Consider the following 226,940-nt stretch of genomic DNA (forward strand, 5'->3'; position numbering starts at 1 on the left):
GTCAGCCGGCTTCTCGCGGACGATCGAGTCCTGCGAGACGCTCAGCACCTTGCCGTGGACGAGGCCGTAGCGGGTGAAGTTGAAGGTGTCGATCTTGATCTCGGCGGACTGGCCGACATTGACGAAGCCGATGTCGCGGTTGGAGATCATGACCTCAGTCTCGAGCTGGCTGTCGGCGGGCACGATGAGCATCAGTTGTTGCGCCGGTGTGACGGCGCCGCCGACGGTGTGCAGCGCGAGCTGCTGCACCGTGCCGTCGATCGGGGCGCGCAGCACCTGCTCGGCGATCTTGCGCTCGGCCTTGACGAGGTCCTGGGTCAGTTCGTCGGCCTTTTTCTCGGCGTCGGTGAGATCCGACAGCACCTGGCGCTCGAAGCCGGAGCGCGTCTGCGCGAGCTGCTGCTCCAGCGCCAGCCGCGCGGCCTCGATCTCGACCAGGCGCCGTGTCTGCACGATGCGCTCGCTCTGCTGGTCGATCAGCCGCGGCTGCGCATCGATGAAGGCGATCTGGTTGCCGTACTGGATCTCCTTGGCGTTGCGACGGATGTCGGCGGTCTCCTGCAGGAACGGCAAAGTAGCATCGATCTTGGCGATCGCGGCCTCGACCGACTGCGCCTCGGCGCGCTTCTGCGCGATCTGCTGCAGGTTGGAGGCGAGCTTCGACAGCTGCTCGGCAGCCTGGGCCTGCAAGGCGGCGCGGGTGCGCGCGATATCCGTGGGCGCTGCGCCCTCAGGCACGTTGAACGGCCGCAGCTCGGCGAGGTCAGCAAAGCTGTCGCGGAGCACGCCGAGCCGCGCTGCATCGAGCCTCGCCTGCATCAGACCTTGCGCCACGCGACGGCGCTCGGCGGCTGTCACGGTGCGGTCGAGTTCAACCAGCAGATCGCCGGCATGAACCTTGTCGCCATCCTGGACATGGATCGCGGCGACGACGCCCGCCTCCAGCGGCTGGATCGTCTTGGTGCGTCCGGTCGGCACGATCTTGCCCTGCGCCGAAGCAATGATGTCGACATGGCCCACGATCGACCAGCCGATTGCGATAATGAAGAACAGCATGATGGTGGCGGCGACAGCCCGGCCCCCGGGCGAGGCCGGCGTCTCCACGATCTCCAGTGCCGCGGGCAGAAACTCGCGCGCATCGTTGCGGCGACCCCGTCGCGCGTCGAGCGAGATCAGCGCGTTGTCCTGGCGCTTCGCCTCAGCCGACGACATGGAGCCCCGCCTGAATCTGGTGCAAGCTGGCATAGCGCCCGGCACGCTTGATCAGTTCTTCATGGGTGCCGTCCTCGACCAGGCGCCCATTCTCGATGGTGAGGATGCGGTCGGCATTGCGCACCGCCGACAGCCGGTGCGCAATGATGAACACGGTGCGCCCGGCGCAGATCTTGCGCATGTTGCGCTGGACGATGTTCTCGCTCTCATAGTCGAGCGCCGAGGTGGCCTCGTCGAAGATGAGGATGCGCGGATTGGTGACCAGCGCACGCGCAATCGCGATGCGCTGGCGCTGTCCGCCGGAGAGGCTCGCGCCGCGCTCGCCGACCATGGTGTCGTAGCCGTCTGGCAGGCCGAGAATGAACTCATGGGCGCCGGCGAGCTCGGCAGCCTGGATCACCCGCTCCATCGCCATGCCGGGATCGGCGAGCGCGATGTTGTCGCGGATCGAGCGGTTGAACAGCACGTTCTCCTGCAGCACCGCGCCGATCTGCCGCCGCAGCCAGGTGACGTCGGCCACCGTGAGATCGACGCCGTCGATCAGGATGCGCCCGCCCTCAGGGACATAGAGCCGCTGGATCAGCTTGGTCAGCGTCGACTTGCCGGAGCCGGAGGGGCCGACGATGCCGACCACTTGGCCGACCGGCACCTTCAGGCTGACATCGTGCAGTGCCAGCGGACCATCGACGCGGTAGCGGAAATCGACGTGATCGAACACGACCTCGCCGCGTACCGGCGGCAGCGCCGCACGACCAGGATTGAGGGCGGGCTCCGGCGTCGTGTTGAGAATGTCGCCGAGCCGGGCCACCGACAGCCGCGCCTGATGAAAATCCTGCCACAGCTGCGCCAGCCGCAGCACCGGCTGCGCCACGCGCCCGGCCAGCATGTTGAAGGCGATCAGTTCGCCGACGCTCAAGTCTCCCGCGATCACCAGATGCGCGCCGAAATACAAGGTCAGCGCGGTGACGATCTTGCTGATGAACTGCACCGACTGGCTGGCCCAATTGCCGAGCGACAGCACATCGAAGCTGGCGCCGACATAGCCGGCGAGCTGCTCCTCCCAGCGCCGCTGCATCTGCGGCTCGATCGCCATCGCCTTCAAGGTCTGGATCGCGGTCACGGTCTCGACCAGGAACGCCTGGTTCTCGGCGCCGCGATCGAACTTGACATCGAGCCGCTTCTTGAAGATCGGCGTCACACCGGCCGACAGCGCGATATAGAACGGGAACGAGCCGACCACGATCCAGGAGAGGAACGGCGAGTAGTAGAACATCACGCCCAGAAACACGAAGGTGAAGGCGAGGTCGATGACCAGGGTCAGCGCCGAGCTGGTGATGAAGTTCCTGATGTTCTCCAGCTCGCGCACCCGCGCCACCGAATCACCGGCCCGCCGCGCCTCGAAATAGGCGATCGGCAGCGCCACCAGATGGCGGAACAGCCGCGCGCCGAGCTCAACATCGATACGGTTGGTGGTGTGCGAGAAGACGTAGGTTCGAAGCCCGCCCAGCACCGTCTCGAAGATGGTCACGGTGACGAGTCCGAACACCAGTACGTCGAGCGTGGTGTAGCCGCGATGGGTCAGCACCTTGTCGGTGACGACCTGGAAGAACAGCGGCGTCACCAGGCCGAACAGCTGCAGGAAGAACGAGGCTAGCAGCACCTCGCCGAGCAGCCGGCGATATTTGTGCATCGCCTGCAGGAACCAGGTGATGTCGAAGCGCCGCGCGAGATCGGTGAGCGAGGCGCGGCGCGCCATCAGCACCACCATGCCGGTCCAATTGGATTCGAACTCGGCGCGCTTGAGGCTTTGCGGCCGGTGGACGAGCGGATCCTGGATCAGCGCAGCTTCGAACGTGACCTGTCCTAATATGACGAATGAGCCATCCAACCGCGCCACGATCGCCGGCAGCGGTAGCTTGGCGAGCCCATCCCACGTCTGCTGGACCGCCCGCGCTTTCAGCTTCAGCTGCTTGGCGCAGCGAAGCATCTCGGTCACGCCGACCGGCTCTCCCGCCAGCTGATGTGCAATCTGCGCCGGATCGATAGCGACCTGATGAAACCGCAGCAGCAATGTCAGGCAGTCGAGCCCCGTATCCCTCTGCCCCGCGTCCATTGCCCCAAACTACCGATAGTTGTGCGAGGATATGGTGCACAGGAGGCTATTGGCTGGCAAGATCGAGCTGGGTTGTGCGTCCGTAATTTTACCGATGTTTCAAATCAGCAACAAACCAACTGCCTACTGATTGCAAAGATCACTCAAAGTGACCCATGGCTAGCACCCACTCTCCCGACTGTGATGCAGACTAATTCTCGCAGTTTCCGTCGGTTGTCTGCTCTCGTCGTCAAAATTCAGATGACAGTTGTGAATGTGCCGCTCGGCTTGGAATTCGATCAGGGCCATCGTGCGGTGCCGGCCGCACAGATGTAGGAAACGAGCGTGCTAGCCCGTCCGCACTAGCACAGATCTAACATTGACCGTGCATCCATTGACGAGCCCGCGCCGATCCCGCCCCTATCGGCTATAGATCGGTGAGCAATGCGGCCTAACAGTGCAACACTTGAGACGATCGATAGACAGCTGCGATGCGGCCGGATCTCGCACCCGTAAGTGGTCGAGAGAGAGTTGTCATCCGTCCTTCTCGTGGCGAAAAATGACCCACGGGCCGCGCCATTTCATCGCTCGGGATCATCGGAGGATAACGTCCTCCGGGCGATCACCTCGTGAAGAGCCGCTCTGACCTGCTCGACCACTTCGGCCCAGTCGCGTCTCTCGCGCTGCCGGAAAAGTCGCATCGTCGGGTACCAAACGCTGTCGTCACGGTCGAGCAACCAGCGATAATCCGGCGTGTACGACAGAAGCGTCCAGGTAGGACGACCAAGCGCGCCGGCGAGATGGGCGACACTGGTATCGACCGTGACGACGAGATCCAGGCATGAGATCAGCGCGGCCGTGTCCGCGAAATCGGTGAGTTGTCTCGTCAGGTCCAAGATCTGGCTCGCCTCCTGCAGCGCAGCCTTGTCTTCGGCCTTGGGCTCCTTCTGCAGACTGACGAACGCCGCTTCTTCGCCGAGCAGCTGGGAGAACGTGCGCAACGGAATGGAGCGATTGTGGTCGTCCAGATGATTTGGGTTGCCTGACCAGACCAAGCCGACACGCAGTTTTTCATGCGCACCGAGACGCTCCTCCCAGAATTGGATCCGTTCCGGATTAGGCGCCGGCAAATAAGAGACGGGTGCAGGAATCGTCCCCAACACCGTTCGAAACGCGAACGGAAGGCTCATGATCGGGCAATGGAAATCAACAGCGGCTAGGTCGGTGGCCTCCGAAATCCGAATACACTGCGAAATTCCGGGCGTATTTGATAATAGGGAAAGCAACGACTTTTGGACGGCAAGAATGACGCGGGCGCCCAGCGCTGCGACCATCGGCACGTAGCGGGCAAACTGGATCGTATCGCCCAGCCCTTCGTCGGCTGCGATGATAATGGTCTTTCCCGCGATGTCGTCCTCGCCCTGCCACATCGGTTGCTGAAACCGGGGATAGGAACTCGGTAAATTCCAACGAGCCTCTCGCCCCGACCAGCCCGCGTCGAAATTCCCCAACAGGAGATTCAAATGAGCTGCTCCCAGATCAGCCAAAGCGTCGCTCGGATGGACGTCCTTCAACCGCCTGTAGATCTCGAACGCTTCGTCGAATCGACGAAGCTTCGTCAGGACAGCCGCCTTGTCGTGCAGCGCATCTCTGGAGCCAGGTTGCAGAGCCAAAGCTAGCTCGAACCATTCCAACGCCTCTTCGTCTCTGCGCATCGTGCGCAAGACAATGCCTGTCTTGACGCAAATATCGGAATTGCCCGGCTCTATGTCGTGGGCTCGCCGGCAGATCGAAAGAGCCTCGTCGAAGCGCTTCAGGGCATTCAGAAGCGCACCACGCATCATGAGAGTCGGCACATGGTTGGGCCGTAAAGCGTCGCTCAGGTCGAGATATGCGAGCGCTTCCTCGATCCGTCCCAACCGTTGAAGCGTAATGCCGCACTGGTTTGCGGCATCCCAATTCTGGGGGTTCAGTTCCAGCACGCGTTGGAAGCTCGATACAGCGTCGGCGAGCTGCTGCAGTTGAACAAGAGCGTTCCCCCTCAGCATCCACAAATCCGCGCTTTCGAGACCGAGCGCTCTCGCCTTATCGAATACCTTGATCACCTCATCTGAGCGTCCCTGAACCTGCAGCACGGTGCCAAGACTCAAGAAGTATTGCGGCTGACCATCCTGCTGGATCGCGCGGGACACCCATTGTAGAGCAGCATCGTATTGCCGTGCCTCCAGCGCGAGAATGCCCAGCAAGTTGAGTGTCGGCGCGTGCCCTCCATCGATCGCGAGCGCCAGGTGGCAACACCCCTCGGCATCTGCGTGGCGGCCACTCGCGATCTCACGCAAAGCTGATTCATACAAAATCGCAGCACCATCGGGCTGAATAGGTTTGGGCTGCGCCTTCGTATGCGAAGCCCGACGCTCTCGACGGTTCATTGTTGCAAGTTGCTCCAGCTGCAATTTCAGAATAGGTGATTCTCACTCTGGTTGAAAAGTCAAAATTCTATCTCGGAGTGCGCGCCAACACGCAATGGTTGTAATTCTAACGTCGAATGTCGTGATAAGCTAGACCATTAATTGAAATGAGTAACGGAGGAGATATCCCGTCAGCGGTGCGACGTATCCGATGCTCTGTATTCAAGCCGATCCTTCGGCCAGGATGGCATGTAGACGCCGAGCGGGTTCCTGCGCAGCCGTCCGCATTGTCGGGCATCGTGAACAAAATGCTGAGGATCGCAGTCCAGCGTTCAGTCACACTCAGCGAGCCCTTCTCTTAGCGCCGCTCGATCCGAGACCTGAGTCCTGCCGAGCCGCGTGAAGAGATCGTTCCACCGGGCGGAATCATTGAGCGCGGCAGCCCCAAGTTCAGTCGTGAAGTCACACGCGCGCAGCCAGTTCTGACGAAGCACGATGCCGTCGGCCGGCAGGCCTCTTAGGTCTTCGATGAAGCGTGCAAGATGGAAGGCAATTTGCGGGTCCGTCGGCGTGTGATCGGCAATGGCCGGTGCCACGCGCAGGACCTCGCCGAGCTTGCGACCCGCACCTCGACCACCCAAGGGTACCGCGCATCGATTGCCAGATCAGCGCAGGAACAAAGATGGCAGCGAGCCCGAGAGGCCCGTGACTGACTTGCCGAGGCGGTGCGATCTCGCGCGACCACGTCACGAGAAGAAGGAAGCCGAGGCCGCTATCCATCAGGCAAGCCGACCTGAGGCAAGCATGAGCCGCTGGCAGTAGGTCCCCTGCGACCGGCGCACCCGCCGCAAAGGGTAGATGTGGGAGATTGAGCTCGGCCGACAACCTTGGCGTCGACGGCCCGGAGCTCCCGCCGTCGCAGCGTCTTCAGGAGATCCCGCTGAACGACGATCCGCTGAACGTGCCGTCTCGGCTCCGAAGCCGCCGTGGGCGAGCGGCATGGGCTCCTCTCGACTAGCCGATGATCGAGCCAGGTCGCGCCCTCCCCCTTCGCTTGTCTGCAAGGCTGAGGTCGGAGCCGTTGCCAGCACCAAGGTGGGCCACGCCTCGTCCACCCGCCGAAGCGGCGGACGTCGACGATGCCACCGGCCGGCGACGCCTGCGCGAAGGCTTCGACCCCGCGAAAGGGGACATGGTGCGCCCGGCCATCGACGCCGTCGATTACTGCGTCGGCCTCGTCCGTCAGTTCGTCATGCAGCCCACGGTCGACGAACCGGCCGAGGATCGGCGAGGTAGCCTCAAAACCCTCAATGGAGTAATCCGAGACGGCCCACTCCTCCCTTCGGACGGTGAACGCCCAATAATGTTGGCGCGTGCGCCGGGCTCCCGCATCTTCCGCTCGGCCACGAGCTCGACCATCCATTCGTTCGGGCCGGCTGCGGTCGCGAGCCCAGGCGCTCCAAATACTGCAGACGCCCGCGCATCAGGCCAACGACTTCGGTATCCGCCGCCGCGCCACGTCTCGATAGAGATCGATGGCACCGATCTCGTTAGCGGCCATCCGGATCTCGCGGTCGAGCCGCGTCCAGCGATCGGCCGTGATCTCCTTCTCGAGCGAGCTGCGGATCTCGTGCTCAGACTTCGGACCGAGCTTGAGCGCAACCAGCTCCTCGGCGCGAGAACGCAGGCCGCGGCTGATGGAGTTCCGGGAGATGACGAGACTCGCGCCCGTCTCGTCGACGCCGCGGACCAGCACATGCACGTGCAGGTATCCTTCTTCCAGTGGTCGACCGCGATCCACTCCAGACGCGTCGAGAGATCGGCTTCCATCTCCCGGACCAGATCGCAGGTGAACGCTTTGAGATTCACAATGTCAGCGGCGCCCTCGGGCGAGACGATGAAACGAAAATGACGCCGGTCACCCCTACCCCGCGCCTCGAACCCAACCTCATCCGCATGATCGCCTGCCGCATCAAACATCCGCGCCGGCTCGCCATCGCGGGCGACCCCGTCCCGCTTGAGGTAGGCGAGATGCGTCGCCAAGGCGCCGAGCGAAACGCCCGCCCTTACGCTTGCAATCGCGCGTTGACCGTGACGCGGCGCACGGAGGCGAACAGACGCTCACCGCTGAAGCTGGGCCGGCTTCGGCCGGAGGCTGAACGAGCGCGCACCGCATGGCGTCCATTGATCACCGACAACGGTACGACATGACCCGCTGCATTCGCAGCGCGCGGTTGATGAAGCTCTCGGCCTTCGTGCCACGTGCCTGACGAACGCGGCCCGGGCGGATATGGAACTCGCGCTCACTGGTGCTCATACATGGCGCCCCACGACGGGGTTAACAGCTAGAGTGCCGAAAACAACATTGATTTCGCTATTGAAAACACCGAGCGCGGCACGCGCTCCGACCGACCGGCACGGCTGAACGCGAGCCATGTCAATGGCTTGGCATTCAACCGGCGAGCCGCTTTTATCTTGCCGCTTTAATCGGCCGGGTGTTTTGCCTCTCTGCCACGATCGTCTTCGTCGCTTTCGCCATCGGTGCTCTCCATCTTCATCGTCAAAAACACGTCTGCAGCGCAGCCTGATCTGCAGCTCGTTGACAGCGAGGAGTCCCAGTGCGCCGTGCAGCTTTCCGCGCTCAGAGACGGCGTGGCGCTCCTGCACGATGGCAGCAGCATAGCCGTCGCGGCGCAATTTTCCATCGGTCTGACGGAGCCACGTCACAGGCAATTTTGCGCGATCGCGCCGTCCCTTCGGACACCGCCTCGCAGGCAAGATAGCGTGCGTTCCGTCGTCTTGGATCTGCACCGGTCCTCATCCGCTGACAGCGGAGCTCCATCACTTCGCGCGTCGTCCGCGACGCCTGTTCGTTGCTGCCGGGCTGTTGCTACCATTCACGCCAGCGCTCCCAGCAGCCTGCGATCCTTGCGCTTGGCATGCGCGGCCGCGTCGGCGGTGCTGACGGCCTGATCGCCGCAATACGCCGTGCCGTCGCACCACATCGCGTGCATGATCACCGCCAGTTTGCGCGCCACCGCGACCACCGCCTTGCGGCATCCAGAGCGCTTGGCAACCGCCAGTCCCCAGGTCTTGACCTTGTCACGACGCTTGAAGCGCGTCAGCAGCGCGCTCGCCGCCTCGTAGAGCGCGCGCCGCACATCGGCGTCGCCCGCCTTGCTGATCGGCCCCTGCACATCGATCGAGGTGCCCGACTGCCAGCGCCGCGACGTCAGGCCAAAATACGCCGCGACATCGCGTGAAAGCCGAAAGCGCGACGGATCGTCGATCGCCGTCATGAAGCTCAGCGCGGCGATCGGCCCGACGCCTGGAATCTGCATGAAGGGCCGGCACAGCTCGTGTCCGGCGACCAGCTTGACGACCAGGCCATGCAGCCGACAGTACTCCTTCCACAGCGCCGCACGGGCATAGAGCATGGCATCGATCAGCTCGCTGATCAGCGCGTCGCCGGCCACCGCGTCGCGCACGGCCTGCGCAAAGGCGCCGCGGCCGACGCGGTTGAGCCGGATGCCGAACGCCTTCAAGGAGTGCCGGATCGCGTTCTTGAGATCGAGGAATTTGCGCTTGAGATTGCGTCGATGCGTCAGCAGCAGGCGCAGCCGGTAGCACGGCGCGGTCTTGATGTGCGCGCGCCGGAACCAGCCGGTGCGCATGATGTGCGCGATCCCGAGCGCGTCCGCACGGTCGGTCTTGTTGCGCTGGCATGCAGCGCGGCGCGCACGTGCTGGGTCTCCAGACAGATCGCCGGCAGGCCGCGACGGAGCAATTCGCCATGCAGCCACGGCGACAGCGCGCCGGCCTCGTGGCCGACCCGCCGCAGCCGGTCGAGATAGGGCGACAGTGCGCCCTTGATGGCGTCCCGGTCGGTCATCGCCGCGACCTCCAGCAGCACGCCGCCCTTGTCGTCGACCACGCAATCGCGGTCTGATCCATGCCGACATCCAGTCCGCAGAAGAACTCCATGGCGCGCCTCCTGTGTTGGTGAGAGCGCTCATTCTGCATGGCCGCCGCTGTCGCGTTAGCAGCTGGACGGTCAGGCCGATTACGGACGGCACTGGCCCTGGAACGTCGCCTGGTAACCGTCCGGTCTCTGCACACCTTCCCCTCGTGTGTTGTCGTTCCATTTCGGACTCTCTGCTGCTTTGGAGAATCTAAACATTTCGAGAACAAAGCGCGCCGCGAATGGTGGTCGCTCCACATCGAAACGTGGCGTCGGAGCGGTCTCGGGATCCGCAGATACTGCCAGCAACAACGTCTGACCGAGAACACGCTACGGCGTTGGCTGAAGCGGCTGGCCGGCAACGAGACTGCGCTTAAGCTTGAGAATTATAGACGGAATTGCGCCGCGAGCGCGCCCGGGAAGAGCGAGAAAAGGCGCTCCGAAAGCAGAAGCAGCGCAGGTTCACGGTCACCTCGGATGTGCGCAACCGGGCGTCTCAGGCATTCTGGGCGATGCATGTCGAGGCACTAAACTGGAGTGGAATGGAGCTCCGCGCCTACTCCGCGGCGATGCAGCTGTCGCCGCATTCGCTGCGCAAATGGCGCGACCGACTGGCCGCCGGCGAGGTGACGATCGACTGGCGCGACCATCTTCATCCCTCCGCCCGTCCCGCCGTTAGCACTGGTGCCAGGAACTCACAGCCCGAAAGCCGCTTGACGGCCGCCGAGATCGGCGATCCGGCCGCGCCCAAAATGCCTACCCGGCGCTTCTTCAGCGACTAGGAGAAGCTCGCAATTGCCAGGGAGACCGAGCTGCCGGGCGCCAAGGTCTCGGCCGTCGCCCGCAAGAATGGGATCGTCACCGGGCTGCTGTTCCGCTGGCGCGCGCAGTTCGGCATCGCGCAAAAGAAGCGCTCCAAGCTCGCCCGTGTTGTGCTGCCCGACGACATGCCCGCCGCACGCGCCCTGCGCGATCTCGTGCGTCCACCGGAGGACATGATGGCCATCGACCTCCATGATGGACGGCGTGTCTTCGCTCCCGGTGGCAGCGATCCGGATGAGGTGCGGGCGCAGATCGAAAGCGGAGATGCAGACGTGAAGGTGCACCTGGCACTCGGCTAAACCGACATGCGCAAGGGCACGGACGGCCTTGCGATGCGGTCCAGGAAACGCTGAAGGAGGATCCGTTCTCCGGTTATCTGTTTCCCTTCCGCGGCAAGAAGGCATCGATCTTGAAGGTCGTGTTCTGGGACGGAAACGGGCTTTGTCTGTTCAACGCATCGACCAGGGCGGCTTCGTGTGGCCGCGGTTATGGCGGCTATGATGGCTCGATCACTCTCACGCCGGCGCAGCTCGCGATGCTGATCGAAGGCATCGACAGGCGCGCGCCAGAACGCGTATGGAAGACTGCGATTGCGGGATGATCCGCAAACACTGGTGCTGAACTGAGTTGCGATTCTTCTACGAATCAGCGTGTTCGAGCACCATTGGACATGCAGCTCGATCTCACCGATCCTGAGCTTCTGCAGCGCCTGGTGCGCGACATTGCTGCTGCGATCGACCATCGCGACACCGAGATCGAGCGTCTCAAGTCCATCATCAAAAAGCTGCAGCGAATGCAGTTCGGCCGCAGCTCCGAGCGCATCGATCCCGACCAGCTTGCATTCGGTCTGCAGGATCTCGACGGCGACATTGGCCGCGCCGAAGAAGCGCAACCGAAGGTCACACCGGATGCCGAATCTCCGCCGCGACGTCGTGCGCTGCCCGATCGTCTGCCACGAAGACGTTCTGCTCGACGTTCAGGACCGGGTCTGCAGCTGCTGTGGCGGTGCTCTTCATCTGATCGGCGAGAGCATCAGCGAGACGCTGGATTGGGTGCTGCCCAGCTTCGCGTTGTGTGTACGACCCGTCCTAAATTACGCCTGCCGAGCCTGCAACACCGTGGTGCAAGCCGGCGCGCCGGAACGATCGATCGCCGGTGGCCTGGCGACGCCGCCGCTGCTCGTGACACGCCGATCCCGATGCTCGCTAGCGGCCGCGGACGAACCAAGACGGGACGGCTCTGGGTGTACGCGTGCGAGCAACGGCCCTGGAGCGGCGCCGACCCTCCGGCGGCAATCTACCTGCTCGCTCAGGATCGCAAGGCGGAGCGACCTGTCGCACATCTTGCCGCCTTCAAAGGGATCCTGCATATCGACGGATACGCCGGCTTCGAACAGCTGGCCGACAAGGAGGGCATCACGCTCGCAGCGTGTTGGAGCCACTCGCGACGCAAGTTCTACGATGTGGCCGAAGCCACCGCGTGTCCCGTCGCAACAGAAGCCCTGCGCCGGATCGGCCAACTCTATGCGATCGAGGCGCGTATCCGCGGCCAATCGCAGGGCGTTCGCCAAGCCAATTGTCGACGCGCTGAACGCCTGGCTCGATGCGCAGCTCCACCTGGTCTCCGGACGCAGCATGCTCGCCGAAGCGATCCGCTATGCGCTCTCGTGCTGGCACGACCTAACGCGCTTCCTGAACGATGGCCGCGTCGAACTCCACACCAATTCGGTCGAACGCGCGATCCGCCCTATCACCCTCGCCCGCAAGAACCACCTGTTCGCCAGGAGCGACGGCGGCGGCCATCGATGGGCAGTGATCAGCTCTCTGATCACCACATGCAAGCTGAACGACATCGAGCCCTATGCTTACCTCCGGATGTCCTGCAGCAGTTGGTCGACAGACATCCCGTCAATCGCCTCGAGGAATTTCTGCCGTGGAGCTGGACGCTGAATTATCATGTCAAGACCTGATGGATGTGCAGCGACCGGACGCTCAAAGATCAGCCGGCAGCACAGTAAGAACACAGCTGCGACCGCGGCTGCTCTACCATAGTCGCTCACTACACGTGAATGTTGCCGCGCCCAGCGACAGCTCACTCGCAATCTGGCTGGGCAGAATTTCGGGTCAACTGAAGTGACTTCAATTAGTCGCCGGGTCATCCCGCCGCCGACCTTCTGGAGATTAGTTGACTGATAAGCTAAGATATCTAATCAGAACTCCGGCCGTTGTCCTGCATTAGTTCATCCGCCGTAGTCTTTTCCCACCTGAGTACATTTCCAAACCAAGCTGCCTCAGTTCTATTTTTTGCGTGCAGCTTTCTGAGCACGTTTTTAACGTGCAACTTGACGGTACGTTCTGCCATAACCAAGGCGCTTGCAATCGCTTTGTTGCTTCGACCGCTCGCCAACTCCATGAGAACCTCCTTTTCGCGCTGGGTAAGAAGCTCACCCTGAGGCACCGAATGCCGCTGGCCAGCGCTTCCATGCACGACGGACTCGATCGCGCGCTCAAGCTTGCTCTCCATTCTCTCGTCAGAAGAAAAAATGTGGATATAGGGGCGCGCCCAACGGCGGAAGGTTACTATCGCTTCAATCGATCCCACTGCATCTGAAAGCGTGATAACTGGAGAAGGAAAATTAGCTTCGCGGAGCTGTCGAACAATTTGGCTCCCGGGTTCGCCCGAATGATGGGACGCGATAACGATACAGGCAGGGGCTTTGCGCCTGAACGCGTCCAGTAGTTCCGCTTCTTCCCTGAAGCTGCGCACATCATACCCCAGACTGAAAAGGAATCCCGAAAGGCTATCTCGCGCGCTCTTCTCCATCGCCAGAAGAAAGATCACGCGCGACGCGCTACCAACCGATTCACGCTCAGCACTGTGGAAGAGGCTATCTTCCTCATCACTTATTCCCGCAATGTCGACAGCAATTCTGCTAACGGGTCGACGCTCGATAGCAGAAAGTGTTCGAAGGGCATCCGCGATGCGGTCTGCTTGATCCCCGAAGCCGCCGTCGATCGGGATCGGAAATCGAATTGATCTTGCAGCACCACTCACTTGCCTCGATGCAATTACCACCCCCTCAATTTTTGAGTTGTCAACGCTCCAACCTGTTCTGCGCAAATACTGAACAACTCTTCTCGCATCCAGATCAGATGCCAAGCTCGCCGCCTGGTCGACCTCTATCACGAGACATACCTCGCTTCCGCAGCCGTGATCATCCTCTCAATTGCCTCCCTATTCAGGCGCTGATCAATAGGAATTCTGATCCGCGCCGAAGATCTATTCTCCGGCTTCGCCGTGTCGGTCGACCACCAATAAGCTCTCGCTCCTAGCGTGAGATCTTGATCCGATATTCGACACCATCCTTCTTGCGCCGTTTCGAAGCAAACCAAGACGAGATAATATGGAGCTGATCGAGGCTTCCGTCGCGCGATCTTATCGTAGTTGCTTACTTTGAGGTCGAATATCACCGCATCATTCTGGAATTTGGCGGTCGTAGTCGCCTTGATCTGAAGATCGACTGGAAAGCCGGTCTCGAAATACCCAGAGTCGGACTTCTCAACCCCTCTCAACGTAACATCGATACCGTAATCCTTTCGCTGCACAGAGATGGTGCAGCCCGCAACCGCAGCCGTTGCCTGAATAAAGCTGGCCGCCAATTCATCAATCAAATGAGATGCAGGCAAATTCATAGTCAAACTCTCAAGTGTCAGATACATCAAACAAGTCTAATTTTATCGCGTGAAATGAGCGACTTCAAGGCGTTGGCCGCACCAATTGTCTGAAATATTGATTTTCTGCTAGCAAGTAAGAGCCGCGAACAAGCTCACCTTGCATGCTCTCCGAGGCTTCGTACGGGAGACTAATCCATCGCGACAGAACAGCTAAGTATAGTTCGTACTGATGCCCTGCCCCTAAGCATTTCCTCCAGAACGATTTAGAGTCCGGCCTGACGTGTAGTGAGGCCGAAGTTTGGACCACCCAGAACTAGAGTTTTGCGCTTCTTGCAGTGAGACCGAACTTTGGACCACCCAGAACTAGAGTTTTGCGCCCCAGATCACGGTGGCGGGCTGGTTGCGCCATCGTGGTTTTGCAGCAAAATCGGCGGTTTGTTGCCGATCGCGCCGTGCGGCCGTTCTTCGTTGTAGTACCTGCGCCAAGTCTCCACTTTTTCCTCGGCATCCGCAAGCGTCAGGAACCAATGGGCATTGAGACATTCCTCCCGGAAGCGTCCGTTGAACGCCTCGATGAAAGCATTGTCCGTCGGCTTGCCGGGCCTGGAGAAGTCCAGCGTGACGCCGCGCTGATAGGCCCAGACGTCGAGATCACGCGACACGAACTCGGTGCCTTGATCGACGCGGATCGTCGCCGGGAATCCCACTTCATTGCAGACTCCTTCCAGTATCTCCACGACATCGGTGCCGCGGAAAGTGAACCGCGGTGTCAGCGCTGGCGAGAATCGGGAGAAGATGTCGACGATCGTGAGCACCCGAAGCTTACGTCCGGTTGCCAACTGATCGTGGACGAAGTCCATCGCCCAGGTCTCGTTCGATCGCGTCGCCGGCCTGCGATCGTCCCGCAGCTTGGCCTTGACCCGGCGCTTCGGCGACTTGTTGCGTAATTGCAGGCCCAATTCGCGATAGACCCGCCGCGTCTTGTTCTGCCCGTGGCGCCATCCTTCGCGACGAAGCACGACGTGAATGCGGCGATAACCGTAGCGGACGCGAACCTGACAGATCTCCCTGATCCGTTGTTCGAGGGCGGCCTGGTCGGAGCGACGGGATCTGTAGTGGTAGGTCGACCTGTCGAATTCGAGGGCGTCGCAGGCCCTGCGGATCGATACCTGCCACTCGCCACAGACCTCGTCGACGAGCTTGCGCTTCCGACCAGGCTTTACAGCTTTCGGCGGATCACGTCCTGCAGCATCTCCTTGTCGAGCGACAGATCAGCGACCAGCTTCCTCAGCTTGCCGTTCTCGTCCTCGAGCTGCTTCAGCCGCCGCATCTCGGTCGGCAGCAGCCCGTCATACTTCTTCTTCCAATTGAAATAGGTCGCCTGGCTGATCCCGGCCTTGCGGCAGATCTCGGCGACCGGCACGCCGTCATTGCCCTGCTTCAGAATGAACGCCTTCTGGGCGTCCGAAAACTTCGAGGCTTTCATCGTCTTCCGCTCCTCCCAGCCGAGGGGATTCGGCAGCGCAAGACTCTAGCCAAAAATGGTCCAGTTTTCCGGCCTCAGATCACAACCCACCCGGACTCTAAACGCTGCTGGATGAAACTTCGGTGGCAGCTCACCACGAACATAAGCTGCATCGTCATCGCGGCGAGACGGGCCCAGCTTTGCTAGAGGATTTCAAAACGGCTCACGACATCCTTCAAGTGGGCGGAACGCGCGTGCTCCGCCGCTGGAAGGGATCGCGCGCGCAGCATCTCGTTCAGCTAACAATTCGTGGGCTGCGATTTCATCACGCTTGATCGCGGTTGGCTCCGCGAAGTCGGCGGGCCCGCCCACTCCGACGATCTCGCCCGGAGGGTCGGATTTGATCTCGCCCAGGATTCCGAGATGATCTCGCCCACCATTCCGATTTGATGCCCCGGGCGGAGGCCTTCTAACCGTCTGTTTTCTGCCGTCGGCAAAGCCGCGGGGTCAATCCTGAATCGCGACTCGTTGTTCTTGCTTTCTTGTATTGCTGCTTCTGCTGGGCATGCCGGCAACGCCGTCGGCGTTGTCCAAGCGCAGCGGCTCCACAGCGCCACTGGCTTAGGCCTTGCGGCCGGGCTTGCGGGTCCGCTTCGGGCTCTCGCCCTTGAGGTCGATCCGGTGGGCGTTATGGACCAGGCGATAGCGGACGGCGTCGGCATAAGTGGGATCGCCGATCAGCCACTGGTCGACGGGAAGCTGGCTGGCGACGTCTGCGCCCACAATGCACGGCCCAGCAACAACTCAGAAGCGCGGTCCAAAAATGAGAATGCTGGTGCCGCAACAGCTTCGTGCTTGAACCGCATCGTGCCAGCACTCCGAGGAGTCCCCCATGGACGATTGCTTATCCGTCCATCACGGAGGCTTCCAGCCTTGCCGTTGTCACGCTGTCGGCGACCGCAACCGGCACAAGACTGCCGTCAATTTCTATAACCAGCCCGTGGTCCACGCAAAAATCACGGGCCCTATTATTCTCTTCTCGACCGAGGAGGGCAAACCGCGCCTCAGCACGGTTCAATGGAAGAAACACCGCATTGCCTTGTTGACGCGTGTCAATGAGCATAAATTCCTCCTCAAGCGGAATTATCATGAGCCGTGGGCGTTCCGGGCCGTCCCAACATTTTCTCCACCGATCGATCTCTGCAAAGATACGCCCCAAAACACCTGACGCAGCTTCATCACACGCTGGGTAATCGCCGTCGAAATGATAAGCGAGGTTCATCAAGTCGGCTCGAGCTGGATATGTCCCGGCATAGAAGCTCTTGGGTCTCATGTTTGTAATGCCGTAGCTGGCAGGCTGATCAAAGAACGGACTGAAGCGATCTATGGATACCGCGATAACCGCACGCGGGGGCTCGAGATGCACGATGGCAGGGATCAAGCGGATCATGCGCTCGTAATCAGCCTCCTCTTCTTTCGGGATACGATGGAGGAAATTCCAGATTACCTGGACTCCGCATATCTGCGCATTGCGTAACGCCAATATGTTCTGGCGAGCCGAACCTCCTTTGTTCAAGAGATGCAACAAGCGCGTTGATAGGGTCTCGATCCCCATTTGAACGGTACGGACTCCCGCGCGGCCCAATCTCTCCAGGTCGGCCAGCTTTGATGTAGGCTTGAGCTCAAAGAAAATGTCGAGGGATCGCTCCATCTTGCCGAGCAACGGAAACAGGTCGTGGTGATGCTGAAGTGAAGCGATATTGTCGGTCATGCAAATCTTGTCGACCTTCCACGTTCCCGACAAACGCTCCAGTTCCGCGGCGACTTTGTTTGCCGACTTCAACCTGAAATTCATGACCTTTCCATTCAGGCCGCAGAACGAACAATGATGTTTCTCGCCCCACCAACATCCGCGACTGGTCTCGTATGAGATCCAACAACCCGCGCGAAACTCTTCCGACAGCTTGTCGGTAACTTGGCCAAAGTAATCGCTATAGTCCGGGCAGGGGAGTTCGTCCAAATTGGCTATTGGTATGCTCTCGACTACAGTAGAGCGAGGCATAACTCCGCGGGCCATTCCTTCCAGGAACGCCGCAAAGCTTTTCTCTGCTTCCCCTGAAAATATGAAGTCGGCCGCCGGCGCTATCTGCTCGATAGCTGCCGCCATCTGTCCTTCACAATTCGCTCCGCCCAGGATGGTCACGAGGTTCGGTCGAAGCCGCTTTGCATGCTTCAGAATCGCAAGAGCAGCAAGGGTCTGGTCGAAGGTCGTCGTGCACCCAACTACGTCGAACGATTGATCTGCAATGAGTAGTGTCAGCTCGTCAAAGATTGAGGCGAGCCCCTGGCGGGAGCGCTCGATGAGCGCCGCGGCCTGTTTCACAGTGTTATCGCCTGTCGGCAAGGCAAAGTCATCTTCAACAAACACCAACGGCCCGAACAACTCACGAGAAATCAGTTCGGGCGCTATCCTCGCAGCTTCTCGATAGGTGGAGATACCCACGCGCGATGCAAACTGAACGTTGGAATACAAGATCGAAACATCATGACCTAACGCGCGGCCTACGGACTGGAGCGAGTGCAACCCAAGGGATGGCATTTCAAGAGGAGCATAGGGCGGAACAACCAGAAGCACCCTCAAGGCACGCGCTGAAGCACTATCGGCGAACATGCCGCCCCCCCCTGCTTGACGAGACGATGTGAACCCGCCTTAAACTCGGCTGCCACCCGGCATCTTAGTCACTGCGCGGCTTTTCGGTGATCACGCCCAATAAACCCGCCGTCGCCGGAATACCATCAGCAGATGCCGCATCAGACAACAAGCGCTTTAACTCACCTTGCACGACTGGATCCACATCGTATCCACTGCTCTTGAGCACATCGATCGCATCCGACAAAAACGCACGTCTCAGCTCCGCGTTTTCGTTGAGAAGCATTGCAAATTGTGCCGCTGTTCGATTTTTCATGTGCGCGCTCCGTCACACTCCAGGCTGAGCTCATTCAGCAATAGTTTAAAGCCCACCATCCGCGTCTTTTGCGTGAGCACCCCGCTAGCCTGGTAACGCACGCAACTGTACTCCTTTCGCTTGGGTTCGACACCTTTGCCAACAAGCTCGGAAGAATGAAGCCGATCTATCTCTCCGCGGCCGTACTCTCCAAGCTTCCCGGTTCGGCTCAAGTTGAGATATCGATCAGGAAGATGAACCTCAATCGTGACATCGACGCGCTCGGACGAAACGCGCCTCAGGTCTATTCCAAACTCCTCACCATCGGTCGCTGCATCGAACAGGCTCCTGATGAGCCCTTGCGCAGATAACGTTCTTCTTACGCAAACATCATCAACTGGGGTGCCGTCGCATCCCGGACGCTGATTGTAGCTTTCTCTCACTGCATGAATCTGCGCAAGATCCAGGAGGACCACGCGCTTGATATCGCCGTTGTCTGCCCGTTGCGACTCCTCGTCTAAACAGGGACTGTGATCCAGCTTTCTATCCTCGGATCCTATCGTGCCAACGAAAGAATGATGAGTGATCAATGCGTCCTGGGGATAAGCCACAGTCATTTTGAAGGTCGTGATATGATCGGAGATCTCAAGGACTCGCTCATCGATCATTTCCGAGGTAAATGCTCCGGAGCCGTTATCCCCTTCAAGGTCCAATACGTACACTTGAAAGATCTTCTTCTGCGGAAACTTGGATGGCGTAAGAGAGCCAATCTTCAGCAATGCATTTCGCAGCGCGGTTGAAGCGAGTGCGCTACGCTGCGCAACACAATCGCTCCTATACGCAAATTTCCATTGATCGCCTCCGAGCCAGCTCTCCGCGGTCGCTCTCGCTATGAATCGATCCAGGAATTGTCGCGTCTGTCTTACTATATGCTGCTCTTCGTCGAACTTGCGCTTGGTCCCCTTGCCAACAACTTCGAAGAAATCGAACGTAGAGAGCTGGCTTGCCAAACGACAACAGTTCTCTTCGCCAATCAGCTCAACGGATCGGTCGACGGAATAGTCAATAGCCGCATCCAGCAGGTCGAGTGGTCTTGTCCATTTCGATTCCCGGTCGGTTGGACTTGGCGATGCAAATCCGATTGCTATTCGACGCACGCCGTACAGGAACTGGGAAGGCAAGTTCGCGCAAATGCCTCCATCCAATAAGTCCCAGTTCGTCTCGTTTACGTTCCGGAACACGAACGGGATTGCCGCAGAATCGGCTAGAAAGTTGATTAGGTTGTCGTAAGAATTCGCAGTATGAGGTTTCCGCGTGCGGAGTTCGGTTCTGATGACTGAAAGAGGCACAGAACCATCCGAACCAAAGCGATCGAAACAGACGTCCTTGAAGCTTCCCCATTTGGGAAGCGTTTCCTCGCTCTTATTCCGCTCATTATCTTCAAAGCGGATCTGGGACGATTCATTGAAGAGCCGTATCAGCTGAGTTTTGAGGCCTTCCGTGCTGTAGATTGGATCTCCGAGCAGCGCATTTCCCAGATTTACGTTGAGCTGATTGAGAAGCTTCTTAGTGTCGGACGGCAACCAGAGCAAGGCCCGAACCACCAAATCCAGAATTCTGGAAGCGGCGCGCCTGATTTTCGATTTGCTTTGATAATGAGGAAGCAGTTCGTCGATAGTCATCTCTGCCAATCTGCGGAGGACATCGTCCATTGGAACTCTTGCGGCATAGAGAGCGGCAACAATCGCTCCGGCAGATGTGCCAGCAATATGAGTTACCCTGATCTTGGGCGGCTCCAACGCCTGCGCAGGCAACGACGCTGAACCGTCCTTGGTAGGGACGGGTTCTTTGATCCTTCCTTCAAGGCGCTCGACTTCCCGCATTGCGACGAGGAGAGAAAATAGCTTGGCGCCTCCGCCCTGCAGGGCGATCTGAACATCCAATGGACCATTTCGACTTGGAGCCATCTGCTAGGGCCATGACTAAAATAGTAGTTTTGAAGCCTACAATTTATACTGGAATTTACAAGTGGGCTCTGCTGGAGGCGTCTAGCCGTGCAGGTGACGCTCGGCGTGCTCGCCGGCGCGATCACGCGAGTAGAAGAACGCCGCCGCTGGCGGATCGGGGCCGCCGAATGGACGATCGTCGCGCACATGGACACAGATCCGTCCTGTGGGGTTCTATCCCTTGGCGAGCACCCCGGCCGCGCGGCTTGGTGAACAACTGACCAGTCGACAAGCCATACGGCCGGGCGGTGGCCGAGACTTGCCGCGCACCGCTATCGCCTCAGCGACGATCCGCCGCTTTTCGGCCAGCGTCCGGGAGCATTCGAACCACCGATTGACCACCGCTACACCGTGAACGAACGTGGAAGCTAGTGAGCCGACGCCACGAAAAGCGTCAATGTTTTCCAAGACCTTCTAGCAAGCAGGCCCGCTCATAACGGTCTGGTTGCAGGTTCGAGTCCTGCCGGGCCCACCAGCAATTTCAATGGCTCGCTTGCTCTAATTTTGCCGCTGCTGCCTCGCCGCACCAGATACGTGCACCTTTTTGTGTGGAAGCCGCACGGCTTACCATCCACTGGCTCACGCCAGCAGGGGTAAGGCTCGACGATGTAAGAGAACGCTTGGCCGCAGGGCGCTGCCCTGCCCAGCGACAGCATCGCTGACGCAGCAGATGAGCTACGATCAGGCAAGCCACGCGGCCGAGGCCGCATGACCAGCATCACACAAGAAAATATCGACGCGATATCAGCCGTTCGCGGCGCTCAGGACAGCGAGGCATTCATTCCTACTTCGGCGGTGCAAGGCAATCACCGTCCCAGACGCCGTCAGCATTTGCCTGGGCGCGGAATCGCGCTTCGCGATCTTCTCGACAGCGTCGGACAGATAGTCCGGATGATGGTGACCGTAGGTATTCAGCAAGACCTCGAGCGACATGCCGACATGCCTGAGCCTGCAATTCAGGCCCCGCATCAACTCAACCATAGATTGTTCTTGGTGGGTGCATAAGGCTCAAACCTAGGACCCGTTGATTGAGGCATATGATTTGCCCGTAACTTCCACGGCCATTCCACCAATGGCAATTTCATGACATCGGACCACGCTCCTGGATGGGAGGCCGCATGGCGGATTCAAAATCAGTTTGATGATGCAACGCTATGAGAGCCATTTGGCACAATCGTCGAGACGAGATGCCGCAGTATCAATCGTTTGTTTGCCTTCTCAATGAAGGCGTCCTATCCCGACGCGTGGCGCGATCGGTTCAGCAGCCTGTTCGCGTTGATGGCGAAAAAATGCTGCGCTTGCAGACCGCTTTTCAAGTGCCGGCTGGGTCAGTCTTCTCATCGTCAAATCAATACGTGTATTCGCAGACACTCTCGTCTCTCACCCAGGACGTCGGAGCCGCCGGCTTCCGGCCGTTCGGTATCGTTCGGTCGCGTTTAATGGCAGCGAGAGCCGCCCAGCAGAGGAGCCGGTGAATGGGTTTCGCCGCATTCTGCATCTCTGCGGGCCGATTACCAGAGCCGTACGGCAGACATTCGACGCACCGCCCTGACCGGATTGCCATTCAATCTGCAAAAAGCCATTCCAAGGAAACCAGAACGGTTGCATTCCGATACCGTCACTGCTAGTGATCCGCAGAGGTTGTAGGGCATGTCGAAGAAACGACGCTCCAATTTTCCTTTGTGCACGACCGCGCGGGCCAGACCGGGAATTTCTGAACGGAAGGTCGGGAGGAGGTGCGCCGGCTGAATGTGTGGAGACTTGCCAACCTCTAAGGCGACTGTCCAGACGAGATATATCCGTCAGCTATCGGCAATATCCTGACTACTTGCGGTCGAGACAGAAGGCAATGTTTGAGATCCCTCAGACCTACGGCGAAGCTATCGCTGATGTTAATAGCATCGACAACCTACTCGAGCTGCTTCTAGCCTCCACGGAGCGCTTCGGGGTGACCGGCGTCTTCATCGCTGACCTGCCGAGCCGAATGGAAACTCTCGAGCCTCATATCCAGCTACGTGGCTGGAATGACGCCTGGATCAGATATTATAACGAGAGAAATTATGTCCATATAGACCCGATTGCCCAACTGCTTCGTGAAAGAGCGACACCGTACGTCTGGAGCGAGGAGTGTGCGGTTCAGCCGCTCACCTCAAAACAACGAAAGCTCATGGACGAAGCAAGGGACGCAGGGCTGATTGACGGCTTCACGGTCCCGATCCACGGTCCGCAAATGCGCACAACCTGCGTATCGTTTGCGACGGGCGCCAAGCCGCTGCAGCGAAGCGATCGGCACAATCTTCATTTCATGGCGGTACTCAGTCATCAGCGTGTCGACCAAATCATACACGCGAAGAGACCTGCAACGGCGAAAAAGGAGCGAGCGGGCGTGCTCGCGCCGCGCGAACTGGAATGCCTACATTGGGCGATGCACGGCCTGAAATCCAAGGAAATCGCCTTTGAGGCTCGTCTTTCCAAGCGAACCGTCGATCAATATCTTCGCAGCGCGATGTCGAAACTTCGCGCCGGCAGCCGAACAGAGGCCGTCCGCATCGCGATATTGGATGGTTCGTTAAAGCCGGTATGAAGTAAATACTGTACTAGAACGGCATCGCCAATACTTCTGCAAAATGATCGGTTGGTCTTCCTACCCGAGGAGACCATGATGATATTTGCGTTCTACGAGGATTCAGAACTGGCGACCCCCAGCCTTATGGATGAAATCTACGAACTTAGATATAGGATCTTCGTGGAAGCGCTCGCGTGGTCAAGCCTTGTCAAGCCGGACCGGCGCGATCGAGACCAGTTTGATGGCGATGATGCGCTGCATGTAGTTGATATCCACGATGGACGGGTGATGGCGTACTCGCGGCTGCTTCCGACGACCAAGCCGCATCTCCTGTCGCACGTGTACCCGGAGTTGGTGCGGGGGCGATCATATCCGACGGCGTCGGACATCTTCGAATGGACCCGTCTTTGTGCCAGGTCCGAGATCGGAGACGGTGACGTTCTAGCCTCGCGTCGGCTGATGGTCGCCATGGCAGAGATATGTCAGTACCTCGGTATCACGAGTCTCATCGCGCAATCTGAGCCGGGTTGGGTACGGCGGCTGAACCGGCTTGGATGGAATGCGCAACCACTCGCCGATCCCGTGGTCTTTGATGGGCGACCGACCCTTGCGTTGGAGGCGAGAGTCTCTGACCGTACGGTATCTACATCGCGCAAATGCTTGGGAATCGATACTGACATCTTAGACCAACCATCCCTCCGAGACCTCGCCGCTTCCAAAGCAAAACGTCACATCTGCGCAGGAGCGCTGCGCAGGACCGAGGTACTTCACGCACAACTCGAGATGGTACCCGAGCGATTAGATCTATGCTCCTTGCAGATGGACAGCGCCAACCGCACCTGCAGTGCGGCGATCCCGGTGACCTAGACAGATCTGTCATTCCGGGCCCAAGTTGCCTCCTGGCTGTTGGCTATAGCGAGCCGCCCGCAAGCACCTGCAGGCGGTAAGCCCGTCCAGGGACGAGAGCTCGGCAGTTCGAGTGCCGATCAGCAGCTTGCGGTCCGCCGCGCCAAGAGCGTGCCGGAGCCGGCGTTCGCGCTAAGAGCTGTGCGATCGACGATCGTCACCGCGGAATGGGAGCATTTGCCGATAATTCGCTCTCGGGCGACAGGAAGCGCGCGGGCCGACTGCGATTGTCGCACCGGACGCCAAGTGGGCGCGATCGTCTCGGACAAAGTACCGAACTCACTCGCAGCGTCATGACGAATCGGATGCCGAGATCCGCGACGAGCTCTTGAACGAAACGCTGTTCTTCGACCTCGACGACACCAGGCGCCGGCTCGCGGTCCGGCTCGCTGACCACAACACTGCAACGGCATTCATCCAGCGCAGCAATTCGCCCGTCCACGATTGCGGAGCGCCCATCAAGAGCCACATTGCTAACCAGCGCCGTACCTCGCGGGATACTACCTCTCACGCCGACTTTCGACAGAAATATACCCCGGTGAGAACCAATCCAACTGCAGCAAAAATGGTCATCGAAAGCTGCTCTCCCAGAAAGATCACGGCTATCAAGAGGGATACGATCGGCTGTCCGAACTGAAGAGGCGCAATCGCCGAGACGCCCCCCTTGTCCAAAGCCCAGAACCATGCGGCGAAGCCGATCAGGGTGCAAAAGACAGCGAGAAAAAGCAGGGCCCCTCCTCCCACGACCGTCACCCCGGAGAGCGCCTCCAGGACAGAGGGCAACAGCGGCGTCACAAGAGCAGCACCGAAGATGATCGACCATGCCGTGGCACCGAACAGGCCAATTCTCGCAGATGCACGAGCGCCTGCCACATATCCAATGCTGACCGTAACGGTGCCGATGAGAACGATGACGTCGCCCACCATTGTTCCACTGCCGAAGACATCGCCGTTCGAACGAGCGCCGATCAGAAACGTCTCGCCACACAACGCCATCGCACTTCCGATCAGCCAAAGAGTGCGGGGAAATGTCCGGGACAGCACATGCTGGATGATGGATGTAAACACCGGAGCGCAGGCCAAGATGAGAGCCGCGTGCGAGGTCGACGTTCGCGAGAAACCCAGACCCTGCAGAAAGAACGAGCCACCGAACCCGATCACGCCGTTGATCGCGATGGCGATCCAGCCTCCCCGATCGGTCGGAAGCGGCGGCCGAAGCAGGAGAACCATTGGTAGGAGGAACATCGCGGCCAGGAGAAGTCTGGAAGGCCCGATCAACGATGAGGGCATGTCGTGGGCGACCAGTACCGTCGCGGCCGGAGTCGTTCCCCAAAACAGAACTGCGATCAGCCCCGAAACATAGGGACCGGATCGACTGGATCCCGAGTCAGCCGGCGGCAACGGCGCGTCCGAGGAATCCGTCTCCGTATCACTCGATTTGACCAAAGATGCTTGCTCGACCGCCATGTGACTATCCTGTCAGCCCTACGGAATAAATCTCATGACAGTCGCGCTTTCACGTTGCAACGCCAACTCATCGCCAGCCAGCGTGATCGACTCGCCTTCGTTCCAGAGCGGCGTCAGGTTTCCGTAAAAGCGCGAGAATATATGGCCAGATTGGCCGGTCGCGATCATGAAGCGGGACCGATCCGGATCAGCGAGATCATATAGGGCTCTAAATGTTGGAACGTGTTTCCGCTCGAATGGGCGATCATGATGCGGCTGCAGAGCCCCTCCGCTGTTGAGCGTATACAGGTCCCCGCCACTTCCGACGCCAAGCTCGCTCAAGGACCTGAAGATCGGTACGCGCGAGTAGAAGACGTGCGAAAGCGTCGAGATGTGCTCGTCTCCCCACTGCCATTTCGTCAGGTCGGATCCGCGGCGCCTCGAGAGCAGCGCCATAGCCTCCTCGAGAGCTCGCGACAGACATGCACGACATTCCAGATCCGTCTCTTCGCCCAGAGCGCACCATTTGGGATGCTGCAGGATAAGCTTTCTGAGGAGCGAAGCCGCACACGGCCCGACATACTCAAGCCTGACCTTCGCCTTGTCATCGATCAGCGTTCGTCGGAGCGCCTGCATCCAGGCGGTGAAAATGAGCGGTTCTGGCCAGTCCTTGTGCATCGTGCCATCCCACTTCGAGAGCAGCGCGAGGGCTTGCCGCCCCAGTGGACTGGACGGGGTTGCGCGAAGCAAAATCGGCAGAAGATCCTGAGCGGCGAGAGATAGAATGTCGGCCTGCATTTCGGCGGACGTTTCCAGCGAGTGCAATCCGATGTTGTCGAAAAACTGCTGCAGTCTTTGCGTTCGATACGGCTCTTCCCAATCGCATCCCATGAAGACATCCTGCCCACACCAAGCCGGCCGACCATTCGCATTATGGATATAGCCACAGTCCGGATTGAACGCGCGCGGCATCTGCTCGAAAGGAATGTAGCCTGACCAGTCTGCATCACCCGTTGATCCTGCCGCGGGATGCAGGCCATATTCCGACTTGCGCACTGGGACCCGCCCTAGACTCATCGCGCCGATGTTGCCGGCGACGTCGGCGTAGAACATGTTCTGTGCGGGCGTTTCGTATAGCCGCAGACTATCCTTGAACTCCCCCCAATTCCGCGCTCGATTGAGCTTCAGAAACGCCTCGGCAGTGCGGTCACAAGCGCCGAGCCCGCTGAAGGACAGCGCGACGACGCCATCGCTGCCCGCCACCGCAGCGAGCCGCGGGACAGCATCCGATAGCACCGGGCCATGGCGGGATTTGCGGATGGTGAATTTGACGTCGGGCCGGCCACGGACTCGGATCGTCTCTTCATGCGTGTCAAATGCATGAGAGCCGGACTGCGCAAGATATCTGGTCGGATCCGCCGGATCCAGAGTTTCCACAAACAGATCCTGAACGTCGGACATCGCCGCCGTGGTTCCCCAGGCGATGCTCTCGTTCTGTCCAAGCAGGATCATCGGGACGCCTGGTACCCCGGCTCCCTTCACCCATCCTCCGGGGGTGACGATCCGGCATAAGAACCAGAGCACCGGCGATGACACGTCAAGATGCGGATCGTTCGCGAGGAGCGGGCGACCGCTGGTGGTTCGCTCGCCAGCGACGACCCAAGCATTTGAAGCGCCATTGGCCAATCCGAGCAACGCTCCCATCTTGTCCGAAAAGTCGAATTGTCCGCGCGAGCCACCAGCCCCACCCGACACCGACGATCCAATGTTGCCCTGCACGGGATCGGGATAGAACGGGCCGGCATCAACCGTTCCGATTTCGCTGGTCAACTCGGCTCGATTCAGCTCGGCGAGATAGTTCCGGCTCATTTGCCAAGCCATGAGCTTGCCCCACACGACTGAATCAATGGGAGACCATGGCTCCGGCCGGATTCTCAACCAGACCATCTCAAACGGCAGTTTGCTTCGATGGGTGGACAAGAATGCATTGACGCCGTCCGCATAGGCCGAAAGCGTGGATTGCGTTTCCGGCGAGAGCGCGGCAAAGCTGGTCTTGGCCAGCTGGTAGAGTCCGAGGACACGAATGATTTTGTCTGTGTCGACGAAATCCGCCCCGAAAATTTCGGAAAGCCGCCCCTGTCCGGCGCGTCGGTGAATTTCCATCTGAAAAACGCGCTCGCTTGCGTGCAGATAACCCAGGCACCGCGCAGCATCCTGAACATTCTCCGAGAAGATATGGGGAACGCCATGCTTGTCGTGATAAATCCTGACCTCCTGCTTAAGTCCGGCGAGCCTGCGTTCACCTGATCGCCTTGGCATCGCGCGCGCGAAGATCGTCGCAATCAGCGCCAGCCCGACCAGAAGGCACAAGGTGACAGCGCATAGCGTCCATTTTAGCACCACGGCCGCGAAAGCAAGCATCGGAAATGAGTCGTTCAGCACGACCATCCGTCCGAGACGGTCGCCAAGCGCCGCGTCTCCTCGACGTTCTTCTCTGACGGGGCGATATCGAGGCGAAGGCTCGGATCTCCCATCAGCAGGATCGGCTCATCGCCCAGGTAGTCTTCGCGGACCAATCGGACTGATTGTCCGATCGCATGGCCATCCTTGAGCAACTCTGAAATGGCCGCTACGGCAGTTCGGCATATCCCCGCGGGCAGGATGAGAAAATGATACGGGCCAATAGCTACGACGGTCATGTCTGGTCCACAGGCGAGGCTCGAAAACCCTGGGCTTAGCCCACGACCGCACGCGCCGGTCAGCGCCTCGTAGGACCCAGGGCCTACCGGACGGACCGCCATCGCGACTTGGGTTGGTCCGATGAAGTTCAGATACGAGCCGAGCAATGTGGACGAGAGAGCCGGCAGGTCAGCGGCGGTCAGGAGCCCGATAGCGCATCGGCGTTGCGCTGCCAACAAAACTGCTTTCGACAGCGCCCGATCAGCCGGTCCGATAACGGCAGTCACGCTCGCTACGGACGGTTGGCAGAGAGACGGCAACTCCCCCCAATCGTTCAACTCGAACAGATGCTTGCAGGTCAGGAGCGCGTATAGTCGCGCCAAGACCAACGCCTCCGAGTCGAGCAGAACCGCTACCAGAGTCTTGGACGAAATCCGAGCATTCAGATGCGCGAACCGACTGCTCGCCGTGACGGTCGAGCGATCCGGGCAGGCAGGGCGAGTGGGAGATGCTGTTGAAGTCGCCGAAACGAATTCATTGTCATCTGACCGCACCTCGACCGTCCTCAGATGAAGCGTGAACGGCTCATCGCGCAACAGGCCGATCACCCGGTCGGGACGCGCCAGATACGGCAGATGTCCAGGAATCAGCCCTTTTTCGAGAAGGCTCTCGAAGGTCGCCCCGAATGCCGACGCGGTGTCGCATCGATGAAACACGGTGTCGAACACCCATGTCAGATCGCTCTCGGTCCATGGTTCGAAATGAGCCGCCGCGCGTTCTGAAAGACTCGCCTCCGCCGCTGCATTGACACCAAGATCGTAGCGCATCGGTGTCCAGTCGCAGACAAATCCGGGCTTCTTGAACTTTCCTCCGATGGGAACGCACCCCAGCGCCTGATACATCATCAGATTTGCGTCGGACGAATCCGCCCTGATTGACCTGATCCCATTTCGCTTCATGAGCAGAATAATTGCTCCGAACAACAGCCGCAGATGCGCTTTCCGGCGGTATTGCGCCGCGAGGCACAGGTAGCTGACATAGTACTCCTGCCAATCTCGGATGTAGGCAAGACGAACAGCGCCGATCACACGGTTGCCTGCAAGCAAGACGACGTTCTTCGAATACCAGTCGAAAATGACGTCGTGATAGGATCGCTCCTGAATTCCAAGCTCATCGCAGAACACCTTGTCCCGCAGAGACCTAAGCGCGGCAAAATCGTCGGGGCGTCCGAAGCGCAGCTTGATATCATTCGTGACGTCGGCCTCGTCCGTCATGACGGAACCCCGGCCGGAAGCACCTCGTCGATGTCGACGGAGCCATGTTTCTTGTCCGCCGCCGCGTCGCCGCCGCAGCTTCCGCGCCGCATATCAATCCATGGAAGCGTTGGAAGTTCGATCCCTCCTCGTTCAACGTAGCCGTAGTGCTTATAAGACGTGTAGACGCGAAGGAAGTAGATCCAGAATGACGGAACGTTACAAATGAACTTCCACAGACCTATGCGCCGGATCTGCTCGAGTGGCGGTCTCTGGACCTTGAGCAACATCTTACCATAGAGATGGCAGAACTCCTTGATATCGAGCCTGGTAGGGAGCACGGCGTGCTGGAAATCGTAGTACGTCGGATTCCTATAGATGAGCGCGTCTTCGTTTTTGGTGTAGTCTGTCGTCCCCGGCATCGGCGTCGCGACAGTAATGTTCGGGATGTCGACCTTTCGGCTGCGGATGTAGCTCGTCAGATTCTCGAACTGTTCTCTTTTGTAGTCGACACCGACGATGAACAGGCCTTCGATCAAGACTTGATGCTTCTTGAGAATCTCGATAGCCCTGTCGTTGTGCGCCACGGAGCTGCCCTTTTCCATGGCACCGAGCTCGGAATCGGAATAGCTCTCCAGGCCCATTCGAAGGCGCTTGAGCCCAACCCGCGACCACAGCGCGACCAAGCTCGGATCTCTCACAATCGCGTCCGCCCGACTGTAGAACAAGTACTCCTTCTTGATGTCCGCCCGGAGGATCGCTTCACCAATGGCGTGCGCCCGACGCCCATCTCCGAAGAAGTGATCGTCTGTAAATATGACATACGGTTCGTCGATCGTTTTGAGATACTCGACGATGTATTCCGGGCTCCACGTCAGATACTTTCCGAGGTTCGGCCGCCACAAGTTGCAGAACGAGCATCTCGCCGGACATCCCATGGACGTCCTCAGGGCCGCAACCGGCTTCCACCAGAGGTGGTAGTATTTGCCCTTATATTTGCCGAGAATACTTCGATCCGGGAGGGGGAGACTGTCGAGATCGAAGGACTTCGGAACGGCCGCTTTTCCGTTCGAGAAGAATTTTCCGTTGTCCTGCCAGGCAACGCCTGCCAGGTCAGCGACGTTACGCTGGCTTTCCCGGCAGCGCAGGATCAAATCCCGGAACGAGAGATAAGCCTCTCCCATCATGACGTAGTCGATGTTGGGGTCGGAAAAGTCGGACGGACTTAGGCTCGCATGATGCCCCCCCACCGCAACGATGATCGAGGGGTCGAACTGCTTGACTAGCGCCGCCTGCATCCGCACGAGATCGACGTGCATCGTCCAAGACGTGAATCCGACGAAGTTTGGACGCAGGCGCCTTATCGTCTCGAGCAGGGCCGACGGGCGGCGATCAAGGCGCTGGTCAAGCAGGGAAATGTCCACCTCATCCCTGTCCAGCATGGACGCCAGCACTTCGTACTGGATGGGTTCAACAATATAGATCCGGTCATCTGCCAGATGAATCGGATGGTAATGCTGCGTGACGAACAGGATCTTGTACTTGGACTGCGTCATGTATGCACCCTCGCCATGTCTGATACCGCATCGTCGCGTCGCGCGGTGCGTCCGCCTTTACTCCGCCCGAACTGACTGCTGACCCGTCATGTCTTTCGGATCGAGCGCATCGCCCGTCATGCCAACGATCGGAGATCGCGCGACCCGTTCATCGTACGGAAGCTCGAGAGACGCCCAGACATCCGAGAGAGCAGCGACCAACAGGTCGATGTGCACGTCTCGATGAGCCGGAGTCGGCGTCAGACGCAGCCGCTCTGTGCCCTTGCTCACGGTGGGATAATTTATGGGCTGAACGTATATCTTGTGTCTTTCCAACAGCATCTGGCTCGCAGCGGTACATTTCTGCGCTTCGCCCACCACGACCGGGATGATATGCGATTCGTTGGCCATCACCGGCAGGCGCGCGGCCTGAAGCGCGCGCCTGACCCTGCGCGTCACAGCTTGCTGTTGGTCGCGTTCGGCCTTGGACCGGCGCAGATGACGTACCGCCGCGGCTGCGCTCGCGGCGACGCTTGGCGGCATCGTCGACGTGAAGATGAATGAAGGCGCATAGCTTCGGATTGCATCGACGATCGATGCGTTTGCGGCGACATAGCCGCCAAGCGATCCAAACCCTTTGGCAAGCGTACCTTGAATGACGTCGATCTGATCTGCGAGGCCGTCTCGATCGCAAATGCCGCCACCTTGAGGTCCGTACAGTCCCACGGCATGAACTTCGTCAATGTAGGTCATGGCACCATAGCGCTCGGCGAGAGCAGCGATCCCGCCGATGGGCGCGATACTGCCGCTCATCGAATAGAGACTTTCAAATACGACGAGTTTGGCGCGATCGTGGGGCTCCGCTGCAAGCAGCTGCTCGAGATGCGTCACGTCGTTATGACGCCAGATCTTCTTCTCGCATCTCGAGCGGCCGATACCCTCGATGATCGAGTTATGGTTGTCCGCGTCTGAAAATATCACGCAGTCCGGCAACAGAGTCCCGATGGTGGAGATTGCTGCGAAGTTCGATACCCAGCCTGACGTGAAGACGAGCGCCGCCTCCTTTCCATGCAGGCCGGCGAGCTCCTGCTCCAACTCTACGACTTTTTGGTGCGTGCCCGAGATGTTCCTCGTTCCTCCCGCGCCCGTGCCAAAGCTCCGGGACGCTTCCGTGGACGCTTCGATCACATCCGGATGCATGCCCATGCAGAGATAGTCATTGGAGCACCAGACGGTGACGGGTTGCGGTCCTCGTGTCTCGCCCGGCGGTTGCCAGAGCGCAGTCGGCGCAGTCTCGGGATTGCGCACCAGGGTGGCAAATGTCCGGTATCGCCTTTCCTCACGAAGAGCGTCGATCGCCCCGGCAAATATGCCGTCATAATTCATCATCGCAAGCTCCACTCTATTGAGCGAACGCATCGGCGGTTCAGACGAAGTGACTTGAGAGCGACCGCCGCACGGCGGCGGATGTCAGCTCCGCGAACGGGCAAGTAGCGCCCCTGTCAACGGCACTCAAGACGACGGCCGAATAGGCGGTGTGCCGTAAGCGCAAGTGCGCGTCGGATACCCCCTCCGTTGCGTGACACGATAGTGAAATCAGGAAGCCGAATCGAACATTCGCGATATCGCGTCGCATCCTGCCTGCCTCTCGCTCAACCGGTGCCGTCCTCAACGTATGCTCCTGCACCTGTCAGACATTCACCTTTGTCGAAGAGATCGGTCCTTGTGCCGCGCGCCTAGGTCCGGGCCAGCTTGCGGCCTTCGTGGCTGTCGCCATCGACGCGAAGCAGAGTGAGCCCAATGCTCCGTCATCCATAGCTACCGATGACCAATGCGGGCGGCCATATCCGAAAAATACGGTATCGATACTTCCATGGGCCAGAGGCACTGTACCGAACGACGGAGGCAGTCGCGACGCGCGCGATGCATAGCCGCACGTCCTCGGGCGGGGGGTCCGCCCTGGCTCTTTCAGCAGTGAAACTGAGGTTGCAATGAATCTGTCAGCAAACTGTACGCCCGCAGACACCGAGCTGCGCCTGGCTAGTCACATTGGCGGCCTGCCGCAAGGCGACATCGATCAGCTGTCACAAACGTTCAGGAGCAACCACGTCGCGGTGATCGATCAGCTTCTTCCAAAGGACATGGTCGAAGCGCTCACCAGCGAAGCGAATATCCTGCTCGACCGCGAGTCGAAGCGGCGCAAGCTGATCATCAAGGAAAGCGGCAACACACCAAGAGCCTACAGCAGCGTCGGGCGCGACGCCATTTGTCAACATGACGGGGTTATTCCGGCCATCTTCAAGAGCGACGCGGTTCTCTCCTTTCTCCGGAAGCTCGCCGGCGAGAACATTGAACGGGTTCCTTACCGACCCGAGGAGTATATCATCAATAGTCAGTGCGAGCCCGGCGACACCCATGGCTGGCATTGGGATGATTATGCCTACGCCCTCATTTTCGTCATTGAGGCGCCAGATCCGCTCCTTGGGGGACGCGTCGAGTACCTCTCGAACGTCGAATGGCAGAAAGGCTCTACCGAGCCATACCTCCGGCGAGTCCTGCAAGACAACGTCGTTCGGTCTCTCTACGTCAACAGCGGACAGTGCTACTTCATGAAGGCGAATACGACCCTGCACCGCGTGGCGCCCCTGACGGGGTCTACCAAGAGAACCGTTGTCGTCCTGACGTTTGCGTCGCCGGAAGACATGGTGTCGGATTCCATAACGCACAACTCGATGGAAGACATCTATCCGGACGATACCAATACCAAGTCCGATGACGCAACAGTCGAGGCGGCTAACGTCGGATGACGGTCGGCGTCGAAGTTGCCGGGCTTGGAACCGCTGTGTGCCTGGCGATCAGCAGCCTCATTGCCGCTGACGTCAGTCGCACCACAGGTGTTTTCGAGTTCACGAAGACGCGAATGATCTTCGCGTCTTTTTTCATGCTGCCAGTGCTGTTCATCGCCAACGTTCCGCTTCGCGTGAGTGCCGCGGACGCGCTGACGCTCGCGGTATCGAGTCTCGTCGGAATTGTGATCGGTGACCTGTCTCTCATTGCCGCAATCAGCAAAATCGGACCGAAGAAGACCAGCATCATATTCTCATCCAACGTCGTTATCGGCGCCTTGCTGGAGGCTGCCATCTATCACAAGAAGACCACGATCGAGGCAACGCTTGGTATTCTTCTTGTACTGACAGGCGCGTTGATTGTCGTTGCCTTCAGAGGAGGCGCCGGCGCTCCCGCGGCCGGCACTCCCATGAATGGCCATCTCAACGCCGAACGCCAGAACACGGGCGTCGCATTGGCGGTTCTTGCAGCCGGATGCCAGGCGGTCGGCACGCTGATTTCGACTCCCGTCGTAACCGCCGGGACATCGCCTATCATGGCGACGACAATACGGTTTTGCGCAGCGTCCCTGTTGTTTGTCATCATGGGCCGGACCCGCAGCGACGACATCAGGACAGACGCCAGCTCCGCTACCGTTTACGCCAAGATCGTTGCGAGTGCGCTGGTTGGAATGTGCGGCGGCCTGACGCTTCTTATGCTGGCGATCACAAGCGGAAAAATCGCAATATCGATGACATACGCGTCCTCGACGCCGCTGGTGCTCCTGCTTCTGCTCTGGCTTACGCGGGGTGAGAGACCAAATGCAAGTTCGCTCCTGGGCGCAATCATGGCAGTGGCGGGCACCGCTTTACTCATCTTCGAAGGGGCACACCAGCGATGAACGCCTTGCTCGACTATTCGGCTGTTGAGGTCGTGTCCCTGCTTAGACGCGGTGATGTGACTCCGCATGATTGCCTTGATGCGGTGGAACAGCGTGTCGGCGAGGTCAACTCGACCTTCAACGCCCTGCCGACGCTCTGCTTCGATAGGGCGCATGATCGTGCATCAAAATTGATGCAGAAGCCTCGCGACGAACGCGGCCAGCTGTCTGGCCTGCCGCTGGTCATCAAGGACCTTCAGAAAGTGTCCGGGGTTCGATCGACGGCCGGATCTCTGATATATAGCGATCATGTTCCAGCCTTCACGGATGCGGTGGTCCAGCACATCGAAGACGAAGGGGGCCTCGTATTTGGAAAGTCCAACGTCCCTGAACTCGGCGTTGGATTCAATTCTCTGAATCCGGTCTTTGACCCGTGTTTGAACCCGTGGAACGTCAAATATTCGCCGGGGGGATCATCTTCCGGTTCGGCCACTGCTCTGGCGCTGAATATGACGTGGCTTGCTCATGGCTCCGACATGGGGGGATCCTTGCGCATTCCCGCGAGCTTCTGTGGCGTTGTTGGGATGAGGCCGTCGCCGGGGCGGGTCGCTATGGCTAACCGCGCCGCCGTTGATCAGACGCTAGCCGTCCAAGGCCCGATGGCGCGGAACGTCGTCGATCTTGCAATGTTCCTTGACGCCATGTCGGGCGAGACCCACAGGGATCTGCTTTCCAAACCACGTCCATTGCGGTCGTTTGCCAGCGCGGCTCACGTCCAGAAGTTGCCGAAGCGAGTCGCCTTCTCCGCTGATCTGAACATCGGCCCTGTGGACCCCGAAGTCGCTCGCATCGTGCAAAATGCCGCAGCGCTACTTCAGGCCAATGGCGTCGTCGTGGATCAGGCGTCTCCGAATCTAGATGGAGTCCAGCGATGTTTTCGAGTGATGCGTGCTTACGTTTTGGCGTGCAGCCTCGGTAATGTCCTGAGGAAGCAGGCGGCGCTGGTGAGATCGACCGATATCAGGGAGAACGTGACCGAGGGTCTGCAGCTGAAGATCGACCAGATGCTTGAAGCCGAACAGGCGCGGGTTCGCATCGTGCAGCATGTGGCTGATTTCTTCGAAACATATGATCTCTTGATATGTCCGACGACAATCGTGCCAGCTCATCCGATCGATCAGCCGACCGTGGTCGAGTGTGCAGGCCAAGTATTCGATGGCTATTTCGACTGGACGGCGCTGACCTACGTCGCGGCCGTGGCCGGTCTTCCTGCCTTATCGCTGCCTTGCGGTGTGACACGGTCGGGTCTTCCGGTAGGACTGCAGGTGATCGGGCCGACAAATGGCGACCACGACGTCATTTCCTGTGCGGCCGCCCTGGAGAGCATGCTGTCGTTTCACCAACTCGCTCCTGTTCGTGGAAGGTCGGAAGCAACGGCCTTGTCCGAGAACATCCAGAGGCCGGCGTAGCGGGTCGCAGCGACGAGGACGCCTGCTTCCGAGACAAAGGAGATGATATGTCATTGCGCGACGCACTGCAGCCAGACACTCTCGATCAAGCGATACGCATCCGCAGGGCGCTGCATTCGATTCCGGAGTTAGGGTACAAGGAGCTCAAGACGTCGGCGATGGTTGTGGAGTGTCTGCAAGCGCTCGGTGTCGACGAGATACAAACCGGGATCGGCGGAACCGGTGTGGTCGGCCTCCTTCACGGCATCAAAGGGACTGGCACCAGAAGGTATGTGGGACTGCGGGCAGAGTTGGACGGCCTGGAATTGACGGAGCAGACGGGGCTTGCTTGGCAGTCGCAGAACAGTGGCTGCATGCATGCGTGTGGTCACGACGGCCACATGGCCATTCTACTCGCTACCGCACGAGAGCTTTCAGCGAACCGCGAGTTTTCCGGAACCGTATGTTGCATCTTCCAGCCCGCTGAGGAGGGGGGAGCGGGTGCAAAAGCGATGATCGAAGATGGGTTGCTGGAGAGATTCCCGCTCAGCTCGATTTATGCAATTCATAATGCGCCATGGCTTCCAATCGGAAAGATCGCCATCAATAGCGGGGCGGTGATGGCCGCCGCGGACCGAATCGAAATCTCCGTCCTTGGAGCGGGTGGCCACGGCGGAATTCCCCACCAGACGAGGGATCCGATCGTTGCCACCGCAAACATCATCTCGATGCTGCAGAACGTCGTATCGCGCTATGTCGATCCCGCGGAGGCTGCCGTCATATCTATCGGAGGCATTCACGGCGGAAGCCCTCTCAAGGGTAGCATGATTCCCGATCGGGTCGACTGCGTCGGCACGGTTCGTACATATTGTACGGACGTTCAATCGACCATTGAAAAGAAGATCCACGATATCGTTGACCACGTCTGCGATGCCCATGATTTGACGGGATTGGTGACCTACAAAAAACTCTATCCAGCCACCATCAACCATGCGGACCGCGCTGCTCTCGTGGCCAGCGTTGCAGACGGCTTGCTTGATCAATGCGACATCCTGAGCAACGTTCGTCCGAGCATGGCCGGAGAGGACTTTTCGTTCTTTCTACAAAAGGTCCCGGGAGCGTATTGCTTGATTGGTCAGGGGACGGAGAGCGCTGCCAGCCTGCACAGCCCCTCATATGATTTCGACGATCGCAATATCGAGCGTGCCGCGCTGCTTTTGAAGCGCATAGCCCTTAGTGAACTGGCGTCAACTTGATGCTCCTCGGCAAGCCGCAACGAAGCCTGGAGCATATCACCCAAGGGTATTGCAACGTTACAGGCAAGCCCCTCGAAGACTAGCCGTCGACTCTTTAATCAGCCTCTCAGCCTCATGCGGATATCGAGTGCATGGAGCCCTGGAATGTCGAACAGCCACCCTCCCCTCTAACGAATGGAAAGACAGGGGTTCTAATGCCCTTTTCTCTGATTCAATCGTGTTCGAGCTTGACCTCGATAGGCCGCTGCGGCCGCCGCGCAGAAGAACAAATACCGCGCAACGACCAAGACAACGAAAGAGTCCTACGTCGGCACCAACGTGCAGGCAGATGCCTGTGAGACATTCAGCAGACCGCTAAAGGTCGCGCTGCATGAATTTGCTCAGCGGGTCAATGCCATAACAGCCAAACGGCGGAATTTCGACGAAACTGTTCTTTTTATACAATGCTATCGCGGAATGCTGCAGGTATCCGGTTTCCAAACGAATACAAGATAGCCCTCCCTCTCGCGACGCCTGCACGATCGTATCCAGCAGATCTTGCGCGACCCCCAGCCCCCTATAGGCAGGATCTACATACATGCGTTTCAACTCACCATAGTCAGGCGATAGGACGAGGGCCGCGCAGCCAATCACCCTATCGTTGATCTGAGCGACGAAGAAAAGAGTATCGGCCTTCGCCAACTCATTCACATCGATCAAGTGGTTGCTTTCTTGCGGGTAAAGCGACGCATAATATTCGTCCGCGTCTCTGAGCATACGGACGACATCTGCGTGAAAGGGATTTCCCTTCGCGATTTCGACGCCTCCACCATGCTTGTTCATCTCAAACAACTCCATCGCACGTCACATCGATATATGACGATGATATCGTTTGTGTCGTGAAATATCTAGCGAACTACGCCGAGAAAGATAGAACGGGCACGAAGAATCCAGGCTCCGTTATCAAGATCTCGCCAAGCCAAGGCAGACGGCTCTCTCGTCATCGCTCAAGCCCCGGTTCATCGCCCGCGAGGCCGTCGCCGCTTGTATCCTGCGTTTCCGTCAACGTCTTCGATCAGATGGTGCGCGCAGGAAGTATGCCGACGGCGGCACTCCTTGGTGCTGGCCGAAGGCATGAAACGTCCGAGAGCTTGATTGTACCAATGATCGGCTGCCTTCGGATGACAGTGGAGAACGAGCTTTTACTTTCGCACCCGCCACACCGCGACTTTGGCTGTGGATCCAAGACCTGTCGGCTCGAGAAATTCAGGTGTTTCGCCTCGGGCCAATGTTGCCTCCAGGCCATCCGGGGCGCGTTCAATGACGTTTCGATTGGGGGACGAGCGGCAAACGACGACGTAGTCGACGTGGCGCTCCCGCAGGAGCTGACGCGCAACCGGCGTTGTCGCCAGCATCAACTGGAGCATCGCGAGATTGCCGTCATTGTTGCGATGATAGGGAGCTGCAAAGACCTCGTGGCCGGTCTCCGCCAGAATGGCCGGTCCGAGATCGATCGGCGCCATCACGCGCCCCTTGGGGAGTTGCTTCATCGAGGCAACGTCCGAAACGCTCTGGCACCTCGACGCCTCGGGTTCGAAGACCATCGCCTGCGGTGTGAATGCCAGCTCGATCAGCGGCTTTGCGGGACGCCCCAGTGTTGCGAACATTGTCGGCGAAACGACGAATGCCAACAGCACGAGGTTGCTTCCGGTGACGAGCGACGGCCACAGAGCCGCGGCGCCAGCGGCGAAGATCGGCGCCGCCACCATGGCCGCGCCAGCCGTGCCTCGCATTTCCCACATGCTGATCGCGGTCAGCGACGCGAGCGTCACGAATCCAAGCGCCCAACGGAACTGATCCGGCGAATCTGATCGCAGAAACGCCGCCGCAGCTGTCCCCGCCGCGATCAAGGGAAGCGCGTAAAAGCCGAGCACTTCCTCCGGACCAAGCCGGAGCATCGTTGCAAGCGAGATCGTTTCCTGAACGTTGTCGAGCCATAGCGACACGACCAGCGGATCAAGCTGCGCGTAAGGCGCCGCAAGCGCCCCTGCGAACAGCAGGACGAACGCACCTATCAGGGCGACTGCAGATCCGGCTGCACTGACGAGACGCAGCCACGGAGCAGACCAGTAGTGATCAATTCCAACCATGAGGACCAGGGCCGCACCGCCGCCGACGGTCAACAGCAGCAGCGGACCACCAAGCGCGTCAATGACAGGGGACGTCAGCGCTTGTGGCGGAAGCAGAGTCAATGCGAAAACCACCGATGACGCAGCCAGTGCGATTGCAAACGCCGAGACTTGTCGCGCGACGGGAGTGCCACGCCATATGAAGAGCACGACGACGGCGACGCCCATCGTGGCGATCGCCGGCAGCATCTCGACGCCGACGGCCAGCGATAGCGATGCGGTTATGCCGGCAAACGCGGCCTTGATCGCACTTCGCTCGATCTGGAGTGCGAACAGGAGCATGAGCAGCACCAAAACGATCTGCGCGTTGTGGTGATCGATCGCGCCCGGCCGAAAGTGAATCAGCGCCGGCGCCGCTAGCATGGCCAGCACCGTCGCGCTCACCAGAACGGTTACGGCTCCATCGCTCATCTGCTTGGCAATCGCCACGACCAGCGCGAGAGCCACGGCCAACAGCAGCAGGGGCCAGACGAACAGCGTCACCGCCTCGGCGCTCCGTGTTCCAATCACAGCTTTGAGCAGCGAGATCGAGACCGCCAACGGCAGATCGATGATCCGCGACCAGTGCATCGGTACGCCAGGCGGATCCAGTCGATATTGATGAAGGTCGAACCAGCCTTGGCCGTTCATCAAATCGCGAACTTCGACCAGCCGCATGATATCATCGGTGGACATGGCATCGAACACGCCGGTCTCGATCGATAGCAGCTTGATCGCGAGCACGACCGCCAAAGCGAGCACCGCGATCAGGACGCCGGCGCTCCCCACGCGCCATCGCTTTGAAAAAGCGCTCGCGGTCGAGACGACGTCTGACATCGGTTGCCGATCAATGCTCATGATGGTGGAACCGTCGCTGCGACACGGTTCGCGGGCTGCAATGGTGCCGAAGCAGAGTTCCAGCCGGCGTGCTCCCAGGATATGTGCCAAGCCGGTCGAGGCGAAGATCCGAGAAGTAGCGAGCGAAAGAGACGTTTGGTCAGGAGAACGCACCCGGCGGCCACGACGGCGCCACCGATGATATCGACGATATAATGCGCACCGATCAACGGCGTTGCTGCAATCATCCAACTGTTGAGCGCGACCGTTGCCCACCGGAGCGCCCGGACCGGCCACACCGCCCAGATATAAAGAATCGCCGATGCTGTGTGAAAGCTCGGAAAAGAGACGATACCCGCCATCTTCAGCAGATCGAGATGACGCAGCGACCCATCGCGCAGCGCCTGAATGTCACGAAGCTGCGCCGCGTAGTTCGTCGAATCGAGTAGCGGAAATTGGTCTGTGGGCGACAGGCCCAGGCCGTAGTAGGTTCCGACCGCCGGGACGAATGCAGAAATGACAATCGTCACGGCGAGCGCAAGGTTCAGCGCAAGGACGAACTGCTGAAGCCTGGTGAACCGGAAGGCAATCGTCAAAATGATGGGGATGCCGAGCAGCGGCCATTTGATGAAGCCATAGCCGATCTTCAGGTAGTTCGCGAGCCGGCTGTGATCGTTGAAAAAGGCCGCGATCGGCTGAGGATCCAGTCCGACGGCACGGTCGATCAGCAATAGCATCTGATCTTGCAGTGGCCAATTCACTGCGTTCGCGACATAGCTGAGAGGCCCGACAACCGCGGTGACGACGAGTATCTGTGCGGTGGCACCAAACCAGAAAACGAGCTTGGGATCGGCACGATCCCGCTTGATGAGCGCCGACCCATAGGCGATGACGGCCAATACGAAGGCAATCGCGATGGCAACGCCGAACGCTGTCGGTTCCAGCGAAAAGTCGGTCCAGACGATGACGCCGAAGAGCACGGCACACAGCAACGCGACGGGAAGCCAATTCAGGTTGAATGTGCGCCAAGCGAGACCGACGTCGTCACTGTTCATTTCTGACCAAGCTGCAGTTGTTCTTAGCGGCAATGATGGAGATGGCCGCGAACGCGATGTTCGCGGCGATCAGGTTGTGTTCGATTGGTGTCTCTCCGGCCTCGTCCGCTCGGGACCTGCCCCCAAGCCCTTCGTCAGATCTGCTGGCGCATCGCCGACAATCCCGTAGGAAGCCTGTCCGTGAAATTACGGGTCAAAACCTAAAGTAGTATGAACGGTCGCTCGCCCGAGGTCGACGCTCCCGGCATGAAGAGAATGGCTCAGGCGTGGAGATCCCCAATGGAAGGGGGAACGCGACGAGAGATAATCGGTCTCTCGAAGCCGGCCCGAATTGCGCGAAATCGCGGGGTTGTCGATTACGTTTGATTAGGCATCACATCAAGGTATCGTCGTATTGTGCACGTCGGGGTTGATTTTCGTGCGCGAGCCGCCGCAACGAAGCGGCGATGGCCATCAAGCCGCCGTCCTTTGAAGAGCGAGAGCGGACAACGGCCTGCGACAAACAATTGTCGCTCCGGCCGCCTGCCCCTCTCGGCGACATGAACACGATCAGCGTGCGACAGCCGGCCATCGACCGGAAATCCATCATCTCCGATGACGACGCCAGGATAGCGCATCGGCGCATCTGTCAGCTTCCCAGCTCGACTCCAGCCAAGGCCTCGCTCAGCTTCGCCAGCGCGGTGTGGTCCTGACCCGGCCCGAGCAGCCCCTGCGCGCTGGCGCTCAGCTCGCGGCAGAGGTTGGAGAACGGCGCGGCGACACCATTGGCCCGGGCGACCTCGAGCGCGATCGACAGGTCCTTCACCATCAGGTCGAGTCCGAAGCCGCTGTTGAACTGGCGCGACAGCACGAACTGCTTGAACTTCTTCTGCGTCGAATTGTTCATGCCGGTCGAGGCGTTGAGCACATCCGTCATCAGCCCGGGATCGATGCCGAACTGCTGGCCGATCAGCAGAGCCTCGATGCCGATCAGGAAACCGCCCGCCGAGACGAGGTTGTTGAGCGCCTTCATTGCCTGGCCGGAGCCGAGGCCGCCGATGCGGTGAATCGTGGTGCCCATCGCACGCAGCACCGGTTCGACGCGGTCGAGCGCGGCCACATCGCCGCCCGCCATGATCGCGAGCTCGCCTGTCACCGCCCGCGGCACGCCGCCGCTGACCGGCGCATCGAGCATGACCACGCCGAGCGAGGCAAGATCGGCGGCGATCGCCTGGGTCGCCGCCGGCGCGCCTGAACTCATGTCGATCACGACGTGACCCTGCTTGAGGCCGCCGCGCAAGGCCGCGACGGCCTCCGCGACATGCTTGCTCGTCGGCAGCATCGTGACGATGACATCGGCCTGCGCTGCCGCGAGCGCGAGATCCTCTGCTTCGGTGCCGCCGACCTGGCGCACGAAATCCGCGCCTCGCCCGGGGACGGCATCGTTGACGGCCACCGCGAAGCCGGCGCCGAGCAGGCGCGCAGCCATCGGCCAGCCCATGTTGCCGATGCCGACGAAGAGGATCTTCTGCGGCGCGCTCATGCGCCGTCCTTCTTGGCGATGGCGCCCTCGGCAACCAGCACCTCATGCGCCGCCTTGAAGGCTTCAAGACCTGCGGGGATGCCGCAATAGACCGTGGCGTGCAGCAGGATCTCCTTGATCTCGTCGACGGTCACGCCGTTGGTCAGCGCGCCCTTGACGTGCAGCTTCAGCTCGCTCGGCTTGCTGAGTGCCGTCAGCATCGCGAGGTTCATGATGCTGCGCGTGCGGCGATCGAGCCCGGGCCGCGTCCAGGCATAGCCCCAGCACCATTCGGTGGTGATGTGCTGGAACGCCATCATGAAGTCGTCGGCTTTGGCGAGGCTGCCATCGACATAGGCTGCGCCCAGCACCTCGCGCCGCACCTGCAGACCCTTCTCGAACATCTCGTTGTCGTCGCTCATCGGCGCGTCTCCCACTGTGCAAAGCTTGATGTCATTAAGCACCTCGCCGTACGGACTGACAATAAGCTTCGCAGGACGGCGCCGGCGATTGGCGTCCGCCCGGCGGAATGTTCGGAACGTCGGACGCGCAGGTCTAGCCGTGCTTGACGATCAGGGTCTTCATCGCGGCGAGCTCGTACAGCGCCTCGAACCCTTTCTCGCGACCGTGGCCCGATTTCTTCATGCCGCCGAACGGCAGCTCGATGCCGCCGCCGGCGCCATAGCCGTTGACGAACATCTGGCCGACCTTGACCTTGCGGGCGACACGCATCGCGCGCGAGCCGTCACCCGACCACACCCCCGCGACCAGACCGAAATCGGTGCCGTTGGCCAGCCGGATGGCATCGGCCTCATCGTCGAATGGCATCGCCGCCAGCACGGGACCGAACACTTCCTCGCGCGCCAGTTCGGAGTTGCGGTCGACGTGCTGATACAATGCCGGCGCGACGTAGAAGCCTTCGCTCGGGACGCCCTCGGCGATCCTGCCGGTCGCGACGCACTTGGCGCCGCTACTTTCGGCGCGTGCCAGCATGCCCTCGATCCGCTTTTTCTGGACCGCGCTGATGACGGGGCCGAGATCGAGATCCATTTCCGGCGTACCGGCGGTGATCTTCTCGAAACGGAGCTTGAGATCGGCCAGGAAGCGATCCCAGATCGAACGCTCCACCAGCACGCGCGAACCGGCCGAGCAGGTCTGGCCGGCATTCTGCACGATCGCCGCGGCGACCGAGGTCAGCGCCGCGTCAAGGTCGGCATCGGCGAACACGATCTGCGGCGACTTGCCGCCGAGCTCGAGCGTGCAGCCGATGTGATTCCTCGCCGCCGCCGTCTGCACCAGGGTGCCTACCTCCGGGCTACCGGTGAAGGACAGGAAGTCGATGCCGTCATGCGCCGACAGCGCCGCGCCGGCCTCCTCGCCGAGGCCGGGCACGACGTTGATCGCGCCCGCCGGAAAGCCGGCTTCGGCCGCGAGCTCGGCGAGCCGCAGCGGCAGCAGGCAGGCCTCCTCGGCCGGCTTGATCACGGTCGCATTGCCCATCGCCAGCGCCGGCGCCACGGTGCGGCCGAACATCTGGCCCGGATAGTTCCAGGGAATGATGTGGCCGGTGACGCCGAGCGGCTCATAGACCGTCGTGACGAAGAAGCCGTCGAGGAACGGGATGGTGTCGCCGTGCACCTTGTCGGCCGCGCCGCCATAATATTCGAAGTAGCGCGCGACCGCGACGATGTCGGCCTTGGCCTGCTTCATGGGCTTGCCGGTGTCGGCCGCCTCCAGCCTGGCCAGATCCTCCGCATTGTCCTCGACCAGACGGCCGAGCCTGGACAGCAGCCGACCGCGCTCCACGGCAGAAAGCCGCCCCCACGGACCTTCGAGCGCGCGGCGCGCGGCCGCCACGGCGAGATCGATATCGGGCGCATCACCGGCTGCGATCGAGGCGATCACCTGCCCCGTCGCCGGCGCCAGCATCGCAATGGTGCGCCCCGATTGCGCCGGCTGCCATTTGTTGTCGATGAAGACCCCCTTCGCGGCAGGCAGTTTGACATTGGCGTTCATGGCAGCTCTCCGACCTTCACGCGATCCGTCCGATATCCGGGCTGCTTCAGCCAGGGGTCCCCGATCAGAACCAGGTGGCGACGATCGGGACCTGTCGTTAGTTGACGCTCAGTGCGTCCAGAGTCAACGGCCGACGATTGCGCATCATCGGCACGCGCATCACGGCAGGCATGTCCAATGGTCTGATCACGATCCTTCGCAGTCGCGGGATATTCACTCTTCCAACGCCCGCGGTCGATCGCGGAGGGACTGGTTGCCCCCATCGCAAACCCGAAACAGGGGGTCCGATGATGGTGCCGCAACGCGGCCCCACTCACTTCCAGAGGCCCACCAGCGGCCAGTAAGTGAACATGAACAGCACGATGAGGGCGTACATGATGGCCGCGAGCGGCAGGCCGAGCCGCATCATGTCCCGGGTCGTGAATCCGCCGGCCCCGTAAGCGATCATGGCGGGAGCCGACGTCACCGGGATGATCGACAGGCATTGCGCGATCAGGGCAACTCCGAGCACGATACCGACAATGGGCAATTCGGGATTGTGCAGGGAAACCAGGAAGCCGATGATCGCCGGCGTGATCGCGGTCAGGCACGATGTGATGCTGGTGAAGCAGAAGCGGACGAAGAACACGACGACGAAGATCATGATCGCGAGCGCCGTGACGGACAAGCCTCCGATTCCGGATTGGACGAACGCCACCTTCGCCAGCCACGCTGCGCCGCCGGTCCTGGTCAGCATCTCCGCCATCGAGATGCCCGCGCCGAACAGCAAGATGGAATTCCAGTCGATCCGCTTGTAGAGGTCGTTGCAGCTGGTGACGCCAACGCCCGGCAACACGAGCAGCAAGACACAAAGCACCGAAACGGCGGATGCCTCGACATGGTGGATCTTGTCGGTCGCCCACAGCAGGATCGTCATCGCCATGATCAACGACGCCCGCTTCTCGGCCGTCGACATCGGCCCCAGTTCAGCGATGCGGGCGGCGATGTAATCGCGGCCTCCGGGCAACTCTGCATATTCGAACCTGAAGAGCCGGGTCGCCAGGAAATAGAGCCCGATTGAAAACATCAGGGTGTAGGGGAGAAGGTAGATCAGCCAGTCGACATAGCCGACCTGGCCCTGACCGGCTCCGGTCAGGAAATTGACCATCACCGGATTGGGCGCGGCTCCGGTGAGCACACCAACCCCGGTCACCGACGGCAGGATGCCCGCCAGCAAGAGCATGGCCTTGCCGATCTGGCTGCTGCGCGGAAGGCCAAATGCCTCCGTCAACCCGATCACGATCGGAACGAGCGTCGCCGCACGCGCGATCACCGAAGGAATGAAGAAGGTGAGCGCGAAAGCGGTCAGGATGATGCCGAGCATGATCGCGTGTGTACTCGCCCCAACCAGCTTCAGAATGAGATACGCGACCCGCTTCTCGAGCCCGGTCCCGGTGATCGCCGCCGCCATTGCAAGCCCAGCCGCGACGAACAGCCAGCCGCTGTTCGAGAAACCGCTGAGCGCCAGCGGAATGGCTTTTGCCGTTCCGAGGATCGCGCCTCCGTCATTTCCGGCCGGTGAAAAGCCGAGCGCAAGGATAAGCAGGAATACGAGCGCGACGGCGCTCACCCCATAGGGTATGGCCTCGGTGATCCACATCAGCACCACGAACGCCATCACGGCAATGACGCGCTGCCCCGCGGGCGACAGATCAGCGGGCGTGGGCGCGATCATGATGGCGGTCATGATCGTCAGGCCGATCACCACGATCAGGAATTTCCGGGCGCCCGCTCCCGTCGTCTCGGACGCAGCATGAACCAGCGTCGACATGCGTATCCTCCATTTGCTTTTGCTTATGAGATGCCGATGTTTCTCGACATGTGTTCCGGCCTGATCCCCTCAGGCCGGATGGTGGCGGCGGGATGCTCAGTCGCCCGCAGGCGCCAGCACCACCACGCCATCTGCGGCGCGCACGCCTTGGCCCACCGGCAAGACGAACACCGGGTTGATCTCGGCCTCGATCAGCCGCTGGCCGAGTTGTGCCGCCATCAGCGAGAAGGCCACGATCGTCGACACCAGCGCCTCGACATCCGCCTTCGGCCGTCCGCGGAACCCATCGAGCAGCGGCCAGGTGATGAGCTCGTGCAGCATCGAGAGCGCCTCGTCGCGCCCGAGTCCGCCCTGCGGTGGCAACAGCCGCATCGTCGTGTCCTTGAAGAGCTCGGCTGTGACGCCGCCCATGCCGAGCAGGATGGCCGTGCCGAGCGCATCGCGATGCATGCCCAGGATCAGCTCGGTGCCGCCCGAAATCATTTCCTGAACCAGGAAGCGGTGTGGCCGCCGGTCGGTTGCAGTTTCCACCTCGGTTGCCATCGCGGTCAGGCGCGCGCCGATGGTGTCGGCCGTCAGATTGACGGCGACGCCGCCGACGTCGCTCTTATGCGTGATCTCACCGGACAGGATCTTCAGGACCACTTTTCCACCAAGCTCACGAGCGGCCGCTTCCGCCTCGGCGGACGTCTCGACGATCCGCTCGTTCACCGCAGGGATTCCGAACCGCGCGAACAGCGCCTTGGCCTGGGCTTCGTCGAGCGAGCCCGGAGGAACGCCGCCGATCTCGATCGCTTGCGCGACCGCTGCCGCGTTGCCCTGCGAGCACTGGGACGCCAGAAGCAGGCCCGTCAATGCAGAGGTGCAGCTTTCCGCCGACGTATAGGCCGGCACGCCGCGGGCGGTGAGAACCGCGCCGACGTTCGGCGCGTGCGGGCTGACATAGGCGATGATCGGCTTGTCCGACATCGGCAGGCAGTCATGGACGGCATCTGCGAGCAGCGCCGGAGAGCCGACGGCGGAGGACCCGGCAATGATCGTCAGCGCATCATAGGTCGGGCTGGCAAGCAGCGCACGGATTGCTCCCCGCAGGACGTCCGGATGCAGGCCGGCCAAAGTCAGGTCGACCGGATTGCGGTCGAGGTTGGCATGGCTGCCCGACTGCAGCGAGGCAAGCTCGGCTGCCGTCCCGGCGTCGGGTGCGGGCGTCTCGAAACCGGCGACGCCGAGACTGTCGGAGACGATCGTTCCGGCACCTCCGGTCGAGGTGAGAATCGCCACGCGCGTCCCGCCGAGCTTTCGTCCGGTCGCCAAGGCTGTGGGAATGTCGAGCAGGTCCTCGAACGTCTTCGCTCGGATCACACCGAGCTGCCTGAACAGCGCGTCGTACATGCGATCCGAGCCGGCCAGCGCGCCGGTGTGCGAGACGGCTGCCTTGGCTCCGGCCTCCGAGCGGCCGATCTTGAAAGCCACCACCGGCTTGCCGGCGCGCCGCGCCTTTCCTACGGCTTCGCGAAAACGGTCCGGATGCCGGATCGCCTCGACATACAGCGCGATCACCTTGGTGGCTTCGTCTGCTGCAAGAAATTCGATGAAGTCCGAAAGCTCGAGATCGGCCTCGTTGCTGGTCGACACCAGCTTCGACAGCCCGATGCCGCGCGCCGCCGCCCGGGACAGCAGCGCTCCGAGAATGCCGCCACTCTGCGACACGAGTCCGATCGGGCCGGCCGGAAAGTGATCCATCGCCAGCGCGCCTGAGGCCGACAGCACGATGTTGTCGGTCAGGTTGACGAGGCCGATCGTATTGGGGCCGAGGATCCGCATCGCACCGGCGGCTTCGAGAAGCTGCTTCTGGCGCTTGGCTCCCTCTTCGCCGGTTTCGGTATAGCCGCTGGCAACGACAATCGCCGCGGCGGCGCCTCTCGCCGAGAGCTCCCGCACGGCGAGATGCGCGCGCTCCGCACCCAGCAGGACGATTCCGACATCCGGCACGCGCGGCAGTGCGCCGATATCAGGATAGCAGGCGAGCTCGCCGATGCGTTCGACCTTCGGATTGACCGGATATATCTCGCCGGAGAAGCCGTGCTTTTGCAGGAACGACACCGGCCGCCCCGAGGTCTTGCTCGGATCGGCGGACGCGCCGATGACGGCGACGCTATGCGGTCGAATGAGACGTGCGATGGCGCTCATGGCGTCACTCCTGTGCGGATGACTTTGCGAGGAACGCCATAACCGCTTCGCGATGCTCGGCGCTGGTGTAGCAGATGGCTTGCGCCTGGCTGCCGAGATCGAAGATCTCGTGAGCCGAACGCTCGAAGGTCTGGTTGAGGATCTTCTTGCTCAATGCGAGCGCGGCCGCCGAGCCCTGCGCGAGCTCGACAGCCCATGCCTGCGCGGCCGCGCGAAGTTCGCCGGAAGCGACCTTGCGATCGAGAATGCCGAGCGCGACGGCCTCCTCGGCATCCACCATCCGCCCCGTGAAGATCAACTCCTTTGCCCTGGGAAGCCCGACCCGGCGCGGCAGAAAATAGCAGCCGCCGCCATCGGGGATCAGGCCGCGCTTGATGTAGGACCAAGTGAATTTCGAACGCTCCGAGCCGATCAGGAAATCGCATGCGAGCGCGGTATCCGCGCCAAGACCGGCAGCGGCACCGTTCACCGCCGCGATGGTCGGCTTCGGCAAATTGAGCAGCAGCGACTGGACGCGGTGCACGCCCTGCTGACGGGTCCAGCCGTTGAACGCGACGTCGCCTTGCGGAGCCTCCAGGCGCCGCTTCATGCCGCTGATATCGCCGCCTGCGCAAAACGCGCTGCCACATCCGGTCAAGACCAGCGCCCGGATCGCATTGTCGCTCGCAACGGCCTGCAGCGCGTCGACGAATTCCGAGCGCATCTCGTCGCTCATGGCGTTGCGGCGGTCTGGCCTGTTCAGGGCGATGGTCGCAACGCCGGCATCGACTGAGAACGCGATGAGCTGATAGGTCATGTGCAGGCCTTCGATGGTTCGGTGGGATGCGCGGAGCTTGATCGTCGAGGATGCAGGACGTCGGCGGTGCCGGCTGATGCCGACCCGGTTCGGGCGCGGTTGCGCCGAGGGACCAACCATGTATCGATTTCAAACCGGGTCCGTCGCGTCGAAGCCGACGAACCGGACCACGCCGGGAGCTATCCAAGAGAAAATTTCAGAGAAGGATTTCAGACATTGCGTTTCGCGCTCCCGGCCGATTTTTGCGTTGATTTATTGCTTGCCACTATACTGAACGCCGAAATAAGCGGATATCCGTCATTTCCACTCAGTGGAATACGTCTGAGGAGGCGGGGGATGGCTGCGGCGCGGCAATATTCCGGTGGCGCGAATGGAAACCGCTCGCTGGAGCGCGGCATCGAGATCCTGCGTGCATTCCGGCCAGGCGTCGATACGCTCGGCAATGGCGAGATCGCCGAGCGCACCGGCCTGCCCCGCTCGACGGTCAGCCGCCTGACCAAGACTCTGGTCGCGTTCGGCATGCTCGACGAAGTCCGCACCCAGCGAACCTATCGGCTGGCAGCCGCCGTTCTCAGCCTTGGACATGCCGTTCGCATGGGCTCGCCGGTGCTAACGGTGCTCGGTCCGCTGATGCGCGCCGAGTCGACGCGGCGCAGGCTGAACGTCGGTCTCGCAACGGCCGATCGTGCCATGATGGTCTATCTCGAATCCATTCGCTACAACGCCCGCCCGACGCTGCGCAGCATCGTGGCCGGCCAACAGGTGCCGATGGAATTGACGTCGCTCGGGCGCGCCTATCTCGCGGGCATCCCGGACACCGAGCGTGACAGGCTGATGGCCCAGTTCAGGCGACGTACGGCCACCGCCACCAAGGCGCTGATCGCCGAAGTGCAGAAATCCATCAGATGCGTCAGGCGCGATGGCTATTGCGCGGTCTCGTGGCAGCCGGGCGTGCTCGCCGTCGCGACGCCGATCGTCCTGGACGGCTTGCCGGTGTACGCGATCAACATGAGCGTGCAAGACATCGAGCCGACCGAAGCTGTCGGCGCAGAGATCGGCGGCTACCTGGTCGCCTTCGCGGCCCGCTGCAAGGCTGCCTTCTCAAGCTTCCAGAACGAGGTCGAGGTATCGGCATAAGTGAGCCGCAACGAGACTGCGGACGGCGGCAGCTAGACAACCATCTGATCGAAGTCGTTTGCAACACGGCTGTTTGGAAAACTCTCCCGCGCCTCCGCGAGAACCTCCGCGTCGGAATAACGGCCGGAGATGTGGTTCATGACAAGCTGCCCGACGTTGCTGGACGCCGCCAACGCGGCGGCCTCCGCGGCCGTCAAGTGGCCGTAGTCGCGGGCCATGGCCGAATCGCGCTGGAGAAAGGTCGCTTCGATCACCAGCACGTCCGCGTCGCGGACATGCTCCTGCAGGCCTTCCGTCGTCTCCGTGTCGCCGACGATAACGAGCTTCTTCTGTCCCTGCGCCGGCCCGAGAACATCCTCGGGATCGATGGTTCGACCGTCCTCGAGCGTGACCGGGATGCCGTCCGCCAATGCCTTCCGCATGGGCCCGTCAGGCACCGCGAGGGCTGCAAGACGATCGGGTAGGAGATGGCGGCGAGCGTGACTTACAAATTCGAAGCCGAAGCTGCCGGTGTCACGGTGCCGGACAGGAAAACAGTCGATCGTGAACTCACCGGCGTCGAGGACCTGCCCACGCTCGAGCGGAACGAGCTGAAGCGGAATGGGTGCGCGGCCTTCGCCCCACAGCCCCGCGAGCATTCCGACGACCACATCGAGCGTGCGCGGGCTGCCATGAATGCTCATGATGTCGGCGCTCCTGCGTAGCCGCAGGGTGGAAAACAGCCCGGGAATGCCGAGGATATGGTCGAAATGGCCGTGGGTGAGCAGGATACGGCCGAGCCGGCGAAAGCCCACCCCGCTGCGGAGCAGCTGACGCTGGACCCCCTCGCCGCAATCGACGAGAATACGATGTCGGCCTGCCCGAACGAGAAGGCCGGGATGATTGCGGTCTGCCGATGGAACGCTCGCCGAGGTTCCGAGGAAAGTGAGCTCGAACATCGTTTCAGGCAGATTTCGGTCGCAGCTTAACGACCGGATTCGTCGACGGCACCGGGCCCGACTGCTTGGCCTCAATCACGATGAGCACTCCTTCTCGCTAAAGACGCCCGCTTGGCATGGCTGAGGCTTGGACCAGTGATGTCGCCTCTCGCTGGGCAGACTTCAACGCCGGGCTCTGCTAAATCTCGGCGATGCCAAGCTCCGGTTCGGACCAGGACGCCACAATGCCGGCGACCCGCAAGATCATCCACATCGACATGGATGCATTCTACGCGTCGGTCGAACAGCGGGACAATCCCGACCTGCGCGGCAAGCCCGTGGCTGTCGGCGGATCGCGCGAACGCGGCGTCGTGGCCGCCGCAAGCTATGAGGCTCGGAGGTTCGGCGTGCGCTCGGCGATGCCGTCGGTCACGGCAAAACGCCAGTGTCCCGACTTGATCTTCGTGAAGCCCCGCTTCGAGGTCTACAAGGCGATCAGCCAGCAGATCCGCGCGATCTTCGCCGAGCACACGCCGATCATCGAACCTCTGTCACTGGATGAGGCCTATCTCGACGTCACCGAAAACCTGCAGGGCATTCCGCTCGCACGCGACATCGCGCTGCAGATCCGGGCCAAGATCAAGGCCGAAACCGACCTCAATGCCTCGGCCGGCATTTCCTACAACAAGTTTCTGGCCAAGCTTGCCTCGGACCATCGCAAGCCGAATGGTCAATATGTCATTTCTCCGGAGATGGGTGCGGCCTTCGTGGAGGGACTGCCCGTCGGCAAGTTTCACGGCATCGGCCCGGCGACCACTGCCAAATTCAACGCCCTCGGAATTCATACGGGTCTCGACATCCGCAATCAGACCCTGCCCTTCCTCCAGCAGCACTTCGGCAAGGCCGGCAGCTACTACTACTGGATCTCGCGCGGGGTCGACGACCGTCCGGTCAGAGCCAATCGCATCCGCAAATCCGTCGGCGCCGAAAACACCTTCTCGACGGACCTGACGGAATTCGAGCCGATGAAGGCTGAGCTGCTGCCCCTGATCGACAAGGTCTGGCGCCATTGCGAAGCCACTTGCAACAAGGGCCGGACGGTCACGCTGAAGGTCAAGTTCGCCGACTTCGAGATCATGACGCGTAGCAGGTCCGTTGCCAGCGCGGTCGGGAGCCGCGACGATCTCGAGCGCTTGTCCGTCGCACTTCTTCAGAGCGAGATGCCATTGCCGAAGCCGGTACGGCTGCTGGGCGTCTCGCTGTCGTCCCTGCAGGAGAGCGACAATGGAGCTGAAGCCCAGCTGGACTTGCTGATCTGAGGCGGGGAAGATTGGTCAACACGCGCCGAAACGTTGAGGTACGGGCGATCAGCCGACAGGTCCGCAAGACTTCCGCCGAGCACTAGCGAATTGGCGCCCGCAGCTCCGCAACAATCACACTTCGAGCCACTCTTGGCGGACCGCGGTATTGGCCTTGAGCTGATCCGGCGTTCCTTCGAACACGACGCGGCCATGTCCCATCACATAGACGCGTTTCGAAATGCGCATTGCGATCGAGAGCTTCTGCTCGACCAGCAGGATCGCGACACCCGCCGCTGCGATCCGCGCGATCAGATCGCCGACCTGCTGCACGATCAGCGGCGCCAGCCCTTCGGTGGGCTCGTCGATCATGATGAGGTCGGGGTCGCCCATCAGCGTGCGGCAGGTGGTCAGCATCTGCTTCTCGCCGCCCGACAGGACGCCGGCCGGCGTGTCGGCGCGGGCCGCGAGATTGGGAAACATGTCGAGCATGTCCTGGAGCCGCCATTTCCCAGGCCGCCGGGTGTCCTTGATGCCGAGCACGAGATTTTGCCGCACCGTGAGGCTCGGGAAGATATCGCGATGTTCGGGCACGTAGCCGAGCCCAAGGCGCGCGATCTTGTAGCTCGGCAGGCCGGCAATGTCCCGGCCCTTGAAGCGGATCGTCCCGTGCGGGCTGACCTCGCCCATGATCGCCTTCACGGTGGTCGAGCGGCCGACGCCGTTGCGGCCGAGCAGGCTGACGACTTCGCCCGCGGCGACGTCGAGGTCGACGCCCTGGAGAATATGGCTCTTGCCGTAATAGGCGTGGAGGTTCCTGACTTCGAGCATCAGTGGGCCTCCTCGCCGAGATAGGCTTCCCTCACCTTCGGGTCGCGACGGATCTCCTCCGGCGTGCCCGACGCGATGATGTGGCCGTAGACCAGCACCGAGATTCGATCGGCGAGACCGAACACGACGCTCATGTCGTGCTCGACGATCACCAGCGTCCGCCCCTCGGTGAGCCGCCGGATCAAGGACACCGCGCGCTCCGTTTCCGCATGACTCATTCCCGCGGTCGGTTCGTCGAGCATCACAACGGTGGCGCCGCTGGCGATGGTGACGCCGATCTCGAGCTCACGCTGCTCGGCATAGGTCAACAACCCCGCGGGAACGTCACGCCGGTGCGAGAGATGGATGTCGTCGAGGATCTCTGCCGTCCGCTCGCGCACCTCGGGCAGGCTGTCGACGTTCTTCCAGAACGCGTAGCGATGTCCGGTCGCCCACAGCACGGCGCACCGGACGTTCTCCCACACGGTCATGCGGGCGAACACGTTGGTGACCTGGAACGAGCGCGACAGGCCGCGCCGATTGATCTCGAACGGCCGCAGGCCCGAGATGACCGCGCCGTTCAACCGCACCTCGCCGGAGGTCGGCCTGATATGCCCGCTGATCAGGTTGAACGTCGTGGACTTGCCGGCGCCGTTCGGGCCGATGATGGCGTGGCGCTCGCCCTGTGCGACGCTGAGATTGAGGTCGCGGATGACACCGACATTGCCGAAGCGCTTTTCGACGGCACGGACTTCGATCGCCGCGGTCATGCCAGATACCCCCGATCGCGCGCAACGGTGGCGGCACCGTCCCAGGCCCTGGCGATCCGCTGCCAGCTCAACCGCGCGACGAAGAAGCCGGCGACCACCAGAACCGCGGCGACACCCCATGTCGCCGGGGATCGCGGATTGAACGCCACGCCGAACAGGTTGATGGCGTCGCCCCCGGAATAGCGCGCGACCGTCTCGATGGTCAGGATGACGCCGCAGGCCAGCGCCGCGGTCGGCACGATGGCAATGAGATAGGACGGAATCACCGTTCCCAGCGTTCCGGCACGGACCAGCGGCCGGTGCATCATCAGCAGCCCGGCGATGCCACCGGGCGAGAACATGACGATGCCGATGAAGATGATGCCGAAATAGAGCTGCCATACGCTGGTGAGGCTCGTCAACCCGAGCTGGAGATAGGTCACCAGGATGGCGCCGAGGATCGGACCGAAGAAGTAGGCGGTGCCGCCGATGAAGGTCGCGAACAGCACGAGGCCGGACTGGATGGCACCGAGATAGGCGGAATTCGCGATCTCGAAGCTGATCGCCGCGAGGCCGCCCGCAATGCCGGCGAAGAACCCGGCGAAGCAATAAGCGAGATAGCGCACGACATGCGGGTCATAACCGATGAACTGGACCCGTTCGGGATTGTCGCGGACGGCGTTGCTGATCCGGCCCAGCGGCGTCCGGGTCAGCGCATACATCGCGATGGCCGACAGCACCAGCCAGAACGCGATCAGGTAATAGACCTGCAGCTGCGGCCCGAAGGTCCAGCCGAACATGCGCGGCAGGGCGGTGCGGTCCGTGGTGATGCCGGCTTCGCCGCCGAACACGGAGCGCAGGATCAGCGACGACGACGCCACGAGCTCGCCGATGCCGAGCGAGATCATCGCAAACACCGTGCCGGCGCGCTTGGTCATGACCCAGCCGATGATGATCGCGAAGACGAGGCCGCCCACCCCGCCGAACAGCGGAATGAAGGGCAGCGGGATCGGCCAGCCATGCGTGACCACCGCGTTCATCATGTGGCAGGCCGCGAAGCCGCCGAGGCCATAATGAACCGCGTGGCCGAACGACAGCAGCCCGGTCTGACCGAGGAGGATGTTGTAGGAGAGCGCGAAGACGATCGCGATTCCGATCAGGCTGAACGACGTCAGTGATCCGCCCGAGCTGAACAGCAGCGGCAGCACGATCAGCACGGCGACGCCGATCAGCCAGACGGCGTAGAAGCGGAGGTGGGAGCCGGCGGATTTTGCCGGCAGATGCGAGGCCGAAGTCACGGCGGTCATGATTCACGAGTCCCCATCAGGCCCACGGGGCGCACGATCAGAACGAGCACCAGCAGCAGGTAGGGAACGATCGGCGCGACCTGCGCGATGGTCACGTTCCAGATGTCGGTGAGCACAGACGGCCCGGCGGAGGGATCGAGCGGACCGAAGGCGCTCGCCAGCGAGCCGTTCAAGGCGACGGCGAAGGTCTGCACCAGCCCGATCACCAGCGAGGCGATGAAGGCGCCCGGCAGCGAGCCGAGGCCGCCGAACACGACCACAACGAACAGGATCGGGCCGAGCGCCGCGGCCATGTCGGACTGCGTCACCAAGGCAGGTCCGGCGATGACACCGGCAAGACCGGCCAGCGCGCTGCCGACCCCGAACACCACCATGAACACGCGTCCGACATTGTGGCCGAGATGGCCCACCATGTGGGGATGGGTCAACGCCGCCTGCACGATCAGGCCGACCCGGGTGCGCTTGAGCACGACCAGCAGCACCACGAAGATCACGACGGATACCGCCAGCATGAACAGCTTGTAGGCCGGATAGTTGGTCGAGAAGATCGTGAATGCGGGAAAGTCCAGCAGTGCCGGGACGCGATAGTCGAGCGGCGTCTTGCCCCAGATCATCGAGACGATTTCCTCGATGGCGAATGCGAGACCGAAGGTCAGCAGCAGCTCGGCGACGTGGCCATGCTTGTGCGTGTTGCGCAGACCATAGCGCTCGACGGCCATGCCGATGGCCCCCACCAGCAGCGGCGCGAGCAGCAGGGCCGGCCAGAAGCCGACCCATTTCGTGAGCTGAAAGCCGAAGAAGGCGCCGAGCATATAGAAGCTGGCGTGGGCAAAATTGAGCACTCCCATCATGCTGAAGATGACGGTCAGCCCGCTCGACAGCAGGAACAGCAGCATGCCGAACAGCACGCCGTTGAGGGTGGAGATGACGATGAGTTCAAGCACGGCGCACCCGCGAATGTCCGGGGCTTCGATGCCCCGCCGCTCATTCCCTGACAAATCGGCGCATGGCTGGCGCCGCTTCCCGCACCCTCAGGGGTGCGGGAAGCCAGTGCAGATCGCTTACGGCCGCGCCATCTTGCATGTGGTCGACACCATGGCCTGCGGCGTATCGACCTTGGAGACCAGGTGCCATCCCCAGCCGGTGTTCTCCTCGTCGAACGGCTCGTTCGCCGCAAGCTTGCCGAAGGACGAGACGTAGATCGGCTGGAAGAACTGGTGATCATCCTTGCGCATGAAGCCGGTGCCGCCATCCAGGACCTCGAGCTTGAGATCCTCGAGCGCGGCCGCGACCTTCACCGGCTCGATCGAGTTGGCCTTCTCCGCCGCCGCCTTGAACATGCGCATCTCGTTGACCGCGCGCGGATACCACAGCGACAGGTTGACCTTGGCGCGGAACGCCTTCTCGTAGTCCATCGCGGCCTGATTGCCCGAATTGGCAAAGCCTTCGGTCAGCTGGAAGACCTGATGATCCAGGCCCGTCTGCTTGATGGCGGTCGGACCACCGGCGCCGCCCGCATAATAGGTGTACCAGTTGACCTTCAGGCCGGCGTCGGCGGCAGCCTTGAGCAGCAGCGCGATGTCCTGCCCCCAATTGCCGGTGATGACGCTGTCGGCGCCGGAGGCCTTGATCTTGGCAATATAGGGCGAGAAGTCCGTGACCTTCAGCAGCGGATGCAGCTCGTCGCCGACGATCTCGACATCGGACCGCTTCGCCGCCAGCATCTTGCGCGCATCGCTGCGGACCGATTGGCCGAACGAATAGTCCTGGTTGATCAGGTACACCTTCTTGATCGACGGAATGTCCTTCATGTAGCTGGTGAGCGCTTCCATCTTGATGTCCGAGCTGGCGTCCCAGCGGAAATGCCAGTAGTTGCACTTCTCGTTGGTCATGCTCGGATCGACGGCGGCATAGTTGAAGTACAGTACTTCCTTGCCGGGGTTGCGCGTATTGTGCTTGTTGACGAAGTCTTCCAGGGCGAGCCCGACGGACGATCCGTTGCCTTGCGTGATGTAGCGGACGCCGGCGTCGATCGCCTTCTGGGCCTGGACCAGGCTCTCTTGCGGGTTGGTCTTGTTGTCGAACGGCACGATTTCGACCTTGTGGCCGAGAATGCCGCCCTTGGCATTGAGCTCCTCGGCCAGATACTGGAACGTCTTCAGGCCGCCCTCGCCGACGCTGGCGCCACCGCCGGACAGCGGATCGATATATCCGATCTTGACGGTGTCCTCGGCCCATGCCGCGTGACCGAGCATCGGGGCGATCAGGGCGATGGCTAGAGTGAACTTGCGCATAGTCTCGTTTCCTCGCTGGCTGTCGACTTTAGTCGATCGATCGATGCGCATGATCGCGCAATTTGAAAAAGCACTGAGCAGAATAAAGGCCGGCTGACAAGCTCAGGATGGGTTGAACGCATGTTTGTCGCTCCGGCCACGCGCTGGCAGGAGCTTACCGCCGATCGGACGTTTCATTGAGCGGAATGTTGGCGTCCACATCCTGGACAAATCCCTCCCGACACGCGGGGATGACAAGCACTGTCCGGTCATGTCGCCTGTTCCGCCATGTGGGACAACGCAGCGTAAGTTCCACGCTGGAAGACGGGCAGAGCACGGCGGCCGGCAGCGCCGCGGCCGGTGGCAATCGTGGCCCCTGCCCCCGCCGAGACCGGCACCTGATGCTGGACCAGATAGATCATGATCAGGTCATTGATGGGATCGGCCTGCCACCAGGTGCCGAAGATGCCGGGCCACGTGATCGAACCCGGGGCGCCGCAGGCATAGGGATTGCCGACGGCATCCTCGGCGGTTGCAAGTCCGAGCCCAAATCCGCAGGTCTGCCACAACGGCATGCCAGCGAAGGGAATCAGGCGCTGCGCATCGGTCAGCCGGTTGGTCCGCATCAGCTCCACGGTTGCCGGCCGCAACAGCCTGACGCCGCCCAGTTCGCCCCCTCCGAGCAGCATGAGCGCGAACCGATGATAGTCGGGCGCGGACGAGATCAGCCCGCCACCGCCGGGCGTATAGGCCGGCGGCTCGTCATACATGACCGGCTCGACCCTTGCGAGCCGGCCTGCCGTCTCGTCATATCCGTACAGGCTGGCGAGACGATCTCGCTTGGCGTGCGGCAGCCAGAAATCGGTGTCGATCATGCCGAGCGGGGTGAAGATGCGCTCCTGCAGCACCTGCCGGAACGGCTTGCCTTCGACCCGGCCGATCAGGAAGCCCAGCACATCGGTCGAATGACCGTAGTGAAACCGGTCGCCGGGCTGATACGCCAGCGGCAGCGTACCGAGCGCAGCGAGCCATTCGTCCGGCGTCGACCGGTTCATCGCGGGATCGCCGAGCGCACGCTCATAGGCGATCTTCAGCGGGCCCTCCGAGAAGAACGCGTAGGCGATCCCCGAACGATGCGTGAGCAGATCCTCGATGGTGATCGCGCGCCGGGCGGGCACGGTATCGTCGAGCGGACCGGCAGCGTCTCGCAGGACCCGCAGATGGCCAAGCTCCGGGACCCAGCGCGAGATCGGGTCCGCCAAGGCGATCCGGCCTTCCTCGACCAGCATCATCGCTGCCACGGAGGTGATCGGCTTGGTCATCGACGCAATCCGGAACAGCGTATCCGCGCGCATCGGGCTGTTGGCTTCGACATCGCGCCAGCCGATCGTCTCGGCGTGAACGACCTCGCCGCCACGCGAGATGAGAGACACGATGCCGGCGAGCTCGCCGCGATCGACGAATTTGGCGAGCGCCGGGCCGACGGCTGCAAGCGCCGCAGGATCGAAGCCCCGACGGCGGCGAACGGCTTCACTGGTCATGAGCGGCGCTCCGGTGGACAGAGTTCAGTTTCGGCCGCCGGCGCTGGCCGCGCGGGCGGGAGACAACAGAGCAGCCGGGCGCGCAAGCGACGGCCGGAGACGCCGTGGCCTGCGCAAGGGCTAGTCCGCCTTGAAATCGTCGGTCAGGATCGGCCCCGAGATGATCCAGCGCTGGCCGTCGAACTTCATCATCTGGAATTGCTTGCTGATGCGGTAGTCATCGGGCGTTGTCGTGACCGACATTCCCGGCAGCCCGAGATCTGGCACGAAGCCCTTGATGTTGGTCGCCTGCTTCATGATGTTGGCACGCGTCAGCTCGTCGCCGCATTGCCTGAGGATGTGGACGAGCATGGCAGCGGTCGAGTAGCCATAGGTCGCGAAGCCGCTGTTGGCGTCCTCGCCGGGCGCGTATTTCGCCATGAACGCCTTGTAGCGTTTCATGCCCTCGTCATCGGCCCATTGCGGGTCGAGCGGATCCTTGCCGTAGGCGACCGAGATGATGTCCTTGGCATTCTCCACGCCCGCGGGAACGAGCACCTGACCGACCGCGGTGGCGTTGACCTCCAGGATGTGGACAGGCTTCCAGCCGAGCTCGGCGGTCTTCCTGATCGATTGCGCCGCGAATTTCGGCGTCGACATGTTGTAGAATAGATCGGCGCCCGACGCCTTGAGCGTCACCAACTGGGAATCGACGGTCGGGTCGGACAGCTCGTAGGACAGCTCCTTCACGATCATGCCGGCCTTGGCGCCGAGTCCGTCCTTCAGACCCTTGACATAGTCTTTGCCGAGGTCGTCGTTCTGATAGAGGATGCCGATCTTGGCGTTCGGGTAGTTCTCGAGAATGTATCTGGCGTAGATGTGCGCTTCCGACTGGTAGTTCGGATTGGCGGAGATCGTCCACGGGAAATTCTTGGGGTCGGTGAAGCGGGACGCTCCACTTCCGGCCAGAAGCTGCGGAACGCCCTTGCTGTTGAGATATTTCTGGACCGCGGCGTTCGGCGGCGTGCCGATGATCTGGAACGTGGTCAGCACCTCATCGCTTTCGACCAGCTTGCGCACCTGCTCCACCGTCTTCGGCGGGCTGTAGGCGTCGTCATACTGGATGAGGTTGATCTTGCGCCCGTTGACGCCGCCCTGCTCGTTGATCATGCGGATATAGGCCGCCTCCGCCTTGCCGATGGCGCCGAAGGCGGAAGCCGGCCCGCTCAGGGGATTGGTCTGGCCGATCTTGATCTCGGTGTCGGTAGCGCCGACGTCGTATTTCTTCTGCGCAAACGCCGGAGCTGAAAGGGCCACGCCGAGCATCAGCAGGGCAGCCGCCGTCGACTTGATCCGTGTCATGTGTCCTCCCGTGAGCGGCTGATCCATGGTCAGCCGATTGCTTTGATGACATCCGCGCACGACGAAACTGGCGGCCGCGCCGCCGGCCACGCCGTCGTCAGACCGCTTTCCGTCACGTCCGAGACCTACCGTCCGGGACACCTCCGGTCAAGTTCATTCATTTAGTGCTAAATGAAATTGTCGGAAGCCCGAAGTCCTGCTTGACCGGGCGTGCCCGCCCGCTCATCGTCGAAACACCAATGACGCCGTCCAGCGCGCCGATCGGGGACCAGGGAGAGCATGCCAGCAGAGCCGAAGCCGGAGGGGCGCCGCACGCGCGCGGAACAGCGCGCGACGACGGTGAAGCTGATCCTCGACACCAGCGAGGAGCTGTTTGCGCAGCTCGGCTATTACGGCGTGACGATCAAGGATGTGGCCGACAAAATGGGCATCCACCCCGCGCTGATCCATTATTACTTCGAGGGCAAGAGGGCGTTGTTCGATGCCGTGTTCGAACGCCGCATGGAATACGCTGTCACGGTGCGCACGGCCGGGCTGGATGCCTACGAGGCCAAGGTCGGAGATCGTCCGACCGTGGAAGGCACGCTGCGCGCCTATTATGACGGCGCGTTCGACGTCTACGTCAATGAAGAGGACAACTGGCGGCACTTCGGCCGCATCTTCGCGCAAGTCGCCAACGCGCCGGGCTATGGCGTGGAGATGATGGACGCCTATCTCGATCCGATGGTGCTGCGTCTCATCGGGCTGCTGCAGAAGGCGTTGCCCGACGCCACGCCCGAGGACCTGTTCTGGAGCTTCCAGTTCACCTCCGGCGCCTACTCGCTGATCCTGTCACGGACCGGCCGGATCGACCGGCTGTCGGGAGGTCTGTGCAAGTCCGACGATTTCGTGGCTGTCCGCGAGCGGTTCGTGACCTTCATGGCCGGAGGCTTCAACGCGCTCTACAAGCGGCGGAAGCAGAAGTCGAAATGAGCGCCCCTCGGCATCTCCCATCGGTCGCACACCACGCAAACAAGCAGCCGGAACCAATGATGACAGCTCCCTACGTCCCGCAAATGGCCCTCTATCGCCAATGGCTGAAGGACAATCGCGGTCTTCACTTCGAGAACTTCGAGCAGATGCGGCAGTGGTCGATCCGTGACCTCGACGGCTTCTGGCGTAGCATCTGGGACTATTTTGATCTGCAGTCGTCGACCGCATTCTCGACTGTCCTGGGCAAACGCACGATGCCGGGAGCGGTTTGGTTTCCCGGAGCTTCCGTCAACTACGCACGGCAGGTGTTTCGGCACGTCGAAGCCGCCGATGCGGCGGGCCTGCCTGCGATCATCAGCAGTCACGAGGACGGCAGGCTCACGGAAACGTCATGGCCGGAGCTTCGGCGAAAGGCAGCCGCCCTGGCGCTGCATCTGCGCGAGCAGGGCGTGGCGCCCGGCGACCGGGTCGCCGCCTATCTGCCCAATATCCCCGAAGCCATGATCGCGTTTCTCGCTGCCGCGAGCATCGGCGCGATCTGGAGCGTCTGCGCGCCCGACATGGCCGCGCCCGCCGTGATCGACCGGTTCAAGCAGATCGAGCCCAAGGTGCTGATCGCCTGCGATGCGGTCACTTATGCCGGCCGCCGGCACGATCGCCGCGATGTCGTCGAGGAGCTGCAGCGGTCGTTGCCAACAGTCGGTCACGTCATCCTGCACAGCGGCGATGCCGGCGCGCCGGTCGCCGGGGGCGTCCATCTCTCGGATGTCCTCTCAGGAACGGGCGCCAGCATCGATGCCTTCGAACCGGAATGGCTCCCCTTCGATCATCCGCTCTGGATCGTCTATTCGAGCGGCACCACCGGATTGCCAAAACCGATCGTGCATGGTCACGGCGGCATCATCATCGTCACGTTGGCCCTGCTCGGGCTGCACAACGACATCGGCTGCTCCTATCAGCCGAACTCTTTCGGCGAGCGCTATCACTGGTACAGCTCGACCGGCTGGATCATGTGGAACAACCAGGTCGGCGCGCTTCTGAACGGCACCACGTGCTGCATCTTCAACGGCAGCCCGGCTGGTCCCAAGGATCATCCGGACTGGACCACGCTGTGGCGGTTCGTGGCGAACTCCAAATCGACCTTCTTCGGCGCCGGCGCGGCGTTCTTCGCGAGCTGCGTCAAGGCGGACATCGATCTGGCTGACGCCGGCGATCTGTCCCATCTGCGCTGTCTCGGATCCACCGGCTCACCACTCAGCGCCGACACGCAGGCCTGGTTCGACCAGCGGTTTGCGGCGCTCGCACAGCTCAATGGCAGCCGGGCACAGGCCGAGATGTGGTGGTCCAACATCTCCGGCGGCACCGACTTCGCCGGCGCCTTCATCTGCGGCAATCGCGAATTGCCGCAGGTGCCCGGAACGATGCAATGCCGCGCACTCGGCGCGGCCGTCGAGGCCTTCAATGACCAGGGCGAGCCCGTCATCGGCGAAGTCGGAGAGCTCGTCTGCACCGAGCCGATGCCCTCGATGCCGCTGCGGTTCTGGAACGACGAAGGCAATGCGCGCTATCTCGCGAGCTACTTCGACGCCTTCGAGGCGCGAGGGGGAGGACCGGTCTGGCGGCATGGCGACTGGCTCAAGGTCGATCCGGACGGCTCCTGCATCATCTATGGCCGCAGCGATGCCACCATCAATCGCCACGGACTGCGGATGGGGACGAGCGAATTGTACTCGGCCATCGAGGCACTGCCGGAGATCCTGGACTCGCTGGTCGTCGATCTCGAATATCTCGGCCGGGACAGCTACATGCCGCTGTTCGTGGTGCTGCGCGACGGCGTCGCGCTCGATGCGGCGATGAAGCGGAAGATCAACATGGCGGTCGAAGCCGGCCTCTCGCGACGTTTCGTGCCCGACGAGATCTTTGCGGTTTCTGAGATCCCGCGCACACTGTCCGGCAAGAAGCAGGAGCTCCCGATCAAGAAGCTGCTGCTCGGGCAGCCGCTCGACAAGGTCATCAACCGCGATGCAATGGCCAATCCCGGTTGCCTCGACTGGTACATCGCATTCGCGCGGAGCCGTTTGCAGACCGGTTCAGGCGCGACGTAACAGCGGGCCTCGAGCAAGACGCTTGCCGTCATGCATCGAGGACGACACCCGTCAACTCGCCCAGTTTCGCCAGGAGCTGATCCTGAAACGCAGGATCGGCCGCCTGTGGGGCTGGCCGCTCCCGTCGCAAGTGATGCCAATATTGCCCACTGACCAGGGCAGCAGGATCCTCGCTCACCGCCAACCATGACTGAGTCCGTTGCCCGGTCTCCAGGTCGACAGGCGCGGTTGCACCGCCCATTTTCGTGCGGACCCAGCCCGGATCGACCGCGTTGCTCAGGACGCTCGGCCAACGTCGCGCCAGGGCCAGGGCGAGCGCAACAACGTGCAGCTTGCTTTCGGCGTAAGCGCGGGCGGGATCCCAGGGGCGCCGCGTCCAATCGAGATCATCCAATGATCCTTCTCCTCCGCGATGCAGCCCGCTGCTGATGAAGACCAGCCGAGCGGGCCGATCGAGGCGCGCCGTGAGCAGATAGGGCGCAAGAGTGTTTATTGCGAGCGAGCGGGCGTGACCCTCCGGCGTCGAGCCGCGATCAGGCTCCGTGTAGACGCCAGCGTTGTGGATGATCGCATCCATTCGCCCGACGGCGTTGACCTGATCTGCTACGGCGCCGACGTCCGCAGCCTTGCTGAGATCGCCGATGACGACGCCCGACGCGCGCGAGGCGACCTCGCCGATGGTTCCGGCGCGTTGAATTGATCGGGCGTGCAGGAGGACCTGATGTCCGCAATCAAGGAGAGCCTCCGCAGCTGCCCGACCAAGCCCGTCGGTGCTGCCCGTGATGAACACCATCGCCATTTGAGCTCCTTATTCCATTCTCGAGGACCAGGTTGCCATGCGGGTTCGAAAGACAGGTCCAACCCGCCCAATGCTCGGACGATCTAAAGCTGCCGGCGATGCCGTCGTTCCTTGCGGTGCGCGGGCGTCAGCTCGCCAGCTCACCTTTGGCGCTCCTGAACATGGGAGCGAAGGCCGCCGAGCAAGAGCGCCGTCTGCTGTATGAACAGCAATTCGTGACGATAGCGCCGACCACGGATGCCTTCGCCAAGGTGTGCCCGCGGATCGCGCAGGCACCGCAATGATGAGTTCTGTCAGATTGCCGAGCGTTGCATGAGCAACCCGCCCATCGCGTCGACCGCCCGTGCGGCCGCGGCCGCGTGGTTGATCTCGCCGGCATCCACGAGCGCCTCTTGCGTCTCGGCGTTGAAGTCAGGGTCCGAACCGTCCCCGCAGGATGCTGTCGGGCTTTTTGCGCGCCGGACCTGAGGCTCGGGCGTGTCGCATATCCAAGCAGGGTTAAGGGAGTGCTGGGGAAAGATTGGTAGCGGGAGAGGGACTCGAACCCCCGACCCCAGGATTATGATTCCCGTGCTCTAACCAGCTGAGCTACCCCGCCACGGTGTTCGATCAAGACGATGCCGGTGGACGAGTGCGGCGGGCCTTGTGAACGGGCGGCATATAAGGAGCCGTTCTCGCCCCTGTCAAGCAAAGCTCGCAGCCAGCAGCGGTTTTCCTCCCACGCGATTTACATCCGACTCGTCAAGGCCTTGGCGCAACCTCAGCGTCCCGTGCAGCGGGCATGCGGGCGCTTCGTCGGAGCAACGGCCGTCTGCGCCGAATCTCACGCGTCGAGCCGGCTCACTTCGGCAGCACGTTCGGATTGCCGCCGGGAGTGCCGGGCGGCGGGATCACCGGCGTCGTGCCGCCCTCGGGCGTCGGCGCGTGCATCTCGGGATCGACCCCGCTCGGCGGGCACAATACGCCGTTGGTCTTGGCGAGCTTCTCACCCAACGGCTCACCGGCGCGGCCGGTGGTGATGCCGTCAGGGGCGGCCGTGGCCCGCTCATTCGGCGCACACGCCGCATTCTGGTTCGGGGTCGGCGCGGTCGCCTGCGGCGGCGTGGCGGGCGTCGGCGGCGCCTGGGCATGAGTCACGGCCGAGGCTGACGCCAGCACCAACGAAAGGAACAAGGATTGACGGATGCTCATGGCGGGGCAACGCGAAGCCTGCCTTCGCGTTCCCGCGTCGAAGGCGCGCGACGCGCAACGGACGACATGGTCCGGCGATCAGCCCTTGCGGTAGCGGATCAGCGAGAAATGCCCGAGCGGCGGCATCGGCCGGCGTTCGGCAAGCGTGATGCCGCCGTGCTTCGCAGCCCAGTTCACGAGCCGGGCCCAGGGGAACTCCGGCCGCCAGCCGAGCCGGCGCGCGATCGGCGCAAAGGCGAGCTCGAAGATGCGCCGTGGACCACTCTCGGCGCCGATATGATTGACCAGGATCAGTTCGCCGCCCGGCTTCAGCACGCGGACGAAATCATCGAGCGTGGCTTCAGGGTCCGGCACCGCGGTGATGACATATTGCGCCACGACCGCGTCGAAGAAGTTGTCGGGAAAGGCGAGATGCTTGGCGTCCATCACCGCCAGGGTCTCGACATTGAACAGCTTCAGCTCGCGCACGCGGGCTTGCGCCCGGCGCAGCATCGGCTCGGAAATGTCGACACCGCAGATCTTCGTGGTGCGGGCATAATCCGACAAAGAGAGGCCGGTGCCGACGCCGACATCAAGAATGCGGCCGCCGATGCGGTCGGCTTCAGCGATGGTCGATTGTCGCCCCTGATCGAAGACCTTGCCGAACACCAGGTCGTAGACCGGCGCCCAGCGCTCGTAGGCCTTTTCGACCCCCGCGCGGTCGATGTCCCCCATGCCCCTGCCCTGAATGATGAGAAATGATCAGCCGCGAACCGGCTCGGCCACGCGCTGCGGCCTGGCGATGCCGGCTGACGCCATGCTCTGCGCGGCCGCACTCTGGATGAAGCCGCCGCCGAGCACACGGGCACGGCCGGAGGCCGCGTCGTAGAACACGCAGGCCTGGCCGGGCGAGACGCCCTCCTCGCCGGCAACGAGCTCGACTTCGTAGTGGCCGTCAGCGCCGCGCAGCCAGGCCGGCTGCGGCGGACGGGTCGAACGCACCCGGACGAACAGTTCGAGACCGTCGCGCACGGCCGCATCGAGCGCGCCGTCGCCGATCCAGTTGACCTCGCGTAGCGTAATGCGATGCGTGCGCAGCGCCTCGCGCGGGCCGACCACGACGCGGCGGGTCGCGACGTCCAGCTTGACCACGTAGAGCGGCGCGCCGGCGGCGATGCCGAGCCCCTTGCGCTGGCCGATCGTGTAGTTGGCGATGCCGTGATGCGCGCCGAGCACCCGCCCCTGAAGATCGACGATTTCACCCGGCTCCATCGCGTTCGGGCGCAGCTTGCCGATGATGTCGGTGTAGCGCCCGGTCGGCACGAAGCAGATGTCCTGGCTGTCGTGCTTGTCGGCGACCTCCAGCTCGAAGCGGCGCGCCAGTTCGCGCACCTCAGGCTTGGTCATGTCGCCGAGCGGAAAGCGCAAGAAGTCGAGCTGCTCGCGCGTGGTCGCGAACAGGAAATAGCTCTGGTCGCGATCGGCATCGGCCGCGCAGGTGAGTGCGCGCGATCCGTCCGCCAGCCGGCGCGAGGCGACGTAATGGCCGGTCGCCAGCACGGAGGCGCCGAGCTCGCGCGCGGTCTTCAAGAGATCGCCGAACTTGATCGCCCGGTTGCACTCGATGCACGGCACCGGCGTCTCGCCCGACGCGTAGCTGGCGGCAAAATTATCGATCACGGACTCGCGGAAACGGTCTTCGTAGTCCAGCACGTAATGCGGGATGCCCAAGCGCTCGGCGACGTTGCGGGCGTCGTGGATGTCCTGGCCGGCGCAGCACGCGCCCTTGCGGTGGGTCGCGGCGCCATGGTCATAGAGCTGCAAGGTGATGCCGACGACGTCGTAACCTTGCGACTTCAACAGCGCAGCCGTCACCGACGAGTCCACGCCGCCGGACATGGCGACGACGACCCTGGTGTCCTCGGGACGGCCTTCGAGATCGAGACTGTTGAGCATGGTCACGTCACTGCGATCGCGGCGTCAGGCAGGGGTCCCCGGCGCGGGAACGCCTCGCATGCGCCGTCTTTGCGGATGGCTTGCCTCCAGCGACTTCCGAACACGGTCTTCTGGCCGGAAACAACACGAGAAGCATCTGTCTTTAATATAGGCGCACTTCCTGCGAAGCAATCGCGCTGGCCGCAGAGGGCAGCGGCAATTCTTGCCGGCCGGGCAGAAATGGTGGGGGGAGCCGCGTCCCAAGGTCGCGCCGGCCATCGTTTAAGTCTATGATATTATGTATATTTATTTGTAACGCCACCTTGGCCCGCTCCTTGCTGAACTGCCTTGTCGAGTTCATCGCAAGAGGTTCCAAGGTGTTCAGCGTCACGTCAGACATCCAGGCCGGCACGGTTCTCAAGACGCCAGCGCCGAAACAGTCCCGTCAGGACGCCTCGCAGCTGTCCGACAGCTTCTCGGCGCTGGTCGATGCCGCGACGCCGCCGGATCCGTCGACCTCGTCGCTTCCCACCGCCCCTACGTCGGCGCCCCGCGCCAGCAGTTCCGCATCGAGCGCCAGCCGCGATGTTTCGCGCAGCACGGACACCGACCGCGCCAGCCAGGCGGGGGCACAGGACAAAGCCGACAGCAGTGCGGCGCCGGCCGACCGCAGCAGCAAGCCGGGCTCGGATACGTCCTCGGATGCGACCGCCGACAAATCTGCCAAGTCCGGAACCGATACCGCCGACGCCGCCACCGGCAAGACCGGCGACAAGAAGGATGGCGACCAGAGCAGCGCGGATGCGACTGCCGCAGCGCAGGCTGCCGTCGATCAAATGACCGCGACGCCGGCCCCAGTCGCCGTCGCAATCCCCGCCGAGATCACGCTGGCCAATCCGGCCGCGGCCGCTGCCGCACCGGATGGCGATGCCGCCTCCGCCGCACCCGCCCCGGCCGTGCCGGTCGCCGGGGCCATCGGCGTTGGCGCAACCGGCTCGGCCGATGCCACCGCAGGGCTGATGGCCGCGGCCGCCAAGTCCGCCACCCCGGTCAAGACGTCGGACGAAGCCGCCGCCACACCGGCAGGCGCCGGCGCGACGACCCCCGCTTCCGGCGACGCGACCGCTTCACCTGATCAGACCTTCACGGCCGCACTCGATGCAGCCGTCCCCGGCCGCACCAAGGCGACCGGCAAGCCCGGCACAGCGGGCAAGACGGGCCTCACGACCGGTGAAGCCGCCAAGACCTCCGACCAAGGCAGCCTCACGACGCAGGGCGCCCATCAGCCGAACCAGGCCAGCGGCGCGCAACAGCCCGCCCTTGCCGCCAAGCCGGACAATGGCGAGATCGCACCGACCGCCAAGGGCGACGGCAACGCGCCGGCGTCATCCGCGCATGAGCGCGGCGCGGCGCAGGCCGGCGCGCAGAGCAACGTGCCCGTATCAGACCCGACGGCCCAGGCCGCGTCTGCCCTGCAGCCGCAGCTCGCCACCCCTGCAACGTCTGCCAACCCGATCACCGCCGCCAACCTCACCGCGACCGCGGCCACCGCCGCCGCGGTGCCGCTGCACGGGCTCGCGGTCGAGATCGCGGCCTCCGCGCTCAACGGCAAGAGCCGCTTCGAGATCAGGCTCGATCCGGCGGAGCTTGGCCGCATCGATGTCCGCATCGACGTCGATCGCAACGGCCAGGTGACGTCGCATCTGCGCGTCGAGAAGCCGGAGACGCTCGCGATGCTGCAGCAGACCGCGCCGCAACTGCAGCAGGCGCTGCAGGACGCCGGTCTCAAGAGTAACAACAGCGGCTTGCAATTCTCACTGCGCGACCAGAACTCGTCCGGCCAGAACGGCGGCGACAACCAGCAGAACGCCAACGCGCAACGCCTGATCGTGACCGAGGACGAAACAGTCCCGGCACAGCTCGCTGGACGGTCCTATGGACGCATGTTCAGCGCGCAAGGCGGCGTGGATATCAGGGTTTAACAGGAGGCTTCCATGGCAATCGGCGACGCAATCACGGCAAACCCGCCAGTCTCGGGCACCACCAACTCCAATTCGTCAACTGGCAACAACAGCAGCCTCGGCTCCAGCACGGGCTCGACGATCGCAGGCAATTTCCAGACCTTCCTGACGCTGCTGACCACGCAGCTGCAGAACCAGAACCCGCTCGACCCGCTGGACACCAATCAGTTCACCCAGCAGCTCGTGCAGTTCGCCGGCGTCGAGCAGCAGCTCAAGACCAACGACCAGCTCGCCTCGCTGCTCACGATGCAGCAGACGACACAGGCGACCCAGGCGCTCGCCTTCGTCGGCAAGACCGCCGTGGTCAGCGGCTCCACCACGACCATGACCAGCGGAAAGGCGAGCTGGGATCTCAGCATCCCCAAGGACAGCAACCTCACCGTCAACATCACCAACAGCGTCGGCCAGACCGTCTTCACCGGCAAATATACCGCCAGCGCCGGCAACAATCAGACCTACAACTGGAACGGCCAGGGCAATGACGGCACCCAATGGCCGGACGGGCAGTACAAGATCACGACGGTCGCGACCGATGTGACCAACGGCAGCCCGGTGGCGATCTCGACCCAGGTCCAGGGCACCGTGTCCTCGGTCGACCTGACCCAGCAGCCGCCAATGCTGACGATCGGCGGCCAGACCTACACGGTCAACCAGATCCAGCGGATCGTCAGCTAGCTCTCAGCCCCCTCTGAACCGATCCCAGCTGAGCTTGAACATCAAGCTCAGCTGCCGCGGCGACATGTCAGCGTAAGCGCCGGAAATTCTTAACCAATCATTTACCACGATTCAGCTCCCGGGGCGTCTTGCCGCCGGGCGCGGCGGCGTTCGCGCCGAGCTTCGGATTCACGCCCTTTGCTTAGGCAAATTTTAAGCGAGGCGGCGTAGGGTCTTACCGTGAGTTCAGTGGTTAAGAGTTTGTGAGTACGCCATGACAGAACCCCATCGCCCGAGGGTGAAATACGTCATCGGGCCTGACGGCAGCCCGCTCACCATCGCGGATTTGCCTGCGCCAGGCACCAAGAGGTGGGTCATTCGCCGGAAGGCTGAAGTCGTTGCCGCCGTTCGCGGCGGTTTGCTGTCCCTCGAAGAAGCGTGCAGCCGCTACACCCTGACCGTCGACGAATTCCTGTCGTGGCAGTTCTCGATTGACCAGCACGGTCTCGCCGGCCTGCGCACCACCCGAATTCAGCAATATCGCCAATAAAGCGTTCCGAACGCGACTGGATTTCTTCGAAAATCGGCTTGGCCCCGCCAAGCCGATTTTTGCCATGACTACACTTTGTTAGGACCCTTTAACGATCGTTAACCATATCGAAACCTTCCCATAGGCAATAATTGCCCAGTGGTTCGATTCAACCTCCGCGAACCGTCTCGCGACTGCGGGAGCGGAGGCTGGCATCGGATCGCACCTGGAATGCGGGTGCTGGTGAAGGTTTAACGATTGAATTTCGCGATATCTGCAACCGGCCGTAAAGGCCCGCGAAGCTCAAATCACCTTTCAGCAGCCACCCGTCGAATGCCGAACTATGGGGCAGTTGCTTGCAAGGTCTCTTGGACTTCCTGAAGGGTTTGGGCGCCGCGCGGCTGACCGCCATGATCGCGGTCACCGCCGCTTTGATCGGCTTCTTCGGCTTCGTCATCATTCGCGTGACGGCGCCGCAGATGACCACCCTGTTCACCGACCTGACGATGGAAGACTCCTCCAGCATCATCAAGGACCTGGAGCGGCAGGCAATTCCGTTCGAGATCCGCAATGAAGGCAGCGTGATCCTGGTGCCGAAGGACAAGGTCACCCGGCTGCGCATGAAGCTCGCCGAGGGCGGCCTGCCCAAGGGCGGCGGCGTCGGCTACGAGATCTTCGACAAGTCGGACGCGCTGGGCACCACGAGCTTCGTTCAGAACATCAACCATCTGCGCGCGCTGGAGGGCGAGCTCGCCCGCACCATCCGCGCCATCGACCGCGTCCAGGCGGCGCGCGTCCATCTCGTGCTGCCGGAGCGGCCGCTGTTCTCGCGCGAGACCCCGGAGCCGTCGGCCTCGATCGTCGTGCGCGTGCGCGGGGCGCTGGAGCCGGCGCAGATCCGCGCCATCCGCCATCTCGTCGCCTCCGCCGTCAACGGCCTGAAGCCGCAGCGGGTGTCGATCGTCGACGAAGCCGGACAATTGCTCGCCGACGGCACCCAGACCGACATCGACCAGCAGGTCGGCGACGAGCGCCGCAGCACCTTCGAGAAACGGATGCGCAAGCAGGTCGAGGACATCGTCTCCTCGGTCGTCGGCGCGGGCCGCGCCCGCGTCCAGCTCTCCGCCGACTTCGACTTCAACCGCGTCACCCAGACCTCCGACCGCTACGATCCGGAAGGGCGGGTGCTGCGATCGAGCCAGACCCGCGAAGAGCAGTCGGCCACCAACGAGAACAACGGACAGGTCACGGTCAACAACGAGCTGCCGGGCAACCAGCAGAACCCGCCCCAGCCGCAACCGCGCGACCAGAGCAAGAAGACCGAAGAGACCAACAATTACGAGATCTCCCGGACCACCAAGACCGAGGTCACCGAGGCCGGCCGGGTCAACCGCATCTCGGTCGCGGTTCTGGTGGACGGCGCCTACTCCAAGAACGAGAAGGGCGAACTGGTCTATCAGGAGCGCAGCAAGGACGAGCTCGACCGCATCGCCGCGCTGGTCCGCTCCGCGATCGGCTTCGACCAGAAACGTGGCGACCAGGTCGAGGTGGTCAACCTGAAATTCGCCGACGCGCCGACCGTCCCTCAGATCAACGAGCCGACCGGCTTCCTCGGCATGCTCCACTTCACCAAGGATGACGTGATGTACGTCATCGAGCTCGCCGTCATGATGCTGCTCGGCATCGTGGTGGTGTTCATGGTGGTGCGGCCGCTGGTGAAGAAGATCATCTCCACCGAAGAGGTCGCCGCGCTGAGGGGTGGGGTGCCCGCGCTCACCGACGAAACCGTCCAGGCGCAGGCCGCCCACGCCCAGCAGACCGCCACATTGATCGACGTCGCCCAGGTCCAGGGCCAGGTTCACGCCCAGTCCGTGCACCGCGTGGGTGAACTCGCCGAGCGCAATCCGGGCGAAGCCGCCGCCATCATCCGCCAGTGGCTCGCCGAGCCGCAGAACTGATCCAACCGACGTGAACTGCCCGAACTGAAAAGAACGTAGATCGCCATGTCGCTTCCGCAGACTCAGAACGCCAACGACATCTCCACCGTCATCGCGACGCTTGCGAGCCGCCAGTCGCAGCGCGCGAAGACCGAGCCCCTGAGCGGCCCGAAGCGTGCGGCCGTGATGATGCTGGCGCTCGGCGAGCAGTATGGCGGCAAGATCTGGCAGCAGCTCGACGACGACGAGGTGCGCGAGCTCTCGCTCGCGATGTCCACGCTCGGCACCGTCGAGGCCGACGTGGTCGAGGACCTGATGCTCGAATTCGTTTCGCGGATGTCGGCCTCCGGCGCGCTGATGGGCAATTTCGACGCCACCGAACGGCTGCTGCAGCAATATCTGCCGTCGGAGCGGGTCACCGGCATCATGGACGAGATCCGCGGCCCCGCGGGCCGCAACATGTGGGAGAAGCTCTCCAACGTCCAGGAAGAGGTGCTCGCCAACTACCTCAAGAACGAATATCCGCAGACCATCGCCGTCGTGCTGTCCAAGCTGAAGCCCGAGCATGCCGCGCGCGTGCTCGCGATCCTGCCCGAGGACATGGCGCTCGACGTCATCGGCCGCATGCTGCGCATGGAAGCGGTGCAGAAGGAGGTCATCGAGCGCGTCGAGCAGACGCTGCGGGTCGAGTTCATGTCGAACCTGTCGCAGACCCGCCGCCGCGACGCCCACGAGGTGATGGCCGAGATCTTCAACAATTTCGACCGCCAGACCGAGACCCGCTTCATCACCTCTCTCGAAGAAGAGAACCGCGAGTCCGCCGAGCGCATCAAGGCGCTGATGTTCACCTTCGACGACCTGATCAAGCTCGATTCCGCCTCGGCGCAGACGCTGCTGCGCAATGTCGACAAGGACAAGCTCGGCGTGGCGCTCAAGAGCGCCAACGAGGAGGTCCGCAACTTCTTCTTCGGCAACATGTCGTCGCGCGCCGCCAAGATGCTGCAGGACGACATGGCCGCAATGGGACCTGTGCGCCTGCGCGACGTCGACGAGGCGCAGGCCCTGCTCGTCAACCTCGCAAAGGACCTCGCCGCCAAGGGCGAGATCATGCTCAGCAAGAACCGCGCCGACGACGAACTGGTGTACTGATGGCTCAGCCCGCGAAATTCCTGTTCGATACCGATTTCGCCGCGCCGGAGAAGACGACGCGGGAGCGTGCGGCCACGTCCGCCGAGATTGCACAGAAAGTCGCGGCCGCCGAAGCTGCCGCCTACCGCAACGGCTACGAGGCGGCGCAGCGCGAGGCCAAGGTCGAGGCCGACCGCCGCGTCGCGTCGGCGCTGGAGCAGATCAACATCCAATTGCAGGGCATCTCCGCCCGCTTCTCCGGCATCGAGACGCGGATGGAAAACGAAGCAGTCGACGTCGCGGTTGCCGTCGCGCGCAAGCTGTGCGCGGCGCTGGTCGCCGCCGAGCCGCTCGGCGAGATCACCGGCCTGGTGCATGACTGCTTCGCGCATCTGGTGGCCACGCCGCATCTGGTGCTCCGGATCAACGACAGCCTGTACGAGCTCGCCCGCGAGAAGATCGAAAAGCTCGCCAAGCAGAGCGGCTTCGAGGGCCGCCTGGTGATCCTCGCAGAGCCGGAGATCGCGACCGGCGACTGCCGCATCGAATGGGCCGACGGGGGCGTCGTGCTGGAGCGCGACGCCATCGATGCCAAGATCAACGAACTGGTCGGGCGCTACATCGCGTCCCGGAAAGACTAGGCCATCGAAATGGCCGAGGGAGTTTAAGTCATGAGCGACAACGAGATCCCGCTTCCCGACCTCAACGCGGCGGACGCGCCTCCGCTGGGCGGCGACGTCGGCTACAACGAAGAAGAGCATGCCGCGCGCATCGCGGCCGACCTCGAAGCGGTGTTCGACGTGCCGGTGCAGGTCTCGGCCGTGCTCGGCCGTTCCAAGATGGATGTCGGCGAGCTCCTGAAGCTCGGGCCCGGCACCGTGCTCGAGCTCGACCGCAAGGTCGGCGAGGCCATCGACATCTACGTCAACAACCGGCTCGTGGCACGCGGCGAGGTGGTTCTGGTCGAAGACAAGCTCGGCGTGACGATGACCGAAATCATCAAGTCCGACCGCAACTGACAGACATGACCTGCGCGCGTTTCGCAAGCGGCGCGACCGAATAGGAGACGAACATGCGGCTTCTCATCGTCGGGACGCTGAAGGGGCAACTCACCGCGGCCACCAAGATCGCCATGGAGAATGGCGCGACCGTCACCCATGCCGAGGACAACGAGCAGGCGATGCGGGTGCTGCGCGGCGGCAAGGGCGCCGACCTGCTGCTGGTCGACGTCGCGCTCGACATCCGTGATCTCGTGATGCGGCTCGACGCCGAGCACATCCACGTGCCGATCGTCGCCTGCGGCATCACCAGCGACGCCCGCGCCGCGGTCGCAGCCATCCACGCCGGCGCCAAGGAATACATTCCGCTCCCGCCGGATCCCGAGCTGATCGCCGCCGTGCTCGCGGCCGTCGCCAACGATTCCCGCGATCTCGTCTATCGCGACGAGGCGATGGCCAAGGTGATCAAGCTCGCCCAGCAGATCGCCGGCTCCGACGCCTCGGTCATGATCACCGGCGAGTCCGGCACCGGCAAGGAGGTGCTGGCGCGCTATGTCCACAGCCGCTCCGCCCGCGCCAAGCGTCCCTTCATTTCGATCAACTGCGCCGCGATCCCCGAGCACCTGCTGGAGTCCGAGCTGTTCGGCCACGAGAAGGGCGCCTTCACCGGCGCCATCGCCCGCCGCATCGGCAAGTTCGAAGAGGCCAATGGCGGCACCCTGCTGCTCGACGAAATCTCGGAAATGGACGTGCGGCTGCAATCCAAGCTGCTGCGCGCCATCCAGGAGCGCGTGATCGACCGCGTCGGCGGCACCCGCCCCGTGCCGGTCGACATCCGCATCATCGCCACCTCGAACCGCAATCTTGCCGACGCCGTGCGCGAAGGCTCGTTCCGCGAGGACCTGCTGTTCCGGCTCAATGTCGTCAATTTGAAGATCCCGCCGCTGCGCGAGCGCCCCGCGGACATCCTCGAGCTGGCGCAGCATTTCGCGCGCAAATATTCCGAGGCCAACGCGGTGCCGCTGCGGCCGATCTCGGCCGACGCCAAGCGCATCCTCACGACCAACCGCTGGCCGGGCAACGTGCGCGAGCTGGAGAACACGATGCATCGTGCGGTGCTGATGGCGCAGGGCGACGAGATCGGACCGGATGCGATCCTGACGCCAGACGGCGCGCGCCTCGACATTGGCAAGACTCAGCCGGCGGTGGCGCATGCTACGATGGCGGCGGAGCAGGTCACGCGCGCTTTGGTCGGCCGCACCGTGGCCGACGTCGAGCGCGACCTGATCCTCGAAACCCTGAAGCACTGCCTGGGCAACCGGACACATGCGGCCAACATCCTGGGAATCTCGATCCGGACGCTGCGCAACAAGCTCAACGAATATGCCGATGGTGGCGTGCCGATCCCGCCGCCGGGCAGCGGGGACACCCCGCGCATGCCCAGTCCGGTGTAGTCTGTCGACCTTCATCCGCATCATCGTCAGCGGCGCGCTCGTCCTGGGCGCGCCGCTTTCCGTTTCAGCAGCCGGTGGGGCGACGCGCGGCATGCTGGCAGGCTGCTGGGAGCAGATATCTCACGCACCGCTGATGCAGCCTTCGTCGGGCGAGGAGTGGGGTTCGCGCAGCTGGTGCTTCGCGCGCGAAGGCCAGTTGGTGTCGCGAACGATCGCATGCGGCACCGGCGGTTGCGACGGCTGGGACAATCAACGCAGCTATCGCTGGCGGCCGCCGTTCCTCGCGCTATCCGACGTCGACACGTCTGCTGACGGCAAGACGCAGACCCGGGTCTGGCGACGGTGCCGCGTCCAGTTCCTGACGCGAGACTGGATGCAGTTGCAGAATTGCGAGCAGTCTCCCGATCCCTGGATTCGCGAGAAGCGACAACGACGCGCCAGGCGCGCTCAGCCTCAGGAATAGCTCGGCGCTTCGGGACTGCGGAAGATGTGGATGGGATCGCCCGGCGTGAACTCGCGCTGCGTGAGGACCGCATAGGCATACAGCGCAAGATAGAGGACCGCGACCGTGCCGACCACGTAGAGCGCCCAGGTTCCGATCCGTTTCATCAGCTCCGCCGCAAACACCGCCGAAAAGGCCTCGGCGCTTTTACGGCGTCCGGCTTCGCGACGCCACCCCGCGCCGAACTCACCCTTCGGGCGTGCGCCGCGGATCAGGCACGCTGAGCGCGGCAAGCCGGCCGAGATCGTCGTCGCGATCAACGGCGACATAGCCGCCATGCCAATACGCCAGGGCTGCGGCCTGCGGCGCGATGTCGACATGCACGACACGGCCGATCACGATGCCATGGGAATGCCGCTCGATGATCTCCTCGACCTCGCAATCCAGCGCAGCGAGCGCCCCGACCAGCAGTGGCACGCCCGTGACATGCTTGCGCCACTCGGCCCCGGCGAATCGCTCGGTGCCTCGGAGGCCGCCTTTACCCGAGAACCGCTCGGCCACCTCGATCTGGTCTGCGGCCAGCAGATTGGCCCCGAAAACGCGTTCCCGCTGCAGAATCGGCCATGACGAGGCATTCCGGTTCAGGCTCACGATCACCGAGGGCGGCTCGATGGACAGCGACGACAGCGAACTCACGGTCATGCCGGTCACGTCATCGCCCCGCCCGACGGTGATGACGCTGACGCCGCCGACCAGTTGGCGCATCGCAGAGCGGAAGTCGGGCTGAAGCGCCGTAGCATCGGGCATGTGACGGATGATGGAGTTCATTGCGATGATATCTCCTACCCCGCCGTGCCCGGTCCAAGCAACTGGCCCAGGATCGAGCCTTCCAGCGCCGCCAGTTCGGCAGAGCCGCGCTGACGCGGCCGCGGCAGGCCGACCGTGATGTCCTCGGCGATCCGGCCATCCTCGATGACGAGCACGCGATCGGCCAGGGCCACGGCTTCCGCGACGTCATGGGTGACCAGGATTGCGGTAAATGTCTGATCGGCCCAGACCCGCTCGAGCAGGCGCTGCATCGCAATCCGCGTCAGCGCATCGAGCGCCCCCAGCGGCTCGTCGAAGGCCAGCAGGCGCGGTCCGCTCACCAGCGCCCGCGCCAGCGCAACGCGCTGCTTCTGGCCGCCCGACAGCACCGCCGGCCACTGGTCGCGCTTCTCGGCGAGGCCGACCTCTTCCAGCGCGTGCCGGGCGCGCTCATGCGCGCCAGCCGACTTGCGCTCACGGCCGAGACCGACCTCGACATTGGCCAGCACCCGCGCCCACGGCAGCAGCCGCGGTTCCTGGAACATGACGCGGATATCCTCGGGCCGCGCCGCGGCTTCGCCGAAGCTGATGCTGCCGGATGTCGGCTTGTCCAGCCCGGCGATCAGGCGCAGCAGCGTGCTCTTGCCGCAGCCGCTCTGGCCGACGATCGCGACGAACTGCCCGACCGGAATGTCCAGGTCGATGCCGCGCAGCACCTCGTTGTCACCGAACGACTTATGGAGGTCGCGGATCGCGAGCGGCAGGCCGCGCGCCTCGGGTCTTGCCGGCTGCGGCGACACGCCTGGCTTCCTCGCATGACGGAAAGCCTCAGCATGCCCGATGACATCGGTGCTGTCGATCACGTCGACATCGGACAGGGGAACTCGGAGAGCTTGCTGCATGTGCAGACCTCAATGCTTGCTGAAGGCCGGATGCCAGGACAGCGTCAGCCGCTCCAGCACCCGCGAGGCGCTGTCGGCGACCTTGCCCAGCAGGGCGTAGATCAGGATGGAGAGCACGACGACGTCGATCTGCATGAACTCGCGCGCCTGCATCGCCATGTAGCCGAGGCCCGAGGAGGCCGCGATCGTCTCGGCGACAATCAAGGTGAGCCACATGATGCCGAGCGCGAAGCGCAGGCCGACGAAGATCGACGGCAGTGCGCCGGGGAAGATCACGCGGCGAAACAGCTCGCCGTCGGTCATGCCATAGACGCGGCCCATTTCAATGAGTTGCGGATCGACGGTGCGAATCCCGTGCAGCGTGTTGAGGTAGACCGGGAAGAACACGCCGAGCGCGACGAGAAACAGCTTTGCGCTCTCGTCGATGCCGAACCACAGGATGACCAGCGGGATCAGCGCCAGATGCGGCACGTTGCGGATCATCTGCAGCGTGGTGTCGGTGAGCTTCGCCGACAGCTGCGACAGGCCATTCGCCAGACCAAAGGCGAAGCCGATGCCGCCGCCGATCAGAAAGCCGATCGAGGCGCGCCAGAAGCTGACCCAGATGTTGCGGCCGAGCTCGCCGGACAACAGCAGCTTCCATCCGGCGCGCGCGACGTCGCTCGGTGCGGGCAGCACGCGCGGCGGCACCAGGCCCGCAACCGAGGCCGCCTGCCAGATCAGGATGATCGCGAGCGGCACCAGCCAGGGCAGGAATCCGTCCGCCCGCGGCACGGCCAGCTTGCGGACCTTGGGGAGGCTGTCGATCAGGCTCATGATTGCGAGGCCCTCTGCAACGGACGATGCTCGTTGGCGATGGTCTCGCCGAACGGCCCGGTATTGGCGCGGAGTTTGGTCACGTTGCCGCCCTGCCCCGAGACATTCAAGCCAAGCTTGGGGAATACCAGCTCGGCGAAGCGATAGGCTTCCTCAAGATGCGGGTAGCCGGACAGGATGAAGGTGTCGATGCCGATATCCTGATACTCGCGGATGCGCGCCGCCACCGTGTCGGGATCGCCGACCAGCGCCGTGCCGGCGCCGCCACGGACGAGGCCGACGCCGGCCCACAGGTTCGGGCTGATCTCGAGCTTGTCGCGGCGGCCGCCATGCAGCTGCGACATCCGCTGCTGCCCGACCGAGTCCATGCGCGCGAAAATCTTCTGCGCCGAGGCGATGGTGTCGTCGGTGACGTGCTTGATGAGATCGTCGGCGGCAGCCCAGGCCTCCTCATTGGTCTCGCGCACGATCACGTGCAGGCGGATGCCGAACGACAACTTGCGCCCGCGCGGGTCGGCAACGGCCTTCACCTTGGCGATCTTGGCAGCGACGTCGGCCGGCGGCTCGCCCCAGGTGAGATATTTCTCGACGGTGTCGACGGCGACGTCGATGCCGGCATCCGAGGAGCCGCCGAAGAACAGCGGCGGCCGCGGCGACTGCACCGGCGGAAACAGCAGGCGGCCATCCTCGACCTGGATGTGCTTGCCGGAGAAGTTGACGGCCTCGCCTTCGAGCAGCGCATTGTAGACGGTGAGGAACTCGCGGGTGACCTCGTAGCGTTCCTCATGCGAAAGGAAGACGCCGTCACCCTTGTTCTCGACCGGATCGCCGCCGGTCACGACGTTGACCAGCAGCCGTCCATTGGTGACGCGGTCGAGCGTCGCGGTCATGCGCGCGGCGACCGCCGGCGATTGCAGGCCGGGTCGCACCGCGACGAGATAGCGCAGCTTCTCGGTGAACGGCGCCACCGCCGAGGCAACGATCCAGGAATCCTCGCAGCTGCGCCCCGTGGGGATCAGCACGCCGTAATAGCCGAGCTGATCGGCTGCCTGCGCCACCTGGCGCAGATAGTTGAAATTGACCTCGCGGCCGCCTTGTGACGTGCCGAGATAGCGGCCGTCGCCATGGGTCGGCAGGAACCACAGCACATTGGGCTTCGACGAATCGTTACTCATGTCGATGTCTTTCGGATTGGTGTCGCGATCGGGCGTCAGGTGGACGGTGTCCACTTCCAGACGATGTCGGCGACGTTGACGGGCTTCGGAATGAGGCCAACGCGCGCGAAACGGTCGGCAACGGCCTGCTGACTCTTGATGATCTCGTCGTCGATCGGCACGACGCTGTAGACCGAGCGATCGACGAAGCGCTTGACCGCTTCAGGATCGACCCCGGTGGCTTCTGCTTGCGCCTTGGCCACCTCGTCGTGATGACTGTTGGCCCACACGCCCTCGGCTGCGAAGGCCGCGTTCAGCCTGGCGACGACGGCGGGATACTTTTCCACGAAGTCGCTGCCCACGATGTAGAACGAGTTCGGCTTGTGCACGTCCTTGTCCCACGCGATCACCCGCGCATTCTCCTTGAGCTCGGCGAGCGCGAGATAGGGATCCCAGATCGACCAGGCGTCGACCGAGCCCTTGACGAAGGCGGCGGTGGCGTCGGCCGGCGCGAGCGGTGCCGGCGTGATGTCGCTCCACGACAGGCCTGCCTTCTCGAGGGCTGCGACCAGCAGATTGTGCGCGCTCGAGCCCTTGCCGAACGCGACGCGCTTGCCCTTGAGATCGGCGAGCGTCTTGATCGGTGAGTCCTTGGGCACGACGATCGCCTGGCTGCTGCCGTTCTGCCTGACGGCGGCGGCATAGCGGATCCTGGCGCTGGCCGCCTGCGCGAAGATCGGCGGCGCGTCGCCGACATAGCCGAAATCGACGCTGCCGACATTGATGGCCTCCAGCAGCGGCGGACCGAACTGGAAGTCGACCCAGACGATGTCGATGCCGGCGGGCTTGAACGTGTCCTCAATGGTACGGTGGGCCTTCACGGCCGGGAAGAAGCCGCCCTTCTGGGTGCCGATGCGGATCTCCTTCGGCTTGTCCTCGGCGCGCAGCGGCGCCGACCACGCCACCACGGCAGCAGATCCCAAAGACAGTTTCAGAAAATCACGACGCTTCATTGCCCTCTCCGACCAAGACCCGCGCATCCGCGTTGATGCGATGCACAGGATGATGGTGGCGGGCGAAACGCGTGTCGAGCACCCCGGAAAAATAGCGATGCCGGTCCTGTTTCGTCGCACCGCGAGGGGATGTTCGTATCGAAACGGCGGCGCAAAGCAGCGAGAATTTCTCGGTATCGACAACCCGATCACGGGTCTTCACGGTCCATCAACCACGATCGCGGTTCGGCGGCGCGCAGATCCGAGGCCAGCCGTCGCCGCGGTTCCCGGGTTGATTCAAGTCAAGGCCATCGCAGGGCATCCCGGCCTATAATGAAGGCAGGCGCGGCCCGGATGCCGTAACCACTCCCCCTACCTACCTAGCAGAGAAATCTCTCATGTCGCTCGTCGGCAGCGATGCGAATGCGCGTGCGCGTCGCAGACGCATGGAAATTTTTGCCTTCCTGTTCCTCACGGCCGTGCTGATGCCCGCGCTCGCGGTCGCCACCGTAGGGTCCTACGGGCTCACGGTGTGGGTCTACCAGATGATGGCCGGGCCGCCCGGCCCGCCATCGCAGCACTGACCGGAAGGACGAATCACATGCTCACCACCCGTACCTCCGTCGACCGGCGCGCGCTGATCACCGGCCGCGTGCTGACGGCAGAGCCCGTCGTCGCACCGCCCTCCGGCGAGATCGCCAGCATCATCGTGCAGACCCGCCCCGAGCAGCTCGATCGCGTCGCCGCCGACATCGTCGCGATGTCCGGCTGCGAGATCCACGGCCGCGACGAACGCGGCAAGCTGATCGTCGTGGTCGATGCGCCCAATGCCGGCGCGCTCGGCGCCACCATGAACAGCATCGGGCTGTTGCCGCACGTGCACTCCGCCTGCCTCGTCTTCCACGCTATCGACGCCGGCTAATCACACGAGACCACAATGACCGAACCAAAGATCGATCGCCGTCAGATGCTCAAGCTGGAAGCCGCCGCGATTGCCGCGGCCGCCGCTGGCATGCCCGGCAGCTCGCTTGCAGCGAACCTCGTCACCGAGCGCGAGGCCAGCGAGTTGAAATGGGACAAGGCCGCCTGCCGCTTCTGTGGCACCGGCTGCAGCGTGATGGTCGCGACCAAGGACAACCGCGTCGTCGCCACCCATGGCGACATCAAGGCCGAGGTCAATCGCGGCCTGAACTGCGTCAAGGGCTACTTCCTGTCCAAGATCATGTACGGCCATGACCGCCTGACGCATCCGATGCTGCGCAAGACCAACGGCAAGTACGACAAGAACGGCGATTTCACGCCCGTGACGTGGGACGAGGCCTTCGACATCATGGCGTCGAAGTACAAGGACGCGCTGAAGAAGCGCGGCCCGTCCGGTGTCGGCATGTTCGGCTCGGGCCAGTGGACGATCTGGGAAGGCTACGCCGCCTCGAAGCTGTTCAAGGCCGGCTTCCGCTCCAACAACATCGATCCCAATGCGCGGCACTGCATGGCGTCGGCCGTCGCCGGCATGATGCGCACCTTCGGCATCGACGAGCCGCCCGGCTGCTACGACGACATCGAGGCCACCGATGCGTTCGTGCTGTGGGGCTCCAACATGGCGGAGATGCATCCGATCCTGTGGAGCCGCGTCACCGACCGCCGGCTGTCGGCGCCGCATGTCCAGGTCGCCGTGCTCTCGACCTTCGAGCATCGCTCGTTCGACCTCGCCGACATCGGCATGGTGTTCAAGCCGCAGACCGATCTCTACATCCTCAACGCGATCGCCAACCACATCATCAAGACCGGCCGCGTCAACAAGGAGTTCATCACCGCCCACACCGTGTTCAAGCGCGGCCAGACCGACATCGGCTACGGCCTGCGGCCCGAGCATCCGCTGGAGAAGAAGGCGACCGGCCGCACCAAGGCCAATGACGCCACCGACATCTCGTTCGACGAATACGCAAAATTCGTCTCCGACTACACGCTGGAGAAGGCCGCCGAAATGTCCGGCGTGCCGCTGAACCGGCTCGAGGCGCTGGCCGAGCTCTATGCCGATCCCAAGACCAAGGTGGTCTCGTTCTGGACCATGGGCTTCAACCAGCACACCCGCGGCGTCTGGTGCAACAACCTCGTCTACAACATCCATCTGCTGACGGGAAAGATCGCCGAGCCCGGCAACAGCCCGTTCTCGCTGACCGGCCAGCCGTCGGCCTGCGGCACCGCGCGCGAGGTCGGCACCTTCTCGCACCGCCTGCCCGCCGACATGGTCGTCACCAACAAGGAGCATCGCACCAAGGCCGAGCACATCTGGCAGCTGCCGGAAGGCACGATCCCGGACAAGCCGGGCTATCACGCCGTGCTGCAGAGCCGGATGCTGAAGGACGGCCTGCTCAACGCCTATTGGGTCCAGGTCAACAACAATCTCCAGGCCGGTCCGAACGCGAATGAAGAGACCTATCCGGGCTTCCGCAATCCCGACAATTTCATCGTCGTCTCCGACGCCTATCCGTCCGTGACCGCGCTCGCCGCCGATCTCATTCTGCCGACCGCGATGTGGGTGGAGAAGGAAGGCGCCTATGGCAATGCCGAGCGCCGCACCCAGTTCTGGCATCAGCTGGTGTCCGCGCCCGGCGAGGCGCGCTCGGACCTGTGGCAGCTGATGGAGTTCTCCAAGCGCTTCAAGATCGAGGAGGTCTGGCCCGAGGAGCTGATCGCCAAGAAGCCCGACGTGCGCGGCAAGACGCTGTTCGACGTGCTCTACAAGAACGGCCAGGTCGACAAATTCCCGGTCGACCAGATCGAGCCGGGCTATGCCAACGACGAGTCCAAGGCGTTCGGCTTCTACGTCCACAAGGGCCTGTTCGAGGAATACGCCTCGTTCGGCCGCGGCCACGGCCATGACCTCGCGCCGTTCGAGGCCTATCACAAGGAGCGTGGCCTGCGCTGGCCTGTGGTCGACGGCAAGGAGACGCGCTGGCGTTTTCGCGAGGGCTCCGACCCTTACGTCAAGGCCGGCACCGGCGTGCAGTTCTATGGCTTCCCCGACGGCAAGGCGCGCATCTTCGCGCTACCCTACGAACCGCCGGCGGAATCGCCCGACAAGGACTATCCGTTCTGGCTGTCGACCGGCCGCGTCGTCGAGCACTGGCATTCCGGCACCATGACCCGTCGCGTGCCCGAGCTCTACAAGGCGTTCCCCGAAGCGGTCTGCTTCATGCATCCGGATGATGCGCAGGAAGCCAATCTGCGGCGCGGCGACGAGGTGAAGGTGGCGTCGCGACGCGGCTTCATCCGCGCCCGCGTCGAGACCCGCGGCCGCGACAAGCCGCCGCGCGGGCTCGTGTTCGTGCCGTGGTTCGACGAGTCGAAGCTGATCAACAAGGTGACGCTCGACGCCACCGATCCGATCTCGCTGCAGACCGACTACAAGAAATGCGCCGTGCGCATCGAGCGGGTGTGACGATCATGATCAAGAAACTTGCAATGATGCTGATCGCGGCAAGCGTTGCGGCCGGCTCGAGCGCGCTGCTCGCCCAGAGCGTCTCTTCGTCCCTGCGCGGCTCTGCGCCGCTTAACGACGAAGGTCCTGCGCCGCCGATCCAGCCGATGAAGAACACCGCCGAGAGGGAGGTGCGAAACTATCCGGAGCAGCCGCCGGTGATTCCGCATGCCATCGACGGCTATCAGGTCGACATGCAGGGCAACAAATGCCTGTCCTGCCACGCCCGCGCGCGCACCGCGGAATCGAAGGCGCCGATGCTGTCGATCACCCATTTCATGGATCGTGACGGCCAGTTCCTGGCGTCGGTGTCGCCGCGCCGTTTCTTCTGCACCCAGTGCCACGTGCCGCAGAGCACAGCCAATCCGCCTGTCAGCAACGACTTCGTCGACATCGATACCATGCTGTCCCGCGCCAAGCCCGGTGGTGCGCGATGAGCAGCGCCGAAGCATCGGGCGGGCCCCAAGACCCCGCCAAAGACCCCGCCCCCGAAAAGCGGCTCGGCTTCGTGCGCCGCACCTGGCAGTTCGTGCTCGACCTGATCGACGTGCTGCTCAAGCCGAGCTCGGTGTTCGGGCTCGGCGTGCTGGTGCTCGCCGGCTTCGTCGCCGGCGTGATCTTCTGGGGCGGCTTCAACACCGCGCTGGAGATCACCAACACCGAGAAGTTCTGCACCGGCTGTCACGAAATGAAGGACAACGTGTTCGCCGAGCTGAAATCGACCGTGCACTTCTCGAACCGTTCCGGCGTCCGCGCGTCATGCCCGGACTGCCACGTGCCGCACAACTGGACCGACAAGATCGCGCGCAAGATGCAGGCCTCGAAGGAGGTCTGGGGCCATCTGTTCGGCTCGATCAACACCCGCGAGAAGTTCACCGATCGCAGGCTCGAGCTGGCGCTGCACGAATGGGCCCGCTTCAAGGCCAATGATTCGCTGGAATGCCGCAACTGCCACAGCGCGCAGTCGATGGACATCACCAAGCAGTCGCCGCGTGCCGTCGAGGCCCACCAGCGCTTCCTGTTCACCGGCGAAAAGACCTGCATCGACTGCCACAAGGGCATCGCGCACCACCTCCCCGACATGCGCGGCGTGCCGGGCTGGCAGTAGTCTTCTTGAGCGACCCGAGCAGCTGCCGCGACCGCGGTATGCTCCCCTCCCCCTTGCGGGGAGGGGTCGGGGGTGGGGGTCCACGCGGGCAGTGTCGCCCGGAGCCCCCCTCCCCAGCCCTCCCCAGCCCTCCCCCACAAGGGGGGAGGGAGCGCACCGCATGCGCCGCTCGCGCTCGGTGCCCCCTGAACGATCGATTGCCTTCAGCGCACAGCAGGCGGCAGCCCTGGCCCGCATCAACGCTTGATCTCCCGCCCGCAGCCCTTAGGTTCACGGAATGTCCCCGAGTCGCCGCGCGGCTCCATTCCTGTGAGCCATGACCACCTTCTCCCCGCATCAGGATTCCGCCCTCAAGGCCGTCGGCGACTGGCTGAAGGCCAAGCCGGGCAAGAATGCCACGCCGCAGGTGTTCCGCCTGTTCGGCTATGCCGGAACCGGCAAGACCACGCTCGCCCGCCATATTGCCGAGGACGTCGACGGCGAGGTCAAGTTCGCGGCCTTCACCGGCAAGGCGGCGCTGGTGATGCGCAGCAAGGGCTGCGACAACGCCTCGACCATCCACTCGCTGATCTATCGCGCGCAGGAGAGCGGCGAGGAGCAGCCGAACTTCGAATTGTGGGACGACGCGCCGGCCTCCAAGGCCAAGCTGATCATCATCGACGAATGCTCGATGGTCGACGCCGATCTCGGCCGCGACCTGCTGTCGTTCGACTGCCCGCTGCTGGTGCTCGGCGATCCCGCCCAGCTGCCGCCGGTCAAGGGCGGCGGCTTCTTCACCGAGAGCGAGCCCGACGTGATGCTGACCGAGGTGCATCGCCAGGCCAAGGACGATCCGATCGTGCGGATGTCGATGGACGTGCGCGAGGGCAACACGCTCGACATCGGCCGCTACGGCGAGAGCGAGGTGGTCGAGCGCCACGAGCTCGATCCGTCCCGCGTCATGGAGGCAGACCAGGTTCTCGTCGGCCGCAACGCCACCCGCCGCGCCTACAACAACCGCTTCCGGCAGCGCCTCGATATCGAAGACGCCCTGCCCGTCGCGGGCGACAAGCTGGTCTGCCTGCGCAACAACCGCAAGAAGGGACTGTTCAATGGCGGGCTGTGGCGGGTGAAGTCGCGCGCCACTTCCAAGTCCAAGATCGTGACCATGCGCGTTGCGCCCGACGAGGATCTGGGACGCAAGGTGACGAAAGTCTCGGTGCGCGGCGAATGCTTCGCCGGCGGCATCGAGGACATCCCGTGGGAGCAGCGCAAGCCCTATGACGAGTTCGACTACGGCTATGTGCTGACCGTGCACAAGTCGCAGGGCTCGCAATGGGACGACGTCGTGCTGTTCGACGAGAGCTTTGCCTTCCAGGAAAGCCGCGCCCGCTGGCTCTACACCGGCATCACCCGCGCCGCGAAGCGGCTGTCGATCGTGGTGTAACGCCGGCTTTACCGCGCGAGACGATTTTGCTCGCCTTGGTGGTACCCACCTGCGGCAGGTTGATCCACGTCAACCTGCCGCAGGGTCCTTGGCGGATAAAGATCGATTCACATCTCTGTTAAACCAGCAGCAGGCGGCGGGATCGCATGGCAAAGTCCAACACCACGAAAGGCAAGACCGCGAAAGGCAAGTCCACTAAAGACAAGTCGACGAAAGACAAGGCTTCCAACGGTCAGCGCACCAAGCGCGCGAGCGCCACGGCGCGTGTCGCGCGCCGGCAGTCCGCCGCCAAGCTCGATCCGATCGGGCAGTCGCTGGTGGACGAATCGATGCAGGCCGCGCAGATCACCGAGCTGTCGGCGTTCGAGACCGTGCTCAACGGTCCGCCGGCCCTCGACCCGAACTCCGCGCCGGTCAGGGCGATGCTGGACGGCGCCGCGCCGGACGATGCCAGGCTGATGAAGGCGCTGATCGAGGGCAAGGCCAAGCCCGACAAGCGTCACACCTCCGACGAGCTCGCCGAAGATTGGCGCCGCGGCGGCTACCCCTATAAATTCCGCATGTACCGCAAGGACTATGAGGAGCAGAAATTCATCCTGCAAACCGAGTTGCTGAAGCTGCAGAACTGGATGAAGGACGCACGCCAGCGCCTGGTGCTGCTGTTCGAAGGCCGCGACGCAGCCGGCAAGGGCGGCGCCATCAAGCGCTTCATGGAGCATCTCAATCCGCGCGGCGCCCGCGTGGTGGCCTTGGACAAGCCGAGCGACGTCGAGCGCGGCCAATGGTATTTCCAGCGCTATGTGGAGCATCTGCCGACCGCGGGCGAGATCGTGCTGTTCGACCGCTCCTGGTACAACCGCTCCGGCGTCGAGCGCGTGATGGGCTTCTGCTCGCAGGTCGAGTACGACGAGTTCCTGCGCCAGGTGCCGGAGTTCGAGCGCAATCTCGTGCGCAGCGGCATCCACCTCATCAAGTTCTGGTTCTCGGTCAGCCGCGACGAGCAGCGCCGCCGCTTCAAGGAGCGCGAGGCGCATCCGCTGAAGCAGTGGAAGCTGTCGCCGATCGACACCGCCTCGCTCGACAAATGGGACGACTACACCCGGGCCAAGGAGGCGATGTTCTTCTCCACCGACACCGCCGACTGCCCGTGGACCGTGATCAAGTCCGACGACAAGAAGCGCGCCCGCCTGAACGCGATGCGCTGCGTGCTGCACTCCCTGCCCTACGCCGGCAAGGACGTCTCGCGCATCGGCCATGTCGACGACCTCATCGTCGGCCGTGCCAGCGTCATCCACGAGCGCGAGGAGCATGCGAGCTGAAGGCCGCGCTCAGCGCCGATGACGCCGATGCGGCCTCTCGGGATCGGCCGGCGGCATCGCTGCATTTGCATTCGGAAAGGCCGACGCGCCACGGCGGGCCAGCTCAGCCTGCGCTGCCGGCGTCAGCGCACCGCCATTGAGCACATCGCGTTCGGGGTGCATGGCCTCATAGGCCGCCGGCTCGGAGAATTGCGCCGGGGCCGCGGTGGCCGCCAACGTCGACATCAGCAGAGCTGCCGGCAGGCTCCTCAATGCGATCATGATTGGTCTTCCCTGTTCCGCGCCAATTCGCGCAAGCGATGATGTAGGCAGGCGAAGGCGGCGCCCCAATCACGACTGCGCGAGCCGACGGCCGTTCATGATCGCGCCCCTCTCTCAGACGCAGCGCGGCAGTCGCTGCCCGAGCAGCCGATCATAGGGTGCCTTCCAGCCGGGCAACGCGGCGATACGCTGCAGCGCGCGGCTGGACGCGATGCGCTGCGTGCTGCACTCCCTGTCTATGCCGGCAAGGACGTCTCGCGCATCGGCCACGTCGACGACCTCATCGCCGGCCGAGCCAGCGTCATCCACGAGCGCGAGAAGCATGCGAGCTGAGGCGAAGTTCGTAGGGTGGGCAAAGGCGCGCCGCGCTCTGCCTTCACGCGAGATCGCAGCGGCGCCGTGCCCACCATCCTGCTGATGAGTTCGCGGAACGACGGTGGGCACGCTGCCGCCTTGCGGCGGCTGCTTTGCCCACCCTACGACCGGCGCGAAAACGCCGACAGTCCGGCGTACGACCACAATCCGATGCGTCATCAGCGCCGCGGCAGCCGGTCGTACGGCCGTGGATCGGCGGACGGCGGATAAACCGGCGCGGCGCCATAGGCCCGCACCAGTCCCATGCGTCCTGCCGGCGTCAACTCGCCGCCGTTCAGCACGTCGCGGTTAGGATACATGGCCTGAAATGCCCCGGGCTCCTGCTGGCCCCAGAACCAGCCTTGAGCTGACGCAGGCGCAGCCGCTATCGCCGACAGCAGCAGTGCTGCCGTCAAGGTCTTCCAAGATGTCATGATTGTTCTCCGATCTCTGCGCTGCGGAGATCGCGTATTCATTGGAGGGTGCTCTCGCCGGGGATCATTCCCGTCAGAGGCGCGATCGCCTCATCGCTCGTGGGGTGAGATAGGAAATGGCCTGTCGAAATTCCACGCATTGGCATCACGACCGCGCGACCGGTACGCAACCATTCGATGCATGACGAAGCGTTGATGTCCGGATGTCCGCGATTGCCTGAACAGCGCCTCCTTCGGCCTGGCGGGCGCAGAGGGAGCGTCCGAGAGAACCTCGGGATGTGTGAACTGGCTCATCTTTTGAGCGATTCCTTCGTGATAATAATCCACTGGTTGAATCACCAAAGTCTTCCGATGGAGGTCAATTTGAGACAAAAGCTCATTGCATTGGCCGCGCTGGCATTGCTGCCAGTCGGCCTCGCCCATGCTCAGCAGGCGGACGCGCCGGCCGGGCCCACCGTCAACGGCCGGCAGTTCACGCCGCCTTATTACGTCTTCAGCCCGGACATTCCGGCCGACATCGTGACCCAGAATGTCGGCGCCATCGGCCTGCAGGTCTATGTCGACAACATGGCCTGGGACTCCTTCGTCGCGCTGAACTGGCCGGCGCCGAACCCCATCGTCGAGCGCGGCGTCCCCGACCGCGAGAACGTCATCGGCGGCTTCACCTACACGACCGAGGGCGGCAAGAAGACCATGCCGACCGGCCCGGTGGTGTGGGAGACCTACAAGGATTCCGACGACATCTATCTCGATCCGCCGGTCAAGCCCGCGCCCTTCGATGCCGCCGAGCGGATCCCGCCGCAATGCCTGATCCAGGCCAAGGAGAATCCGGCCGCGGCGCGCCGCACCCTGGTCCGCACCGCAAAGATCAGCGACGTGCTGATCGGCGGCGACAAGCAGTCCGACGGCAACCGCCTCGTCGACCAGAACGGGCAGAACGTCTGGTACGAGGTCAAGCTCAACCGCGTCTATTACGACTACGTCGTCACCAACAAGTTCTACGACAGCCGCAATCAGAGCGGCGCCAAGATCGCCTTTCCGGCGTCCTCCAACACCACGGACCGCTCCGCCACGGTCAAGGTCAAGGCCGCGTGGAAGGTGCTGGGCGGATCGGGCAGCCGCCAGCCCGACGACGCCACCCGCTTCTACACGACGGACGCGCTGGTGTTCGATCCCGCGACCAAGCGCTGCGAAGCCAGGAAGCTCGGCCTCGTCGGCCTTCATGTCGTGATCAAGACCGACCAGCTGCCGCAATGGCTGTGGGCGACGTTCGAGCAGGTCGACAACGCGCCGACCCAGGGGCAGACGATTCCGACCGGCGCCAAGTACAATTTCTTCAATCCGAGCTGCACCGGCTGCAAGGTCAATCAGCCGCCGGCCACGGGATCGAACACGCCGACCCAGGTGATGCGCGTGATCCCGCTCGATGACGTCGCGGCGTCGAAGAGCACGATCTACCAGACCGCGCTGAAGACGCTGCGGCCGGACAATGTCTGGCAGTACTACCGGCTGGTCAATGCGCAATGGGCCGGCAAGGGTGTGCCGATCGGCACGCCGACCCAGCCGCCCTTCCTCGCCAACACGACGCTCGAAACCTACATGCAGAGCCCGCAGCAGCCGAACGGCTGCATCAACTGCCACGGCAAGTTCGCAGGCAGCAAGGACCTGGACTTCCAGCTGTTCGACGCCTACCCGCGCAAGTCGAAACAGCTGCTCGACCTGTTCCGCGTTCCCGGCGCAACGGCGATGAAGCCGTAACGGCGTGATCCGCGACGGAGGACCGGGCTGACGGCGCCGGCCCTTTGTTGCATTCCTGCACCCACCCTTAAAGCGCGCGCGGGAGGGCACCTGTCGTGCCCGGCACAGACGACAAGCCGCTCGGCATCGGCGAGGCGCACAAGCTGCGGCGGAGTTCATGGCGACGGCCCGGCGCTACGCGGTGCTGGCCGGCGACGAGCGCTTGCCTTGGGGCGAGCGATACGAGGCCGCTGTCCTGGGCGATGAGGCTTTGGACGACGCAAGGCTCAGGGATGAGTTGATTAGGGGAGTCTGATCCCGCGCTTGGGTTTTTACGCCCAGCGCAGGAACGGCCCTTGCCGAGGCTTGTTGTGCTTCTCGAGATTCACAGTCAGGATACATTGACGCCAGCGGCCTTAACCGCTGGCGTCAACCTCGGGTGATCGGACTAAGTCAAATCTGGCGAGAGGGACCCACCTTCACCAGCCAGACGATGACTGCAATCGCGATCACTACCGCGGCACCGGTACCGGCAACACCGGTACCGGTGACGCTGATAGGGCCCAGCGTGAACCCAACGCTTGCCAATTCCACGAATACCACCTCCTTTCAAAGGTTCAGCACTGCACGCGGCGAGATCCGATCAAGCAAAAGCGTTGAACAACGAATCGTTGTACATGATCCCTTTCCACGTAGGTTCCGCCGCACTGCTGCAACGGGCCGAGATCTAAGTACGTTCCTACTGAACTCGAACCGACTCAGAGTGAAGCGCGCTAGCCCCCATTGAGCACCGTCTTGGCCCCTTTTCGCAACGCGAATTGCTGCCCGCCAAGTAGTCCCTTGCGTTAAAGTTTGGCGCCTCACCTATCGAGGTTTCTCAGCAGTCTGCGACTTGAAGGCGCCACGTTTGGCTTCCGAAATTGCCGTATCTTCAGTCACTTGGAGTGGTGAGCATAGAATCTCCAACCGTTCGTGACGTGTGCTGGACGAAGCTGACCATTCGTACGGTTCAGAAAAATAGGGCGGGGGCGTAGGTGCTCGGATGGTTTCGACAATGAAATCTTCATGGAAGAGTTCGCCACCAAAGGCTTCGAGCCGCTTGTAGCACCACGGCCTCATCAGGCAGGAACTGCGCAGACGTGGGATGAGTATCTCTCGTCGAGCATCAGGCTAAGCGCACTGCAAAACCCAAATAGAATTTTGCCAGCATAGCGAGGCACCCCGCATTTTCCGGGCGCAGCGGACGCGGTCAGCGACGCGCGAGGGCTGGTTCTCACTTCTTGCAGATCAGCTTGTAGATCTAGTCTCCTCTGAGTGTTTGAGGGGCCTTCAGGCGTCCGCGTTACGCTGACTATGCTCAAGACCGATGACCGTGTGTCGTTCGAGCTCAACCAATCCAAGAACGGTAAGGGCTCCGGCACCAAGGCGGTCGACAACGCGATCGGCGCCAAATCGCGGAATACATCTCGCCGAGGCAGCGAAGGCATCGAAAGCGCCGTGTATGGCGGAAAGCCAAGCACTACGTCGGCTGCAATCTCAAGCGACAGACCGACGGTCGGCTGATACTCTGCGCTGACAACACCCGCGTGCTCCGCGCGATCGATCCGTCAAAGTTCGCCATCTTAGACTTCCGACGCCTACGGCTCGCCGTGGGTCCAAGCCGTCATCCTGGCTGATCGGCGCCGCGTCGCGCCGGGTGAGAACATCGGCCTCGTGCTGATCGAAGGAGCGAGCCTCTCCTACAAAGCGAACGTCGTCCCGCACGCGATCGCAATCCTGACCGGGATTCGCACCGGCACGGTCGGACTTGCGACGAAGCGAGATGCCATCATCGCCCCGTCACACGTACCGCTTCAGGCGCGCGCCCGGCAGCAGATCGTAGGGCGCGCGCCAGCCCGGCAGCGCCGCGATGCGCTGCATCCAGGCACCAACCGGTGGAAAGCGGCTCGCGAGATCGTAGCCGCTCTCCTCGACCGGAAACATCAGATAGCCGCACATCGAAATGTCGGCGATGGTCGGCCGTTCACCCAGGATGAACGGTCGCTGGGTCACCTCGCCTGAGAGGATCGACAGGAAATCATCGATCCGCTTGCGCAGGAAGGTCTGCACCTTCTCGTCGGACGACGGCGTGAAGGCACGGCGATAACGATAGGTCGCCATGTAGCCCGAGAGCTTCTGGTTGTCCCAGAACAGCCAGCGCAGCATTTCGAAACGCTCCTGCTCGTCGCCTGGGCCGAACCGGCGATAGCGCTCCGCCAGCCGCAGCAGGATCGGCGCCGTTTGAGTAAGGCGGACGCCGTCCTCCTCCAGCACCGGAATTTCACCCATCGGATTGACAGTGGCGCGCCACTCCGCCGTGAAGGTGATGCCGCCGCCGAAATCGGTCCACACCGGATCGAAGTCTTGGCCGCACAGCGCAAGCATCAGGGCCAGCTTGTAGCTGTTTCCGGACTCCGGGAAGTAATGCAGGCGATAGGTCGTCATCTCAGCGATCACTCCGCGAACGCCGCCCAGTTAAGCGACTTCGGAACATCGGACCATTCAGAATCCGGCCCGGCGCCTTCAGCTTTTTGCAAGGCGACTTCTTATGGCCGGACTCGCGGCTCGCCGGCACAGGCCGCGGCCTCCGCGAACAGCCAGTCGCGGAAAGGCGCAAACCCGCGCCCGGACTTTGCAGCATCGCTGCGATAGACGAGATGAAACTGCCGCGGCAGCCGCACAGTGTTCGGATAGAGCGGCACGAGCCGCCCGCTCGCGATGAACGGCCGGACCACCGGGTCGAGCCCAAGCGCGATCCCCATGCCGGCGGCCGCCGCTTCGTAGACGACCTGCAGATTGTCGAAAGCAAGACAGTCGCGCGGCGTCTCGTCGAGGCCGACGGCGGCGAACCACTCCCGCCAGAACTCGATCTGGTGGGTGGTGCCGATCAGTTTCTGTTGCAGGAGCGCGCGCGGCTCGCGACATCGTCCCGCCTTGGCGAGATATTGCGGGCTCGCCACCGGCACGGCATGCACGGCGAGCAGCGGCTCACAATCGAGCCCCGGCCATGGCCCGCAGCCCAGACGAATAGCGCAGTCGATCCGAGGCGTTGCGGTGAGATCCTCGATGTCCGCCGAGGTCTCGACCGCAATCTCAACGGCCTTGTGCTGCACGTGAAAGTCCTGCAGGCGCGGGATCAACCAGTTGGCGGCGAATGTCGGCATGACGCTGACGGTGAGGACGTTGCGCCGGCCGCGCGTCCGCACGACCTCGGTCGCCTGCGCCATGCTCTCCCAGGCCGGATCGAGCGCGGCAAAATAGTCGCGCCCTGTCTCGGTGAGAGTGACCCCGCGAGGCTGCCGCTCGAAGAGGCGCGTGCCGAACTCGGCTTCCAGCAACTGGATACGCCGGCTCAGCGCCGGCACCGTCAGGCCGAGCCGCAGTGCCGCCTGCGCCAGGCTCCCGACCCGCGCCACCGCCACGAACGCTTCGATGTTCTTCAGAGGAAGTCGCCGCATGAGACGAAGTGTACGGCCTCTGCGACAGAAGATCGAGCGGCCAAGCGAACCGAGGTGAGGTATGATCGCGACCGGTCTGAAGTCGCCTGCCGCCAAACCCGGTGCTGCCCGTCCACTTCAAAGTCCACTTCAAGATGTCTCTGTCGCACCGCCGCTGCCGACGGGCAAATCACGCGAAAACGCTGTCAAGCACTTCCGAAAAACATAAATCGCTTCCGATTTTCAAAAATCGAGGTTATTCTCCGCCCGTTTCGTCGCTCGGTGGGGACGTATCGCGATCGTCACGGGCGTTGCGGCGGAATGCGATGGACGCGGCGTGTCGCAGCGGGTCTCGTGCCTGCGGACGAACGGCACGCGCGGACGGTGAAATCGTGTGGTCCTGGCCTCCCGACGCTGAGGCCAAGCGGGCGGTGATGATCCGCCGGCGACGGGGGCAAACAAGCCGGTCCCCGGGGAGATCACGTATAAGCCGTAAACTGTCGCGCAGGGAGGGCCGGGTCGTCCGGCTGAACCTGTGGTTCCTGCCCCGTGCATTTTGTTCGCACGGGGGCCACGGGCCTCAGTCGAGGTCCGGCCTTCCCTGCGCCCTCCGCCATTTCGGAGGGACAACGATCGAGCATCACTCGGGCCGTCATGCCGCGAGAACGATTGGTTGTGCCTGAGGTCGCACAACAGCATTCGGTCCCGACGCGCCGTGCGCCAGCCCAGCCCGTTCACGCAGTCGTGTGACGCCTCTCGTAACGTCGGCGGGCAAGCGACGTATCTTGCGACAGAGGCCGGACCGGGCCAATCTTTACGGCCGGCGAGACGAGACAAGTCACCCCAGCGAGGATCCCAAGATGCGCCTCACCCGCTCTCATTTCCTGAAAACAGCCGTGCTCGGCGCCATCGCGGCCGCCGGCATCGTGGCCTGGCAGCCGCTGCACGCCGCCGAGGAAGCGGTCGTGATCCCGCCCCCGGCCCAGGACCAGCCGGCGAGCGACGGTCTGGAAACCGCCGTCGTGGCCGGCGGCTGCTTCTGGGGCGTCCAGGGCGTCTATCAGCACACGGCAGGCGTGGTCAGCGCCGTCTCAGGGTATGCCGGCGGCACCAAGGCCACGGCCGACTACCGCACGGTGTCGAGCGGCAGCACGGGCCACGCGGAATCGGTCCAGGTGAAGTTCGACCCGAAGAAGGTGTCCTACGGCAAGATCCTGCAGATCTTCTTTTCCGTGGTGCACGACCCGACCCAGCTGAACCGCCAGGGCCCGGACAGCGGAACGCAATATCGCTCGGCGATCTTCACGACGTCGGAGGCGCAGAAGAAGGTAGCCGAGGCCTATGTCGCCCAGCTCGACAAGGCCAAGGTGTTCGGCAAGCCGATCGTCACCAAGATCGGTAAGCTCGAGGCGTTCTACCCGGCCGAGGCCTATCACCAGGACTACCTGACGCTGCACCCGAGCCAGCCCTATATTGCCTATAACGATCTGCCGAAGATCGAAAATTTGAAGAAGATCTTCGCCGAGAATTACATCGAGAAGCCGACGCTGGTCAGCGACGCCAAGGTGACGAACTGAAGCGGCGGGCTGCGGCCGGCTGACGCAAACGACAGGGCGGACCAGACGGGTCCGCCGGAGGAGTTGACATGAGCGACACCAAGACGAGCGACAAGGTCGTCAAGACCGAGGCGGAGTGGCGCCGCGAGCTGACGCCGATGCAATATGCCGTGCTGCGCGAGAAGGCGACCGAGCGCCCCTTCTCGGGCGAGTACGAGCATGAGCATCGCGCCGGCACCTATGCCTGCGCCGGCTGCGGCCAGACCTTGTTCGAGTCCGACGCCAAGTTCGATTCCGGCTGTGGCTGGCCGAGCTTCACCCAGCCGGCGGCGGAGAGCCACGTCGATGAGGAGACCGACGTCAGCCACGGCATGGTCCGTACCGAGGTGCTGTGCTCGAAATGCTCCGGCCATCTGGGTCACGTGTTTCCCGATGGACCGGGGCCGACCGGCCTGCGCTACTGCATCAACTCGGCGGCGCTGAAGCTCAAGCCGCGCTGATCCGTCTGCGGCGAATGCCGCCGGTGCCCGGCCCGTCTTTTGGACGGTACCGGGACGCCGGCGGGCGACCGCAGGAGGCCACAGGGGGTCCAAAAACTTCGGCGCAGGGCGAGATTTTCGCTCTGCTGTTGGGGCTCCTCTGCATTCACAAGTTGCAGACTAATTAAGTTACTGAAAAATCTGGATATTTCATTCGACCCTGCAGCAGGCAAGATTTACGATGTGACCGGGCAGGATTCGCATTTCTGCCAAATCAGCCTATATTAGGGGGCGTAACTGACATGCAGGGCCGGGCCGCCTGGAGCGGCTTCAACCGCCCTCCACCCGCAATCGCTGGCGTCATTGCCAAGCTTGATCGTTCGAAAGCTCGCGTCAGCGCTTTAAGCCGACAAGAAGAGGTCTCAGACCATGCGTCCACTGCGTCCGTTCAACTTCAACACCTCTGCCGAACTGTTTCCCGCCGCCATTCGCAAGAAGAAGCGGGCGGGCTTTGCGTATCGGCGGTTCGGCACCGCGGCCGAAGCCGTGCGCTTCGCCATGGAGGAGTTGCCGTCGGATTCGCTGAATGGCGCCTATCTGCAGGTCGAGGAGGCCAGGTTCGACCAGAACGGCATCCGTACCCTGTACGAGAGCGAAGCGTTTCCGCTACCGCGGCGGGCCGTCGAAGACAAGGCGCCCGACGCGGATGCGGCCTGACGCCGGCCAGACCATCAGACGACACCCTGCCCCGCCTCGTGCGGGGCAGTTTTTTTCTGGGGACCTCTTTGCCGGCTTTTTCGCCTCTTCACCGCGGCTGGGTGTCGAGCCAGCGCCGCAGGATCTTGGCGTTGCGCATGTTGGCGCGGAACAGCACGTCGAACGCGTCGCCCGCGACCGGCACCATGCCGATCACGCCCTCGACGGCGACGTTGCCGAGCATGCGGGTGATGACGTGCCAGGGCGCCCCCAGCGCGCGGGCCTCGCGCACCAGCCACAGCGACAGCGCGGTGGCGATGAGGTCGCCGACCACCGGGATCAGGCCGATAATCCCGTCGATGCCGTAACGGATATTGGTGCCCGGCAGCACGAAGGCGACATCGAGCAGCTTGGCCACCGCCTCGAGCCTGGTGATGCGCTGCTCGCGGGTCAGATTGCCGAACGGATTGGCGGTCTGGAAGTCGAACCGGATGCCGCCAGGACCCTCGAAGGCGCCATTGAACGCGCCTTGAAAAGATCCTTGAAAAGGCCCCTGCGGGACCTCCCGTCCGTCCTGGTCGATGACGGGTCCGCGCACTTCATTGGCGTTGAAACGCGCCTGCGAAGCACGTCCGGAGGCGCGGCGGGGGGAAGTGGACATCTGGTCTTGCATACCCATGACATGGCAACGCGCGAGCCCGGGCACAAGTTGCGTCGAACTGCCGCCAGGTCCCGCCTATCGCCCCCGCGCGCCGGTCGGGGTCAGCCCGAAGCGGCGCCGGAAGCAGCGGTTGAAATAGGACAGGTCGTTGAAGCCGCAGGCGAAGGCGATGTCGCTGATCCGGCGGACATCGCCGGCCAGCAGGTCCATGGCCTTGCGCAGGCGCAGCTCGTTCAGGCGGGCCGAGAAGCCGGCGCCCGCCTCATGCAGCAGGTCATTGACGTAGCGCTCGGACAGGCCGGCTGCGGCGGCGAGCTTCTGCGCGGAAAAATCCGGCTCGGCGAAGCGGCTGTTCAGAATCGCGAGCACGCCGCTCAGGCGAACACTGCGCAAGCCGCCGCGCCGGGCCTTCAGCATCACGTCACCGCGCACGCCCAGGCCGAGCGCAACCAGGTCGAGCAGATGCTGCGCGATCGCGGGGCCCGCCTGGTCTGCTGCGGTGGGGCGGCCGAGCAGCAGCTCGCTGTAGTCCATGGCGAGCGAGAGCGCGCCTCCAGGCTCCAATTCCCGCCCAACGAGATCGTCGACGGCGGGCACCATCGACCGCAGCGTCACCATCGGCAGATGCACGTTGACGAAGCGCTTGTGGCTCGCGCCATCGGCGCTGAAGAACGGCTCGTCGAGCTTGAGCAGCACCATGGCGCCGGGCCGCAGCGAGAACTCGCGTCCGCGATGAACGACCATCGCCTCGCGGCTGCCGGCGTTGCGCGCCAGGCAATAGCGGTCGTCGTTGGTGGCGAGCACCTGGCGTCGCTCTCGTCGCACGCGCGTGAAGGTGCCGTCGCAGCGGCCGAGCAGCGTGGTGCCGATATGGATCGCGTTCATTGCAGCGCGAAAGGGCACGTCGTCGGCCGGGTCGAGATCGCCGGTGTTGGAAAAGTGCTCGAACAATTCCGCAAAGCACAAATAGCGCTGCCTGTCGTCGAGCCCTTGCGGCAGCATGTCGGTCGACAGCGCTTTCCTGACGATGGTCATCGAAATCGAATCCGAGGCAAAGAAAATAAGCTGGAGGCAACAAGATCAATGTGGCAGCCGCAGGATGAACGGCCGCTGAAATCTCCACAAGCCTTCAGGAATGGATCGGGAGTGCCGACCAGTCCAAATCGCGAGCCGGTTCGTGCCGATTAGTCCAAGACAGCGGCAAAGGGTTCAACTAGCGATGCGGAGGGACGCACGCCCGATAGGCCGTGCGGGCCTCAACCGTTCAAGTCGACAGCATGAGCGCAAGGAGAGAATGAAATGAAGTTGTCTTCCGCTGCCCGCAGGCTCGGCCTCGGCGCCGCCCTCACGGCCGGCATCGGTATCGGCTACGCTCTCGGTGCGCAGCCGCACATGACCGCAACCGTCACCATGCTGCAGTCCGCGCGCGCCGAACTCGCCCAGGCGACGCCGAACAAGGGCGGGCATCGCGAGCGCGCGCTGGCGCTGATCGATCAGGCCATCGGCGAGGTGCGTGCCGGCATCGCCTTCGCGGCCGGCGGCTAGCCATTCACCATCCACACGACGGAGATCGACGATGCGAACCATCACTCTCGGCACAATCCTCCTGGGGGCGCTGACCGTCAGCGCATCGGCGCTGCCGCTGGCTGCGATCAAAACCGGATCGGAGCCTGTCGTCATCCAGGTCGCCGGCGGCTGCGGTCCGGGCTGGCATCGCGGCCCGTATGGCGGGTGCCTGCGCAACTATGCCTATCCGGCAGCCCACGCCTGCCCGCGCGGCTTTCACATCGGCCCCGGCGGCCGCTGCCGCGGCAATGGGAGGTAGGCCGGTCGGGCCATGCGATCGCGCTACGCAGTCGGCGGCTCAGTAGCGACCGCCGGCTGCGGCTCCTCGACGAATTTGTGCACCAGCCATGACGACACCGTCGCCGGGATGAAGCCGACCAGCCCGTACAGGATCCACTGCCCGATCCCATACTCGGAGCCATGTGAGGCGTAGTTGAAGGCCGCGAGCAGGAACGCGATCGCTCCCACCAGCAGCATCCGCACGAAGGGCGTGATGCGCCTGACATGGAACAGGATGTCGTCGATCGCGCACATCATCAGCGCCGGCAGGAAGCCGAACAGATAGCTGTATTGCAGCGAGGTGATGAAGACCTTGAACAGCTTGGCGACTTCACCCGGATTGGTATTGGTCCAGTAGCCGGACAAGTAGGTGGTCACCAGGAGCAGCGCGAAGCCGCCCAGGGCCGGGCCCACGGCAACGAAGATCAGGTATCGCTTCATGCCAACCTCCCGCCGCGCCGATCCGTCGATCGCGCAAAGCTCGTGCCGATGCCTCAGTCACCCCACAGCGCGAAGGCGTCGTTGAAGGCGCGCTCACCAGGGGCCCCCTTCTCGATCGCGATGATCGCCCGCCGCTGATTGGTATAGACCAGCGGCACGTCGAACCAGGAGCGCTCCTTCAGGAGCTGCACGTTGCGGGTCCGGTCGGCGTCGACGTTGGATAGGCCGACCAGGAAGAAGCCGTCGGTGACCTTGACCGCGAGGCCGGCCAGCGGCGTTCCGCGCGACTGTTCGTTGGACTTCATCAGGATGCCCGGCACGTTGCCGACCCCGCCGCCCGTAAAATCCTGCGGCAGGATGAACGTGAGCTCGGCGGTATGGCTCGCCGGCAGCGACGTGTCCGTGTTGCGGCGGAACGACATCGTCATCTTGAACTTGCGGTCGGGGATCTCGATGTCGGCACGCACGGCAATGTCGGCCTTCTGCGTGCCCGTCGCCTTGATCTGCTCGGTCCGCCAGACCACCGAGCCGATATATTGCTTGCCCTTGGGATCGGCGGGATCCTCGTCATACAGCACGACGCGCTGCGCGACCGGCGCGATCTGGTCCGAGGACGGCGACTGACCGACCCGGTCGGTGATCTTCGGCTTGCTCAGCGGCGCGCCATTGTCCTTCGGCGCCTCGACCGTCGAGGTCGACTTGAACAGGCCGGTGACGGCGCCGACGAGCGGCCGGCCCCACAGGATACCGGCGCCGATCAGGATCAGCACGATACCGGCGGCGATGGCGGCCTTGAACGGGAAGGTCGAGCCACTGCGCTCCGGCTTCTTCTTGACCTCGCGCTCCGCGGTGCCGCGCTGGCGGGTCGAGGTGGCCGGCAGCGCGTAGCGCTCGGCCTCCTGGACCGACTCGTCATAGGAGTATGGCGCCTCGGGCAGCGGCGGCCGGTCATCATCGTCGTCCTCGAGCCGGTCGAGGTCGGTGGCCGGGACGTTGGCGTAGGTCTTGCGCGCAGCCCGGTTGGCCTGGGCGGTGGCCTTGCCGAGATCATCGACGTCGGCGGTGATATCGCGGAAGCCGCGCATGGCGGGCGGCGTTGCCGGACTGCCGTTGTCCTGGGCACCGCGGCGGGCGGCGGCCGGACGCTCGCGCGGCGCAGGCGCCGCCCCATCCTGCGGGGGTGTTTGCGGCGGCTGGGGCCGCGGCGGCACAGCTGGTGCAGCAGCGGCAGGGGTCGGCGCATCCGGTCGCGCATTGCGCGCTGGACGCAGCTCGGCCGTCTCGCCACCGAGCGGCGGGCGCTCGGCCCGGGCAGCAGCCGGCGCCGCCGGCCTTGGCCGGGAGGCGGCAGTCGCGGCCTGGTCGGGCGCGGGAGCGGGAGCGGGCTGGGCCGCAGGGGAGGCCGGAGCAGCCGGAGCATCCGGACTGCGCGCGCCGGCCCGCCGCAGGGCGTCGCCCGGACGGGCGGCGCCGCTGGATGCCCGCTGCGCCTCGCGGGCACGCTGGGCCGCTTCCGCCTCGACCTTGCGAACGGCTTCCTCGAGCGACAGCCGCTCGCGCGTGATCTCGGACTCGCTGAGCGGCGGCTGGACGCTGCGCAACTGTGCGATCAACGCCGCCCGCGCCCGCTCGTAAAGCGCACGCCGGCTTTCCCCGGGAGCGTTGGGGTCCAATCCGGCAATGGCACGGGCTATCAGCGGGTAGTAGTCGGCCATATCAACTCAATTCGCGCGCTTTGCTGTCGGGTCCCGTCACGCCTCGAAGGGATTCTGGACCAGAATAGTATCCTCGCGTTCGGGGCTGGTGGAAAGCAGCGCAATCGGGCAACCCACCAGTTCCTCGATGCGCCGGACGTATTTGATGGCCTGTGCCGGCAGGTCGGCCCAGGAGCGCGCGTTCGCCGTCGGCTGCTTCCAGCCTTCGATGGTCTCATAGATCGGTTCGACCCGGGCCTGCGCGCCCTCACCTGCCGGGAAATGATCGATCTCCTTGCCGTCCAGCCTGTAGCCGGTGCAGACGTCGATGGTGTCGAACCCATCGAGAATGTCCAGCTTGGTCAGCGCAAGACCGTTAATGCCGCAGGTCCGGACCGCTTGGCGAACCAGGACCGCATCGAACCAGCCGCAACGACGCGGCCGGCCGGTGTTCGTTCCGAACTCGCGGCCCCGCTCGCCGATCTTGCGCCCGGTCTCGTTGTCCTGCTCGGTCGGAAATGGCCCCTGCCCGACCCGGGTCGTGTAGGCCTTGCACAGGCCAAGCACATAACCGATCGCGCCCGGTCCCAGGCCCGCACCCGTGGCCGCCTGGGCCGCGACCGTATTGGACGAGGTCACGTAGGGATAGGTGCCGTGGTCGACGTCGAGCAGCGCGCCCTGGGCACCCTCGAACAGCATGCGCTTGCCTTCGCGGCGCTTGATGTCAAGCAGCCGCCACACCGTCTCGGCATAGGGCAGCAGCTTCGGCGCGAACGCGGTCAGCTCGCTCAGAATGACCTTGCCGTCGATCTGCTCCAGTCCGAGGCCACGGCGCAACGCGTTGTGGTGGGCGAGCAGGCGATCGATCTTGTGCGGCAGCGTGTCGAGATCGGCGAGGTCCATCAGCCGGATCGCGCGCCTGCCGACCTTGTCCTCATAGGCCGGGCCGATGCCGCGGCGTGTGGTGCCGATCGCAGTCGCCGCGCTGGCGGATTCACGCAGCGAGTCGAGCTCACGGTGCAGCGGCAGGATCAGGGTGACGTTCTCGGCGACGCGCAGATTGTCGGGGCTGATGGCGACGCCCTGCGACTGCAGCTTGCCGACCTCGTCGAGGAAGGCCTGCGGATCGAACACGACGCCATTGCCGATCACCGACAACTTGCCGGTGCGCAGCACGCCGGACGGCAGCAGCGCGAGCTTGTAGGTCGCGCCGTTGATGACGAGGGTATGGCCGGCATTGTGGCCGCCCTGGAAGCGCACGACGATGTCGGCCTGCTCCGACAGCCAGTCGACGATCTTGCCCTTCCCCTCGTCACCCCATTGGGCGCCGACGACGACGACGTTAGCCATTCGCAGCTCTTTCCTCTGCCTTGATCCAAAACAGCACGATCAGCTCGGACGATATCGCTTCCGATGAGGGGCCCGTCTGGCCAACCATGCGCCCAGCCCAAATCGCGGCCGGGACCGCTCGCTTGCGAGGCGACCCACCGGATAAAGGAAGCCGCCGGGCTAGGCAAGCGAGAACGGGCCGTCGGAGCACACAAGAGCGCCACCAAGCCTTTGATAAGCCCCAAAATTTCTTGCCGCCCCGGCTGCGGATCGGGCGACCCGGCCGTACGCTTCTGGCGTCGCATTGATCCGGGCAGTTCCATTCAGCACCCGAACGGCGGCGAATCTACGATCGAACCGGCGCGCTCTCAGCTCTGGATGCGGCCGTCGACAACCTCGATGATGCGATCACAGCGCCGGGCCAGATCAAGGTTGTGGGTGACGAGCAGAAAGCTCGTGCCGACCTCCCGGTTGACCTGGCGCATCAGGTCAAAGACGGCCTCGGCCGACCTGGTGTCGAGATTGCCGGTCGGCTCGTCGGCGAGCACCAGATCGGGGTTCATCGCCAGCGCCCGCGCCACCGCGACGCGCTGCTGCTGGCCGCCCGACATGTTGCTCGCGAGGTGGTCCGCGAATTTCGCCAGGCCGACCTGGTCGAGCAGCCTCGAAGCCTGAGCCTCGATCTCGGGGCCCGGAAAGCCGCGGTCGACCAGCAGCGGCATCATCACGTTCTCCCTGGCCGTGAAGGCGGAGATCAGGAGATGAGACTGGAAGATGAACCCGATCGTGTGGCCACGCAAATGCGTGAGCTCCGTGTCGCTGAGCGATGCAGTATCCTGGCCCTTGATCGTCAACCTCCCGGAGGTCGGCCGGTCGAGCAGACCTACGATGTTGAGCAAGGTGCTCTTGCCGGAGCCGGACGGGCCGATCAGCGCGACGAACTCGCCACGGTCGACCTCGAGATCAATGTCGTGCAGCACCTCGCTCTCGGTCGGAAGACCGACATTGTAGGCCTTGCAGACCTTCTCCAGACGCAGGATCGCCTCAGCCACGGATCGCCACCACCGGATCGAGCTTGGCCGCGCGCAGCGCCGGCGCGGTCGCCGCGAGCAGCCCTGTCACCGTCGCGAGCAGCGCCGTGATCACGAACAGCCGACGCTCGAGGATCAATGGAAACAGCTCCGAGCCATCGGCCTGGCGCTGGACCGCGTGCCAATAGATCAGCGCACCCGCGCCCATCGCCGCACCGAACAGCGAGCCGATGAAGCCGAGCAACCCGCCCTGCAGCAGGAACACGCGTAGGATCTGGCCACGCGAGGTGCCCATCGCCCTGAGGATGCCGATCTCCTTGGAGCGCTGAATCACCGAGACGATCAGCACGGCGGCGATGCCGAACGCGACCGAGAGCGCGACGAACACCCGGATCAGCGTATTCGAGGTCTCCTGCGCGCGCACCGCAGTGAAGAACTGCGCATTGGTCTTGATCCAGCTGTCGGCCTTGACGCGATTGGCGGCCTGGATGCGCTGGGCGATGTCTTCAGCGGCATAGATGTCCTGCACGGTGATGTCGATCGTGGTGACGCCGCCGACCATGCCGAGCAGCGACTGCGCCGTGCGCAGCGCGACATAGGCCGCGCGCTGATTGACGCCCTTGCTGCCGAGGTCGACGAGGCCCGTCACGATCAGCACGCGATTGGCGCCGGAGGCGGCCTGGACGTTGAGCTTGTCGCCGACGATGGCGCCGAGATCCCGGGCGAGCTCGGTGCCGATGATGATGTCCTCGCTGGTCAGGCGCGGCTCGCCGGCGACGACGTAGTCCGGCACGCGCACGATCTTGAAATAGCTCTCGGGCTCGATGCCGGACAGCGTCACGGCCCGGCTGGCGTCGCCGCGAATGGCGAGGGCCGAGCCGGAGATGGTCGGCGACACCGCCGTGATCTCCGGCATCGCCAGCATCTGATTGCGGATCTTCGGCCACTGATCGATCGAGATCACGCGCTGGCTCGGACGCTGCACGATCGCGTCCTCGATCACGCCGTTGCCGTTACGCAGCGGACGCGCGACCTGATCCGGCGTCAGCAGCTGAATCTGCGGCTGCGACGTCAGCACACGCTTGATGAAGTTGGCCTCGAGGCCCGCCAGCATCGCCGACATGAACACGATGACGCCGACGCCGATCGCAATGCCGCTGATGATGAACAATGTCTGCAGCCGACCCTCGCGCAGGAAGCGCACAGCCGCGATCCACTCGAACGGCAGCCAGCGATTCACGGCAGCACCGGACGGAAGCGCTGGCCGGTCACGACGCCCGAACTCGCAGGCACGGCGACATCGCCCGCGCCCAGCCCATCGACGATCTCGATATGGCTGTTGCCACGGATGCCGACGCGCACCGGCAGCTTGACGGCACGGCCATCCTTCACGCCGAGCACCCACGGCTGCCCCGAGGTAATATCGTGAACCGAGCGCACCGGCAGCTCCAGCGTATCCTTGCGGGAGGCAACCTCGATGTCGACCGACACCGTCATGTCCTGGCGCAGATAGTCTGGCGGGTCCTTGACGGTCAGCTTGACCTGCACCGAGGCGCGGGAAATATCGATGCCCGGGTTGATGTAGCTGACGACGGCAGGAAAGCGTCTGTCCGGATAGGCGTCGGCCGACGCCAGCGCCGTCTGCCCCAGCGCAAGCTTGCCGAGATTGCGCTCGTCGATCTGCAGCACGAGCTGGACATCGCCGGCGGGAGCCAGCACCAGCAGCGCCTTGCCCGCCTGTGCGACGGTGCCGCGTTCGACATTGCGCGTGATCAGCACGCCGTCGCGCGGCGCCGAGATCGTCGCATAGCCGAGACGGGATTGCGCGGTGTCGAGATTGGCGCGCGCCTGGTTGAGCTGCGTCTCCGCCATGACGTAGTCGCTGCCGCCCGGGCTCGCGGTGAAGACCTGGAATTCGGCCGCACGCTTCTGGGCGAGCGCCACGTCGAGCGTCTTCTGCGCCTCGTCGAGCGCGGCCCGCGTCGCGTAGCCATTGCTGGTGAGTTGCGAGGTGCGATCATAGGTCTGCTGCGCATTGAGCAACGTCGCCTGCGCCTGGCGCAGCGCTTCCTTCGCCGAGGGCAAGGTCAGCTCGTCAAGCTGGCGCATCCGCGCCTCGGCCTGCGCCACCTGGCCTTGGGCCTGCACCACCGCAGCCTTCAGCTCGCGCGACTCCAGCGAGATCAGCGGCTGGCCCTTGCTGACGCGCTGGCCTTCCAGCACCAGCACATCCTCGACGGTGCCGGTGATCTGGCTGCCGATCTCGACGCGGAACGGCGTCTCGACATGGCCGCTGGCGACCACGGTTTCGACCAGATCGCCGCGCCGGACCTGATCGACCGCGATCGCCGGGCCGAGCACGGCGCGGACGCTTTGCCAGCCGCCAAGGCCGAGCAGCACGATGATGGCGAGCGCGAACCAGCGATGCGCCCAGACCGTCGCCAGGACGGTCGGACCAACGGCGGCTTTCGTGGGGGATGGGAGAGCTGCGGCTTGATCGGCCATGGTCTTGAACACAAACCCGTCAATGCGGATGGTGCCCGGTCACGGGCGCCGTCCATTCCTCGTGCGATGATGATGCAGCCGTCAGCCCGCGGCGCGTTGGGCGCAAGGCTAGGGGATCGAGACAGCAGGATGTTGCGCTAGGTCAACCGCTGCGCGATCGTTCATGCAAATCAGGCATGATGATCATGACCATTCATCCACGAAACACGAACGGGCGCACGTGAACACTGAAACGACCTCCGGCCTGCACCGGTTCTGGCGCCTCTCGCCCGCCCAGGCGAGTACGGCGCTGAGCTGCGACCTGAACGGCCTCGCCGAGGACGAAGCGGCGCAGCGGCTGCAACGCTACGGCCACAACGCCGATTCCCCGTCGCACGTCGTCGGCCCCGCACGCGCCGTGCTGCGCCGGCTGCTCGAGCCGCTGTCGCTCATTCTGCTCGTGGCCGGCATCATCTCCATGGGGACTGGAGACGTGATCGGCGGCGCCATCATCGTCCTCATCCTCACGCTGTCGATCGGACTTGATACGGTCCAGGAAGGACACGCGGTCAAGGCGGCCGAGGAACTCCGCCGCTCGGTGGCCTTGAAGGCCGAGGTCAAGCGCAACGGCGCCTATTGCGAGATCGACGTCGACGCGGTCGTGCCCGGCGACATCATGCGCGTGCGCGCGGGCGACATCGTTCCTGCCGACGCGCTGATCATCGAATGCAAGGCGTTCACCACCGGCGAGGCTGCGCTCACGGGCGAGCCCTATCCCGTGACGAAACGCGCCGGCATGCCGACCGATGAGAACGACACGTCGAACGCGCTGTTCCGCGGCTCGGTAGCGCAGACCGGCGAAGCCGTCACCCTCGTGGTCAACACCGGGCCCAATACAATGTTCGGCGCGGCCGCCTCGGCGCTCGCCGAAGCGCAACCGCGCACGCCGTTCGAGCGCGACCTGCACGAATTCGGTCTCGTCATCGCACGGCTCACGCTGGCCCTCGTCGTCATCGTGCTCACCGTCCGCGTCGTGTTCGGCCGCGACGTGCTCGACTCGCTCTTGTTCTCGGTGGCGCTCGCGGTCGGACTGACGCCCGAGCTGTTGCCGATGATCACCACCGTGACGCTGTCCCGGGGCGCACTGCGGATGGCCAAGCGCAAGGTGATCGTGAAGCGGCTCGCCGCCATCCACGATCTCGGCGCCATGTCGGTGCTGTGCACCGACAAGACGGGAACATTGACCTCTGCAGAGATTACGCTGGCCCGCAGCATCGGGCCTGACGGCAACGACGAGCCGCGTGCCGCCGAGCTCGGTGCCATCGCCGCCACGCTCGGTGGTGACCGAGGCTCGCTCGATACGGCACTCATCGCCGGCGCGGACCATGCGGCCGCGGGATGGAGCCTGGGCGGGCAGCAGACCTTCGATTTCTCGCGCCGGCTCGGCTCGGTGCTGGCAATCCGCGGGGCAGACCAGATCCTGATCGTGAAGGGCGCACCGGAAGCGGTGATCGAGCTCTGTACGCAGCAACGGCAGGGCAGCACGATCACCGCGATCGACGACGGCGGCCGCACTGAGATGTGCGAGCGCGTTCATGCGCTGGCGCGAGAGGGCTTGCGCACCGTCGCGATCGCATCACGGCCATGGAACGGCGCGCCACGCGAGATCGAGACCGATGACGAGCAGGAGCTGACCTTCGAGGGTCTGTGCGCGTTCGCCGATCCGCCCAAGCCGACCGCGGCCGCCGCCATTGCACAGCTCGCCCGCGCCGGCATTGCGCTGAAGATTCTCTCCGGGGACGATCCTGTCGTGGTCAAGCGGCTGGCCGGCCTGGTCGGCCTGAAGGCCGACCGCGTCCTGTCCGGCAGCGACATCGCCAAGCTCAGCGACGACGCGCTCGCAGTGCAGGTGCACTCGGCCGATGCGTTCGGCCGGCTCGCGCCCGATCAGAAGTCGCGCATCGTCAAGGCGCTGCAGGCCTCGGGCGAGGTCGTGGGCTTCCTTGGCGACGGCATCAATGATGCGCCGGCGCTGAAGGCTGCCGACATCGGCCTGTCGGTCGACGGCGCGACGGGCGTCGCGCAATCGGCCGCCGACATCATCCTGCTCGCCTCCGATCTCGAGGTCGTTGCCGATGGCGTGGAAGAAGGACGGCGCACCTTCGCCAACATCCTGAAATATGTCCGGATGGGTGCGAGCTCGAATGTCGGCAACATGCTGTCGATGGCCGCCGCATCGATGGTGCTGCCGTTCCTGCCGATGCTGCCGACGCAGATCCTGCTCAACAACCTGCTCTATGATCTTTCGGAGCTCGGAATTCCCTTCGACCGCGTCAGCCCACAGGCGACCGCACGGCCGCAGCGCTGGGACATGAAGCGGCTGATGCGCTTTGCCGCGATCATGGGTCCCTTGTCGTCTCTGTTCGACTTCCTGACCTTCGGCGCGCTGCTCTATCTGTTCCACGCGACGCCGGATGAATTCCGCACCGCCTGGTTCCTCGAATCCATGGCGACCCAGATCCTCGTCATCTTCATCATCCGGACCAACGGGCGGCCATGGAGCAATCGTGCGGATCCGGTGCTGACGGCCTCGTCGCTGATCGCGCTGGTCGTCGCCCTCGGCTTGCCCTTCACACCGGCGGGCGCCTGGTTCGGCTTCGTTGCGCCGCCTGCTATCGTGCTGGCCGCCATCGCAGCTCTCGTCGTCGCCTATCTGGTCAGTGCGGAAGCGCTCAAATCCCTCGCCGTGGGACCCGGACCTGCGCGATCTCACAGTCGGCGTCACCCTCGCCACCGACACCTATGACCGCCGTGGCTGCATAGTCGCGATGCATCTGCCCTCTTGATAGGCAGCCGCAATTGGTGTCTGTCGAGGAGGCCGGGGAGGAAACAGCGGCCCGGGACCACCGGGCCGGATGCCGCGGCGTACGAACCGGATCCAACACCGCCGCATGTCTGCCGCCGATCCCTCCGCATCCGCCGCGCCCGCGCGCATCTGGATCGCCAACCAGCCCTATGTGCTGTTGAGCATCACGGCGCTGTGCTGGGCCGGCAATTCGATCGTCGGACGGCTCGCCGCCGGCCACATCCCGCCGGTGACGTTGTCGTTCCTGCGCTGGTCGCTGGCGTTCCTTCTGATCCTGCCGCTGGCGTGGAAACAGCTCCGCCAGGACTGGCCGGCGATCCGCTCGCGGCTCGGCATCATGATCGCGCTGTCCGTGACCGGCATCGGCGCCTTCAACACGCTGCAATACTGGTCGCTCGAATACACGCAGGCGCTCAACACGCTGCTGCTGCAATCGGCCGGCCCGTTGATCGTGGCCTTGTGGTCGATGCTGCTGCTTCGCGTGCACCTGACACTGGCGCAGGCGATCGGCATCGTGCTGTCGCTCGTGGGCGTGCTGCTGATCCTGACACGCGGCCACCCCACCGCGCTGGCCGACATCAGCTTCAACAGAGGGGATCTGATCTTCCTGCTGGCGATGGCAGTGTTCGGCTTCTACTCGGTGCTGACGATCAAGCGGCCGCAGATCCACGGCCTGTCGATGGTCGCCTTCACCTTCGGCTGCGGCGCAGCCAGCCTCGTTCCGCTGCTGATCTGGGAGCTCAATGCGCGCCCGGTCATGGCATTCGACGCGCAGAACCTGCTATCGCTGCTCTACGTCGCGATCTTTCCGTCGACCATCGCCTATCTCTGCTTCAATCGCGGCGTGCTCCTGATCGGCGCCAATCGCGCCGCGCCGTTCTTTCACGTGGTGCCGGTGTTCGGCTCGGTCATGGCCTTCGTGTTCCTCGGCGAGCAGCCGCAGATCTTCCACATCATCGGCTTTGCCATGGTGCTGGCCGGCGTGTTCGTGGCCTCGCGCAAACAGGCGACGTGAGGCGGTCGCGCCAGAGCTCAAGTCTTGTTGCCCAAGTCTTATTGCCCAAGTCTCATCTCATCGCCTTGAGCGCCATGCAGAGTGCCATCAGCGATACGAAGCCGATCAGCATGATCCGGAGCCGCGCCGCCGACACGCGGGTGGCAAGGCGTGCGCCCAGATCGGTCCCGACTGCCAGCCCGACGATCACGACGGCCAAGATTGGCCAGGACGGCAAGGCGTCGTGATCCCAATAGACCCACGCCGCCGGAATCGTCGTGGGCACCAGCGTCAGTGCCAGACTGATCATCTGGGCACGATGCTGCGCCATGCCGAGCACCGCACTCAAGCCGACCACGGTGGCAAGTCCGCCGCCGATCCCGAGAAAGCCGGACGACACGCCGGCCGCGCAGCCCACCAGCAGCAGCGCAGCCCCCGGCGGGTCAGCAGCGCTCTTCGCGGCCTCGCTGCGATCCTTGCCGGATGACCGCCGCAGCAGCAGCGCGTCGAGCAGCAGCAGATAGACCACGTAGGCCCATTGCAGGACCGACGCGGCAGCCCAATTGGCGATGAGTGCGCCGACTGCGCCGCCGACCACGAATCCGAGCCCCAGCCAAAGCAGCAAGGGCAGCGGCACCCGGCTGCCGCCATCCCAATAGCGCTTGATTCCGGTCGCGCTGGTCGGCGGGATCTGCGCGATCAGCGAGAGTCCCTGCGCGACGTGCTGCTCGGCCCCGAGCAGCAGCACTCCGAAGACGACCAGGCCACCGCCGGGCGTGACTCCGAGCAGCCCCGAGGTAAAGCCGCCGACCAGGCCCGTGGCGAGACCGCCCATGAGATCAACGGCATTCATCACCTTGACCTTCTCATTCCCGTTCGACGCAGTGATTGAACGTCATCGTCTCGTCGCAAGACCCGACAGCAGCGCCTCGAACGCCGCCATCGCTTCGGACGTCGAGAACGGCTCGCCCCATAGCCGTTGCAGCACGAAACCCTGGAACATCGCGACCATCGTGCGGGCCATGCTGCGCGGGTTGATGGCGCGGTCGATCACGCCGGACCGCTGGCCGCCCTGCAGGAGTTCGGCGATCAGGGCGATCGGCCGGCGCACGCCCTCGGTCACCTGCACGCGGATGGCATCGTCGCGCAGGGCTTCGGCCCAGAGCTGCAGCGCAATGCGCCGGCTGCGCAGGCCATCTTCCTTCTGCATATCGGCCAGCGCGGCCCTGGCGATGGCGCGCAATCCGTCCAGGGGATCCGAACTGTCGCGCGCGGCCGTCAGAAGCGCCGCATCACGAGCGTGGCGCTGTTCACCGATCGCCTGAATCAGCTCATCCTTCCCCGCAAAATGTCCGTAGATGCAACCCGCGCTGAGACCGGATTCCGCGATCACGTCAGCGATCGTGGTCTGGTGAAATCCCTGTCGCGCGAAACAGGCCGCGGCGGCTGCGAGTATCTCGTCGCGACGTGCCGCCATCGTTTCCGGCCTCAACTTCGGCATGCGCAATCTTCTCCCGACGTGGGCCATCGACGCGTCCGCCCTTCGGCCCCGTGCCAGCCGAGGATCACGGCCGAAGCATACAAAACGAATATTCGTTTTGTAAAGAGGGGGATCGAGTTTTCGGCATGGCGGCATTCCATTGGGCGCTCTTGTCCTGCCCTCGCTGCGGGCCCAACGTCCGGTGAACATCAGAAGCCCTGAGTCCTTGTCCTCCCCACGTCATCCCATCTCGCCGCTGGCCTGGCTCAACAACCAGCCCTATGTGCTGCTCACGCTGGCTTCACTGTTCTGGGCCGGCAATATCGTGCTCGCGCGCTACGTCGCCGGGCATGTGCCGCCGCTGACGCTGTCGTGCATCCGCTGGATCGGAACCTTCCTGATGCTGTGGCCGTTCGCACGCACGCACCTGGCGCGCGACTGGCGGACGCTGCTCGCGCATTGGCCGCTTCTGCTGCTGCTGGCGCTGACCGGATTCGCGATCAACAACGCGCTGTCCTATTGGGCCATGCAATACACCCAGGCGCTCAACGGGCTGCTGATTCAATCGTCGACGCCATTGTTCGTGGCGCTGTGGTCACTGTTGCTGTTCGGCGTACGGCTGAGCTTGGCCCAGTTCGCAGGCATCGCCATGTCGCTGAGCGGCGTGCTGGTGATCCTGACGCGCGGCGATCTCGGCGCGCTCGCCGGCATCCAGTTCAACCGCGGCGACCTGATGTTCGCCGGCGCATTGCTGGTGTTCGGCCTCTACTCCGCCGCCATGACGCGGCGGCCGGCGGTGCATCAGCTGTCGCTGATCTCGGCCTGCACGGCGCTTGGTGCCGTACTGCTGCTGCCGCTGGCGGTCTGGGAATATTCGTCCGGGTTCGTGCTCGCGCCCGATTTGCTGTCGATCGCGACGCTCGGCTACGTCATCGTGTTCGCCTCGACGCTGGCCTATTTGTTCTTCAACCGCGGCATCAGCCTGATCGGCCCGAACCGTGCCGCACCGTTCCTGCACCTCGTGCCGTTGTTCGGCTCGGTACTGGCGATCCTGCTGCTGGGCGAGGAGCTCAGGCTGTTTCACCTCTTGGGCTATGCCCTGGTCATTGCCGGCGTGATCATCGCCTCTCGCACCGGCGGCGCAAAGATGGCCTGAGCGCAGGCCCCTTGCAAATGCATGTCTAGGCGGTCCGCACCTTCGCCATGAAGCCCTCGACGGCCCGCTGCAGCAGGCCCGACTGGCTGTCGAGCTCACGCGCGCTCGACAGCACCTCGGAGGCAGCCGTGCCGGTGGCCTCCGCCGCCTTGGTGACGCCACCGATATGGGCGCTGATCTCGTTGGACCCTGCGGCGACGGACTGGATGTTGCGGGCGATCTCGCGCGTCGCGTCGCCCTGCTGCGCGATCGAAGTCGAGATCGAGTTGGTGATCTCGCTCATCTGCGCGATGGTCTGGGTGATGCCGCTGATGGCCGCGACCGCATCCTGGGTCGAGGTCTGCATCGCCGCGACCTGCGCCGAAATCTCCTCGGTCGCCTTCGCCGTCTGGTTGGCGAGCGCCTTCACTTCCGAGGCGACGACGGCGAACCCCCTGCCCGATTCGCCCGCGCGGGCGGCTTCGATTGTCGCATTCAGCGCCAGCAGGTTGGTCTGCGCCGCGATCGAATGGATCAGCTTGACGACCTCTCCGATCTTCTCGGCGCCGGTCGACAGCACCTGGACGGTGGCGTTGGTGCGCTCGGCGTCGCCGACGGCCTTGCTCGCGATCTCGCTCGAACGGGCGACCTGACGGGAGATCTCATTGACCGAGCTCGACAGCTCCTCGGCCGCGGCGGCGACCGTGCCGACATTGTCGTTCGCGCTCTGCGTGGCGGCGCTGACCGTGGAGGCGCGCGAGCTGGCATCGCTTGCGGTCGACGTCATTGACTGCGCAGTGTTCTGCATGCCCTCGGCCGCCGACGCCACCGAGCGCACGATGCCGTTGACGCTGCGCTCGAAGTCGGCCGCGAGATGCTCCATGGCCGTACGCCGCTCCGCCGCCGTGCGCTGCTGAGTGGCGGCCTCCGCCTGCTCGAGCTCGCGCATCCGCAGCGCGTTGTCCTTGAAGATCTGGACGGTCGCGGCCATCGCGCCGATTTCGTCGCCGCGACCGAGGCCGGGAATCTCGCCATCGAGCCGGCCGTCGGCCAACTCGCGCATGCGCCCGCCCAGTTGATCCAGCGGGCCGCTGATGCTGCGGCCGATCATCCAGGCGATGCCGCCGGCGACCACCGCAATACCGAGGATCGACAGGCCGAGCAGCCATTTCAGCGGCCGCAGCTTGGTATCGATGTCGTCGATATAGCTGCCGGTGCCGAGATACATGTTGAAGCCGGGGACGGCGACCGCGTAGCTGATCTTGCGGCTGAGCACTTCCTGCCCAGGCCGGACGAATTCATACGTCAGCAGGATCTCGCCCTTCGCCTTGACACCATCCATCAGCTCCTGGGACAGCTTGCGGCCGTTGGTCAGCACATCCATCCGGTTGGCACCGATCTGCTTGGGATCGGGTGCCAGAACGGTGATGCCTTCGTAGTTGGTGCCGAAAAGATAGCCGGTGCCGTTGTCATAGGTCATGGAATTACCGCGACGGCTCAACTCGGCCAGTGCGGCCTCCTTGGTCATCTTGCCGGCTTCGACATCCTTCCAGAGACCTGCGGCCATGTTGCGCGCCGTTTCGACGATGGCCTTGGCCTGATCGATCCGCGCGTTCAGCATTTCGCGCTCCATCAGGTAGCTCGCGAGCGTACCGGCCGCACCAAGTCCGAGCAGCGCGACACCGACCACGATGGCGAGCTTGGGGGCGATCTTCAGGTTATTCAGCAGCACGCGACAACTCCACCTGATCGACGCATCGATCTTTCAAGGTAAACTGCCGATGAATCCATCACCCGATGGTTAGGGTTCCGTTGCGAAAAAGATCCGTAGAACTTCGGATCAGCTCGGAACGGCGGCTTCCCTCGCAGGAGACGGCGACGACACCGGCCGCAACGGAGCAAACTCCTCGGCCGTCAAGGTCTCCTTTGCAATCAGCAGCGCGACACCCTGCTCCAGATCCTGGTGATGGCCGTCGAGGATCGCACGCGCGCGTGCGCCGCCTTCGGCGATCAGTTCGCGCACGGCGAGGTCGATCTCGCGGCCGGTCTGTTCGGCCGCCGACACGATCTGATCCTGCGACTGCAGGAACGAGACCTGCGGCCGCGGCGCGTAGGTCCGCTGGCCGACCGTCGCGTCCATGCCGTACTTCGTGACCATCTCGATCGCGATCTCGGTCGCGCGCTGCAGGTCGTCGGCGGCGCCGGTCGAGACGTCGCCATCGAAGATCAACTGCTCCGACGCGCGCCCGCCCATCAGCACCGCGATGCGGTTCTTCAATTCGCTGACCGCGAGCAGGAAGCGGTCCTCGGTCGGGCGCTGCATCGTGTAGCCGAGCGCACCCACGCCGCGCGGAATGATCGACACCTTCTGCACCGGATCGACGCCGGCGAGATTGGCGGCGACCAGCGCGTGTCCCATCTCGTGATAGGCGACACGCCGCCGCTCGGCGGGACTGAGCACGCGGCTCTTCTTCTCGAGGCCCGCGACGAGGCGCTCGATCGCGACGGTGAAATCGTCGAAGGTCACGTCGTGACCCCTGCGGCGCGTGGCCGCGATCGCGGCCTCGTTGATGAGGTTGGCGAGATCGGCGCCGGTGAAGCCGGCCGTCAGCGCCGCGACCTTGTCGAGGTCGACGCTGTCGGCCATCGTGATCTTCTTGACGTGCACCTTCAGGATCGCGAGCCGTCCGCCCTTGTCGGGGCGATCGACCAGCACCTGTCGATCGAAGCGGCCGGCACGCAGCAGCGCCGGATCGAGAATTTCGGGCCGGTTGGTGGCAGCGAGCAGGATGACGCCCGAGCTCGGATCGAAGCCGTCGAGCTCGGCGAGCAGCTGATTGAGCGTCTGCTCCTTTTCATCATAGCCGCCGAGCGGACCGCCGGCGGTACGACTGCGGCCGAGCGCGTCGAGTTCGTCGATGAAGATGATGCAGGGCGCGGCCTTGCGGGCCTGCTCGAACAGATCGCGCACCCGCGCGGCGCCGACACCGACGAACATCTCGACGAATTCGGACCCCGAGATCGAGAAGAAGGCGACGCCGGCTTCACCTGCAACGGCGCGCGCCAGCAAGGTTTTTCCCGTGCCCGGCGGTCCGACGAGCAGAATGCCTTTCGGCACGTGCGCGCCGAGGCGGCCATAGCTCTTGGGATCCTTGAGGAACTGCACGACCTCCTGCAGTTCGAACTTGGCCTCGTCGACGCCGGCAACGTCGGCGAACGTCACCTTGGTGTCGGTCTCGACATAGACCTTGGCGCGCGACTTGCCGATCGACATCAGCCCGCCAAAGCCCTGGCGGTCCATCACCTTGCGACCGAGAAACACCCAGATCAGATAGAACATCAGTGCCGGCACGACCCAGGACAGCAGCGTCTGGAGCACGCCGCCCGCGGGCACGCCGGTCACGGTGACCCCCTTCGTCGCCAGTTTCTCGGCGAGCGGCGCGTCCACCCGCGCGGTGATGAAGGAGGTCTTGCCGTCCGGCTGCTTGTCCTTGAACTTGCCCTGGATGGTGTCCTGGCTGACCGACACCTCAGCGATCTTGCCCTGCTCGATGAGCTGCTCGAACTGGCTGTACGGAATTGTCTCGACCGTGTTGTAGGTCGTCAGCAGCCATTGCAGCAGCAGCATGCCGACGCCGGCAAGGAAGATGTAGCCGACGGCGATCGCCTGCTTGCGGGTGTTCGGGTCGGATTCCATGTCGGCACTCTCGTGTGGCAGCGCCCCCGCACCTCGATCGCGTCCGACCGAGGTCGCGGGAACTCCGGTCGCGTTTAGCAAGTGGGCCGCTGAAGCGCTTGTCCTGGATCAAGTCCGGCTGACCGGGTTCGACGGGCCCTCGACCGGGTCGAACGCCGCTCGCGGCCGCGAGCGGCGACGTGCCGACGATGTGCCGCTCGCGAGGCACGCATCATTCCAGATCGATCGGCTGGTAGGATCCCGACTTGTCGAGCTGGGTGCCCCAGACCTTATGCAGCGCCTGATGATCGCCGCGGCTCAGGCTGAGCGAGGCGCCGAGCCCCATGTCGAGCTTGCGCGTGCTCTCCAGCGTCTCCACCAGCCGTTCGGTGTCGAGCTGCGGCCCGCAGCGCTTCAGCGCGTCGATCAGCAGGTTGGCCGCAATGAAGCCCTCGAGCGAGATGTAGTCCGGAACCTCGCCAGGAGACGACTCCGCCAGCGCCGCCTTGAATTCAAGCACGGTGCTCGAATAGCCCGATACGGCCGGCACCGCCTGCGTCACGATGACGTTCTCGGTGAAGCGCGGCCCCAGCAACGACAATTCCTGCGCCAGCGCGGTGGCGCCGACGATCGACATGTTGGTGTAGATCATGCCTGGAAACAGGTCGCGCGTCTTCTCGATGAACTTCGCCGCCGGCCGCGTCGTCCCGACCATCACGATCGCCTTGATCGGCACCTTCTGCGCCTTCAATTGGGCAACCGCCTCGTCCATGTCGATCGAGTTGCGCGTATAGACCAGACGCAAGATTGCTTTGTCGTTGAGACCGGCCGCGCGATAGGCCTTGGCAACGCCGGCGAAGCCCTGCTCGCCGAGATCATCGTTCTGTCCGAACACCGCAATCTGGTTCGGCTTGATCTTGCGCATCTTCAGAAGATAACGCACAGCGGCGTCGGCCTCCTCGACGAAGCTCGGCCGATAGTTGAAGACGTAGCGATCCGGCGGATCATGTCGCACCACGGTGCCGCCGGTGAACGGCGCGAAGAACAGCACGCGCCGCTCGAGCGCGAACGGCACGGCCACGGCGGCGGTCGGTGTGCCGAGATTGCCGACGAAGCCGAATACCTGCTCCTTGTCCCATAATAGCTTCATCGCGTCCGGCGTCCGCGACGGCTCGAAGCCGTCGTCGGCGGCGATCAGCTTGAGCATACGGCCACTGATGCCGCCAGCAGCATTCGCGCGCGCGAACGCCACCTCGATGCCGCGCTTGTAGCTCTGCCCGTTCTCCTTGGCGCTCCCCGTGTACGGAATGACCATGCCGAAACGGATTTCCTGATCGGTCACCCCGCGCACAGTACCGGACCCTGCCGGCCGTATGGTGCCGGTGGCAGCGGGCGCCGCGGGCGCGACGCCCGTCGCCGCGGCCGGCGTGGGCGTGTTGACGCTGCGCTCGAGGTCGGTAAGCTGCCGCTCGACCAGCCGGCAATCTGCCCGTCCGCCGTTGACCGCGGCCCGGCCCTCGACGATGTTGCGCTCGAAGTCCCGCGCAAGCTCATTTCGCTCGTTCGGATTAGCTGAGGCCTCGCGGATCGCGTCCTGAAACTTGTTGAGAATCACCTGCACGCGCCGAACCGGGATGCTGGTGCAAGCCTGCGATGAGCCGACGATCGGACCCACGCGCCCGGCCAGTTCGCGGACCAGGCTCACATTGTCGGCGGATGCGGCCGCGCTGACGCTTCCGGCCAGCATGACGGCGGACAGGACCGCCGAGCGATGCGAACGCCACGTGAGACACGAGGCGGATGACGAATGTTGCATCGGTTAGACTGAGACCTCCGTTCCTGTTCGCCGATCGACGCGCGCAGACCGGACGCAAGCATGAGGCCGGCCGAGACGACCCGGCGGTGCGGTGATTCGGATATCGTCACGACGATCTGGAGTGCTTGAAACATCGGGACAGAATCATCTTCGCGTTCACGACGATCGTTATCGTGCGGTCATTTCGTTCAGCCGCCTGACCGTCGAAAACATGATGTCCCGAGTTCTGCAGTCTCTACTTGCCGAACGCCATCAATCGCTACCTGCGTCCGCGTCTGAGGCAAAGACACGGCACTCGCGGCATCTACGACGGCTTTTGGTTCAGATGAGGGCAGACCAAATGCAATCGGGTCACAGCTGCGCCGATACGGATTGATAGTACCAGAATCTGAAACTCCGGACATCGCCGTCGACTGATCTCAAGTTGAGACGACATCAGGATGATGCGTAGGACGGGACATGCGGCGCCATCCGAAGAATTCAGCGATTCGCTGACGTCACAACACTCGAGCAGTCGCGCGCTGTCATCCTGAGCCGTCAAGACGCCGGCGCAAAGCAGGTTCGCCTTGACGGCCGGCCGCCAAAATGACGACGGCTGAAGCAGCAGGACTAGCCGGACGGGCTCATCACGATCGCCTTGTCCTTTGGCCAGCGGACGCGCCACGCGAACGAGATGTCCTTCGTCTCACCGGGCTTGGCATCGACGACCCACTCCGTCACACCGCGCCGATCGCGCACGTTGGTCGAGGTCGGCGGCGTGGTCGCGGGCAGCATCTCGACCACGATCTCCTCGTTCTCGCTGACCGGCAATTGATCCTGGATCGCCACCTTGACGGGGAAGTCGTGCGCGTTGCGGACCGTGGTCTTGAACGCGCGCTCGTCGATCTTCGCCGTCGTCACGATCAGGCCGGCGGAGCCTTCGTTGCGCTTGACGACGATGCGCTCGACCTTGACCTTGTCGTCGGCGCCGAAGCCGAGCCGAACGGCTTCGTCCTTGCCGGCGGTTGCCAACTTCGACGTGCCGACGAACATGCCGTCGCGATAGATCGACACCTTGCCTGGCAACAGCGGCGCGTCATCGGCTTGCGTGAAGCTTGCTTCAAGATAGGCGGTGGGATCGGCGACCGGCGCCGCCCGAATGATCAGTTCGGGCGCGATCGTCGCGGTCGAAATACGCAAACTTTTGGCACCGTCATTGGCGGCAACGCTGACGCGTCCGGGCAGACGGAAGGCGGTCTGGAAGGCGCTGATCTCCGCGACCGTTTGCTGCTCCTCGGCCTTCTCCGCGATATCTCCGAAAGAGGTCCCTCCTCCGAAGTGGAACTCCTGTGTACGCTCCGCAAACATGCCCCTTGGCACGCTGACGGTCGCCGGCTTCGGCGCCGGGGGTGGCGGCGGCGGATATTGCGCGATCACGGTCTTGAGTTCGGGCGCGCTGCCGCCGCGTCCGGTTCGCACCGTCGAGACCGAGAGCGCGACGTCGGACCAGTCCTCGCCGGTGGACTGCTGGATCTCGGCGCGGCGCACCAGCTCCATAGCCGGCTTGCGATCCTTCGCCGAGGTATCGAGACGTGCATCGTAGAGCGGCACCCAGCGGGCGCTGCGCACCGCGTAGGTCACCCGCAGCGTCGCTTTGGTCGCGGCCGCCGCCGACAATTCGATCTGGACTTCCATCTTGCTCGGCGGCTTGGTCGCGCGATCAGCCTGCACGCGCGCGATCTCGCGATCGATGTCGCGCTGCTTGCGCTCGGCGTCGCGGATCGCAGCATCGGTCTGTGCAACCTCCTCGGCGACGGCGGCGAAGGCGCTCCGCCACTCCGTGATGGGACGGGCTTCGCCCTTCTCGCCGAGCCCGGCCGGCGCTGCCTCGGCAAAACGCTCGGCAAATTTCTTTCGCGCCAACGCGGCGGCGATCGCGCCATCCAGATTGGCGCGCTCGTCCTTCAAGGTCTCGATGCGCTTGTCGATGTCGGGCAGATTGACCGGCGGTGCTGCGCGCGGCGGCTTGGCGTCGACGGTGCCGATCATGAGCTTGGCACCAGCCTCGCCTTCGACGCGCAGGGAGGAGGCATCGAGCCCGAGCGGAAAGTCCTTGGCGATCGCCGTCGTATCGCCGGCGGGAAGATCGAGCGAGATGACGCGGGTCACGGTTGCGCCGTCCGGATAGACGGTGACGGCATCGACGGTCGAGCTCGCATCCAGGTTCGCAGCATGGCCGGGGGCTGCCGTCAGGGCCGCGCCTAGAACGAGCCCCGTGGTGGCCAGACACATTTTTCGCATCGTCATCGCTCTCTCCGCACTCCCAGCACCCGCAGGACCGGACCAGCCGGTCCCTTGCCCGGCGTTAGACGCGACGAGAGATAGCCCGGTTCAATTGAAGCCTAGGGGAAAGGCGATCATTCGAATGCAGTCGAGAATGCAAAAAGGCAGCGCGGCCGGAACGCCGCGCTGCCTTTTTTTGGTTCGGCCGATACGGCCTGCGCAATCAGAACGCCAGCGCCTTGGCCTGCTTGACCTGCGGCAATGCCTGGATCTTGGCGAGCAGCTCGGCCGGCACCGCGCCGTCGACCTCGACCAGCGCGATCGCGTCGCTGCCCGGCGCCACGCGGCCGAGATGGAAGGTGGCGATGTTGATCTTGGCGTCGCCCAGGAGGCTCGCGAACTTGCCGATGAAGCCCGGCTTGTCCTCGTTGGTCACGTAGATCATCGACTTGCCGAACTCGGCATCGACACGGATGCCCTTGATGTCGACCAGGCGCGGCTTGCCGTCGGCGTACACCGTGCCCGACACGGCGCGGTCCTGATGCTCGGTGGTGACCGCGACCGTGATCAGGCTCTCATAGTCGCTTTCGCCGGCGCGCAGCACCTCATCGACCACCATGCCGCGTTCCTTGGCAATGACCGGTGCCGAGACGACGTTGACCTCGCCCAGCATCGGCCGCAGCAGGCCGGCCAGCACCGCCGAGGTCAGCGCCCGGGTCTTCATCTCGGCGACCTGGCCCTCATAGGTGATCTGGATCTTGGTGATGCTGCTCTCGGTGAGCTGGCCCGCGAACGAGCCGAGCTTCTCGGCGAGCGCGATGAACGGCTTCAGCTTGGGGGCTTCCTCGGCGGTGATCGACGGGAAGTTGATCGCGTTCGAGATCGCGCCGGTGAGAAGATAGTCCGACATCTGCTCGGCGATCTGCAGCGCGACGTTCTCCTGCGCTTCCGTCGTGGAGGCGCCGAGATGCGGCGTGCAGATCACGTTGGCATGGCCGAACAGCGCGTTGCTGGTGGCGGGCTCCTCGGCGAACACGTCGAGCGCGGCGCCAGCGACATGCTTGCTGTCGAGGGCCTCGAGCAGCGCCTGCTCGTCGATCAGGCCGCCGCGCGCGCAATTGATGATGCGCACGCCCTGCTTCATCTTGGCGATCGCCGCGGCATCGATGATGTTGCGGGTCTTGTCGGTCAGCGGCGTGTGCAGCGTGATGAAGTCGGCTCGCTTCAGGAGCTCGTCGAGCTCGACCTTCTCGACGCCGAGATCGAGCGCGCGCTCCTCGGTGAGGAACGGATCGAAGCCGATCACCTTCATGCGCAGGCCCTGCGCGCGGTCACAGACGATCGAGCCGATATTGCCGCAGCCGATCACGCCCAGCGTCTTGCCGGTGATCTCGACGCCCATGAAGCGGTTCTTCTCCCACTTGCCGGCCTGCGTCGAGGCGTCGGCCTGCGGGATCTCGCGCGCCAGCGACAGCATCATCGTGATCGCATGCTCGGCGGTCGTGATCGAATTGCCGAACGGCGTGTTCATCACGATGATGCCCTTGGCGGTCGCCGCGGGAATCTCGACATTGTCGACGCCGATGCCGGCGCGGCCGATCACCTTGAGCCGCTTGGCGCGCTCGATGATCTTGGCGGTGGCCTTGGTCGCCGAGCGGATCGCAAGGCCGTCATAGTCGCCGATGATGTCGGCGAGCTTGTCCTTGTCCTTGCCGAGATTGGGCTGGAAATCGACTTCGATGCCGCGATCCTTGAAGATCTGCACGGCAGCGGGCGACAGCGCATCGGAGATGAGAACTTTGGGTTTGGTCATGACGATGGTCCTTCACGCCCTCCATCAAGGAGGGGCGGCGCTTGGCGCCGGAATGGGGAAAGCAGTTCAGACCGTAGGGTGGGCAAAGCGAAGCGTGCCCACCGTTCTTTCACGTCGGGTGACATAGATGGTGGGCGCGTCGCGCCTTTGCCCACCCGACGAAACCGGATCCGCCTCAGGCTGCCTTGGGCAGCGCGGCTTTGGCTTGGGCAAAAGCCCAGTCGATCCACTGCGTCAGCAGCGCGACGTCGCTGGCTTCCACGGTCGCGCCACACCAGATGCGCAGGCCGGCCGGTGCATCGCGATAATGTGCGAAGTCGAAGCCGGCGTTCTCCTTCTCGACCAGCGACACCAGCTTCTTGGCGAACTCCGCCTGGGCATCGGCCGAGAGCGAGGTGATCGCGGGATCGACCACCTTGAGACACACCGAGGTGTTGGAGCGGATTGCGGGATCCTGCGCGAGGAAGTCGATCCAGGGCGTCTTCGCCTTCCAGTCCGCCAGCACCTTGGTGTTGGCGTCGGCGCGCGCGATCAGCGCCTTGAGGCCACCGATCGACTTGCCCCAGTTCAGCGCATCCAGATAGTCCTCGACGCACAGCATCGACGGCGTGTTGATGGTCTCACCCTCGAAGATGCCGGCATTGAGCTTGCCGCCCTTGGTGAGGCGGAAGATTTTTGGCAGCGGCCAGGCCGGCTTGTAGGTCTCGAGCCGCTCCACCGCGCGCGGCGACAGGATGAGCATGCCGTGCGCGGCTTCGCCCCCGAGCGCCTTCTGCCAGGAGAAGGTGACGACGTCGAGCTTCGGCCAATCGAGCGCTTGTGCAAACGCCGCCGAGGTGGCGTCGCAGATCGTCAGGCCTTCGCGGCTCGCGCTGATCCAGTCCGCATTCGGCACGCGCACACCTGACGTGGTGCCGTTCCAGGTGAAGACGACGTCGCTCGCCTGATCGACCTTGGACAGATCCGGAATTTCGCCATAGCCGGCGTGCAGCTTGGTGACGTCCTTGAGCTTGAGCTCCTTGACGATGTCGCTGACCCAGCCTTCGCCGAAGGACTCCCAGGCGATGGTGGTGACGGGCCGCGCGCCGAGCAGCGACCACAGCGCCATCTCGACGGCGCCGGTGTCGGACGCCGGCACGATGCCGATCTTGTAGTCGGCCGGCACTTCGAGCACGTCGCGCGTCAGCTCGATGGCCTGCTTGAGCTTGGCCTTGCCGATCTTCGCGCGGTGCGAGCGGCCGAGAGGAGCGTCCTTGAGATTTTCGGAGGTCCATCCGGGGCGCTTGGCGCAGGGGCCGGAGGAGAAATGCGGCACAACAGGCCGCTGCGAAGGCTTCGCTGCAGTCATCGTCTATCCTTCCAGATAGTAAGCCTCCCGTTGGGGGGAGGTGTCCCGCCGGCGTGATTACGGGAAGGGTCGTTCCTCGTCAAGGAACTTCGCGAAGCCACGCGTGCGTGTTCACGCAGTCGTGCTGGCATACAAGCAACGCTACTCCGGCGCTGATCCGATCGGCGCCTGCCCCGCGGGCGGACGGTGCAGGAACGTCATCGATGCGTAGGCGCCGATCCAGGAGCCGATGGCGGCGAACCCGACATAGATCCAGTTCTCGGTGTAGCTGATGACAGCGAATGACGAGAGCATGTACCAGACCGAGCTCCAGGACGCAGCGGACAATCGCCGCCGCGCGATGACGGCCGAGGTGAACATGACATAGACCGCGTCGGTTGCCGCGGTCGCCAGCACGACGCCGAGCGCCGTCAGTGGATTGATCTCCGACATCATCGCCCCATCCTCATCGTTGCCGTGCCGCACAACGCTGCGGCGTTGTGCCGTCTGGTCTGCTCATGCACAATGGCGCGATCTGCACGCGCCGAACAACAAGGATAGAAGAATGGAACGCGTCCGTCTCGGGAGGACCTCACTCGACATCACCCGCCTCGGCCTCGGCACGGCGCCGCTTGGCGGGCTGTTCGAGCCGGTCAGCGATGCCGACGCGGAGGCCACGATCGCGGCGGCGTGGTCGCATGGAGTGCGCTTCTACGACACCGCGCCGCTCTATGGTTTCGGTCTCGCCGAGCAGCGGCTCGGCGCCTTTCTGCGCCGGCAGCCGCGCGACAGCTATGTGATCTCGACCAAGGTCGGACGGCTGCTGCGGCCCGACCCGACGGCCTCGGGGGAAGATCCGCACTACAAGGGCGCGCCGCCGCTGCGGCCGCGGTTCGATTATTCCTATGACGGCGTGATGCGCTCGGTCGAGGAGAGCCTCGTCCGGCTCGGGCTGGATCGGATCGACGTCCTGCTCGTGCACGATCCCGACGATCACTATGACGACGCCGTCGCCGGCGCCTTCCGCGCGCTGCAGCGGCTGCGCGACGACGGCAGCATCAAGGCGATCGGCGCCGGCATGAACCAGTCGGAGATGCTGACGCGCTTTGCGCAAGCCGTTCCGGTCGACTGTTTCCTGCTGGCCGGCCGCTACACGCTGCTCGACCAGGGCGCGCTGACGGCGCTGTTCCCAATCTGCCAAAAGCAGACCATCGCCATCATTCTCGGCGGCATCTACAACAGCGGCATCCTGGCCAATCCTCACGGCCAGGCGAAGTTCAACTACGAGGACGCCGATGCCGCGCTGGTGGCCCGCGCACGCGAGCTTGATGCCCTCTGCAAGCAGCACGGCACCGAGCTCAAGGCGGCCGCGATCCAATTCTGCCTCGCCCATCCCGCAGTGACCGTCGGCCTGCAGGGCGCCCGCACCGCCGAGGAGGCCGCCGACAACATCGCGATGGCACACGCATCGATCCCGGCGGCCTTCTGGCGCGACCTGCGCGCCAGCAACCTGATCGATCCACGCGCGCCGCTGCCGGGAGACGCGGCATGAGCCGCGTCATCGATGCGCATCAGCATTTCTGGGATCCTGGTCGTGCCGATTATCCGTGGATGGCCGGCGACGCGCTGGCGCCGATCCGCCGTCCGTATGGTCCCGCCGACCTGGCTCCCCTGCTCCGGGAGAACGGTCTCGACGCCAGCATCCTGGTGCAGACCCGGTCGTCGCTCGAAGAAACCGAGGAATTCCTGCGTATCGCTCACGCCACGCCATTCATCGCCGGCGTCGTCGGCTGGGTCGACCTCATAGATCCTGCCGTCGGCGACACGATTGATCGGCTGCGCGGCCTGCCGGGCGGCGAGAAGCTCGTCGGCATCCGGCATCAGGTCCATGACGAGGCCGATCCGGCCTGGCTCTCTCGCGGCGACGTCAGGCGCGGTCTCGACAGCGTGTTCGCGCACGATTTGACTTACGATCTCCTGGTGCGCACCCGCGAACTGCCGGCCGCGATCGCAACGGTGCGCGCTTTTCCAAAGGCGCGCTTCGTGCTCGACCATGCCGCCAAGCCGCCGATCGCAACCGGGTTCGACCAGGCCTGGGCCGACCGCATCGCGGAGCTTGCGGCCTGCGACAACGTCTGGTGCAAGGTCTCGGGGCTGGCGACGGAGGCGGTCTGGACCGAATGGGATGCCGAACGGCTGCAGCCCTATGTGGCGCACGTGGCGCGTTGCTTCGGCGAGGACCGGTTGATCTTCGGCTCGGACTGGCCGGTCTGCCTGCTCGCGGGCGGCTATGGCGAAATCAAGCGAGCGCTGGAACAGTGCCTGGCGCAGCTCGGCCCTGAGATCCGCGACAAGGCGTTCGGTCGGAACGCAATCGCCGCCTATCGTCTGCCACGCTGATCAGAACCGCATCACCATGCCGAAATGACTCTTGGCGAAGCCGAGCCGCTCATAGAAGCGCTGCGCATCGGTGCGGCTCTGATGCGTCATCAGCTCGATCAGATTGCAGGACCTGCTGCGCGCTTCGCCGATCGCCCAGTGCAGGAGCTGCTCGCCGATGCCACGGCTGCGGCGGTCGGTCGCGACGCGAACGTCCTCGACCAGCGCCCGTGACGCGCCCCGCGAGCTCAGACCGGGCAGGATGCACAATTGCAGCGAGCCGACAACCCGGCGCGCCTCCTCTGCGACGACCAATGTGATGTTCGCATCGCGCGAGATCGCCTCGAACGCCGCGTAATAGGATTCCGGCAACGGCTCCTCGACGCGCTCCCGCGCCCGACCGAGGTGATCGTCGGCGAGCATCGCGACGATGGCGGCGACGTCCTCGCGCCGCGCGGAACGGATGGCAATGGTCATGAGCTTACTCATCGTCCTGTCGCCGGGCGCAGCGGGTCACCTGCGCCGCGCCTGCGCCCGATTGGGCCAGGACGCGACCAGTTCAAGATCGCGCTCGCTGCACGCCAAGCTCAGAACTTATAGCCGACGCCCGCACGCACCGTGTTGATGCTGGTGTCGACGGTCGACGTGAAGCGAACGTACTCATACTCTGCGCGCGCAAACAGGCCACCGACCAGATTGACGTCGACGCCGAGACCAGCACTGTAGCCATAGATCAAGTGATTGTGCTGAATGTTGTTGGCGCTGAGCGGCATGAGCGGCGTGTAGGCGCCGAGCTGGGTCGTGCTGACGCTATCCTGCACCGTCACGGTCTGACCGATATCGGCATTGCCGAGCGCGAGACCGAAGAATCCGTACGGCAGGAAGCAGCCAAGGGCATAGCCGGCGCGGCCGCGAAGGGTCGCGAAATCCTTGATCGATATCTGCGACGATTGGCTCGAGGTCACGCTGTGGTAGTTTCCGTCGGACAGCGGGGCGCTGCTGGCGAGCGAACGGCTCGACGAAGCGATGCCGCCATACTTGCCATGCAGGTAGCTCGCCTCGAGGCCGATCACCACGTCGTCCCACTGGCTGTTGTAGCCGACGAAGCCGCCGAAGCCCGACGAACGGGACGATTGCTTGCCGAGATTGCTGTTCCAGGACGAGACCTGCATCTGGCTCTCGATCAGCGTGTTCGCGAGCAGCGCCGCGGTCATCGTGCTGGTCGAGCCATTGAAATTCTCGTCGGACGATCCGTAGCCGCCCTGCACACCGACGTAGTAGCCGTCCCAGTTGACCCGCGAGTTGTTGAGACCTTCGGTCAGCCCACCTCTTAGGATCGGCAGGTCGGGCAAATCGGCGGCGTGGGCAGCCGAGACCATGCCGAACACCGAAACCGCCACCACCAGGCTACGCATTGCAACGCTCCAATCAGCACTTGAACTCTCTGTCCCGATCATCGCGCGTTAACCTTAATCATTCGTTGTCGCAGCCGTCTGCGCCGAAATTCTTTCCGAAAGACGCGCGAATTCGTCGGACCAGAAACGCGAAACGGCGCGGGAGGCCCGCGCCGCTCGTTCGTCTGCAGTGATGGGGATCGCTCGGCTCAGCCCTTGCGGATCAAGGGCGGCATCGGAGGCGGCGGAGGCTGGTCGAAATTCCAGCGCACGCCGAGCTTCAGATCGTGCGAGGTGATGTCCTTGAACTTGAAGAAGTTGCCGGTGGTCGTGCCGGTGTAGGTCGACAGCACGCCGGTCTGACCCTGCCCCAGATCGACATAGCTGTAGGCAAGCTCGAGCACGAGATTGGGATTGACGTTGTAGGCGAGACCGGCGTGCGCCGCCCAGGCGAAATTCCACTTCGACGAAGTCGGCGCCGTCGCGAAGCTCGTGGTCGTGAACGGCAGGTTGTTGATGCCCGTGTCGGTGAAGTTCGAGATCGTGACCCGTGAGCCGCCGACGCCCGCGCCGATGAACGGCGTCACACACCACCAGGTGCCGAGATCGACATAGGCGTTGGCGAGCACCAGCCATTCGGATTTGCTGGCGGTGTAGTTGTCGATGCCGCTATAGGGCACGCCGCCCGCCGTCGCGTTGAAGCGGTCGGTTCCCTTGAAGTTCGAATTGCCGCGATACTGGCCGGTGATGTCGGCTCGGAACCAGCTGTTGAAGCGATAGCCGACGCCGACGCCGTAAATGCCTGCGGCGTCGAACCCGGAGGTCTGATTGAACGACGTCATCGGCGTATAGGCCGACTCGCGCGTGTAATGGACGTCCTTGACCTTTTGATTGCTGAAACCGATGTCGCCGCGCAGATACCAGCCACCGAAATCAGCCGCCGGCGGCGGCGCGTAGACCGGAGGCGGCATGATGGGCATGTCGGCCGCAAAGGCCAAAGTTGAAAACAGAGAGGCCGCTCCGGCGGCGATCAAAGACTTAACGCTACGCATTGGCTTCGTCCCTTTGGCCGGTGAGGCAATCGAGAACCTGGCCCCACATCACAACTGACGACCCTACAATCGCACCAAATGCTTAAGCGCCACTTAACCCTAATAATTAAGGTTGATATTTCCTGAGCAACCGGAACCGCTTAACGCTCGAGCAACTCCTCCTAACAAATGGTTAGCAACGCGGGCAGAGGATGCAGTCCACGATAACTGATTAGTTCGTGTCGCCGCCGCCCTTACGAAAGCGCGTGCCTCTTCGAACGCCGACCCGTTCCGCGACATCCCGCACGACGCGATCGGATACACCCTGATGACTTTCGCCTGCGCCCGATGGGACAAGCAGCAAGCAAAACGGCCTGCCATCCGACGATGACAGGCCGCAAACGAAAGATGATGGTGAGGATCAGGCGGCGGCAGCAGCCGCATTGCCGACCGCAGCAACGATCTCATCGACGACCTCCTCGACGAGGTTGCGGTCGTCGCCCTCGCCCATGACGCGGATCACGGGCTCGGTCCCGGAGGAGCGCACCAGCAGACGACCATGACCGTTGAGGCGCTTCTGGCCGGTATCGATCGCCGACTTCACCTCGTCGGCGTCGAGCGGCTTGCCGCTGCGATAGCGCACGTTCTTGAGGATCTGCGGCAGCGGGTCGAACTTGTGGCAGACTTCGGAGACCGGACGGCGCAGCCGCTGCACGGTCGCCAGCACCTGCAACGCAGCAACAAAGCCGTCGCCCGTCGTCGCGTAGTCCGACAGGATGATGTGACCGGACTGCTCGCCGCCGAGATTGTAGCCGTCGGCCAGCATGCGCTCGAGCACGTAGCGGTCACCGACCGGCGTGCGCACCAGCTCGAGCCCCTGCCCTTCCAGGAAGCGCTCCAGCCCGAGATTGGACATCACGGTGGCGACGATGCCGGGCCGCGCCAGGCGGCCGTCTTCCTTCCAGCTCTGCGCGATCACCGCGAGCAGCTGGTCGCCGTCGACGATGTGGCCGCGCTCGTCGACCAGAATGACGCGATCGGCATCGCCGTCGAGCGCGATGCCGATATCGGCGCGCATTTCACGAACTTTCCGACAAAGCGCCTCCGGCGAGGTCGAGCCGCACTCCTTGTTGATGTTGAAGCCGTCGGGTTCGACGCCGATCGAAATGACGTCGGCGCCGAGCTCCCATAGCGCCTCCGGCACCACCTTGTAGGCAGCGCCATTGGCGCAATCGACCACGACACGCAGGCCGTCGAGCGAGAGATCGCGCGGGAGGGTGCGCTTGGCGAATTCGATGTAGCGGTCGTGCACGCCGTCGATGCGGCGGGCGCGGCCAAGGCTCGCGCTCTGCGCCAGCTTCTTGTCGAGAGATTCATCGAGCAACTGCTCGATCTGCTTCTCGACGTCGTCGGACAGCTTGAAGCCCTGCGGGCCGAACAGCTTGATGCCGTTGTCCTCGAACAGATTGTGCGAGGCCGAGATCATGACACCGAGATCGGCGCGCATCGACTTGGTCAGCATCGCGACCGCCGGCGTCGGCATCGGGCCAACCAGCAGCACGTCCATGCCGACGGACGTGAAGCCGGCCACCATCGCATATTCGATCATGTAGCCGGAGAGACGCGTATCCTTGCCGATCACGACGCGGTGGCGATGCTCGCCGCGCTGAAACAGAAGTCCGGCGGCCTGCCCGACCTTGAGCGCGAGTTCCGGCGTGATCAGGCCATTGGCGCGGCCACGAATCCCATCGGTCCCGAAATAGTTACGGCTCATATGACCCCCAGCAACGGCTTCTGGATTTCCTTAACCGGCGGGCGCGAATCACGGCAGCGGCCCCCCCGGTCAGCCCGCGGGTTATAATCGCCTTAAAGCTAAGATGGCTTCAAAAAATGTGATGAATCATTACCACGAAACCGCCATCACCATTGTAAGCCATTGTTAACGCTAATTTTTCATTCGACTTGGCGTTCCAAAGCAGCCGCGCGCCCGAGCGGTGCCGTGCCCAGATGACTGCTTGGAGGTTTCCTCGCCCCCGCGGCGCCGCAGGTCGTCTTGCGGAGCGCTCGCAGTCTGCGAGCCCTGGCCAGACGCCGTACGGTTCCCAAGTTGGATTTGGCAGGCGCTGCAAAGATGCTAGATGACTGCTCAGCCAAGAACTGCCCAGTCCAAGAAACGAGACGTCGGTGGGGAGCCGAAGACTGCGATGAAGCACATCACCTGCATTGAAGACCTCCGCCTGCTGCACAAGCGCCGCGTGCCCAAGGCCTTCTTCGACTACGCCGATCGCGGCTCCTATGCCGAGGAGACGCTGCGCGCCAACCGTGACGACCTGCAGAAGATCAAATTCCGCCAGCGCATCCTGGTCGACGTCTCCAAGCGCGACCTGTCGACGACGATCCTCGGCGAACCCTCGTCGATGCCGCTGATCCTGGCGCCGGTCGGCCTCTTGGGCATGCAGCATGGCGACGGCGAGATTCACGCCTGCCGCGCCGCGCAGGCCGCGGGCATCCCTTTCACGCAGAGCACGATGTCGATCTGCTCGATCGAGGACATCGCCGGCAGCGTCGAAAAGCCGTTCTGGTTCCAGCTCTACGTCATGAAAGACCGCGGCTTCATCAAGGCCCTGGTCGAGCGCGCCATCGCTGCGAAGTGCAGCGCGCTATGCCTGACCGTGGACCTCCAGGTGATCGGCCAGCGCCATCAGGACATCAAGAACGGCATGAGCGTGCCGCCGGAATGGTCGTTGTCGAAGCTGCTCGACTTCGCCATCAGGCCGGCCTGGGTGCAGGGCGTGCTGCAGGGCAAGCGCCGCACCTTCGGCAACATCGCCGGCCACGTGAACAACACCGAGGATCTCACCAAGCTCTCGGCCTGGACCGCGGCGCAATTCGACACCTCGCTGAACTGGAAGGACGTCGACTGGATCCGTTCGATCTGGCCGGGCAAGCTGATCATCAAGGGCATCCATGACATCGAGGACGCCAAGCTCGCGGCCGCGACCGGGGCACAGGCGCTGGTGGTCTCCAACCATGGCGGCCGCCAGCTCGACGGCGCACCGTCGTCGATCCACGTCCTGCCCGGCATTGCAGAGGCGGTCGGCGACAAGATCGAGATCATGTTCGACGGCGGCATCCGCTCCGGCCAGGACGTGATGCGCGCGCTCGCGCTCGGCGCCAAATCCTGCATGCTCGGCCGCGCCTATGCCTACGGCCTCGGCGCCGGCGGCCAGGCCGGCGTCGCCAAGGCCATCGACATCATCCGCAACGAGCTGCTGACGACGATGGGCCTGTGCGGCGTCAACACGGTGGCGGAGATCGATCGCAAGGTGCTGGCGGATTAGTTCCTGTCGCGACGACGACCGTCATTCCGGGGCAAGGCCGCAGGCCTTGAACCCGGAATCTCGATATTGTTGTGCGTCTCTTCTGAATAAGCCCGAGATTCCGGGTTCAATCGTCACCGCGCAGCCGCTTCGCGCCTGCGCATTGACGATTGCCCCGGAATGACGCTCATAACGTGACTGCTCAGCCCGTCCCGACACAGTAGCATTGGCTGGCCACGCGGGGACCGCGCCCCGCCGTCACATCGGCGGCGTGACACCGTCGCGGCCGACATTGACGCGGTTGGCTTCCAGCATGTCGTCCTTCTTGGTAGCGCCGAAGATGATGATCTGCGTACCGGGCTTCACTTCCGACTTGTCGCCGGCAACGAAGGTGACGATCGGCGTGTCCGGCGACACCACGACCTTCTTCTCACCGTCCTTGTACTTGACGAGGATGTTCTGTCCGTCGGTGCCCTTGACCGTCTGCGCGACAGTCGCATTGGTCATGGTGGAATTCGGCCGGAGATCCCAGGGCCGAAAACCTTCCGCAGCGCCACGCTGATTCTCCGGGAAGATATGCACGGCGATGGCCTTCTGAGTACCATCCGGCTGCGGCGTGCCGGTCACGCCGATGTAGGACCCCTCCTTGATCTCGACGAGCGAGGTCTTGACGACACCGAACACCGCAACGTTGTCGGTCATGCGGACCTTCACATCGCTGCCCTCGCGCGTCTTGATGGTGAGCACCGGACCGTCGACCGCCTCGATCTGGCCGCGAATACGCACCGTCGTGGGCGCCTGCTGGGCGAGCGCAAGCGTGGAGGCCAAGCCTAGCGCAAGCACCGCAAGGGCTGACTTCAAAGACAAAAGTTTCAACATGACCACTCCTATTCGGGGCGCTGGGGACGACCTGCGGTCCCGCAGATCCGCCACAGCAAGCCATTCTTCTGCGGCGCGGGACTCACGATGATACGCAACTGAGCCGCAGCTTGTTACATCGGCGGCGTCACGCCATCGCGGCCGACGCTGACGCGGCTGGTCTCGAATGAGCCGTCCGGCAACGGCTTGATGAAGGCGATCACCTTGGCGCCGGCCTTCAGCTCGGATGTCTCGCCGGGCACGAAGGTGACGATGGGAGTCTCGGGCGAGATGTCTACCCTCTTCTCGCCGCCCTTGTATTTGATCAGCAGCGTGTGACCGTCGGTCGACACCGAGCTTTCGGAGACGGTGGCGTTGGTCATGCTCGAATTCGGCTTCAGATCGTAGGGCCGTGAGCCCTCGCCCGTGCCCCGCATGTCCTCGGGGAAGATGTGAATTTCCACCGCCTTGGGCGCGCCGTCCGGTCCTGGCACCGTGGTGGCGCCGATGAACGAGCCGAGCTTGATGTCGGACAACTGCGCCTTGACGACGCCGACCACGCGCAGGTCGCTGGCCATGTGCAGCTTGAAGGCCTCGCCGCTGCGGGACTTCACCGTCAGCATATCTCCGTCGACGCTTTCGATGGTGCCGCGGACGCGCGTCGGCACGGGGGCCTGCTGGGCAATCGCAAGCATGGAGGTCACCACAACCATGGCGAGTGCAGCGGCCGGGCGGATCAAGGCGAGACGAGCAGACATTGGCGGGGGGCTCCGGGGCTTGCCGTAGTAACAGGTGCGTGCGCCTTCCGGTTGGTGGCTCGCGAACACACGAGGAGTGAGACGCCGGATTGCAGCGCTTATTCCGCGCTCAAGCCTTTGTGAGATCGGCCTCGACCAATGCACGCAGCTCGGGCGTCACCTGAGGACGCCGGCCGAACCACAATTCGAAGCCGCGCACCGCCTGATGCAGGAGCATGCCAAGCCCGTCCGCCGTGCGCAGCCCCCTCGCCCGTGCCGCACCGAGCAGTTGCGTCTCCAACGGCACGTAGACGATGTCGGCGACCACGGCCCAGTGCGGCAGCAGCTCGATGTCGAGCACGAGCGGCGGCTGGCCGTGCATGCCGAGCGAGGTGGTGTTCACGAACAGGCCCGCCTGCGGCAGCAGCGCCGGAACCCGGTCCCAGCCTTCAGCAACGACGCGGCTGCCGAACTGATCAGCCAGCGCTTGCGCGCGCGCGGCGGTGCGGTTGATGACACGGACGCGGTCGACGCCACGCTCGAGCAGGCCGAACACCACCGCACGGGCGGAGCCTCCGGAGCCCAGCACCAGGGCCTCGTCGGTACGGTCCCAGCCTGGCGCGGCGGCGTCGAGATTGTCGATGAAGCCTTCGACATCGGTGTTGGTCGCGCGCAAGCTGCCGCGCTCGTACCACAGCGTGTTGGCGGCGCCGACCGCGCGGGCGCGCGCGTCCGGCTCGGCGAGCTCCAGCACACGCTCCTTGTGCGGGATCGTGACGTTGGCGCCGATGAAGCCGCGCCGGTCGAGACGGGTGACGAAATCCGCCAGTTCCTCCGGCGGTACGGCCTCGATGGTGTAGCCGCCGGCAATCCCCAGTTCGTGCAGCCAATGATGATGGATCAGCGGCGAGCGCGAATGCGCGGCCGGCCAGCCGATCAGGCACGCAGCGGGGGCTTTGGCGGCAAGGGTCATGGCCGTGACATCGGACAAGGTCGGGCCCTGAGTCAATGCCCGACCGTTGACCCTAGGCTCAGCTCGCCGCCAGCCCGTCGGCGGAGATGTCCTCCTGCGGCGTCTCCTTGCCCTTGATGTCGGCCACCGCGCGCTCGATGGTCTCGCGGAAGCGCGCCGAGGGCGGCCGCACGCCATGGGTCAACAACGCCCGGCGCACCGTGGGCGATGCGCCAGTGATGAACAGGCGAATGCCCTGGCGCCGGGCCTTGGCCGCGACCCGGCTCATGGCGTTGGCCGCGGTCGAATCCAGGAACGGCACCGCGGCGAAATCGACCACGAAGGCCTTGCGGCGGTCGGCGATGGAGTCGAGCACGGTGCCGACGGTGGATGCTGCGCCGAAGAAGAACGCGCCGGTGATGCGATAGACCAGCACGTCCTTGTCGGCGCTGAGCTTCGGATTATACGGCACGCGCGCGCCGTCCTCGAAGTCGGCACGGTCCTTCGCCACCAGCGGTGTGCCGTCCTCGACGCCGGTCATCTGCGCCATGCGGTTGATGAAGAGCACGGCGCCGAGCGCGAAGCCGACCAGGATGCCCTCGGTGAGATCGCGGAAGATCGTCAGCCCGAAGGTGGCGAGCAGCACCGTGGCATCGCCCCAGGATGAGCGGATCAGGGTCGCGAATTCATGCCTCTCTGCCATGTTCCAGGCGACGACGACCAGCACCGCCGCCAGCGCCGCCAGCGGGATGTAGCTCGCCAAGGGCGCTGCGATCAGCATGAAGACCAGCAGGAACACCGAATGCAGCATGCCGGATACGGGCCCGCGCGCGCCGGCGCGGACGTTGGTCGCGGTGCGGGCGATGGTGCCGGTGACGCAGATGCCGCCGAACAGCGCCGAGCCGACATTGGCAAAACCCTGCGCCACCAGTTCGCAATTGGAGCGATGGCGGCGGCCGGTCATGCCGTCGGCGACGACGGCCGAGAGGAGCGACTCGATCGCCCCCAGCAGCGCGAAGGCGATGGCATCGGGAAACACCGCCTGGATCTTGGCGAGCGACATCACCGGCAGCGCCGGCGCCGGCAGCTCGCGCGGGATGCCGCCGAACTTCGTGCCGATGGTTTCGACCGGCAGCTGCAGCGCGAAGGTGAAGACGGCGGCGACCACGACCGCGATCAGGATGCCGGGCCAGGTCGGACGCAGGCGCTTGAGGCCGACGATGATCACGATCGACAGCGCGGCCAGCGCGACGGCTGACAGGTTCGCTGTCGGCGCGCCGTGCGCGAGCGCCGTCAGCTTCGGGATCAGCTCGCCCGGCTCCTTGGCCGCAAGCGTGATGCCGAACAGGTCCTTCAGCTGGCTCGCGAAGATGATGACCGCGATGCCCGCGGTGAAGCCGACCGTGACCGGATAGGGGATGAACTTGATGTAGGTGCCGAGCCGCAGATAGCCGGCGATCACCAGCAGCACGCCGGACATCATCGTCGCCAGCAACAGGCCGTCGACGCCTTGCCGGTCGACAGTCGCGGCAACCAGCACGATGAAGGCGCCCGCCGGACCGCCGATCTGGAAGCGGCTGCCGCCGAGCAGCGAGATCAGGAAGCCGCCGATGACCGCGGTGTAGAGGCCGCGCCCGGGCGAGACGCCGGAGGCGATGGCAATCGCCATCGACAGCGGCAGCGCGACGATGGCGACGGTGAGGCCTGCGAGCGCATCGGCGCGCAAGTCGCCGAGGCTGTAGCCTTCGCGGAACACCGTCAGCAGTTTCGGGGAATACAGCTCGGCAAAGGTCGGCTCATGATGTCCGACCCGCCCCCGCGTGCCGTTGTCGCTTGCGATGCTCATGCCCATCACGCTCCCGTCGCATCATCGGGCCGCCCATGCAGCCGACGACGCGTCTCACACGGAGCGTTCAGGTGCCCCGTGCCGCGCGATGAGCCTCAAGCCGCGCCATCGCGCGCAGTGTCAGTTTGACGGCCCATACGGCGGGGCGGACCGGGCTCCTTCAAGCGAACACCGCGCCCGCCAGCTTCGCTGCGGGTATGCTCACCGATCAGATCCACGCCCGCACGATTGAGCGCATCGACGACCTTGGTCAGCGAGTCCACGACGCCGCGGACGTTGCCTGTCGAGGCTTCCATCCGCTGGATCGTCGGCAATGACACGCCGGCCAGCTCGGCCAAGGTTTTCTGATCTATCCCGAGCAGCGCACGCGCTGCCCGCATCTGGAACGACGTGATCACGATGGCCTCACGTAACACACACCATAATTGATGTCTGAGACAAAGACAATGATGTAAAATACATCACATACGGCAACATAAAGCAAGCCGTAACCCGGCGCTGAGTTGCGGCGTCACGCCCCAAAGTGACGGCGCAAAGCGGACCGGCCCGCCATCCCCTTTGACGGGGGGATGGCGGGCCGGTGCCGGCCGGATCAGGGGATGGCGGCTCTACGCCGCGTCGCGATGCGAGGCGATGATGTGGTCGGCGGCGCGGCCCGTCACCTCGGCCATGTGGTCGAACTGGCGGGTGAAGCTGCCGGCGCCGGCGGTGGCCGAGCGCAACTCGACGATCAATTCGCCGATCTCGGCCTCCGGCATCATCGCGCGAACGCAGTCCCAGCCGGGCCAGCCGTCGCGGGTGTCGAACGACAGGATCTGGCCACGCCGCGCCGACAGGATCGCGTTGATCCTGGCGGTCGCCTCCGTCGGGCAGACGATCTCGACGGTGTGGATCGGCTCCAGCAGCACCGGGGCACATTGCGGCAGGCCCTCGCTGACGCCGGCCCGTGCCGCGGTCCGGAACGCGAGGTCGGACGAATCGACGCTGTGATAGGAGCCGTCAGTCAGCGTCACCGCGACGTCGATCACGGGGAAGCCGAGGGGCCCGCGCACCAGCGCATCGACGACGCCCTCCTCGACCGCCGGGATGTAGTTGCGCGGCACCGCACCGCCGACCACCTTCTCGGCGAACTGGAAGCCCTCGCCGCGGGGCAGCGGCTTGATGTCGAGCACGACGTCGCCGAACTGGCCGTGGCCGCCGGACTGCTTCTTGTGCCGGCCGCGCTGCGTGATCGCCTTGCGGATGGTCTCCTGGTAGCCGATCGCCGGCGTGTGCGATTTGACATTGACGCCGAAGCGCTCCCGCAGCCGCTCCAGCGCGACGCGCAGATGCATCTCGCCCTGCCCCCACAGCACCGTGTCATGCGTGCGCTGGTTCTGCACCATCGTCAGCGACGGGTCTTCCTCGTTGAGCCGCAGCAGAGCCTGGCCGAGCTTGACGTCGTCCTTGCGGTCGAGGGCGGCGATCGAGATCGCCAGCACCGGCGGACACGGATCCACCTTCGCCAATGCCTTGGGGACCGCCTTGCCGGTTGCGACGGTGTCACCGGTCTTGACCGTATCGAGCTTGCCGAGCGCGACCGTGTCGCCGGCCTCGGCCACCGGGCGCTTGCTGTCATTGGCGCCGGTCGCAGCGAGGATGCCGGAGACACGCGCCGTCTCGCCGGAGGCGGCATGCACCGTCGCGCCATCGTCGAGATGGCCCGACAGCACCCGCGTCAGCGACAGCTTGCCGCCGTGCTGCAGGTGCAGCGTCTTGAAGACGTAGCCGAGCGCCTCCTTGGCCTCCTTGACACCGAGCCGCTTCGCGGTCTCGGCGATCCCGGGGGCCTCGTGGCGCAGCGCCTTCATCAGCCTGAGCACGCCGTTCTCGCGCAGCGCCGAGCCGAGCAGCACCGGACAGATCAGGCCGTCGCGCAGTTCGCGGGCGAGATCGTCGAATACGGCGTCGCGCGGCGGCGGAATGTCTTCCAGCAATTGCTCCATCAGCGCATCGTCGTGGTCGGCCAGCTTCTCCAGCATCGAGAAGCGCGCCTCCTTCTCGCGGTCGAGATTGCCGCCCTCGAGCCCGATCACCTCGCTCGCTCTGTGCTCGCGATAGATGAAGGCACGCTCCAGTGCGAGATCGACGAAGCCTTCGATCAGCTCGCCGTTCCAGATCGGAATCTGGCGCAGCACCAGCGGCACCCGCGACGCCGGCTGCAAGGTCGCCAGCGTCTCCCTGACGCGCGCATTGGCGCGGTCGATCTTGTTGAGGAACAGGAAGCGCGGGATGCGCAGCTCTTCGAGCTCGCGCAGGATGAGCTGCAGCTGCGGCAGCTTCTTCTCGTCGGCCTCGCAGACCACGATCGCGGCATCGACCGCCGGCAGCGCGGCGCGCATGTCGTGGATGAACTCGATCGAGCCGGGACAGTCGAGGAAGGTGTAGCTGTCGCCCATGAAGGTCGTGGTCGCCGCCGTCATCGCGACGCTCATCTTGTGATGACGCGCCTCCGGGCTGGCATCGCCGACGGACGTGCCGGCATCGACGCTGCCCGCGCGCGGGATCGCGCCCGTCCGCGCCAGGATCGCCTCCAACAGAGTGGTTTTACCGCTTTGGAAAGGGCCCACCAGCGCAATGCACCGTGGACCGCGGGGACTTCTCAGGTCTTGTCCCATTTCGCCGCCTCCTCATTGTGGAGCTCGGCCCTTGATTGGGTCGGCAAAGCCGAATGCTCTGCCTCGTCTGCCGCTTTGGCAAGCAGGACGCCTACGAAAAACGTTGCTGCAGTGCGAGGGAGGCGTCACTCTTCCCGCACAATTGCGGGAAGAGCGGCGTTCTCAGCAAACGCCTATTCACAGCAAATGGAAGATCAACGGCCCGGGCGCAATTCGAGGCTTTCGAGCCCCGCCGAGACCGCGAGACCGACCTGTCCCTGCACGCTGAGCGGCTGCAGCGCGATCGAGTTGGCCGAGCCGCCGATCAGGACGTTGCCGCCGAGCCCGACGCCCACCGAAGCCGAGCCCTGCGCACCGGCATAATCGCCCGACAGATCGCCCTGCCCGAGCCGTGCGACCGGCGCATAGACCACCCAGGCGAGCAGCGATTCCTGCGTGATGCCGAGATCGAGGCCGACCTTGCGGATCGTCGCGACGTAGCGATCTTCCGGCAGACCGTCCGCGCGCAGCACGCAGCCGAGATGGGTGACCGAGCCGACGACGAAGCCGACACTGGTGCCGCCGCGGCATTCGAGGACACCGACCCGTACGCGATCTTGCGCATGGGCGGCGCCGGTCATGCAGAGCAGCACGGCAGAGAGCCCGGCGAGAATGGTCGAGCGCATGAATAAACTCCGGCTGAAATGACAGATGTGATGCAGGCCCGCTGATCGGGAGCTTGATCACGGGCCATCACATCTATGCCATAAGCCCTACCGCCACACCAGATTGCACGCGCCGTTCATCTGGCAAGTCCGGTGGCAAGTCCGGCCGCGCGTCCAACTGGCTCGGCGGATGCGAGGCATTCTCGTGAACGGGCCACGCACGCGTGGCCAACGCGACGAGATGGCTCAGCGATAGATCCGGGAGAAATACGACGAAGCGCGGCTCGGGCTCGGGTGCATCGGCAGCACCGGATACAGCTCGACCTCGGTGACCCCGGCGGCGAGGTTGAGACCGGTCTGCCCCTGCAGGCTGATCGGTTGCAGCGCGGCGGCGCGGCTCGAACCACGAACCAGGAAATTGCCGCCGAAGCCGACGATGGCGGCGGCATTGGCAGCCAATCCGCCATAGCGTCCGCGCAGCTCGCTGCGACCGAAATCGTTCACGGGCGCGTTCACCGCCCACGCCATCCGGGTCTCGTCCGTCAGTCCGAGATCGACGCCATAACGGCGGACCTTGGCGACATAGCGCTCCGGCTCGCGACCCTGGCTGCGAAACACGCAGCGCAGGCGGGCCTGGGACATCACGAGCTTGCCGGATGTCCTCCGTCCCTCGCATTCGAGCACGCCGACGCGCATCGGCCGATTTGCGTGGGCTTGCGCTGATGGCGCAACCAACACAAGCAACACAATCGACAGCACCTGCAGCCGCATCGAACTCGAACCCTACGCAACACACTTACCGTCGGACAAAAGGAAAGCGCCATGTTGAAAACATGGCGCTTTCCTGGGCGGAAATTGACAATCCGGAATTCGGACCAGTTGTTGCCCGATTACCTCAGATTACCGCAGAAGCGCTGTATGCGCTTGCAGGCATCTTCCAGGTCCGAGGTCTTGGTCGCGTAGGAGATCCGGAACGCCGGGCCGAGGCCGAAGGCCGAACCCTGCACGACGGCGACGCCTTCCGTCTCCAACAGTTCGGTGACGAACGTCTCGTCATTGTCGATCATTTTGCCCGACGGCGCGGTCTTGCCGATCGTGCCGGCGCACGACGGATAGACGTAGAACGCGCCTTCCGGCCGCGGGCATTCGATGCCGTTCGCCTGGTTCAGCATCGACACCACGAGATCGCGGCGCTCCTTGAACACCTTGTTGTTCGCAGGAATGAAGTTCTGCGGACCATTCAAGGCTTCGACCGCCGCCCATTGCGCGATCGAGCACGGATTCGAGGTCGACTGCGACTGGATCGTCGCCATCGCCTTGATCAGGCTCGCCGGGCCGCCGGCATAGCCGATGCGCCAGCCGGTCATGCAATAGGCCTTGGAGACGCCGTTCACGGTCAGCGTGCGGTCGTACAGCGAGGGCTCGACCTGCGCCGGGGTGGTGAACACGAAGTCGTCATAGACCAGGTGCTCATACATGTCGTCGGTCATGATCCAGACATGCGGATGCCTGACCAGCACCTCGGTGAGCGCCTTCAGCTCGGCCTTGGTATAGGCCGCGCCGGTCGGGTTCGACGGCGAGCACAGGATCAGCCACTTGGTCTTCGGCGTGATCGCCTTCTCCAGCGCGGCAGGCTGCAGCTTGAAGCCATGCGCCGCGGTGCAGACCACCGGCACCGGCTCGCCGCCGGCGAGCGCCACCATCTCCGGATAGCTGACCCAGTACGGCGCCGGGATGATCACCTCGTCACCCGGATTGATGGTCGCCATCAGCGCATTGTACAGCACCTGCTTGCCGCCGACGCCGACGATCACCTGGTTCGGCTTGTAGGACAGGCCATTCTCGCGCTGGAACTTGCCGATGATGGCTTCCTTCAGCTCAGGGATTCCGTCGACCGCGGTATACTTGGTCTTGCCGTCCTGGATCGCCTTGATCGCGGCCTGCTTGATGTTGTCGGGCGTGTCGAAATCCGGCTCGCCGGCGCCCAGCCCGATGACGTTGCGGCCCGCCGCTTTGAGGACGCGCGCTTTATCCGTGACCGCGATGGTCGCGGACGGCTTCACACGGTCGAGCGCAGCGGCGAGAAAGGACATCATCAGCTCCTATGCAGGCGTCGTGGATCACCTTTTTCGGGCCACGACCAGTCATGTCAGGGAAACGCCCATTTGTAAGGCGCCTTGCGCTGCATCGCAAGAAGCTTGGGCACATGGCTCCCAAGACTTTAGGGAACGTTAAAGCCGCGCGGCTAGGCTGCCTCGAACAATTGTCCATGAATTCAGGCCGAAATGACCACTCTCGGATGCGCCCTGCGATCCGGCGCCTGGCTGACAGGCGCGCGGATCAAGACCTACAGCTGGCTGCTGCTGGCGCTCACGATCGCGGCCATGGTCGGTTGGATCGCGCTGTCCGATGGCTTGGTCGACCGCAATGGCAAGCCGATCGGCACCGACTTCTCCAACGTCTATGCGGCAGGTGTGCTCACCCTTCAGGGCAAGGCCGGCGACGCCTACGATCCGCCGCGACAGCATGCGATGGAAAAGGCCGTGTTCGATGGCCGCGACGTGCCGTTCTTCGGCTGGCACTATCCGCCGTTCTTCTTCGCGATCGCCGCCATCACGGCCATGCTGCCTTACGCCGGCGGGCTGGCACTTTGGGTGGTGTCGAGCCTGCTCGCCTATCTCGCGGTCATGCGCGCGATCCTGCCTCGTCCCGAGACGCTGTTGGTTACGGCTGCTTTTCCCGCCGTGTTCGTCAACATCGGCCACGGTCAGAACGCGTGCTTCACCGCCGCGCTGCTCGGCGGCGCGCTGCTGCTGATCGAGCGCAGACCGTGGACGGCCGGCGTTCTGATCGGGCTTCTCGCCTACAAGCCGCAATTCGGCGTCCTCATCCCCGTGGCCCTGGTCGCGGGCGCGCGATGGCCGACCATTGCGGCAGCTGGTGCCACCGTGGTCACGCTCATTGCCATCAGCTTCGCCGCGCTCGGCAGCGACGTCTGGCACGCCTTCTTCCAGTCGATGACATTCACACAGAGCGTGGTTCTCGAACAAGGCGGCACCGGCTGGGAAAAGATCCAGTCGGCCTTCTCGGCCGCACGCCATTGGGGCGCTGACATCGGGACCGCCTACACGGTACAGACGATCCTTGCGCTGTCGCTCGCGGCAGGCATCGCCTGGCTCTGGCAGAGCGACGCCGCCTTCGATCTGAAGGCATCGGCGCTCGCCAGCGCGAGCCTGCTGGCGACCCCCTACGTACTCGATTACGACCTCGTGGTCGCGGCGGTCGCGATCATCTTCTTCGTGCGCCACGGACTCGCCCATGGCTTTCGCGACTATGAACTCAGCGTGCTCGCCGCCGCCTGGATGGTGCCGCTGCTGTCACGCAGCGTCGCCGGACTGACGACGATCCCGCTCGGCCTCATCGTGCTGATGACCCTGTTTGCGCTGACCCTGCACCGCGCGCTGGCCGATCGCACATCCGAGATCGGCGGGCACGCACGCATCGCGCAGGCGTGATCTCCGTTGTTTTGAAATGTTGGAAAGTTGTTGTTCGCGAGTGCAGTGCAGTAGCGCTTTTCGACTTTTTCCATCGGCCAGGTCTTGCGGCCTGGGCATATCGGCATCATTGTCTGGCCGCATTGCGGGACGATCTCGCGTCCTGACGTGTGATTCTACGACGCGATGATTCCTCGAACTCGACATTGGCCGGATGTACAAGCTCTATTCGATGCAGCGGTCGGGAAACAGCTACAAGGTCCGCCTTGCGCTTGCTCTCCTGAACGCGCCCTACCAAGCGATCGAAATCGACATCCTGCGCGGTGAGAGCCGCACGCCGGACTTCCTCGCCAAGAACCCGAGCGGCCAGGTGCCGCTGCTGGAGGTCGGCGACGACCGCTACATCGCCGAGTCCAATGCGATCCTGTGGTATGTCGCGGGCGGCACGCCGCTGGTGCCGGAGCAGCGCATCGAGCGCGCCGAGGCGCTGCAATGGATGTTCTTCGAACAGCATGCGTTGGAGCCCAACATCGGCGCTGCCTATTTCTGGCTGCTGCTCGTGAAAGGCGGACGCGATCTGCAGACGCATGCGCTGGAAGACTGGATGGAGCGCGGCTACGCCGCGCTGCAGGTGATGGAGAATCATCTCAAGGACAACGACTACTTCGCCGCGCGGCAGCTCACCGTCGCCGACATTGCGCTCTACGGCTATACTCACGTTGCCGATCGCTGCGACTTCGATCTCTCGACATTCCCGAAGATTCGCAGCTGGCTGCGCCGGGTCGAGCAGGCGCCGGGCTTTGTCGCCATGGACTGGCTGCCGGCCATGATCGATTCGGCCGGCATTGCCGCCGACTACGACTGAGCTTCACCGTAAGACTACCGACTGTCCGTAGAACAGCGGGGAAAATACACGCTTTGGCGGGAACAGATACCGCCGACGCCATTTTTTTGCCCTATTCGGAACCTGAGCGCCCCAATCCTGCCTGTCATTACTGCAGAATTTACCTCTGCGAGTGATTCGCTCGCGCATGTATGGGTAAGGGATTCGACTTCATGTACCGGTGGCGTCGTGCTTCCGTTCCGAACAGTCTTGGGCTCCGAGGCCTCGCCTCGCCCTTGGAAGCGGAACGCCCTGATGAGCGTTTCCAAGCGGACGCAGGCTTTCACGACGATGCCACGCTCACCCTCTCGCCGCGCCTGACCAGCGTGGTCGCGGCAAGCATCGCAGCCGGCACGCTGTCGCTGGGCATCAGCGCCACCATCGCCATGATGTCGATCCGCGCCCTCTTGTCGATCCCCGCTTAGCCGGAAGCCATTTTGACAACCCTTCGCGGTTTTCGCGACAACAGGCGATGATTCTCGCGCTCCAAATGGCGATGAAATCAACGGTCGTAATCGTTGCCCTCACGCTGGCACTCGCGATCTTGCTGGCGGCGTCACTGCTCATCATCATCGAGCGGCGAGGCGAACTCTCGCTCTCGCCGCTGACCGAAGAAGCTCAAACGATCCATGTTCAGCTGTTGAGGCCGCCCGCCTCGGACCCGCAGGTGCCAGTCCCGGATTGATCGCAGGCGCAGCTCTGGCGTATCGAAGGGCCGTCGCAATTCCAACTGACGGCGAAGCCTTTCATGCATGAAGCACCCACTGTGCGCACCGTGGCGCGCGAAGACTATGATCGCTGGCTGCCGCTCTGGGACGGCTACAACACCTTCTACGGCCGTTCGGGCCCGACCGCGCTGCCCGCGGAGATCACCGCCACGACCTGGGCGCGCTTCTTCGACCCGAACGAGCCGGTGCATGCCCTGGTCGCCGAGAGCGACGGCGAACTGATCGGGCTCGCGCATTATCTGTTTCACCGCGCCACCACCACGATCGCGCCGCTCTGCTATCTCAACGACCTGTTCACGAGCGAAGCCGCGCGCGGCAAGGGCGTCGGCCGCGCGCTGATCGAAGCGGTGTACACACAGGCCCAACAGGCCGGCGCGCCGCGGGTCTATTGGCAGACGCACGAGACCAACGCCACCGCACGGGCGCTCTACGACAAGCTCGCCGAACGCTCCGGCTTCATCGTCTACCGCAAGGCGCTGTGAGAGCGGACGCCCTCGTGCGAGACGCTGTCACGCAGCCGTCACGCCGCAGGCCTACGCTCCCTGAAGCGCCTGATCATCCCCCCGTCCCCCGATCACGCGTCTCAGCGGTCCCCGTCAGTCGCCGTCTCTGACCGGGGCCGCATTTTTTTGGCTGGCCTGATTTCTGGATATTTCATTGTGCGCTGTAGCCACGACGACGGTGTGCTCCCTCTCCCCGTTCTTCACGGGGAGAGGGAGCACACCGTCTGCACGGCGGCAACTCGAATCCAGATCATGAGCAGGGCCTACTTCTTCCCACCCACCGTCTGCCGCACCTCGAACCCTTCGAACTGCGGCGGGCCGAGATAGAGCGGCTTGTTGTCGCCGGCGCCCTTGTGCGCGGCGCGGAAGGCTTCCGACTGGGTCCAGTCTTCGAAAGCGGCCTTGGAGGCCCAGATCGTGTGCGAGGCGTAGAGCGTGTGGTCCTCGGCCTCCGGTCCCTTGAGCAAATGGAATTCGACAAAGCCGGGCACCTTGTCGAGATGGCTGTCGCGCGACAGCCAGACCTGCTCGAAAGCGGCCTCCGAGCCCTTGGCGATGCGAAAACGATTCATGGCGATGAACATGCTGATCTCCTGGATGAGTGCCGCAGCCGGGAGGGATAGCAGACTTTGCACCGATATGCGCCGGGCGTGATCGTCGCTGATGCGGCGTTGTTTTGAGCAACTAAAGGCAGCGACGATCAAACAGGATCGGGTCAGCCTTACGCCACGAGGCCCTTGATCGGCTTGACGGCAATGCTCTCGGGAAACACCGTTTCGGCGAGTGCGCGCTCGCTCAATCCGAGATGATCGGCGAGCACGCCCTTGAACACCGCGCGCAGATCGGTGGTCGGCGCGAGATCGCGGCCCTGATAGAGGCTCGCCATCTTGAGCGTCGGCCAGTCGGCGATGACCCGTCCGCCCTTCACCGCGCCACCTGCAAGCAGCGCAATCGTGCCGGTGCCGTGATCGGTCCCCTGGGTGCCGTTGATCTTCGCGGTACGCCCGAACTCGGTGGCGACGACGACGACCGTATCGCGCCAACGCGCCCCCAGCCCGCTCTCGAATTCGGCGAGCGCGCCATCGAGACCCGACAACAGCTGCGCAAGCCGGCCGACCGCGCCGCCTTCATTGGCGTGCGTGTCCCAGCCGTCGAACGCGAGCGCCGCGATGCGCGGGCCGTCATCGGCCGCCATCAGCTTCGCCGCGCCGCGCGCCACCTGGCGCATCGCCGCGATCTGGTTGCCGCCGGGCTTGGGCTTCATGTCGTCGCCGAACGCAACCTTCTCCAGCTTCAGCCCCTGCGACAGCGCGGCGGCGAGCATGGGATCACGATGCGCATAGAGGTCGACCAGCCGCATCGCGGTGTCGTCATCGGCCTGCGGCAAGGTCACGGGCGCCCAGCCGACGGTCGGCGCGGCGCCGCGCAGCACCAGCGGCGCGGTCGGCCCGACCGCAAGGGCGCCGGCGATGCGCGGGCCGCGCGGCAATGCTTCGAGGGCACGGTTGAGCCAACCGGATTGCACCCGACCGGGACCGGCGAAGCCGCTCTCGAGCACGTCCTGGCCGTCGAAATGCGAGCGTTCACGATAGGACGTGGCGACCGCGTGGACGATTGCCGCCTGCTTGTCGCGATACATGCGCGCGAATTCAGGCATCGACGGATGCAGCGCGAAGAACGAATCCAGCGGCAGCGCCGGATTGGGCCCGGCCGTCGTCAGCGCGATCGCGCCATGCAATCCGGCGTAGTCGGGATCGCCGACCGGCGCGACGGTGGCGAGCCCATCGAGCGCACCGCGCAGGATCACGACGATCAGACGCGGGTCGCGCTGGTCGGCGGCGCGGGCGAATTTCGGCACATAGGCCCAGGCGGCAAACGACGCGCCTGCCAGCAGCAAGTGCCGTCGCGAGGTCAACAGCGATGTCGTGATCTGGTCCATCGTCATCTCCGCTGGAATTCCGGTGACATCAGCAGCAATGCCAGCGCCTGCTGACGGGATTCGGCGCGCTCGATCGTGCGCCGCGTCTCCGCCGAGGTCGCATCGCCCGCGACGAGATCGAGCAGGTCACGGGGATCGAGATTGTTGCCGAGACGCGCGGCGAGTTGCGCCGAGATGTCCAGCCGCAGTTTCATGCCCTCAGGCGCAGCCCACATCGCATTGCTGTCGGCAAATCCGTTTGGTCCTGCCGGCGCCCACAGCGGCTGGCCGAGCGTGTTCAGGGAATTGAGGTAGAAGCCGGGATCCTCCGGCACGCGGGCCAGCAACCGGCCGCCGGCGACCAGGAATTCATAGGGCGAGCGGATCTTGGTCAGCGGCGCCGACCAGGCTTCGTCCGAATCGATCAGCGCCAGCGTCAGCGCCTTGAGGTCGCCGTCGCTCTTCTTGAACACGGATTCCAGCCGCGCCACCAGCGCAGGCGGCGGCTCATCGGCGACGAAATGGCGCGCGAGCTTGCCGGCGATGAACTTCGCTGTCGAGGGATGACGCGCGATGTCGGAGAGCGACGCCTCGCCCTGGGCGAGGCCATCGTCCTGATAGACCTTGCCGAGCAGGGTCTGCGGCCCCGGCTGGTGTGCATTGGCATTGAACACGAAGCTGCCAGGCGCGCCGTTTCGGCTGTTGCGGCCCGCAAAGCTCCAGCCGGTGATGATGCGCGCCAGCGAGGTCACGTCCTCCTGGGTGTAGCCGCCGCCGACGCCCAGCGTATGCAGCTCCATGATCTCGCGCGCGAGGTTCTCGTTGAGGCCGCGCTTGCGGTTCTGTCCGGCGCGCGAGTCCGGCCCGAGCGAGTCCTGATTGTCGAGAAAGAACAGCATCGCCGGATGCTGCTCGACCGCCTTGAGCATGTCGGCGAAACGCCCGAGCACATGGGGCCGGATCGCCTCGCGCTCGAACGACCCGGCCCACATCCGCGCCAGCTCGCCCTTGCCCGCGGAGATGCAGAAATGGTTCGACCAGAATGCCACCAGCCGCTCGGTGAAGCCGCAATCGGCGAGCACCGCGCGCTGCAGCCGTGCCAGCGTTTCGGCACGAAACGTCTTCTGGACGACGTTCGGTGGCTGCTGTTGTTGTTGTGGCTTGGCCGGCGTCGCCTGCGTTGCCGGCGCGGGCTCGCCCGCCGGCGCCGTCATGCTGGTGCCCGCCGTCGTGGCCGCGGCGGGCGGCGCGGTCATCGGCGCATCCGCAGCGGTCATCGACAGGCCGCGCGTCTGGCCCGGCTGCTCCGGCGTCTCGCTCGCCGCCTTGGCCTGAGCCTCGCGCGCTCGCTTGACCTCGTCCTGATAGGCAAACACCGCGTCCGCCAATGCCGGCGTCGGCTGCAGGCCCGGCACTTCGAGCAGCGCGCCGTTGGGACGCCCGAGCTCGGCCTTGACGAAGCCGCGCGGATCCGACGCTGCATTGACGAGATCGCCCGAGGCGCCACCGCGCGCGCCGAAGCCGAAGCGGTTCATCGCCACCAGAGCTGCCTGCGGATCCCTGGCCATGCCAAGTCCTCATCAAATTCGCGCGCTCACGTGAGTGCGCTGACGTCGTGAGTCGGTTCGGCCCGTGCTGGCGCCGGCTGTTGCTGCGCACTATACTTGCCCCGGCAGATGAACCGGACATGAAAAGGGCTGGCCGGACGTGGTTCCGAACGTGACAAATCGTTTAGCAAACGTTACCGCGCGGCAGCTCACCTGCGAGTCCTGCGGATCGGAGTTCACCTGCGATCCCGGCGGTTCCTGCTGGTGCTTCGAGGAAGCCGTTCGCCTGCCGCTGCCGGAGGCCGCGCAGAGCCAATTCAAGGACTGCCTGTGCGCCAAATGCCTGGCGACGCTGGCCCGCGAGCAGGAAGCGGGCGCATGACGCGCTGGCACGTCGAGGCCGTCCTGATCGACATGGACGGAACGCTGCTCGACACCGAGAAGGTCTATCTCGAAGCCTCGATCGCAGCACTGAATGCGCTCGGCTATCGCGACGGCGTCGTCGAGCTCTGCCACGCCATGATCGGCATTCCCGGGCCCGACAACGAACACACGTTGCGCAACCATTTCGGCGACAATTTTCCGCTGGTCGAAGTCAATCGCCTGTTCGCCGAAAAGACCATCGAGATCCTCCAAGCAGGTATGCCGCTGAAGCGCGGCGTCATCGCGCTGCTCGATGCGATCGAAGCGGCCGGTCTGCCCAAGGCCATCGTCACCTCGTCCTCGCGCAGCACGGCGGCGGAGCATCTCCGCCTCGCGCGCATCGACCACCGCTTCGATGCCATCCTCACGCGCGACGACGTGACCCGCGCCAAACCGCATCCGGACCTCTATCTGCTCGCAGCGAACCGGCTGCAGGCACGCGCGCAAGCCTGCATCGCAATCGAGGATTCCAATCCAGGTGTCGCCGCGGCCCACGCCGCCGGCGCGATCACGCTGATGGTGCCGGACATCGTGCCGCCGACGGCCGAGACGCGAGAGCGTTGCAGTGCCGTGCTGCCCGATCTCAACGCGGTCGTCGACCTGCTGCGACGGCATCAGGCGTTTTCCATGGTTCGGCCCATTCCTTGACCTGACGCAATGCGCGATGTCCGGCTCTGGAGCGTGATGAGCTTCCCGCAACGCCCGCTTCAGGAGTCCAATCGTGAGCACCCTGGCCAAGTTCGCACTCGGCGCGATGGGGCGCCTTCGTCCGACACCGGCGCACGGTGACGCCAGCCCGACGATTCCACTGCCACCTCCCGACAGAAGCGGCGGCCTGCCGCTGATGCAGGCGTTGGCACAGCGGCGCTCGTCGCGCGAGTTTGCCGCCGCCGAGCTGCCTTTGCCGATCCTGTCGAACCTGCTGTGGGCTGCCGACGGCGTCAACCGCGACGACGGCGGGCGCACTGCGCCCTCGGCGATGAACGCGCAGGAGATCGACGTCTACGTCGCCCTGCCCTCCGGCGCATATCGATACGATGCTGGCGCGAACACGCTCAGACTCGTCGCGGGCAGCGATGTCAGGCGCGTCACGGGCTATCAGGACTTTGTCGACGATGCGCCGCTCGATCTGGTCTATGTCGCCGACCACAGCCGCATGAAGCTCGTGCCGGTGAGCATGCGTGCGAGCTACGCCAACGTGGCAGCCGGCGCGATCACGCAGAACGTCTATCTGTTCGCTGCATCCAACGGGCTCGTCAGCGTCATCCGCGCCTGGATCGACCGTGACGCCATCGCCAACGCGCTTGGCCTCAGCCATGACCAGGAGGTTCTGCTGTCGCAGACGGTCGGGTTTCCGAAATAGCTGATCGGCCGATGGCGACTCACACGGCGATCATCCTGATCAAGGCGCTGCATACGGCGGTATTCGTCTTCGCTTCGTCCTGCATTCTCTATGCATTGCGCTGCAGCGTCACCGGCCGGACCGCTGGGTTTCGGCTGCAGATTGCGATTGCCGTCCCATCGCTGATCGGCGTGCTCTGGTGGTTGAATGGCCGCGAATGCCTGCTTTCCAGCCTGATCTACCGGTTCGCCGGCGATGACCGGACACAATCGGACATCTTCCTGCCCGATGCCGTGGCGCGGCTGATCATGCCGGTCTCGACCTAGCTGCTGCTGCTCGCCGCCGGCCTGGCGCTCTGGCGTCAGCTTGCGCACCGCTGGCGCGCGAGACAGGATTGAGACCTCCACGCGCCGACTGCGCTGCCCTGACGAGTTGGTGCGCCGCTTCGCCTGCCGTCTCCATGTAGCTGGCGTCACGATGCAGCAGCACGACGGCGAACGAGCCGTCGAGCAGCAGCAGCATCTGGCGCGCGAGCTCGGCCGCGCCGGCAATTCCTTCGGCCGCGAACATCGCCTGCAGCCAGGCCTCGAACTTCTTCTTGTGCGCGGCACCGATCCTGATCGCGGGATGGCCGGGGAGGTTGGCGAGCTCCGCGGTCGTGCGCAGGAAACCGCAGCCGCGCCATTTCGGATGCCGCGCGGCACGCGCGAGCTGGTTGAATATCCCCGCGATCTTGTCGGGCAGCCCGCCCTCGGTCTCGTCGAACCAGCGCTTGAACAGCTCCAGGTTCGGCTGGTCGCGCGCGGCGAGGTACGCCGCGACGAGGTCGTCCTTGCTGCGGAAGTGATAGTACAGCGTCTTCTTGGTGATCCCGGCCAGCTCCGCCACCGCATCGACGCTGACGGCGCGGATGCCCTCCGCATAAAACAATTTGCTCGCGGCAGCGAGGATGCGGGCGCGGGTCGGATCGGAGGAACGGGCCATGGCAACTCGGGGCTCAGGTATACTGACCAGTGAATATACCTTGCCCCGCCGCGCGCCTAGTCTTTGCGCACTTCAACGTCAGCCCGCGAGGTGCCGCCATGACCGATCCCGTCCTGCTCGACATCTCCGAGCGCATCGCCCTGCTCACGCTCAACCGGCCGGAGCGGCTGAATGCGCTGAGCTATGCCCTCATCGATGCGCTGATGGCCGCGCTGGACCGCATCGAAACCGATCCCGGCATCAGGGCCGTGATCCTCACCGGCGCCGGGGAGCGCGCGTTCTCGGCCGGCGCCGACATCGACGAGTTCACTGCGAGCGTCCGCCAGGGCCGCGCCACCGCGCTGCGCGACTTCGTCCGCCGCGGCCAGGCGATGACGGCCCGGCTCGAAGCGTTCAGCAAGCCGGTCATCGCCGCGATCAACGGGCTCGCTTTCGGCGGCGGCTGCGAGATCACCGAGGCGGTGCATCTCGCTGTGGCGAGCGAGCGCGCCAGCTTCGCCAAGCCCGAGATCCGGCTCGGCATGCCGCCGACCTTCGGCGGCACGCAGCGGCTGCCGCGGCTGGTCGGCCGCAAGCGCGGACTCGAACTGCTGCTGACCGGCGATCCATTCCCGGCGCAACGCGCGCTGGAGATCGGCCTCGTCAATGCGGTTGTGCCGCATCACGAATTGCTGCCGGCGGCGCGCGCGCTCGCCGGGCGCATCATCCGCCATTCTCCGGACGCCGTCGCCGGCGTGATCACCGCCGCGACGCGCGGCCTCAACATGGCGATCAGTGAAGGGCTGCAGGTCGAGGCCGAGCAGTTCGCGAGCCTGGTCGGCAGCCGCGACCTCACCGAAGGCCTGGCCGCCTGGCGCGAGCGCCGGCCGCCGCGTTTCCTGGGCTAGACCGGATGGCCCGGCGACTTGCGCGCCAGACCGTCGAACGCATCGAGCAGCCGCTCGCGCCAGGCGTGGATGCTGTCGCTCTCCTCCAGCAGCAGGAACGGGCTGACGACGCGCGCCCATTGGAAGCCGCCGAATACGATGTAATCGGCGTAATCCGGCGCATCGCCACCGATGAAGGCTTGCGTCTTCAAGGTCTGGCGCAGCGGCTCCAGCGACTTGCGGAAGCCCGTGACCGCCTGGTCGCGCGAGGCCATGACCTCTTCGAGGCGCTTGCCGAACCGCGCCTCGCGCGACGTGCGGAAATAATCAGCATCCTCGGCGGCGAGGTTGTTCGGGATGTCGGCGATGATCATCGGGAAGATGCCGCCGACAACGGCGATGTCGCCCCACGCATTCATGAAGCGCGCCATGGCGCGGCCGCCGGCGCCGCCGAACAGCGACGGCCGGTCCGGATAGCTGTCCTCGAGATAGTTGGCGATCGCCCAGGAATCGGCCACGGCCCGGTCGCCGTCGAGCATGACCGGCACCTTCTCCGATCCATGCGCGGCGACTGCGGCCTTCTCGGTGAAGCGCCACGGGATCGATTCGGCAGTCAACCCCTTGTGCGCCAGCGCCATGCGTGTGCGCCAGCAATACGGGCTGAACGGCCGCTCCGCATCGGTGCCGACCAGTTCGAACAGCTTCAGCGACATGCCCAACTCCCTTCACTTGCTGGGAGCCTTCTTAGCTGACCACGCGGCCATTGTCGCGCAGGAGCTGCGTGCCCGCTGGCGTCACCACGATCGCGGCGCCGACGTCGGCGATCATCGCCCGCGCGACATAGCCGAGATCGACCGCGTCCTCCCAGATCGTGAGCCGCGGGCACGACGTCTTCCAGGTTGCGAGCACCTCGGCATGGCTGCGCGGCTCGCGCGCGACCCATTCGACGAAGTCCAGCACCAGGGGATCTGCTGATACGGCCATGGTCACCTCATTCTGCCGCCGCCGACGTCCGCGCGGCCAGCACCAGCCAGCCGCCATAGAGGATGTAGTAGCTCGCCACCGCAGTGATGATGCGGTTGGCCCAGGTGCGGAACTGCTGCTCGCTCATCGCCTCCAGCAGCCGCCGCGCCAGCGTCGTGCCGAGCATGGAGGCCGCGACCGCCACGAGCGCGAGCGCGGGATCGAGGCTCGCGGCCTGGTCGATGATGCCGCCGAAATAGATCAGCTTGGTGAGATGGCTCGCGACCTGGCATGTCGCCTTGGTGGCGACGATCGACCGGCGGTCGAACCGCGCGCCGAGGAAGAACGTATCGAGCAGCGGGCTCGAGACGCCGGTCATCAGCATCAGCCCCATGCAGATCGTGCCGTAGATCGCACCCTGCCAGACGCTGTCCGGATCGGGCTTGAGACCGGCCGGCATCAGCCGCGCCATGAACGGCGTGACGCCGAGCATCAGCAGCGCCACCGGCGTATCCGGCACATAGCGGATCAGCGACCACAGGCCGAGCGCCAGCGCGCAACCGACGAGATACACCGCGACCGGCCGCCAGCGGATGTGCCGCCGCCACAGCACCGCGCGCCAGCCATTGGAGGCCATCTGCGTGATCGCGTGCAGCACCATCGCCGCCGGCAGCGGCATGATCGCGAGCAGCACGCCGATCAGGATCAGCCCGCCGGCCATGCCGAACAGCCCGGACAGGAACGCCGTCGCGACCATCAGCAATCCGAGCGCTGCAATCAGGACGGGTGTCATGGCTGGTCTCCTTTGCATGCAATTTGTCGCACTGGCGGCGGCGGCACAAACCGAGTTATCTTGCCCTCCATCAGTTTTCCTGAGGGCCCGCATGCGGCGGCTTCTGTTCCTCAACGGCATCAAGGCATTCGAGGCGGCGGCCCGCAGCGGCAGCTTCGCCGCGGCAGGCAGCGAGCTCAACGTGTCCGCGGCCGCGATCAGCCGCATGGTCAATCTGCTCGAGCAGCGGCTCGGCGTGGTGCTGTTCGAGCGCAAGGCCAACCGGCTGGCGCTGACCGCGGCCGGCCGCGCCTATCAGAGCGGGCTGACGCCAATCTTCGACGCGCTGTCGAGCCTGACCGCGCAGATCATGGCGCCGTCCTCGATGCGCGTGCTGACGCTCGGCGTCGGACCGACCTTCGCGATGAAATGGCTGATCCCGCGGCTCGCCGATTTCAGCACCGTGGAGCCCGACATCGAGGTGCGCATCACCACCGGCGGCGCGGCGGTGCCGTTCGGCGACGATTGGAGCTGCGGCATCCGGCTCGGCGATGGCGCATGGCCGGGTCTGGTGGCCGAGCCGCTGTTCGCCGCCGACCTCGTGCCGGTGTGCACGCCGCGGCTGGCCGCGACCTTGAAGCGGCCGAGCGATCTGAAGGGCCCGACCCTGCTGCGGGTATCTCACGCCGCCGAGGACTGGCCGCTGTGGCTGAAGACCGCCGGCGTCACCCGGGTGACCGCGCGCGGCACCGAGTTCCAGTACTACGGCCATGCGCTGCAGGCCGCGATCGACGGGCTCGGCGTCGCGATGGGCATTCGCCCCTACATCGATGACGACCTCGCGGCGGGACGATTGGTTGCACCGTTCGCGCTGACCGTCCCAAAAGGCGAGCGCTGGTATCTGGTCTATCGCAGCTTCCAGGCCGGACAGCGCGATTTCACCGCATTTCGGCGCTGGATCATGCGCGCAGCGGCGCAGTCCGCGACACGAAATTCGCAGCGAAGAGATTCCATCAAAAAAGACGCCACCATGTGAACCCATTCACAAGTGAACAGACGAATTCATGCTGTCATTGCCGTTCGGGACATCCAGGACTGCGCAATGACGTACTTGTACGAGGACTTTGCCATCGAGCCGTTCGAAGCAGGAAAAGGCTTATGGCACGCGCGGATCCGCCGCGCGGACATGACTCCAGTGGTGATCAATGGTGTTTCGTTTCCCTCTCTCGAAGTCGGCTTCGCCTGGTCGAATGCCGACATGGCGATCGCCGATGCCAAGAGCCACATCGACCGGTTCCGGAAACGTTGGGGGTAGTGCGGCGCTTTTGCAGCCAACGGAGGATATCGAACGACCCCCGGGAAAAGACGGATAGCGCAGCGTGGAACAATCTCCGAGAGTGAAGTCCCCGAGAATCCACCCCCGCGCCATCTGGTTCCAAGCCAGCATTCACAACGCCAATTCGAAATGCCGAGTGTATTCGTAATGCGGACTGCAATTCATGGCTGAGCCTGCCGTCAAACACCTCACCTATTCGGTTCGCACGCGATGCCCGGACTGCGATGCGGAACTGAGCATCCTCAGCGTCATCAACGGTCGCGGCGGCTCTGAGTATTGGGCCCTGCAATGCGTCGCCTGTCATGGCGTGCATCTGGACATCGTCGATCCGCCGACCCGGCATTGACAGACTCACGGCGACGCGGCCGTGGCGGCGCGACGCGGCGAGAGATCGTCGTCGCGCCCCGCTGCTCCGCGGGCGATTTTCCACGACGGCGCTGCTGCCACCATGCTGTCAGCAGGGCTGGTGACGACGCGCGATCGCTCTTTCATGTCGGCGGCTCCGGCCCCATATTCGGGCCATGGCGAAGACCCCCGACACCCCCAAAAAGCCCGGCCGAACTCCGAAATCCAAAGCGCACCGGCCCGACGTCCAGCCGATCGGACCGGCGCTCGCCGAGCTGCTCAATCCCGCCATCAACCGCGGCGAGAGCGGCATCGGTTCCTCGACCGGACTGAAGCCTCCGCCCGACAATTCCTGGGACCGCCGCGCCGGCGGCGAAGCCGCCGCCCATCGCGCGCGCGCGTCGACGAAGGGCAAGAGCCAGGATGTTGCCGCCCGCGACACGTCCGATCGCCCGATGCCGCTGCGGCCGAATCCGCAGCCGGCGGGGGTTCGCAAAACATCCACCAGCGACACCCGTGGCGTGCCCCCACCCAACCCTCCACCGCAGGCGGGGGAGGGCTCCCGGCGGCAAGAGCCGGGCGAAGGCAGCAGTTCTGAAGCGATAGCTGCGCAACCCGCGTCCCCTCCCCCGCTTGCGGGGGAGGGTCAGGGTGGGGGCCTCTCTCATCCGCACCAGCCGCTCGTGGAGGATGACGCCGCGACCCACCCCGGCCTCTCCGAGGCCCCGCAGGCCAATTACGGCACGACAGCCACCATCCCGACGCTCGATCCGGAACTCGCGCGCCAGCTCGGCCTGCCCACCGCCGAGGACGACGACGAGGCCCTCGCCCGTCCGCCGCGCAACAAGATGGAGGCGCTCGGGGTCAAGGCCACGGCGGAAGCGCTGGAGTCGCTGATCCGCGAGGGCCGCCCCGAGTTCCGCAAGGACGACGGCAGCTTGCGGGTGTGGACCCCGCACCGGCCGCCGCGCCCGGAGAAATCGGAAGGCGGCGTCCGCTTCGAGATCAAGTCGGCCTATGAGCCGAAGGGCGACCAGCCGCAGGCGATCAAGGAGCTGGTCGAGGGCATCGCGCGCAACGACCGCACCCAGGTGCTGCTCGGCGTCACCGGCTCCGGCAAGACCTACACCATGGCCAAGGTGATCGAGGCGACGCAGCGCCCGGCCATCATTCTCGCGCCGAACAAGACGCTGGCCGCGCAGCTCTACGGCGAGTTCAAGAGCTTCTTCCCCGACAACGCGGTCGAGTACTTCGTCTCCTATTACGACTACTACCAGCCGGAGGCCTACGTCCCGCGCACCGACACCTATATCGAGAAGGATTCCTCGATCAACGAGCAGATCGACCGCATGCGCCATTCGGCGACGCGCGCGTTGCTCGAGCGCGACGACGTCATCATCGTCGCCTCCGTCTCCTGCATCTACGGTATCGGCTCGGTCGAGACCTACACCGCGATGACCTTCGCGCTGAAGAAGGGCGAGCGCATCGATCAGCGCCAGCTGATCGCCGACCTCGTCGCCCTGCAATACAAGCGCACCCAGCACGATTTTACGCGCGGCACCTTCCGCGTCAGGGGCGACGTCATCGACATCTTCCCGGCGCACTATGAGGACCGCGCCTGGCGCGTGAACCTGTTCGGCGACAGCGTCGAGAACATCGAGGAGTTCGATCCGCTCACCGGCCACAAGCAGGACGAGCTCGAATTCATCAAGGTCTACGCCAATTCGCACTACGTTACGCCGCGCCCGACTTTGGTGCAGGCGATGAAGTCGATCAAGGCCGAGCTGAAGATGCGGCTCGACCAGCTGCATGCGCAAGGACGCCTGCTGGAGGCGCAGCGGCTGGAACAGCGCACCACCTTCGACATCGAGATGATGGAGGCGACCGGCAGTTGCGCCGGCATCGAGAACTACTCGCGCTATCTCACCGGACGCCTGCCCGGCGAACCGCCGCCGACCCTGTTCGAATACGTCCCCGACAACGCGCTGGTGTTCGCCGACGAGAGCCACGTTACGGTGCCGCAGATCGGCGGCATGTTCCGCGGCGACTTCCGCCGCAAGGCAACGCTCGCCGAATACGGCTTCCGCCTGCCGTCCTGCATGGACAACCGCCCGCTGCGGTTCGAGGAGTGGGACATGATGCGGCCGCAGACGGTCGCGGTGTCGGCGACCCCGAGCGGCTGGGAGATCAACGAGGCCGGCGGCGTGTTCGTCGAACAGGTCATCCGCCCGACCGGGCTTATTGATCCTCCCGTCAACATCCGCCCCGCGCGCACCCAGGTCGACGATCTCCTCGGCGAGGTCCGCGCCACCGCGCAGGCCGGCTATCGCTCGCTGATCACGGTGCTGACCAAGCGCATGGCCGAGGACCTCACCGAATATCTGCACGAGCAGGGCATCCGCGTCCGCTACATGCACTCGGACATCGACACCATCGAGCGCATCGAGATCATCCGGGATCTCCGCCTCGGCGCGTTCGACGCGCTGGTCGGCATCAACCTGCTGCGCGAGGGCCTCGACATTCCCGAATGCGCGCTGGTCGCCATCCTCGACGCCGACAAGGAAGGCTTTTTGCGCAGTGAAACGTCACTCATCCAGACCATCGGCCGCGCCGCGCGCAACGTCGACGGCAAGGTGATCCTCTACGCCGACCAGATGACCGGCTCAATGGAGCGCGCCATCGCCGAGACCAACCGCCGCCGCGAGAAGCAGGTCGAGTACAACACCCTCAACGGCATCACGCCGGAGAGCGTCAAGAAGTCGATCGGCGACATCCTCAACTCGGTCTACGAGCGCGACCACGTCCTGATCGAGACCGGCAGCGGCACCGCGACCGACGACGCGATCTCGATCGGGCATAATTTCGAGACGGTGCTGGCCGACCTCGAAACCCGCATGCGCGAAGCCGCCGCCGATTTGAACTTCGAGGAAGCCGCCCGCCTCCGCGACGAGGTCAAGCGCCTCCGCGCCACCGAACTCGCCGTCGTCGACGACCCCACCGCCAAGCAGCGCACCGTCCAAGGCAAGGCCGGCGCCTACGCCGGCACCAAGAAATACGGCGACGCCGCCAATCTGCCGACCACGGCGCTGAAGGGCCGCGGCGGTGGCGGGCGAGCAAAGTCTCGAGAACGAGACCCTCTGCGGCCGACGATAGACGACATCATCGGTGGCGCCTCGCGCCACGAAGGCGCTGCCTCTTCTCCCTCCCCCCTTGCGGGGGAGGGTCGGGGTGGGGGGTCCACGAGTCCCAGCGGTCGTGAGGTGAACACCGGCTCAAAGGTCCACAAGCCCCATCTCGACGAGATGCACGGCCCGGAGTCTCTGCCCTACCGCCCCAACCGCGCACTGCCCGAAAAGCCCTTCGGCAGCAGCAGCCGCATCATCCAGCCAACCAACTCGCGCGAGTCCGGCCCCGAATTCGGCCCCGCCCCGCGCTCGACCGGCGGCGCCCCGGGGAAGCGGGGTGGGTGGAAGAAGCGGTGAGATCAGTATGTATTCAGACAATGGACTGCACTGACGATCATGAGCAAGCGTCCGCAACGACATGAGGCCCGCACCATTCCATGACTCACCCGATTTAAGCGGCACATCACCCGGCCCTTGCGAAACTGCGGAAGATCGTCAGGCACATCCGCGAGCCACGCCTTGAGATCCTCCGCAACAGTCATCCCGAGCCCGCATTGAGCGAATTGGCTGCGGGAGCCGGAGTTGAACCGGCGACCTAGGCGGCATGAACGCCCCGAGTTGTCCGAACTGCTCCACCCCGCGCGTTACGAGACAAACGCGAAGCGCTCGGACGGCTCAATGGATCGAACCTGTCAGTAACCGGAATAACCGGGACAATATTGAGGGGCGGCGCAGGATCACTAGCCTCTGGATAGGCCGATGAGGCCCGCAAGCCACGATGGCAGCTCAGGCCCGTGAGCCTAGATTTTCAGCTCCGTCGCGAGCGTCTCAAATGGGCCAGTGGGGGATATTCGACTTACCCTCTATGGCATATGGCAAACGAAGATCCCCGGTCGATGCCGGGACCGCAGCGGCGTCGGCGGCGAACACGGCGCGTTCGCGAACACGAGGAACTCCTCACTTCGAGCAATCGCAGTCTCGCCGGAAATCTCAGACTCCTGATTGGCCCGGCATCATCTCGTCTCATACTTGTCTGAAAGCGCTATGTCCCTCCTATCAATCCACGTTAGATGGATTGCGCCTCCTTCGCTAAAGGTATTATCCAGGTTGTATTGACAGACAAGAAAGTAATATCCGTAGAAGTTAAAAAGAGAATTTGATTGGAATTTTACCCTCTGACGATCTTCATCAAATGTGATGGCGAGACGTGGCAGCGATAGGAAGTTTCCAAATTTTTCACTGTAAATCTTAGAGTGGCCAAGCTTGTAAATTGAAACATCGAGAGAAACTACTCGCTCGCAATTTGCTTCAATAAACTTCTTAAGCTCCCGCACGTCGCAGCGGTTTTCATCGCATTCTATTCTTGCAACAAGCTTAGCTATTCGAATTCGATGAGCGTCCGTCAGACACGTTACTGACACATTGCCCTGAACGCCCCCAATCGCTGGGCTGCAAGGCCCTAATGTCTTCTGGTCTTGCGCCTTAGCGGGAGCGAGCGCGCTGGCAACTAGGGCAATGCACCAGAGCCAGCTAAAATTGGACATCTATTTGCCATGCATGATTGTTGCGTTCGGATCGACGTTCGTGTCGTACTTGTCCGACAGCAAGACCTCCTTATCATCGACCTGACGCAGGGTGACCGATTGAGTTCCAGTGAAAATGCCATTGCATGAAACAATATAGTACCCTTCGTATACCCACGAGCCATGATATCTATTGGCAGTCTTGACTGCACCATTTTCATTAGTGAAATCGACGTCCATCGATAGACAGTCATCACTAACGTCCGGCTTATCCAGCCGGACGCACTGTGCTTCATGGGATTTGCGTTCAAGCTCGAGATACGCGAAATCACGGCCGGCGGAGTATCGTTGCCCTTTGCCGAGGGCACCTGCCCAAGCATGCACATGAACGATGTGACCACAATTGGCCTCCAAGAATGAGCCAAGCTTGAGACCTTTGTCCGCGTCAATCTCGCCTAAGTACTTAGCTATACGAATTCGTCGATCTCCGGTTATACATGTAACCGACACATCGCCCTGAACGCTAGCAATTGCCGGGCTACAGGCCCCCAATGTCTTCTGCTCTTGCGCTCTCGCGGGAGCGAAGGCGACGACAACTAAGACGATGCGCCAAGGCCACTTAAAGTTGGACATTATTTGCAATCGCCTTTAACCGTAACGTTGCCGCCCACGTTGGCAATTGCAGGGCTACAAGGCCCATCTGTTGACTGGGTAACATTGCCTTGCCTTCCGGAATGAAGCTCTGGCATCAAGATCTTCAGTATTTCGATTGAGCACTGGCGCGGATCTGTTTTGTACTTGTCGGCCGTGATCGAGATACCTCGCCACTTTTCATAATCGATTTTGCCAGAAAGATCGGCGTTGATGATTTTGATTAGCACTGGTGCGCCAACCTTGACTTCTCCCTCCGTCTTTAGGTAGTCGCCAACGCGATCTGGATGAACACACATCTCTCGAACAGTATTGGTCAGGGAGGAGAGTTCCGACCCGTCAAGGGCAAAAGCACCTGAGCCGCAGCAGCAAAGCGCCGCGATAGCGACGAGTTGGTACTTGATCATGCTCTTCTCCCTTCTCGCAAAGGCAGATACTATTAAGACTTCCACGCAATCGAAAGTTGATCTGCGTCAATCCAGAACCAACATTCCGCCCCCACGCCGCAGCCGAAACCGCCGGCAATTTCCACCCTTCACGTGAAAGCCCGTGCCGCGCCGGCAATCCGGCCGACGCACGGCAGCCGATCATTCCGGGTCCAAGACCAGCCCAGCAAGACCACCGGCCGATCCGAGCGAACATCCGCACAGCGACATCAAGGTGCTCAGCCTCGTCAGCCAGAGCACCCAGCGCAACAGCGACCGCCGCATGATCATCCCATCTCTGCTGATTGAGCCACGTCACGGCCTGCGGATTCAACCGTGTGCCGATGTTGCCGCTCGCAGCCTCATCAACCGCCAGCTTGCGCGCCGCGCCGATGACGGCTTGCTGATCAATCCCTGGAGCCATTCGAACTCCAAGGCCTTCACACTGGCGCGGCTTCGAAACGCCGCGCCCTGCGCCTTGCGACACATCGAACAGTGGCAGTTGAGCGCACGGGACAGCGCCCCATTAATCCTGTATTTGACGCGGCCGCACAGGCAACTGCCATGGATCATGCTCGCTTCTCTCCGGCCTCAATACGCCCGCCCCTTCGGCGCCCGTGCATCATAGTGAAGCCGCTTGCCGCTTTCGGCGACACCATCCAGAAACGCACCGACCTCCCGGTTCAAAAACTCCACATCCGCCGGAAACAGCCCCGACGCCGCGGCATGCCCGGTGACGCTGCCGGGGGAGATCGTCTTGATGGTCACGTCGGGAATGGTCTTCGCGCTCTCGATCGGCTCGAACTCGGGATTGAGCAGGTCCTTGGTGCCGGTGAGGATCAGGGTCTTGGCCTTGATCGAGGCCAGCGCCTTCGCGGTGTCGCCGTCGAAGCCGGGCGTAGTGCCGACGTCGTGCCTGTCATAGGCCCAGGTCTGGTAGATCCAGTCATCGGCGTCGAACGCCTTCACGAGCGCAGTCTCCTGCTGCTCCATCCAGGGCAGCACGTCGAGCCCGTTCTTGAACTGCGCCGCATACATGTCCGGCGTGCGCGCCGCGAGCAGGGCGACGATGTCGCGCCACAGGCGGATGCCCTTCTCCGGCGGCGCCTCGTAGTTGCCGTCCTTCCAGGCCGGATCGTTCATGATCGCCTTGCGCGAGGCCTCCATGACCGCGACCGACCAGGCCGGCGTCTTCGCCAGCGGCACTATCGCCACCAGCGAGTCCATGAACTCGGGATGGCTGACGCCCCATTGCAGGGTCTGCATGCCGCCCATCGAGGGACCGACCACGGCGACGACGTGGTCGATGCCGAGCTTTTCCTTCAGCAGGCGGTATTGCGACTCCACCATGTCGCGGATCGCGAACTTCGGAAACGCCATGCGGGCTTGCGCCTTCGAATTGCTCGGCGAGGTCGACAGGCCGTTGCCGATCGCATCGGTGCAGATGACAAAATACTTGTTGGTGTCGAGCGCCCGGCCCGGCCCGATCATGAAGTCGAGCCGGTGATGATTGCCCGAGATCGCCGTCACCATCAGGATGGCGTTGGACTTCTGCGCGTTCAGCTCGCCGTGGGTGACGTAGGAGATCGCGAAATCCCTGATCACCTCGCCGCTTTCGAGCTTGAGGTCGCCTTCGGCGTAGGACTGGTGCGGCGGCTGCTGCGGGGTGTGGGCGGCGGCCGGGCCGGCGATCAGCAGCAGCGCGGCGATTGAGGCAATGCACGATCTTGTCGTCACGTGGAACCTCCCATCATGATCGAAGCGCTTGGCACGCCTTCGCGTTTGAACGCCGAAGCATACGAGCTGCAGGCCGAGCCGCAAGTCGAGCGCATCAAGCTCGCGCGAAGTTGCTTGCCCCTTTCGGGGTGTAGTGGCCGAGGCGCCCGATCAAGCTCTGCCAGACTGCCCGTGGCAGCCCAGGACATGAGGCACATTTCTTCTGAAAAAAATAAATTCCTTGCGCTTTTACGGAAATCATGATTGTATCCCCGCATCCCGCCTCACCGCAGAGGGGCGTTGCGCGCGATCGTCACGACACGCGAGGTGGGGATGCGATGGCCGCGAGAGATCGCAGCGTCTTCTCACGAAGGCGCCGACGAACGATGTCTTGCGGACGTGAAGTCGCAGCGTCCTGATACCCCGACGCTGGTATCAAGCCGCGATGGCGCTGATGTGCCGCGTGGCGATGGTGGCCAACAAGCCCGGCGCACCAGGGAGACTGCGTATAAGCGTGAAGACCGTCGCGCAGGGAATGCCGGTTGACCGGCACCACCTGTGGTACCTGCCGCCTGCATTTTTTTCTGCAGGCGGGCCATGGGTGAGGCCTTCACCCGGCATTCCCTGCGCCCTCTGCATTTCAGGAGGGACGAACTGATCACATCACTCGGGCATCGCGTGCCGCGAGGCTGCGCAGCCATGTCCCTGACCTATCCCTCGGCTGTTTGAATCGTAAATCCGTCCTCCCCTCCGCTGTCGTCCCGGACAAGCCGCGACGCGCGTAGCGCGGCGTGGCGCCGGTCCGGGATCCATACGCCGCAGCGGTCGTGAGGGGAAAAAAGCCAATAGGCACCCTGCCCTAAACGACTCCCTGGGGGTATGGGTCTCGGCGCCGCGTGCGCAATTGCGCACTAGGCCGGGACGACAGTAGTGTTTGTCGGTGCAGCGCCGCCGCCTCAACCCATCGCGAGTGCCGCGACCGACAGCAGCGCCAGCATCACGGTCGAGCTCAGCAGCTGCAGCGATCCGTCCGGCTGCGTGCGCCAGCGCAGCACCTTGTCGGCGACGCCGAGCGTCGCGTCGTAGAACACGGGCGTGTAGGCCTGCTTGAGCAGACGCGGATAGCGCGGCCCGGCAGCAGAGCTCATCAGCACATGGATGATCGTTGCCGTCGTCACGAAACCAATGATGCTGCCTTGCAGCGCGCTGCTATGCGCGAGCTTGAGGATCAGCGCAGCGCCGGCATAGGTCGGGATGGCCTGGAACAGCGCGGTCAGCGCCATGCCTTCGAGCAAATTGAACAGCGCCGCCTTCGGTGCGGATGTGCTGGGAGAGGCGATGGCGGACATGGCTCGAAATCCGGTTGCGGTGGTCCTCGGCGAGGACCAGACCGCTCCGGTGTAGCCGGCGCCCGTGATGCGTACCGTGAGGGCGGTCACGAAGAGTGTCGCACCAACCTGACGCGGCGTTACGTCACGGCCGAACGACGCAGACGATCAGCTACGTCCGGCCCTGCCCGTTCACCTGGCCTTGCTGCTGCTGGCGGTCCTGCTCCTTGGCGCGGTGACGGCCGTAGAGACATCCCGCAGCGGCGCCGAGCATGCCGTGATGGCCGGCATAGTGACCGGCGACGCCGCCGACGATGGCGCCCTTGATGCAGCCCTTGGCCTCGGCGGCCTGGGTCGAGAGCAGCGCAACGGCGGCGACTGACAACGCAAGAATGGTCTTCATGATCGAGCTCCGCGAGGATGTTGCTCTCTAACTGCAGCATCACCACGCGGTTCCCGCCACGCGCAACGGGACGCCCCCGGCGAACCTTTTGGCCGCGCCCGTGACCTATCGCTTGAGAAAATTGATGGTGCCGGCCCGACGTCGCCAAGCTCCCGTTCACCGTGCCGTCGCATTTTGCAGCAGGATGTCAGCGCAGGTGATTGACGGTCGCGCGCCGATCTCCGCAAGAACCCATGGCGCGGACGCGGGCATTCCCGTCAGTGGAGACAGGATGATCGAGCACATCAACAAGCAGCGCGTGCGCAGACTGCTCGAAGCCCATGCCGCCGGCGATTTCGACAGCGTGCTGTCGCATTGCAACGACGACCTCGAGCACTTCGCCTCGGCGCCGATCGACATCTTCCCCCATCTCGGCCGCCGCCACGGCAAGGCCGAGGTGCGACAGATGTGGGAGACCGCGCGCAGCCGCTATGCCGATGTCAGGCATGAGATCAAGACCATGATCTGCGAAGGCGACCAGGTCGCCGTCGATCTGCGCATCTTCCTGCGCAAGCGCGACAACGACCGCATCGTGCAATATGACCTCGCCGCCTTCTACACGCTGCGCGACGGCCGCATCAGCCGCATCCGCGAGATCATGGACACGTTCGACCTGGTGCAGCAGGTGCTCGAATGCGACCTCAGCCGGCTGCTGATCGCGGGGACCGCTCGGCCCTGAGCGCAGCCGCCGCGCCCCAGCGCGTCCGATCACGGAAACGTCACCAGCCTCAGCCTCGTCCCATTGAACCTCGCGGTCGGGCTCCGCACCCCATCAGCGGGTGGGTATACGGGGCTTGAAAACATGAAGATCGCATTCCTGGCGATGGCAGGACTGGTGATGGGCGTCGTCGGCGGCGCGACGGTTGGAATCGGGCTGGGCCTGGCCTGGATCGAGCTGTTCAACACCAGCGAGTTCGAAGGCTATGCCGGCATGCTGGTGTTCTTCACCTTCATGCCGCTCGGTGCCCTGATCGGCGGGCTCGGCGGCGCCACCCTGTTCGGGATGGCGGCCTTCCGCGATCACGAGCTCGCCATCGACGGCAAGAGGATGCCGCACCAGGGCATCAAGGGTGTGTGAACCGGTTGTCGCAACCGCGCCGCAGTGCGCATTTGTGCAATGCAAAAACAACCGTTGCGCGTGCTTTCCATTGGCGTATCTGAGAGATCAGAAAGTCAGGCCCGGTGCCCGGCGCGATCTCATTTGACGAGGTCGCCTGAAGGCTGGTGCGCCGCCTGCACGCCAAATCAGGATCACGACCAGGATGACGGAGCACAGCCTCTGGCGTCTGTCGCGCGCCTTGCATCGCGCGATCAACGACCGCCATTTCGACGCGCTCGCCGAGCTTCTCGACGACGAGATCGACTGGGCCATCTACGGCCCGATCGACATGTTTCCCTTCCTCGGCGCCCGGCACGGCAAGGAAGCCGTGCTCGATGCCGTCAGGCAGATCGCGGACAACGTGCACATCCGGCGGCTCGAACGCGAGACGCTGATGCTCGACGAGACCAGTGCGGCGACCATGGTCCGCTGCGCCATGACGGCGCAGGATTCCGACAAGCCGATCACGGCGCGGCTCGCGCAATTCCTGCAATTCCGCGCCGGCAAGCTGGCGCGGCTGCGCATCCTGATCGACACGTTCGATCTGGTGGAGCAGACACTCGGCCGGCCGATCGACCTGCCGCGGATCGGCAGCTTCGCCTGAAGCCGCCGATCGGCTGTTGGATTGCAGTCACAATCACCGACAACCCAACACATCGTGACTGGCGCGGCCATAATTTTGCGCCAAGATTCCACCATATTCCGGCACACAGGTTCGGGCGGCGGGGGTTGCTCTCATGACATCGTATCGTTGCGCGCTGGCGTTCTTCACCGCCGGCCTGGGGCTTTTTGCGTCCGCCGCGCAGGCGCAGACGCTGATCCAGGCGCCGCAGCCGCTGCAGATCGTGCCGTGGCAGCAGATCGCGCCCGCGCCGCAGGATGAGGACGAGGACAAGCCCGACGACCAGGCCGCGGCAGCCGACCCGATGAAGGATGTCGACGTCGCCAATCTCGACTGGAGCCAGCTCGCGATCGACGAGACGACCTTCCTCGATCGCCCCGAAGCGGCGGCAGCGAAGCGCAAGGCGGCCGCCGAGAAGGCTGCCGCGCTCGACTGGTCCAACCAGAACAAGGGCAGCCTCGCCTCCGGCGTCTCGGTCAAGCAGTCGGTGTCGCCGTTTTGGGACGCGCGCGTCGGCGCCGACATGACGGTCGCGCGGCAGCCGAGCACGATGTCCGAACTGCTGGCGGAGAAGGCCGAGAACGGCGGCAACGCCCCACAATCCGGCGGCTCCGCCTGGGCGTCCGTCACCGCCCCGGGCGCCGGCGCGATCTGGGACAAGACCGCGATCGAGGCACGCGTCGATCCGGGCTCGGACCAGAGCCGGCTCGGCACCACCCTCACCAAGGCGGTGCCGATCGATCACTACAATCTGACCCTGCAGAACGGCTACAACGTCACCCAGCAGGGCATGGTGCCGATCCCTGGTGCTGCGCCGAAGACCAGCCGCAGCTTCGACACCGAGCAATCCGCGAAGCTCTCGATCCAGGATACGGGCACGAGCGTCACCGCCGGACAGACCTTGTCCTCGAGCGACGACAAATGGCTGCGCAAGGTCGGCGCCGAGCAGAAGCTCACGGATGGCCTGAGCGTCTCCGGCTCGGTCAGCGAGACTGCGCAGGGCGGCACGAGCAAGAGCATCTCGGCGGGGTTTAAGCGGAGCTGGTAATCGTTACGAATTGCGGCAGACCGCCACGAATGATCGAACGGTCGCCGCAACTTCGCCGCGTTGCGGCCCAATTTGGCCGCACTGATAGGCTTTGAGAAGTTCGTCGTGCGGGGACACCGCGCTCGTTTGAACGCGAAATGAGGAAATAGCCGATGAATGTCATTCGTCCGGACAAGATCGAAGGAACTGAAGCCGAGCTGGATACGGATCTGGCCGCGGTCTCCGAAGTCGAGGCCGGCATTCGTGATTTCGTCCGTAATGATATCGCCTATCTGCGCCGCCCCAATGCGGCCGCGACGGCTGAGGCTGCGATCGATGCCGATGCTGCGGTCAACAGCGTCACCACGCTGATCCAGCGCGTCGCCGGCACCTCGCTGTCGGAGATCGAGAACCTGATCGGCGAGCTCGAGAGCCTGCGCGAATTGCTGCATGCCGAGGGTCAGCGCGTGCAGCGCGAGATCGCGAGCTATGCCCAGCTCAGCCAGGCGGCGATGAAGTCGACCCGCGCCATTGCCGAGAACGTCACGCAGTGGAAGCGCGCTGCCGACGGCCTGCGCGGCAGCTGAGCGTTCCTTCGAGCCTGAAACGGGACCGTCACGCGAGCCATCGCGTGGCGGTTTTCGTCTTTGGGACGCCGAATCCTTGAACGTCGCGTGACGGCCCCGCGACCAACCCGTGCCGTTCTTTTTGCGGGCACGTTGCGTCAGGGGCTGTCATTTTGATGGAAACGATCCGTCCGGAAAACACCGATCCGATACCTCTGCGGCCGCAGCCACAGAGGATCGGGACCATCATGGTCCGCTTCGTCGGATTGCTGGTGATTGCGATGGCGGTCATGGTGCTCATCTGGAGCCGCTAGACCGTCTCTAGGGACAAGGTGCCGTCCGTCCCGGTTAACGAGGAGTTAAACGATCACTCGTTGATCGAGGCCGACGTCTCCAGCGAATACGAACCGTCGGCGTAGCCCTTCACGACCATCCCTGTCGCGAGCATCACCGCGAGCGTCACGCTTGCAAAGATAAAGCCGAGGAGCTTCAGACCGCTACGATCTGCCATACTCATCCCCCACATCCTGATCCCTGATTGGCTGTCTTATAGAGTCGAGGTTCAGAATGCGTTAGCGCGAAGTTCGTTCCGCGCCGACAATCCTACGCAGCGTGACCTTTTCGCCTCAACCGTTGTTCCGTCTCGGCACGAAGGCTGATGCAAGCACTGAAAACACCAGCTCGCCACGCTGATTGGTGCCGGTGTTGCGCGCCTGCAGGATGCCCCACTGCGGACGCGATGCCGATGCGCGAAGCGAATCGATTTCGCTGGAGAAGGTAATCGTATCACCCGCAAGTACCGGCTTGAGCCAGCGCAGCTCGCGAAATCCCGGAGAAGGACCTCCCACCGCGATCGCTTCACCGCGCGAGCGCGCGATCTCCGCGAGCCGCTGATTGTCGGCGACGATCAGCTTCATGCAGACAGAGCCGACATGCCAGCCCGAGGCGGCCAGTCCGCCGAACAGCGAGTTGCGGCCCTCCTCCTCATCGAGATGAAAGCGTTGCGGATCGAACTGCTGCGCGAAGCGTTTGATCTCTTCGGCGGTGAACATGTAAGAGCCGAGCTCGCGGCGCTGGCCGACCTGAAGATCCTCGAAGAAGCGCATCAGCCCACCTGCCCGCTTGTCTCGCGCCGCTCGACGATGATCGGAGACACCATCTCGCAGAGTCGTTCGCCGGCCTGGTTGCGCACGCTGCATTGGAAGGTGACGATCCCGGTCGACGGGCGGCTCCGCGACGCCCGCGCCTCCAACACCTCGACATCGAGCATCAGTTCGTCGCCGGGACGCAATGGCGACAGCCATTTGACCTCGTTGACGCCCGGCGAGCCGAGCGAGGCGGTGCGTCCGATGAAGCCGTCGAACATCATGCGCATCATCAGCGAGCAGAGATGCCAGCCCGAGCCCGAGAGACCCCTGAGCATCGACTGCCGGGCGGCTTGCTCGTCCAGGTGCATCGGCTGCGGATCAAACTCAGACGCGAAAGCGACGATCTCGTCGCGGGAGACGTGTCGCGGACCGAAGCTGCCGAACGGGCCTTGCGGAAAATCTTCGAAGGTGAGGGTCATGGGGTCGGGAATGGCTGAAAGAAGCCTGATTGTGGCCGCACTTTGCAGCAATCACAACCGGGCCGCTCGCATGGCTGAGGCCCGGTCCGGTCGCACAAGAGTGCCAGAAGGCTCCACATTTGAGAACGATATCGGCCGCGCCTGATCGTCATCTGGCGGAAGAGTCGAGCACGACTTAAAGACGAACTCGCCTGCGATTCGGAATTTGCTGGGGGATCAGGATGTTGGAATTTCGTGATTTGTTCCAGTGGGACCGTTTCATCACGCCCACGATCATCAAGACGTTCTACTGGCTCGTCATCGCCCTGATCATCCTGTCGGGAATCCGCGGCATCTTCGCGGGCCTGAGCGAGATGGCGATCAGCCCGTTCGGCGGTTTCCTGATGCTGCTGTCATCGCTCGCCGGCATCATCGTCGGAATGGTATTTTCCCGCATCATCGCCGAGTTCGTGCTGATCGTCTTTCGCATCAACGAGCATCTCGGCGCGATCCGCGAGCACGGGCGGATGTAACCGCCCGCACGGCCTTCAGTTGTTGAAGCGGAAGTGCATGACGTCGCCGTCGGCGACGACATACTCCTTGCCTTCGAGGCGCAGCTTGCCGCCCTCGCGCGCGCCGGCTTCGCCGCCGAGCGCGACATAATCGGCATAGGCAATCGTCTCGGCGCGGATAAAGCCCTTCTCGAAGTCGGTGTGAATGACGCCCGCCGCGGCCGGGGCCTTGGTGCCGCGGTGAATGGTCCAGGCACGGGCTTCCTTGGGACCTACGGTAAAATAGGTGATCAGGTCGAGCAGCTGATAGCCGGCGCGGATGAGACGATCGAGGCCAGCCTCCTCGAGCCCGAGCGTCTCCAGGAAATCCACGCGCTCCTCGCGCGACAGCGTCGCGATCTCGGACTCGATCTTGGCCGAGATCACGACGGCGACCGCGCCCTCCTCCTTGGCGCGCGCGAACACCGCCTGCGAGAAGCTATTGCCGTCCTTGGCCGAGCCTTCCTCGACGTTGCAGACATAGAGCACGGGCTTCGAGGTCAGGAGGCCGAGCATGCCGAAGGCGCGCTCCTCCTCGGGCTTGCGCTCCAACAGCCGCGCAGGCTTGCCGTCACGCAGCAGCACCAGAGCCCGGGTAACGAGCTCGTACTGCTCCTTGGAGTCCTTGTCACCGCCCTTGGCCTTCTTGGACAGGTTGTCGACCCGCTTCTCGAGACTGTCGAGATCGGACAGCATCAGCTCGGTCTCGATGGTCTCGATGTCGGCGAGCGGCGCGATCTTGCCCTCGACATGGGTGATGTCGGAATCCTCGAAGCAGCGCACCACATGGGCGATCGCGTCGACTTCGCGAATGTTGGCGAGGAACTGATTGCCGAGGCCCTCACCCTTCGAGGCGCCGCGCACCAGGCCCGCGATGTCGACGAAGGTCAGCCGCGTCGGGATGATCTGGCCGGACTTGGCGATCGCCGCGAGCTTCTCCAGCCTGGGATCGGGAACGGCGACCTCGCCGACATTCGGCTCGATGGTGCAGAATGGATAGTTCGCCGCCTGCGCCGCCGCCGTCTCCGTCAGCGCATTGAACAGCGTCGACTTGCCGACGTTGGGCAACCCGACGATCCCGCATTTGAATCCCATGACCCGTCCCGCATCCTTTTAGACGACGGCCCGAAGCGCTCACGCGGCGCCGGCATCGCCCTTGTCCAGAAAACCTTTGGCCTGCAGCGCCAGATGCACCTTGTTGGCGAAGGTGGAGTCGCGCTTGCCCGTCAACAATCCTGCATTGTCGGCCACCGCCGCGCACAGCGCCTCGACCCAGGGCATGTCGGCCTTGGCGAAGTCCGACAGCACGTGGCCATGCACCAGCTCCTTGACGCCGGGATGGCCGATGCCGAGCCGGACGCGGCGATACTCGTTGCCAATATGCGCCGAGATCGAGCGCAGCCCGTTATGACCGGCGATGCCACCGCCGACCTTCAGGCGCAGCTTGCAGGGCGGCAATTCGAGCTCGTCCTGAAACACCGTGACGTCGCCGACACCGAGCTTGAAGAAGCTGGCCGCTTCCTGCACGGCACGGCCGGATTCGTTCATATAGGTCGTGGGCTTCAGCAGGATGACGCGCTCGGAGTCGAGCGTGCCTTCCGAGGTCTCGCCTTGAAACCTGCGGCGCCACGGCGAAAAATGATGTCGCCGCGCAATCTCGTCTACGGCCATGAAGCCGATATTGTGCCGGTTGCGCGCATATTTCGCGCCGGGATTGCCGAGGCCGACGAACAGCAGCATGACGCGGCATCCGCACCCGCCGTCGCTCCCGGGAGCACGGGACCAGCCCGCGCTTCCCGAAAGCAGATCGGCTTACTTCTTCTTGTCGCCGCCGGCCGGCTTGGCCGCGGCAGCAGGGGCCTTCGCGGCGGCGGCAGGAGCCTTGGCACCGGCAGCCGGAGCGGCAGCAGCGGGAGCCGCGGCAGCGCCAGCGGCGGCCTTCTGCTCCTCGCCATAACCCGACGGCGGCACGATGGTGACGAGCGTCGCGTCGTCGCGCGACAGCGTCTTCACGCCGGTCGGCAGCTTGACGTCGGAGATGTGCAGCGAGTGGTTGATCTCGAGCGCGCTGACATCGGCCTCGATGAACTGCGGGATGTTCTCCGCAAGGCACTCCAGATCAAGCGTATGGGTCACGATGTTGACCGTACCGCCGCGCTTGACGCCCGGCGCGGCCTCCGAACCCACCACATGCAACGGCACGCTGACGCGGATGGTCGCGCCCTGGCCGAGCCGCATGAAGTCGACGTGGATCGGGAAATCCTTGACCGGATCGAGATGGAAGTCGCGCGGGATCACGCGGTGCTTCTTGCCGTCGAGGCTGACGTCGAAGATCGTGGTCAGAAACCGGCCTGCCAGGATGCGCTGGCGCAGCTCGCGGTCTTCCACCGAGATCGGCAGCGGGGGCTGGTTGTCTCCATAAATCACTCCGGGCACTCTCCCGGCGCGACGCTCTGCCCGTGCGGCCCCCTTGCCGACTGACGGACGGGCGGTCGCCTTCAGTTCTCTGACGGTCGCCATCGTGTTAAGTCCTTGTTTCTAAAAAGTTAAAGGCCGCAGCGCGGCCCGTTTGGTTCGTCCTTGGCAAGCCTCCAGGGGTGCGGGGGCCGCGGACGTGGCGGGGTTCTAGCCGCAAACCTGGGAAATGACAAGGAAATGAAGGGGCCGGCTGCCCCTTCGTCCCATCCTCGTACGGCCTGCGGCATCAGCCATCCGCACTGCCGGCCCCCGGCGAGCCGCCGGCCGCACCGCCAAGCTTGGCTTCCAACACCGCGATCCGGGCCTTCAGCGCCTCGTTCTCCTCACGGGCGAGCCGGGCCATGTCCTTGACGGCCTCGAACTCCTCGCGCTTCACGATGTCCAGGTCGTTCAGGATCTTTTCCGCCTGGTTGCGGATGACGGAATCGACCTCCCGCTTCATGCCCTGGGCAGCGCCCGCGGCATCGTTCATCAGGCGGCCGAGTTCATCGAAAAACCGGTTGTTGGTCTGGGTCATGCTCAAACTCCGCTTCCCGCGACGCGCTCGATCACACAATGGCGATCCGTCCCGCCGGCTTCAAGATGGGCTCGTCTTGTCATGCCTCGGTTTCCTTGTCATCGTACTTGTTGCGCCAGCCCGCCGCGCTGTATGAGCGGCCGAAGGACCATATGAGCCGCGTACGTTCATGTGGGTCAAAGCCCGCATCGCCCGCGTGCCTCCCGACGCGGAACGCCGTGCCCACGAAAGCCTGTGAATGACGCCTCTCCTCATCGACTTTCCCGTGTTCGATCCGGTTGCGATCGCACTCGGCCCGCTCGCGATCCGGTGGTACGCGCTGGCCTATATCTGCGGCATCGTGATCGGCTGGCTCTATGCCCGTTCGCTCCTGAAGAAGGAGCGGCTGTGGGGCGGACCGGCGCCGATCTCGCTGCCCCAGCTCGACGACTTCATCCTGTGGGCCACGCTCGGCATCATCCTCGGCGGCCGCAGCGGCTACGTGCTGTTCTACAATCTTCCGCACTTCATCAAGGACCCGCTGGATATTTTCCAGCTGTGGAACGGCGGCATGTCGTTCCACGGCGGCTTCATGGGCTGCGTGGTCGCGGTGATCTGGTTCGCCCGCCGCAACGGCCTGCCGATCCTCTCGCTCGGCGACGTCACCACGGCAGTCGCGCCGATCGGCCTGCTGCTCGGCCGCATCGCCAATTTCATCAAACCCGAATTGTGGGGAAGGGCGGCTGATCCCGATCTGCCCTGGGCCATGGTCTTTCCGACCGATCCCACCCAGCTGCCGCGCCATCCGAGCCAGCTCTACGAAGCGGGCCTCGAGGGCATCGTGCTGTTCATCGTGCTGGCCATCATGATCCGGTTCGGCGCGCTGAAGCGGCCGGGGCTGATCCTCGGCAGCTTCATCGGCCTGTATGGCCTCTCCCGCATCGTCAGCGAATTTTTCCGCGAACCGGATCCGCAACTCGGCTTCCTCTGGCGCGGCATGACCATGGGCATGCTGCTGTCGGTACCGATGCTGATCGTCGGCGCCATCCTGGTGGCCCGGGCGCTGCGCAAGCCTGCGACTCATCAAGCCACTCCCCCGCTGCAGGCCCATCCGTGATCGAAACGTCTCCGCTCCACACCGAGATCAAGCGGCTGATCAAGGCGTCCGGTCCGATGCCGGTCTGGCGCTACATGGAGCTGTGCCTGATGCATCCGGAGCACGGCTACTACATCTCGCGCGATCCGCTCGGGCGTGAGGGCGACTTCACCACCGCGCCGGAAGTGAGCCAGATGTTCGGCGAGCTGCTCGGCCTGTGGGCGGCTTCGATCTGGAAGGCGACGGGATCGCCGCAGCAGTTTCGGCTGATCGAGATCGGACCCGGCCGCGGCACCATGATGTCCGATGCGCTGCGCGCATTGCGCGTGCTGCCGCCGCTGTACCAGACGATCTCGGTGCACATGGTCGAGGTCAACCCGGTGCTGCGCGAGAAGCAGAAGGCGACCCTGACCGGCCTGCGCAACGTCACCTGGCACGACAGCTTCGACGAGGTGCCCGAGGGCCCCAGCGTCATCTTCGCCAACGAGTATTTCGACGTGCTGCCGATCCACCAGATGATCAGGCGCGAGACCGGCTGGCACGAGCGCGTGGTCGAGCTCGACGAGGAGGAAAACTTCGTCTACGGCGCCGCCGCGGATCCGACCCCGGGCTTCGAGCTGCTGCTGCCGCCGCTGGTGCGCGCCGCGCCGGCCGGCGCGATCTTCGAATGGCGGCCGAACACGCAGATGATGGCGCTGGCCAAGCGCCTCCGCGACCAGCGCGGCGCCGCCGTCGTCATCGATTACGGTCATGTCCGCAGCGACGTCGGCGATACCTTCCAGGCCATCGCCCGCCACAGCTTCGCCGACCCCTTGAAGACGCCGGGGCTTGCCGACATCACCGCCCATGTCGATTTCGACGCGCTGGCGCGCACGGCGGAAGCGGTCGGCGCGCGCGTCCACGGCCCGGTCACGCAGGGCGAATTCCTGCAGCGGCTCGGCATCGAGACGCGGGCCCTGACCCTGATGCAGAAGGCGTCGCCCGAAGTCTCGGCCGACATCGCCAGCGGGCTGAAGCGCCTGACCGGCGGCGGCCGCGGCGGCATGGGCTCGCTGTTCAAGGTGCTCGGCGTGTCCGATCCGGCGATTCCGGTCCTGGCCGGAATCAGCGACGAGCACACCAACGAGAAGACGGGAGGCGCATGATGCTGGTGTCATCGGATGTAATGTCCGCTATCCCGGGCCTGCGCCACGCCTTCTTCACCCGTGAGGGCGGTGTCTCCGATGGCATCTATGCCGGGCTGAATGGCGGACTGGGATCGAACGACGTGCCGGAGGCCGTCCGGGAAAATCGCCGCCGCATGGCGGCGCATCTCGGCGTGACACCCGAGCAGTTCCTCAGCCTGCACCAGATCCATTCGCCCGATGTCGTGGTTGCGGCCGGACCGTGGGATGGTCCTGTCAGACCGAAGGCCGACGCCATCGTGACGGCGACGCCCAATCTCGCGATCGGCGTCACAACGGCCGATTGCGGGCCGATCCTGTTCGTCGATCCCGAGAGGCGCGTGATTGGCGCCGCCCATGCCGGCTGGAAAGGTGCGCTCACCGGCGTGCTCGAATCCACGCTGCAGGCGATGGAGGAGCTCGGCGCAGAGCGCGGCCGGATCATCGCCGCGATCGGTCCGCTGATCCGCCAGCCGAGCTACGAAGTCGGCGCCGAGTTCGTCACCCGCTTCGTCGACGATGACGCGGAGCACGCGCGCTTCTTCCTGCCCTCGCCGCGCGACGGGCATGCGATGTTCGATCTCGGCGGCTTCATCCGGATGCGGCTGGAAAAAGCCGGCGTGCTGCTGATCGACGATCTCGGCCTCGATACCTATGCCGACCAGCGCTTCTTCAGTTACCGCCGCTCGGTCCATCGCAAGGAGCCGGACTACGGCCGGCATGTCCACGCCATCATGCTCGAAGGCTGAAGCTGGGCGCGATTGTGGCCGCATGTGGATTGCTTAACCGTTTCTCTACAACTGACGACGTTCTGTCCCGATCTGTGGCAGCGGCGACCTAGACGTTAATCGATTTTAACGATATCGCTCCCGATGATGAGGGGAGCGCCGACACCACTTCGACTGATCAGCCGCGCCGCGCAGCACGCCTGCGTTGCCGCCGTCCTGATCACGTCTGCCGCAACGCTCGGCGGCTGCGCGAGCAGCAGCGGCGGTCCGGCGAACGCCTATGCGATGGCGCCCGCATCGGATAGCGCCACGATCGCCTTCGAGCAGATCGACGGTCCGCCGCCGCAGATCTTCGATCGCATGGTCAGCGTGCTCGACAGCGAATCCAAGCTGCGCAGCCTCGCCATCGTCTCGCGCGAGGCCCCGGCCGCCTATCGCGTCCGCACCTATCTCTCGGCGCAGGTCGTCAGCGGCAAGAGCGTGATCTCCTGGGTGTTCGACGTCTATGACCGCAACCAGCAGCGCGCGCTGCGCCTGTCCGGCGAGGAGCCGATCGGACGCGGCGGACGTGATCCCTGGAACGCCGTCGACGACATGGTGCTGCGGAAGATCGCGCAGGCTGGTTTCAGCGGCCTCTCGGGCATGCTGAACGGCACGGCGCCGGCCGGGAGCGCGCCAGCGGCGGCGCCGGCCACGCGCGGCCCTGCGGTCGCGGCGACCGAACCGGCCTCGCCTTCCGCGGGCGGCACCAGCGTCGCCGCCCTCGGCTACACCGACCATTAGGCAAAGCGGCGCATTTTGCGCCGTTTTTTGACCGGGAAAACACGCGTGGCGGGTTGCCAGCCGCGCAGTGTCCTTGATATCACCTCGCCCGTGCAAAAGTGCCGGTTCCACGGATAGCCCGATATGCTGAATAAGGTCTCCAGCGAGACGCGAGGAGAATTCGCGATGTCGGCCAAGAACGGCTCCATCAAGCTCGTAGCGGGCAACTCCAATCCGGCTCTGGCCGCGGGCATCGCCGCCGAGCTCGGCTTGCCGCTGACGAAAGCCGTGGTCCGGCGCTTCGCCGACATGGAGATCTTCGTCGAGATCCAGGAGAACGTGCGCGGCTCCGACGTCTTCATCATTCAGTCGACGTCGTATCCGGCGAACGACCTGCTGATGGAACTTCTGATCATCACCGATGCGCTCCGCCGCGCCTCCGCGCGCCGCATCACCGCCGTGGTGCCCTATTTCGGCTACGCGCGGCAGGATCGCAAGTCCGGCTCGCGCACACCGATCTCGGCCAAGCTCGTCGCCAACCTGATCACCCATGCCGGCGTCGACCGCGTCATGACGCTCGATTTGCATGCCGGCCAGATCCAGGGCTTCTTCGACATTCCGACCGACAACCTCTATGCCGCGCCGCTGATGGTGCGCGACATCAAGGACCGGTTCGACCTCTCCAACGTCATGGTCGTCTCGCCCGACGTCGGCGGTGTCGCCCGCGCCCGCGGTCTCGCCAAGCGCATCAACACGCCGCTCGCCATCGTCGACAAGCGGCGCGAGCGCCCCGGCGAGTCCGAGGTCATGAACGTGATCGGCGACGTCTCCGGCCATACCTGCATCCTGATCGACGACATCGTCGATTCCGGCGGCACGCTGGTGAACGCGGCCGATGCGCTGCTCAAATACGGCGCCAAGGAAGTCTACGCCTACATCACCCACGGCGTGCTCTCCGGCGGCGCCGCGACCCGCATCACCTCGTCGCGGCTGAAGGAGCTCGTCATCACCGACTCCATCATGCCGACCGAAGCCGTCCGCAACGCTCCGAACATCCGCGCTTTGCCGATCGCGCCGCTGATCGCCGAAGCCATCGGCCGGACGGCTGCGGAAGAGTCGGTATCGAGCCTGTTCGACTGAGGCTGTCGCTCTTGCGAGCGAGAACGTCGACATCGCACACCGCCGTCATTCCCCGCGAAAGCGGGGAATCCAGTACGCCGCGGCTCCTCGATCAATCACAACCATCTCCCTTTACTGGATCGCCCGGTCAAGCCGGGCGATGACACTGGTGTTTGGGCGGAGGGCCTGCCCCACACTCCGTCATTGCGAGGAGCAAAGCGTTGGTGGCACAAAGGCCGCCGCGCGCCCCGTCCCCGTAGCCCGGATGAGCGCAGCGACATCCGGGGTCACCGCTGATACGCGTAAGAACCCGGATATCGCTGCGCTCATCCGGGCTACGCAGGAGCTGATACACCTCCGCGATCTCGCGGCGCTTGTTGCGTCCGAGCTTTGATCACAGCATCGCCCTCTTGGTGGAGGGCGCAGGGAAGGCCGGGCGCCGGCCGCGCCCGTGGCCCGCCTGCGAAAAAAATGCAGGCGGCAGGTACCACAGGTCTGGCCGAGAACACCCGGCCCTCCCTGCGCGATGGCTCTACAGCTGCTTCGCGTTCTCCCCGGTGCACCGGCTTTTGGCCACCGTGCGCGCAACACGCTTATCGCGCGTTACGCGGGACACCAGCTTCGGGGTGCCAGGACCGCGCGACTTGACCGTGCGTGCCGGATCGTTCGTCGGCGCAAACTGAATTACGCTGCGACCCGACACGCCCACCGCATTCCGCTGCCGACGTCCATGACGACCGCGATACGTCCCCTCCGACGCAACGGAATGAGCGGGACCATAATGCTGATTTGGCGAAGTAGCCAAACGATTTATTTTTATCCGAAGGGCTAGACAGCTTTTCGGGACGCAGACTGATTTGCCCGACGGGCGCAGATCGCGTACCTATCTGGGTTGCGGGAGATGAAGGATGAGATATGCCGACGGGCAACTGGTAGCGCTGGGAGATCGCGTCCGCCTCGGCGGCGATGATGGCGGCCTAGTCGTCGCGGATATCGATACCGGCCAATTCAGCGCCGACTTTCCGCAGGTCGAGTGGACTTATCTCCGAAAGGGGGCTCTCATTCGGTTTCCGACCTACGGACTGATCCACTACGAAGTGGCCGAGCCAGGCCTTGAGCTGGTATCACGCGCGCCCCCGTCTCACTTAGGTCGTAAGTAGCAGAGACTCTCGCTCCACATGTCATTCCGGGGCGCGCGGAGCGACAAAGTCGCGTGAGCGCGAGCCCGGAATCCATATCGACGATGGCCTGCGGTCCATCGAGATAGCTGCCTGCGGCTATCTTCCCGTCCCAAATGTCGGCCCGTGGTTATGGATTCCGGGCTCATTCGCGCTCAAACAACGGCTTCGCCGTTCTGCGAACGCGAATGCTCCGGAATGACATGTGGAGAGAGAGGCGGCCGAACGAGACACCATCCGGCTGACCGGCGTCTACATTCCCCGCGCCTTGCACGGCTCGCCCCATTCAGTCAAAACATCCCCTACGACACCAAGGACAACAACAAGAACTCATCACGAGCCCCGCCCCATCATGTTCAGCGCCATCGAACGCCCGCCGGGCCCGCCGCCCGGCCTTGCCCAGATCGCTGCCGACTTCGGCCCGCTCTATGCCTCGCACGGCTTCGTCGGCTGGCTGTTCGCGATCACCGGGCCCGTCGCCATCATTCTCTCGGTCGGCGCCAATGGCGGGCTGACGCAGGCGGAGATCGCGTCGTGGATCTTTGGCGTGTTCTTCATCAACGGGCTGATCACGCTCTTGCTGTCGTGGCGCTATCGCGAGCCGCTGGTGCTGTTCTGGACCATTCCGGGCACCGTGCTGGTCGGCCAGTCGCTGACGCATCTCAGCTTTGCGCAGGTCGTGGGCGCGTTCTACGGCACGGCGCTGCTGATGCTGATCCTCGGGCTCACGGGCTGGGTCAAGCGCGCGATGCAATTGGTGCCGATGCCGATCGTGATGGGCATGGTCGCCGGCGTGTTCCTGCGCTTCGGCCTCGATCTGGTGCGCGCCGTATTCGCGGATTTCGCCATCGCCGGGCCGATGGTCGTGCTCTGGCTGCTGCTGACCGCGCTGCCCGCACTCGGCCGGCGCTGCCCGCCGATCATCGGCGCGCTCATCGTCGGCACACTGGCAGCGATCGTATTTGGCAAATACGACCACAGCGCGCCACTCCAGATCGCGCTGATCCGGCCGGTGATCCAAACGCCCTCCTGGTCACTCGCGGCCATGATCGAGCTCATCGTGCCGCTCGCGGTCACCGTGCTGGTGGTGCAGAATGGCCAGGGCTTTGCGGTGCTGGCCGCCGCCGGCCACAAGCCGCCGGTCAATCTCGTCACCGTGGCCTGCGGCATCGGCTCGGCGCTATCAGCTGTCGTGGGCGGCGTCTCGACCTGCCTGACCGGGCCAACCAACGCCATCGTCGTCTCGGGCGGCGAGCGCAAGCGTCATTATACCGCCGCGATGGCCGTCGGCGTGCTCGCGCTCGGCTTCGGGCTGCTGGCGCCGACCTTTACGACGCTGCTGCTGATCGCGCCCAAATCATTGATCACGACGCTGGCAGGGCTTGCCATGCTGCGCGTGCTGCAGACGGCGTTCGTGACAGCGTTCAGGACGCGGTTCTCGCTGGGCGCACTGATCGCCTTTCTGGTGACCGTCGCCGACGTGCCGCTGCTCAACATCGGCGCCGCGTTCTGGGGACTGGTCGCAGGCTTCGCGCTGTCGTGGCTGCTGGAGCGGGCGGATTTCGCGACCGAAGCTGATATTTGAGCTGATTGCCGCATCGCATCACGCGCTCTTGTCGCATCCCCAGCCGAACGGACAACGCCCTGTTGCAGCGCCGCTGGATCGCGCTACACTTCCAGACCAAAGAAGAATGATCTCAAGAATGACCCTGGGAGGACACTGATGACCGCGATCACGCGCCGCAACATGCTTGCAGGCACCGCAGCAGCAGGCGCGCTGGCGCTGACCGGCCGACCGGCCTGGTCCGAGCCGCAGTGGAAGAAATACGCCGGCACCAAGCTCGAGGTGATCCTGGCCAAGGGGCCGCGCGGCGACAATCTGCAGAAGAACATCAAGGAATTCACCGCGCTGACCGGCATCGAGGTGGAATCCGAGCAGATCCCCGAGCAGCAGCAGCGGCAGAAAGTGGTGATCGAGCTGTCGTCGGGCAAGCCAAGCTTCGACGTCGTCCATCTGAGCTATCACGTGCAGAAGCGGCAGTTCGAGAAGGCGGGCTGGCTCGCCGACATCACCGACTTCATGAAGGACCCGAACCTCACCGCGCCGGACCTCGTGCAGAGCGATTTCTCTGCCGCTGGGCTGACTTACGCCAGCAACGACAAGGGCCGGATGTTCTCGCTGCCGTGGTCGGTGGACTACTTCATCCTCTACTACAACAAGGAGCTATTCGCGAAAAAGGGCGTCGAGGTGCCGAAGACGCTCGACGAGATGGTCGCAGCCGCGCAGAAGCTGACCGATGCCAAGGACGGCACCTTCGGCTTCGTCGGGCGCGGCCTGCGCAACGCCAACATGACGTTGTGGACGAACTTCTTCCTCAACTATGGCGGCGAGTTCCTCGATGCCAAGGGCAACATCCTGACCGATGGTCCCGAAGCGGTCGAAGCGACCAGGCTCTACCAGAAGCTGCTGACCACCTGCGCGCCTCCGGGCGTGGCCGGCTTCAACTGGATGGAGTCGATGGCCTCGTTCACGCAAGGCCGATCGGCGATGTGGATCGACGGCGTCGGCTGGGCGCCGCCGCTGGAGGATGCCAACGCCTCGCGCATCGTCGGCAAGGTCGGCTACACGGTGGTGCCGGCCGGTCCCAAAGGGCAGTATTCGGCGACCTATGGCGACGGCGTCGGCATCCCCGCGGCGTGCAAGAACAAGGAGGCCGCCTGGCTGCTGTGCCAATGGATGGTCTCGAAGGCGCAGGGCGCCCGCCTCGTGCAGGCCGGCGGCGGCGTGCCGTTCCGCAACTCCGTGCTCAACGATGCGGAGGTTCAGGGCGGCGTGAAGATGCCGAAGGAGTGGCTGCAGTCGGCGATCGACTCCGGCAAGATCTCCAAGCTCGGCCTGCCGGTGATCATCCCCGTGGCCGAATTCCGCGATCTCGTCGGCGCGGCGTTGACCGCCACGCTGTCGGGCGCCGATCCCGCGACCGAGCTGAAGAAGGCGCACGAACAGTTCCGCCCGATCCTGGAGCGCAGCGAAAAAGCGTGAGCACGATCGTCGAACAGGCCGGCGCGGCAGCGGAGGCTGCTGCGCCGGAACGTGCATTGCGGCCGCCATCCTATTGGCCGTTCGTGGTGCCGGCGCTGGTCACCGTGCTCGCGGTGATCATCTTTCCCTGGCTGTTCACGATCTGGATGAGCTTCCAGGAGTGGAAGGTCGGCTCGCCCACGACCTTCGTCGGCCTGTCGAACTATTTCAGGCTGCCGGCCGATCCGCGCTTCGTCGAGTCGGTCGGCCACACGCTGTCCTATACGGCGCTGTCGGTGCTGCTGCCGCTGGTGCTCGGCACCTTCGCCGCGGTGGTCTTCCACGCTCGCTTCCCCGGACGCGGATTGTTGCGCGCGCTGTTCATCATGCCGATGATGGCGACGCCGGTCGCGATCGCGCTGGTATGGACGATGATGTTCCATCCGCAACTCGGCATCCTGAACTATCTGCTGTCGCTGGTCGGCCTGCCGCCGCAGCTCTGGGTGTTTCACCCGGGCACCGTGATCCCGTCGCTGGTGCTGGTCGAGACCTGGCAATGGACGCCGCTGGTGATGCTGATCGTGCTCGGCGGCATCGCCTCGCTGCCGACCGAGCCTTACGAGAGCGCGCAGATCGACGGCGCCTCGACCTGGCAGATGTTCCGCTACATCACTTTGCCGCTGATCATGCCGTTTTTGTTCATCGCCGCGATGATCCGCGCCATCGACGCGATCAAGAGCTTCGACATCATCTTCGCGATCACCCAAGGCGGCCCCGGCTCGGCGTCGGAGACCATCAACCTCTATCTCTACAGCGTCGCCTTCGTCTATTACGACCTCGGCTATGCCTCGGCGATCGCGGTGGTGTTCTTCGCGCTGATCGTGGCGCTCACCGCACTGCTGCTGGTGCTGCGCCGCCGCGCGCAATGGAATGCGCTGGGGAACGACACATGAGCGCGCGCAGCATTCTCGGCCGGCTTGGGCTGGCGCTCGGCGTCTTCCTCATCGTCTCGCCGGCGATCCTGTTCTTCCTCTGGATGATCTCGCTGTCGGTGAAGTTCGAGGTCGACAATGCCGCCTATCCGCCGGTGTTCTGGCCGGAGCATTTCGCCTGGAAGAACTACACGGATGTGCTGTCTTCGAACCGCTTCTTCACCTACTTCAAGAACAGCCTGCTGGTGACCGGCGGCGCGACGTCGTTGGCGATGCTGGTCGGCGTGCCCGCCGGCTACGGCATCGCACGCATGGCCGCACACAAATCGGCGATCGTGATCCTGATCGCGCGCATCACGCCCGGCCTGTCCTATCTCATTCCGCTGTTCCTGATGTTCCAGTGGCTCGGCCTGCTCGGCACCTTGTGGCCGCAGATCATCATCCACCTCGTCGTCACCGTGCCGATCGTGATCTGGATCATGATCGGTTATTTCGAGACCACGCCGATCGAGCTCGAGGAGGCCGCGCGCATCGACGGCGCCACGCGCTGGCAGGTCTTTCGCCACGTCGCATTGCCTGTCGCCAAGCCAGGGCTCGCGGTCGCCTTCATCCTCGCGGTGATCTTCTCGTGGAATAATTTCGTGTTCGGCATCGTGCTGGCCGGCCGCGAGACACGCACCTTGCCGGTCGCGGTCTACAACATGATCTCGTTCGATCAGCTGAGTTGGGGACCGCTGGCGGCAGCGGCGCTGATCGTGACCTTACCGGTGCTGCTGCTGACGGTATTCGCGCAGCGGCAGATCGTCGCGGGGTTGACGGCAGGAGCCGTGAAGGGCGGCTGACCATCGCCTCAGCCGAACGGTGGATGATCTCTCGGTATAATGCATGCCATAGAGAACCTGCGGCGGAATGTCGAACTTGCCTTCGTCAGGCCACAGTCTGCCCCTTGGTTACCTGCATGGAACCGGGATTCGCCACGCGCCTGAAGCGCAGCGGCGGTGATCGCGTTGCTGGTTTCATCTCGTCTGAGTGCGGCTTCGTTCCAGCCGAATACCACTACGCCGCACGATCGACCGGCTGCGGATTTGCGCCCCGCCCGGTCCGTCGTGCAACCCATCACCGGCTGAACGCCCGACCGACGAAAGCTTCATGACGTCCGATCGCGACGCCTCCGCGCCAGACCGATTGGCTGCCTTGTTGCAGACCGACCTGCTCGACTCGCCGCCCGAGCCGGGCTTCGATCGCGTCACGCGCCTGACCACGCGGCTGCTGCAGGCGCCGGCCGCGATCATCGCGCTGGTCGATCGCGACCGGCAGTTCTTCAAAAGCTCGGTCGGCCTGTGCGAGCCGTGGGCCTCGCTGCGCGAGACGCCGCTCAGCCACTCGTTCTGCCAGCACGTCGTCACGTCGGCGCAGCCGCTGGTGATCAGCGACGCCAACCAGCATCCGCTGGTAAAGGACAATCTCGCGGTGCCGGTTCTCGGCGTGATCGCCTATCTCGGCGTCCCTCTGCGGCTGCCGAGCGGCGAGGTGATCGGCGCGCTCTGTGCGATCGATCATGAGCCGCGGCCGTGGAGCGATGACGACATCGCCCAGCTCACCGAGCTCAGCGAGATCGTGATGGACGAGATCGCGCTGCGCACCGAGAATACCCGGCGGCGCACGGTCGAACAGCACCATCGCGTGCTGGTCCATGAGCTCAATCATCGCGTCAAGAACACGCTCGCGCTGGTCGACAGCGTCATCGCGCTCAGCATCCGCGCCGATTCCGCGCTGGCCGAGTTCGGCGAGGCGTTGCGCGGCCGCATCGCCGCCCTGACCCGCAGCCACGCACTGGCGCTCGATCGCGGCCGCGAGGCGGTCGCCCTCGATGAGCTGGTCTGCGCCGAGCTCGCGCCGCTGCAGGGCGACCGTGTCGCGGTCGACGGCGCTGCCGTGCAGCTCCCGCCCGCCGTCGCGCTGTATCTGTCGATGGGGCTGCACGAGCTCGTCACCAATGCGGTGAAATACGGCGCACTGTCGAACGATGCGGGACGGGTGGCGTTGAGCTGGACGCATGCCGACGGACGGTTGAAGCTGTCCTGGCAGGAGAACGGCGGGCCGGAGGTCGCCCCGCCCGCGCGCAACGGCTTCGGCTCGCTGCTGTTCGAGCGCATCCTCGGCGCAGCGCTGAAGGGCCAGGTCACGCGTGACTTCGCGCCGGATGGGCTGAAGGTGACGTTCGATCTGCCGCTGACGGCGTGATCACCCGCGCTGGCCGCGCCTTCGTGTGAGCGTAATCTCGGCCAGGATCGACATCGCGATCTCCTCCGGCGTGATGGCGCCGAGATCGAGGCCTGCCGGCGCCTTGACCTTGTCGAGCAGCGCGGCGTCGATGCCGTCCTTGATCAGCTTGTCGCGCAGGCTGTCCATCTTGCGGCGGCTGCCGACGAAGGCGTGATAGGCGGCATCGCAAGCGAGCGCAGCGCGCAACGCGGCCTCGTCGCCCTTGCCTTGCGTCGATACCACGACGAAGCGGCTGCCGCAGCCCTGTTGTTCCAGCGCGAAGCCATCGATCACCAGGTCAGCCTCCGGCGTGGTGATGAGATCGGCAGCGGGCGCTACGAGGGTGACATGATAGCCGAGCGGCCGGGCCTGCGCGGCCAGCGCCAGCGCCACCGGGCTCGCGCCGAAGATCACCAGCGCGGGATGCGGCAGCACCGGCTCGACGAAGATGTCCATGGTCCCCTTGCTCGGGCACATGTTGCTGGCGAAGCGCACGCCCTCTTTGGTTTCACCCGGCTTGACGCCGAGCTCGGCAAGCAAATTGTCCGGCTGCACCGAGACCATGCGCGGGACACCGTCGGCGAGCGCCTCGCGCGCCGCCTTCAGCACGGCGCCGCGCGCACAGCCGCCGCCGATCCAGCCCGCGACGATGGTGCCGTCGGGACGAATGATCGCCTTCGCGCCGGCCTTCGCCGCGGTCACCGACACCGTGCGGACGACAGTGGCGAGCACGAAGCTTTCGTCGTTGGCTTTCAGCTGCGCGGCGAGATCGAGCAGTTCAGGGGAGGTGGTCATGGGTGAGCTCCTCTCGGCGGCATGGTCTCACAACCTCGCCAGATATGGCTCGAGCGCAGCGAGCGACGACAGCGTATGCGCCGGGGCGTAGAGATCGACATGTGGCAGCGCCGCCTTGATGCCACGCGCTTCCGGCGCGTAGCCGTCCCAGCCGAGCATCGGATTGAGCCAGACGATGCGGCGGCAGCGGCGTCTCAGTTGCGCCATCTCGCGGCCGAGCAGCGCGGGATCGCCGGTGTCGTAGCCGTCGGAGACGATCATCACGCAGGTGCGCGAATGGATGACGCGCGCGGCGTGCCAGCGATTGAAGGTCGCGAGGCTCTCGCCGATCTTCGTGCCGCCACCCGCGCCCTGCGCCATCATGGAGAGACGGTCGAGCGCCCGCGCGGCGTCCTTCTCCTTCATCGCATCGGAGACGTAGGCGAGCCGGGTATGGAACAGGAAGGCTTCGGCCTCGCGGAAAGCGTCGAGCACGCCGTGGATGAAGCGCAGGAACACGGCGGTGTAGGGACTCATCGAACCGGAGGCATCGAGCAGCACCACCAGCCGCAGCGGCTTGTGCTTGCGACGGCGATGCACCAGCGCAATCGGCACGCCGCCATGGCTGATGTTGCGGTGAATGGTCCGGCGAAGGTCGAGTCGATCGCCCTTCCTGCGCAACTGATCGCGGCGCGTCAGACGCGTCCGCATCGCCTTGGCGAGCCGCTCCGCCGCCTCGTGCGCCACCGCGACCTGGTCGGGATCGGCGAGTTTGCGGAAGTCGGTATCGGCCAGCGTCTCGACGCGCGATGCGCCTTCGCGCACGCCCTCGCCGCCTGCCTCGCGTGGTGTCTCGTCGGACGGAATCTGATCGGTTGCGCCTTGCGGTCCGTGCGAACCAGCACTCGCATCGTGCAGACTCTTCAGCGACGGACTGTTCGCCGCCGGCGGCGATCCCGCGACGAGCGAGCGCGAACGCACGCGCTTGCCGAGCCAGAATGCATCGAACAGGCCGTCGAAACGATCCCACTCGCTCTTGCGCGCCGAAAACAGATGCTTGAAGGCGGAGCGCAGCAGGCCGGGCCTGTCGGCATAGCCTTCGGCCATGACGGCCGCTGCGTCCTGCCCCTCCGCCAGACCAATAGCAAAGCCGTTGTCGCGTAGCGTCTTGAGAAATGCACCCAGGCGTCCCGCGACGAGCCGCGCCACCGCGTCCATGTCCTCGTGGTCGGGTGTGGCGCCACAGCAGCTCATGCGACCTTCCCCAACAGCCGCGCCGCGACCTCGCGGGTGACGCGCGAACGGTCCTCGTGAGTCTTGAGCAGGCACATCAGGGTGTCATGCACGACCTCCGGCTGGTCCTTGAGGTCTCTCACATCGAGCCCGACCAGTGCCGCCGCCCAGTCGAGCGTCTCGGCGACGCCGGGCAGCTTGCGCAGTTCCTCCTTGCGCAGGCCTTCGACCAGGCGCGCGATCTGCAGAGCGAGCGTGGCCGAGGCGCCATCGACCCGTGCAAGGATGATGCGGGCCTCGCGGTCGACGTCGGGATAGTCGACGTAGTGATAGAGGCAGCGCCGCCGCAGCGCGTCGGACAATTCGCGCGTGCCGTTGGAGGTCAGCACCACATGCGGGATGCTGGTCGCATGGATGGTGCCGAGCTCGGGGATCGAGACCTGGAAGTCGGACAACAGTTCCAGCAGGAACGCTTCGAACTCGTCGTCGGCGCGGTCGATCTCGTCGATCAGCAGCACCGGCGGCGCGGCGCGGCGGATCGCCGCCAGCAGCGGCCGCTCCAGCAGGTATTTTTCCGAGAAGATCTGATCTTCGATGGCATCTGCGTGGCCGCGATGGGCCTCGATCGCCAGCAGCTGGCGCTGGTAGTTCCACTCATAGAGCGCGGCGCTCTGGTCGAGCCCCTCATAGCATTGCAGCCGGATCAGCTCGGTGCCGTGCACGCAGGCGAGCGCCTTGGCCACCTCGGTCTTGCCGACACCGGCCTCGCCTTCGAGCAGCAGCGGCCGCTTGAGCAGCTGCATCAGGGCAACCGCAGTCGAAAGCTCGCCGTCGGCGATGTAGCCGCAGGCGGCGAGGGATTGAGCGATGTCGTCGCGGGTTTTCATGTCGAGATCAACTGCTGCGTCATCGGAGATGAACTCCCCTCCCCCTTGCGGGGAGGGGTTGGGGTGGGGGGTTCCACGCACACTGCCCGTGGGGTGCCCCTCTCCCTAACCCTCTCCCACAAGGGGGGAGGGAACGCACGGCCTATGCCGTTATGTATTCAGCTCCCTCGGCGTCATTGCGAGCGTAGATCGTGGGCGGGACTCTGGATTGCTTCGTCGCTTCGCTCCTCGCAATGACGGTTGTGCTGTTGGATCGAGCCTACGCCAACACGCGCAGATTCTTCGCCGCCTGCCAGTTGCGCCAGAAGTCGTGCGGCATCTGGATGTGCGTCGAGCCCAGGAACGAGAACGCGTCGTTGACAGCATTCGAGAACGCCGGCACGCCGCCGACGTTCGGGCTTTCGCCGACGCCCTTGGCGCCGATCGGGTGGTGCGGCGACGGGGTGACGGTGAAGTCGGTCTCCCAATGCGGCGTCTCGACGGCGGTCGGCATGAAGAAGTCCATGAACGAGCCAGTGACCACGTTGCCCTCGGAATCGTAGCGGATCTCCTGGCCCATCGCGATCGCGAAGGCTTCGGTGAGGCCGCCATGGACCTGGCCCTCGATGATCATCGGATTGATGCGGGTGCCGCAATCGTCGAGCGCGTAGAAGCGCCGGATCTTGTAGACGCCGGTATCGACGTCGATGTCCATCACGCAGAGATAGGCGCCGAACGGATAGGTCATGTTGGGCGGATCGTAGTAGCTCACTGCCTCCAGCCCCGGCTCCATGCCGGGCGGCACCGAATTATACGCTGCCCAGCAGATATCCTTCATCGACATCGCCTTCTCCGGCAGGCCCTTGACGCGGAAGCCGTCGATGTCCCATTCGAGATCGTCCTCGTGGACCTCGAGCTTGTAGGCCGCGATCATCTGCGCCTTGGCCTTGATTTTTCGCGCGGCCATCGCGATGGCGGCGCCAGCCACAGGTGTTGAGCGCGAGCCGTAAGTGCCGAGGCCGTAAGGCGCGGTGTCGGTGTTGCCCTCCTCCACCATGATGTTGTCGGCCGGAATGCCGATCTCGGTGGCGATGATCTGCGCCCAGGTGGTCTCGTGGCCCTGGCCCTGGCTCTTGGACCCCACGCGCGCAATGCCGGCACCGGTCGGATGCAGGCGAATCTCGCAGGAATCGAACATCGCGATCCCCAGGATGTCGCAGTTCTTCGACGGTCCCGCGCCGACGATCTCGGTGAAGAAGGAGACGCCGAGCCCCATGATCTCGCGGGTTTCGCCGCGCTTGAACGCTTCGCGCTTCTCGGCCTGCTGCTTGCGCAAGCCGGCGTAGTCCACGCTCTCCATCATCTTGCGCATCGCGGTGTGGTAGTCGCCGGAATCGTATTCCCAGCCGAGCGCCGAGTGATAGGGAAACTGCTCCGGCTTGATGAAGTTCTTCAGCCGCAGTTCGGCCGGATCCATGCCGAGCTTTTGCGCCAGAATGTCCATCCCGCGCTCGATGCAATAGGCCGCCTCGGTGACACGGAACGAGCAGCGATAGGCGACGCCGCCCGGCGCCTTGTTGGTGTAGATGCCGTCGACGCTGAGATGCGCGACCGGGAAGTCATAGGAGCCGGTGACGATGTTGAAGAAGCCGGCCGGCCATTTCGACGGATCGGCGCAGGCATCGAAGGCGCCGTGATCGGCCAGCACATGGACGCGCAGGCCGGTGACCTTGCCTTCTTTGGTCGCGGCGATCTCAGTCGTCATATGATAGTCGCGGGCGAACGACGTCGCTGTCAGGTTCTCGATGCGGTCCTCGACCCATTTCACCGGCTTGCCGGTGACGATCGAGGCCACGGCAGCGCAGATGTAGCCGGGATAGGCGCCGACCTTGTTGCCGAAGCCGCCGCCGATGTCGGGCGCGATCACATGGATCTTGTGCTCGGGGAGCTTGGCGATCAGCGACACCACGGTGCGGATCACATGCGGCGCCTGGAACGTGCCCCAGATCGTCAGCTCGCCCTTGATCTTGTCGAACGAGCAGACGCACTGGCAGGTCTCCAGCGGCGACGGATGGGTGCGATGGTAGGAGATCATCTCCTTGATCGTGACCTCGGCCTTGTTGAAGGCGGCGTCGGTCAGCTCGCGGTCGCCGACGCTCCATTCGAAGATGTGGTTGTGGTGCTTGCGCGGGCCGTGCGCGCCGGAGGTCTTGCCGGCGAGATCCTCGCGCAGCACGGGCGCGTCCGCGTCCATCGCCCTGAACGGATCGACCAGCACCGGCAGCGCCTCGTACTCGACCACGACCTTGGCGACGCCGTCGTCCGCAGCGTAGCGGTCGGTCGCGACAACGAAGGCGACCTCCTGGTTCTGGAATAGCACCTTGCCGTCGGCCAGCACCATCTGCACGTCGCCGGCGAGGGTCGGCATCCAGGCGAGGTTGACGGTCTTCAGCGTCTCCGCGGTGATCACGGCGAGCACGCCGGGCACCTTCAGCGCCTCTTCGCTGTTGATCGACTTCACCCGCGCATGGGCATGCGGCGAGCGCACGAAGTCGCCATGCAGCATGCCCGGCAATTTCACGTCATCGACGTAGTTGCCCCGTCCTTGGGTGAAGCGGATATCCTCGACGCGCTTGCGCTTGCAGCCCATGCCTTCGAGCGCGGCTTCGCGTTGTTCCCGCGTGGGAGTGAGGTCATTCATTCCGCAGCCTCCTGGAATTCAACGCCGTTGATCTTGGCGGCGGCGTATTGGATCGCCTTGACGATGTTCTGATAGCCGGTGCAGCGGCAGATGTTGCCGGAGATGCCGGCGCGGATCTCGGCTTCCGTCGGCGACGGATTCTCCTGCAGCAGCCGATGCGCGCGCAGAATCATGCCGGGCGTGCAGAAGCCGCATTGCAGGCCGTGCATCATGCGAAAGCCTTCCTGCAGCGGCGACAAGGTGCCGTCGGCATTGGCCATGCCCTCGATCGTGGTGATCTCGGCGCCGTTGGCCTGCACCGCCAGCATGGTGCAGCTCTTCACGCTCATGCCGTCGATATCGATGGTGCAGGCGCCGCAATGGCTGGTCTCGCAGCCGATATGGGTGCCGGTGAGCTGCGCCTGCTCGCGCAGGAAGTGAACCAGCAAGGTGCGCGGCTCCGCGAGGCCCTCGACCTCGCTGCCGTTCACTTTCATCGTGACGTGGGTTTTGGGCATTTGGTGCTCCGTCGAAAACTGCTGTTTGGGCCCGGCTAATGCCGCGGTGTCAGTGCGCTCCCCTCCCCCTTGCGGGGAGGGGTTGGGGGTGGGGGTCCACAGCGGCAGTGTCGCTTGGGGCTACCCCCCTCCCCGACCCTCCCCCACAAGGGGGGAGGGAGATGAGAGAGCTTGCCGAGTGTCGAGGTGCACCGCCTAAACCGCGACGGCATCGCCACGCTCTGCTACTTGGCGCGGCTTGCCGCGCGCTGCAGGGCGCGCATCACCATGATGCCACCGACATGCTTGCGGTATTCGGCCGGGCCGCGCGCGTCGGACGCGGGTTGCATGATGTCCCGCGCGGCGCTCGCGGCGGCCTTCAGCGCGGCATCGTCGAGTGCCGTGCCGATCACCGCCTTGGCCGCGTCGGTCGCCAATAGCGGCGTCTCGTGCAGATTGGTGAGCGCGATCATGCACGTCGCGACCTTGCCGCCGGCCATCGTCAGCACGACGGCGGCTGCGGCCGTCGCATAATCGCCGACCTTGCGCTTCAGCTTCTCATAGGCGTAGCCGTGACCTGCGGGCGGAACGGGCACGCTGACCTCGGTCAGGATCTCGCCGGGCTCCAGCGCGGTGAAATAGGCGCCCTGGTAGAACTCGCGGGCGGCGATCTCGCGGGCGCCGTTCGGCCCTTCCAGACGGTAGCTTGCATCCAGCGCCAGCATCAGCGCCGGCATGTCGTTGCCGGGATCACCATTGGCGACGTTGCCGCCGAGCGTGCCGCGGTAGCGTACCTGCGGATCGGCGATCACCAGCGCGGTCTCGTGCAGGATCGGCAGGCTGCTTCCGATGTCGGCGGACGCCAGCAATTCGGCCTGGGTGGTCATTGCGCCGATCAAGATGCGGTCGCCGTCGCGGCGGATACCTTTCAGGCCGGCGATGCCGTGCAGGTCGACCAGATGCGCAGGGGTCGCCAGCCGCAATTTCATCATCGGCAGCAGGCTGTGACCGCCGGCGAGCGGGCGCGCCTCGTCGCCGAGATCAGCCAGCAGCTTGATGGCGTCGGTGACGCTCGCGGGCCGGTGATAGTCGAACGGGCCAGGAATCATCGTGTTTCCCCTCCTGTGCTGGCATGCCTTGTCGGCTTGGCTTGGTTGCGCTGATGCGGCCGACGTTCATGCTGCAAGAGCGAGATGTGAACGTCGGCGATGATCGCTGCTGGCGTGGAGGGTCGATCGTGACAGCCGGCTGCGCAACGAGGCCGGCACGGACAACCGTGAAATCACACGAACTGCCGGAGAACGCGCACGAACTGCGTCAGCCAGGACGCCCCAATCGCGCGCGTCGAGGCTTGAATGGACGCACATCGCAGAACGGCAGCCACTCGCCGCCCATCGCTGTGCGAGCGTTGCGAGCATCACGGCGCGCGTCGCTGCAGCTGCGAACTGAAGAAGGGGATCAGGCCTGCCGTCGCACCAGCCCGAGCCGCGCCTTGACCTCGGCGACCTTGGCGCGGCTGACCGGGACGCGCGGCTTCGACGGGCCGTCGAGCTCGATGATCGCGCCCTCGCCCTCCTTGCCGACGAAGGTCACATGCTCGATCGCGACGATGTGGCTGCGGTGCACGCGGATGAAGCGGCCGGGATCGAGCTGCGCCTCGGCCTCTGAGATCGACCACGGGCACATCCGCTCGCGGGTGCCGTCGTGAATCCGGGTGTAGTGCGCATCGGCGCGCACGCTGCGGACGTCGCCGGCGTCGATGAAATGGGTTCCGTTGGCGCCCTCCAGCGGCAGCCGCGCCGCGGTCACCCGCGGCGGCTGGCCGATGCCGCCGAGCGGCGCGGCAATGACCCGGCTCGGCGCGGCGACCTCGACCACCGGCTCGCTCGCCGTCGCGGCCGGCTCCGGCGCCAATCGCGGCGCAGCCTCGGCAACGGCCTGTAGCGGCTGCGATTGACGGCGCGGGTCCGGCACCAGCGACAGCAGGAAGCCGGCAGCAATGACGAAGCACAGCACCGCGACCACGATCGCGAGCGCCTGCGGCGATGCGGCAAGACCGGCTGCGACGTGGTGGTGCCCCTCGCCCGCCGGCACGACATGCATGCCGAGCATCGCCGTGTAATGCATGCCGGACACGGCGATGCCGAACGCCACTGCGCTGATGGCGAGCCGCAGGCCGTCCTGCCGTGCCAGGAAGATGCGCAGGCCGCCATAGGCGGCCACGATTGCGATGCCGACCGACAGCGCCACCAGCGCCGGATCATGCGTCAGCCCGAACGAGCCGGACAGGCCATGCATGCCGACATAATGCATGCTGGCGATGCCGGCGCCGAGCAGCAGCGCCGAAGGAATGACGCGCTGTGGCGAGGGGTCGCCGATGCTGACGAAGAACAGCGAGATGCCGATCACGAGCGCGCAGATCAGGAATGAGATGATGGTCGGCAGCACGAGGTAGACGGCATCGGCCGGCAGCGGCGCCGCCATCATGCCCACGAAATGCATGGTCCAGATGCCCACGGCCAGAATGCCTGCGGCGCCGGACAACAGCACGCGCGCATTCTCTCCCGGCCCGCTGCGGATGCGCGCGGTGAGACTGAAACCGGTATAGCCACCCAGGCTCGCGATCACGACCGAGAGCGCGACGAGATAAGGATCGTATCCTTCGATCATCCTTGTCGGCCGCCCGTCGCCACGGGCAGGCCTCCTCCCGGGGAGATTCTACAGGGGTGGCGAGGAGATTGACAACACAAGGCGGGGAGCGTGAGGCGGCGTGCTGTCGCTGGGCGAGCGAGACAGATGTGCGACGACGATTGCGTGGAGCTGTGCTTGGGACAGGAGATCGAACCGCGACGGCGGTGAACTCCCCTCCCCCTTGCGGGGAGGGGTCGGGAGCAGGGGTCCGCGAGTCCCGCTCTTGGCTGTGAGCTCAGCAACTCTCGATCATCGATCTCCGTGAAAACCCGAACACGGCGACAGTGCCTCTCATAGAATTCAGCGCCCGGAGACCCCCGCCCCCAACCCCTCCCCGCAAGGGGGAGGGGAGCTCACTGCCCGTGCCGCAAGATGCAGAATCCCAACGTCTCAGCGGCATGCGTGTGGCTGGCCTCGCCAGCCACACGCCCTGACCCGCTCAGATGATCCCCGCCGCCACCTGGCCGCGAAGCCGCTCCAGGCTGAGCAGCGTGTTGGCGCAGGCCTCCGCCACCTCGACACCCTTGGTCGCGAAATGCTTGCGGAAGAAATCGTAGTGCGCCTGCGTCTCGTGGAATTGCTGCGGCGTCAGCACTGCGGAGAACACCGGCACCTCGGTGCGCAGTTGCACGTCCATCAGCGCCTTGATCACGGTGTCGGAGACGAACTCGTGGCGGTAGATGCCGCCGTCGACGACGAGCCCGGCCGCGACGATCGCGGTGTAGCGCCGCGTCTTGGCGAGCAGCTGCGCATGCAGCGGGATCTCGAACGAGCCCGGCACCTCGAAGATGTCGACGCGGTCACGCGGGATGTGGCGCACCTCGATCTCGTCGAGAAAGGCGATGCGGCATTCGGCGACGACGTCGCGATGCCAGGCCGATTGCACGAAGGCGATGCGCTGCGGCTTGCTGAAGCGCGGGTGCGACGGCGCCGGCGGTGACTCGTCGGGCGGACTGGCAACGGTGAGCGCGTCCGGCGGTGAGCCGCCGGCTGCGGTGGTGTCGATGGTAGCGGTGTCGATGGAAGTGTCTTGCAACATCTGATTCATGGTTGTCCTCGTAAGACGCCAGAATCAGGGCACACGGAACGACGACGCCCCCACGCTGAATTGCGCGGGGTGCCGGGACCCGTTCTCTTTCATCCGGACTGTGACCGTCGGCTTCGGAGTCGCACCGAATCTGCTGACCCTTCTCCATTTGGTGCGATCCGGGGAACAGGATTCCCCGAATCGCGCCCCAGAGAGAAGGCGCTCGCGGGCTCGCGCCTCGACAGAGAACGCTTACCGCCGGTGGGGAATTTCGCCCCGCCCTGAGAACATGAGCCACCCGGATGGACGGCCCAAACCAACTATGCAGGGGGTCCGTGCCCCGGACAAGGGCTGACACCCGCACGGCGCGAGGGGCGGCCATGCCGTCCCGGAGCCCGCCCCTGCCTGCTTGCGGGCCTCCGGAGGGTCGAGCGGCGCTGCGGCGGCCAGTCCGATTCCGTTTTGTTCTCTTTTGGCCATGATTCCACAGTCCGGACAGGAGTTGTGGACGAAACGGTGTTTGGCTGTGGACGGACTCGCCCCCCCGTTGCGCGGATTCCGCAAATCACATCACTTTGTCCGCGCACGCCCGGACAACTCCGAGCCTGCAAGCCGGGTTCGAAGCGCCAGAGGGCGCGGGCCGGGTCGCCGCGTAAGTACCAACGAGATCAAGAAGACGAGGTCGAGACGGCATGTCCCTGCTCGAAAGCACTATCGATTCCGGAGATCATCCCTTGAGCGTGGTCGAGAACATCGCCTCCGACAACAATTGGATGTTCGAGCGCTCCGGCGACGACGAGATCACGATCGCCTCCAAGGGGCAATGGACCGACTATCAGATCTCCTTCACCTGGATGGCGGAGATCGAGGCGCTGCATCTGGCCTGCGCCTTCGACATGAAGATTCCGGAAGCGCGCCGCGCCGAGGTGCAGCGGCTGATCGCGGCCATCAACGAGCAGTTGTGGCTCGGCCATTTCGACATCTGGACCCATACCGGCATGGTGATGCACCGCCAGGCGCTGGTGCTGCCGGGCGGCATCACCGCCTCCGGTCCGCAATGCGAGAGCATGCTGGCCGGCGCCATCCACGCCTGCGAGCGCTATTTCCCGGCGTTCCAATTCGTCGTCTGGGCCGGCAAGTCGACCCAGGAGGCGATGGCGGCCGCGCTGTTCGATACGGAAGGCGAGGCGTAAGGCGGCGGCGCTTCCCCATCCCTGGTGTCGTCCCTGCGACGCAGGGACCCCTGCGCGAGCGCCTTTGGCGCTCGTCGCAAGCCGCGTGATGCCGGTGTGGCGCGCGATGCTTGTCGCCCTGCCCTCGCTCCACTAGAACCGCCGGTGGTTATGGGTCCCTGCGTTCCGCAGGGACGACAGCTTTGTTGTGGTGACAGCAGTGAGCAACAATCCCTTTCAACACCTCACCGGCACCCTCGTCCTCGCCGGCGCCGGCAAGATGGGCGGGGCGATGCTGACAGGCTGGCTGGCCGGCGGGCTCGATCCCGCGCGCGTCGTCGTGATCGAGCCGATGCCGTCGGCCGAGATCACCGCCCTCGCTGCGAACGGCATCCGCCTCAACCCGTCCGACGCTGCACCGGCCGAGGTCGTCGTCGTCGCCGTCAAGCCGCAGATGTTCCGCGCGGCCGGGCCGGCGCTGAAGCCATGGGTGAGCGAGTCCACGCTGGTGCTGTCGATCATGGCCGGCACGCCCATCATGGCCCTGCAGGAGGTGGTGGGCGGCGCGGTGGCGCGCGCGATGCCGAATACGCCTGCCGCGATCGGCCGCGGCATCACGGTGGCGGTGCCCGCCGGCAATGTCAGCGCCGCGCAGCGGGCACTGACGGATGCGCTGCTGCTCGCCACCGGCGCAGTCGAGTGGGTCGACGACGAGGCGCTGATGGATGCGGTGACCGCAGTCTCCGGCTCTGGTCCGGCCTATGTGTTCCTGCTTGCCGAGGAACTCGCCCGCGCCGGCGTGGCCGCTGGCCTGCCCGAGGCGTTGGCGACGCGGCTCGCGCGCGACACCGTGTCGGGCGCCGGCGAGTTGCTGCATCGCTCGGAGCTGTCCTCCGCAACCCTGCGCCAGAACGTCACCTCCCCCGGCGGCACCACCGCCGCAGCGCTGGCGGTGCTGATGGGCGCGGACGGTTTTCAGCCGCTGCTGGAGCGGGCGGTTGCGGCGGCCACGGCGAGGTCGAAGGAATTGGCGAAGTAGGGCCCCACTCCATCCTCCGTCATTGCGAGCGCAGCGAAGCAATCCAGAGTCGCGTGCGGGACTCTGGATTGCTTCGTCGCTTACGCTCCTCGCAATGACGGAGGCGGCCGCTACGGCACCGCAAACCGCTTCTTGAACTGCGCGACATTGATCAGGCCGCGGCCGTGGCGGCCGTCGCCGATCTTCGTCGCGCCATGATAGGCCTCGACCACGAAGCGGATGACGCGGCGCTCGACCTCGATCACCTCGGCCACGGTGCGGATGGTGGCGCCGACCGGCGAGGCCGCGAGATGCCGGACATTGACCTCGGTGCCGACCGTGACCCAGCCCGGCGGCAGCACCGGATTGATGGCGTCGCCCGACGTCATCTCCATCTCCAGGATCATCATCGGCGTCGCATAGACCATCGGCATATGAGGAACAAAGTGCCCGACCGTGCGCTCCGGCGGCACCACCAGCAGCCGCTCGGCGCGCATGCCCGGTTTGATGATCTCACGTGCGTCCATGATCGCTCCAAGTATGGCTGCTCCAAGTTCAGACGTCGTCCCGGACAAGCTGCGACGCGCGACAGCGCGGGCGTAGCGCCGATCCGGGACCCATACGCCGCGGCGGTCGTGATGGGCAAAAGGCCAATGACCGGCCTGCCTCGAACAGCTCCCCTGGGGGTATAGGTCCCGGCGTTCGCCGGGACGACAGCGGTGGTTGTCGAGAGCGATGTGATGGCCTCGCGTCGCCGGGACGACCAGCTACTTCTTCTGCTCGGCCAGGCGCTCGACGAAGGTCTTGCCGCCCTTCATCTTGTGCGTCAGCGGCGCCTCGTTGATCTGGATCACCACGGCTTCGGGATCGACGCCGAGATGCGTCACGAGCGCCTTGGTGATGTCGCGCATCATGTTGGCCTTCTGCTCGTCGGTGCGGCCGGCGGCCATGCTCACGGTGATCTCAGGCATTCGCGGTCTCCTCTATTTGCCGTGGTTCTCACGACAGACCTTTTCAAATCAATCCCTTTGGCTCTCGTCATCGCGAGGAGCGAAGCGACGAAGCGATCCAGGGCTTCTCCGACAGATCGTTCTGCTTGGCCCTGGATTGCTTCGCTTCGCTCGCAATGACGAGCCAAAATCGACAGCGTCGTTTGAAGTGATGGATGCGCGGGTCAAGCCCGCGCATGACGATCTACCCTACCCCCAGCTCACGTCATGGCGCGCGAGCACCTCGCGGACGCCGGCGACGAGTTCATCCTCCTTGGCTGAGAACTGCGCCGGACGGCTTTCGCGCCATTCCTGGTTGGAGGCGATCGCGGCCGCCGCCTTGGCGCCCTCGATCAGGTCCTTGATCTGCACCTCGCCGCGCGCCTTTTCGTCCGAACCCTGGATGATGACGCAGGGCGCGTTGCGACGGTCGGCATATTTGAGCTGGTTGCCCATGTTCTTCGGATTGCCGAGATAGAGCTCGGCGCGGATGCCGTGACTGCGCAGGGTCGAGACCATCTTCTGATAGTCGGCGATGCGATCGCGGTCGAACACGGTGACGACAACGGGCCCGAACGCCGGCCGCGTGTCGAGCTTGCCGAGCATGGTCAGCGCGGCCTGAAGGCGCGACACGCCGATGGAAAAGCCGGTCGCCGGCACCGGCTCGCCGCGGAAGCGCGAGACCAACCCGTCATAGCGACCGCCGCCACCGACCGAGCCGAACACGACCGGCTGGCCCTTCTCGTTGGGAATTTCGGCAAGCAGCTGCGCCTCGAACACCGGCCCCGTGTAGTATTCGAGACCGCGCACGACGGACGGATCGACCATGATCTGGCTCTGGTAGCCGGCGGCATCGACCAGGCGCGCGATCTCGACGAGCTCGTTCAGGCCGTCGACCGCGAGCTTCGAGTCGCTAAAGGTCTCGCGCAGCATGTCGACGATGCGGCGCGCGACGTCGTACTCACTCTCCTTGCGATCGGCATCGCCGGCGAGACGCTGCGCAACATCCTTGTCGCCGGCATAAGCGAGCGTCGGCGGCGCGACCAGCGCGCGCGCATTGACGAAGGTCTCGATCTTCCTGATCTGCGCGTCGTCGAGGCCGGCGCCCTTGGTGAAGTCGCCGCTGTCGTCCTTGCGGCCGGCGCCGAGCAGCTCACGCACGCCGCGTTCGCCGAGCCGGTCGAGCTTGTCGATCGCGCGCAGCACGGTCAGCCGGCGGCCGAAATTCTCGTCGCCGCCGAGGCCGATCGACTCCATGACGCCGTCGAGCACTTTGCGGTTGTTGACCTTGATCGCGTAGTCGCCGCGGGCAATGCCCAGCGCCTCCATCGTGTCGGCCGCCATCATGCACATCTCGGCATCGGCCGCCGGCGATGCGGAGCCCACCGTGTCGGCGTCGAACTGCATGAACTGGCGGAAGCGGCCGGGGCCCGGCTTCTCGTTGCGGAAGACGTAGCCGGAACGGTAGCTGCGATAGGGCAGCACCAGACTGTCGGTGCCGTATCTCTCGCCGACATAGCGCGCCAGCGGTGCAGTGAGATCGTAGCGCAGCGAGATCCACTGCTCGTCGTCGTCCTGGAACGAGAACACGCCCTCGTTCGGACGATCCTGGTCGGGCAGGAACTTGCCCAGCGCGTCGGTGTATTCGAACGCCGGCGTCTCCACCGGCTCGAAGCCGTAGCGCTCATAGACGGCGCGGATCTTCTCGACCATCTCGCGCGTGGCCGCGATCGCCGCGGGGCCGCGATCCTCGAGCCCGCGCGGCAGCCGCGCCTTCAGCTTCTGGGTTTTTTTGGGTTTGTCGGACATGGGGACCGGAACGTAGGGTGGGCAAAGCGCAGCGTGCCCACCATGGCTGGATGACGCCGTAGCGGTGGGCACGGCCCGCTTCGCGGCCCTTTGCCCACCCTACGGGATGGAATTCGTTGAAGGCTTTGGTAGCAGCCGAGACAGGGTGCAGCAACCCGCGGGGAGATCACACGCTAGCGCGTGACGCTGGCTTGAGCGTCTCAATGAAAGCCGAGCTTTTCGCCGCACGGACGGTGCGCCCCCTCCCCCCTTGCGGCGGAGGGTCGGGGTGGGGGGTCCACACGGGAAGTCTTTCCTGGGACCCCCACCCCCGACCCCTCCCCGCAAGGGGGAGGGGAGCGCAGCGTCAGCGCGGCCAGACTGTGCCCAGAACCTTCAAGCGCAAGGGAGCCCTGCCCTTCACTTCACATCCCGGATCCAGCTATGCGGATCGGGACTGCGGCCGTACTGGATGTCGACCAGCTGCTTGCGCAGGCCCATGGCGACCGGGCCGGCTTCGCCGCCGTTGATCAGGACGTCGCCGCTCGCCGAGCACACCTTGCCGATCGGCGAGATCACGGCGGCGGTGCCGCAGGCGAAGGCTTCCTTGAGCTTGCCGCTCTTGGCGTCCGCGCGCCACTGGTCGATCGAATACGCCTCCTCGCGCACCTCGCGGCCGGCGTCGCGCGCCAGCTTGATGATGGAGTCACGGGTGATGCCGGGCAGAATGGTGCCGAGCGGCGGCGTCGACAGCGAGCCGTCGTCGAACACGAAGAACACGTTCATGCCGCCGAGCTCCTCGACATAGCGGCGCTCGATCGCGTCCAGGAACACGACCTGGTCGCAGCCATGCGCGATCGCCTCGGCCTGCGCCTTGAGGCTCGCCGCATAATTGCCGCCGCATTTGACGCCGCCGGTGCCGCCGACGGCGGCGCGGGTGTAGTTCTCGGAGACCCAGATCGAGACCGGCGCCGGGCCGCCCTTGAAATAGGAGCCGACCGGCGAGGCGATGACCGCGAAGATGTATTCCGCCGACGGCTTCACGCCCAGGAATACCTCGTTGGCGATCATGAACGGGCGCAGATAGAGACTGCCCTCGCCGCCCGGGATCCAGGCGCGATCGATTTGAACGAGCCGCTCGACCGCCTCGATGAAAACCTCCGGCGGCAGCTGCGCCATCGCCATGCGCTCGGCCGAATTCCAGAACCGCTTGGCGTTGGCATCGGGGCGGAACAGGTTCACGCCGCCATCGTCGCGCTTGTAGGCCTTCAGCCCCTCGAAGATCTCCTGTGCGTAGTGCAGGACGGCTGCGGCCGGATCGAGCGGGAAGTTGGCGCGGGATTCGACGCGCGCGCTGTGCCAGCCCTTGTCCTGGCTGTACTGGACCACGGCCATGTGATCGGTGAACACCCGGCCGAAACCCGGGTTAGCGAGCCTGGTGGCGCGCTCCTGATCGGAGGTCGGGCTCGTCGAAGGCCTAATGTCGAATGTCAATGTCATGTCCTTGCTTCCCCCGCTCTGGTCGCCATTTGCGAGTTCTGGCGCCGACCCGTCCGTTCGGGCCGGTCGGCTTTTGAATTTCTGACCTGCCGCGACCGGCTTTTGAGCCGCTCTCCGGGCAAGCGTGTCACCACAGGACATGCTTTTGCGCCCGGCGGAAGTCCAGTATGGTTTGCCGAAATGCCGCTCGACATCACACGGTAGTTCCAAGCGCGGCCCAGGCTGCCCGTCCGGGTTGCCAAAGGCCCGTTATGACACGTCCTGAGACGATCGCCCGCCGATGAAACGACCTAAAATTTCGTAGCGGACGATTGTTTTGTAACATTGAACCGCAGAAACGTCAATATGGCTGACATAAATTTCTCGTCTCCGGTATTGAGCCCCGAACTGCGGGCCGTCGAGCCCCAAGCGGCCGACGGCGCTCCCCCGCTGCGCTGGGACATCATCGAGCTGCTGTTCTTCGCCTATCGCGATTTCGTCGGCGATGCGGATCATGAGCTGGAAGCATTCGGCTTTGGCCGCGCGCATCACCGCGTGATGCATTTCGTCACGCGCTATCCCGGCCTCAAGGTCGCCGACCTGCTGGACGTGCTGCGCATCACCAAGCAGTCGCTCGGCCGCGTGCTCAAGCAGCTGCTGGACGAGGACTACATCGTGCAGAAGACCGGCAACAATGATCGCCGGCAGCGCCTTCTTTTCGCCACGCCCAAGGGCGAGGCGCTGGTGGCCAAGCTCGCCGGATTGCAGACGCGACGCATCGACCGCGCGCTGGAGCAGATCGGACCGGCCGGCGCCGAGAAGGTCCGGCAATTCCTGCGCGCGATGATCGATCGCGACGACCCGGACAAGGTGTTGGAAGCGATTTTCAGGACGCCCCTGGCCGGCACGAATTCGGCCACCGCAAAGGAATGACCGTGACGATCGCCGCCATCGCCACCCGCACGCCGCAGACACCTGCCGACGACGCGCCGCATCTGCTGCTGGTCGACGACGACCGCCGCATCCGTGATCTCCTGTCGCGCTTCCTGCGCGGCGAAGGCTATCGCGTCACCACGGCGGCGAGCGCGAGCGATGCCCGCGCCAAGCTCACCGGGCTGCACTTCGACCTGCTGATCCTGGACGTGATGATGCCCGGCGAAAGCGGCTTCGATCTCGCCCGCTTCATCCGCACCCAGTCCTCGGTGCCGATCGTGATGCTGACGGCGCGGGCCGAGCCGGAGAGCCGCATCGAGGGCCTGCAGCTCGGCGCCGACGACTATGTCGCCAAGCCGTTCGAACCGAGAGAACTCGCGCTGCGCATCGGCAACATCCTCAAGCGCGCGGCGCCGCCGCCGGCCGAGGAGGTCATCGAGCAGATCACGTTCGGGCCGTTCGTCTATCATCTGGCGCGCGGCGAGCTGAAGCAGGCCGAGGAGATCGTCCACCTGACCGACCGCGAGCGCGAGATGCTGCGCATCCTCGCCAATGCCCGCGGCGAGACCGTCCCGCGCGGCGCGCTGACCGGCAACGGCACCGTCAACGAGCGCGCCGTCGACGTCCAGATCAACCGCCTGCGCCGCAAGCTCGAAAGCGACCCGGCCAATCCGCTGTTCCTGCAGGCCGTGCGCGGCATCGGCTACCGGCTGATGACGTCGGGTTGAGAGCGGGTTGATGATAGGCCGCTCCGACCACGTTGCTCTTCTCGCGCGTTGCGCCAGTGAGGACGCTCATTCTCTCCGGTTGGATTCGAGCTCTCACCCCGAGCGCGGTCTCAACCTCTCCCCGCCTGCGGGGAGAGGTCGGATTGCATCGTCAGATGCGATCCGGGTGAGGGAGTACAGGTCTCACCACGAACACCGCTCGTGCGCCCCCCCCTCACCCCAGCCCTCTCCCCGTAAGAACGGGGAGAGGGAGCGCACCGCCGTTGGCGCGGGAGCTACGTCTTCATCTTCGAAGCCGTCTGCGCTCACATCCTCACCGCGAGAGCAGAGAGGCCCTGCCCTCTCCCCGTCATTGCGAGCGAAGCGAAGCAATTCCCGCGATGACTCTGGATTGCTTCGCTTCGCTCGCAATGACGGCAGCAGCGAGAGCGCCCCCTCATGACCACGCTCGACACCGGCCTCACTCTCATCCGCACCGCATCGCGGCGGGTGTCGCGCGTCAACAGCGTGGTCGGCAATGCGTTCAAGGGCTGGATGCCGACCGGCCTTTATGCGCGCGCGCTGCTGATCATGATCGTGCCGATGGTGATCCTGCAGACCGTCGTCGCGGGCGTGTTCATGGAGCGCCACTGGAACACGGTGACGCGCCGCCTCTCCGCCGCCGTGGTGCAGGACGTCGCGGCGCTGATCGACATCTACAAGGGCTATCCGCAGGACAAGGACCGCACGCTGCTCCGCCGCATCGCGCAGCAGCGGCTGAACCTCGTGGTCGACTTCCTGCCCGCCGGCGACATGCCGCCGCCCGGACCCAAACCGTTCTTCAACCTGCTCGACCAGTCGCTGTCGAGCCAGATCGGCCGCCAGATCAGCAGGCCGTTCTGGATCGATACCGTCGGCCGCTCCAACCTGGTCGAGATCCGCATCGCGCTCGACGATGCCGTGATGCGCGTGTTCGCGCAGCGCGGCGCGGCCTACGCCTCGAACACCGACATCTTCCTGTTCTGGATGGTCGGCACGTCGTCGATCCTGCTGATCGTCTCGGTGCTGTTCCTGCGCAACCAGATCAAGCCGATCCTGCGGCTCGCCGATGCCGCCGAGAGCTTCGGCAAAGGCCGCGAGGTGCCGAACTTCCGGCCGCGCGGCGCGCGCGAGGTGCGGCGTGCGGCCCACGCCTTCCTGGAGATGAAGGCGCGCATCGAGCGCACCCTCGAGCAACGCACGGCGATGCTGGCCGGCGTCAGTCACGACCTGCGCACCATCCTGACCCGCTTCAAGCTGGAGCTGGCGCTGCTCGGCGACAGTCCCGAGATCGACGCCATGCGCAAGGACGTCGACGAGATGTCGCACATGCTGGAGGACTATCTGGCGTTCGCGCGCGGCGACAATGGCGAGATCGCGCAGCCGACCGACATCTCCAATGCACTCGAGGAGCTGCGCAGCGACGCCGAGCGCAACGGCCATTCCGCCACGGTGTCGTTCCATGGCCTGCCGGTGGTCACGGTGAAGCCGCAGGCGCTGAAGCGCTGCCTCGGCAATCTCGTCTCCAATGCCGCGCGCCATGCCGATGCGATCGCCATCACCGGCCATCGCGATCACCGCTATCTCACCATCACCGTCGACGATGACGGCCCGGGCATCCCGGCCGCCATGCGCGAGGAGGTGTTCAAGCCGTTCCTGCGCCTCGACGACGCGCGCAACCAGGACGAAGGCGGCACCGGCCTCGGCCTCGCCATCGCCCGCGACATCGCCCGCTCGCACGGCGGCGACATTACGCTGGGCGACAGCCCGATGGGCGGCCTGCGCGCGAGCGTGCGGATTCCGGTGTAGCCCTCGCCAGTTCGGCTCATTCCTGCGCGATGACAGCGTCGAGCCACGCGCAGTTCAGCGGCGGCACATTGGGGTCGGGCACGCGAACGCCGCGCGCAGCAGCGGACAGCCGCATGTCGCGCAGGCGCTTGCGCGGCTCGTCCGGCAGGTACAACCGCTCGTGTCCCCACAATGACGGACCGTCGAAGGTCTCATGCGGCTGCCAGGTCGTGGGATCGATCACCCGGCCGCCCCAGCCATATTCGATGAAGAATCCCGAGGGCGTGTTGACGTAGAACGAGGTCATGTGGTCGTTGGTGTGACGGCCCAGCGTGTAGGCCACGCGCCCGTCGTCGAGCTGCGCCAGGTCATAGCCCTGGCCGACATCGTCGAGGCTGCCGAGCTCCACCATGAAATGATGCAGCGTGCGGCGGCCGGAGCCGACCATCGCAAAACTGTGGTGGCGGCCGTTGACGTGGAAGAAATACAGCTTGTACGGCGTCAGGCCGAAGTCGGACACCTGGAAGCCGAGCAGGTCGCGATAGAACGGCAGCAGCGGCTCGACCTCCTCGACGTTGAGCACCACGTGTCCCATGCCAAGCGCCCCGGTGCGAAAGCCGGAGATCGGACGTCCCGGCCTGAAGGGATCCGAGGCGACGGCTGCTCCCCAGAACACCTCGATCATGTTGCCGGCGGGATCCTGAAAGCAGATCAGCTCGGTGACATGACGCTCGTCGGCCAGTGCCTGCGAACCGCTGATGACCTTCACGCCGTTGTCTTCGAGCCGGCCCGCCAGGCGCGCGAGCGCGGCGGCGTCGCCGACCTCCCAGCCCATGACGGCGAGCCCGCCATCGCCGCCGCCATCGACGATCAGCCGCTGCTTGCGGTCGTCCATGCGGTAGGCCTGCATCCCGGCCGCGCGATCGATGCGCTGCATCCCGAGCAGCTCGGTCGCCATCCGTCCCCACTGCTCCGCTTGCGACGACTTGATGCCGATGTAACCCAGCGCCGTGATGTCCATCTTGTTTTCTCCCGAAAGGCGCGGGCGGAATATTCGTATCAGCTCCGCGCGGTCCTGCAGTAGACTGCCGCCCCTGCATCCGGCTCGCGTTCTCAAGACGGTATCGGCGGACGGAAACGAAGAACAGGGAGGATTTTCCAGGTGTCCAAGCAACGGACGCGATCTCCGCAAGCCCGTCCTGCGGAGGGTGTCCGCGCCTTCAAGCGGGGCCTCGACGTGCTGCGCGCGGTCAATCGGTCCGGCGGCATTCGCGCCGGCGACGTCGCCCGCCTGCTCGATCTGCCGCGGCCCACGGTCTATCGTCTGCTCGAAACACTGGAGGAGCTCGGCTACGTCGCGCGCAGCGCCAGCGACGACCGCTTCCGGGTGACGCGCCATGCGCTGAGCCTCGGCGACGGCTATGATCCCGGCACCGTCATCTGCCAGGCGGCCGCGCCCTATCTCGCCGAGCTCAGCCGCACCCTGGTCTGGCCCGTCGACCTGTCGACTTATGAGAACGGCGCGATGGTCATCCAGGAGACCACGCATGCGCGCAGCCCGCTCTCGATCGATCGCAGCATGATCGGCAAGCGGCTGCCGATGCTGCGGACCTCGGCCGGCCGGGCCTATCTGGCCGCCTGCCCGCCCGCCGAGCGCGACCTCATCATCAATCACCTGCGACGCATCGAGGATGCCGAGGACGTCTCCTTCCTGGCGCCCGAGCGGCTGCAGCGCATGGTGACGGAAACGGCTCAGCGCGGCTATGCGATCCGCAACGAGGGTGAATTCAATCCGAAGACGTCGTCGATCGCGGTGCCGATCGTACGGGACGACGTCGTGTTCGGCTGCATGTCGATCATCTGGATCCGCTCCGCCATGAGCCTGGAGGAGGCTGTCGCTCAATACGCGGCGCCGTTGCGCGACGCCGCAGCCGCTATTCCCGTCGAGCGTTAAGCGTCCGCAGGGCGGACAGTTCGTGACCGCGCCTTGAAGCTGCGAGGCGGTTGCGGATCAGATGCGACCATGAGCAACACGGGCGCACACTCTCAAAATTTCGACGTCGTCATCGTGGGTCGCGGACCGGTCGGCTCGACGCTCGCCAATCTGCTCGGCCTCTGCGGCATCCGCACCCTGATCCTGGAGCGCGAAGCCAAGACCTATCATCTGCCGCGCGCGGTGCATTTCGACGACGAATGCATGCGCGTGTTCCAGACCATCGGCCTCGCCGACGCCATCCTGCCCCATCTCAGCTTGAGTCCCGGCATGCGCTTCGTCGATGCGGAGGGCCGGTTGCTGCTCGACTGGCCGCGCCCGCGCGAGCTGACGGCGATGGGCTGGAATCTGAGCTACCGCTTTCACCAGCCAGACCTCGAAGCCGTGCTCAACAATGGCCTGGAGCGCTGGCCGCATGTCGAACTTCGCACGCGCTGCGATGTGTTCGCGCTGGAGCAGGACCACAACGGCGCCCGCGTTCGCTATGAGGATCTCGCCACCGGCCGGCTCGTCGACATCTCCTGCGCCTATGTGGTCGGCTGCGATGGGGCGCGCTCGCTGGTGCGCCGCTTCATCGGCTCGGCGCTGGACGATCTCGGCTTTCACGAGCGCTGGCTGGTCTGCGACGTGCTGCTGAAGCAGGAGCGGCCCGATCTCGGCGATTTCAGCGTCCAGCACTGCAATCCACAGCGCCCCGCGACCTATATTCGCGGCACCGGCAACCGCCGGCGCTGGGAAATCGCGGTTCACCCTGACGAGGACACGGTCGACATCACCCAACCGGCTCGCGTGTGGGAGCTGCTCTCGCCCTGGCTCCGGCCCGCAGAGGCCGAGATCGAACGCGCCGCCGTCTACACGTTCCACTCCGCAGTGGCCCAGCAATGGCGCGCCGGACGGTTCCTGCTCGCAGGCGATTCCGCACATCAAACTCCGCCCTTCCTCGGTCAGGGCATGTGTGCCGGCATTCGCGACGCAGCCAACCTCGCATGGAAGCTGGCCCATGTGATCGCCGGCAAGACAACGCCCGATCTTCTCGACACCTATCAGAGCGAACGCGCGCCGCATGTGCGCGAATTCATCGAGCTCGCGATCCGGCTGGGTGGGCTCATCAACACCAAGGCGGTCGAGGCGGCGCTTGCGACCGGCACGGCACAGGGCGACGGCCAGCTCAAGCTCGACGTGCAGAAGCCGGCGCTCGGCCCGGGCCTTGCCTGCGGCGAACGCAGCATGACGGGAAGACTGGCGCCGCAATTCCGCAGCCGTGATCACGGCCGCAGCGACGACCGCGTCGGCTATCGCTTTGCGCTGCTCTGCCGGTCCGGTCTCGGGACCGCAATTATCGAGCAGCATCATGCCCGCCTGACGGCCGCTGACGTCGCCGTCATTTGCGGCGAGGAAGCTGGCGGCCTCGACGGCTGGCTCGATCAGCACGGCTTCGACGCCGTGCTGATGCGCCCCGACCGCTACATCCTGGGTGCTGTCCGCACGGGCGAAGATCCCGCGGCGCTGTTGTCAGGCCTCGCCTTCCTCGCACCGCTGCCGAGCGCGGCCTGAGCGTTTCCGTTCTTTTTGAGAGGGTTCACGTATGAAGCTGGTTTCCTTTGTGATCGACGGGCGTCCCGGATACGGCGCGGTGAAGGGAGACGGTGTCGTCGACCTCTGCCGGCGGCTCCCGGCGAAGAGCCTGCGCGCGCTGCTCGAGGCGGATGCGCTTCGCGACGCCGCCGCGCTGCTCGCGTCCGAACAGGTCGACTATCCGCTCGATGCGATCGCCTTTGCGCCCGTCATCCCAGATCCCGGCAAGATCATCTGCGTCGGCCTGAACTATCGTGACCACGTCGCCGAGACCGGGCGGACCGTCACCGAGAAGCCTGCGCTGTTCGCGCGCTTTCCGACCAGCCAGGTCGGCCATCTGCAGCCGATCGTTCGCCCTGCTGTCTCCGATCATTTCGACTACGAAGGCGAGCTCGCCCTGGTGATCGGGAAAGCCGGCCGGCATGTCCGGCGCGAGGACGCGCTCACCCACATCGCCGGCTATTCCTGCTACAATGAAGGCAGCATCCGCGACTGGCAGCGCCATACGTCGCAATTCCTGTCGGGCAAGACCTTCGACAAGTCCGGCGCGTTCGGTCCCTGGCTGGTCACCGCTGACGAAATCCCCGAGCCGTCCAAGCTGACGCTGCAGACCCGTCTCAATGGCGAGACCGTGCAGCGGACCACCACGGATCTCCTCATCACCGATGTGCCTGATCTGATCGTCTATTGCTCGACGATCATGACCTTGCTGCCGGGCGACGTGATCGTCACCGGCACGCCGGGAGGCGTCGGCTTCAAGCGCACGCCACCGCTGTTCATGAAGCCCGGCGATACGGTCGAGGTCGAGATCTCCGGCATCGGCGTGCTGCGCAATCCCGTGGCCGCCGAACCGGCAGCCTGACTCTTCGCCTCGCGGACAACCGCGAGGCGCACCAACCAAACACGACATAACAAACAAAGTCGTTGAATCCGGGGAGGATCATCATGTCGCGCCGTCTCACATCCGGCATCGCTCTGCTGTTGCTGGTTGCAGGCTCATCCGCGCAGGCCGAAATCAAAGAGAAAGCCATCCGGATCGGCGTGCTCACCGACATGACCGGCATCTTCGCAACCGCGATGGGCCCCGGCTCGGTGGAGGCGGCGCGGATGGCGGCCGAAGAGTTCGGCGGCAAGATCAACGGCCGGCCGATCGAGATCCTGCAGGCCGACCATCAGAACAAGCCGGATATCGCGGTCTCGATCGCCCGGCGCTGGTTCGAGCAGGACGGCGTGCAGGCGATCGCCGACGGCGGCAGCTCCGGCGCGGCGCTTGGCGTCCAGGAGCTGGTGCGCAGCAATGGCAGGATCTTCCTGATCTCGGGGGCGGGCGCCAACCAGCTCACCGACGAGGCTTGCGCCCCGACCTCGGTGCAATGGACGCACGACGCCTATTCGACCGCGACCGCGGTCGTGTCGGGCATCATGCAGACCAGCAAGGAGCCATGGTTCTTCATCACCGGCGACTACGCATTCGGCCATTCGGTCGAGGCGACCGCGCGGGCCCGCATCGCCGCGCTCGGCGGCACCGTCGCAGGCAGCGTCAAGGCGCAGCTCGGCACGCCGGATTACGGCTCGTTCCTGCTGCAGGCCCAGGCCTCCGGCGCCAAGATCCTGGCGCTCAACGTCGCCGGCGACAACGCCACCGCGATCAAGCAGGCCGAGGAATTCGGGCTTGCGGCGCAGGGCATGAAGATCGTGCCGATGTCGTTCCAGAACGTCGACATCGAAGCCATCGGCCTCAAGGCGACGCAGGGCGATCTCATCGTCACCAGCTTCTTCGAGGATGCCTCTCCCGCCGCGCGCCGCTTCTCCGACGCGTTCTACGCGCGCCGCAAGGCAATGCCGTCACAGATCCAGGCCGGGGTCTATTCGGCCGTGCGGCACTATCTGCAGGCGGTGAAGGATGCCGACAGCGATGACGGCGCGAGCGTGATGGCGAAGATGAAATCCACGCCGGTCTCGGACGCCTATGCGGACCATGGCCAGATCCGCGACGACCAGCGCATGGTGCACGACCTGTACCTCGTCCAGGTCAAGACGCCGGCCGAATCCAAGGCGCCCTGGGACTTCGTCAAGCTGGTGACGAAGATCGCTCCCGATCAGGCGTTTCGTCCGCTCGACCGCAGCAAATGCAGCCTGGTCGGCAAGTGAGCACATGAGCGACCAGGCATGATTCCGAACCATCAGCGCGCCGTGATCATCACCGCCGCCGGCGGCCCCGAGGTCCTGTCGGAGCGGCAGGACTGGCCGGTCCCGGCGCGCCTCGGACCCGACGACGTGCTGATCGAGGTCGCCGCCGCCGGCATCAACCGTCACGACTGCAACCAGCGCGCCGCCGGGCCGTCGCGGGAGCCCAATCCCGTGCCGGGGTTGGAAGCCTCGGGGCGCATCGTGGCCTGCGGCGCCAACGTTCACCCGGAGCGACTGGGTGAAGCGGTGATCGCGCTGACCGACGGCGGCTCATACGCGCAATACGTTGCCACCGATCAGCATCTTGCACTGGACTTGCCGAACGGCCTCGACTGGATCCAGGGCGCCGCCCTGCCCGAGGCGATGTTCACGACCTGGTTCAACTTCTTCGAGCTGATGCGCATGGCGCCCGGGGAGACGGCCCTGATTCATGGCGGCAGCAGTGGTGTCGGCACCATCGCGATCCAGCTGCTGCGCGCGCTCGGTCATCCGGTCTTTGCCACCGCCGGCACCGCGGAGAAGCGCGCCGCGGCGCTCAGGCTCGGCTGCAGCGCCGTGTTCGACTATGCCGATCCCGATCTCGCCGGGCAGATCCGCGCGGCGACGGGGAAGCGCGGCGTCGACTGCATCCTCGACACCTCCGCAGGCGCTCACATCGCGCAGGACCTTGCTGCGCTCGCGATGGGCGGACGGATCGCCCTGCTGTCGGCTGGAGGCGGGAAAGACCTCGGAGTGCCACTGCGCAGCCTGATGGCGCGCCGGGCCAGCATCACCGGCGCATTCCTGCGGTCGACGCCGCTCGATCTCAAGCGGCGCATCGCAACCGACCTGAGGCAACGCATCTCACCCCTTCTCGGAACGGCCATTCGGCCGCACATCGACAGGACCTATCGCCTGTCCGAGGCAGCCGATGCGCACGAACGCATGGAGACGAGCCGACACATCGGGAAGATCGTACTTCGCGTCCGCGGATGAGCGCCAACCCACGTCTCTGCGCTCGCCACGCGCAACGAGCGCACGCCTACTGCTTCACGCCCGGGATCAGGGCCTTCAGCTTGTTCATGTCCTTGACGTTCATCTTCATGCCGCCGGGCATCACGATGTCGCCGGGTTTCTGGTCGGGTTTGCAGGCCCCGAGCCACTTGGCCTCGATCGTCATCGCCGTGTCCTTGCCGGCGGGGCCGGTCGTGCCGCCCTGGATGTGCGAGCTGGTCTTGACCGTATAGGCCGAGTTGAAATCACCGGTGATCTCGGCATGCGAGGTCGTGTTCATGCCGCCGAAGCTGCAGACGGAATCGCTGACATAGCCGGCCGCGGTCTTCTGGATGTCCTGCTTCGAGCAGGCCTGCTGCGCCATCGGCGAGGCCATGTTGTTCATGTCCTTGTCGGTGGTCTCGTCGGTGCAATGCTGCATGGTCATTTCCGGCAGCTGGCCACCGGACCTGATCATCTTCAATTCCCACAGGCCGGGCTTGCGCACCGGCAAATCGAGCGCAACGGCGGTGCCAGCCGCCCCGCCGAGCACGCCGAAACAGAGCAGTCCGAGAGCGAGGCGATGGCGTGTCATGATCGTGTTCCGGCTTGATGTCGATCGGCGGACCGATGACGCCGAATCATGGCGTTAGTAGAGCGTCCGCAGCGGCCGCTGCGCCGAGCCATATGGCACCCAGCGGCAGGCGAACGACACGTAGCCGCCATAGCGGGCGTCGACCGCCAGGAATTTGGCGACCTTGCCATAGGAGGCGCAGTGATCGACCGCGACCTGGCGCGCATCCGTGGTCTGGGCCAGCGGGTAGGCGATGATGCCGCCGGTGTCGTTGCCCCTGAAGGCCGGCACCGTGTCGGCCGATGCCGGCGCCGCGGCGAGCACCGCCACAGCGGCCAACAGGCCGGCAGCCTTGACGACTCGGGCGTTCGCGGTCCCGACCTTTAGCATCCGCATTGCATTCTCCTTCGCGCTGGTGTGCCATCCTAAAGGTCCTGTCCGGCCAAGAAAAGAACACCGGCCTCGCGTTAACAGGACTAATCGTGGAGTGTTGCCGCGTTGCACTTGACCTCCTGTGGCCGCCGCGGCACGGTCCACGCTCCCGGATCAGCCTTGCGGACGGCCCATGCGTGACTTCAGCACACCTTTCAAGACGATCGGCGCCAAGACGACCGGCGCTGCCGGCGGCGCGCTGCTCGCGGCCATGATCGCGACCGCGCCGGCCCACGCCGCCAACCCGCTCGAGATGAACTTCTGGCTCTCCGGCCCCAAATATGAAGGCCGGGTCGCCCCCTGCGAGGCGGCAATCCCGACCATCGTCTCGCGCTTCCAGGACAAGGAAAGCACCTTCTGGAATTCCTCGCTGACGATCACCGGCGTCGCCAACGTCCGCGAGATCGCCTTCCGGTCCTGGCAGTCCGACAACATCCCGCGCCGGTTCTGCACCGGCAGCGTGATGGTCAGCGACGGCAAGGTGCGGACGCTGAATTATTCGATCATCGAGGATGGCGGCTTCGCCGGTTACGACCAGGGCGTCGAGTTCTGCGTCGTCGGCCTCGACCGCAACTGGGCGTTCAACCCGGCCTGCCGCGCCGCCAAGCCCTGATCACGGCAACGACTATGCGCTGGAACGGCTGCCGCTCGGCAGCCGTTTTTGTTCTTGTAATGTTCCAAGGCATTGGTAAGTTCCTGGAATAGTCCAGGGAGTTCGCCATGTTCGATTGCCTGCGCCGCCCCGCCCGCCTCGCCACAACGATCGCCTGTTTCGCGCTGCTGCTCGGCGCTCTCGCCGCTGCGCCAGTGGCGGCCCAGGACCGCCGCCAGAACGCGCCGGGCGCGTTCGACTTCTACGTGCTGTCGCTGTCCTGGTCGCCGTCCTTTTGTGCCGAGGCCGAAGAGCGCGGCGGCCGCGGCAGCCGCTCGCAGCAATGCAGCGGACGGCCCTACTCCTTCGTCGTGCACGGGCTGTGGCCGCAATACGAGGCCGGCTATCCGGAATATTGCGAGCAGCCTTCGCCACGCCTGCCGCGCAACATCATGACCTCCATGCTCGATTTGATGCCGGCGCCGGGCCTGATCTACAACGAGTGGGACAAGCACGGCACCTGCGCCGGCCTGTCGGCGAAGAGCTATTTCGAGACCATCCGCAAGGCCCGCGCCGCGATCAAGATCCCGCAGGAATTCCTCGACCTGACGGAGGCGAAGACGGTGTCCCCAGCCGCCATCGAGGACGCCTTCATCAAGGTCAATCCCAAGCTCACGACATCGGCCATCGCCGTGACCTGCAACCGCACGCGGCTCAGCGAGATCAGGATCTGCCTGACCAAGGACCTCGAATTCCGCAACTGCGACGAGGTCGACCGCCAGGCCTGCCGGCGCGACGAGGTCAACATGCCGCCGATGCGCGGCGGATAGCCCGCCTTCGCCAAGCGGCCGCCGCGTAGCGTCCTCCGCCGCGGCGGCGGGCGTGGCCTCAACGACGGGGTACCCTTTTCACGCGGAACGGCGTAACCCCAATCGCATGAACTACCGACACGCCTTTCACGCCGGCGGCTTCGCCGACGTCATCAAACACATCGTGCTGACGCGCATCCTGGTCTACCTCCAGGACAAGCCGGCGGCGTTCCGGGTGATCGACACCCATGCCGGCGCCGGTCTCTATGATCTCACCGGCGACGAGGCGACGCGCAGCGGCGAGTTCCTGACCGGCATCGCGCGGCTTCTGCAGGCGCGGCTGTCGGATCAGGCCTATGCGCTGGTCGCGCCCTATCTCGACATCGTCCGATCGTTCAATCCGACCGCCGAGCTCGTCGCCTATCCCGGCTCGCCGCTGATCGCCCGCGCACTGCTGCGGCCGCAGGACCGCATGACCCTGTGCGAGCTGGCGCCCGGTCCGCGCAAGCAGCTGATCGATTCGCTGCGCCGCGATACGCAGGCCCGCGTCGTCGATCTCGACGGCTGGATTGCCCTGCCCGCCTTCGTGCCGCCGAACGAGCGCCGCGGCGTGGTGCTGATCGATCCGGCGTTCGAGGCGAAGGATGAGTTCGAGCGCCTCGCCGACCGCTTCGCTGCGGCCTTCGCGAAGTGGACGACCGGTATCTACGTGCTGTGGTATCCGGTCAAGAGCCGGCGCGCCACCGAGCAGCTCGCGGACCGCGTCGCGCATTTCGCAGCTGCGGCCAAGCCGCCCGGCAAGGTGCTGCGGATCGAGTTCAGCGTGGCCCCGCAGATCGAAGGCGAGGTGCTGACCTCGACCGGGCTGCTCGTCGTCAACCCGCCCTGGACTTTGCATGATGAGCTCAAGCTGATCCTGCAGGAGTTGCAACGGCCGCTCGGCCAGGGCGGCCCCGCACGCTTCAGGCTGGACATCCCCAAAGCTTGAAGCGGGCGCTGGTCGAAAAGCCATAGGCAATCGCCGCGGAACCGTATTACAGTGGTTGATTGTAAGACTGGCTTTACGTTCCGCTTCCGCGAATGGTTGCGGCGGGGTGATCAAGGCCTAACAAGATCCGACGATCCGGCGTGGCGAGCGCTGGGCGTTAAGGTGGCCAACGCTTTCCGATCAAAGTGATGTCCGGTCGGACGCTGCGCAAAGCGCGCAGTGGAGGAAGCATTGCGGGGGAGGAGTTTCCCGATGGCCATGACTGGGACAGTCAAGTTCTTCAATGGTGAGCGCGGCTACGGCTTCATCAAGCCGGACGACGGTGGACGCGATGTGTTCGTGCACATCACGGCGGTGGAGCGCGCGGGCCTGAAGGATCTGACCGAAGGACAGCGTATCAGTTTCGAGGTCGAGCCGGACAAGAAGGGCAAGGGCCCGAAGGCCGTGAACCTGGTGCTGTCGTCGTAGACTAGGCCCGCTCGACCACGGCCGCATCCGAGCGGTCGGTCGCAGCGGGCGCATCGACGTCAATTCATCCGTTGGTCTGGAAGCCGTTGGTCGGGAAGCTGCCGGCGGCCCCGCCGGCTTGCGCGCGGGGCGTTGCTGCCCGCGACGGCGCGCGCCTTCACGCCGCAGATCCGCGAGACAGAAAAATCCCGGCCGCGCGAGCGGCCGGGAGGTTGTCGTTCGACGTTTCTTCTTCCTATCCCGTGTCGCTATCAGAAGTGGAAGTTGATGCCTGCGCGCACCACGCCAGACCGATAGTCGTTCTTCGCCCCCGTGATCACGAAATTGCTGCTGTCGAGATCGACATAGAGATACTCGATCTTGGCGCTCCAGTTCTGCGCCAGGCCGAATTCGGTGCCGACGCCGAGCGTCCAGCCCACCGTGGTGTGCGATTCCGAAAGACCGAAGGTCTCCGCGCGCAACGAGCCGAAGGCGAGACCGCCGGTGCCGTAGAACAGGATGTTGTTGAAGGCGTAGCCGGCGCGGCCGCGAATGGTGCCGAACCAGGGGTTCGAGAACTTCCACGGCGCGAAGGTGTCGTTGGCGCCGGTGATGTTGATGTCCCCCTCCGCGCCGAACACCCATGGCCCGGTCTGCCAGTTGTAGCCGGCCGTCAGCCCGCCTGCGAGGCCGGACGGCTTTGTCGGGTTGTTGGCGACCGAGCCCCATTCATAGCCCAGCGTGCCGCCGAGATAGGGCCCGGCCCAGCTATAGGCGTTCAGGGGTTGGTTCACCGTATAGGGCGCGCGCCGCCCGTAGTTGAAATCGGCGGCCTGCGCCGTCATCGATCCCAGAGCCGCCACGGCGGCCGCACCGACCATGAACCTTTTCATCGCTCACTCCACGCAACTCGCCGTGTCCCACCGGGCCTGCGCCGCGCGATCCGATGCGGGGCCGGTGTGGTTACGGAACTCCATCTTTTTTCGTGAGCATTTATCGAGAGTTTTAGGTTAAGCCGTTGTTAAGCCCGGTTACCCGCCGATTAATGTGCTTAACGGAGCGTTACCGCGGCGCCTGTGCATGGCGCGTCCCCGCGCTGGCGGGAGCGGCTGCGAACGCTTAATTTGCTGGACATGACCACCGACAGCTCCGATCCACCCAAGGCGCCGGCGCCCGCCAGCCGCCGTGGCACGGCCGACCTGCCGCCCGAGCCCTTCGATACCCCCGATCTCGATCCCGCCGCCCCTGCTGCGGACGAGGACGACGAGGCACGCCTGCCGGAGCTGACCGAGGAGAGCCTGGAGGCGGTCGGCGAAGGCCCGCTCGCGACCGGCCATGCCGCGATCGAGAACGCCGTCCGGCTGGCGCCGACCTCGCCCGGCGTCTACCGCATGCTCAATGCGGCCCACGACGTGCTCTATGTCGGCAAGGCCAAGAACGTCAAAAAGCGCCTGTCGTCCTATGCGCGCGCCAACGCGCCGCTGCCTGCGCGCATCCTGCGCATGATCGCGGCCACCGTGACCGTCGAGATCGTCTCCACGACCACGGAGACCGAAGCGCTGCTGCTGGAAGCCAATCTCATCAAGCAGCTCAAGCCGCGCTTCAACGTGCAGCTGCGCGACGACAAGTCATTCCCCTACATCCTGATCACCGGCGACCATTGGGCGCCGCAGATCCTCAAGCATCGCGGCGCGCAGTCCAGGCCAGGGCGCTATTTCGGCCCGTTCGCCTCGGCGGGCGCCGTCAACCGCACCATCACGGCGCTGCAGCGCGCGTTCCTGATCCGCTCCTGCACCGATTCGTTCTTCGAGAGCCGCACCCGTCCCTGCCTGCTGCACCAGATCCGGCGCTGCGCCGGTCCCTGCACGCAGGAGATCGACTTCCCCGGCTATACCGAGCTGGTGCGCGAGGCGACCGACTTCCTGTCCGGGCGCAGCCAGGCGGTGAAGGCGCTGCTCGCGACCGAAATGGAGAAGGCGTCAGGCGAGCTCGAGTTCGAGACCGCGGCCGTCTATCGCGACCGTCTCGCGGCGTTGTCGGCGATCTCGTCGCAGCAGGGCATCAATCCGCGCACCGTCGAAGAAGCCGACGTGTTCGCGATCCACCAGGAGGGCGGCTATTCCTGCGTCGAGGTGTTCTTCTTCCGCACCGGCCAGAACTGGGGCAACCGCGCCTACTTCCCGCGTGCGGAGAAGAGCTATCTGCCGGAGGAGGTGCTGTCGGCTTTCATCACGCAATTCTACGACGACAAGCCGCCGCCGAAGCTGATCCTGCTGTCGCACGAAATCGAGGAGGCCGAGTTGCTCGCCGAGGCGCTGTGCGTCAAGGCCGGCCACAAGGTCGAGGTCTCCACGCCGAAGCGCGGCGAGAAGAAGGAGCTGGTTCAGCACGCGCTGACCAATGCCCGCGAGGCGCTCGGCCGCAAGCTCGCGGACACCGCGACGCAGAGCCGTTTGCTGGAGGCGATGACCGCGACGCTGGCGCTGCCGCACACCCCGAAGCGCATCGAGGTCTACGACAACAGCCACATCCAGGGCACCAACGCGGTCGGCGCGATGATCGTCGCCGGCCCCGACGGCTTCATGAAGAACCAATACCGCAAGTTCAACATCAAGTCGGAGGGGCTGAGGCCCGGCGACGACTACGGGATGATGAAGGAGGTGCTGCAGCGCCGCTTCAAGCGGCTGGTCGCGCCGTCCGAGAAGGATGTCGCCCGCGCCGCGAAAGAGGACGACGTGCCGCAATGGCCTGATCTGGTCATCATCGACGGCGGCCGCGGCCAGCTCAACGCCGTCCGCGAGATTTTCACCGAGCTCGGCGTCACCAACGTCGCGCTGATGTCGGTCGCCAAGGGCCCGGATCGCGACGCCGGCCGCGAGACGCTGTTCATCCCGGAGCGCGAGGCGATCAAGCTCGAGCCGCGCGACCCCGTGCTGTATTTCATCCAGCGGCTGCGCGACGAGGCGCATCGCTTCGTCATCGGCTCACACCGCAAGCTGCGCAAGAAGGACATCCGCGAGGCAGGGCTGCAGGAGATCCCCGGCATCGGCCCCTCGCGCAAGCGCGCACTGCTGCACCATTTCGGCACCCTGAAGGAGATCGAGCGCGCCTCGATCGCCGACCTCGGCAAGGTGCCGGGCGTCTCCGCGGAGAGCGCGCGGAAGATTTTTGAGTACTTTCACAGCAACGCGAGCTGACGGAGGCCTTGCTCCGTTCGCGACCGCCGCTCAGAACGGCTTGACGACGACGAGGACAGCGATCGCAGCCGTGCTACCGACGATCAGCGGCGGCAGATGAGAGAACCAGCGCGGCGCCGGCGCCTCGGACCGCGCGAGCCGCCGCAGCATCCCCGCGAGCACGCCGTGCAGCGCGGACAGCGCGACCACGACACCGAGCTTGACCGTCAGCCACAGCGAACCGAACCATTGGCCTTGCGTGGCGAGTGCAAGCCCTGCGCCCCACACGATGAGCATGGCCGGCGTGGTGACGCGCCGATCCCATCGGCTGACGAATTCGATCATGACGTTGCTGCCTGCCGCATCCACCTTGGCCGCATGCACCGCGATGGTCATCGCGGCGGCCAGCATCCCGCCGCTCCAGCACAGCACCGCCGCGACGTGCAGTGCCTTGAGCCACTCATAGATCATGGCGCGACCAGCCGCGTCTCGCGTCGAGCCAGGACGCGGGCATTGACGAAGCCGCCGAACGGCACCAGCGCAGCGATCGTCATCCGGATGATCTCCGCTCGCGACCAGCCGCCACTGGTGGCAAGCTGGATCAGCATCCAGACGTAGGTCAGGAAGGCGAGACCGTGGATCGGCCCCATGATGCGGGTCGCGATCGCGAAGCCGGCAAGATGTTTCAGCGGCACCGCGACGAGCACCAGCAGCAGCAGCGTGCTGCCTTCGATCAGCGAAAGCGCGCGCATCCGCTTCAGTTGCGACAGCTCCTCGGCGTGGTCCGGGGATGTCATCATTCGACCTCCTTCAGCACCTTTTCGACCTGGGCGAGCCGCAGCTCGATCTGCCCGAGACTGCCCTTGAGCGCAGCGAGCAGCTCGGCGCTGGTCTCCTGCGACCGCACGGCTCGCTCGGTCAGCGCGCGATAGCTCTCTTCCGTCGCGGCCTGCAGTCCGGCCTGCCGGGCGGCCGCGAAATACTTCATCGCAAACACCAGGATGATGGTGACGAGGATGAGGATCGTCACGAGCAGGAAGATGGCGGCCTTGTCAGCCATGTTGGTCTCCTTCCGGTTTGATGGAGGATGGGACGACGGACAGCGTCTCGACGGCTTCGGCGATCGAGGACGGCGTCAGGGCGATCTCGAAGGGAGCGACCTCGAAGTAGTTCAGCGCCTTGCCGTCGGCAGAGAGCTCCAGCCGGCTGGTGACGAGTCCCGCCTCTTCGAGCTTGCGGAGATGCAGGTGCAGCAACGGCCGGCTGATCCCGAGCTCGCGCGCGAGCTGGCTGACATAGGTCCGCCCCTTGTTCTGAAGCGCCGCCAGCACCCGCAGCCGATGCGGATTGGCCAGCGCCGCCAGCCTGTCCAGCAGTTGATCGCCCGTGTTCGGCACGCGCCGCGCTCCACCTGTCATGATTTTCTTACAGGTAGAGAGCGCCAGCGTCAATCATCTCAAACATATGTCAGCAAAATATTTCACATGACGCTTCGGTTCGTGATCGACGGCACCGCGAGCTGCCACGGCCATCCGAATGAAACGATCGCCGGCTCATGCCGCAGTCGGCGGCTCGTCCTTTACCGCATCGGCGAACTTGCGCATCAGACGCACCAGTTCGTCGACGTCGCGCGCCTCCCAGGTTTCGAAGATGGCACGGCCGATGCGGTCGCGCGCAGCATCCACCATGTCGGTCATCGCCTTCCCTCTGGGCGTGATCACCGCCTCGCGCACCCGCCGGTCGGCGGCGCTGCCTTGCCGCGCGACCAGGCCGAGGCTCTCGAGCTTGGCGACCTGCCGGCTCACGGTGGTGTAGTCGCGCCCGACGCGATCGGCCATCTCCACCACGCCGATCGGACCGAAGCGCTCGATCCCGACCAGCAGCGGAAACAGCGCCCGATCGAGCGCGATCCCCGCCTCCTGGATCATGGCCTCGTCGCGCTGCGGCCGGTTCATCACGGCGACGATGTCGAGCAGCGCCGCATGCAGCTTGCGGAGGTTTTCACTAATATGTGTATTTTGCACATTCTTTGTTGCCGACATCGATCCCCTCCGATATATGTGCATTATACACATATAATCACAGAGCACCATCATGAAAGCCGCCATCGTCCGCCACGCCGGCCAGACGCCGACATATGGAGATTTTGAGAGCCCGGTCGCCAGCGCTGGCGAGCACCTCATCGACGTCAGCGCCGCCGCGATCAGCCCGCTCACGCGTGGCCGCGCCTCCGGCACGCATTACAGCTCCGACAACGCATTTCCGTTCGTGCCGGGCATCGACGGCGTCGGCCGGCGCGAGGATGGCGGCCGTGTCTATTTCGTGCTGCCGCGCGCGCCGCATGGCGCCATGGCCGAGCAGACCGTGGTGCCGGCCGCACGCTGCCTGCCCCTGCCGGCGGATCTCGACGACATCACCGCAGCCGCGATCGCCAATCCGGGCCTGTCGTCCTGGGCCGCACTCAAGGAACGAGCGCGGCTCCGGACCGGAGAGACCGTGCTGATCAACGGCGCCACCGGGATCTCCGGCCGGCTCGCCATCCAGATCGCAAAGCATCTCGGCGCGGCGAAGGTGATCGCGACCGGACGTGACAGCGCGGCTCTGCACGAGCTGGCTGCGCTCGGCGCCGACGCCACCATTGCCCTCGTCGAGGACGGCGAGGCCCTGGAACGGAGCTTCAAGCCGCACGTCGCGGCGGGCGTCGACATCGTCCTCGACTATCTCTGGGGACCGAGTGCCCAGCGCCTGCTGATCGCGGCCGCGCGCGCGGCCACCGGCACGGTGCCGATCCGCTTCGTGCAGATCGGCTCGGCGAGCGGCGGCGACATCACGCTGCCCAGCGCGGCCCTGCGCGCCTCCCCCATCACGCTGATGGGCAGCGGCATCGGCAGCATTCCGCTCGAACGTCTGGTCGCATTGACCGCCGAGCTGCTGCAGGCCGCCGTACCGGCCGGGCTTCGGGTCGCGGTCGATCCGGCTCCGCTGAGCGATATCGACCAGAGCTGGACGCGCGAGTCCGGCCATCGACGGACGGTGATGACGATGTGAGCCGTGTTGATCCTATATTTACCCGGATGAAAATATCGCGTATTGTCTCCGGGCAATATTCACGAGAGGCGGCCATGACCCCCGATCAGCGCAAGGCGGCCGTGGCCGCCTACAAGGAACGCAAGACCCCCGCCGGCATCTTCGCCGTGACCTGTGCCGCCACCGGCGAGCGCTGGATCGGCTGCGCGCCCGATCTCGACAAAATCCAGAACCGGCTGTGGTTCACCCTGCGCCAGGGCGGCCACCGCCGCGGCGGGCTGCAGGCGGCGTGGACCGCTCACGGTGCTGACGCGTTCAGCCTGGAGGTGCTGGAGACATTCGATGAGGAGACGCTGGCCTATGTCCGTGACCGCGCGTTCGCGGAGCGCCAGGCGCATTGGTGCGCGGTGCATGGCGCGGAGGCGATCTGACGCCGGGCTGCGACATTCGCGCCCCTGTCATTGCACCGCAATAAGGTCGGTCGGCCGTGCACACCCACCCGCCGATCTGGAGACTGGCGCCGGCGCGCGCCGTTGCTTAAGGAAGCGTTTATCGCTCTCTTTGTCTCCAGCGGGAGAGTTCCTATCTCCGCAGGACTTCGTTGCGAACAGCGTCATATCTGCGTCATCCTGCCGGAACGGCTCGGCTCGGAGGTTGACGTTCGTACGGCGGCAGTATTGGTACACCGGATGAATATTGCGACCACACGCGTGCCCAGCAAGACGTCGACGTCCTTGCCGAACATCCTGACCTATACGCGCATTGCTGCGATACCGGTCGTGGTGGGCTGTATCTACGCGCAGTCGGTCTGGCAGTATCCGTTGTGGCTCCGCTGGGTCGCCGTCGCAGTGTTCATTGCGGCTGGGATCACCGACTACCTCGACGGTCATTTCGCGCGGATCTGGAACCAGCAATCGGCATTTGGCCGGATGCTCGACCCGATCGCCGACAAGCTTCTGGTCGCCTCGTGCCTGCTGATGCTGGCGGCCGACAGCACCATCCAGAACTGGTCGCTGTGGGCTGCCATCGTGATCCTGTGCCGCGAGATCCTGGTCTCGGGCCTGCGCGAATATCTCGCCGCGCTGCGCGTCTCGGTGCCGGTCACCAAGGTCGCGAAATGGAAGACCACGATGCAGCTGGTGGCGATCGGCTTCCTGCTCGCGGGCGAGGCCGGCGACACGGCGGTCGCCCAGATCTCGACGGCCGTCGGCCCGATCGTGAGCGGGATTGGAATCTGGCTGTTGGGCCTGTCGGCGGTCTTCACCATCTACACCGGCTACGACTATTTCCGCGCCGGCATCCACCACCTCATCGAGGAAGACTCGCGATGAAGGTGAAGTATTTCGCCTGGGTGCGGGAGCGGATCGGCAAGGCCGAAGAGACCATCGAGCCGCCGGCGGATGTCCGCACGGTTGGCGAGCTGATCACCTGGCTGACCGCGCGCGGCGAGGGTTACGCCTATGCGTTCGAGAAGCCGAAGGTGATCCGCGCCGCGATCGACCAGACCCATGTCCAGGCCGACGCCGCCATCTCCGGCGCCCGCGAGATTGCGTTCTTTCCGCCGATGACCGGCGGCTGAAGCGAAGCCGCCAGAAGACCCATCCATGACCGCGATCGTCACCGTCCGCGTACAGCATGAGGATTTCGACACCGCAGCCGAGATTGCGGCGCTCAGCCACGGCCGCACCGACATCGGCGCCGTCGTCAGCTTCTCCGGCCTGTGCCGCGGCAACGACCACGACACGCCGATCGCCGCGCTGACGCTCGAGCACTATCCGGGCATGGCGGAAGCGGAGATCATGCGCCATGCCGAGGAGGCGATGGCGCGCTGGCCGCTGCAGGGCCTGACCGTGATCCACCGCCACGGCCGCATCAAGCCGGGCGAGAACATCGTGCTGGTGGTCACCGCCTCGAGCCACCGCCAGGCGGCGTTCGAGGCCGCGGAGTTCCTGATGGATTATCTCAAGACCAACGCGCCGTTCTGGAAGCGCGAGGAGACCGCCGATGGCGGCAGCTGGGTCGAGGCCAAGAGCCATGACGACGCCGCCACGGCGCGCTGGACATCGTGATGGCGAAGACGATCAAGACGGCAGCGCCGCGCAAGGCGCCGGCGCCCAAGCTGCCGAAGGTCAATGCGGGCGAGCTCGTCAGCTTGCTCGACTACCTGCGCTATGCCGTCAGCTGCTTCCAGCAGGCCGACCTGGTGTTCGCGCACGGAACCACCGACCCGGTGTCCGAGGCGGCCTTCCTGATCGGAGAGGCTTTGCATCTGCGCCCTGATCAATTCGAGAGTTTCATCACGGCGCGGGTCACCGCCGCCGAGGGCAAGGCGATCCTCGACCTCATCACCGCCCGAATCACCACCCGCAAGCCGGCGGCGTATCTGGTCAACAAGGTCTACATGCGCGGCCTGCCGTTCTATGTCGACGAGCGCGTCATCGTGCCGCGGTCGTTCATCGGCGAATTGCTGGAGACGCATTTCGGCGGCGCCGAGGGCGACGGCACCTCGCTGATCGACGATCCCCTCGCCGTCGACAGCGTGCTCGATCTCTGCACCGGCTCTGGCTGCCTCGCGATCCTCGCCAGCCGGCATTTTCCGAACGCCGTGATCGACGCCGTCGACATCTCCAAGGATGCGCTCGCGGTCGCCGCGAAGAACGTCGCCGACTACGGCCTCGCGGAGCAGATCTCGCTGCATCGCGGCGACCTGTTCGCGCCGCTGAGTCAGCGCCGCTATGACCTGATCATCACCAATCCGCCCTATGTCGATGCCGAGGGCATGGCCGGCCTGCCGAGGGAATGCCGCGCCGAGCCGGCGCTCGCCTTCGACGGCGGCGCTGACGGGCTCGACATCATCCACCGCATCCTCGGCCAGGCACGCGACCATCTGACCGCCGAAGGCGGGCTGCTGTGCGAGGTCGGCCGCGACCGCCCGCAGATCGAGGCGGCCTACCCGGACCTGCCGCTGCTGTGGCTCGATACCGAAGACTCCGAAGGCGAAGTGTTCTGGATCAGCGCGCGCGATCTGGTTTGATCGGCAGGCCATGACGGCCTGCCACGAAATGACGCAGCGACTTCCAATATCCGGCACTTTCCGCTGCCGTTGTGCAGAAACCGCTCACCAGGGCAGCAGCGAACGCTGGACCTTTGACGTTTCCGTCGGCCTGCGAAACTGATAGCTTGCCGCTGGCCCGGATCATCGGCTGACCACGTCGGCGCGCGCATTCAGGCCCATCAAGCACGATCCGTTTCGGCAAGCCGTTCTGGCACCGGTTCGCCACCTTTCCGGATCATGCTGCCGCCGTCGCCCACGCTGCCTTGAACGTCCGAAGAGGTCCCCATGCTGGACAAGAGCCCCCGCCCCGCCGTCTCCGTTCCGAATGATCTTGCCGCGCATTGGATGCCGTTCACCGCGAACCGCGCCTTCAAGAAGAACCCGCGCCTGCTCGCCGGCGCCAAGGACATGCACTACATCACCGTCGACGGCCGCAAGATCATCGACGCCGCCGCCGGCATGTGGTGCTGCAACGCCGGCCATGGCCGCAGCCAGATCGCCGAGGCGATCGGCAAGCAGGCCGCGGCGCTCGACTACGCACCACCG

Annotated in this window: 224 protein-coding genes, 2 tRNA genes, 6 pseudogenes and 1 riboswitch (2 of these 233 running past the window's edge); of the genes and pseudogenes, 106 read left to right on the forward strand and 126 right to left on the reverse strand. The window is 64.4% G+C overall.

Annotation, left to right across the window (positions count from 1 at the left end; translation table 11 throughout):
- From S58_RS29455 to S58_RS39195, 6 genes are all read right to left on the reverse strand, one after another.
- A protein-coding gene (locus S58_RS29455; protein WP_015669073.1) for an HlyD family type I secretion periplasmic adaptor subunit crosses the window boundary here: on the reverse strand, positions 1–1,212 show its 5' portion. The gene continues 243 nt to the left of window position 1, outside the view; the window shows 1,212 of its 1,455 coding nt (coding positions 1–1,212); its start codon is at positions 1,210–1,212; the stop codon falls past the left edge of the window.
- Positions 1,199–3,325, reverse strand: coding sequence for a type I secretion system permease/ATPase (locus tag S58_RS29460; protein WP_015669074.1), 2,127 nt, complete (start codon positions 3,323–3,325; stop codon positions 1,199–1,201). The genes S58_RS29455 and S58_RS29460 overlap by 14 nt, the downstream gene beginning before the upstream one ends.
- Before the next feature lie 560 nt (positions 3,326–3,885).
- Positions 3,886–5,733, reverse strand: coding sequence for a tetratricopeptide repeat protein (locus S58_RS29465; RefSeq protein ID WP_042340293.1), 1,848 nt, complete (start codon positions 5,731–5,733; stop codon positions 3,886–3,888).
- A gap of 311 nt (positions 5,734–6,044) precedes the next feature.
- The gene (locus S58_RS39490) at positions 6,045–6,308 is read right to left on the reverse strand and encodes a VirB8/TrbF family protein (RefSeq protein WP_377812015.1); all 264 of its coding nucleotides are present in this window, start codon (positions 6,306–6,308) and stop codon (positions 6,045–6,047) included.
- Between the two features lie 176 nt (positions 6,309–6,484).
- Positions 6,485–7,135: a DUF3363 domain-containing protein gene (locus S58_RS39190; RefSeq protein ID WP_244440660.1), complete on the reverse strand. Its 651-nt coding sequence runs from the start codon at positions 7,133–7,135 to the stop codon at positions 6,485–6,487.
- Positions 7,136–7,195: 60 nt separating this feature from the next.
- On the reverse strand, positions 7,196–7,474 hold the full coding sequence (locus tag S58_RS39195; protein WP_015669077.1) for a hypothetical protein: 279 nt from the start codon (positions 7,472–7,474) through the stop codon (positions 7,196–7,198).
- A 20-nt stretch (positions 7,475–7,494) separates the two neighbouring features.
- Between S58_RS39195 and S58_RS39200 the strand changes: the two genes are divergently transcribed.
- Positions 7,495–7,923, forward strand: a complete 429-nt coding sequence (locus tag S58_RS39200) for a hypothetical protein (RefSeq protein WP_244440661.1) — start codon at positions 7,495–7,497, stop codon at positions 7,921–7,923.
- 686 nt (positions 7,924–8,609) lie between these two features.
- On the opposite strand, the pseudogene S58_RS29480 reads toward S58_RS39200, so the two are convergent.
- A pseudogene (locus S58_RS29480) lies at positions 8,610–9,696 on the reverse strand (IS110 family RNA-guided transposase).
- A gap of 37 nt (positions 9,697–9,733) precedes the next feature.
- Between S58_RS29480 and S58_RS39495 the strand changes: the two are divergent.
- From S58_RS39495 to tnpC, 6 genes and pseudogenes are all read left to right on the forward strand, one after another.
- A pseudogene (locus S58_RS39495) lies at positions 9,734–9,985 on the forward strand (hypothetical protein); the annotation flags it as partial.
- A gap of 86 nt (positions 9,986–10,071) precedes the next feature.
- On the forward strand, positions 10,072–10,455 hold the full coding sequence (tnpA, locus tag S58_RS39205) for an IS66 family insertion sequence element accessory protein TnpA (RefSeq protein WP_015669081.1): 384 nt from the start codon (positions 10,072–10,074) through the stop codon (positions 10,453–10,455).
- A 216-nt stretch (positions 10,456–10,671) separates the two neighbouring features.
- On the forward strand, positions 10,672–10,794 hold the full coding sequence (locus S58_RS39390; RefSeq protein ID WP_277996597.1) for a hypothetical protein: 123 nt from the start codon (positions 10,672–10,674) through the stop codon (positions 10,792–10,794).
- Positions 10,795–10,871: 77 nt separating this feature from the next.
- Positions 10,872–11,096 (forward strand): transposase, encoded by a 225-nt coding sequence (tnpB, locus tag S58_RS36960; RefSeq protein WP_244440832.1) that lies wholly within the window; start codon positions 10,872–10,874, stop codon positions 11,094–11,096.
- Positions 11,097–11,288: 192 nt separating this feature from the next.
- Positions 11,289–11,399: pseudogene (locus S58_RS39500) on the forward strand (transposase domain-containing protein); the annotation flags it as partial.
- A gap of 82 nt (positions 11,400–11,481) precedes the next feature.
- Positions 11,482–12,464, forward strand: a pseudogene (gene tnpC, locus S58_RS29495) (IS66 family transposase); the annotation flags it as partial.
- A gap of 236 nt (positions 12,465–12,700) precedes the next feature.
- Here tnpC and S58_RS37880 read toward each other — a convergent pair.
- The 7 genes and pseudogenes from S58_RS37880 to S58_RS29535 all read right to left on the reverse strand — a co-directional run bounded on the left by S58_RS37880 (position 12,701) and on the right by S58_RS29535 (position 20,522).
- The gene (locus S58_RS37880) at positions 12,701–13,681 is read right to left on the reverse strand and encodes a response regulator transcription factor (protein WP_015669085.1); all 981 of its coding nucleotides are present in this window, start codon (positions 13,679–13,681) and stop codon (positions 12,701–12,703) included.
- A complete protein-coding gene (locus S58_RS35880) occupies positions 13,678–14,214 on the reverse strand; it encodes a DUF4365 domain-containing protein (RefSeq protein ID WP_052351229.1) in 537 nt (178 codons plus the stop codon). Before S58_RS35880 ends, S58_RS37880 begins: the two co-directional genes overlap by 4 nt.
- A gap of 338 nt (positions 14,215–14,552) precedes the next feature.
- Positions 14,553–15,655 (reverse strand): IS3 family transposase gene (locus S58_RS29510; RefSeq protein WP_144058416.1). Its coding sequence is split into 2 segments (ribosomal slippage): positions 14,553–15,394 and positions 15,394–15,655, totalling 1,104 coding nucleotides; the frame shifts between segments, so codons are not numbered across the junction.
- A 600-nt stretch (positions 15,656–16,255) separates the two neighbouring features.
- Positions 16,256–16,405: pseudogene (locus tag S58_RS29520) on the reverse strand (ATP-binding protein); the annotation flags it as partial.
- A gap of 133 nt (positions 16,406–16,538) precedes the next feature.
- Entirely contained in the window at positions 16,539–18,305 is a 1,767-nt protein-coding gene (locus S58_RS29525) for a RiPP maturation radical SAM C-methyltransferase (protein ID WP_015669089.1), read from the reverse strand.
- A gap of 64 nt (positions 18,306–18,369) precedes the next feature.
- Positions 18,370–18,600 carry a hypothetical protein gene (locus tag S58_RS29530; RefSeq protein ID WP_015669090.1) on the reverse strand — a complete coding sequence of 77 codons (231 nt, stop codon included), beginning with the start codon at positions 18,598–18,600 and terminating at the stop codon, positions 18,370–18,372.
- Positions 18,597–20,522 (reverse strand): patatin-like phospholipase family protein, encoded by a 1,926-nt coding sequence (locus tag S58_RS29535; protein ID WP_160167617.1) that lies wholly within the window; start codon positions 20,520–20,522, stop codon positions 18,597–18,599. Before S58_RS29535 ends, S58_RS29530 begins: the two co-directional genes overlap by 4 nt.
- Before the next feature lie 111 nt (positions 20,523–20,633).
- Between S58_RS29535 and S58_RS39395 the strand changes: the two genes are divergently transcribed.
- From S58_RS39395 to S58_RS35890, 4 genes are all read left to right on the forward strand, one after another.
- Positions 20,634–20,798: a hypothetical protein gene (locus tag S58_RS39395; protein ID WP_015669092.1), complete on the forward strand. Its 165-nt coding sequence runs from the start codon at positions 20,634–20,636 to the stop codon at positions 20,796–20,798.
- A gap of 495 nt (positions 20,799–21,293) precedes the next feature.
- Positions 21,294–21,590, forward strand: coding sequence for a hypothetical protein (locus tag S58_RS38325; RefSeq protein WP_162472349.1), 297 nt, complete (start codon positions 21,294–21,296; stop codon positions 21,588–21,590).
- 844 nt (positions 21,591–22,434) lie between these two features.
- Positions 22,435–23,169, forward strand: a complete 735-nt coding sequence (locus S58_RS35885) for a LuxR family transcriptional regulator (RefSeq protein WP_015669093.1) — start codon at positions 22,435–22,437, stop codon at positions 23,167–23,169.
- A 78-nt stretch (positions 23,170–23,247) separates the two neighbouring features.
- Positions 23,248–24,018 (forward strand): acyl-homoserine-lactone synthase, encoded by a 771-nt coding sequence (locus S58_RS35890; protein WP_015669094.1) that lies wholly within the window; start codon positions 23,248–23,250, stop codon positions 24,016–24,018.
- A 546-nt stretch (positions 24,019–24,564) separates the two neighbouring features.
- Here the strand turns inward: S58_RS35890 and S58_RS29560 are convergent.
- Genes S58_RS29560 through hemA form a run of 5 tightly spaced genes read right to left on the reverse strand, consistent with a single transcriptional unit; the run spans position 24,565 to position 32,356 of the window.
- Complete coding sequence (locus S58_RS29560; RefSeq protein ID WP_015669095.1) at positions 24,565–25,524, reverse strand: DMT family transporter; 960 nt, start codon at positions 25,522–25,524, stop codon at positions 24,565–24,567.
- Between the two features lie 18 nt (positions 25,525–25,542).
- Positions 25,543–27,951 carry a penicillin acylase family protein gene (locus S58_RS29565; protein ID WP_015669096.1) on the reverse strand — a complete coding sequence of 803 codons (2,409 nt, stop codon included), beginning with the start codon at positions 27,949–27,951 and terminating at the stop codon, positions 25,543–25,545.
- A complete protein-coding gene (locus tag S58_RS29570; protein ID WP_015669097.1) occupies positions 27,939–29,456 on the reverse strand; it encodes a GNAT family N-acetyltransferase in 1,518 nt (505 codons plus the stop codon). The genes S58_RS29565 and S58_RS29570 overlap by 13 nt, the downstream gene beginning before the upstream one ends.
- Entirely contained in the window at positions 29,453–30,991 is a 1,539-nt protein-coding gene (locus S58_RS29575; RefSeq protein WP_015669098.1) for a B12-binding domain-containing radical SAM protein, read from the reverse strand. The genes S58_RS29570 and S58_RS29575 overlap by 4 nt, the downstream gene beginning before the upstream one ends.
- Positions 30,992–31,048: 57 nt before the next feature.
- A complete protein-coding gene (gene hemA, locus S58_RS29580) occupies positions 31,049–32,356 on the reverse strand; it encodes a 5-aminolevulinate synthase (RefSeq protein WP_083938838.1) in 1,308 nt (435 codons plus the stop codon).
- A gap of 605 nt (positions 32,357–32,961) precedes the next feature.
- Between hemA and S58_RS29585 the strand changes: the two genes are divergently transcribed.
- Genes S58_RS29585 through S58_RS29600 form a run of 4 tightly spaced genes read left to right on the forward strand, consistent with a single transcriptional unit; the run spans position 32,962 to position 37,380 of the window.
- On the forward strand, positions 32,962–33,777 hold the full coding sequence (locus tag S58_RS29585; RefSeq protein ID WP_015669100.1) for a HalD/BesD family halogenase: 816 nt from the start codon (positions 32,962–32,964) through the stop codon (positions 33,775–33,777).
- Entirely contained in the window at positions 33,774–34,697 is a 924-nt protein-coding gene (locus S58_RS29590; RefSeq protein WP_015669101.1) for a DMT family transporter, read from the forward strand. The genes S58_RS29585 and S58_RS29590 overlap by 4 nt, the downstream gene beginning before the upstream one ends.
- Positions 34,694–36,145: an amidase gene (locus S58_RS29595; RefSeq protein ID WP_015669102.1), complete on the forward strand. Its 1,452-nt coding sequence runs from the start codon at positions 34,694–34,696 to the stop codon at positions 36,143–36,145. Before S58_RS29590 ends, S58_RS29595 begins: the two co-directional genes overlap by 4 nt.
- A gap of 47 nt (positions 36,146–36,192) precedes the next feature.
- Positions 36,193–37,380, forward strand: a complete 1,188-nt coding sequence (locus tag S58_RS29600; protein ID WP_015669103.1) for an amidohydrolase — start codon at positions 36,193–36,195, stop codon at positions 37,378–37,380.
- Between the two features lie 354 nt (positions 37,381–37,734).
- Here the strand turns inward: S58_RS29600 and S58_RS29605 are convergent, their stop codons facing one another.
- The 9 genes from S58_RS29605 to S58_RS29650 form a co-directional block, all read right to left on the reverse strand.
- Positions 37,735–38,202 carry a GNAT family N-acetyltransferase gene (locus S58_RS29605; RefSeq protein ID WP_042341014.1) on the reverse strand — a complete coding sequence of 156 codons (468 nt, stop codon included), beginning with the start codon at positions 38,200–38,202 and terminating at the stop codon, positions 37,735–37,737.
- Between the two features lie 359 nt (positions 38,203–38,561).
- Positions 38,562–40,364 (reverse strand): hypothetical protein, encoded by a 1,803-nt coding sequence (locus S58_RS29610; protein WP_015669105.1) that lies wholly within the window; start codon positions 40,362–40,364, stop codon positions 38,562–38,564.
- 17 nt (positions 40,365–40,381) lie between these two features.
- A complete protein-coding gene (locus tag S58_RS29615; protein WP_015669106.1) occupies positions 40,382–41,419 on the reverse strand; it encodes a phosphatase PAP2 family protein in 1,038 nt (345 codons plus the stop codon).
- A gap of 628 nt (positions 41,420–42,047) precedes the next feature.
- Positions 42,048–42,941, reverse strand: a complete 894-nt coding sequence (locus S58_RS29625) for an NAD(P)-dependent oxidoreductase (protein ID WP_015669108.1) — start codon at positions 42,939–42,941, stop codon at positions 42,048–42,050.
- Positions 42,938–43,342, reverse strand: a complete 405-nt coding sequence (locus S58_RS29630; protein WP_015669109.1) for a carboxymuconolactone decarboxylase family protein — start codon at positions 43,340–43,342, stop codon at positions 42,938–42,940. Before S58_RS29630 ends, S58_RS29625 begins: the two co-directional genes overlap by 4 nt.
- 133 nt (positions 43,343–43,475) lie before the next feature.
- Positions 43,476–44,936: an aldehyde dehydrogenase family protein gene (locus S58_RS29635; RefSeq protein WP_015669110.1), complete on the reverse strand. Its 1,461-nt coding sequence runs from the start codon at positions 44,934–44,936 to the stop codon at positions 43,476–43,478.
- Between the two features lie 313 nt (positions 44,937–45,249).
- Positions 45,250–46,746: an SLC13 family permease gene (locus S58_RS29640; RefSeq protein WP_015669111.1), complete on the reverse strand. Its 1,497-nt coding sequence runs from the start codon at positions 46,744–46,746 to the stop codon at positions 45,250–45,252.
- Between the two features lie 96 nt (positions 46,747–46,842).
- Positions 46,843–48,936, reverse strand: coding sequence for an acetate--CoA ligase family protein (locus S58_RS29645; protein ID WP_015669112.1), 2,094 nt, complete (start codon positions 48,934–48,936; stop codon positions 46,843–46,845).
- Positions 48,937–48,940: 4 nt separating this feature from the next.
- On the reverse strand, positions 48,941–49,732 hold the full coding sequence (locus S58_RS29650) for an enoyl-CoA hydratase/isomerase family protein (RefSeq protein ID WP_015669113.1): 792 nt from the start codon (positions 49,730–49,732) through the stop codon (positions 48,941–48,943).
- Between S58_RS29650 and S58_RS29655 the strand changes: the two genes are divergently transcribed.
- Complete coding sequence (locus tag S58_RS29655) at positions 49,733–50,869, forward strand: IclR family transcriptional regulator (RefSeq protein ID WP_244440662.1); 1,137 nt, start codon at positions 49,733–49,735, stop codon at positions 50,867–50,869. It begins immediately after the preceding gene.
- A gap of 32 nt (positions 50,870–50,901) precedes the next feature.
- On the opposite strand, the gene S58_RS29660 is transcribed toward S58_RS29655, so the two are convergent.
- Positions 50,902–51,807 carry a ribonuclease Z gene (locus S58_RS29660; protein ID WP_042340302.1) on the reverse strand — a complete coding sequence of 302 codons (906 nt, stop codon included), beginning with the start codon at positions 51,805–51,807 and terminating at the stop codon, positions 50,902–50,904.
- Between the two features lie 191 nt (positions 51,808–51,998).
- Between S58_RS29660 and dinB the strand changes: the two genes are divergently transcribed.
- Positions 51,999–53,105, forward strand: coding sequence for a DNA polymerase IV (gene dinB / locus S58_RS29665; protein ID WP_042340303.1), 1,107 nt, complete (start codon positions 51,999–52,001; stop codon positions 53,103–53,105).
- Between the two features lie 114 nt (positions 53,106–53,219).
- Here dinB and S58_RS29670 read toward each other — a convergent pair whose 3' ends face one another.
- The 7 genes from S58_RS29670 to S58_RS29700 form a co-directional block, all read right to left on the reverse strand.
- Positions 53,220–53,915 carry an ABC transporter ATP-binding protein gene (locus tag S58_RS29670; RefSeq protein ID WP_015669119.1) on the reverse strand — a complete coding sequence of 232 codons (696 nt, stop codon included), beginning with the start codon at positions 53,913–53,915 and terminating at the stop codon, positions 53,220–53,222.
- Positions 53,915–54,664: an ABC transporter ATP-binding protein gene (locus S58_RS29675; protein WP_015669120.1), complete on the reverse strand. Its 750-nt coding sequence runs from the start codon at positions 54,662–54,664 to the stop codon at positions 53,915–53,917. Before S58_RS29675 ends, S58_RS29670 begins: the two co-directional genes overlap by 1 nt.
- Positions 54,661–55,950 (reverse strand): branched-chain amino acid ABC transporter permease, encoded by a 1,290-nt coding sequence (locus S58_RS29680; RefSeq protein ID WP_015669121.1) that lies wholly within the window; start codon positions 55,948–55,950, stop codon positions 54,661–54,663. Before S58_RS29680 ends, S58_RS29675 begins: the two co-directional genes overlap by 4 nt.
- The gene (locus S58_RS29685; RefSeq protein ID WP_015669122.1) at positions 55,947–56,894 is read right to left on the reverse strand and encodes a branched-chain amino acid ABC transporter permease; all 948 of its coding nucleotides are present in this window, start codon (positions 56,892–56,894) and stop codon (positions 55,947–55,949) included. The genes S58_RS29680 and S58_RS29685 overlap by 4 nt, the downstream gene beginning before the upstream one ends.
- A 117-nt stretch (positions 56,895–57,011) precedes the next feature.
- Positions 57,012–58,244, reverse strand: coding sequence for a branched-chain amino acid ABC transporter substrate-binding protein (locus S58_RS29690; RefSeq protein WP_015669123.1), 1,233 nt, complete (start codon positions 58,242–58,244; stop codon positions 57,012–57,014).
- 248 nt (positions 58,245–58,492) lie between these two features.
- The gene (locus S58_RS29695; RefSeq protein ID WP_015669124.1) at positions 58,493–59,764 is read right to left on the reverse strand and encodes a serine hydrolase domain-containing protein; all 1,272 of its coding nucleotides are present in this window, start codon (positions 59,762–59,764) and stop codon (positions 58,493–58,495) included.
- A 120-nt stretch (positions 59,765–59,884) separates the two neighbouring features.
- The gene (locus S58_RS29700) at positions 59,885–61,105 is read right to left on the reverse strand and encodes an ABC transporter substrate-binding protein (protein WP_015669125.1); all 1,221 of its coding nucleotides are present in this window, start codon (positions 61,103–61,105) and stop codon (positions 59,885–59,887) included.
- Between the two features lie 279 nt (positions 61,106–61,384).
- On the opposite strand from S58_RS29700, the gene S58_RS29705 reads away from it, so the two are divergent.
- Entirely contained in the window at positions 61,385–62,077 is a 693-nt protein-coding gene (locus S58_RS29705) for a TetR/AcrR family transcriptional regulator (RefSeq protein ID WP_015669126.1), read from the forward strand.
- A 56-nt stretch (positions 62,078–62,133) separates the two neighbouring features.
- Positions 62,134–64,182 carry an acetoacetate--CoA ligase gene (locus S58_RS29710; protein ID WP_015669127.1) on the forward strand — a complete coding sequence of 683 codons (2,049 nt, stop codon included), beginning with the start codon at positions 62,134–62,136 and terminating at the stop codon, positions 64,180–64,182.
- Between the two features lie 28 nt (positions 64,183–64,210).
- Here the strand turns inward: S58_RS29710 and S58_RS29715 are convergent, their stop codons facing one another.
- A complete protein-coding gene (locus tag S58_RS29715; protein WP_015669128.1) occupies positions 64,211–64,981 on the reverse strand; it encodes an SDR family NAD(P)-dependent oxidoreductase in 771 nt (256 codons plus the stop codon).
- A 98-nt stretch (positions 64,982–65,079) separates the two neighbouring features.
- Here S58_RS29715 and S58_RS29720 point away from each other — a divergent pair, with 98 nt between their 5' ends.
- A complete protein-coding gene (locus tag S58_RS29720) occupies positions 65,080–65,265 on the forward strand; it encodes a hypothetical protein (protein ID WP_015669129.1) in 186 nt (61 codons plus the stop codon).
- 237 nt (positions 65,266–65,502) lie between these two features.
- Here S58_RS29720 and S58_RS29730 read toward each other — a convergent pair.
- The 4 genes from S58_RS29730 to mnmA form a co-directional block, all read right to left on the reverse strand.
- Positions 65,503–65,579, reverse strand: a tRNA-Met gene (locus S58_RS29730).
- 242 nt (positions 65,580–65,821) lie between these two features.
- A complete protein-coding gene (locus S58_RS29735) occupies positions 65,822–66,172 on the reverse strand; it encodes a hypothetical protein (protein WP_042340306.1) in 351 nt (116 codons plus the stop codon).
- 78 nt (positions 66,173–66,250) lie between these two features.
- Positions 66,251–66,886 carry a class I SAM-dependent methyltransferase gene (locus S58_RS29740; RefSeq protein WP_015669131.1) on the reverse strand — a complete coding sequence of 212 codons (636 nt, stop codon included), beginning with the start codon at positions 66,884–66,886 and terminating at the stop codon, positions 66,251–66,253.
- Between the two features lie 27 nt (positions 66,887–66,913).
- Positions 66,914–68,107: a tRNA 2-thiouridine(34) synthase MnmA gene (gene mnmA / locus S58_RS29745; protein WP_015669132.1), complete on the reverse strand. Its 1,194-nt coding sequence runs from the start codon at positions 68,105–68,107 to the stop codon at positions 66,914–66,916.
- Positions 68,108–68,463: 356 nt separating this feature from the next.
- Here mnmA and S58_RS29750 point away from each other — a divergent pair, with 356 nt between their 5' ends.
- From S58_RS29750 to S58_RS36970, 9 genes are all read left to right on the forward strand, one after another.
- Complete coding sequence (locus S58_RS29750; protein WP_015669133.1) at positions 68,464–70,068, forward strand: flagellar hook-length control protein FliK; 1,605 nt, start codon at positions 68,464–68,466, stop codon at positions 70,066–70,068.
- Positions 70,069–70,080: 12 nt separating this feature from the next.
- A complete protein-coding gene (locus tag S58_RS29755) occupies positions 70,081–70,782 on the forward strand; it encodes a flagellar hook assembly protein FlgD (RefSeq protein ID WP_015669134.1) in 702 nt (233 codons plus the stop codon).
- Between the two features lie 253 nt (positions 70,783–71,035).
- The gene (gene sciP, locus S58_RS29760; RefSeq protein ID WP_002714638.1) at positions 71,036–71,311 is read left to right on the forward strand and encodes a CtrA inhibitor SciP; all 276 of its coding nucleotides are present in this window, start codon (positions 71,036–71,038) and stop codon (positions 71,309–71,311) included.
- Positions 71,312–71,646: 335 nt separating this feature from the next.
- Complete coding sequence (gene fliF / locus S58_RS29765; RefSeq protein ID WP_015669135.1) at positions 71,647–73,248, forward strand: flagellar basal-body MS-ring/collar protein FliF; 1,602 nt, start codon at positions 71,647–71,649, stop codon at positions 73,246–73,248.
- Positions 73,249–73,293: 45 nt separating this feature from the next.
- Positions 73,294–74,376, forward strand: coding sequence for a flagellar motor switch protein FliG (gene fliG / locus S58_RS29770; RefSeq protein ID WP_015669136.1), 1,083 nt, complete (start codon positions 73,294–73,296; stop codon positions 74,374–74,376).
- Positions 74,376–74,996: a FliH/SctL family protein gene (locus S58_RS29775; RefSeq protein WP_015669137.1), complete on the forward strand. Its 621-nt coding sequence runs from the start codon at positions 74,376–74,378 to the stop codon at positions 74,994–74,996. Before fliG ends, S58_RS29775 begins: the two co-directional genes overlap by 1 nt.
- Before the next feature lie 30 nt (positions 74,997–75,026).
- The gene (fliN, locus tag S58_RS29780) at positions 75,027–75,374 is read left to right on the forward strand and encodes a flagellar motor switch protein FliN (RefSeq protein WP_015669138.1); all 348 of its coding nucleotides are present in this window, start codon (positions 75,027–75,029) and stop codon (positions 75,372–75,374) included.
- Positions 75,375–75,427: 53 nt separating this feature from the next.
- Positions 75,428–76,807: a sigma-54-dependent transcriptional regulator FlbD gene (gene flbD, locus S58_RS29785; protein WP_015669139.1), complete on the forward strand. Its 1,380-nt coding sequence runs from the start codon at positions 75,428–75,430 to the stop codon at positions 76,805–76,807.
- Complete coding sequence (locus S58_RS36970; protein WP_244440663.1) at positions 76,737–77,270, forward strand: hypothetical protein; 534 nt, start codon at positions 76,737–76,739, stop codon at positions 77,268–77,270. The genes flbD and S58_RS36970 overlap by 71 nt, the downstream gene beginning before the upstream one ends.
- On the opposite strand, the gene S58_RS38725 is transcribed toward S58_RS36970, so the two are convergent.
- The 7 genes from S58_RS38725 to S58_RS37890 all read right to left on the reverse strand — a co-directional run bounded on the left by S58_RS38725 (position 77,261) and on the right by S58_RS37890 (position 82,143).
- The gene (locus tag S58_RS38725; protein ID WP_042341017.1) at positions 77,261–77,416 is read right to left on the reverse strand and encodes a hypothetical protein; all 156 of its coding nucleotides are present in this window, start codon (positions 77,414–77,416) and stop codon (positions 77,261–77,263) included. The genes S58_RS36970 and S58_RS38725 overlap by 10 nt on opposite strands.
- A gap of 79 nt (positions 77,417–77,495) precedes the next feature.
- Positions 77,496–78,077, reverse strand: a complete 582-nt coding sequence (locus S58_RS29795) for a flavin reductase family protein (RefSeq protein WP_015669142.1) — start codon at positions 78,075–78,077, stop codon at positions 77,496–77,498.
- Positions 78,078–78,091: 14 nt separating this feature from the next.
- Positions 78,092–78,958: an ATP-binding cassette domain-containing protein gene (locus tag S58_RS29800; protein WP_015669143.1), complete on the reverse strand. Its 867-nt coding sequence runs from the start codon at positions 78,956–78,958 to the stop codon at positions 78,092–78,094.
- A 9-nt stretch (positions 78,959–78,967) separates the two neighbouring features.
- Positions 78,968–79,774: an ABC transporter permease subunit gene (locus S58_RS29805; RefSeq protein WP_015669144.1), complete on the reverse strand. Its 807-nt coding sequence runs from the start codon at positions 79,772–79,774 to the stop codon at positions 78,968–78,970.
- Positions 79,771–80,949 carry an FMNH2-dependent alkanesulfonate monooxygenase gene (gene ssuD, locus S58_RS29810; protein WP_042341018.1) on the reverse strand — a complete coding sequence of 393 codons (1,179 nt, stop codon included), beginning with the start codon at positions 80,947–80,949 and terminating at the stop codon, positions 79,771–79,773. The genes S58_RS29805 and ssuD overlap by 4 nt, the downstream gene beginning before the upstream one ends.
- 35 nt (positions 80,950–80,984) lie before the next feature.
- Complete coding sequence (locus S58_RS29815) at positions 80,985–81,941, reverse strand: aliphatic sulfonate ABC transporter substrate-binding protein (RefSeq protein WP_015669146.1); 957 nt, start codon at positions 81,939–81,941, stop codon at positions 80,985–80,987.
- A complete protein-coding gene (locus S58_RS37890; protein WP_144058419.1) occupies positions 81,928–82,143 on the reverse strand; it encodes a hypothetical protein in 216 nt (71 codons plus the stop codon). The genes S58_RS29815 and S58_RS37890 overlap by 14 nt, the downstream gene beginning before the upstream one ends.
- A gap of 175 nt (positions 82,144–82,318) precedes the next feature.
- Here S58_RS37890 and napE point away from each other — a divergent pair, with 175 nt between their 5' ends.
- The 7 genes from napE to ppk2 all read left to right on the forward strand — a co-directional run bounded on the left by napE (position 82,319) and on the right by ppk2 (position 89,254).
- Positions 82,319–82,504, forward strand: a complete 186-nt coding sequence (gene napE / locus S58_RS29820) for a periplasmic nitrate reductase, NapE protein (protein ID WP_015669147.1) — start codon at positions 82,319–82,321, stop codon at positions 82,502–82,504.
- Between the two features lie 17 nt (positions 82,505–82,521).
- A complete protein-coding gene (locus tag S58_RS29825; RefSeq protein ID WP_015669148.1) occupies positions 82,522–82,842 on the forward strand; it encodes a chaperone NapD in 321 nt (106 codons plus the stop codon).
- A gap of 15 nt (positions 82,843–82,857) precedes the next feature.
- The gene (napA, locus tag S58_RS29830) at positions 82,858–85,362 is read left to right on the forward strand and encodes a nitrate reductase catalytic subunit NapA (protein WP_015669149.1); all 2,505 of its coding nucleotides are present in this window, start codon (positions 82,858–82,860) and stop codon (positions 85,360–85,362) included.
- 23 nt (positions 85,363–85,385) lie between these two features.
- Positions 85,386–85,838, forward strand: coding sequence for a nitrate reductase cytochrome c-type subunit (locus S58_RS29835; RefSeq protein ID WP_377812020.1), 453 nt, complete (start codon positions 85,386–85,388; stop codon positions 85,836–85,838).
- Positions 85,835–86,509, forward strand: coding sequence for a NapC/NirT family cytochrome c (locus tag S58_RS29840; RefSeq protein WP_015669151.1), 675 nt, complete (start codon positions 85,835–85,837; stop codon positions 86,507–86,509). The genes S58_RS29835 and S58_RS29840 overlap by 4 nt, the downstream gene beginning before the upstream one ends.
- 316 nt (positions 86,510–86,825) lie before the next feature.
- The gene (locus tag S58_RS29845) at positions 86,826–87,935 is read left to right on the forward strand and encodes an ATP-dependent DNA helicase (protein WP_015669152.1); all 1,110 of its coding nucleotides are present in this window, start codon (positions 86,826–86,828) and stop codon (positions 87,933–87,935) included.
- Positions 87,936–88,081: 146 nt separating this feature from the next.
- A complete protein-coding gene (gene ppk2, locus S58_RS29850; RefSeq protein ID WP_015669153.1) occupies positions 88,082–89,254 on the forward strand; it encodes a polyphosphate kinase 2 in 1,173 nt (390 codons plus the stop codon).
- Between the two features lie 9 nt (positions 89,255–89,263).
- Here the strand turns inward: ppk2 and S58_RS29855 are convergent, their stop codons facing one another.
- The gene (locus tag S58_RS29855; RefSeq protein WP_015669154.1) at positions 89,264–89,515 is read right to left on the reverse strand and encodes a hypothetical protein; all 252 of its coding nucleotides are present in this window, start codon (positions 89,513–89,515) and stop codon (positions 89,264–89,266) included.
- A gap of 196 nt (positions 89,516–89,711) precedes the next feature.
- On the opposite strand from S58_RS29855, the pseudogene S58_RS39220 reads away from it, so the two are divergent.
- Positions 89,712–89,848: pseudogene (locus S58_RS39220) on the forward strand (polyphosphate kinase 2); the annotation flags it as partial.
- A 200-nt stretch (positions 89,849–90,048) separates the two neighbouring features.
- Here the strand turns inward: S58_RS39220 and S58_RS29865 are convergent.
- On the reverse strand, positions 90,049–90,303 hold the full coding sequence (locus S58_RS29865; RefSeq protein WP_015669156.1) for a hypothetical protein: 255 nt from the start codon (positions 90,301–90,303) through the stop codon (positions 90,049–90,051).
- A 363-nt stretch (positions 90,304–90,666) separates the two neighbouring features.
- On the opposite strand from S58_RS29865, the gene S58_RS29870 reads away from it, so the two are divergent.
- Together S58_RS29870 and S58_RS29875 are read left to right on the forward strand one after the other, a co-directional pair.
- Positions 90,667–92,061, forward strand: a complete 1,395-nt coding sequence (locus S58_RS29870; RefSeq protein ID WP_015669157.1) for a hypothetical protein — start codon at positions 90,667–90,669, stop codon at positions 92,059–92,061.
- 1,332 nt (positions 92,062–93,393) lie between these two features.
- Positions 93,394–93,603, forward strand: coding sequence for a hypothetical protein (locus S58_RS29875; protein ID WP_015669160.1), 210 nt, complete (start codon positions 93,394–93,396; stop codon positions 93,601–93,603).
- Positions 93,604–93,879: 276 nt separating this feature from the next.
- On the opposite strand, the gene S58_RS29880 is transcribed toward S58_RS29875, so the two are convergent.
- Together S58_RS29880 and S58_RS29885 are read right to left on the reverse strand one after the other, a co-directional pair.
- Entirely contained in the window at positions 93,880–94,524 is a 645-nt protein-coding gene (locus tag S58_RS29880) for a glutathione S-transferase family protein (RefSeq protein ID WP_042340308.1), read from the reverse strand.
- A 101-nt stretch (positions 94,525–94,625) separates the two neighbouring features.
- The gene (locus tag S58_RS29885) at positions 94,626–95,537 is read right to left on the reverse strand and encodes a LysR substrate-binding domain-containing protein (RefSeq protein ID WP_042340309.1); all 912 of its coding nucleotides are present in this window, start codon (positions 95,535–95,537) and stop codon (positions 94,626–94,628) included.
- Between the two features lie 839 nt (positions 95,538–96,376).
- On the opposite strand from S58_RS29885, the gene msrA reads away from it, so the two are divergent.
- The 3 genes from msrA to S58_RS29900 all read left to right on the forward strand — a co-directional run bounded on the left by msrA (position 96,377) and on the right by S58_RS29900 (position 98,268).
- Positions 96,377–97,093, forward strand: coding sequence for a peptide-methionine (S)-S-oxide reductase MsrA (gene msrA / locus S58_RS29890; protein ID WP_015669163.1), 717 nt, complete (start codon positions 96,377–96,379; stop codon positions 97,091–97,093).
- 68 nt (positions 97,094–97,161) lie between these two features.
- Complete coding sequence (gene msrB / locus S58_RS29895) at positions 97,162–97,572, forward strand: peptide-methionine (R)-S-oxide reductase MsrB (protein ID WP_015669164.1); 411 nt, start codon at positions 97,162–97,164, stop codon at positions 97,570–97,572.
- A 408-nt stretch (positions 97,573–97,980) separates the two neighbouring features.
- Positions 97,981–98,268 (forward strand): hypothetical protein, encoded by a 288-nt coding sequence (locus S58_RS29900; protein ID WP_015669165.1) that lies wholly within the window; start codon positions 97,981–97,983, stop codon positions 98,266–98,268.
- Positions 98,269–98,356: 88 nt separating this feature from the next.
- Here the strand turns inward: S58_RS29900 and S58_RS29905 are convergent, their stop codons facing one another.
- Both S58_RS29905 and S58_RS29910 read right to left on the reverse strand, forming a co-directional pair.
- Entirely contained in the window at positions 98,357–98,920 is a 564-nt protein-coding gene (locus tag S58_RS29905) for a DUF4112 domain-containing protein (protein WP_042340310.1), read from the reverse strand.
- A gap of 63 nt (positions 98,921–98,983) precedes the next feature.
- Positions 98,984–99,943: a helix-turn-helix transcriptional regulator gene (locus S58_RS29910; RefSeq protein WP_015669167.1), complete on the reverse strand. Its 960-nt coding sequence runs from the start codon at positions 99,941–99,943 to the stop codon at positions 98,984–98,986.
- Between the two features lie 264 nt (positions 99,944–100,207).
- On the opposite strand from S58_RS29910, the gene S58_RS29915 reads away from it, so the two are divergent.
- The gene (locus S58_RS29915; protein ID WP_015669168.1) at positions 100,208–100,453 is read left to right on the forward strand and encodes a hypothetical protein; all 246 of its coding nucleotides are present in this window, start codon (positions 100,208–100,210) and stop codon (positions 100,451–100,453) included.
- Between the two features lie 31 nt (positions 100,454–100,484).
- Positions 100,485–100,733: a GCG_CRPN prefix-to-repeats domain-containing protein gene (locus S58_RS29920; RefSeq protein WP_015669169.1), complete on the forward strand. Its 249-nt coding sequence runs from the start codon at positions 100,485–100,487 to the stop codon at positions 100,731–100,733.
- 23 nt (positions 100,734–100,756) lie between these two features.
- On the opposite strand, the gene S58_RS29925 is transcribed toward S58_RS29920, so the two are convergent.
- The 6 genes from S58_RS29925 to S58_RS29950 all read right to left on the reverse strand — a co-directional run bounded on the left by S58_RS29925 (position 100,757) and on the right by S58_RS29950 (position 107,753).
- Complete coding sequence (locus S58_RS29925) at positions 100,757–101,194, reverse strand: DUF5413 family protein (RefSeq protein WP_015669170.1); 438 nt, start codon at positions 101,192–101,194, stop codon at positions 100,757–100,759.
- Between the two features lie 53 nt (positions 101,195–101,247).
- The gene (locus tag S58_RS29930) at positions 101,248–102,909 is read right to left on the reverse strand and encodes a hypothetical protein (protein WP_015669171.1); all 1,662 of its coding nucleotides are present in this window, start codon (positions 102,907–102,909) and stop codon (positions 101,248–101,250) included.
- 36 nt (positions 102,910–102,945) lie between these two features.
- On the reverse strand, positions 102,946–104,238 hold the full coding sequence (locus tag S58_RS29935) for an adenylosuccinate synthase (RefSeq protein WP_015669172.1): 1,293 nt from the start codon (positions 104,236–104,238) through the stop codon (positions 102,946–102,948).
- A 347-nt stretch (positions 104,239–104,585) separates the two neighbouring features.
- Entirely contained in the window at positions 104,586–105,269 is a 684-nt protein-coding gene (locus S58_RS29940) for an ABC transporter ATP-binding protein (protein WP_015669173.1), read from the reverse strand.
- Positions 105,262–106,488 (reverse strand): ABC transporter permease, encoded by a 1,227-nt coding sequence (locus S58_RS29945; RefSeq protein ID WP_015669174.1) that lies wholly within the window; start codon positions 106,486–106,488, stop codon positions 105,262–105,264. Before S58_RS29945 ends, S58_RS29940 begins: the two co-directional genes overlap by 8 nt.
- Positions 106,485–107,753 carry an efflux RND transporter periplasmic adaptor subunit gene (locus tag S58_RS29950; protein WP_042341020.1) on the reverse strand — a complete coding sequence of 423 codons (1,269 nt, stop codon included), beginning with the start codon at positions 107,751–107,753 and terminating at the stop codon, positions 106,485–106,487. The genes S58_RS29945 and S58_RS29950 overlap by 4 nt, the downstream gene beginning before the upstream one ends.
- Before the next feature lie 220 nt (positions 107,754–107,973).
- On the opposite strand from S58_RS29950, the gene mgtA reads away from it, so the two are divergent.
- Complete coding sequence (gene mgtA, locus S58_RS29955) at positions 107,974–110,538, forward strand: magnesium-translocating P-type ATPase (RefSeq protein ID WP_015669176.1); 2,565 nt, start codon at positions 107,974–107,976, stop codon at positions 110,536–110,538.
- Positions 110,539–110,683: 145 nt separating this feature from the next.
- A complete protein-coding gene (locus S58_RS29960) occupies positions 110,684–111,613 on the forward strand; it encodes a DMT family transporter (protein ID WP_015669177.1) in 930 nt (309 codons plus the stop codon).
- A gap of 52 nt (positions 111,614–111,665) precedes the next feature.
- On the opposite strand, the gene S58_RS29965 is transcribed toward S58_RS29960, so the two are convergent.
- Together S58_RS29965 and S58_RS29970 are read right to left on the reverse strand one after the other, a co-directional pair.
- Positions 111,666–112,445, reverse strand: coding sequence for a sulfite exporter TauE/SafE family protein (locus S58_RS29965; protein ID WP_015669178.1), 780 nt, complete (start codon positions 112,443–112,445; stop codon positions 111,666–111,668).
- A gap of 42 nt (positions 112,446–112,487) precedes the next feature.
- On the reverse strand, positions 112,488–113,282 hold the full coding sequence (locus tag S58_RS29970) for a TetR/AcrR family transcriptional regulator (RefSeq protein ID WP_244440664.1): 795 nt from the start codon (positions 113,280–113,282) through the stop codon (positions 112,488–112,490).
- A 16-nt stretch (positions 113,283–113,298) separates the two neighbouring features.
- Here S58_RS29970 and S58_RS29975 point away from each other — a divergent pair, with 16 nt between their 5' ends.
- The gene (locus S58_RS29975) at positions 113,299–114,228 is read left to right on the forward strand and encodes a DMT family transporter (RefSeq protein ID WP_015669180.1); all 930 of its coding nucleotides are present in this window, start codon (positions 113,299–113,301) and stop codon (positions 114,226–114,228) included.
- Positions 114,229–114,253: 25 nt separating this feature from the next.
- Here the strand turns inward: S58_RS29975 and S58_RS29980 are convergent, their stop codons facing one another.
- From S58_RS29980 to S58_RS30010, 7 genes are all read right to left on the reverse strand, one after another.
- A complete protein-coding gene (locus S58_RS29980) occupies positions 114,254–115,939 on the reverse strand; it encodes a methyl-accepting chemotaxis protein (RefSeq protein ID WP_015669181.1) in 1,686 nt (561 codons plus the stop codon).
- 108 nt (positions 115,940–116,047) lie between these two features.
- Entirely contained in the window at positions 116,048–117,904 is a 1,857-nt protein-coding gene (ftsH, locus tag S58_RS29985) for an ATP-dependent zinc metalloprotease FtsH (RefSeq protein WP_015669182.1), read from the reverse strand.
- Between the two features lie 211 nt (positions 117,905–118,115).
- Entirely contained in the window at positions 118,116–119,699 is a 1,584-nt protein-coding gene (locus tag S58_RS29990) for an ABC transporter substrate-binding protein (protein ID WP_042340311.1), read from the reverse strand.
- Positions 119,700–120,308: 609 nt separating this feature from the next.
- Complete coding sequence (locus S58_RS29995) at positions 120,309–121,979, reverse strand: mucoidy inhibitor MuiA family protein (protein ID WP_042340312.1); 1,671 nt, start codon at positions 121,977–121,979, stop codon at positions 120,309–120,311.
- Between the two features lie 205 nt (positions 121,980–122,184).
- Positions 122,185–123,774 carry a phosphoglycerate dehydrogenase gene (gene serA, locus S58_RS30000; RefSeq protein ID WP_015669185.1) on the reverse strand — a complete coding sequence of 530 codons (1,590 nt, stop codon included), beginning with the start codon at positions 123,772–123,774 and terminating at the stop codon, positions 122,185–122,187.
- Positions 123,775–123,949: 175 nt separating this feature from the next.
- The gene (locus S58_RS30005; protein WP_015669186.1) at positions 123,950–125,122 is read right to left on the reverse strand and encodes a phosphoserine transaminase; all 1,173 of its coding nucleotides are present in this window, start codon (positions 125,120–125,122) and stop codon (positions 123,950–123,952) included.
- 141 nt (positions 125,123–125,263) lie between these two features.
- Entirely contained in the window at positions 125,264–125,554 is a 291-nt protein-coding gene (locus S58_RS30010; RefSeq protein ID WP_042341021.1) for a hypothetical protein, read from the reverse strand.
- A 112-nt stretch (positions 125,555–125,666) separates the two neighbouring features.
- On the opposite strand from S58_RS30010, the gene S58_RS30015 reads away from it, so the two are divergent.
- Together S58_RS30015 and S58_RS30020 are read left to right on the forward strand one after the other, a co-directional pair.
- Positions 125,667–126,653: an aldo/keto reductase gene (locus S58_RS30015; protein ID WP_015669188.1), complete on the forward strand. Its 987-nt coding sequence runs from the start codon at positions 125,667–125,669 to the stop codon at positions 126,651–126,653.
- Complete coding sequence (locus tag S58_RS30020; protein WP_015669189.1) at positions 126,650–127,501, forward strand: amidohydrolase family protein; 852 nt, start codon at positions 126,650–126,652, stop codon at positions 127,499–127,501. The genes S58_RS30015 and S58_RS30020 overlap by 4 nt, the downstream gene beginning before the upstream one ends.
- Here S58_RS30020 and S58_RS30025 read toward each other — a convergent pair whose 3' ends face one another.
- The 3 genes from S58_RS30025 to S58_RS30035 all read right to left on the reverse strand — a co-directional run bounded on the left by S58_RS30025 (position 127,502) and on the right by S58_RS30035 (position 129,854).
- Positions 127,502–127,957, reverse strand: a complete 456-nt coding sequence (locus S58_RS30025; protein WP_015669190.1) for a GNAT family N-acetyltransferase — start codon at positions 127,955–127,957, stop codon at positions 127,502–127,504.
- Between the two features lie 110 nt (positions 127,958–128,067).
- Positions 128,068–128,895 (reverse strand): outer membrane protein, encoded by an 828-nt coding sequence (locus S58_RS30030; RefSeq protein ID WP_015669191.1) that lies wholly within the window; start codon positions 128,893–128,895, stop codon positions 128,068–128,070.
- A 188-nt stretch (positions 128,896–129,083) separates the two neighbouring features.
- Complete coding sequence (locus tag S58_RS30035) at positions 129,084–129,854, reverse strand: outer membrane protein (RefSeq protein ID WP_042341022.1); 771 nt, start codon at positions 129,852–129,854, stop codon at positions 129,084–129,086.
- Between S58_RS30035 and S58_RS39225 the strand changes: the two genes are divergently transcribed.
- Complete coding sequence (locus tag S58_RS39225; protein ID WP_244440665.1) at positions 129,844–129,984, forward strand: hypothetical protein; 141 nt, start codon at positions 129,844–129,846, stop codon at positions 129,982–129,984. The genes S58_RS30035 and S58_RS39225 overlap by 11 nt on opposite strands.
- Before the next feature lie 342 nt (positions 129,985–130,326).
- Here S58_RS39225 and glmM read toward each other — a convergent pair whose 3' ends face one another.
- A complete protein-coding gene (gene glmM, locus S58_RS30040) occupies positions 130,327–131,679 on the reverse strand; it encodes a phosphoglucosamine mutase (RefSeq protein ID WP_015669193.1) in 1,353 nt (450 codons plus the stop codon).
- A 430-nt stretch (positions 131,680–132,109) separates the two neighbouring features.
- On the opposite strand from glmM, the gene S58_RS30045 reads away from it, so the two are divergent.
- A complete protein-coding gene (locus S58_RS30045; RefSeq protein ID WP_015669194.1) occupies positions 132,110–133,246 on the forward strand; it encodes an alpha-hydroxy acid oxidase in 1,137 nt (378 codons plus the stop codon).
- 237 nt (positions 133,247–133,483) lie between these two features.
- Here the strand turns inward: S58_RS30045 and S58_RS30050 are convergent, their stop codons facing one another.
- The 9 genes from S58_RS30050 to S58_RS30090 all read right to left on the reverse strand — a co-directional run bounded on the left by S58_RS30050 (position 133,484) and on the right by S58_RS30090 (position 143,012).
- Positions 133,484–134,104 carry a single stranded DNA-binding domain-containing protein gene (locus S58_RS30050; protein ID WP_015669195.1) on the reverse strand — a complete coding sequence of 207 codons (621 nt, stop codon included), beginning with the start codon at positions 134,102–134,104 and terminating at the stop codon, positions 133,484–133,486.
- Positions 134,105–134,217: 113 nt separating this feature from the next.
- Positions 134,218–134,778, reverse strand: a complete 561-nt coding sequence (locus S58_RS30055) for a hypothetical protein (protein ID WP_015669196.1) — start codon at positions 134,776–134,778, stop codon at positions 134,218–134,220.
- Between the two features lie 172 nt (positions 134,779–134,950).
- A complete protein-coding gene (locus S58_RS30060) occupies positions 134,951–135,793 on the reverse strand; it encodes a shikimate dehydrogenase (RefSeq protein WP_042341023.1) in 843 nt (280 codons plus the stop codon).
- Positions 135,794–135,851: 58 nt separating this feature from the next.
- A complete protein-coding gene (locus tag S58_RS30065; RefSeq protein WP_042341024.1) occupies positions 135,852–137,618 on the reverse strand; it encodes a SulP family inorganic anion transporter in 1,767 nt (588 codons plus the stop codon).
- Positions 137,619–137,713: 95 nt separating this feature from the next.
- Positions 137,714–138,016, reverse strand: coding sequence for a helix-turn-helix domain-containing protein (locus S58_RS30070; RefSeq protein WP_042340313.1), 303 nt, complete (start codon positions 138,014–138,016; stop codon positions 137,714–137,716).
- Between the two features lie 210 nt (positions 138,017–138,226).
- Positions 138,227–140,275: an elongation factor G gene (locus S58_RS30075; RefSeq protein ID WP_015669200.1), complete on the reverse strand. Its 2,049-nt coding sequence runs from the start codon at positions 140,273–140,275 to the stop codon at positions 138,227–138,229.
- A 194-nt stretch (positions 140,276–140,469) separates the two neighbouring features.
- Entirely contained in the window at positions 140,470–140,940 is a 471-nt protein-coding gene (locus tag S58_RS30080; RefSeq protein WP_015669201.1) for a DUF992 domain-containing protein, read from the reverse strand.
- Between the two features lie 225 nt (positions 140,941–141,165).
- Entirely contained in the window at positions 141,166–141,690 is a 525-nt protein-coding gene (locus S58_RS30085) for a DUF992 domain-containing protein (RefSeq protein WP_042340314.1), read from the reverse strand.
- A 119-nt stretch (positions 141,691–141,809) separates the two neighbouring features.
- Entirely contained in the window at positions 141,810–143,012 is a 1,203-nt protein-coding gene (locus S58_RS30090) for a pyridoxal phosphate-dependent aminotransferase (RefSeq protein ID WP_042341025.1), read from the reverse strand.
- Between the two features lie 192 nt (positions 143,013–143,204).
- Here S58_RS30090 and S58_RS30095 point away from each other — a divergent pair, with 192 nt between their 5' ends.
- From S58_RS30095 to S58_RS30115, 5 genes are all read left to right on the forward strand, one after another.
- Positions 143,205–144,434, forward strand: coding sequence for a glycosyltransferase family 87 protein (locus tag S58_RS30095; RefSeq protein WP_015669204.1), 1,230 nt, complete (start codon positions 143,205–143,207; stop codon positions 144,432–144,434).
- Between the two features lie 193 nt (positions 144,435–144,627).
- A complete protein-coding gene (locus S58_RS30100) occupies positions 144,628–145,278 on the forward strand; it encodes a glutathione S-transferase family protein (protein ID WP_015669205.1) in 651 nt (216 codons plus the stop codon).
- Positions 145,279–145,469: 191 nt separating this feature from the next.
- Positions 145,470–145,721, forward strand: coding sequence for a hypothetical protein (locus S58_RS30105; protein WP_042341026.1), 252 nt, complete (start codon positions 145,470–145,472; stop codon positions 145,719–145,721).
- A 65-nt stretch (positions 145,722–145,786) separates the two neighbouring features.
- Entirely contained in the window at positions 145,787–145,981 is a 195-nt protein-coding gene (locus tag S58_RS30110) for a hypothetical protein (protein ID WP_042341027.1), read from the forward strand.
- 63 nt (positions 145,982–146,044) lie between these two features.
- On the forward strand, positions 146,045–146,506 hold the full coding sequence (locus tag S58_RS30115; RefSeq protein ID WP_015669208.1) for a GNAT family N-acetyltransferase: 462 nt from the start codon (positions 146,045–146,047) through the stop codon (positions 146,504–146,506).
- A 284-nt stretch (positions 146,507–146,790) separates the two neighbouring features.
- Here S58_RS30115 and S58_RS30120 read toward each other — a convergent pair whose 3' ends face one another.
- The 3 genes from S58_RS30120 to S58_RS30130 all read right to left on the reverse strand — a co-directional run bounded on the left by S58_RS30120 (position 146,791) and on the right by S58_RS30130 (position 150,013).
- Positions 146,791–147,111 carry an antibiotic biosynthesis monooxygenase family protein gene (locus tag S58_RS30120; RefSeq protein WP_015669209.1) on the reverse strand — a complete coding sequence of 107 codons (321 nt, stop codon included), beginning with the start codon at positions 147,109–147,111 and terminating at the stop codon, positions 146,791–146,793.
- A gap of 137 nt (positions 147,112–147,248) precedes the next feature.
- Complete coding sequence (locus tag S58_RS30125) at positions 147,249–148,472, reverse strand: DUF1501 domain-containing protein (protein ID WP_042340315.1); 1,224 nt, start codon at positions 148,470–148,472, stop codon at positions 147,249–147,251.
- On the reverse strand, positions 148,469–150,013 hold the full coding sequence (locus S58_RS30130) for a DUF1800 domain-containing protein (RefSeq protein WP_015669211.1): 1,545 nt from the start codon (positions 150,011–150,013) through the stop codon (positions 148,469–148,471). Before S58_RS30130 ends, S58_RS30125 begins: the two co-directional genes overlap by 4 nt.
- Before the next feature lie 139 nt (positions 150,014–150,152).
- Here S58_RS30130 and S58_RS30135 point away from each other — a divergent pair, with 139 nt between their 5' ends.
- The 4 genes from S58_RS30135 to S58_RS30150 all read left to right on the forward strand — a co-directional run bounded on the left by S58_RS30135 (position 150,153) and on the right by S58_RS30150 (position 152,083).
- A complete protein-coding gene (locus S58_RS30135; RefSeq protein WP_015669212.1) occupies positions 150,153–150,374 on the forward strand; it encodes a cysteine-rich CWC family protein in 222 nt (73 codons plus the stop codon).
- Complete coding sequence (locus tag S58_RS30140) at positions 150,371–151,063, forward strand: HAD family hydrolase (protein WP_015669213.1); 693 nt, start codon at positions 150,371–150,373, stop codon at positions 151,061–151,063. The genes S58_RS30135 and S58_RS30140 overlap by 4 nt, the downstream gene beginning before the upstream one ends.
- Before the next feature lie 73 nt (positions 151,064–151,136).
- A complete protein-coding gene (locus S58_RS30145) occupies positions 151,137–151,778 on the forward strand; it encodes a SagB/ThcOx family dehydrogenase (protein WP_015669214.1) in 642 nt (213 codons plus the stop codon).
- Between the two features lie 11 nt (positions 151,779–151,789).
- Positions 151,790–152,083, forward strand: coding sequence for a hypothetical protein (locus S58_RS30150; protein ID WP_015669215.1), 294 nt, complete (start codon positions 151,790–151,792; stop codon positions 152,081–152,083).
- Here S58_RS30150 and S58_RS30155 read toward each other — a convergent pair.
- A complete protein-coding gene (locus tag S58_RS30155) occupies positions 152,064–152,741 on the reverse strand; it encodes a TetR/AcrR family transcriptional regulator (RefSeq protein ID WP_015669216.1) in 678 nt (225 codons plus the stop codon). The two genes, S58_RS30150 and S58_RS30155, sit on opposite strands and share 20 nt — an antisense overlap.
- Positions 152,742–152,839: 98 nt before the next feature.
- Here S58_RS30155 and S58_RS30160 point away from each other — a divergent pair, with 98 nt between their 5' ends.
- The gene (locus S58_RS30160; RefSeq protein ID WP_015669217.1) at positions 152,840–153,628 is read left to right on the forward strand and encodes a crotonase/enoyl-CoA hydratase family protein; all 789 of its coding nucleotides are present in this window, start codon (positions 152,840–152,842) and stop codon (positions 153,626–153,628) included.
- Here S58_RS30160 and S58_RS30165 read toward each other — a convergent pair.
- From S58_RS30165 to S58_RS30175, 3 genes are read right to left on the reverse strand one after another with little or no spacing between them, the layout of a single operon-like run.
- The gene (locus tag S58_RS30165) at positions 153,625–154,320 is read right to left on the reverse strand and encodes a glutathione S-transferase family protein (RefSeq protein ID WP_015669218.1); all 696 of its coding nucleotides are present in this window, start codon (positions 154,318–154,320) and stop codon (positions 153,625–153,627) included. The two genes, S58_RS30160 and S58_RS30165, sit on opposite strands and share 4 nt — an antisense overlap.
- A 31-nt stretch (positions 154,321–154,351) precedes the next feature.
- Positions 154,352–154,591, reverse strand: coding sequence for a hypothetical protein (locus S58_RS30170; RefSeq protein ID WP_015669219.1), 240 nt, complete (start codon positions 154,589–154,591; stop codon positions 154,352–154,354).
- Positions 154,592–154,598: 7 nt separating this feature from the next.
- Positions 154,599–155,363, reverse strand: coding sequence for a sulfite exporter TauE/SafE family protein (locus S58_RS30175; RefSeq protein ID WP_015669220.1), 765 nt, complete (start codon positions 155,361–155,363; stop codon positions 154,599–154,601).
- 91 nt (positions 155,364–155,454) lie between these two features.
- On the opposite strand from S58_RS30175, the gene S58_RS30180 reads away from it, so the two are divergent.
- The 3 genes from S58_RS30180 (at position 155,455) to S58_RS30190 (ending at position 157,024) form a co-directional block, all read left to right on the forward strand.
- A complete protein-coding gene (locus S58_RS30180; protein WP_015669221.1) occupies positions 155,455–156,378 on the forward strand; it encodes a LysR substrate-binding domain-containing protein in 924 nt (307 codons plus the stop codon).
- A gap of 66 nt (positions 156,379–156,444) precedes the next feature.
- A complete protein-coding gene (locus tag S58_RS30185; RefSeq protein WP_015669222.1) occupies positions 156,445–156,657 on the forward strand; it encodes a hypothetical protein in 213 nt (70 codons plus the stop codon).
- 184 nt (positions 156,658–156,841) lie between these two features.
- Positions 156,842–157,024 carry a hypothetical protein gene (locus S58_RS30190; protein ID WP_015669223.1) on the forward strand — a complete coding sequence of 61 codons (183 nt, stop codon included), beginning with the start codon at positions 156,842–156,844 and terminating at the stop codon, positions 157,022–157,024.
- A 5-nt stretch (positions 157,025–157,029) separates the two neighbouring features.
- Here the strand turns inward: S58_RS30190 and S58_RS38230 are convergent, their stop codons facing one another.
- On the reverse strand, positions 157,030–157,170 hold the full coding sequence (locus S58_RS38230; protein ID WP_160167618.1) for a hypothetical protein: 141 nt from the start codon (positions 157,168–157,170) through the stop codon (positions 157,030–157,032).
- Between the two features lie 29 nt (positions 157,171–157,199).
- On the opposite strand from S58_RS38230, the gene uvrB reads away from it, so the two are divergent.
- Positions 157,200–160,505, forward strand: a complete 3,306-nt coding sequence (gene uvrB, locus S58_RS30195; protein ID WP_015669224.1) for an excinuclease ABC subunit UvrB — start codon at positions 157,200–157,202, stop codon at positions 160,503–160,505.
- Positions 160,506–160,712: 207 nt separating this feature from the next.
- On the opposite strand, the gene S58_RS30200 is transcribed toward uvrB, so the two are convergent.
- The 4 genes from S58_RS30200 to S58_RS37910 all read right to left on the reverse strand — a co-directional run bounded on the left by S58_RS30200 (position 160,713) and on the right by S58_RS37910 (position 162,729).
- Positions 160,713–160,790, reverse strand: a tRNA-Met gene (locus tag S58_RS30200).
- Positions 160,791–161,161: 371 nt separating this feature from the next.
- Complete coding sequence (locus S58_RS37905; RefSeq protein ID WP_015669225.1) at positions 161,162–161,692, reverse strand: hypothetical protein; 531 nt, start codon at positions 161,690–161,692, stop codon at positions 161,162–161,164.
- Complete coding sequence (locus S58_RS30205) at positions 161,693–162,304, reverse strand: hypothetical protein (RefSeq protein WP_015669226.1); 612 nt, start codon at positions 162,302–162,304, stop codon at positions 161,693–161,695. It abuts the gene before it with no gap.
- Positions 162,304–162,729 carry a hypothetical protein gene (locus tag S58_RS37910; RefSeq protein WP_015669227.1) on the reverse strand — a complete coding sequence of 142 codons (426 nt, stop codon included), beginning with the start codon at positions 162,727–162,729 and terminating at the stop codon, positions 162,304–162,306. Before S58_RS37910 ends, S58_RS30205 begins: the two co-directional genes overlap by 1 nt.
- Before the next feature lie 142 nt (positions 162,730–162,871).
- Here S58_RS37910 and S58_RS39515 point away from each other — a divergent pair, with 142 nt between their 5' ends.
- Positions 162,872–163,375: a hypothetical protein gene (locus tag S58_RS39515; protein ID WP_244440666.1), complete on the forward strand. Its 504-nt coding sequence runs from the start codon at positions 162,872–162,874 to the stop codon at positions 163,373–163,375.
- Here S58_RS39515 and S58_RS30215 read toward each other — a convergent pair.
- From S58_RS30215 to S58_RS30225, 3 genes are all read right to left on the reverse strand, one after another.
- Complete coding sequence (locus tag S58_RS30215) at positions 163,339–164,484, reverse strand: alpha/beta fold hydrolase (protein WP_015669229.1); 1,146 nt, start codon at positions 164,482–164,484, stop codon at positions 163,339–163,341. The genes S58_RS39515 and S58_RS30215 overlap by 37 nt on opposite strands.
- Before the next feature lie 935 nt (positions 164,485–165,419).
- Positions 165,420–165,812, reverse strand: a complete 393-nt coding sequence (locus S58_RS30220; protein WP_015669230.1) for a hypothetical protein — start codon at positions 165,810–165,812, stop codon at positions 165,420–165,422.
- A 151-nt stretch (positions 165,813–165,963) separates the two neighbouring features.
- The gene (locus S58_RS30225) at positions 165,964–166,194 is read right to left on the reverse strand and encodes a hypothetical protein (RefSeq protein WP_015669231.1); all 231 of its coding nucleotides are present in this window, start codon (positions 166,192–166,194) and stop codon (positions 165,964–165,966) included.
- 271 nt (positions 166,195–166,465) lie between these two features.
- Here S58_RS30225 and S58_RS30230 point away from each other — a divergent pair, with 271 nt between their 5' ends.
- The 6 genes from S58_RS30230 (at position 166,466) to S58_RS38730 (ending at position 169,861) form a co-directional block, all read left to right on the forward strand.
- Positions 166,466–166,912, forward strand: coding sequence for a nuclear transport factor 2 family protein (locus S58_RS30230; protein WP_015669232.1), 447 nt, complete (start codon positions 166,466–166,468; stop codon positions 166,910–166,912).
- A 123-nt stretch (positions 166,913–167,035) separates the two neighbouring features.
- Positions 167,036–167,311 carry a hypothetical protein gene (locus tag S58_RS30235; protein WP_015669233.1) on the forward strand — a complete coding sequence of 92 codons (276 nt, stop codon included), beginning with the start codon at positions 167,036–167,038 and terminating at the stop codon, positions 167,309–167,311.
- A gap of 184 nt (positions 167,312–167,495) precedes the next feature.
- Positions 167,496–167,936: a nuclear transport factor 2 family protein gene (locus tag S58_RS30240; protein WP_015669234.1), complete on the forward strand. Its 441-nt coding sequence runs from the start codon at positions 167,496–167,498 to the stop codon at positions 167,934–167,936.
- A 133-nt stretch (positions 167,937–168,069) separates the two neighbouring features.
- Positions 168,070–169,002, forward strand: coding sequence for a hypothetical protein (locus S58_RS30245; protein ID WP_015669235.1), 933 nt, complete (start codon positions 168,070–168,072; stop codon positions 169,000–169,002).
- 152 nt (positions 169,003–169,154) lie between these two features.
- Entirely contained in the window at positions 169,155–169,568 is a 414-nt protein-coding gene (locus S58_RS30250; RefSeq protein WP_015669236.1) for a hypothetical protein, read from the forward strand.
- A gap of 155 nt (positions 169,569–169,723) precedes the next feature.
- Positions 169,724–169,861, forward strand: coding sequence for a hypothetical protein (locus S58_RS38730; RefSeq protein ID WP_173424440.1), 138 nt, complete (start codon positions 169,724–169,726; stop codon positions 169,859–169,861).
- Positions 169,862–169,914: 53 nt separating this feature from the next.
- Here S58_RS38730 and S58_RS38735 read toward each other — a convergent pair whose 3' ends face one another.
- The 3 genes from S58_RS38735 to S58_RS30265 form a co-directional block, all read right to left on the reverse strand.
- A complete protein-coding gene (locus S58_RS38735) occupies positions 169,915–170,058 on the reverse strand; it encodes a hypothetical protein (RefSeq protein ID WP_042340316.1) in 144 nt (47 codons plus the stop codon).
- 115 nt (positions 170,059–170,173) lie between these two features.
- Complete coding sequence (locus S58_RS30260) at positions 170,174–170,653, reverse strand: MaoC family dehydratase (RefSeq protein ID WP_015669238.1); 480 nt, start codon at positions 170,651–170,653, stop codon at positions 170,174–170,176.
- Complete coding sequence (locus tag S58_RS30265) at positions 170,653–171,114, reverse strand: MaoC family dehydratase (RefSeq protein WP_015669239.1); 462 nt, start codon at positions 171,112–171,114, stop codon at positions 170,653–170,655. The genes S58_RS30260 and S58_RS30265 overlap by 1 nt, the downstream gene beginning before the upstream one ends.
- A 221-nt stretch (positions 171,115–171,335) precedes the next feature.
- Here S58_RS30265 and S58_RS30270 point away from each other — a divergent pair, with 221 nt between their 5' ends.
- Entirely contained in the window at positions 171,336–171,626 is a 291-nt protein-coding gene (locus S58_RS30270; RefSeq protein WP_015669240.1) for a DUF4282 domain-containing protein, read from the forward strand.
- A gap of 15 nt (positions 171,627–171,641) precedes the next feature.
- Here the strand turns inward: S58_RS30270 and ychF are convergent, their stop codons facing one another.
- The 4 genes from ychF to S58_RS30290 all read right to left on the reverse strand — a co-directional run bounded on the left by ychF (position 171,642) and on the right by S58_RS30290 (position 174,639).
- Entirely contained in the window at positions 171,642–172,739 is a 1,098-nt protein-coding gene (gene ychF / locus S58_RS30275; RefSeq protein WP_015669241.1) for a redox-regulated ATPase YchF, read from the reverse strand.
- Positions 172,740–172,778: 39 nt separating this feature from the next.
- Positions 172,779–173,384: an aminoacyl-tRNA hydrolase gene (gene pth / locus S58_RS30280; protein ID WP_015669242.1), complete on the reverse strand. Its 606-nt coding sequence runs from the start codon at positions 173,382–173,384 to the stop codon at positions 172,779–172,781.
- A gap of 72 nt (positions 173,385–173,456) precedes the next feature.
- Positions 173,457–174,164, reverse strand: coding sequence for a 50S ribosomal protein L25/general stress protein Ctc (locus tag S58_RS30285; protein ID WP_015669243.1), 708 nt, complete (start codon positions 174,162–174,164; stop codon positions 173,457–173,459).
- Between the two features lie 184 nt (positions 174,165–174,348).
- Positions 174,349–174,639, reverse strand: coding sequence for an accessory factor UbiK family protein (locus tag S58_RS30290; protein ID WP_015669244.1), 291 nt, complete (start codon positions 174,637–174,639; stop codon positions 174,349–174,351).
- Positions 174,640–174,877: 238 nt separating this feature from the next.
- Here S58_RS30290 and lgt point away from each other — a divergent pair, with 238 nt between their 5' ends.
- The 4 genes from lgt (at position 174,878) to S58_RS30310 (ending at position 178,388) form a co-directional block, all read left to right on the forward strand.
- Entirely contained in the window at positions 174,878–175,735 is an 858-nt protein-coding gene (gene lgt, locus S58_RS30295) for a prolipoprotein diacylglyceryl transferase (RefSeq protein ID WP_015669245.1), read from the forward strand.
- The gene (locus S58_RS30300) at positions 175,732–176,859 is read left to right on the forward strand and encodes a class I SAM-dependent methyltransferase (protein ID WP_015669246.1); all 1,128 of its coding nucleotides are present in this window, start codon (positions 175,732–175,734) and stop codon (positions 176,857–176,859) included. The genes lgt and S58_RS30300 overlap by 4 nt, the downstream gene beginning before the upstream one ends.
- Before the next feature lie 20 nt (positions 176,860–176,879).
- The gene (gene pgeF, locus S58_RS30305) at positions 176,880–177,626 is read left to right on the forward strand and encodes a peptidoglycan editing factor PgeF (protein WP_083938701.1); all 747 of its coding nucleotides are present in this window, start codon (positions 176,880–176,882) and stop codon (positions 177,624–177,626) included.
- Between the two features lie 123 nt (positions 177,627–177,749).
- The gene (locus S58_RS30310) at positions 177,750–178,388 is read left to right on the forward strand and encodes a hypothetical protein (protein WP_015669248.1); all 639 of its coding nucleotides are present in this window, start codon (positions 177,750–177,752) and stop codon (positions 178,386–178,388) included.
- Here S58_RS30310 and S58_RS38330 read toward each other — a convergent pair.
- Positions 178,385–178,564, reverse strand: a complete 180-nt coding sequence (locus S58_RS38330) for a hypothetical protein (RefSeq protein ID WP_162472350.1) — start codon at positions 178,562–178,564, stop codon at positions 178,385–178,387. The two genes, S58_RS30310 and S58_RS38330, sit on opposite strands and share 4 nt — an antisense overlap.
- On the opposite strand from S58_RS38330, the gene S58_RS30315 reads away from it, so the two are divergent.
- The 7 genes from S58_RS30315 to S58_RS30350 all read left to right on the forward strand — a co-directional run bounded on the left by S58_RS30315 (position 178,554) and on the right by S58_RS30350 (position 186,862).
- Positions 178,554–179,507 (forward strand): ribose-phosphate pyrophosphokinase, encoded by a 954-nt coding sequence (locus tag S58_RS30315; RefSeq protein WP_015669249.1) that lies wholly within the window; start codon positions 178,554–178,556, stop codon positions 179,505–179,507. The genes S58_RS38330 and S58_RS30315 overlap by 11 nt on opposite strands.
- Before the next feature lie 887 nt (positions 179,508–180,394).
- Complete coding sequence (locus S58_RS30325) at positions 180,395–180,646, forward strand: hypothetical protein (protein WP_015669251.1); 252 nt, start codon at positions 180,395–180,397, stop codon at positions 180,644–180,646.
- A 370-nt stretch (positions 180,647–181,016) separates the two neighbouring features.
- Entirely contained in the window at positions 181,017–182,249 is a 1,233-nt protein-coding gene (locus S58_RS30330) for a benzoate/H(+) symporter BenE family transporter (protein ID WP_015669252.1), read from the forward strand.
- Between the two features lie 138 nt (positions 182,250–182,387).
- Complete coding sequence (locus tag S58_RS30335) at positions 182,388–183,707, forward strand: ABC transporter substrate-binding protein (protein ID WP_015669253.1); 1,320 nt, start codon at positions 182,388–182,390, stop codon at positions 183,705–183,707.
- Positions 183,704–184,639 (forward strand): carbohydrate ABC transporter permease, encoded by a 936-nt coding sequence (locus tag S58_RS30340; RefSeq protein ID WP_015669254.1) that lies wholly within the window; start codon positions 183,704–183,706, stop codon positions 184,637–184,639. Before S58_RS30335 ends, S58_RS30340 begins: the two co-directional genes overlap by 4 nt.
- Entirely contained in the window at positions 184,636–185,460 is an 825-nt protein-coding gene (locus S58_RS30345) for a carbohydrate ABC transporter permease (protein WP_015669255.1), read from the forward strand. Before S58_RS30340 ends, S58_RS30345 begins: the two co-directional genes overlap by 4 nt.
- 307 nt (positions 185,461–185,767) lie before the next feature.
- Positions 185,768–186,862 carry an HWE histidine kinase domain-containing protein gene (locus tag S58_RS30350; protein WP_015669256.1) on the forward strand — a complete coding sequence of 365 codons (1,095 nt, stop codon included), beginning with the start codon at positions 185,768–185,770 and terminating at the stop codon, positions 186,860–186,862.
- On the opposite strand, the gene S58_RS30355 is transcribed toward S58_RS30350, so the two are convergent.
- From S58_RS30355 to S58_RS30390, 8 genes are all read right to left on the reverse strand, one after another.
- Positions 186,863–187,678 (reverse strand): XdhC family protein, encoded by an 816-nt coding sequence (locus tag S58_RS30355; RefSeq protein ID WP_015669257.1) that lies wholly within the window; start codon positions 187,676–187,678, stop codon positions 186,863–186,865. It abuts the gene before it with no gap.
- Between the two features lie 27 nt (positions 187,679–187,705).
- Positions 187,706–188,911 carry a vWA domain-containing protein gene (locus tag S58_RS30360; protein WP_015669258.1) on the reverse strand — a complete coding sequence of 402 codons (1,206 nt, stop codon included), beginning with the start codon at positions 188,909–188,911 and terminating at the stop codon, positions 187,706–187,708.
- A complete protein-coding gene (locus S58_RS30365; protein ID WP_015669259.1) occupies positions 188,908–189,777 on the reverse strand; it encodes an AAA family ATPase in 870 nt (289 codons plus the stop codon). Before S58_RS30365 ends, S58_RS30360 begins: the two co-directional genes overlap by 4 nt.
- Positions 189,778–190,036: 259 nt before the next feature.
- Complete coding sequence (locus tag S58_RS30370; protein WP_015669260.1) at positions 190,037–192,457, reverse strand: aerobic carbon-monoxide dehydrogenase large subunit; 2,421 nt, start codon at positions 192,455–192,457, stop codon at positions 190,037–190,039.
- Positions 192,454–192,954 carry a (2Fe-2S)-binding protein gene (locus S58_RS30375; protein WP_015669261.1) on the reverse strand — a complete coding sequence of 167 codons (501 nt, stop codon included), beginning with the start codon at positions 192,952–192,954 and terminating at the stop codon, positions 192,454–192,456. Before S58_RS30375 ends, S58_RS30370 begins: the two co-directional genes overlap by 4 nt.
- A 224-nt stretch (positions 192,955–193,178) precedes the next feature.
- Positions 193,179–194,042 (reverse strand): FAD binding domain-containing protein, encoded by an 864-nt coding sequence (locus tag S58_RS30380; protein WP_015669262.1) that lies wholly within the window; start codon positions 194,040–194,042, stop codon positions 193,179–193,181.
- A gap of 349 nt (positions 194,043–194,391) precedes the next feature.
- Complete coding sequence (locus tag S58_RS30385) at positions 194,392–195,603, reverse strand: MHYT domain-containing protein (protein ID WP_015669263.1); 1,212 nt, start codon at positions 195,601–195,603, stop codon at positions 194,392–194,394.
- A 460-nt stretch (positions 195,604–196,063) separates the two neighbouring features.
- The gene (locus tag S58_RS30390; RefSeq protein ID WP_015669264.1) at positions 196,064–196,672 is read right to left on the reverse strand and encodes a 6,7-dimethyl-8-ribityllumazine synthase; all 609 of its coding nucleotides are present in this window, start codon (positions 196,670–196,672) and stop codon (positions 196,064–196,066) included.
- Positions 196,673–196,749: 77 nt separating this feature from the next.
- Positions 196,750–196,944: riboswitch (FMN riboswitch) on the reverse strand.
- Positions 196,945–197,343: 399 nt separating this feature from the next.
- Between S58_RS30390 and S58_RS30395 the strand changes: the two genes are divergently transcribed.
- Together S58_RS30395 and proC are read left to right on the forward strand one after the other, a co-directional pair.
- A complete protein-coding gene (locus S58_RS30395) occupies positions 197,344–197,844 on the forward strand; it encodes a type III secretion system chaperone family protein (RefSeq protein ID WP_015669265.1) in 501 nt (166 codons plus the stop codon).
- Between the two features lie 190 nt (positions 197,845–198,034).
- The gene (gene proC / locus S58_RS30400; protein ID WP_083938840.1) at positions 198,035–198,862 is read left to right on the forward strand and encodes a pyrroline-5-carboxylate reductase; all 828 of its coding nucleotides are present in this window, start codon (positions 198,035–198,037) and stop codon (positions 198,860–198,862) included.
- Positions 198,863–198,972: 110 nt separating this feature from the next.
- On the opposite strand, the gene S58_RS30405 is transcribed toward proC, so the two are convergent.
- From S58_RS30405 to S58_RS30420, 4 genes are all read right to left on the reverse strand, one after another.
- Positions 198,973–199,368: a thioesterase family protein gene (locus tag S58_RS30405; protein WP_015669267.1), complete on the reverse strand. Its 396-nt coding sequence runs from the start codon at positions 199,366–199,368 to the stop codon at positions 198,973–198,975.
- A gap of 240 nt (positions 199,369–199,608) precedes the next feature.
- Positions 199,609–199,812 carry a tautomerase family protein gene (locus tag S58_RS30410; protein ID WP_015669268.1) on the reverse strand — a complete coding sequence of 68 codons (204 nt, stop codon included), beginning with the start codon at positions 199,810–199,812 and terminating at the stop codon, positions 199,609–199,611.
- A gap of 228 nt (positions 199,813–200,040) precedes the next feature.
- A complete protein-coding gene (hisS, locus tag S58_RS30415) occupies positions 200,041–201,639 on the reverse strand; it encodes a histidine--tRNA ligase (RefSeq protein ID WP_015669269.1) in 1,599 nt (532 codons plus the stop codon).
- A 399-nt stretch (positions 201,640–202,038) separates the two neighbouring features.
- A complete protein-coding gene (locus S58_RS30420; RefSeq protein WP_015669270.1) occupies positions 202,039–203,118 on the reverse strand; it encodes a branched-chain amino acid aminotransferase in 1,080 nt (359 codons plus the stop codon).
- A 345-nt stretch (positions 203,119–203,463) separates the two neighbouring features.
- On the opposite strand from S58_RS30420, the gene S58_RS30425 reads away from it, so the two are divergent.
- The 3 genes from S58_RS30425 (at position 203,464) to S58_RS30435 (ending at position 206,585) form a co-directional block, all read left to right on the forward strand.
- The gene (locus S58_RS30425; RefSeq protein ID WP_015669271.1) at positions 203,464–204,030 is read left to right on the forward strand and encodes a MarR family winged helix-turn-helix transcriptional regulator; all 567 of its coding nucleotides are present in this window, start codon (positions 203,464–203,466) and stop codon (positions 204,028–204,030) included.
- On the forward strand, positions 204,027–204,758 hold the full coding sequence (locus S58_RS30430) for a response regulator (protein ID WP_015669272.1): 732 nt from the start codon (positions 204,027–204,029) through the stop codon (positions 204,756–204,758). Before S58_RS30425 ends, S58_RS30430 begins: the two co-directional genes overlap by 4 nt.
- A gap of 438 nt (positions 204,759–205,196) precedes the next feature.
- A complete protein-coding gene (locus S58_RS30435) occupies positions 205,197–206,585 on the forward strand; it encodes an ATP-binding protein (RefSeq protein ID WP_015669273.1) in 1,389 nt (462 codons plus the stop codon).
- A 16-nt stretch (positions 206,586–206,601) separates the two neighbouring features.
- Here S58_RS30435 and S58_RS30440 read toward each other — a convergent pair whose 3' ends face one another.
- Complete coding sequence (locus S58_RS30440) at positions 206,602–207,585, reverse strand: VOC family protein (protein ID WP_015669274.1); 984 nt, start codon at positions 207,583–207,585, stop codon at positions 206,602–206,604.
- A gap of 141 nt (positions 207,586–207,726) precedes the next feature.
- On the opposite strand from S58_RS30440, the gene S58_RS30445 reads away from it, so the two are divergent.
- The 5 genes from S58_RS30445 (at position 207,727) to S58_RS30465 (ending at position 213,297) form a co-directional block, all read left to right on the forward strand.
- Positions 207,727–208,518 (forward strand): DNA-binding transcriptional regulator, encoded by a 792-nt coding sequence (locus S58_RS30445; protein ID WP_015669275.1) that lies wholly within the window; start codon positions 207,727–207,729, stop codon positions 208,516–208,518.
- 69 nt (positions 208,519–208,587) lie between these two features.
- Positions 208,588–210,111: a bifunctional 3-(3-hydroxy-phenyl)propionate/3-hydroxycinnamic acid hydroxylase MhpA gene (gene mhpA / locus S58_RS30450; RefSeq protein ID WP_015669276.1), complete on the forward strand. Its 1,524-nt coding sequence runs from the start codon at positions 208,588–208,590 to the stop codon at positions 210,109–210,111.
- A gap of 31 nt (positions 210,112–210,142) precedes the next feature.
- Positions 210,143–210,994, forward strand: coding sequence for a fumarylacetoacetate hydrolase family protein (locus S58_RS30455; RefSeq protein WP_015669277.1), 852 nt, complete (start codon positions 210,143–210,145; stop codon positions 210,992–210,994).
- A gap of 83 nt (positions 210,995–211,077) precedes the next feature.
- On the forward strand, positions 211,078–212,283 hold the full coding sequence (locus S58_RS30460; protein ID WP_015669278.1) for an ABC transporter substrate-binding protein: 1,206 nt from the start codon (positions 211,078–211,080) through the stop codon (positions 212,281–212,283).
- Positions 212,284–212,301: 18 nt separating this feature from the next.
- Complete coding sequence (locus tag S58_RS30465) at positions 212,302–213,297, forward strand: NAD(P)H-quinone oxidoreductase (protein ID WP_015669279.1); 996 nt, start codon at positions 212,302–212,304, stop codon at positions 213,295–213,297.
- A gap of 46 nt (positions 213,298–213,343) precedes the next feature.
- On the opposite strand, the gene S58_RS30470 is transcribed toward S58_RS30465, so the two are convergent.
- Positions 213,344–213,889 (reverse strand): DUF3617 domain-containing protein, encoded by a 546-nt coding sequence (locus tag S58_RS30470; RefSeq protein WP_015669280.1) that lies wholly within the window; start codon positions 213,887–213,889, stop codon positions 213,344–213,346.
- A gap of 54 nt (positions 213,890–213,943) precedes the next feature.
- The gene (locus tag S58_RS30475) at positions 213,944–214,264 is read right to left on the reverse strand and encodes a hypothetical protein (RefSeq protein ID WP_015669281.1); all 321 of its coding nucleotides are present in this window, start codon (positions 214,262–214,264) and stop codon (positions 213,944–213,946) included.
- Between the two features lie 169 nt (positions 214,265–214,433).
- On the opposite strand from S58_RS30475, the gene S58_RS30480 reads away from it, so the two are divergent.
- The 4 genes from S58_RS30480 to S58_RS30495 all read left to right on the forward strand — a co-directional run bounded on the left by S58_RS30480 (position 214,434) and on the right by S58_RS30495 (position 217,157).
- Positions 214,434–214,913: a hypothetical protein gene (locus tag S58_RS30480; protein WP_015669282.1), complete on the forward strand. Its 480-nt coding sequence runs from the start codon at positions 214,434–214,436 to the stop codon at positions 214,911–214,913.
- Positions 214,914–215,020: 107 nt separating this feature from the next.
- Positions 215,021–215,722: a ribonuclease T2 family protein gene (locus S58_RS30485; RefSeq protein WP_015669283.1), complete on the forward strand. Its 702-nt coding sequence runs from the start codon at positions 215,021–215,023 to the stop codon at positions 215,720–215,722.
- A 106-nt stretch (positions 215,723–215,828) separates the two neighbouring features.
- Positions 215,829–216,689, forward strand: coding sequence for a 23S rRNA (adenine(2030)-N(6))-methyltransferase RlmJ (locus S58_RS30490; RefSeq protein WP_015669284.1), 861 nt, complete (start codon positions 215,829–215,831; stop codon positions 216,687–216,689).
- A 252-nt stretch (positions 216,690–216,941) separates the two neighbouring features.
- Positions 216,942–217,157 (forward strand): cold-shock protein, encoded by a 216-nt coding sequence (locus tag S58_RS30495; protein ID WP_006612991.1) that lies wholly within the window; start codon positions 216,942–216,944, stop codon positions 217,155–217,157.
- A gap of 251 nt (positions 217,158–217,408) precedes the next feature.
- Here the strand turns inward: S58_RS30495 and S58_RS30500 are convergent, their stop codons facing one another.
- A complete protein-coding gene (locus tag S58_RS30500; RefSeq protein WP_042340319.1) occupies positions 217,409–218,029 on the reverse strand; it encodes an outer membrane protein in 621 nt (206 codons plus the stop codon).
- Between the two features lie 240 nt (positions 218,030–218,269).
- On the opposite strand from S58_RS30500, the gene uvrC reads away from it, so the two are divergent.
- The gene (uvrC, locus tag S58_RS30505; RefSeq protein ID WP_042340320.1) at positions 218,270–220,333 is read left to right on the forward strand and encodes an excinuclease ABC subunit UvrC; all 2,064 of its coding nucleotides are present in this window, start codon (positions 218,270–218,272) and stop codon (positions 220,331–220,333) included.
- Between the two features lie 30 nt (positions 220,334–220,363).
- On the opposite strand, the gene S58_RS30510 is transcribed toward uvrC, so the two are convergent.
- The 5 genes from S58_RS30510 to S58_RS30530 all read right to left on the reverse strand — a co-directional run bounded on the left by S58_RS30510 (position 220,364) and on the right by S58_RS30530 (position 222,354).
- The gene (locus S58_RS30510) at positions 220,364–220,783 is read right to left on the reverse strand and encodes a CopD family protein (RefSeq protein ID WP_015669287.1); all 420 of its coding nucleotides are present in this window, start codon (positions 220,781–220,783) and stop codon (positions 220,364–220,366) included.
- Positions 220,780–221,112, reverse strand: a complete 333-nt coding sequence (locus tag S58_RS30515; protein ID WP_015669288.1) for a DUF3817 domain-containing protein — start codon at positions 221,110–221,112, stop codon at positions 220,780–220,782. Before S58_RS30515 ends, S58_RS30510 begins: the two co-directional genes overlap by 4 nt.
- On the reverse strand, positions 221,109–221,372 hold the full coding sequence (locus S58_RS30520) for a hypothetical protein (protein WP_015669289.1): 264 nt from the start codon (positions 221,370–221,372) through the stop codon (positions 221,109–221,111). The genes S58_RS30515 and S58_RS30520 overlap by 4 nt, the downstream gene beginning before the upstream one ends.
- Positions 221,365–221,763 carry an ArsR/SmtB family transcription factor gene (locus tag S58_RS30525; RefSeq protein ID WP_244440667.1) on the reverse strand — a complete coding sequence of 133 codons (399 nt, stop codon included), beginning with the start codon at positions 221,761–221,763 and terminating at the stop codon, positions 221,365–221,367. The genes S58_RS30520 and S58_RS30525 overlap by 8 nt, the downstream gene beginning before the upstream one ends.
- A gap of 102 nt (positions 221,764–221,865) precedes the next feature.
- Entirely contained in the window at positions 221,866–222,354 is a 489-nt protein-coding gene (locus tag S58_RS30530; protein WP_015669291.1) for a MarR family winged helix-turn-helix transcriptional regulator, read from the reverse strand.
- 52 nt (positions 222,355–222,406) lie between these two features.
- On the opposite strand from S58_RS30530, the gene S58_RS30535 reads away from it, so the two are divergent.
- The 7 genes from S58_RS30535 to S58_RS30565 form a co-directional block, all read left to right on the forward strand.
- On the forward strand, positions 222,407–223,360 hold the full coding sequence (locus S58_RS30535; RefSeq protein WP_015669292.1) for a quinone oxidoreductase family protein: 954 nt from the start codon (positions 222,407–222,409) through the stop codon (positions 223,358–223,360).
- A gap of 74 nt (positions 223,361–223,434) precedes the next feature.
- Positions 223,435–223,770: a GIY-YIG nuclease family protein gene (locus S58_RS30540; protein ID WP_015669293.1), complete on the forward strand. Its 336-nt coding sequence runs from the start codon at positions 223,435–223,437 to the stop codon at positions 223,768–223,770.
- Between the two features lie 258 nt (positions 223,771–224,028).
- Entirely contained in the window at positions 224,029–224,670 is a 642-nt protein-coding gene (pgsA, locus tag S58_RS30545; RefSeq protein WP_042340322.1) for a CDP-diacylglycerol--glycerol-3-phosphate 3-phosphatidyltransferase, read from the forward strand.
- Entirely contained in the window at positions 224,667–224,918 is a 252-nt protein-coding gene (moaD, locus tag S58_RS30550; protein ID WP_015669295.1) for a molybdopterin converting factor subunit 1, read from the forward strand. The genes pgsA and moaD overlap by 4 nt, the downstream gene beginning before the upstream one ends.
- Before the next feature lie 25 nt (positions 224,919–224,943).
- Complete coding sequence (locus S58_RS30555) at positions 224,944–225,408, forward strand: molybdenum cofactor biosynthesis protein MoaE (RefSeq protein ID WP_015669296.1); 465 nt, start codon at positions 224,944–224,946, stop codon at positions 225,406–225,408.
- The gene (gene prmB, locus S58_RS30560) at positions 225,408–226,373 is read left to right on the forward strand and encodes a 50S ribosomal protein L3 N(5)-glutamine methyltransferase (RefSeq protein ID WP_015669297.1); all 966 of its coding nucleotides are present in this window, start codon (positions 225,408–225,410) and stop codon (positions 226,371–226,373) included. Before S58_RS30555 ends, prmB begins: the two co-directional genes overlap by 1 nt.
- 306 nt (positions 226,374–226,679) lie before the next feature.
- On the forward strand, positions 226,680–226,940 hold the start of the coding sequence (locus tag S58_RS30565) for an aspartate aminotransferase family protein (protein WP_015669298.1). It continues 1,083 nt past the right edge of the window; only the first 261 of its 1,344 coding nucleotides appear in the window; the start codon lies at positions 226,680–226,682; the stop codon falls past the right edge of the window.

The organism is Bradyrhizobium oligotrophicum S58, assembly GCF_000344805.1.
Taxonomy (GTDB): Bacteria; Pseudomonadota; Alphaproteobacteria; order Rhizobiales; family Xanthobacteraceae; genus Bradyrhizobium; species Bradyrhizobium oligotrophicum.

Bases quoted from the DNA above. Each gene is read 5' to 3' on its own strand.
- S58_RS29460 (WP_015669074.1), bottom strand. From the start codon at position 3,325: ATGGACGCGGGGCAGAGGGATACGGGGCTCGACTGCCTGACATTGCTG.
- S58_RS29465 (WP_042340293.1), bottom strand. From the start codon at position 5,733: ATGAACCGTCGAGAGCGTCGGGCTTCGCATACGAAGGCGCAGCCCAAA.
- S58_RS39190 (WP_244440660.1), bottom strand. From the start codon at position 7,135: ATGGATGGTCGAGCTCGTGGCCGAGCGGAAGATGCGGGAGCCCGGCGC.
- S58_RS39390 (WP_277996597.1), top strand. From the start codon at position 10,672: ATGGCCATCGACCTCCATGATGGACGGCGTGTCTTCGCTCCCGGTGGC.
- S58_RS35880 (WP_052351229.1), bottom strand. From the start codon at position 14,214: ATGTATCTGACACTTGAGAGTTTGACTATGAATTTGCCTGCATCTCAT.
- S58_RS29525 (WP_015669089.1), bottom strand. From the start codon at position 18,305: ATGTTCGCCGATAGTGCTTCAGCGCGTGCCTTGAGGGTGCTTCTGGTT.
- S58_RS29530 (WP_015669090.1), bottom strand. From the start codon at position 18,600: ATGAAAAATCGAACAGCGGCACAATTTGCAATGCTTCTCAACGAAAAC.
- S58_RS38325 (WP_162472349.1), top strand. From the start codon at position 21,294: ATGACCAGCATCACACAAGAAAATATCGACGCGATATCAGCCGTTCGC.
- S58_RS35885 (WP_015669093.1), top strand. From the start codon at position 22,435: ATGTTTGAGATCCCTCAGACCTACGGCGAAGCTATCGCTGATGTTAAT.
- S58_RS35890 (WP_015669094.1), top strand. From the start codon at position 23,248: ATGATATTTGCGTTCTACGAGGATTCAGAACTGGCGACCCCCAGCCTT.
- S58_RS29560 (WP_015669095.1), bottom strand. From the start codon at position 25,524: ATGGCGGTCGAGCAAGCATCTTTGGTCAAATCGAGTGATACGGAGACG.
- S58_RS29565 (WP_015669096.1), bottom strand. From the start codon at position 27,951: ATGGTCGTGCTGAACGACTCATTTCCGATGCTTGCTTTCGCGGCCGTG.
- S58_RS29570 (WP_015669097.1), bottom strand. From the start codon at position 29,456: ATGACGGACGAGGCCGACGTCACGAATGATATCAAGCTGCGCTTCGGA.
- S58_RS29575 (WP_015669098.1), bottom strand. From the start codon at position 30,991: ATGACGCAGTCCAAGTACAAGATCCTGTTCGTCACGCAGCATTACCAT.
- hemA (WP_083938838.1), bottom strand. From the start codon at position 32,356: ATGAATTATGACGGCATATTTGCCGGGGCGATCGACGCTCTTCGTGAG.
- S58_RS29585 (WP_015669100.1), top strand. From the start codon at position 32,962: ATGAATCTGTCAGCAAACTGTACGCCCGCAGACACCGAGCTGCGCCTG.
- S58_RS29590 (WP_015669101.1), top strand. From the start codon at position 33,774: ATGACGGTCGGCGTCGAAGTTGCCGGGCTTGGAACCGCTGTGTGCCTG.
- S58_RS29595 (WP_015669102.1), top strand. From the start codon at position 34,694: ATGAACGCCTTGCTCGACTATTCGGCTGTTGAGGTCGTGTCCCTGCTT.
- S58_RS29600 (WP_015669103.1), top strand. From the start codon at position 36,193: ATGTCATTGCGCGACGCACTGCAGCCAGACACTCTCGATCAAGCGATA.
- S58_RS29605 (WP_042341014.1), bottom strand. From the start codon at position 38,202: ATGAACAAGCATGGTGGAGGCGTCGAAATCGCGAAGGGAAATCCCTTT.
- S58_RS29610 (WP_015669105.1), bottom strand. From the start codon at position 40,364: ATGTCAGACGTCGTCTCGACCGCGAGCGCTTTTTCAAAGCGATGGCGC.
- S58_RS29615 (WP_015669106.1), bottom strand. From the start codon at position 41,419: ATGAACAGTGACGACGTCGGTCTCGCTTGGCGCACATTCAACCTGAAT.
- S58_RS29625 (WP_015669108.1), bottom strand. From the start codon at position 42,941: ATGAGCGCGCCGCAGAAGATCCTCTTCGTCGGCATCGGCAACATGGGC.
- S58_RS29630 (WP_015669109.1), bottom strand. From the start codon at position 43,342: ATGAGCGACGACAACGAGATGTTCGAGAAGGGTCTGCAGGTGCGGCGC.
- S58_RS29635 (WP_015669110.1), bottom strand. From the start codon at position 44,936: ATGAACGCCAATGTCAAACTGCCTGCCGCGAAGGGGGTCTTCATCGAC.
- S58_RS29640 (WP_015669111.1), bottom strand. From the start codon at position 46,746: ATGTCGACGCTGGTTCATGCTGCGTCCGAGACGACGGGAGCGGGCGCC.
- S58_RS29645 (WP_015669112.1), bottom strand. From the start codon at position 48,936: ATGAGCGCCATCGCACGTCTCATTCGACCGCATAGCGTCGCCGTCATC.
- S58_RS29650 (WP_015669113.1), bottom strand. From the start codon at position 49,732: ATGACCTATCAGCTCATCGCGTTCTCAGTCGATGCCGGCGTTGCGACC.
- S58_RS29660 (WP_042340302.1), bottom strand. From the start codon at position 51,807: ATGTTCGAGCTCACTTTCCTCGGAACCTCGGCGAGCGTTCCATCGGCA.
- dinB (WP_042340303.1), top strand. From the start codon at position 51,999: ATGCCAAGCTCCGGTTCGGACCAGGACGCCACAATGCCGGCGACCCGC.
- S58_RS29670 (WP_015669119.1), bottom strand. From the start codon at position 53,915: ATGCTCGAAGTCAGGAACCTCCACGCCTATTACGGCAAGAGCCATATT.
- S58_RS29675 (WP_015669120.1), bottom strand. From the start codon at position 54,664: ATGACCGCGGCGATCGAAGTCCGTGCCGTCGAAAAGCGCTTCGGCAAT.
- S58_RS29680 (WP_015669121.1), bottom strand. From the start codon at position 55,950: ATGACCGCCGTGACTTCGGCCTCGCATCTGCCGGCAAAATCCGCCGGC.
- S58_RS29690 (WP_015669123.1), bottom strand. From the start codon at position 58,244: ATGCGCAAGTTCACTCTAGCCATCGCCCTGATCGCCCCGATGCTCGGT.
- S58_RS29695 (WP_015669124.1), bottom strand. From the start codon at position 59,764: ATGACCAGTGAAGCCGTTCGCCGCCGTCGGGGCTTCGATCCTGCGGCG.
- S58_RS29700 (WP_015669125.1), bottom strand. From the start codon at position 61,105: ATGACACGGATCAAGTCGACGGCGGCTGCCCTGCTGATGCTCGGCGTG.
- S58_RS29705 (WP_015669126.1), top strand. From the start codon at position 61,385: ATGCCAGCAGAGCCGAAGCCGGAGGGGCGCCGCACGCGCGCGGAACAG.
- S58_RS29710 (WP_015669127.1), top strand. From the start codon at position 62,134: ATGATGACAGCTCCCTACGTCCCGCAAATGGCCCTCTATCGCCAATGG.
- S58_RS29715 (WP_015669128.1), bottom strand. From the start codon at position 64,981: ATGGCGATGGTGTTCATCACGGGCAGCACCGACGGGCTTGGTCGGGCA.
- S58_RS29720 (WP_015669129.1), top strand. From the start codon at position 65,080: ATGCCGTCGTTCCTTGCGGTGCGCGGGCGTCAGCTCGCCAGCTCACCT.
- S58_RS29735 (WP_042340306.1), bottom strand. From the start codon at position 66,172: ATGAGCATCCGTCAATCCTTGTTCCTTTCGTTGGTGCTGGCGTCAGCC.
- S58_RS29740 (WP_015669131.1), bottom strand. From the start codon at position 66,886: ATGGGGGACATCGACCGCGCGGGGGTCGAAAAGGCCTACGAGCGCTGG.
- mnmA (WP_015669132.1), bottom strand. From the start codon at position 68,107: ATGCTCAACAGTCTCGATCTCGAAGGCCGTCCCGAGGACACCAGGGTC.
- S58_RS29755 (WP_015669134.1), top strand. From the start codon at position 70,081: ATGGCAATCGGCGACGCAATCACGGCAAACCCGCCAGTCTCGGGCACC.
- sciP (WP_002714638.1), top strand. From the start codon at position 71,036: ATGACAGAACCCCATCGCCCGAGGGTGAAATACGTCATCGGGCCTGAC.
- fliG (WP_015669136.1), top strand. From the start codon at position 73,294: ATGTCGCTTCCGCAGACTCAGAACGCCAACGACATCTCCACCGTCATC.
- S58_RS29775 (WP_015669137.1), top strand. From the start codon at position 74,376: ATGGCTCAGCCCGCGAAATTCCTGTTCGATACCGATTTCGCCGCGCCG.
- fliN (WP_015669138.1), top strand. From the start codon at position 75,027: ATGAGCGACAACGAGATCCCGCTTCCCGACCTCAACGCGGCGGACGCG.
- flbD (WP_015669139.1), top strand. From the start codon at position 75,428: ATGCGGCTTCTCATCGTCGGGACGCTGAAGGGGCAACTCACCGCGGCC.
- S58_RS36970 (WP_244440663.1), top strand. From the start codon at position 76,737: ATGCCGATGGTGGCGTGCCGATCCCGCCGCCGGGCAGCGGGGACACCC.
- S58_RS38725 (WP_042341017.1), bottom strand. From the start codon at position 77,416: ATGAAACGGATCGGAACCTGGGCGCTCTACGTGGTCGGCACGGTCGCG.
- S58_RS29795 (WP_015669142.1), bottom strand. From the start codon at position 78,077: ATGAACTCCATCATCCGTCACATGCCCGATGCTACGGCGCTTCAGCCC.
- S58_RS29800 (WP_015669143.1), bottom strand. From the start codon at position 78,958: ATGCAGCAAGCTCTCCGAGTTCCCCTGTCCGATGTCGACGTGATCGAC.
- S58_RS29805 (WP_015669144.1), bottom strand. From the start codon at position 79,774: ATGAGCCTGATCGACAGCCTCCCCAAGGTCCGCAAGCTGGCCGTGCCG.
- ssuD (WP_042341018.1), bottom strand. From the start codon at position 80,949: ATGAGTAACGATTCGTCGAAGCCCAATGTGCTGTGGTTCCTGCCGACC.
- S58_RS29815 (WP_015669146.1), bottom strand. From the start codon at position 81,941: ATGAAGCGTCGTGATTTTCTGAAACTGTCTTTGGGATCTGCTGCCGTG.
- napE (WP_015669147.1), top strand. From the start codon at position 82,319: ATGTCGCTCGTCGGCAGCGATGCGAATGCGCGTGCGCGTCGCAGACGC.
- S58_RS29825 (WP_015669148.1), top strand. From the start codon at position 82,522: ATGCTCACCACCCGTACCTCCGTCGACCGGCGCGCGCTGATCACCGGC.
- napA (WP_015669149.1), top strand. From the start codon at position 82,858: ATGACCGAACCAAAGATCGATCGCCGTCAGATGCTCAAGCTGGAAGCC.
- S58_RS29835 (WP_377812020.1), top strand. From the start codon at position 85,386: ATGATGCTGATCGCGGCAAGCGTTGCGGCCGGCTCGAGCGCGCTGCTC.
- S58_RS29840 (WP_015669151.1), top strand. From the start codon at position 85,835: ATGAGCAGCGCCGAAGCATCGGGCGGGCCCCAAGACCCCGCCAAAGAC.
- S58_RS29845 (WP_015669152.1), top strand. From the start codon at position 86,826: ATGACCACCTTCTCCCCGCATCAGGATTCCGCCCTCAAGGCCGTCGGC.
- ppk2 (WP_015669153.1), top strand. From the start codon at position 88,082: ATGGCAAAGTCCAACACCACGAAAGGCAAGACCGCGAAAGGCAAGTCC.
- S58_RS29855 (WP_015669154.1), bottom strand. From the start codon at position 89,515: ATGATCGCATTGAGGAGCCTGCCGGCAGCTCTGCTGATGTCGACGTTG.
- S58_RS29865 (WP_015669156.1), bottom strand. From the start codon at position 90,303: ATGACATCTTGGAAGACCTTGACGGCAGCACTGCTGCTGTCGGCGATA.
- S58_RS29875 (WP_015669160.1), top strand. From the start codon at position 93,394: ATGCTCAAGACCGATGACCGTGTGTCGTTCGAGCTCAACCAATCCAAG.
- S58_RS29880 (WP_042340308.1), bottom strand. From the start codon at position 94,524: ATGACGACCTATCGCCTGCATTACTTCCCGGAGTCCGGAAACAGCTAC.
- S58_RS29885 (WP_042340309.1), bottom strand. From the start codon at position 95,537: ATGCGGCGACTTCCTCTGAAGAACATCGAAGCGTTCGTGGCGGTGGCG.
- msrA (WP_015669163.1), top strand. From the start codon at position 96,377: ATGCGCCTCACCCGCTCTCATTTCCTGAAAACAGCCGTGCTCGGCGCC.
- msrB (WP_015669164.1), top strand. From the start codon at position 97,162: ATGAGCGACACCAAGACGAGCGACAAGGTCGTCAAGACCGAGGCGGAG.
- S58_RS29900 (WP_015669165.1), top strand. From the start codon at position 97,981: ATGCGTCCACTGCGTCCGTTCAACTTCAACACCTCTGCCGAACTGTTT.
- S58_RS29905 (WP_042340310.1), bottom strand. From the start codon at position 98,920: ATGCAAGACCAGATGTCCACTTCCCCCCGCCGCGCCTCCGGACGTGCT.
- S58_RS29910 (WP_015669167.1), bottom strand. From the start codon at position 99,943: ATGACCATCGTCAGGAAAGCGCTGTCGACCGACATGCTGCCGCAAGGG.
- S58_RS29915 (WP_015669168.1), top strand. From the start codon at position 100,208: ATGAAGTTGTCTTCCGCTGCCCGCAGGCTCGGCCTCGGCGCCGCCCTC.
- S58_RS29920 (WP_015669169.1), top strand. From the start codon at position 100,485: ATGCGAACCATCACTCTCGGCACAATCCTCCTGGGGGCGCTGACCGTC.
- S58_RS29925 (WP_015669170.1), bottom strand. From the start codon at position 101,194: ATGAAGCGATACCTGATCTTCGTTGCCGTGGGCCCGGCCCTGGGCGGC.
- S58_RS29930 (WP_015669171.1), bottom strand. From the start codon at position 102,909: ATGGCCGACTACTACCCGCTGATAGCCCGTGCCATTGCCGGATTGGAC.
- S58_RS29935 (WP_015669172.1), bottom strand. From the start codon at position 104,238: ATGGCTAACGTCGTCGTCGTCGGCGCCCAATGGGGTGACGAGGGGAAG.
- S58_RS29950 (WP_042341020.1), bottom strand. From the start codon at position 107,753: ATGGCCGATCAAGCCGCAGCTCTCCCATCCCCCACGAAAGCCGCCGTT.
- S58_RS29960 (WP_015669177.1), top strand. From the start codon at position 110,684: ATGTCTGCCGCCGATCCCTCCGCATCCGCCGCGCCCGCGCGCATCTGG.
- S58_RS29965 (WP_015669178.1), bottom strand. From the start codon at position 112,445: ATGAATGCCGTTGATCTCATGGGCGGTCTCGCCACGGGCCTGGTCGGC.
- S58_RS29970 (WP_244440664.1), bottom strand. From the start codon at position 113,282: ATGTTCACCGGACGTTGGGCCCGCAGCGAGGGCAGGACAAGAGCGCCC.
- ftsH (WP_015669182.1), bottom strand. From the start codon at position 117,904: ATGGAATCCGACCCGAACACCCGCAAGCAGGCGATCGCCGTCGGCTAC.
- S58_RS29990 (WP_042340311.1), bottom strand. From the start codon at position 119,699: ATGCAACATTCGTCATCCGCCTCGTGTCTCACGTGGCGTTCGCATCGC.
- S58_RS29995 (WP_042340312.1), bottom strand. From the start codon at position 121,979: ATGCGAAAAATGTGTCTGGCCACCACGGGGCTCGTTCTAGGCGCGGCC.
- serA (WP_015669185.1), bottom strand. From the start codon at position 123,774: ATGACCAAACCCAAAGTTCTCATCTCCGATGCGCTGTCGCCCGCTGCC.
- S58_RS30005 (WP_015669186.1), bottom strand. From the start codon at position 125,122: ATGACTGCAGCGAAGCCTTCGCAGCGGCCTGTTGTGCCGCATTTCTCC.
- S58_RS30010 (WP_042341021.1), bottom strand. From the start codon at position 125,554: ATGTCGGAGATCAATCCACTGACGGCGCTCGGCGTCGTGCTGGCGACC.
- S58_RS30015 (WP_015669188.1), top strand. From the start codon at position 125,667: ATGGAACGCGTCCGTCTCGGGAGGACCTCACTCGACATCACCCGCCTC.
- S58_RS30020 (WP_015669189.1), top strand. From the start codon at position 126,650: ATGAGCCGCGTCATCGATGCGCATCAGCATTTCTGGGATCCTGGTCGT.
- S58_RS30025 (WP_015669190.1), bottom strand. From the start codon at position 127,957: ATGACCATTGCCATCCGTTCCGCGCGGCGCGAGGACGTCGCCGCCATC.
- S58_RS30030 (WP_015669191.1), bottom strand. From the start codon at position 128,895: ATGCGTAGCCTGGTGGTGGCGGTTTCGGTGTTCGGCATGGTCTCGGCT.
- S58_RS39225 (WP_244440665.1), top strand. From the start codon at position 129,844: ATGATGGGCATGTCGGCCGCAAAGGCCAAAGTTGAAAACAGAGAGGCC.
- S58_RS30035 (WP_042341022.1), bottom strand. From the start codon at position 129,854: ATGCCCATCATGCCGCCTCCGGTCTACGCGCCGCCGCCGGCGGCTGAT.
- glmM (WP_015669193.1), bottom strand. From the start codon at position 131,679: ATGAGCCGTAACTATTTCGGGACCGATGGGATTCGTGGCCGCGCCAAT.
- S58_RS30045 (WP_015669194.1), top strand. From the start codon at position 132,110: ATGAAGCACATCACCTGCATTGAAGACCTCCGCCTGCTGCACAAGCGC.
- S58_RS30050 (WP_015669195.1), bottom strand. From the start codon at position 134,104: ATGTTGAAACTTTTGTCTTTGAAGTCAGCCCTTGCGGTGCTTGCGCTA.
- S58_RS30055 (WP_015669196.1), bottom strand. From the start codon at position 134,778: ATGCTTGCGATTGCCCAGCAGGCCCCCGTGCCGACGCGCGTCCGCGGC.
- S58_RS30060 (WP_042341023.1), bottom strand. From the start codon at position 135,793: ATGACCCTTGCCGCCAAAGCCCCCGCTGCGTGCCTGATCGGCTGGCCG.
- S58_RS30065 (WP_042341024.1), bottom strand. From the start codon at position 137,618: ATGAGCATCGCAAGCGACAACGGCACGCGGGGGCGGGTCGGACATCAT.
- S58_RS30075 (WP_015669200.1), bottom strand. From the start codon at position 140,275: ATGGGACAAGACCTGAGAAGTCCCCGCGGTCCACGGTGCATTGCGCTG.
- S58_RS30080 (WP_015669201.1), bottom strand. From the start codon at position 140,940: ATGCGCTCGACCATTCTCGCCGGGCTCTCTGCCGTGCTGCTCTGCATG.
- S58_RS30085 (WP_042340314.1), bottom strand. From the start codon at position 141,690: ATGCGGCTGCAGGTGCTGTCGATTGTGTTGCTTGTGTTGGTTGCGCCA.
- S58_RS30090 (WP_042341025.1), bottom strand. From the start codon at position 143,012: ATGTCCTTTCTCGCCGCTGCGCTCGACCGTGTGAAGCCGTCCGCGACC.
- S58_RS30095 (WP_015669204.1), top strand. From the start codon at position 143,205: ATGACCACTCTCGGATGCGCCCTGCGATCCGGCGCCTGGCTGACAGGC.
- S58_RS30100 (WP_015669205.1), top strand. From the start codon at position 144,628: ATGTACAAGCTCTATTCGATGCAGCGGTCGGGAAACAGCTACAAGGTC.
- S58_RS30105 (WP_042341026.1), top strand. From the start codon at position 145,470: ATGTACCGGTGGCGTCGTGCTTCCGTTCCGAACAGTCTTGGGCTCCGA.
- S58_RS30110 (WP_042341027.1), top strand. From the start codon at position 145,787: ATGGCGATGAAATCAACGGTCGTAATCGTTGCCCTCACGCTGGCACTC.
- S58_RS30115 (WP_015669208.1), top strand. From the start codon at position 146,045: ATGCATGAAGCACCCACTGTGCGCACCGTGGCGCGCGAAGACTATGAT.
- S58_RS30120 (WP_015669209.1), bottom strand. From the start codon at position 147,111: ATGTTCATCGCCATGAATCGTTTTCGCATCGCCAAGGGCTCGGAGGCC.
- S58_RS30125 (WP_042340315.1), bottom strand. From the start codon at position 148,472: ATGACGATGGACCAGATCACGACATCGCTGTTGACCTCGCGACGGCAC.
- S58_RS30130 (WP_015669211.1), bottom strand. From the start codon at position 150,013: ATGGCCAGGGATCCGCAGGCAGCTCTGGTGGCGATGAACCGCTTCGGC.
- S58_RS30140 (WP_015669213.1), top strand. From the start codon at position 150,371: ATGACGCGCTGGCACGTCGAGGCCGTCCTGATCGACATGGACGGAACG.
- S58_RS30150 (WP_015669215.1), top strand. From the start codon at position 151,790: ATGGCGACTCACACGGCGATCATCCTGATCAAGGCGCTGCATACGGCG.
- S58_RS30155 (WP_015669216.1), bottom strand. From the start codon at position 152,741: ATGGCCCGTTCCTCCGATCCGACCCGCGCCCGCATCCTCGCTGCCGCG.
- S58_RS30160 (WP_015669217.1), top strand. From the start codon at position 152,840: ATGACCGATCCCGTCCTGCTCGACATCTCCGAGCGCATCGCCCTGCTC.
- S58_RS30165 (WP_015669218.1), bottom strand. From the start codon at position 154,320: ATGTCGCTGAAGCTGTTCGAACTGGTCGGCACCGATGCGGAGCGGCCG.
- S58_RS30170 (WP_015669219.1), bottom strand. From the start codon at position 154,591: ATGGCCGTATCAGCAGATCCCCTGGTGCTGGACTTCGTCGAATGGGTC.
- S58_RS30175 (WP_015669220.1), bottom strand. From the start codon at position 155,363: ATGACACCCGTCCTGATTGCAGCGCTCGGATTGCTGATGGTCGCGACG.
- S58_RS30180 (WP_015669221.1), top strand. From the start codon at position 155,455: ATGCGGCGGCTTCTGTTCCTCAACGGCATCAAGGCATTCGAGGCGGCG.
- S58_RS30185 (WP_015669222.1), top strand. From the start codon at position 156,445: ATGACGTACTTGTACGAGGACTTTGCCATCGAGCCGTTCGAAGCAGGA.
- S58_RS30190 (WP_015669223.1), top strand. From the start codon at position 156,842: ATGGCTGAGCCTGCCGTCAAACACCTCACCTATTCGGTTCGCACGCGA.
- S58_RS38230 (WP_160167618.1), bottom strand. From the start codon at position 157,170: ATGAAAGAGCGATCGCGCGTCGTCACCAGCCCTGCTGACAGCATGGTG.
- uvrB (WP_015669224.1), top strand. From the start codon at position 157,200: ATGGCGAAGACCCCCGACACCCCCAAAAAGCCCGGCCGAACTCCGAAA.
- S58_RS37905 (WP_015669225.1), bottom strand. From the start codon at position 161,692: ATGTCCAATTTTAGCTGGCTCTGGTGCATTGCCCTAGTTGCCAGCGCG.
- S58_RS30205 (WP_015669226.1), bottom strand. From the start codon at position 162,304: ATGTCCAACTTTAAGTGGCCTTGGCGCATCGTCTTAGTTGTCGTCGCC.
- S58_RS37910 (WP_015669227.1), bottom strand. From the start codon at position 162,729: ATGATCAAGTACCAACTCGTCGCTATCGCGGCGCTTTGCTGCTGCGGC.
- S58_RS30220 (WP_015669230.1), bottom strand. From the start codon at position 165,812: ATGTCCGCCATCGCCTCTCCCAGCACATCCGCACCGAAGGCGGCGCTG.
- S58_RS30225 (WP_015669231.1), bottom strand. From the start codon at position 166,194: ATGAAGACCATTCTTGCGTTGTCAGTCGCCGCCGTTGCGCTGCTCTCG.
- S58_RS30230 (WP_015669232.1), top strand. From the start codon at position 166,466: ATGATCGAGCACATCAACAAGCAGCGCGTGCGCAGACTGCTCGAAGCC.
- S58_RS30235 (WP_015669233.1), top strand. From the start codon at position 167,036: ATGAAGATCGCATTCCTGGCGATGGCAGGACTGGTGATGGGCGTCGTC.
- S58_RS30240 (WP_015669234.1), top strand. From the start codon at position 167,496: ATGACGGAGCACAGCCTCTGGCGTCTGTCGCGCGCCTTGCATCGCGCG.
- S58_RS30245 (WP_015669235.1), top strand. From the start codon at position 168,070: ATGACATCGTATCGTTGCGCGCTGGCGTTCTTCACCGCCGGCCTGGGG.
- S58_RS30250 (WP_015669236.1), top strand. From the start codon at position 169,155: ATGAATGTCATTCGTCCGGACAAGATCGAAGGAACTGAAGCCGAGCTG.
- S58_RS38730 (WP_173424440.1), top strand. From the start codon at position 169,724: ATGGAAACGATCCGTCCGGAAAACACCGATCCGATACCTCTGCGGCCG.
- S58_RS38735 (WP_042340316.1), bottom strand. From the start codon at position 170,058: ATGGCAGATCGTAGCGGTCTGAAGCTCCTCGGCTTTATCTTTGCAAGC.
- S58_RS30260 (WP_015669238.1), bottom strand. From the start codon at position 170,653: ATGCGCTTCTTCGAGGATCTTCAGGTCGGCCAGCGCCGCGAGCTCGGC.
- S58_RS30265 (WP_015669239.1), bottom strand. From the start codon at position 171,114: ATGACCCTCACCTTCGAAGATTTTCCGCAAGGCCCGTTCGGCAGCTTC.
- S58_RS30270 (WP_015669240.1), top strand. From the start codon at position 171,336: ATGTTGGAATTTCGTGATTTGTTCCAGTGGGACCGTTTCATCACGCCC.
- ychF (WP_015669241.1), bottom strand. From the start codon at position 172,739: ATGGGATTCAAATGCGGGATCGTCGGGTTGCCCAACGTCGGCAAGTCG.
- pth (WP_015669242.1), bottom strand. From the start codon at position 173,384: ATGCTGCTGTTCGTCGGCCTCGGCAATCCCGGCGCGAAATATGCGCGC.
- S58_RS30285 (WP_015669243.1), bottom strand. From the start codon at position 174,164: ATGGCGACCGTCAGAGAACTGAAGGCGACCGCCCGTCCGTCAGTCGGC.
- S58_RS30290 (WP_015669244.1), bottom strand. From the start codon at position 174,639: ATGACCCAGACCAACAACCGGTTTTTCGATGAACTCGGCCGCCTGATG.
- lgt (WP_015669245.1), top strand. From the start codon at position 174,878: ATGACGCCTCTCCTCATCGACTTTCCCGTGTTCGATCCGGTTGCGATC.
- pgeF (WP_083938701.1), top strand. From the start codon at position 176,880: ATGTCCGCTATCCCGGGCCTGCGCCACGCCTTCTTCACCCGTGAGGGC.
- S58_RS30310 (WP_015669248.1), top strand. From the start codon at position 177,750: ATGATGAGGGGAGCGCCGACACCACTTCGACTGATCAGCCGCGCCGCG.
- S58_RS30315 (WP_015669249.1), top strand. From the start codon at position 178,554: ATGTCGGCCAAGAACGGCTCCATCAAGCTCGTAGCGGGCAACTCCAAT.
- S58_RS30325 (WP_015669251.1), top strand. From the start codon at position 180,395: ATGAGATATGCCGACGGGCAACTGGTAGCGCTGGGAGATCGCGTCCGC.
- S58_RS30330 (WP_015669252.1), top strand. From the start codon at position 181,017: ATGTTCAGCGCCATCGAACGCCCGCCGGGCCCGCCGCCCGGCCTTGCC.
- S58_RS30335 (WP_015669253.1), top strand. From the start codon at position 182,388: ATGACCGCGATCACGCGCCGCAACATGCTTGCAGGCACCGCAGCAGCA.
- S58_RS30345 (WP_015669255.1), top strand. From the start codon at position 184,636: ATGAGCGCGCGCAGCATTCTCGGCCGGCTTGGGCTGGCGCTCGGCGTC.
- S58_RS30350 (WP_015669256.1), top strand. From the start codon at position 185,768: ATGACGTCCGATCGCGACGCCTCCGCGCCAGACCGATTGGCTGCCTTG.
- S58_RS30355 (WP_015669257.1), bottom strand. From the start codon at position 187,678: ATGACCACCTCCCCTGAACTGCTCGATCTCGCCGCGCAGCTGAAAGCC.
- S58_RS30360 (WP_015669258.1), bottom strand. From the start codon at position 188,911: ATGAGCTGCTGTGGCGCCACACCCGACCACGAGGACATGGACGCGGTG.
- S58_RS30365 (WP_015669259.1), bottom strand. From the start codon at position 189,777: ATGAAAACCCGCGACGACATCGCTCAATCCCTCGCCGCCTGCGGCTAC.
- S58_RS30370 (WP_015669260.1), bottom strand. From the start codon at position 192,457: ATGAATGACCTCACTCCCACGCGGGAACAACGCGAAGCCGCGCTCGAA.
- S58_RS30375 (WP_015669261.1), bottom strand. From the start codon at position 192,954: ATGCCCAAAACCCACGTCACGATGAAAGTGAACGGCAGCGAGGTCGAG.
- S58_RS30380 (WP_015669262.1), bottom strand. From the start codon at position 194,042: ATGATTCCTGGCCCGTTCGACTATCACCGGCCCGCGAGCGTCACCGAC.
- S58_RS30385 (WP_015669263.1), bottom strand. From the start codon at position 195,603: ATGATCGAAGGATACGATCCTTATCTCGTCGCGCTCTCGGTCGTGATC.
- S58_RS30390 (WP_015669264.1), bottom strand. From the start codon at position 196,672: ATGAATCAGATGTTGCAAGACACTTCCATCGACACCGCTACCATCGAC.
- S58_RS30395 (WP_015669265.1), top strand. From the start codon at position 197,344: ATGTCCCTGCTCGAAAGCACTATCGATTCCGGAGATCATCCCTTGAGC.
- S58_RS30405 (WP_015669267.1), bottom strand. From the start codon at position 199,368: ATGGACGCACGTGAGATCATCAAACCGGGCATGCGCGCCGAGCGGCTG.
- S58_RS30410 (WP_015669268.1), bottom strand. From the start codon at position 199,812: ATGCCTGAGATCACCGTGAGCATGGCCGCCGGCCGCACCGACGAGCAG.
- hisS (WP_015669269.1), bottom strand. From the start codon at position 201,639: ATGTCCGACAAACCCAAAAAAACCCAGAAGCTGAAGGCGCGGCTGCCG.
- S58_RS30420 (WP_015669270.1), bottom strand. From the start codon at position 203,118: ATGACATTGACATTCGACATTAGGCCTTCGACGAGCCCGACCTCCGAT.
- S58_RS30425 (WP_015669271.1), top strand. From the start codon at position 203,464: ATGGCTGACATAAATTTCTCGTCTCCGGTATTGAGCCCCGAACTGCGG.
- S58_RS30430 (WP_015669272.1), top strand. From the start codon at position 204,027: ATGACCGTGACGATCGCCGCCATCGCCACCCGCACGCCGCAGACACCT.
- S58_RS30435 (WP_015669273.1), top strand. From the start codon at position 205,197: ATGACCACGCTCGACACCGGCCTCACTCTCATCCGCACCGCATCGCGG.
- S58_RS30440 (WP_015669274.1), bottom strand. From the start codon at position 207,585: ATGGACATCACGGCGCTGGGTTACATCGGCATCAAGTCGTCGCAAGCG.
- mhpA (WP_015669276.1), top strand. From the start codon at position 208,588: ATGAGCAACACGGGCGCACACTCTCAAAATTTCGACGTCGTCATCGTG.
- S58_RS30455 (WP_015669277.1), top strand. From the start codon at position 210,143: ATGAAGCTGGTTTCCTTTGTGATCGACGGGCGTCCCGGATACGGCGCG.
- S58_RS30460 (WP_015669278.1), top strand. From the start codon at position 211,078: ATGTCGCGCCGTCTCACATCCGGCATCGCTCTGCTGTTGCTGGTTGCA.
- S58_RS30465 (WP_015669279.1), top strand. From the start codon at position 212,302: ATGATTCCGAACCATCAGCGCGCCGTGATCATCACCGCCGCCGGCGGC.
- S58_RS30470 (WP_015669280.1), bottom strand. From the start codon at position 213,889: ATGACACGCCATCGCCTCGCTCTCGGACTGCTCTGTTTCGGCGTGCTC.
- S58_RS30475 (WP_015669281.1), bottom strand. From the start codon at position 214,264: ATGCGGATGCTAAAGGTCGGGACCGCGAACGCCCGAGTCGTCAAGGCT.
- S58_RS30480 (WP_015669282.1), top strand. From the start codon at position 214,434: ATGCGTGACTTCAGCACACCTTTCAAGACGATCGGCGCCAAGACGACC.
- S58_RS30485 (WP_015669283.1), top strand. From the start codon at position 215,021: ATGTTCGATTGCCTGCGCCGCCCCGCCCGCCTCGCCACAACGATCGCC.
- S58_RS30490 (WP_015669284.1), top strand. From the start codon at position 215,829: ATGAACTACCGACACGCCTTTCACGCCGGCGGCTTCGCCGACGTCATC.
- S58_RS30495 (WP_006612991.1), top strand. From the start codon at position 216,942: ATGGCCATGACTGGGACAGTCAAGTTCTTCAATGGTGAGCGCGGCTAC.
- S58_RS30500 (WP_042340319.1), bottom strand. From the start codon at position 218,029: ATGAAAAGGTTCATGGTCGGTGCGGCCGCCGTGGCGGCTCTGGGATCG.
- uvrC (WP_042340320.1), top strand. From the start codon at position 218,270: ATGACCACCGACAGCTCCGATCCACCCAAGGCGCCGGCGCCCGCCAGC.
- S58_RS30510 (WP_015669287.1), bottom strand. From the start codon at position 220,783: ATGATCTATGAGTGGCTCAAGGCACTGCACGTCGCGGCGGTGCTGTGC.
- S58_RS30515 (WP_015669288.1), bottom strand. From the start codon at position 221,112: ATGATGACATCCCCGGACCACGCCGAGGAGCTGTCGCAACTGAAGCGG.
- S58_RS30520 (WP_015669289.1), bottom strand. From the start codon at position 221,372: ATGGCTGACAAGGCCGCCATCTTCCTGCTCGTGACGATCCTCATCCTC.
- S58_RS30530 (WP_015669291.1), bottom strand. From the start codon at position 222,354: ATGTCGGCAACAAAGAATGTGCAAAATACACATATTAGTGAAAACCTC.
- S58_RS30535 (WP_015669292.1), top strand. From the start codon at position 222,407: ATGAAAGCCGCCATCGTCCGCCACGCCGGCCAGACGCCGACATATGGA.
- S58_RS30540 (WP_015669293.1), top strand. From the start codon at position 223,435: ATGACCCCCGATCAGCGCAAGGCGGCCGTGGCCGCCTACAAGGAACGC.
- pgsA (WP_042340322.1), top strand. From the start codon at position 224,029: ATGAATATTGCGACCACACGCGTGCCCAGCAAGACGTCGACGTCCTTG.
- moaD (WP_015669295.1), top strand. From the start codon at position 224,667: ATGAAGGTGAAGTATTTCGCCTGGGTGCGGGAGCGGATCGGCAAGGCC.
- S58_RS30555 (WP_015669296.1), top strand. From the start codon at position 224,944: ATGACCGCGATCGTCACCGTCCGCGTACAGCATGAGGATTTCGACACC.
- prmB (WP_015669297.1), top strand. From the start codon at position 225,408: ATGGCGAAGACGATCAAGACGGCAGCGCCGCGCAAGGCGCCGGCGCCC.